Raw genomic sequence first — 230,686 nt, 5'->3', positions numbered from 1 at the left:
TTCAATTATTTGACAACCGTCATTCCAGTAAACTTTATATCCATTATACTCTTGTGGATTGTGAGAAGCTGTTACAACTATACCAGCAATACACTTTAATTCTCTTACAGCAAATGAAAGCTCAGGAGTTGATCTAAGAGATTTAAAAAGATATGCTTTAATTCCATTTCCAGCTAAAACCAAAGCAGCATTTAGCGCATACTCTTCAGAACCAATTCTACAATCATAAGCTATAGCAACGCCCATTTTCTTCCCTATTTCACCAGTAGACTCTAAAATATAGTTAGCAAGTCCTTGAGTTGCTTTTCTAATAGTATATTTGTTAATTCTATTGATACCAACTCCTCTAACTCCTCTCATTCCACCAGTTCCAAAAGAAAGGTTTGTATAAAATCTATCTTCTATTTCTGCCTCATTTTCTTTAATACTCTCTAAATCTTCTCTATCTTTTAAGTCAATATAATCTGATGTTAACCAATTGTTGTAATTTTCTAATGTAAATTTATCCATTTTACAAATCCTCCCCTTAAATAATATCCCCCATATTAGAATTTGAGTTTTCACTAATAGGTTCTTTTTTATTTGCAATAATAACCTCTGTTGTTAAAATTAAAGCTGCGATAGATGTTGCATTTTGTAAAGCTGAACGAGTAACCTTTGTGGGGTCTATTATTCCATTTTCAATCATATGAACATATTCTTCAGTAGCAGCATTTAATCCAAAACCATCAGGTAAATTTTTAATTTTTTCTATGATAACTCCACCATCTAATCCAGCATTGATAGCTATTTGTTTTAATGGAGAACTAAGAGATTTCTTTAAAATATTAGCTCCAATTCCTTCTTCGCCCTCAAGAGTAAAATCATTCATTTCGTTGGCAATTTCATTTAATGCTACACCACCGCCAGGAACAACACCCTCTTCAATAGCAGCTCTTGTCGCATTTAAAGCATCTTCTATTCTTAGTTTTTTTTCTTTCATCTCGACTTCAGTAGCAGCTCCAACTTTAATAATAGCTACACCACCAGAAAGTTTAGCTAATCTTTCTTGTAATTTCTCTTTATCATAATCAGAATCAGTGGTAGAAATTTGGTTTTTTATTTGAGTAATTCTACTATTTAAAATATCTTGATTACTAAAGCCATCTATAATAACAGTAGAATCTTTTGTAACTTTAATTTTTTTAGCTTTTCCTAATTGAGAGAGATCAGCATCCTCTATTTTCATACCTTTTTCATCAGAAATAACCTGTCCACCTGTTAAAACAGCGATATCTTCTAACATGGCTTTTCTTCTATCTCCAAATGCAGGAGCTTTAACTCCAATAACATTTAAAGTGCCTCTTATTTTATTTAGAACAAGAGTTGCTAAAGCTTCTCCATCTAAATCTTCTGCGATAATTAAAAGAGGTTTTGACGTTTGAACAGTTTTTTCTAAAAGAGGAAGAAGTTCTTTCATAGTTGAAATCTTTTTATCAGTAATTAAGATATATGGATTCTCAAGAATAGCTTCCATTCTTTCCGAATTCGTTACCATGTATGGTGACAGATATCCTTTTTCAAACTCCATTCCTTCAACTACTTCTAAAGTTGTATCCAATGAACGTGCTTCTTCAACACTAATAACTCCACTTTCTCCAACTTTTTCCATAGCTTTAGCTATTAAGTCACCAATCTCTGGATCTCCAGCAGATATTGATGCAACTTGAGAGATTTCACTGTTAGATTGTACTTTTTTTGATTTTTTTAAAAGTAATTCAACTGCTATCTTAGTTGCTTTTTCAATACCTTTTTTTAGAAAGATTGGATTAGCACCAGCAGAAACCATCTTAAGTCCCTCTTTAACAATAGCCTGTGCTAAAATTGTAGCTGTAGTTGTTCCATCTCCAGCAACATCATTAGATTTAATAGCAACTTCTTTAATAAGTTGAGCCCCCATATTCTCAAAAGGATCATCTAGCTCAATCTCTTTGGCAATAGAAACTCCATCATTTGTTATTAAAGGAGCGCCATAAGCCTTTTCTAAAACAACATTTCGTCCCCTAGGACCTAAAGTTATTTTAACTGCATCAGCTAAAATATTAACACCATTTTCTAATTTTTTTCTTGCATCAGCATTAAATTTAATAATTTTAGCCATAGAAAAAACCTCCGTTAAAATTTAATCTCCTCTTTTAAGTATTTTATAAGATCATCTTTAGTCTCTTCATTTCTAAGACCAAACTCTATATTAGCCTTTAGAAGTCCAATTTTATTTCCTATATCATATCTTTTACCTTGGAAATTATAGGCAACTACTTTTTGATCATCATTTAACATTTTTAAAATAGCGTCAGTAAGTTGAATTTCTCCACCTTTACCAGGTTCAGTAGTTTCTAAATATTTAAAAATATCTCCAGATAAAAGATATCTTCCAAGGCATGCTAGATTAGAAGGCGCTTCTTCTAAAGTTGGTTTTTCTATAAAATCAATCATTTCTACAGTTTTTTCATCTAGAATAGCAGCAGGTTTAACAATACCATATTTAGATACATCTTTATTTTCAACTTCTTGTACACCAATAACACTACTTCCATATTTTTCATAAACATCAATAAGTTGTTTAGCAACAGGAGCATCGGGATTATAAACAATATCATCACCTAAAGCAATAACAAAAGGATCATCTCCAATAAATGATTTTGTTTTTAAGATAGCGTGACCTAATCCTAGTGGATGATTTTGTCTAACATAATAGATATTTGCCATACTAGAAATGTCATCAATCTTTTTTAAAAGTTCAAACTTTCCATCTCTTTCAAGGGTATTTTCTAACTCATATGAAAAGTCGAAGTGATCCTCAATAGAATTTTTATTTCTTCCAGTAACAATAACAATATCAGTTATTCCAGATTCTACAAGTTCCTCTACAATATACTGTAAAGAAGGCTTGTCAACAATGACAAGCATCTCCTTTGGTTGAGCTTTTGTTGCTGGTAAAACTCTAGTCCCTAATCCTGCTGCAGGTATAACAGCTTTTGTAACTTTTTTCATGAATAATTCCCCCTAAAACTATTTTATCTTAGATCCTATTTTAACGCTTGAATCTACTTCAACAAGTTTTAATCTTTTCTTTTCAGTAGAGCTTAATAACATTCCCTGAGAAAGAACTCCTCTTAAAGTAACAGGAGGTAAATTTAAAATTGCTAAAACTTTTTTACCAACTAGTTCAGAAGGTGTTGGATAATATTTTGCAATTCCAGAAACAATTTGTCTTATTTCATTAGCTGTTTTTACTTTAAATTTAAGAAGTTTGTCAGCTCCCTCAATATTACTAGCTTCTAATATTTCAACAACTTGAATATCTATTTTATCAAAATCAGCTATTTCTATTGGATTTTCAATTTTCAAATCTTCATTTATAGCAAGAGGATCTTTTTTAGCTTCTTTCTTTTCAACTTCAAGTCTTGGGAATATAGGTTCAGCAGTACCTAAGATATGTCCTTCATTTAATATATTCCATCCGTCAACAGATTCAAGACTAGCTTCTAAAATATTATTAGAGAAACCTAATTGGTTCCAAATCTTTTGAGATGCTGTTGGCATATATGGAGCTGTTAAAACAGCAACTTTATAAAGAGATTGAACTAAGAAGTTCATAACTGTTGCTAATCTTTCATTTTTAGTTTCATCCTTTATAAGTAACCAAGGAGCAGTTTCATCAACATATTTATTCATTCTAGAGATGAATTTCCAGATAGCCTCTAAAGCTCTAGAGAATTCTACTCTATTCATATGATAATCAACTGCAATAACAGTTTCGTTCCAAAGAGTTTTTACACTGTCGTCGATCTCTTCGAATACCTCTCCTTTTACGATTGTTCCATTAAAATATTTTCCATACATTCCTAGAGTTCTATTTAAAAGATTTCCTAGATCATTAGCTAAATCAGAGTTAATTCTTGTAACAATTGAAGGTGTTGAATAATCTCCATCATTACCAAAATTAACCTCTCTCATTAAACAGTATCTAAAAGCATCTACACCGTATTTAGCAATTTCATCTAATGGTGCCACAACATTTCCTTTAGATTTAGACATTTTTTCACCTTCAGAAGTCCACCAACCATGAGCTACAATTTTATTTGGAAGTTTAATTCCTGCTGATAAAAGCATACAAGGCCAAATAATAGCATGGAATCTAAGAATATCTTTTCCTAAAAGGTGAACAACCTCTCCATTATTCCAGAATTTGTCAAATAATTCAGGATTATTCTCATATCCAACAGCTGTTAAATAGTTTGTTAAAGCATCAAACCATACATAAGTTATATGTCCAGGAGCAAACTCAATTGGAATTCCCCATTCAAATGTATTTCTAGAAATAGATAGATCTTGAAGTCCTTGTTTTATAAATGAAACAACCTCATTTTTTCTAGAGTGAGGAAGAATAAAGTCAGGATGACTTTCAATATGCTCAAGTAAAGCATCTTGATATTTAGACATCTTAAAGAAATAAGATTCCTCTTTAACCATTGTTAGTTCTTTACCACAATCAGGACAGTGGTTTCCATTTACAATTTGATTCTCAGGAACAAATGTTTCACAAGAAACACAATATTTTCCTTCATATTCACCTTTATAAATATCACCTTTATCATAAACTGTTTTTATAATTTTTTTAACAGCCTCTTTATGTCTTGGTTCTGTAGTTCTTATGAAATCTGTATAATTGATATCTAATGCTTTCCACATATCAATAAATCTAGGAGCCATAGAATCTGTCCAAGCCTGAGGAGTTAAATCTCTCATTTTAGCAGCTTCCTCAACCTTTTGTCCATGTTCATCAGTACCTGTTAAAAAGAATACATCAAAACCTTTTGATTTTTTGTATCTAGCTAAAACATCAGCTGCAATAGTTGTATATGCACTTCCAACATGTGGATCTCCATTAACATAATATATCGGTGTTGTTACATAAAAATTTTTACTCATCTATTAATCTCCTTTCAAAACGTTATTTTTTTTCATTTAATATTTTTTCAGCTTCTTTATCTATTTGGAATAGGGCTTCTTTCGCTAAATCTAAATAATCATCTAAATTAGCATCACCAGGAATTAAAATGGGGTCTCCAATTAAACAAACCATTTTAGAAAAAGGTTTAGGCATTTGAAATTTGTCCCAAGCTTTTTCAAAAGTCCATTTATTACTAAATGCTACACCAACTGGAACTAAAGCTTTTCCAGATTTTTGGGCAAGATATAACATGCCAGGTTTAACTTCATAAATAGGACCTTTTGGTCCATCTAACGGAGTTCCGGCACTATGACCATCTTTAACTAATTTAATTAATTTCAAAACTGATTTAATTGAATCCTTTCCAGAAGAACCTCTAACCATAGTAAAACCCATTTTTTCTAAAGGAATAGATATTAACTCTCCGTCTTTAGAAGGGCTAGCTAAGACAGCTTTTTTTTGAGATAGATTGATTAGTCCTAGAGAGGCTCCAACAAGTTTATTGTGCCAAAAACCACATACATAATTTTCTCCCTCAACAAGTTTAGGACTTTTTATAATCTCTATTTTCATTGTTTTAGAAATAATTTTTAGTAGGTAGTAAAGTATTAAACCATATCTTTTATATTTATTATTTTCCATTAAAAAACCACCTATAATCAAAGTATTTTCAAATAATTATAACATAAATTTAAAGTAAAAAAAAGCACCAATACTTATTGTATCGGTGCCTAAAATTCAAACTAGAATAGACCTGGGATATTGATTCCACCAGTAACAGCAGACATCTCTTTCTCAGCTAATTCATCAGCTTGTCTCATAGCCTCAGTAACAGCAGAAAGAACAAGATCTTCTAACATCTCTTTATCTTCAACAGCATCTTTAATAGTCTCTTCAGATATTTTTATAGAAACGATATCTTTTTGCCCATTAGCTTTTACTACAACAGCTCCACCACCAACAGAAGCCTCAACTTCTTTTTCTTTTAATGATTCTTGAACAGAAAGCATTTGTTGTTGCATAGCTTGAGCTTGTCTTAAAATATCAGATTGAGAGTTTCCTCCAGTTTTTTGTCCTTTTAATTTTCTAACCAATTTAATCCCTCCTAGAAATTATTGTGTAATCGGTATGATTATATCATAAGAAGGAGTAGATTTTCAACTAGAGATTTAAAAGCTTAAATATAAAAGTGGTTTAAAGAACATCTCCTCATTTTCAATAAGAGTTTTAATATTTTTTGTATTAGTCAATAATTTTAAAGAAAATAGAGTTTGTATAGGTAATAATGTTGCTTCAAACATAGATTTTAAATCTTCTTCATAAGGAACTTCAATAACAGAATAATTATCATTTATATTTAAATCTTTTGCTAAAGTTTTAATTGTTTTATTTATTCCACCAATTGAATCAATAAGGCCATTATTAATGGCTTCTTCTCCTAACCAAATTTTCCCTTGAGCAATATTTTCAACCTCATTAAGAGGTAAATTTCGACCATAAGCAACTTTATTTAAAAATTCATGATAAACTTTGAGATTCGAACTGTATATTTTTTCTTTTCTTTCAGGAGTCATAGGAGAAGTTAAAGAATATAAATCAGCAAACTTTCCAAGAGATATATCATTTACATTAACTCCAACCTTAGAAGTTAATTCTTTAAAGTTAGGGATAAGGCTTACAACACCAATAGAACCAGTTATGCTATTTTTATCAGCAAATATTTTTTTTGCAGCAGTAGATATATAATATCCTCCAGATGCAGCAACACTACCAATAGAAACATAAACAGGTTTTTTTACATTTTTAATTGAGTTACAAATAATATCAGAAGCTAAAGCAGAACCACCAGGAGAATTAACTCGAATAACGATTCCCTTAATACTATCATCTTCCGAAGCTTTGTTTAAAGCAGAAATAAATTTATCTGGAGTTATAACACTGGAAGTTGGATTTTTTGATGCAGTATAACTAATTTCTCCGTCAGCATAAACAATTGCAATTTTTTGGTTAGATATATTTTCTTTAAAAGAAGGAATATAGTTTTCAATTTCAGTAATATTCTCAATTTCTTTCTCTTTTTTAAAATCTTCTAAATATTTTAGAGATGAAATCAATTTATTTTCCTTTAAAGTACTAGAAGACTCTCCCATTAAATCTCCAGAAAGAACTAAAGAGTTAAGAGAATTTTGATCTAAAGATAGATTTTTAGCAAGATCTTCAATAAAAAAAGAGTAACTTTTATCTAAAATTCTTTTTAAATCTGAGCGATTTTCTTCTGACATCTGATCTCTAGTATAGTTTTCTCCAAAAGTTTTAAAATCACCAACATGGACAACAGTAACATCTATTCCTAGTTTTTCAGTTAAATTTTTAAAGTATGGGATATCTTTATTATATCCTGTAATATTTACAGCAGTAGAAGCAGCGGGAGGCATAATAACTTCATTGGAGTAACTACTCAAAAGTAAAGAATTATTATCAAGCATAGCACCATAAGAAAAAATTGGTTTATTAGAGGTTTTAAATTCATTTAAAACCTCTCCTAATTCACTAATTTGAGTTCTAGTTAAGGTATTATCATCTAAAAATATAAAAAGGCCTTCGACATTATTATCATTTTTAGAAATAGAAATACTATTTAAAAGCTGATAAAAATTTATATTTTTAGAGTTAAAATTAAGTGGATTTTGTACTAAAGTTTCGGTAAATTCTTTAGATAAATCAATTTTTAAATATGATTTTTTAGTTATAGGAGTTTTTTTAGTTTTATCAAAATAATTAAAAATTAAAACTATTAGAATTATTAAGAAAGCAAATTTTATTATCATAGAAGAAATTTCTCTAATAATAAATTTAAAAAAACTTAGTATCCAATTTAATAAAAACATATTAGATATCTCCTTTCTCTTTCTTTAGTTCCTCTTCTAAAAGATCTAATAATCTATTAAATTCTATAGCAACAGCATCAAAGGCATCTTTTTTACTTAAGTCAACTCCAGCTTTTTTTAGTTGATTCATTGGATGATCATTTCCACCAGATTTTAAAAGAGTTAAGTAAGCTTTTTTAGCTTGTTCTCTTTCATCTAAAGAATATTCAGGATTTGTAATTCTATTATATAAGTTTGCAGAAGAAGCGAAACTAGTTGCGTATTGATAAACATAATAAGGAGAATTATAAAAATGAGGAATTCTAGCCCAAATAATCTTTTGTAACTCATCCATAGTTAAATCATTACCAAAGTATTCTGTAAATAGATTAGACATAATATTATTTAAAACATCAGATGTTATAGCACCACCATTTTCAACAATTTGATGAGCTTGATATTCATAATCAGCAAATAAAGTTTGAATATAATATGTTCCAACGATTCCACCAATAGCTTGTTCGATAAGAGCTATTTTTTCTTTAGAATCATTTGTATTCTTTAGCATGTTATCTAAAAGTAATCTTTCGTTAAAAGTTGAAGCAACTTCGGCTACAAAGATAGTATAACTACTAATAGAATAAGGTTGATTTTTAGTTGATAACATTGAATGCATTGTATGACCTAATTCATGAGCTAATGTAAATACAGAATCCATGGTTCCATTATAATTAAGTAGCATATATGGATGAACATCATAGATATTTAAAGAATAGGCACCACTTCTTTTATTAGGAGTTTCATAAACATCTAACCATCCTTCGCTTAATGCAGTATTTAAATCTCTATAATAGTCTGTTCCTAAAGGTTTTACAGATTCTAAAACAGTATCTTTAGCTTCTTCATAAGTGAATTCTTTATTATAATCAACAATATTTATAGAGTTATCATAGTAATGATAGCTTTTTAAATCTAGAGCTTTTTTTCTTAAAGCAATATATCTTTTTAAAGGTGCTGTATTTTCTCGAGTAGATTCAATTAAAGATGTATAAACATCTAATGGAATATTATTAGGATTTAAGGCCTTTTCTAAACTTGATTTATAATTTCTAGATTGAGCTGTTGAAAAATCTCTTTGTAATATACTTTTATAAATTGAAGCATAAGTATTTTTATTGACATTAAATGAATTATAAAGCGCCTCAAAAGCTTTTTTACGATCTTCTTGATTTCGATCAGTTGAAATAATTTTAGAATAAACACCGTTAGTTACAAAAGTTTTACTACCATCAGTTAATTCAATTTCATTCCATTTAATATCTGAAGTAGAAAGTTCACTGTATATATCAGAAGGAACTCCTAAATATTGACCAAAATAAGATAACAATTTTTCTTTATCAGCAGATAAAACATGTTCTTGTAGTCGATAGATTTCCATTAAAGGAAATCTATTAGCTTCTAAAACTGGATTATCGTTAATCCAACTAATCATTGTTTCTTTTGGAATAGTAAGGATTTCTGGAGTAATCCAAGATGAAGCTATTGAATAATTAGCATAAATACCTTCAACTTCTTGAAGCTTTACAGAAGCGGTTTCATTAGTTGAATCTAAATCTCTTTGCAAGTATGGGTATAAGTAAACTTTATCTAAAAGTCTTGATATTTTCTCCTCAAGATTTACAAACTCAATAAAGATATTAGAATTTTGAGATATTTTTCCCTGATATTTCGGAATTTCAGACATATACCCTTTAAGAGTTGTTAAATCATTTTCCCAAGCAGTCCAGTTAGGATAAACATCATTTAAATTCCATTTATATTGTTGCGTAATTTCATCTCTATTTTTTAACATAGAAAAATCCTCCTTTTTAATCTCTTGTGTGTATTTTTTTTCATAAAAATATTTACCAATAAAAGCTAAGTTTGCAATAAGTACAAGAACTATAAATTTCTTCATCTAAACCCCCTATATTCCTTTATTATATTTTATATATTACAACAAAAAATAAAAAATAGGAAGAAAAGGTTCAAAGTTCTTCCTATTTTAAAATTAAATTTTATTTATCAAGTTGATCTTTAGGTAATATCTTATTTAACGTAACACCTATTAAAGCTGCAATAGCAAGTCCAGAAAGAGAAACAGTTTTCCAGATTATAATATTATCAATAGCAATACCTAAAACAAATATAAGAGATGCAATTAAAAGATTTCTCGAGTGAGAAAAATCTATTTCAGCATCAATAACAGTTCTAACCCCGACAGAAGCAATCATACCGAAAAGAATTATAGAAACGCCTCCCATAACTGGGGTAGGAATTGTTTGTAAGATTACTCCAAATTTGCCAATAAAACTTAAAACAATTGCATAACAAGCTGCTATTCTAAGAATCGCAGGATCATAAACTTTAGTAACTGCTAATACTCCAGTATTTTCTCCATAAGTTGTGTTAGCAGGTCCTCCTAAAAGTCCTGCAGCAACAGTAGCAACTCCGTCACCTAATAATGTTCTTGAAATACCAGGGTTTTTAAAGAAGTCTTTACCAACAACAGCCCCATTTGTTGTAATATCTCCAATATGTTCAATAAAAACAACTAGTGCTATAGGAGCTATTGCCAAGATAGCTGTAATAGAAAATTTAGGTAAAGTTAACAAGTTATTTAGAGCATCTTTTGAAAATCCAATCCAATTAGCAGCGGCAATAGGTGTAAAGTCAACTAATCCTAAAAAGATTGAAACTAAATATCCTAAGATAACAGAAATTAAAATGGGAACTAGCCTAAAAAACGATTTTTCTAAAATAGAGATAGTTATCATGGAAATTACTACTATAAGTGCTACTATAAGACTTTTTAAATCAAAATGTCCGTTTGAATATCCTGCCATAGAAAGCGCAACAGGACTAAGCCTAAGTCCAATAACCATTATAATTGGACCAACAACAACAGGAGGAAAGAAAGATTTTATCTTTTCCACACCAAAAACTCTAATCATCCAAGACATGAAGATATAAACAAAACCAGCAGAGATAACCCCACCTTTAATAGCTGCAATTCCCTCCTCTTTTAAAACAAGAGCTAGAGCTCCAATAAAAGCAAACGATGAACCTAAAAAAACAGGAACGATACCTTTTGTACAAAGATGAAAAAGAAGTGTTCCTATTCCTGCAGAAAGTAAAGCGATAGATGGATTTAAACCAGTTAAAAATGGAACTAAAACAGTAGCTCCAAACATAGCTAGTACGTGTTGGATTCCAAGTAAAAGTTTACTTTTTGTAGATAAATTAGTCATTATAAAACGCCTCCATAAAAATTTTTGCTATTAAATAGCCTACATTATTTTAAGACTATTGTCAATCTAAACTTAACACTCCTAAAAGTTTACCATCATTAAAAGAAATAGATGCATTATTAGAGGTAAGTATATTGCTTAAACATGTGGAATCTCCTCTTTTCAAAACATGATTTTTAAGAGGATAAAGAAATCCATCTAGACTAAGGTTTTCAATAGTATCTGAAAAAGGAATAAATGAAATTCTTTTTCCTTTACTATTTTTTATAGTAAAATTAGAAGTAACCAAGAAAAGTTTTTCTATATCATTAAGAAAGATAAGATTATTATATTTAAAGATAAGGTTTATATTTGTTAGAAAGTGATCTACTCTTCCTCCAAAACCCCCAATAATATAAATTTTATCATAATTTAGTGAAGATACATAAGATATTAAAAGTTCTCCATCTGTAAAATCTTTATTTTTATTAAAGCTTTTAATAACGACATTATTAAAAGTGAGTAATTTTATAGAATTCTTGTCTAGGGAATCAAAGTCTCCCCAAACTTCTTTTGGAATATAATTTAATTCAAGAGCTTTTCGAGCACCTCCATCGGCACAAAAGAGATGAGCATTATCGATATTCAAGTTTTCATAAAACTCTTTAGATTCAGGGAACTCTCCATTTAAAAAAATAAAAGCCTTAGTCATCATCATTTTCTGTATCAACTACAATAAAAATAGGCAGATGATCAGAAACCTCCTTTCTAGTTTTTATAAATTCTCCTTCAGTGATATCTAATGCTCCACTTTCACCTTTAAATTCTTGTGTATATTTTTTAGAAAGAAAAATATTATCATAAGAATTAGCAAAACCTTTAGTCCCGATAGTTGTTTTAATAGAAGGGTCTAAGGCATAAATTATATTATCTTTATGAGTAAGGAGTGGTTCAAAAGCTGTATCATTAGCAGCAAGATTAAAATCACCACCAATTAGGATATCATTTTCAATAGGATCTAAATCTTGAAAGTAATTATAAATATCTATAAATTTTGCAGCTTCAAATTGTCTTTGAGATACTTTTTTACCATAAATTGAATGAATTAGGACATAAGTAAAATCAAAATTATTAATTTTAAAAGTAGCTCCATATGGTTCACGAATAAAATCATCATTTTTATCAGGGTAAAAACCATCACTTTTAATGAAATCAACTTTATCTTTTTTATAAAGAAATGCATAGTATTCTTTATATTCATCAGTTCCTACAGGATATGGAGATATATCATATCCCCATTTAGAATTACTAATTTTTTCTACTTCAGATATAAGTTTATATATTCCTTTTTTATTCATAACTTCAACTAAACCGACAATATCAAAAGGTTCAATAGATTTAGCTAAATGCTTGTAATCTTTCTCTCCCTTTCCTAATCTCAATGTGTTAAAAGCTCCGATGTAAGCTTTATTTTCTAATTGTTTTGAAAAAGAAAAAGAAAAAATAAAAATAAATAGAATAAATATTTTTTTTATATACATATAAATCTCCTTAAAAAAAATACCCTAAAAAGGGTATTTCTTAATAATTTTCAGGGAACATTATTTTTTCCACACCTTCAATAATGATATGTAATATCATCATATGAATTTCTTGGATTCTATCAGAAGTTTCTCCAGGAATAATAAATTCGTAATCACACATTCCTTTAAGTTTACCTCCATCTTTTCCAAGAAGAACAACAGTTTTTAGTCCCATATTTTTAGCTGCTTCTACAGCTTTTATAATATTTGCAGAATTACCGCTTGTTGAGATACCAATAAACATATCTCCTTCTTTTCCATAAGCTTCTACACCTCTTGAAAATATATAGTCAAAACCGTAGTCATTTCCTACACAAGTTATATGAGATGAATCAGATAAAGAAATAGCTGGTAAAGCTTTTCTATCTTTTCTAAATCTACCTGTAAACTCTTCAGCGAAATGTAAAGCATCACAATTACTTCCGCCATTTCCACAGATTAAAACTTTATTGCCATTTTGGAAAATTGTAGCTAAATCTTTAGCTATTTTTTCAGTTGTTTGTTTTTCAGCTTCTTCTTTTATAAATTTTTCTAAAAGAGAAGCTGTTATTTTATACGAATCTAATAAATTCATATTAGCCTCCTAAATTAAAAATTAAAGTTTAAAATTCTTAACAAAATTAATAAATTTGATAATGTGAGCTAAATTCTTTTTATCTTTAGTTATAACAATTTGATAAGAATCTGTAACTTCATCTATTGTCCTAATAACTTTAAACTCATCACTTTGTATTTCTTTATAAACAGCATAGTAAGGTAAGATAACATTACCAATTCCTTCTTTAACCATTCCTTTAATAACTCCCAAATTTCCAACAACTGGAATTTTAGTATTAAAGCAAATATGATTTTTATCCTCTAGATGACTAATAGCTCTATCGTTATTATAGATGTTTTTTCTAGAGATTAGAGGTTCTTTAGATATAGCTTCCAATTTTTGTGTATTTTTAGTACCAACAAGTATATAAGGTACAGAACCAACAGTAATAACTTCTAAATTTGGATCAGTTATGTGCTCTTCATCTATTAAAAGAATATCAAGTTCCCCTTCTTTTAATAACTTTAAAAGCCAAGCTTTAGTAGAGATAGTAATATCATATTCAATCTCGTCATGTAAAGATATAAAATCTTTCATTAAAAGAGGCAATAAAGGCTCTCCAATAACAGATGTAGCTCCAATAGATATTTTAGCTTTATCTAAATTGATAATTCTTTCCATCTCTTTTTCAGCTCTTTTAACTTTCTCAAAAATTTCCTCAGCCATTTTAAAAAGAGCTTCCCCAGTGTAAGTTAATTTTATTTTCTTAGAACTTCTATCAAAAAGTTTAGAATTTAATATCTCTTCAAATTTTTTTACTTGTATTGAAACCGCTGATTGATTTATGTATAATTTATTAGCTGCTTTTGTAAAACTTTTTTCTTTAGCTACCTCATAAAATATTCTTAAATAATGTAAATCCAATTGTATCACTCCCAACTATTATTATTATGTATAGTTACCATTCTATTTTAGCATAATTTTAACATAATGAATACAATTTATTTAAAAAAAGTAGCAGGAATTAAATTCCTACTACTAAAAAAGCTTTAAAATGATATTGTTATTGGAAGTTTTTTAAGTTTTCCATTAGTTTATCATATTTATCTTGGAACTCTTCCTGGATTCTTTTTTCTCTATCTAAGATATGAGCTGGAGCTTTAGATGTAAATCTTTCATCAGAAAGTTTAGCATTAACCTTATCTAAATCTTTTTTTACTTTTTCAAGTTGCTCATTAATTTTTTTGATTTCTGTTTCAACATCTAGAAGACCAGTTAGAATCATGAATACTTCTGAATTTCCATTTACTCTGAATCCGCTTTGTTCAGGAGTAGCAAGATCAGCTCCTACAGTTAATTCTTCAATTTTAGCAAGTTTAGTTATAAATAACTCATTAGCCTTTAATGTTTCTAATTCTGTAGGGTTAGAAGTTCTGATAACAACTTTAGCCTCTTTAGCTGGAGATATTCCTCTTTCTGCTCTAATGTTTCTTAGTGATGAAATAAGGCCTTGAATATATTCAAAAGCTTTTTCTTTATCATCGCTTACAAGAGAATCATTACAAACTGGATAATCAGCAAGCATGATAGTTTCTCCGTTTACTTTTATTTTTTGCCAAATCTCTTCAGTGATAAATGGCATAAATGGATGTAAAAGTTTTAATCCAGCTTCTAAAACTGTCCATAGAACATATTGAGCAGTTTGTCTAGATTTAACTCCTGATTCTTCTTTATTATATAATCTAACTTTAGCTAATTCAACATACCAGTCACAGAAGTCTCCTCTTAAGAACTCATAGATTGATTTAGCAGCTTCATCTAATTGGAATTTTTCTAATTTATCAGCAACATCTTTAGAAGTTTTATTTAATTTAGAGAAAATCCACTCATCAACTAATTCAAGTTGAACATTCGATTTATCAAATGTTTTTATATCGAAATCTTCAAGGTTCATAAGAACAAATCTTGAAACGTTCCAGATTTTATTAGCAAAGTTTCTACCCATCTCTATCAATTTTTCAGAGAAATGAACATCTTGACCTTGAGAAGTATTGTAAATCATTGTAAATCTAATAGCATCAGCACCGTATTCTCCAATTAAATTTAATGGATCTGGTGAGTTACCTAATGATTTAGACATTTTTCTACCAACTTCATCTCTAACTATTCCATGTAGGTAAACATTTTCAAATGGAATATCATCCATAGTATACATACCAAACATTACCATTCTAGCAACCCAGAAGAATAAAATATCAGCACCAGTTACTAGTGTAGAAGTAGGATAGAACTTTTCTAATTCAACTGTTTTTTCCGGCCAACCTAAAGTTGAGAATGGCCATAAAGCAGATGAGAACCATGTATCTAAAACATCTGTTTCTTGAGTTAAGTCAACATCTTTACCATAGTGAGCTTTAGCTTGAGCATATGCATCTTCTTCTGTTTTAGCAACAAAAATATGCATATCAGGTCCATACCAAGCAGGTATTCTATGTCCCCACCAGATTTGTCTAGAGATACACCAATCTCTGATATTCTCTAGCCAGTTATAGTAAACTTTTTCCCATCTTTTAGGCATAAGTTTAACTTTTCCATTTCTAACAACTTCTAAAGCTTTTTCTGCTAGAGGTTCCATTTTAACAAACCATTGTTTTGAAACTCTTGGCTCAACAACAGTGTTACATCTATAGCATCCTCCAACATTATGTGAATGAGCTTCAATTTTAACAAGTAATCCTTGCTCTTCTAAATCAGAAACAATTTTCTTTCTAGCATCAAATCTATCCATTCCAGCATACGCAGGGTAATCATTAACAACTTTTCCATCAGGAGTCATCATATTGATAATAGGTAGATTGAATTTTTGTCCTAAAGCAAAGTCATTAGGATCATGAGCAGGAGTTATTTTAAGTGCTCCAGTTCCAAATTCCACATCAACATATTCGTCAGCAATAACAGGAATTTCTCTTCCAACAAGAGGTAAAATTACATTTTTACCAACAAGATGAGAATATCTTTCATCATTTGGATTAACTGCAATAGCCACATCAGCAAGCATAGTTTCAGGTCTTGTAGTAGCTATAATTAAAAATTCGTCAGAATCTTTAACAGGATATTTAATATTCCATAGTGAACCAGCTTTTTCCTCGTGATCAACTTCATCATCAGCTAATGCAGTACCACATCTAGGACACCAGTTAACCATGTACTCACCTTGATATATTAATCCATCATTGAAAAGTTTAATGAAAATATCTTTAACAGATTCAGAAAGACCTTGATCCATTGTGAATCTTTCTCTTTTCCAATCTAAAGAAGCTCCTATTTTTCTAAGCTGAGTTGTAATAACACTACCATATTGTTCTTTCCATTCCCAAACTTGTTTAATAAACTCTTCTCTACCTAAATCCTCTTTAGTTAAACCTTCGTCAGCTAATTTTCTTTCAACTTTATTTTGAGTTGCAATACCAGCATGGTCAGTTCCAGGCATCCAAAGAGTATTATATCCACTCATTCTTTTATATCTAACAAGTACATCTTGAATACTGTTATTAAGAATATGTCCCATATGTAATATACCAGTTACATTTGGAGGTGGAATAACTATAGAGTAGTTTGGCTTACCATCATCTAAAGTTGCAGCAAAAAAGTTTGATTCCTCCCAATATTTATACCATTTTCCCTCTATTTCATTAGGGGAATAAGTAGTTGCTAATTCATTCATTTTAAATCCTCCTATTCAATTTCTCCCTCTAAACAACTTTCAATATAATTTAAAATTTGTTCTTTTCCATTATTGTTTAATGATGAGTGGAAGAAGACATCATCATTATGGAAATCAATTTTTGTTCTAATATCTTTTAAAGCTTTGAATTTTTCATTATTAGAAACTTTATCCATTTTTGTAAAAATTATTTTAAATGGAGTTCCATAGTGATCTAGCCAATTAAGCATTTCAAGATCTTCACCACTAGGGATTCTTCTTATATCTAGTAGAACAAAAACTAGTTTTTTTCTAGGACTAGCAAGGTATCTCTCCATAGTTAATCCCCATTCTTTTTTCATCTCTTTAGGAACCTTAGCAAAACCATATCCAGGTAAATCAACAAAGAAAAATTCTTTGTTGATTAGAAAATAGTTAATTAACTGAGTTCTTCCTGGAGTTTTACTAGTTTTGGCTAATTTATTTCTTCCTGTAATACTATTTATAAGAGAAGATTTTCCAACATTTGATCTTCCTACAAAGGCAAATTCAATATGATTTAGCTCTTCAGGATAATCTTTTTCAAATACAGCTGATTTTGTAAAATCTGCTTGTTTTATATTCATTGTGTTACCTCTTTTCATTATTTTTCAAGAGCAAGTTTTTCAACATCTTCATATGTTGAAGCAAAGTATATTTTTATATCCTTCATTACTTCCTCTGGAATCTCTTCAACATCAACTTTATTATCATCAGGTAAAATTATATTTTTGATTCCTGCTCTATGAGCTCCAATAACTTTTTCTTTGATTCCTCCAACAGGTAAAACCTCACCAGTAATTGTAATTTCACCAGTCATAGCGAATGTTTGTTTAACTTTTCTTCCTGTTAAAACAGATAAGATAGTTGTAGTAATAGCAATACCGGCAGATGGTCCGTCTTTTGGTGTTGCTCCTTCAGGGAAATGAAGATGTATATCTTTTTTCTCTAAAACAGTTGAATCAATTTCAAATTTATCAAGATTAGCTTTTAAATATGTAAATGCAACCATTGCAGACTCTTTCATAACATTTCCAAGAGTACCAGTTAAAGAAAGGTTTCCTTTACCTGGAATTTGAACACCTTGAACTTCAAGGGTCATTCCACCAACAGATGTCCATGCCAAGCCATTAACTACTCCAATTTTAGAAACCGCTTTTTTCATTTTTTCAGGTCTAAATTTAGGATGCCCTAAATAAGACTCAAGATTTTTAACATTTATACTAACTGACTTAGCTTCGGTATCAATAACTTTTCTAGCTACTTTTCTGAATAGAGATGAAATTTCTCTTTTTAAGTTTCTAACACCAGCTTCTTTAGTATACTCATCGATTATTTTTAATATAGCTTTATCAGTTATACTTATTTTTATATCACTTAAACCATTTTCATCTTGAGCTTGCTTAATTAGATAATTATTAGCAATATGTAATTTTTCAAACTCTGTATATGAAGAAAGATTAATAATTTCCATTCTGTCTCTTAAAGGTCCAGGGATACTTCTTAAGTCATTAGCAGTAGCAACAAAGAAAACTTTAGATAAGTCAAAAGGCATATCCAAATAATGATCTTCAAAGTGCTTATTTTGCTCTGGATCTAGAACCTCCAACATAGCTGAAGCTGGATCTCCTTTAAAATCACTAGACATCTTATCTATTTCATCAAGTAAAATAACAGGATTAACACTACCCGCGTTTTTAATAGCCTTAATAATTCTTCCAGGCATAGATCCAATATATGTTCTTCTATGACCTCTTATTTCAGCTTCATCTCTAACACCACCAAGAGAAACTCTAACAAAATTTCTACCAAGAGAATCAGCAACAGATTTAGCTAAAGATGTTTTTCCAACTCCAGGGGGTCCAGCCAAACAAAGAATAGTCCCTTTCATATTTGGATTTAATTTTTTAACGGCCAAATAATCTAAAATTCTGTCTTTAACATCTTTTAAACCATAGTGATCTTTTTCTAAAACATCATGAGCAATTTTTAAATCTAAAGTTTCAGGAGTAATTACTCCCCAAGGAAGCTCTAAAACTGATTCAATATATGCTCTAGAAACTGTAGCTTCAGCAGAATATGGTGCCATTTTACCAAGTTTTTTTAATTCTATTTCAAGCTTATCTTTAGCTTCTTTAGGAAGAGATGAATTTCTAACTTTATCATAAAGTTCATCAGTTTCTTCGTCTCCACCAGTTTTACCAAGTTCTTCTCTAAGAGTATTAATTTTTTCTCTTATAAAATAACTTTTTTGGCTTTCATTAATTTTTTCTTTTACTTTTTGATCAACTTTTTGTTCAATTGAAGCAATTTCAATTTCGTTATTTAAAATTTCTAATAATCTATATCCTCTAACTTTAACATCTAAAAGTTCTAAAAGTTCAACTTTTAAATTTTCTTCAATCTCAAGATTAAATGCAATAGAATCAAAGATCTTACCAGCTTTTCTTAAGCTTTTTAACTGAACCATTAATTCTGCACTAATTTGATTAGTTAATGTAGAATAGTCTTCAAATAAGTTAATTACTTTTCTTTTAAGAGCTGTTAATTCAGTAGAAGATTCCTCAGTCGATGAAATTACACTATAATCAGCAAATAAAACACCATCTTCTTCGATTATATTTTCAATAAGAACTCTTTTATCAACTTCAATAAGAACTTTTATACTTTTATTAGGCAAAGGAATAGATTGCACAATGTTTGCTACAACTCCGATTTTATGTACTCCTTCAGGTAAAATTGGAGTTTCTTCTAAAGAATTTTTTTGTAAGCTAAGAACTAATTTATTTTTTGTTTTCATTGCAAAATTCATAGTTAATAAACTTCTTTCTCTTCCAACATAAAGAGGAGAAGCTGTTCCAGGAAAAAGAACCATTTCCCTAGTAGGTAAAAAAGGTAATCTACTCATTCGTAATCACTCCTTAATGTTCAATTTTAACTTTAGTAGAATCTTGAATTGAATCAGCTGTAATTGTAACCTTTTTAATAGTTTTATCAGAAGGAATTTCGAACATCAGATTTGTCATTATATTTTCAATAATTGATCTAAGCCCTCTTGCTCCAATTCTTCTTTCTAAAGCTAAAGCTGCAATTTTTTTAAGCGCTTCATCTTCGAATTCAAGGTTAACATTTTCCATCTCAAAGAATTTTTGATACTGTTTTACAATAGAATTTTTAGGTTCTGATAAAATCTTAATAAGAGCAGTTTCATCCAAAGGAGATAGTGTTGATATAACAGGAAGTCTACCAACTAATTCAGGTATAATTCCTTGTTTAACTAAATCTTCAGGTAAAACTTTACCTAAAAGCTCAATTTCTTTTTCAGTTTCAATAGAATCTTGAGAAGCACCAAAACCGAGAACTTTTTTGTTAGTTCTAGATTTAATAATTTTTTCCATACCTTCAAAAGCTCCACCAACTATAAATAGTATATTAGTTGTATCCACTTCAATAAGCTCTTGATTTGGATGTTTTCTTCCACCTTGAGGAGGAACTTGAGACTTTGTACCTTCAATAATCTTTAAAAGAGCTTGTTGAACTCCTTCGCCAGAAACATCTCTAGTAATAGAAACATTTTCAGATTTTCTTGCTATTTTATCAATTTCATCTATATAAATAATACCTCTTTCAGCAGCTTCAACGTTATAATCAGCGGCCTGAAGAAGTCTAACCAGAACATTTTCAACATCATCTCCAACATATCCTGCTTCAGTTAATGTTGTAGCATCAGCAATTGCAAAAGGAACATGAAGTGTTCTTGCAAGCGTTTGGGCCAAAAGTGTTTTTCCTGAACCAGTAGGTCCAATTAAAAGTACATTTGATTTTTGTAATTCAACATCTTTACTTCCTTGATCTTTATGCATAATTCTTTTATAGTGATTGTAAACAGAAACAGCTAAAACTTTTTTACTTTCATCCTGTCCAATAACATATTCATCTAATTTTTCTTTAATCTCTTTAGGTGTTGGGAGTTTTACTCCTGTCAAAGAGCTATTTGAAGATTCAGGCGAATGTTTTTCTCCGTAATAGACATCATTTTCGTAACCGAGCATATCAAAACATGTTTCGATACATTCATCACAAATAAATGCCCCATCAATACCAGAGAAAAGTTTTGAAACTTCATCTTGTCCTCTTCCACAAAAAGAGCAATGTTCTTTCTTATTCATCTTTTCCCTCCTTATCTAATAAAAACATGATCGATTAGACCAAATTCTTTAGCTTCTTCTGCACTCATAAAGTTATCTCTTTCAGTTGCAATTATAATTTCTTCAACTGATTTATTTGTATTTTTGCTTAAAATTTTAGAAGTTAAATCCTTCATTCTTAAGATTTCTTTAGCTTGAATTTCGATATCAGTAGCTTGACCTCTAGCTCCACCAAGGGGTTGGTGAATCATAATTCTAGAATTTTCAAGAGAATATCTTTTTCCTTTAGCACCTGCAGAAAGTAATAAAGCCCCCATACTAGCAGCTTGACCAATGCAAACTGTTTGAACGTCAGGTTTAATGTAGTTCATAGTATCGTAAATTGCCATGCCAGAAGTGATAACTCCTCCAGGACTGTTTATATACATAATTATATCTTTATTAGGATCTTCAGCTTCTAAAAATAGGAGTTGAGCAACAATTGCGTTAGCTATTTGATCATCTATTTCACTTCCCAAAAAGATAATTCTATCTTTAAGAAGTCTTGAATAGATGTCATAGGCTCTTTCACCTTTTCCTGTGTTTTCAATAACTGTTGGACTGTACATTTTTTTCCCTCCTTTAAAAACTTGCTTTAAAAATTTAAAGTTAAATACTTAAAATATTTAGGTATTTAACATTAATTTTTTATTAAAGTAGTATTGAGTAGAGATAAACTCTACTCAATACAATTGGTTATTACTTTGCATTATTAACAATAACTTCAACAGCTTTTTGAGCTAAGCTCTCAGTTTTTAAACTATGGAAAAATTCATCTAAATTAGAATTTTTCTTTAATTCAGTTTCTAATTGCTCTTTATTCATTCCATACATTTTAGCAATCTCTTCAACTTTAGTATTTAATTCTTCATCAGTAACCTCTAAGTTTTCAGCTTTAGCAATAGCTTCTAAAACAAGATCAACTTGAACTTTGTTATGAGCCATTGGAGCAATTTGGTTAAATGCTTGCTCTTTAGTCATACCAGTCATTTTTAAATATTGATCTAAATCCATTCCTTGCATAGCTAATTGTTGGTTCATTTCGGCCATTCTATTTTCTACTTCTCTAACTACCATAGATTTAGGAACTTCAACTTTTGAATTAGCAACTACTTTTTGGATTAATTTTCCAACAAAGTTATTTTGAACTCTTGCTTCTTCTCTAGCAGTTATTTCAGTAGTTTTCTTAGCTTTTAAATCTTCTACAGATTCAAATCCAGCTTCTTTAGCAAACTCTTCTGTTAATTCAGGTTTTGCTAAAGTTTTAATAGAGTTAATTTTAACTTTAAATGTTGCAGGTTTTCCAGCTAAAGCTTCAGCATGGTATTCAGCAGGGAATGTTACGTTAACTTCCCCCTCTTGTCCTACAGTATATCCAACTAATTGATCTTCAAAAGTATCAATAAACATTTTTGATCCTAATTTTAACTGATGAGAATCAGCTTTTCCACCTTCGAAAGGAGTACCATCAACAAATCCTTCGAAAGCTAAATCAATTGTGTTCCCCATTTCAGCTTTATGTCCTTCAGGAGCATCTTCTAATTTAGATTTTGCATTTAACATATTTTCAATTTCTTTATTTAAAAGGTCATCTGTCATTTCGAAAGACTCTTTTTCAACTTCTAAACCTTTGTATTCACCTAAAGTAATTTCAGGATATACATCAACTTTAAATGTCATTTCAAGCGTATCTTTCATATCAGCAACAAGATCGTAAATGAAACTTACTGGAGTGATTTTTTCTTCAGCAACGATTTTTTCAAAGTTTGCTTTAAGAACAGATTCAACAACCTCTTCCTTGATAGCATCTGCAAAAGCAGCCTCAACTTTGTTTAATGGAGCATGTCCTTTTCTAAATCCAGGTACCTCTACTTTAGTAGCTAAACTTTTAATAACCTCTGATTTAATTGGTGATAACTCTTCAACTGTTAAAGTAAGTTTAACTTCAACTGCTGAGTGGTCGATTTTTTTTAATTCGTGTTTCATCATTTCCTCCTTAAGGTATTTATGTATTAACATCTTAAATCTTATGAGACTTAAGATCTTTTAAACGAAATTGATAATACTCTTCTCCCCGATTAACAATCTTTTCGGGATAATAAATAATATCATAAAGCATATCCTTGCTATTTTTATGTAACTTTGAACTTAAATCAAAAGCTACAAGAGGATAAGATTTGCCATTTTTTAATAGAAAACCATTAAAGTGTCTATTTTCAATGCCAAAAAATTTTGCATCTATAATTTTAACTCCTCTATCTAAAAAATAGGGATGTTTATTTTCAAGTCCGAATGGACCTAGTTTTTTAATATCATTAATATTATTTTTATTAATTTTATCAATAGCTAATTCCAAATCAATTTCTAAAAATTTAGGTTGATTGATACTATGTTCGTGAACTTGAATTTCTTCTTGAAATAAAAGTTCAATCTCAGGCAGATTTTTCTCATCTGCGATAAATCCAGCTGCTAAGTCATGCCCACCGAAACGTATCAGTTTATTTTCAATAAGTTTTAAAATATTGAAAATATTTACACCAGGAATACTTCTGCATGAAGCTTTGGCAACTCCATCTTTTAGTGAGATCATAGCAACAGGTAGATTATATTTTACACTTAATCTAGAAGCAACTACACCGATAACACCAGGATGCCATCTTTCAGAAGCAACAAAAATATATTTTAAATCGTCTTTATTAAGTTTTTGTTGAATTATTTTGTTTGCTTCATCAAAGATCATTCTTTCAAGTTCTCTTCTTTGTTTATTAGCTTTTTTCATCTCTTCAATAATGTTATATATTTCAAAATCATCTGTTTTCATGAAAAAGTCAGCTCCAAGTTTAGAGTTTCCAAGTCTTCCTAGTGAATTTATTAAAGGAGACACGAAGTAACTTATATCAGTTGTGCTAATATCTTTATTATAAAGCTTTAAATATTTCATTAGATAAACAAGACCCTTAATTTTTGTATTTTTAAGAGTTTCTAGTCCTCTACTTATAATAATTCTATTTTCATCAAACATAGGTACAACATCAGCAACAGTCCCAATCATAATAACATCCATGAATTGATATAATTTAGAGAAATCTTCTTTTAGATAAGAATAAACTCCTTGAGCAACTTTTAAAGCAACTCCAGCTCCAGCCAAGAATTTAAATTTGTAATTTTCACTTAGTTTAGGATTGATGAAGAGGATATTGTCCTCTTCTTCATCCTTAACACTTTTATGGTGATCAGTAACAATAACTTCAATTCCTAAACTCCGAGCATACTCTACATCTTCATAAGAATTAATTCCTGTATCAACAGTAATTACTAGTTTTCCAGAATTTTTATGAATAAAGTCAACAGTTTTTTTATCAAGACCGTAGCCTTCATCCATTCTATTAGGAATATAGTAATCAATATCAATTCCAATCTCTCTAAAAGCTAATACAAGGAAGATCGCAGCCGTTATTCCATCGACATCATAATCTCCATATATAAATAACTTATCTCCATTATTTTTTGCTGAAACTATTTTTTCCACAACTTTATCCATCATTTCAAAATCAAAAGGATTATGAAATTTTTTTATAGATGGATTAAGGAAGTTATCTACATCCTCTTTTTCTAAAAAGCCCTTTTTTAAAAGTAAAGTAGCTAAAAATTTAGAAACATTCCATTGACTAGCCTTAGTTTCAATAAGATTTTCAGATACTGCTTTATATTCCCAGTGCATAAAATTATCCTTTTAAGCTATCAAGTAACTGGGAGATTTTAATAGCGTGTTCTATAGTATCATCCAGTTTTATTCTAATATCAGGAGTATATCTTAAGGCTAGTTCTTCAGATACTCTTTTTCTAAGAAAACCTTTAATTTCATTTAACCCTTCTAAAACTTCATTTTTATTAACTGTTCCACCAGCTATAGGCATAATACTGAAATATAAGTCAGCGAATTTTAAATCTTCAGTAACTCTAACATTTGTAATAGAAACCATAGCTTTTTTTAATTTTGGATTTTTAATTTCTTCAAAAAGACATTTAGAGACAACTCTTGAAACCTCTTTTTCTATTGCAGCTAATCTTTTTTTATTCATAATAAATCACCCACTTTTTACTTTAAAGTTCTTTTAACTTCGATAATATCAAATGCCTCTACGATATCTCCTTCTTTGATATCATTGAAGTTTTCTATACCTAAACCACATTCTTGTCCAGCAACCACTTCTTTAGCATCATCTTTGTATCTTTTAAGAGTGTTAAGCTTTCCTTCATAAACAATAACACCATTTCTTAATATTCTAATATTTGATTCTTTTCTAACTTTACCATCAACAACAACACAACCAGCAACGTTTCCGACTTTAGAAACTTTAAAGACTTTTTTAATTTCAATTCTACCAGAATACATTTCTTTAAACTCAGGATCAAGCATTCCAGTTAGTGCTTTTTCAATATCTTCAGTAATGTGATAAATAATGTTAGAAGTTCTAATTTCAACTCCATTAGAGTCAGCTTCTTTTAAAGCATTAGTTGTAGGTCTAACATTAAATCCAATAATGATAGCATTAGAAGCTTCAGCAAGTTTAACGTCACTTTCAGTAATAGCTCCAGAAGCAGCTTGGATTATATTAACGATAACTTCTTCATGAGACAATTTTAATAAAGAGTCTCTTAAAGCTTCAACAGAACCTCTAGAATCAGCTCTTAAAATTAAGTTAAGTTCTTTAACATTAGCATTATCCATTTGTTGAGAAAGAGATTCAAGAGATATTGATTTTCTGCTAACTTCAGCGATTTTTCTTTCTTTAGCCATTTCTTCAACAATTCTTTTAGCATGCTGTTCGTTTTGGATAACATAGAATGTATCTCCAGCAGATGGAACATCATTAAATCCAATAATTTCAATTGGTTGAGAAACTGTAGCAATTTGAACTTTAGCACCTAAATCATTAACTAAGGCTCTAACTTTACCCATAGATTCTCCAGCAACAATAACTTCTCCTATTTTTAAAGTACCCTCTTGAATTAAAACGTCAGCAATAGGTCCAACTTTAGGATCAAGTCTTGATTCCAAAACAATACCTTTAGCTCTTTTCTTAGGATTAGCTTTTAATTCTAAAATTTCAGAAGTAATTAAAATTGTATCTAGAAGTGTATCTAAGTTCATTTTCGCTTTAGCAGAAACTTCAACAAACTCAGTGTCTCCTCCCCATTCAACTGAAACAAGTCCATGCTCCATTAACTCTTGTTTAACTCTCATAGGATTAGCTTCAGGTTTATCAATTTTATTGATAGCAACAATAATAGGTACATTTGCAGCTTTAGCATGTGATAAAGCTTCGATTGTTTGAGGCATTACACCATCATCAGCAGCAACAACAAGAATTGCGATGTCAGTAACTTGAGCTCCTCTAGCTCTCATATCAGTAAATGCTTCGTGGCCAGGAGTATCAACGAAAGTTATTTTTCTTCCAGCTTTATTAATTTGATAAGCTCCAATTTTTTGTGTAATTCCTCCAGCCTCTCCTGAAGCTACAGATGTTGTTCTTATAGCATCAAGTAAAGATGTTTTTCCGTGGTCAACGTGCCCCATGATTGTAATAACTGGAGCTCTTTCGATAAGGTCTTCAGGTCTATCAGTAATTTCAAGAGCAAATTTATCTCCGAAATCTAATTCAATTTCTTCCTCTTCTTCAACAAGAGCATCATAATCCATAGCTAGCTCTTCTGCTAGTTCAAAAGATATAGGACTATTAATTGTTAACATTTGTCCTTTTAAGAAAAGTTTTTTGATAAGTTCAGAACTACTAATTCCAAGTCTATCAGCGAAATCACCTAATGTTATTTCACCTCTAATTTTGATTATTTTCATTCCATCTTCTTCGATAATTTCAGGACCTTGTTCAGCTTTCTTTACAACGAAGTCTGCTCTTCTTCCTTTTTTTCTTTTCTTTGATTTTCCCTCGTCTTTAGAGTTATTATCACTATTTTTGTTTTTCTTTTTCTTTGTAGTAGTATGATTCTCCTCTACAAAATCATCTACATCATTAAATTCCATATTTTTTTTCATTGTTTCCTCCTCTATATAAACATTGTTAGAAACAACATTATCATTTTTTTTAGCAAAATAAGCTGTGGCAATTTTTTCTTGCTCAACAGTCAATCCAGCTAGATGTGAGTGTACATCAATTCCAATATTGTTTAAAATATCCAAAAACTCTTTATTCCCAAAACCGTATTTTTTAGCTAATTCGTGTACTCTTATTTTCATAAAATCTAGACACCTCCAAATAGCCTAATCGATCAATCCCCTTGCAACCTTTTTATTTTTTATAGCAATCACATTGATTTCATCTTTGTTAAATATCTCACCAAGTTGTGCTTTATCCCCAAAATGCGCATAAGGAATATCAAATTCCTTAGCCTTTGCAATTATTTTTTTATCATTTTTTTCACTAATATCCTCAGCGATTATTAGGAAATGGATATGTTGAATATCTTCCATAACCATGTTGATACCGAAAGTTAGATGTTCAGAGTTTTTCATTGCCTTTAAAATGTTTAAGTAATCTTTAGATTGTTTCTTAAGAAGATTTACCATTGAAAGTAAATCTTCAATTTTTAGGCTATATTTTTTATTTTTTGAAATTCTTTTTATACATTCATGAGTTTTACAAACGTAGACAGCTCTAGCTTGAAGTTTTTGCTTTTCATCAAATGAATAGTTGTTGTCATTTATTTTAGCGATTCTAAAAAGATCGCTTTTATTCTTTTTTTCTCTACAAACTACACAAGTTCTTTCTGGAGTATGATTAAGCATTTTCTTCCTCATCCAAAGTAACAGTTTCATTTCCTGTTTCAGCTTTAAAAGAATCTACCGTTTTAATATCTACTCTCATACCAGTTAATTTAGCAGCAAGTCTAGCGTTTTGTCCATTTTTACCAATAGCTAAAGAAAGTTGTGAATTCTCAACTAAAACCCTAGCAGTAGTCCCTTCTTCAAGAACTTCGACACTGATAACCTTAGCTGGACTAAGAACAGCAGAAACAAATTCTTCTACATCTTCTTTCCAAACAACGATATCAATTTTTTCACCATTTAATTCATTAACAATATTTCTAATTCTTAATCCTTTTTGACCTATACAAGCTCCAACAGTATCTATATTTTCATCAGCTGAGTATACAGCAACTTTAGCTCTTGAACCAGCTTCTCTAGCAACAGATTTAATTTCAATAACCCCTTCAGCAATCTCAGGAATTTCTAATTCAAATAGTTTCTTTAATAAGCCCTCGTTTTTTCTAGAAATAACTATTTTAGGGAATTTATTTGTTTTTTCTACTTCTGCAACATAAACCTTAATTCTTTCTCCAACTCTGTAAACATCTGCTGGAGACTGCTCAGCAGTAGTTAAAATAGCTTCACATCCATCAAATTCGATGAAAATATTTCTTTTTTCGTCGATTCTTCTGATGATACCAGTAATAATATCATGTTCTTTAACTTTAAATTTATCAAAGATATTTTGTCTTTCAGCTTCTCTAACTTTTTGAATAACGATTTGTTTACCATTTTGGATTGCATTTCTTCTAAACTCTTCACAATTAACTTCAAGCTTAATAACGTCTCCAACTTTAACTCTTTTATGACCAGCTTCAGCAGCATCCTCAACAGAAACTTCTAAAGCAGCATCATATAAATCTTCAGCAGTAACAACCGTTTTAATTTCAAAAACCTTTACTTCACCAGTTGATCTGTTGATTTCAACTTCAACGTTCTCTTCTTCTCCGTAATGTTTTTTGTAAGCTGCAAGCATAGCTTGCTCTACTGCTTCAAGAAGACTTTCTTTATTTATTCCTTTTTCTTTTTCAAGCTGCTCAAGAGCCTCTAAAAAGATTTTACCATCCTTACTTTTCATAATGGGTTTTCCTCCTAACTATAACTAAATAATATTAATTAAATATCACTAAAATCAAAAACAATATTAGCTTTTTTTATCTCTTTAAAAGGTATTTCTAAAGTTTCATTTTTAACTTTTAAATAAAGGTTATTTTCTTTAAAATCTTGTATGATACCCTCAAAATTTTTGCTATCATTAAGCTTATGTTTTAAACTTACTTTAATTTTCTCACCATTAAATCTTATAAAGTCGGCTTCTTTTTTTAAAGGTCTTTCAACTCCCGGTGAAGAAACTTCTAAGAAGAATTTGTGTGGGATTAAAGCATCAATAGCTTCATCAATTTCGTTACTAAGAGACCCGCAATCTTCAAGAGTTATGTCTCCGTTGGGATTTTCAATAAAAATACGTACGTATAAATATCCTCCTTCTTGGACATACTCTAAGTCAACTAAATCAACCTCTCTCTTTTCGATAGCAGGAGTAACAATTTTTTCTATTTTTAAAAGAGTTTCTTCCATTTCTCTTTTATCAAGTTTTATCATAAATTTCACCTCTTTCCAAATAAAAACTATAAAGAAAGAGTGGGATTTCCCCACTCTTGTCAGCTCTAGTATAAATTATCCAATTAGAGTATAGCATAGTTATAAAAAAAAATCAATGAAATCATACTATTCTGTATAGCATAGATATATTAATGTAGGAAAACATTAAATTAAATTTTGTTCACACGAATGATTACAATATATTTTATAAATAGTTAAAAAATCAATGATATAAATTTATTATTTCTATTGTGTTTTTTTAAAACGTAGTGTATAAAATATATTATAAAAGTTTGTTTTTTATAGGAAAAAAAATAGTGAGGTGTTATTTTCAATGAAAAATGGAAAGAAAGTAGTAATTGGTGTAATCGGTTCTGACTGTCATGCAGTAGGAAATAAAATTATTCACCATGTATTAGAGACTAACGGATTTGAAGTAATCAATATAGGAGTTTTATCACCACAAATTGATTTCATTAATGCTGCAGTTGAAACAAAAGCAGATGCAATCATCGTTTCATCTTTATACGGACATGGAGAATTAGATTGTCAAGGTATGAGAGAAAAATGTGAAGAAGCAGGATTAAAAGATATACTACTTTATGTTGGAGGAAACATTGTTGTTGGAAAACAAGAATGGTCAGATGTAGAAGCTAGATTTAAAGCTATGGGATTCAATAGAGTTTATAGACCAGGAACTCCAATTGAACTTACAACAGAAGATTTAAAAGAAGATTTAGGATTATAATAAACTAAATCCAATAAATTAAAGAAAAGAGATGATTTCTATGAAATGTTATCTAACTATTGACTTTGGTAGTACTTATACAAAGTTAACAGCGATAGATTTAGTAGGAGAAAGAATTCTAGCAACTGCTAAAGATATAACAACTGTCGAAGAGGATATAATGATAGGTTTCGATAAAGCTTATGAGAAGCTTGTAAAAGAGATCGAAAAAGAAGTACCAATATCACAAGTTGAATTTGTTGATAAAATAGCATGTTCATCTGCAGCTGGTGGATTAAAAATGGTTGCAATTGGATTAGTTCCAGAGCTAACAGCTGAAGCGGCAAAAAAAGCAGCTTTAGGTGCGGGAGCAAGAGTTATGAAAACATACTCATATGAATTAAATTCTCGTGAGATGGAAGAGATAAAAAATTCACCAGTGGACATAATCTTGCTAGCAGGAGGTACTGATGGAGGAAATAAAGATTGCATTATACATAATGCGAGATTATTGGTAGAGCATGATGTAAAAAAGCCAATTATTGTAGCAGGAAATAAAGCTGCATCAGATGAAATAGAAAGAATGTTTATTGAAGCAAAAATAGATTATTATATGGCAGATAATGTTATGCCTAAAATAAATAAGCTTAATGTTGAACCTGCACGTGAAGAAATTAGAAAAGTATTTATGAATAAGATAATAGAAGCTAAAGGAATGAAAAAGGCTGAAAGTTTCATTAGTGGAATATTAATGCCTACTCCAGCAGCAGTATTAAAAGCAGCAGAAGTATTATCTGAAGGGACAGATGAAGAGGATGGTATTGGAGATTTAATAATAGTAGATATCGGTGGAGCAACAACAGATATTCATTCTATTGGAAAAGGAGATCCATCTAAACCTGGAGTTCTATTAAAAGGATTAGAAGACCCTGTTGCAAAAAGAACTGTTGAGGGAGATCTAGGGATGAGATATTCGGCAATCTCTTTATTGGAAGCAGCTGGAACTAGAAAAATAAGAAATTATTTAAATGATGTTGATAAAAAATGGGATGTTAAAGGTCACTGTAATTATAGACATGATCATATAAAAATGGTTCCTCAATCAAAAGAGGAGATTTTATTTGATGAAGCAATGGCTAAAGTAGCTACAGAGTTATCCATGACAAGACACTGTGGAGTTCTTGAGTGTATATACACTCCTATGGGAACAATGTTTAATCAAAGTGGAAAAGATCTTTTAAATGCACCGTATATAATAGGAACTGGGGGAGTTATTGTTCATAGTGAAAATCCAAGAGGGATTTTAGAAGCAGGAAAATTTAATCCAGCAGAACCGATATATTTAAAACCAGAAAATCCAAAGTTTATGGTAGATAAAACATATATTCTATCATCTATGGGATTATTAGCTCAAAAAGAGCCGGATTTAGCGATAAAAATAATGAAAAAATATCTGATTGAAGTATAAGTTTTGAGGAGGAATCTGATCAATGAATTTAAAATTTAAAAAATGGACTGATGAAGAGTTCTTTAAAGTAAGAGAAGAGGTTTTAAAGCAGTGGCCAACAGGGGCAGATGTAAATTTGGAGGAAGCGGTAGCTTATCATAAAGCTTTACCTGAGCACAAAAACTTCGCTAAAAAATTAATGGATGCAAAAGCAAAAAATATAACTTTAGCTCAACCAAGAGCGGGAGTTGCTTTAATTGAGCAACATATTGAGTTATTAAATTTCTTAGATAAAGAGGGTGGAGCTGATTTATTACCATCTACAATAGATTCTTATACAAGACAAAATAAATATGAGAACTGTGAAAAAGGAATTGAAGAGTCTAAAAAAGCAGGAAGATCATTATTAAATGGATTCCCAGGTGTAAACCATGGAGTTAAAGGTTGTAGAGAAGTTGTAGAAGCAGTAAACTTACCTTTACAATTAAGACATGGAACTCCAGATGCTAGATTATTATCAGAGATAATGCTTGCTGCTGGATATACATCAAACGAGGGTGGAGGAATATCTTATAACATTCCTTATGCAAAATCAGTAAGTTTAGAACAAACAATAAGAGATTGGCAATATTGTGATAGATTAGTTGGATGGTACGAAGAACAAGGAGTTTCTATCAATAGAGAACCGTTTGGACCATTAACAGGAACATTAGTTCCACCATCAATTTCAAATGCTGTTCAAATTATTGAGTGTTTATTGGCTGCTGAGCAAGGAGTTAAAAATATCACTTTAGGATATGGTCAATGTGGAAACTTAGTACAAGACGTTGCTGCAGTAAGATCTATGATGGAGCAAGCTGAAGAGTACTGTAAAGAGTTTGGTTATGAGAATATGCAATTGACTTCTGTATTCCACCAGTGGATGGGAGGATTCCCTGAAGATGAAGCTAAAGCCTTTGGAGTTATTTCAAATGGAGCGTCAGCAGCAGCATTAGCAGGAGCAACAAAAGTTATCGTAAAAACACCTCACGAAGCTATTGGAGTACCAACAAAAGAAGCTAACGCAATGGGAATTAGAGCAACAAAAATGGTATTAAACTTATTAAGAGGGCAAAATTTACCAAACTCTGAAGAAGTTCAATTTGAAAAAGATATGATAAAAAGAGAAGTTAAGCAAATTATTGATAAAGTAATTGAGTTAGGAAATGGGGATTTAGCAGTAGGAACTGTTAAAGCGTTTGAGCAGGGAGTTTTAGATATTCCATTTGCACCATCTAAATATAATGCAGGAAAAATGTTACCAGCTAGAGATAACAACGGAATGATCAGATATTTAAATGCTGGAAACTTACCTCTATCAGAAGATATAAAAGCTTTCCACACTGCTAAATTACAAGAAAGAGCGGATTTTGAAGGAAGACCAATAAGCTTCCAAATGACAGTAGATGATATATTTGCTGTAGGAAAAGGAACATTAATTGGAAGACCAGCAACAAAATAATTTCTATAAAAATAAAAAAATATTATTTAAAATTTGATTTATTATAAAAGTTAGGGAGAGAGATCTCCCTCGTAAAAATCAGGAGGAATTAAAATGAGAATAGTTGATGTAGTATGTTCAGCAGGAAAAACAGGTTTCTACTTTGATGACCAAAGAGCTATAAAAAAAGGAGCAGGACATGATGGATTTGCTTATGTAGGAGAGCCAGTAACAGAAGGATTTACTTCAATTAGACAAGCTGGAGAAGCAATCTCTGTACAATTAATATTAGAAGATGGTCAAGTAGCATTTGGAGATTGTGCAGCAGTACAATATTCAGGTGCAGGAGGAAGAGACCCATTATTCCTAGCTAAAGATTTTATTCCGGTAATTGAAAAAGAAATCGCTCCAAAGTTAATTGGAAAAGAGTTAGATAACTTCAAATCATTAGCTGAAGAGTTTGATGGAATGTTATTAGATGGAAAAAGATTACATACTGCTATAAGATATGGAATTACTCAAGCTTTATTAGATGCTGTAGCAAAAGCTAGAAAAGTAACTATGGCTGAAGTTATTCAAAAAGACTATAATACAGGTTTGGAAATTTCAAAAAGACCTATATTCACTCAATCAGGAGATAACAGATACGAAAATGCAGACAAAATGATTATAAAATCTGCTGATGTTTTACCACATGCTTTAATAAATCATGTAGAAACAAAATTAGGTAAAAATGGAGAGTTATTACTTGAGTATGTTGGATGGTTAAGAGATAGAATAATCCACTTAAGAGATTCAGAAGACTATACTCCTATTTTACACATAGATGTATATGGAACAATTGGAGCAGCATTTGATGGGGATACAACAAAAATGGCAGACTATTTACAAACATTAGTAGATGCAGCAAAACCATTTAAATTAAGAATTGAAGGTCCTATGGATGTAGAAGATAGAGATAAACAAATTGAAGCTTTAGCAGCATTGACAGCTGAAGTAGATAGAAGAAACATGGGAATCGAGTTAGTTGCTGATGAGTGGTGTAACACTTATGAGGATATCGCAGCTTTTGCTGATGCTAAAGCTGGACATGTAGTTCAAATAAAAACTCCAGATTTAGGAGGAGTAAATAACATAGCAGATGCAATTCTTTACTGTAATAAAGTAGGAATTGGTTCTTACTGTGGAGGAACTTGTAACGAGACTAACAGATCAGCTGAAGTTACTACTAACATAGCTATGGCATGTGGAGCTCTTCAAGTTTTAGCAAAACCAGGAATGGGTGTTGACGAAGGATACATGATTGTATTTAACGAAATGAGCAGAGTAGAAGCTTTAGTAAACAGAAGAAAGTAATAGACTTTTAATTCTGGGAAAAGGTGGGGGTCTCCTACCTTTTCCTTTAATTTTATAGAAAATTCTAAGAGGTGAATAGAATGACAATAAATAAACCTGCTAAATGTGGAACATTAGAGTCTAATGATATATTTGTAATGTTAACTCCAAGTGAAAATGGAATAAGTATTGAATTAGAAAGTGTTGTAGAAAAGCAGTTTGGAAATCATATAAAGATGGTTATTGAAGAGAAATTAAAAGAGATGGGAATTACTTCAGTTTTAGTAAAAGCTCAAGATAAAGGAGCTTTAGATTATACAATAAGAGCTAGAATTGAAGGAGCTGTTAAAAGAGGTTGATAAATATTCCTTTTAAGGTGAGGTGTTAGTGTGAAATTAAGAAGAACAATGTTATTTATGCCTGGAAATAACCCAGGAATGCTACAAACAGCAGATACATTTGGAGCAGATTCAGTAATATTTGATTTAGAAGATGCAGTTGCTTTAACAGAAAAAGATGCAGCAAGAATATTAGTAACAGAAGCTATGAGAACTATGAATTATGGAGAAACAGAAGTTGTAATAAGGATAAATCCACTATCATCTCCATTTGCAATGACAGATATAGATAAGATGGCTAGATTAAAGCCAGATGCAATACTACTTCCAAAGGCTACTCCAGAAGATATGGAGATTTTGGAAAAAGAGTTAGAAAGAATTGAAAAAGAGGAAGGGTTTGAAGTAGGAACTATAAAAGTTCATGCTTTAGTAGAAACGGCTTATGGAGTGGAAACTGTTTATGAAACAATAAAGTCTTCTAATAGAATTCAAGCTGTTTTATTAGGTGGAGAAGATTTAGCTGCAGATTTAGCAGTAAAAAGAACTAAAGATTCAGAAGAGTTATTTTATGCTAGAACAAAGGTAGTAAATGCTTGTAAAGCATTAAAAGTAGATGCAATAGATACACCTTTTACTGATACAAATGATTACGAAGGATTAGCTGCAGATTCGAGAAAAGCTAAGATGTTAGGATTCTCTGGAAAGTTAGCTATAAACCCAAGACAAATAGATACAATTCATGAAGTATATTCTCCAACAAAGCAGGAGATAAATCATGCTTTAAGAGTTATGGCAGCAAAAGAAGAAGCGGAAAAAGAAGGATTAGGAGTGTTCTCTTTAGATGGAAAGATGGTTGATCTTCCAATTATAAATAGAGCTATCCAAACTTTAGAAATTGCTGAAATGATTGGATTATTAGATTAATTTAGGGTGAGGTGTTCTAATGAAAAATATTTTAGGAAGAGAAATTCCTGAATTTATAGAAGGATATGGAAACGTAAAACAATACAAAGGGTATCTTTCAAATAAAGATGGAGTAATAAAAAAGGATTTTAAATTTAAAACTATATCTGCTCAAGATTCAAAATTACATACAGATTTAAACAAATTAATGGATAAATTACCATTGAAGGATGGGATGGTAGTTTCGTTTCACCATCATTTAAGAAATGGGGATTTTGTTTTAAATATGGTAATGGAAGAGATTGCAAAAAGAGGATATAAAAATATAACAATAGCAGCAAGTTCTATATTCCCTTGTCATAAAGGGTTGGTAAAAATGATAGAAGATAAGGTGGTAACTCAAATATATGCAGCGTATATATCTGGACCAGTAGCCGAAGCTATATCTCAAGGGAAGTTAGAAAGACCTGCTATAATGCATACACATGGTGGAAGAGCAAGAATATTTGAATCAGGAGAGAGAACTATTGATATTGCATTCATGGCAGCTCCTACAAGTGATGAATATGGAAATATAAATGGTGTAGATGGAAAATCAGCTTGTGGAGCATTAGGATATGCACATACAGATGCAGAGTTAGCTAATATAGTTGTGGCTATAACAGATAACCTAGTTGAGTATCCAAACACGACAATTGAAATAAATCAAACTTTAGTAGATTATGTTTTAGTTGTAGATGCAATAGGAGATCCGAAAGGAATTGTGTCGGGAACAACTCAAATAACTAAAAATCCGATTGGATTAAAAGTTGCAGATTTAACAGCAAAATTTATTGAGGAATCTGGATACTTAAAGAATGGTATGAGTTTTCAAACTGGTGCAGGAGGAATATCTTTAGCTGTAGCAGCACAGTTAAAAAATATAATGAAGCAAAAAGAGATTTGTGGAAGTTTTGCATCTGGAGGAATAACAGGGTATATTGTTGATATGTATAAAGAGGGACTGTTTAAAGCTTTATTTGATGTTCAATGTTTTGACTTAGATGCTATAAAATCAGCTAAGGAAAATCCAGCACATATAACGATGTCAGCATCAATGTATGCCAATGCAAACAATAAAGGAGCAGTTGTAAATAAGTTAGATGTTGTCATTTTAGGAGCTACAGAGATTGATACAAACTTTAATGTAAATGTAACAACAGGGTCTAATGGAGTTATAATGGGAGGATCAGGTGGTCACTCTGATACAGCTGCAGGTTCAAAATTATGTATAATAGTATCACAGCTTGTTAATTCTAGAATATCTGTTGTAAAAGACAAAGTTACAACTTTAACTACACCAGGAGAAACAGTTGATATTCTTGTAACTGAAAGAGGAATTGCTATAAATCCTTTAAGAAAAGATTTATTAGAAAAATTTAAAGATTCCAAACTTCCAATAAAAACAATAGGGGAGTTAAGAGAGATAGCTAGAAACATGACTGGACAAGAGAATGATATTGAGTTTGAAGATGAAATAGTTGCAGTTGTTGAGTATAGAGATGGTACTGTTGTAGATACAATAAAAAAAGTGAAATAAAGTTTGTGGAGAAATATTTCTCCACTTTTTTTATTCAATTTCAAGAATAAAATATTCTTTTAAAATTATGAAAAATAAAATAAAAAATTCTTGATTTTAGAATGAATATATTGTAATATATGTCTGTAAAGGAGGAACTGTGATTGAAAATATTATAAAAAGTATGAAAAATAACTTATCTGAAAGTGAAAAAATAATTGCAACATATATTGTTAAAAATAAAAACGTAATAGGAGAGATTACTTCGACAGAGTTAGCTAAAAAAATAGGAGTAAGTCAGTCTTCAATTATTAAATTTATAAAAAAAATAGGATTTTCAGGATACATAGCATTTAAGTTACAATTAGAAAGAGATTTAGAAAATAAAAAAAGTTTATCAAAAAATAAAATACATAGTGATATAAACTTAGAAGATTCTTTAGAAGAGGTGACAAAAAAAACATTAGCAGAAACTATAGAAGCTTTAAATAATACTGTGGGAGTAATTGATTATAAAAATTTTGAAACTATTATAGAGAAAATTAGAGAAAGCGGTCGTATCTTAATAATAGGTTCGGGAATGTCATCAATTGTAGCAAGGGATTTAGAATTAAAGTTAATGAAAATAAAAATGGATACAGTTCATTATGATAGTAAGCAAATGCAGCTTATGAAGCTTTCAACAATGAATGATAAAGATTTAGTTATAGCAATTTCTCATAGAGGAGAAACACAAGAAGTTTTAGATGTTGTAAAAATAGCTAAAGATATGAATATTCCTGTTATTTCAATAACATCAATTGGAAAAAATAGTCTTTCTTCTTTAAGCGATTATAATATTGGAGTTGTTTCTAAAGAAAGTATATTTAGAAGCTCAGCTATTTCTTCTAGAATGGCACAAATGATAATATTAGATAGTATTTTTTTAAGATTAATGCAAAAAGATTATAGAAAAGTAAAAAAATATATAGAAAAAAGTAAAAAAATAGTGGGATGGGTGGAAAAATAAATGGAAAAGATATTAGAAGGAAAAACAACAGAAACAAGAAATTTAAAGAGTATGAATATGGATAGCATGAGTATAAAAGAGGTCTTAATACTTATAAATGAAGAGGATAAAAAAGTTCCAGAAAGTATTCAAGAGGTTATTCCAGAAATTGAGAAGGCAGTAAAATTAATTATAGAAGCTTTTAATAATAATGGAAGATTAGTATATATGGGTGCTGGAACAAGTGGAAGATTGGGAGTTTTAGATGCTGTAGAATGTCCACCAACATTTGGAGTAGATAAGACAAAAGTGATGGGATTAATAGCAGGAGGAGAAAAAGCCTTTGTAGAAGCCCAAGAGGGCGCAGAAGATTCAAAAGAGTTAGCTATAGAAGAGTTGAATGAAATAGATTTAAGATCAAATGATATAGTTTGTGGAATAGCGGCTTCGGGAAGAACACCATATGTAATAGGCGGAATTGAATATGCAAAAAAAATAGGTTGTAAAACAATAGCCATTGCATGTAATAAGAAAAGTAAAATAGGAGAGATAGCAGATGTAGCAATAGAGGTAGAAGTGGGACCAGAAGTTTTAACGGGATCTACAAGAATGAAGGCAGGAACAGCTCAAAAATTAATTTTAAATATGATTAGTACTGCTTCAATGACAGGTATAGGGAAAGTTTATGAAAATTTAATGGTAGATTTAAAAATTACTAACATAAAGCTACGAGAGAGGGCAAAAAATAATATAATGCAAATAACGGGGTGTAGTTATGAAGTTGCCCAAGAAGCGTTAGAAAAAGCTAGTAATCAAGTAAAAGTAGCAATTATAATGATTTTATTAAAATGTAATAAAGAAGAAGCCTTAGAAAGACTAAATGAATCTAAAGGGTTTATAAGAGAAGCAGTAAAATAATACTAAGGGGAGAGTTGAATGGATAATCAATCAATTGCAAAAGAGATAATTGAAAAATTGGGATCAAAAGGCAATATAGTAGTTATAAATAACTGTATGACAAGAGTGAGAGTTTCTGTTAAGGATGATAATAAAGTAGATTTTAAAAAATTAGATGAAATTCCAGGAGTTATAAAAGTGATAAGGGATGATACAATTCAAGTAGTTGTAGGTCCAGGAAAAAGTAAAAAAATAGCAGATGAAATGAAAAAACTTTGTGAAGAAATATCGATTAATAATGATGAATGGAAAAAAACAAAAGAAAATGTAAAATCAAAGCAAAGTAAATTTTCTTCAATATTAAGAAGATTGGCAAATGTATTTATTCCACTAATTCCAGCTATAATAGGAGCAGGGCTTTTAAATGGAATAGCAGGGTATTTCCAAAATGTATACACAGCAGAAGGTATAAAAGATATGCCTATGTGGATAACTTTTTTCCAAACTTTAGGAAGTGGTTTATTTGCATATTTTGCAATATTTGTGGGTATAAATTCAGCTAATGAGTTTGGAGCAACGCCCGCTTTAGGTGGAGTTATTGGAGCAATAACAATAAGTGGAAATATAAATATATTTTCAAAGGCACTAGGTTTATATAATGCAGATGTACCACTAAATAGTATATTAATTCCTGGTAAAGGTGGAATAATAGGTGTAATAATTGGTGTTGCAATTTTGGCTTGGGTTGAAAAGCAGCTTAGAAAAATTATACCAGATTTTTTAGATACAATTTTAACGCCTATGATTTCATTGTTAATAGTGGGAACATTAACAATATTTGCAATAATGCCTTTTGCAGGAGTAGTTTCAGATGGAATTATAAAAGTATTTTCATTCTTTATAATGAGTGAAGGTCCTATAGCAATAATAGGTGGGTTTATATTGGCAGCATCTTTTTTACCTTTGTTAATGGTTGGATTACATCATGGACTAATACCATTTTATATGGTTCAATTAACACAATTTGGAAGTATATCATTGTTCCCAATACTTTGTATGGCAGGTGGAGGACAGATAGGTGGGGCTGCAGCAATTTATATAAAAGCAAAAAATAATAAAAAATTAAGGAATATAATAAGATCTGCAATGCCAGTTGCAATATTAGGAATTGGAGAACCCATGCTTTATGGGGTAACACTACCATTAGGAAAACCTTTTATAACAGCTTCAATAGCAGGTGGAATAGGTGGCGCATTTTTAGCAGCTACAAAAGTTCAAACAATAGCTTTTGGACCAGCGGGAGTAACAGCTATTCCTTTAGTTGTTCCAGGAAAAATTTTATATTATATAATTGGATTAGGAATATCTTATATAGCTGGATTTATAATAACGTATTTCTTTGGAATTCCAAAAGATATTGATGAAGCTGTATAAAAAATAAAAAAATAAAACTTTTTTTAAAAGATCTTTGTCTAAAAGATATAATAAAGAAAAAAGTGTTATAAAAATAAATAATCTCCCCGTATTAAAAGAACCTCCTAAAAGAGGTTCTTTTAATTTTTTTTAATAAAGGAAATGTGATAAAATTAGAAAAGAATATATTGGGAGGGATGAGATGATTTTAAAATTTATAAATAAAATAAAAGATTATATAAGTGAATTGCAACTAACTCACTTTTATAGTCAAATGAAGGGAGCTTTAGAAAATTATAAAAGATCAAATTCAAATTTATGGGCAAATACCTTATGTTATTTTACAACATTATCCTTTATACCTGTTTTAGCGATAGCGTTTAGTATTGGAAGATGGTTTGGGATAGATAATTATTATCTTAAACAATTGACAGAGAGTTCTCCGTTAAATGAGGAGACTGTAAATCTTATACTAGAAACAACTCAGAATTTGCTCCAAAATACTAGAAGTGGAATTATTGCAGGAGTAGGATTTTTATCATTAGGTTGGGTTATCATATCAATGTTTTCTGTGATTGAAAAAGCGTTAAATAGTATATGGGGAATTAGGAAAACAAGAGGTGTTTTTAGGAAAGTAACTGATTATTTTATTGTTTTTTTAATGTTACCAGTAAGTGTTATTGGAGCTAATATATTAACTAATCTAAAAACCGATATATTTTACAGTAAACATATAATACAATTAATAGCACCATATTTAGCATTGTGGATATTTTTTGTATTTTTTTATACTGTTCTTCCAAATACAAAAGTAAACTTAGTTCCAACTCTTTGGAGTAGTTTTATAATTTCATTTTTACTAAATCAAAGTAATATGTTATTAGTAAGATTACAGATAATAATAACAACATATAATAAAATTTATGGAAGCTTTTCAGTTCTGTTACTTTCTTTAATATGGTTAAAAATTGTATGGTTTTTAATTTTAATAGGAGCACACTTTTCATATATTTTACAAAATAGAGATAGTTTAGGAAAAATTGGAATAATAAAAAAAATAAATTTTATTTCAAAGTATAGGGTTACTCAAAAAGTATTACTAACATTGATGGAAAATTATTTGAAAAATAATAAACCAATATCTGCTATAGAGATATCTGAAAGTTTAAAAATACCAACAGAGTTAACTAGAGGAATTTTAGATATGTTAAAAAAAATGGGTTATATTTCAACAATTGAATGTGAAACAACAGATGAAAAAAATTATAAACTAACAATGAGTGTAGAGATAATAACATTTAAGAAATTATATGAAGATATGGAAAATTTTGGAGAAAATTATGTGATAGATGAAGTTAAATTTAATGAAAATTCAAAAATAATCGAATATTTTAAAAATATTTGATTGACAAAGTTTTTAAAATGTAATATATTTTTCTTGCATAATATAGTGTAGGAGGAATTTATGAAAAATAAAATAAATGAGATATTGGTAAATGATGAAAAGGTTTCTTTAAATAAAATAGCTAAAGAATTAGATATTCCAATGATTGAAGTTTTAAGAGAGGCATCGACTGTAAAGAAGTATGATATAGAAAAAATTGATGAATTATTCGATATATTAAGAGGATGGGAAAAAGTATTTTTATTAGTTGTTACCCCAAGTTTTGTATTAGAGATACAAGATAAGTTTCCAAAAGGATTTTATGCTCACGGATTCTTGAATTTTCATGATAAAAATTCAACAATAGGTGGACATTTAAGTGTGGGAAAAATAAAAGAGATTTTTTTAGTAAAAGATATAATGTTTGGAAGAGAGAGTTATTCTATAAAATTCTTTGGGGAGGATGAAAAGGAAATATTTGCAGTATATGTTCCAAGAAATGAGAAGAAAGAGTTGATTGAAGAGTGTTTAGAAAGTTTTAAAAGTTTATAAAAATAAAAATAGGGAAAAGTTATTTTAGCTTTTCCCTATTTTTATTTTATTTATGCTTAGAAATAATATCTAAACTAAATTCAGTAGCTTTGTCTAAATCCAATTGATCAGGATGTGATTTAGCATCTTCCCATCTTTGTCTTCTTTCCTCGTTAGGAGACATTTTGTGATCAGATGGAAGTGTTGATAACCAAGAGATTAACTTTGGATCAATAGCTCCTTGACAAAAGTATCCACCTAAAATATTGTTATTATTATTTTTTAATAGAGTTTCAATGTTGTTAAGACAATCTTTAGCATGTTCAGAGTGTGGATAAGCACCTAAAGTAAAGAAGTACGCAACATTTTTATCAAAAATTTGTTTAGCTAAAGTCAATGCTGTTTGATCGAAAGTGGCTCTATCAATCCAACCACCTACAAAAATTAAATCATAATCTAAGTTTACAATTTCAGAGATTGGTAAAAGGTTAGCAGTTGGAATACCTTTATGAATAGCTTGAGCTATTTTTTCTGTATTTCCAGTCTTTGATGAATAAGTGATAAGTATTTTCATAAAATTAAAATCCTCCCATTATTTTTGATTAAATTTGAATTCTTTATAAAAGTATAGTTTTATTGGTTTGCTATTTAAAGTTACAGGAGTCAATTTCCACTTGTTTAAAGTTTTTTCGACTTCTTTTTGGAAACCTAAATTATCTTTATCATTGTAAAATTTAATATCTTCAATTTCACCATTTAATCCCACAAGAAATCTAACTTTAATAGAAACCTCTTTAGTGTATGATATTCTTTTGGCAGCTAAAGGATATTCTGGATCAGGTTGAGAAATAAAAGAATATTTAAGTCCTTGAACCCCTTGATTTTTGGCAGCAAACACACCTTGTGAGAGTTCAATTAAATCAGTATTAGTGTTTGTAGGTGTATTTGTATTTTCTAATTGTTGAGATTTTTTAGTGAGTTCATTTTTCTTTTTTTCTAAAACTTTTTTAGGTTTAGAAATTTTTTTATTCTCTTTTTTTATAACTTCTCTTTTTTGTTCCTCAATTTTAGGTTTATCTATTTTTTCTTCTAAAACCTCTTTTAGAATTTCATCTGATGATTCAGCTGGTTGCGGTTGTGAAGTTATTTGCATTGAATTGAAATTAACAGAGATAGATGGAGTACTAAAATCATTTCCAACATTATTAATTTCAAAACTTTTGTTTGAATCTAAAGAAAAACCAAAAATAAATATAAATATATGTAAAACTATTGAAAAAATAAAAAACTTCATAATTCCTCCAAAAAATAAGTAATAAATCCATAATGATTATAACAAAAAATATTTTAATTATCAAATTATTTATAAAAAAATACTTTGTTTAAAAAATATATTGACTATTCAGTACAAAATCATTATAATAACTTTGAATATCAAAATATTTAATTAGAGGAGGGAATGGATGATAGATATAATCAAAGCAGGAGGACCATTAATGGCTGTAATAATATTTTTATCAGTAGCAGGTCTTAGCGTAATATTGGAAAGAGGGTATTACTTCTTTAAAAATGAGAAAGATAATGGAGAACTTTTAATAAATCATTTAGAAAAATTCATTAAAAATAATGAAAGAGAAAGAGCTATAAAAGCATGTGATTGTTTTAAAAATACATCAGCTAAAGTTATGAAAGCAATTTTAATAGAATATAATGGTGGAAAAATGAATTGTTGTACTTATGATTATTTAGAGGAGAAAGCAAGAGAGTGTGCTCTAAGAGAGATGCCAAAATTAGAAAAAAATATGTGGATCTTAGCTTTAGCAGCTAATGTAACTCCACTAGCAGGGTTATTAGGAACTGTAACTGGGATGATTGGAGCTTTTACAGCTATGTCAAAACATGGAGCGGGAGATCCAACAGTTCTAGCTTTTGGAATTTCTCAAGCATTAATTACAACAGCATCAGGTTTAATTGTAGCTATACCTGCTTTAATATTTTATAACTTCTACCAAAAAAAGATTGAAAAAGCATTGGTTGATATGGAAAAAAATGTAGTTGAATTTATAAATATTTTAAGAAAGATGTAGGTGTAGAATATGTTTAAATCAAAAGGGTTTATGAATTATCAAAGAAAACAATTAACACCAGATTTAACTCCATTGATAGATGTAGTGTTTTTACTTTTGATATTTTTTATGGTTGCTACAACATTTGATGATATGAAGGGTATGAAAATAGATTTACCTAAATCAGAGGTTTCTGAAATAATAGAATCTGTTGATAAAATTTCAATTTTAGTTGCAAGTAATGGAGAGCTAAAAATAAAAATAGACAAACAAAAAGAGAGTTCTATAGCAGACATAAGAAAAGATGAATTACAAGAAAAAATAAAAAATACAATTATACTGATGGAAAATAAGAGAGTGGCAATATTAGCTGATAGAGGAATCGACTATGGAGATGTTGTAGATATAATGTCAGATATAAAGTTGGCAGGAGCACAAGCGATAGATATAGAAACTAAAGGGAAGTGATTAAATAATGAATTTTGAAACAAGATATAAAAGTCATCATAATTCTAGTGGATTGATAGGAAAATATTATCCTCAAAAAAGAGTTACAGAGGAAGAATTTTTAAACAGATTAAAAGAGGAACCTAAAGATATTCCAAGAGCTATATATGTTCATACACCATATTGTGATAAAATTTGTTCGTTTTGTAATTTAAATAGAGAGCAATTGAGTGGAAGTTTAGATTCTTATGCAGATTATATAGTTAGTGAATTTGATAAATATGGGGACTATAGATATTTTAAGGAAAAAAGTGTAGATGTAATATATTTTGGTGGAGGAACTCCAACAGTTTATAAAAATAATCAATTGGAAAAAATACTTCAAAGTGTTAATAGAAATATAAAATTTTCTGCAGAATATGAATTTACTTTAGAAACAACATTACATAATTTAAATGATGAAAAAATAGAGTTAATGAATAAATATGGAGTTAATAGATTATCTGTAGGTATTCAAAGTTTCTCAGATGAAGGAAGAAAATTTTACAATAGAACGTATTCGAAAAATGAAACAATAGAGAGATTAATTCAATTAAAAGAAAAATTTAATGGAGAAGTTTGCATAGATATTATTTATAACTATCCAACGCAAAAAATAGAGGATGCTATAGAGGATGCCAAGATTATAAAAAAGTTAGATTTAGGAAGTTCAAGTTTTTATTCATTAATGGTTCATGAAGGTTCAACATTATTTCATGACATAAAAGACGAAAAAGTTAAAGTTCAAGAGGATTTAAAAAGAGAGAGAGAGTTACATGATGCGTTTATAAAAGAGTTAGCTAAAGATAGTGATTATTATGTATTGGAGTTAACGAAAATAGCAAAAAAAGGAAGAGATAAATATAAATATATAAAAACTAGAAACTTTGGAGGAGACACTTTTCCAATTGGAGTTGGAGCTGGAGGAAATGTTGATAATATATCTATTTTTAGAATGAAGAAAGAGATGTCAATGTTTGTTGAAAAAAGTGATTATCAACAAAGATTGGATAAATTTAGCGGATTGTTTCAATTTCCACAAATAGATAAAAATATAGTAAAAAATATATTAACATCTGAAGAAATGATAGTTTTTGAAGAATTACTATTTGAGTTAAAAGAGAATAATTTTATATTAGAAGATAAAGAACATTATAAACTAACTGAAGATGGCTTATTTTGGGGTAACAATATATCTAGAGAGATTTTAACAACAGTTGTTGAAAAAACTTTAGGATTAATAAAAAAGTAATGGAGAGGGATTAAAATTATGAACAAAAGAATAGCAGTACTAAGTTTAATAGTAACAGCTTTAAGTTATTCAAATGATGATTTTTTCTATGAAGAAGCTAATAAAGGGGTTAAATTAAATGAAAGTGTGATTTCAACAACGGGGTTTGAAACAGCACAAAGAAATGTAACAAATACAGTAACAGTTATTACAGCTAAAGATATAGAGGAAAAGAATTATCAATCTGTATCAGAGGCTTTAAAAGATGTACCAAGTGTCAATTTAATAGGTGATCCAAAAGATCCAATAATTGATATGAGAGGACAAGGAAGTAAAGCAACAGCAAATGTACAAGTTTTAATAGATGGTGTAAGTGTAAACTTATTAGATACATCTCATGCAAAAACACCAATTAATACAGTTCCGGTTGAAAATATTGAAAAAATTGAGGTTATTCCAGGCGGAGGAGCTATTCTTTATGGAAGTGGAACAAGAGGTGGAATAATAAATATTGTGACAAAATCAGGAGCAGGTTATACAGGAGGTTCTGTTTCAGGAGAGCTAAATACTTTTGGTGGAAAAAAAGGTGAGGTTTCTTATGGAACGACAGTTGGAGATTTAGGTATAAATATTAATTATACTAAGAATGATTACAAGGGGTTTAGAGATGGGGATGAATCAGATTCAGAGTATTTTGAAGGAAGTTTAAAATATAAAATTGATGAAAATCAAAGTTTTACCTTTAAGTACTCAAGATATAAGGATGATGCAACATCACCTAGAGCTCTTACAAAAGAGATGTTATCAAATCCTAAAAGTAATGGTCTTGTTGGTAAATATGATGAGTTAATTGTTAATAATACTAAGAAAGATGAATTTACAGGAAAATATGAGTACAAATTTAATGAAAAAGTAACTTTAGATTTAGTTGGATTCTATCAGAAAACAGATATATATAATGAAAATAATTATGAAAAAATGAGTTATAGTGTTAAAAATTATATGGATTATACTGACGAAAAGATAGGATTTAAACCGAAATTAAAAGTTAGCTATGGAGAATCAAGTAGTTTAATTTTAGGGTATGACTATATAAATAACAACTTGAAAAGAGATAGTCAAATGGATATGTTTAGTTCAGAAAAATATAAAAATGATTTAATTAAAGATACTCATAGTGTATTTGTTTTAAATAGAAATGCAATTGGTAAATTTGAATTTACTCAAGGTGTAAGATATGAATATGCAGATTATAAAACTGATAGATCATATACAAAAAGTTCTTTATCAAGTGGGGCAACAACATCAGATACAAGTATAAATAGAAAAACAACTATGGAAAATATGGCTTATGAGTTAGTAGGAAACTATTTGTATTCAGAGACAGGAAATATCTATGTGAAGGGAGAAAAAGGGTTTACTTCTCCAACACCTTCACAATTAGTAGATAAAATAGATGGAGCATATATTAATAATGATTTAGATTCAGAAACATATATAACATATGAAACAGGTTTTAAAGATTATATATTTGGAAGTTTTATAAGTGGAGCAATATATTTAACTGAAACAAATGATGAAATAGCAACAGAAAATTATACAGGAATGAATTTTAGAAATTATAATATTGGAAAAACAAGAAGATATGGTTTAGAGTTAAATGCAGAGCAGTACTTTGGAAATCTAACAGTAAGAGAAGGATATGCTTTAGTTAAGACAAAAATATTAAAAGATCAAGATAAATCAATTGAGGGAAATGAAATAGCAGATGTTCCTACAAATAGATTTAATATAGCATTAGATTATAAAATAACTTCAAAAGTTAATGTTATTTGGGATACAGTTTATTCGTCAGGTTATTATTTAAATAATAAAAATACAGAGGGTAAACAGAATGAAAACATTGTGACAAACTTAACATTAAATTATAGACCAGTTGAAAGTTTAAGAATTTATACAGGAATTAATAATATATTTAATGAAAAGTATTATAACTCTATAAGCTCAGATGGCAAAGAGTATAATCCAGCTGCAGAGAGAAGTCTTTACGCAGGATTTAAATATAATTTCTAAAAAATAGGAGAATTAATATGAAAAAACACATATCGTTAATATTAATTCTGGGAATAATACTAACAGGAACACTTTCTATTGGTTTAGGAAGTGTTTCTGTACCATTGGAACAACTATTTTCCATAAGTACAGCACCAGATTATATAAAAACAATAATTTATGATATAAGATTACCAAGAATAGTGATGGCATTATTAATAGGAATGATGCTTTCATCAAGTGGAGTTGTAGTTCAAGCCGTATTTCAGAATCCACTAGCTGATCCATATATAATAGGAATTGCAGCAAGTGCTACATTCGGGGCTGTGATAGCATATGTATTTCAATTACCAGATATTTTTTATGGGATATTGGCATTTTTATCATGCTTAATAAGTACATTCATTATATTTAAGTTATCAAATAGAAGTGGTAAGGTTGACATAACAACTCTTCTAATAGTAGGAATAGCTGTATCAGCTTTTATAGGTGCTTTTACATCTTTTGCTATGTATTTAATAGGAGAGGAATCTTTTAAGATAACTATGTGGTTAATGGGGTATTTAGGAGGAGCAACTTGGACAAAAGTATTTTTACTTATAATTCCATTAGTTTTTTCTTTAATATTTTTTTACTTACAAAGAAATCAATTAGATGCATTATTATCAGGAGATGAAGAAGCTAACTCTTTAGGAGTTGATGTACATACATTGAAAGCAAAAGTATTAACAGTGTCAGCATTAGTTGTAGCATTTTCAGTTGCTTTTTCAGGAATGATTGGTTTTGTAGGATTAATTATACCTCATTCAATAAGAATGTTAGTAGGACCATCTAACTCTAGATTAATTCCTAATGCTGCCTTGGCAGGAGGATTTTTTCTATTAGTTTGTGACACAATAGGAAGATTGTTTTTAGCACCTGTTGAGATTCCAATTGGAGTTGTTACGGCATTCTTTGGAGCTCCATTCTTCTTATACTTAGCATTTAAAGCTAAAGGAGGAAACTAATGGGTGTAAAAGTGAATAATCTGTCATTTTCTTATGGAGAGAGAGAGATTTTAAAAAAATTAAAAGTTAATATAACTAAAGGAAAAATGACAGGGATATTAGGACCAAACGGTTGTGGTAAATCGACATTTTTAAAGAATATATTAGGATATTTAAATCCAAGTGAAGGGGATATTGAGTTTAATGGAAAGGAAACAAAGGAACTTTCTAAAAAAGAGAAAGCAAGATTAGTTTCCTTAGTTCCACAAAAGTCAAATTTAATGACAAATATGTCAGTAAAGGATTTTGTTTTAATGGGGAGACTTCCTCATTTAAAATCTAGTTGGGCAGGATATTCATATGAAGATAGAAGAAAAGTTGAAGATAATTTAAAGTTTTTAGGATTGGAAAAATTTTCTGAAAGAGTAGCAATTAGTCTTTCTGGAGGAGAGTTTCAAAGAGTTTTATTAGCAAGAGCTTTAACTCAAGATCCAGAAATTTTATTATTAGATGAACCAACTTCAGCTTTAGATTTAAATCATGCAGTTGAATTATTAAATAAGGTAAAAAGCTTAGTGGTTGAAAAATCTTTAACAGGAGTAGCAGTATTACATGATTTAAATTTAGCTGCTATGTTTTGTGATGAACTTATTATGATGAAAGATGGAGAGATAAAATATCAAGGAACACCATCTGAAGTTTTGACAGAAGAAAATTTACAAAAAGTTTATAATTTAAAGGCTAAAGTTATAAAAGATCAGAGTGGAATACCATATATTATTCCATTAGTTTAGGAGGAAAGATGAAAAGAGTAATAACATTAATTTTTACTATTTTAATTAGTAATCTAGTTTATGCTTTAAAAATAGAAAATGATTTTATTATAGATTCAAGAGGGAATAAAATAGCAAAGAAAGAGTATAAAAAAGTTTTAATATTAGATCCGGCAGCAGTGGAAGCATTTTATTTAATTGGTGGAGAAAATAATATAGTAGCAATAGCAGACACTGCAAAAAATCCAATTTGGCCACAAGAAAAAACAAAGGATTTACCAAAAGCAGGAATAATAATGAAACCTTCAGTAGAACAAGTTTTAATGTATAGCCCAGATTTAGTAATACTAAATACTATGTCTGAAAGTTTTGGAGAAAGTTTAAAAGCAAGAAAATTAAACTTTATAATTAATGAAGCTAATTCTTTTGAACAAATTTTAAATAATTTAGAAATATATGGAGTTATAACTGGAAAGGAAGAAAATACAGATAGATTAATTGATAGTTATAATTTAAAATTAAAAATGATAAAAGAGAAAATAGCGGAAAAACCTTTAAAAATAAAGGGAGGATTTTTATTTTCAACATCTCCAATGATGGTGTTTAGTCCAAATTCATTACCAGGTCAAATTTTCGATACTTTAGGAATAGAAAATATAGCAAAAGGGTTACCAGGTGGAAGACCAATATTATCGCCAGAATTTTTATTAGCAGAAAATCCGGATATACTTGTAGGTTCAATGGCTATAAAAAATAAAAATGATATTTTAAATAGTAATCCAGTTGTAAAACAAACAAAAGCGGGACAAAAAGGGAATATAATGATAATTGAATCAGACAAAATACTAAGAGGAACACCTAGAGTAATTGATGCTTTAGAGGAGTTATACAAGGAGTTGTCAAATGTTAAATAGTATTTTCAAGTACTATTTAAAAGAAAGAAAACTGCTAACTTATTTTTTAGTTAGCAGTTTTTTTGTAACCGTACTGGATTTATATGGACCGATAGTTGTCCAAAATTTAATTGATAACTCAATTCCCAAGAAAAATATAAATGAATTTTTTATGTTCTCAGCTTTTTTATTAACGCTTTATATTATAAGATTATTTTTATCAATTTACTCTAGTTCAAGAGGACAGTTGATGGGAAATAGAATAAAATTTTTTATGAGAGAAGATTTATTTAAAAAAATATTAAATCAACCAGATACATATTTTATGAAAAATCAAAGTGGAGATATCATATCAAGAGTTACAAATGACTTAGAAAATGTTTCAGCTCTTCTATATAGAGGACTAGAAGATTTTTTATTTTCAATATTATCAATAGCCGGAGCTATGGCTTTAATGGCTACTTTTAATTTGAAGTTAACTTTAATAACAATGATTCCATTACCAATAGCTATATATTTTACAATAATTCAAAATAAGAAATTAAAATATGGCTACATAGAAGTAAGAGAAAGATTTTCTAAATTAACATCAGGAATTCACGATTCATTGAAAACTATATTCTTTATAAAAGATAATGTCCTAGAAAAAGATACTTTAGAGAAGTTTTCAAGTAAAAATAAAGAGTTATTAAGTGTAGAGAAAAATAATATATTTAATACATCAGCTTTAATGTCCGGTATTAATTTTTATAATCAACTCACTCAACTTATTGTTATATTTATAGGTGGATACATGCATATAAAAGGTGAAATAAGTTTTGGAATTATTGTGAGTTTTATATTATTGACTAATAGATTTAGAGTGTATCTTTTAAGACTTATGGGCCTTGTAGATGTATTTCAAAGAGGAGCTACAGGAATAAGCAGGTTTTTAGAAATTATGAATATTCCAAATATTAAAGATGGAAATACAATTATAGAAAAAAATATAGACAGTATAAAGGTAGACGGATTAAATTTTGCATTTGATAAACAAGAAGTTATAAAAAATTTATCAATAACTATAGAAAAAGGAGAAAAAGTAGCATTTGTTGGAGAGAGTGGAGTAGGAAAAACAACAATATTTTCACTTTTAAAAAGAACATTTTTACCTGAAGAAAATACAATTTTTATAAATGATTTATGCATCCATGAGGTAGATAGAGAAAGTTTGTTAAATAGAATAGCGATAGTCGATCAGAGAGATAGTTTGATGAATGAAACAATATTAGAGAATATAAAAGTAGTAAAAAGAGATGCAACAAAAAAAGAGATAGAAGAAGCATTAGAATTAGCTGAATTAAAAGAATTTGTAGAAAGTTTAGAAAAGAAAGAAAATACAAAACTAGGCCAAGGTGGAATTGAATTGAGTTCAGGACAGAAGCAAAGGCTATCAATGGCAAGATTATTTTTAAAAGACCCAGAAATCATATTTTTAGATGAAGGAACTTCAGCATTGGACAATATTTTAGAGAAAAAAATAATGGATAATATTCTACAGAAATTTGAAGATAAAATAATAATTTCAATAGCTCATAGATTAAATACACTTAAAAAATTTAACAAAATTGTAGTTTTAGGTAAAGATGGAATTAAGGAAATAGGCGATTTTCAAAGTTTAATTGATAAAAAAGGTGTATTTTTTAATATGTACAAAGCTGGAAATTTATAAAATACACAATAAAGGTATAAAATATTCTTGACAAAGTTTGTTAAAAAATATATCATATATTTAAATAGTTTGATTAACAAAATTAAAGGAGAAAAAAATAATTATGATGATGCCAATAAAATTTGATAAAGAACAAATAAAAAAAGAGGTAGAAGAGTTTAGAGGAGACTTTAAATCAGTTATATTAGGAACAAAATCTAAAAATGGAGATGTTGATGTGACATATGCTCCATACTTAAATTTCGAAGGAGAAGGATATATTTACATTAGTGAAATTGGAGATCATTTTGATAATTTAAAAGATAATCCTCAATTTGAAATTATGTTTTTACAAGATGAGAAAGATGCAGCTTCTGTTCTAGTAAGAAAGAGATTAAGATACAATGTAGTAGCTGAATTTAAGGAAAGAGATGAAAAATTTGATGTAATATTAGATGCTTTTGAAGAGAAAGTTGGAGAAGGAATGAAAGTTGTTCGTAAAATGCAAGATTTTCATTTAGTAAAGTTAAATATAGTTAATGGAAGATTTGTAAAAGGATTTGGACAAGCATATAATTTAAAAGATGGAGATGTTATTCAAATGACAGGAGATAAAAAATCTCATAGATAGTAAAAAAAGCCAATTAATTTTGGCTTTTTTTAATATTTCTCTAAATGAATTTTAGAAAAATCCATATCTTTATCATCATGTGGAGGTTTGTGTTCATTTGGATAACCTAAGGAAATGATAGAAACTATTTTTAAGTGACTAGGTATATTAAAATTGTTTTTAATATATTCTTCTGATTCTATATTATCACTTGTTTTTCTATCTTTAACATTTATCCAACAGCTTCCAAGTTCTAATTCAAAAGCTTTAAGTTGTATGCTAAAAGAAACAATAGAAGCATCTTCATTCCAAGTATTTGAAATTTCAGGATTACCTAAGATAATAATAGCTGCATTAGCTTCTTTTAACATAGCAGACCCAATAGATTTTGATAGAGATAACTTGTTTAATGCATTTTTTTCTTTTATTAGAATTAATTCAAATGGTTTTAAATTTCTTCCAGTAGGAGCAGTTAGAGCTACTTTTAGTATTTCATCTAATTTTTCTTTTTCAATATTTTGTGAAGTATATTTTCTAATTGATCTTCTTGATAAAAAATCCATAAATCCTCCTGTTTAGATTAATATTTTTTTTAATATTAACATATAAATAAAAAAATAAAAAGGAAAATCAAAAAAAATTTGAACAATATTCAAGAAAGAATTCAAAGGAGGGATACCAATGGGTAAATCTATAAAAGGAACTAAAACTGAACAAAATTTATTAAAAGCTTTTGCAGGAGAATCTCAAGCAAGACAGAGATACACACTGTTTGCAGATAAAGCTAGAAGTGAAGGTTATGAGCAAATTGCTGCATTATTTGAGGAAACAGCTTTAAATGAGCAGTATCATGCAAGAAGATTTTTCTCATATTTAGAAGGTGGACCAGTTGAGATAACAGCAACTTATCCAGCAGGAATAGTTGGAACGACTATGGAAAATTTAGAGGAAGCGGCAGCAGGAGAATATGAAGAGTGGGCAGAGTTATATCCTGGATTTGCAGAAGTTGCAGCAGAAGAGGGATTTCCACAAGTTGCAGCAGCATTTAAAGTTATTGTAGAAGTTGAGAAATTACATGAAAAAAGATATCGTAAATTATTAAAAAATTTAGGAGAAGATCATGTATTTAAAAAAGATAATGATGTAAGATGGAAATGTAGAAAGTGTGGATATGTACACGAAGGAACAGAGGCTCCAAAGGTTTGTCCATCATGCTTAGAAAAACAAAAAGAATTTGAGTTAGAGTGTGTAAATTATTAATCGAAATTAAAAGCGAAAAGAATTTTATCTTTTCGCTTTTTTATTGGAAAAAAATTGTTTTTTAAAATAAAAATAGGGTATACTAACAATAAAAGGGGGAGAGAATATGAAAAGAAAGGTAATTTTGATTTTTATTTCTTGTTTTTTTATTTTAATGGGAGAAGGGAGAGGAAAAGAAGTGTTAGAAGAATGTCCAGATAAACCCAATTGTGTTTCTAGCGAAGCTAATCATAGTAAGAATTATATAGAACCTATAATTTTTAATGAAAGTAATGAAATTATAAAAAAGAAATTGATAAAAGTTATTGAAAAATTTCAAGGTAAAATTTTAGAGGATAAAGAGAATTATTTAAAAGTCGCTTTTTACAGTAAATTTTTTGGTTTTGAAGATATTGCAGATTTTGAAATAGAATCAGAGAAAAAAATAATTAATATAAGATCTGCAGCTCAAACGGGATGGTATGACTTTGGAGTAAATAGAAAAAGAATGGAAAAAATAAGAGCGGAATTAAAGTAGGGGGGATACAAATTGGGAGAAAGTTTAGCGCTTGCTGCAGCTTTTGGCTGGGTAGGAAGTTCTATTTTTTTAGAAAGAGCTAGTAAAGAAACGGGAACACTAGCAGTAAATTTAATAAGATTAATCATTGCAATGATATTTTTAGGAATAATAACATATCTAAAAAGAGGATTGTTGTTACCAGTTGATGTAACAAAAGAATCGTTAAAATTTTTATCTGTTTCAGGATTATTTGGATTATTTTTAGGTGATTTCTTTTTGTATAAGGCTTATATTAATGTAGGTCCAAGAATAACATTACTAGTGATGACTTTTAGTCCAATAGCAGTTTCAATATTAAGTTTTATTATGTTAGATGAAAAAATAGAAATTATAAAAATATTGGGAATGATTTTGACAGTTTTAGGAATAGCCATGGTTGTTTTAAGAAAAAGAAGCGATAAAGACTTTTCAAAATTAGGGTTTGTGTATGCGGTTTTAGCTATGTTAGGTGAAAGTTTTGGAATTATTTTTACGAGATTAGGTTCAACTAATTATGATTCTTTTGCAACAATTCAAGTTAGAACTATACCTGCAATTTTAGCTTTTATGATTTATATATCGATTCGAAAAGAGTGGGGAAATATAAAAGAAGGAATTTTAAATAAAAAAGGTATGTTATATATAGCTCTAGGAACAATTATAGCAACATTAGGAGTAACATCTTTAGTTGAAGCTATGAAACATTCAAATGTAGGGGTGGTTAGTACCTTAGCTGCAACTAGTCCGATACTAATAATACCAATATCAATTGTATGCTTTAAAGAAAAAATTTCGGTATTAGAAGGAATCGGAGCTATAATTTCTTTTATAGGAATTGGAATATTTTTTATAATGTAATCTTGATTTTTAGAGTTAAAAGCAATATAATTTCTAATAAATAATAAAAGGAAGGGATATAAGATAGAAATACAGGTCTTGGTGGAAAATAAGAGTTTAAATAAAGAGTTATCAAAGGAGCATGGCCTCTCTTTATATATAAAAGTAAACAATAAAAAAATATTGTTTGATGTTGGTGAGAGTAAAAAATTTTGGAAAAATGCTGAAAAGCTAGGAATTAACTTAGAAGAAATTGATTACTTGGTGCTTTCACATGGTCATAAAGATCATGGTGGTGGTTTACCCTATTTTTTAAAAAAAAATAAAAAAGCAAAAATATATTGTAGTGAATATTATTTTGATAAACATTATAAAAAAATATTGGGAGCTTATATAGATATAGGAATTCCCTATGAGTATTTGGATGTTGAGAGATTTAACTTTGTACAAGACACGCTTGTTTTGGATGAAATATATTTATTTCATTGTTTTAATAAAGAAAGTACTAATCCGATTAATGAAAATCTTTACAAAAAAGATAAAAATGGAGAGTATGAAAGAGATTGTTTTAAGCATGAATTACATATGATAATAAAAGAAAATTTAAAAAGTACTTTAATAGTAGGATGTGCCCATATAGGAATAGAGAATATATTGCACTATTGTTTAATGAATAAAATAAAAATTCACAATATAGTTGGAGGACTGCATTTATCTTCAAGAACTAGTTTAAATAAAAATGAAAAATACATAGAAAAATTGATAAAATATTTAAATAAAATTAATATAGAGCAAGTTTTTCCATGTCATTGTACTGGAGAGTTTGGTGTGAAAAAAATTGTAAAAAAAGGATTATTTAAAACTTTCGAGATTCAAACAGGAAGTAAGATAGAGATTTAAATATAATTTATTATAGAAAGCTAGTTCTGTAAAGAACTAGCTTTCTATTGATATAAATATTTTTAAAAACTTTTTATATAAAATATAGATATACATAGGAGGGAAAGATGAAAAAAAATAATGTAACATCAAAAGAGATGTATGAGAAAATGGAAAAAAATTTTTCAGATTTTTTAAAAGATTTAGATAAATTAATTTGTATTCCAAGTTTTTTAAAAGAAGATAATACTGAGTTTCCTTTTGGAGAGGATATCCAAAGAGTACTTGAAAAGATGTTAGAAATCTGTAAAAATTTAGGAATGAAAACATATATAGATCCAGAAGGATATTATGGTTATGCTGAGATCGGAGAGGGTGATAAATTAGTTGGTGTTTTAGGTCACTTAGATGTTGTTCCACCAGGGGATTTAGGTAAATGGGATAATCCTCCTTTTGAACCAATAATAAAAGATGGGAAGTATTATGGAAGGGGATCTCAAGATGATAAAGGACCTACTTTAGCAGCAATTTATGCATTAAAAACTCTTTTAGATTGTGGATTTGATTTAAATTATAGGGCTAGATTTATATTTGGAACGGATGAAGAAAATCTTTGGAGAGATATGCCTAAATATGTTGAAAAAGAAGAGATGCCGACAATAGGATTTACTCCTGATTCTAAGTTTCCATTAATATACGCAGAAAAGGGTTTATTACAATGTAAATTAACTGCCAAAAATTTAAGTGGAATGGTATTTAGAGGAGGAGATGCTTTTAATTCAGTACCATCTAGTATATCAGTGGAAAAAATAGAGAAATTAGAAGAAAATCTAAAAAAATTAGGTTATGAATATAATGAAAAAGATGGAAAGATAGAGATTTTAGGAAAAAGCGTTCACGCACAAGTGGCTGAAACGGGTATAAATGCTATAAATAGATATCTACATGCTTTAACTTTAAGTGGAGTTGAAACTAAATCTGGAAAGTTTATAGTAGAAAACGTAATTGGGCATAAATTTGCAGAGCCTATTTTTGGAGAAGTAAAAGATGAGCATTCAGGAGAATTAAAATTTAATATAGGTAAGATTGAATTTACACCAGAAAATGAAATTCTTTGTATAGATATGAGAATACCAGTAACTTATAATAAGGATATTATAGTTGAAGCGTTAACTAAAAAAGCAAAAGAGTATGGATTTGAATACAGTCAGCATGATTATTTAAAATCTATATATACACCACTTGATTCTCAATTAGTAAAAACCTTGATGAGTGCTTATCAAGAAGTTACTGGAGATTTAGAATCACAACCTATTGCAGGTGGTGGAGCAACATATGCAAGAGCTATAAATAATTGTGTCGCATTTGGATATGTGCTTCCAGATAGCCCAAAGACAGAGCATCAACCAAATGAATATATAATTCTAGACAATATGAAAATGGCAATGAAAATATATATGAAGGCTTTTGAAAAATTTAGAGTTTAAATAGATTATTACTAAAGATGATTGAGAATATTAAAAAAAGAAAAATTTTTAATAATAACTGGAGATTTACTAAAAAATATATAAGAATAACTCTAATAGCAAATTTTAATATTTGTTTTTATTGTTTTGGGATTTAGATAAGAAATACCAGCATGGGCATACTCAGTTGTGACAGTTTCAACATAGTAGGAATAGTATATTAACAAATATGTTATGGAAATAAAAATTCGAATACTTGGAGCAGTAGCACCGCCTTTATTCCGAAATTCAAATGTTGTATTTTAATATGAATATTACAATTTTAAGGGTAATTTGACTTTAGAAAAGTAGAGAGAAAAACTCTCTACTTTTTTTGATTAAAAAATACTAGGATAATGGTTTATATTTTACTCTTAAAAAAATTTGACTTTACAATACTAAAAAGGTATACTTTGATTGAATATCAAATAAAATGAATTTTAGGAGGCATAAGAAATGAGTAAAATAGTAGTAGTAGGAGCAAATCATGCTGGAACAGCAGCAATTAACACGATTTTATCAAACTATCCAAAAGAAGAAGTGGTTGTGTTTGACAAAAACTCAAATATAAGTTTTTTAGGATGTGGAATGGCGCTATGGATAGGAAAGCAGATTTCTGGACCTGAAGGTTTATTCTACTCTTCTAAAGAAAAATTAGAGTGTAATGGTGCCAAAGTTCATATGGAAACAGAAATAACAAGAGTAGATTTTGAAAACAAAATTGTTTATGGAGTTAATAGAGAAGGAATTGAAGTTTCAGAAAATTATGATAAGCTAATTTTATCTACGGGGTCATTACCAATTGACTTACCAATTCCAGGAAAAGATTTGAAAAATGTACAATTTGTAAAATTATATCAACATGCAGAAGATGTAATAAAGAAATTAGAAAATCAAGATTTAAAAAATATAGTAGTAGTAGGAGCAGGATACATTGGGGTTGAGCTAGCAGAAGCTTTCCAAAGATGTGGAAAAAATGTAGAGCTAGTTGACTTAAGTGATAGCTGTTTATCAGGATATTATGATACAGAGTTTAGAGAGATGATGAAAGAAAATCTTGTGAAAAATGGAATAAATGTAAATTTTGGTGAAAAAGTATTGGAATTAAAAGGAACTGATAGAGTTGAAGAAGTTATAACTGATAAAAAAATATATAAAGCAGACATGGTTATTTTAGCAGTGGGATTTGTTCCTAATAATATTTTAGGAAAAGAGAAATTAGAATTATTTAAAAATGGAGCATATAAAGTTGATCTAACACAAAAAACAAGTTTAAATGATGTTTATGCTATTGGAGATTGTGCTACAATATACGATAACTCTATTGAAGATACAAACTATATAGCTTTGGCAACAAATGCGGTTCGTTCAGGAATAGTTGCAGCTCATAATGTATGTGGAACTAAATTAGAAAGTATAGGAGTTCAAGGATCAAATGGAATTTCAATATATGGATTAAACATGGTTTCGACAGGATTAACGCTAGAAAAAGCAATAAAATTAGGTTATGATGCTGTTGCTACAGAGTTTGCAGATTTACAAAAACCAGGATTTATAGAGCATGATAATGATAAAGTGTGGTTAAAAATAGTTTATGATAAAAATACGAGAAGAGTTTTAGGAGCTCAAATGGCATCAAGACAGGATATATCAATGGGAATTCATATGTTTTCATTAGCTATTCAAGAAAAGGTAACGATAGATAAAATTAAGTTATTAGATATTTTCTTCTTGCCACATTTTAATCAACCATATAACTATATTACTATGGCAGCATTAGGAGCAAAGTAGAACAAAAAAATAAATTTATCTGATAAAAATTATATAGTTTCTTGACTTGTTACTATAGATATTAGATAATATATCTATAGTATCAGTTATAGGAGGAACAACAATGAGAAACAAAAAAATAGTTGCAATGTTATTATTAACAACTTCATTATTAGGAGCTTGTAGCTCAACAACAACAAACAAGAAGACTAGCGGAACTGTGAAAGGTGCAGCAGCAGGAGCGTTAATAGGACAGCTAGTTGGAAAAGATACAAAAGGAACACTAATAGGGGCTGGAATAGGAGCTTTAGCAGGACTAGGATGGGGAGCGTATAAAGATGCTCAATACAAAGAGTTCTTAAATGCTTTAAACAGTACTAATATCACAGTTACAAATAATAAAGATAATATAAATTTAAGATTACCTGGAGAATCATCGTTTAAAAGTGGAAGTGCTGTATTAAATGGAGGATTCTATGCTCCTCTTAATTCAATTGCATATATAATGAATAAATATCCAGAAACAAAAATTCAAGTTTCAGGATATACAGATAATACTGGAAATCCTAACTCAAATTTAAATTTATCATTACAAAGAGCTCAAAGCGTAGCTAACTATTTAGCAGCTCAAGGAGTATCACCAAGCAGAATTTCTAGCATAGGATATGGAGATAGAAATCCTGTTGCATCTAATGCTACACCAGAGGGAAGAGCATTAAATAGAAGAGTTGAAATAAATATATATCAACAATAAAAAAGGCTTTCGAGCCTTTTTTATATTTAAAAGAAATATAAAAAAAGAAAGTAGATATGAAAAAGAGGTGATAAAATGCAGAAAATAAAATTGATGATTGAAAGTTATCTAAAAGCTCCAACAGTAATAAAAAAATTAAGATTATCTTGGGGCTATTTTATAGGAGGAGCAGTAGGTATAATAATTTTAATATTTTTTTATTGGATTTCAGGATATATTGGAGATTGGTTTTTTAATAAAATAAATTCAATGTTTGAAGTTCAAAATTACGCAGGTTTATTTAGATGGATAATTATTTTTACAGTTAGAATAATAATGATATCAATTGAATACTTCTTTTTTAAAACAATACTTTTAGGTATATTAGCTCCATTTTTTAGTTATATTTCAGAAAAAGTTGAGAATTTTCAAGATGGAGTAGAATATACATTTACTTTAAAAGAAAACGTAGCATTTATTTTGAGAGGAATAAAAATTGCAACGAAAAGTTTTTTTAAAGAGCTTATTTATACAGTAGTTATAGTTTTATTAGGATTTATTCCCGTAATAAATATAATAGTTCCAATTTTAATATTTATAGTACAGAGTTATTTTATATCATATAACTTTGTAGATTATACTTTAGAAAGACATAGATTCTCATCTGAAGAAAGTTCTAAATTTATGAAAGAAAATAGAGTTACATTTACTTTAGGTGGAGGAATTTTTACTTTAATATATTTTATACCTTTAATTGGAATAGTTATTGGACCAATTATAAGTATTGTAGCTTTTACAATAACTACGTTAAAAATTTTAAAATTAAAAAATGTAATTAAGGGATAAAAAAAAGCATTTTAAGCAATAAAATAATCAGTTTATTCTAAAAAAGATAAAAAAATTCTAAAATAGTATTATAATGTATTGTGAAAAGAAATGAAAAGGGAGGATTAAAATGATTAGTTTTATAGCATCGCTTATAGCTTTAATTTTAGGTTATGTAATTTATGGAAAATATGTGGAAAAAGTATTTGGAGTTAGTGAAGAAAGAGAAACACCGGCAGTACGTCTAGCAGATGGAGTAGACTATGTTGAACTAGATTGGAAAAAGGCTTTTTTAATTCAATTTTTAAATATAGCAGGATTAGGACCTATATTTGGAGCAGTAGCTGGAGCACTTTGGGGACCAGCAGCATTTTTATGGATAGTTTTTGGATGTATTTTTGCTGGAGCAACGCATGATTATTTATCTGGAATGCTTTCTGTAAGACATGATGGAGCGACAATTGCAGAAATTGTGGGACATTATTTAGGAGATAATGCAAAAAAAATAATGAGAGTTTTCTCTGTTGTATTATTAGTTCTTGTTGGAGTAGTTTTCGTAAATGGACCAGCAGGAATTTTAGCTAGTATGACAAGCATAAATACATTAACATGGGTAGCTATAATAGTAGCATATTATATGTTAGCTACAGTTTTACCTGTGGACAAACTAATAGGGAAAATCTATCCAATATTTGGAGCTTCTTTAATAATAATGGGAATTGGTATTGGTGGTGGATTGATTTTAAAAGGATATAATATCCCTGAAATTTCAATGGTGAATCTTCATCCAAAAGGAACTTCGATTTATCCATATTTGTTTATAACAATTGCTTGTGGAGCGATTTCTGGATTTCATGCAACTCAATCTCCATTAATGGCGAGATGCATGAAGAATGAGAAAGAAGGAAGAAGAATATTTTACGGATCAATGATAGCTGAAGGAGTTATAGCTCTGGTATGGGCAGCAGCGGCAATGACATTCTTTGGTGGAACAGAAGGGCTGATGAATGCAGGGCCAGCAGGAGTTGTAGTAAATACAATATCAAATAGTATTTTAGGAAAAGTTGGAGGAGCTTTAGCACTATTAGGGGTTGTAGCTTGTCCAATAACATCAGGAGATACAGCTTTTAGAAGTGCTAGATTGGCAATAGCAGATGCAATTAATTATAAACAAGGGCCAGTAAAAAATAGATTTATAATAGCAATACCTCTATTTGCAGTAGGAATTGGACTATGTTTTATAGATTTTGCAATAATTTGGAGATACTTTGCTTGGGCAAACCAAACTTTAGCAACAATAGCTTTATGGGCAGGAGCAGTATACTTAGCAAACGAAGGAAAGAATCACTGGATAGCAACAATTCCAGGTGTATTTATGACGGCAGTTGTAACAACATATATTTTAATTGCACCTGAAGGATTTAGATTATCTGAAACAATAGGATATGTTGTTGGAATAGCAGGAGCAGTAGTAGCTTTAGTTTTATTCTTAAAGAAAATAAATAATAAGGAAACTATAAAAGCTTAATAAAAGAAGCCTCAATAAAGGAGGCTTCTTTTATTTTATAGTTAGAATTTCTTTAAGATCTTTAACTTTATTTCTGCTTACTGGAATTTTAAAATTACAATTTGAAACTTTTAAAATATATGTTCCATTAAACCAAGGTTCTACCTCTATAATTTTATCGATATTTACAATGTATGAACGATGACATCTAAAAAATGAATTATCACATAAAATGTTTTCAAGTTGAGAAATTTTCAATTTTGATGAATACATATTATCATCTGTAAAAATATGAGTTTCTTTTTCATCAGCTTCAATATATAAAATATCTTTAATTGATAGAACAACCATTTTAGAGTTCAAGTTAACAGTTATTTTTTTTACATTAAAGTCTTTAGTAATATTTTCTTGTTCATTTTTTATTAAATCTTCAACTAAATTGTTAAGTACTCTTATAATTCTTTCTTCAGAATAAGGTTTTAGTATATAATCAAATGCTTTTATTTCAAAAGCATCTATTGCAAAATCTTTGTATGCTGTAATAAAAACAAGTTTTATATTTTTATTAAATCGATGAATAATTTTTCCTAAGCTCATGCCATCTAATTCAGGCATATTAATATCTAGAAAAACTACATCTATATTATTTCCTTCAATATATTTCAAAGCATCTATGGGATTTTCAAACTCCTTATTGATCTGAAAATTATTATTGTTGTTGATGAAATACTTTAATTCTTCTCTTGCAGGAAACTCATCTTCAATAATTATACAATTAAGCATTTACTCCTCCTGATTAATATAAAATGATATTTTAGTTCCTTTTTCAAGTCTTTCAACGGATAAACCTTTACCGTATATAAGTTTTAAGCGATTGTGTACATTTTTTAAACCTATATTTTTTTCAATTTTTTCATTGAGATTATTAATGATATTTTGATCTATTCCAACACCATTATCTTCAATTGAAACTAAACATTTTGAATAAACTTTTTTTATTGTTATTCTAACTATTCCACTTTCTCTTTGTTTTAAAATTCCATGCTTGATACTATTTTCAACAAGAGGTTGAATTGTAAGACTGGGAATATGAATGTTATCTAAATTTTCATCAAAATCATAGAAAACTTCAAATCTACTATGAAATCTAGCTTTTTCAATATTAATATAAGCTTTAACTTGCTCTAATTCTTTTTTTAAAGGAACTAATTTGACTGAATTTTCAAGATTATATCTTAAATATGTTGAGAGATCAATAATAATTTCTCTTGCTCTAGTGGGATTAAACCTTACAAATGATGCAGTAGTATTTAAAGCATTAAACAAAAAATGAGGGTTTATTTGATTTTGAAGAGCTTTTAACTCAGCATCTCTAGCCATAGCTTTTAAATTCTCGATTTTACTTATTTCTAGTTGGGTTGAGATTAACTGTGATAAACCAATGGCTAAATATTTTTTTCGTGCTGTAATATTTTCTTCATTTTTAAAATAAATTTTTAAAGTTCCAGATACTTTTTCATCTTGGAATAAAGGCGCTATTATACAGGATTTTATTCCATCCTCGGAATAGGAAAAATCATTGAGAGAACTATTTCTATCAAAGACTAATATTTCACCTGAATTTAGAACTTTTTTAGTAGCATCACTTTGAATTTCTTGATATTTAACACAAAAGTTACTATTTTTAGAAGCATTAGCAATTATAACTTCTTTATCAGTTATAACAACAATTTCAGCTTTTAAAGAATCTAGAAGGATTTTACAAATATTATCTAAAGATTCTCCTTTTTTAAAAAAAGGAAGAGTTTTATTAGCAATTTCAAGAGCTAATTTAGCTTGTGTTCCAGCTTCTCTTTCTTTTTGTTCTAAGATTTCTTCTGTTATTATTATAATCACAGCAACCCCGATTCCATTTATAAAGATCATGGGAAGATATAAATTTTTAACTATATCCATAGCAAGTATTTTATCTTCAGCAAAAATTATAATGAAAAACATACTTAAATTTTCAACTAAAACACCTGCAAAAAATCCTAAAAGAGATCTATTATTAGAATTTGCTTTTTTATAAAGGAAGCTAGTTATAAACCCACCTAAAATAGTGGCAATAGCGCAAGGGATAGCAGTTAAACGACTAACGCTAATAGAAGCACGATGAATTCCAGCGATAATACCAGAAATAATAGCAACCTCAGGACCAGCAAGTAATCCACCTACAACAACTCCAATATTTCTAGTATTAGCAATAGCTCCTTTGTAATCAACTCCAATATATGTACCTAAAATTGCTAAACTAGAAAAAACGATAGATAGCAAAAGGGTATCTTTTTTAGTATATTTTTCTCGACTAAAAATACTTCGAGCACTTTTAAATCTAGAAAAAAAGAAAGCAATTGCAATTATATATCCTAAAGTACTAAATAATTTACTAGCTAATTCGAACATTAATACACCTCAAAATTATGATATTAATTATATCATAGAAAAAAGAAAATTAACAAATGAGAGAAAAAATTGTTATAATAAAAATAAAAAGGAGAGGAATAATATGTTTTCAATAGATTATAAAGTAACAATTTCTGATATAAATTATGGTGGACATATGGGAAATGAAAGAGCATTATTACTATTTCAACAAGCTCGAATAGATCTTTTTAAAAAGTTAGGTTTAGAGGAAATAAATATTGGAGATGGTATTGGAACTATTCAAAAAGATGCACATGTTTATTATAAAGGTGAAGTATATTTAGGAGATTCCTTAAGAATAATAATAAAAAAATTAGAGATGAAAAAAGCAACAATAAATTTTATATACAGCGTAGAAAAAAAATGTGGAAAAATTGTTTTAGAAGGAAGCACAACTATAGTATCTTTTGATTATAAAAATAAAAAAGTTAGTAAATTTCCAGAAAAATTTTTAAAAAACTTAGAAAATATTTTTAAATAATTTAAGTGAGGTGTTTTTATGGAGCTTTTTAAAAATGAAAGAATAAAGTATTTGAAAAAAGATGAAAATGAAAAAGGAAACTATATTATATACTGGATGCAGGAATGCCAGAGAGTAAAATATAATTTTTCTCTAAATAAAGCTATAGAATTATCAAAACAGCATAAGTTGCCAATTTATGTCATTTTTAACTATTTGAATAATTATCCAGAAGCTTCAAAAAGACACTATAAATTTATGTTACAAGGGTTGAAAGATGTAAGAGATGAACTTCAAAATCAAGGAATAAAGTTTATTCTTTTAGAGGGAGATATTTTTAAAAATATATGTAATGTATCTCGAGACGCTAGGTTTCTTATATGGGATAAAAGTTACTTAAAATTTCAAAGAGATATTAAGGAAAAAATATTATTTTATGTAAAAACTACAGTAATAGAAGTAGAAAATAATGTTTTAGTGCCAGTAGAGAAAATTAGCTCAAAAGAAGAGTATAGCGCCAAAACATTAAGAGATAAGTATAATAAAATTTGGAATAATTCCTTAGAAAAATTTTTATATGAAGAGTACAAACCATTAAAATATCTAGAAAATAAGTTGGAAATTTTAGACTGTTCAGAAAAATACATTCCAAAAATAAAACTAGAATTAGATGGAAGATTTATTGGTGGAGAAAAAGAGGCTTTAAAAAAACTAAACTATTTTATTACAAATAACTTAAAATTTTATTTGTTTAAAGGGCCAGATAATGAAGTAGGTTCAAGGTTGTCTCCATATTTACATTTCGGACAGATATCACCTTTACAGATAGTACACGAAATAGAAAAAAGTGAAGGGCTTATAGAGGAGAAAAAGAGTTTTTTAGAAGAGGTTATCATAAGGAGAGAATTAGCAATAAATTTTGTATATTACAATAAAGATTACGATATTTGGGGAAATATAACTTACAATTGGGCATATGAAACTTTAAAGAAGCATTTAGTTGATAAAAGAGAATACTTATATACTGAAGAGGAGTTAGAAAGTGGAAGAACACATGATATATATTGGAATTCTTGCCAAAATCAATTGGTATTAACGGGTTATATGGAAAGTTATATGAGAATGTATTGGTGTAAAAAAATATTAGAGTGGAACGAGGATCCTAAGATAGCATATGAAGTTGCATTAAGATTGAATAATAAATATTTATATGATGGAAGGGATCCTAACTCTTATGCTGGAATTGCTTGGTGTTTTGGAAAACACGATCGTCCATGGAAAGAAAGAGAGATTTTTGGAAAAGTTAGATATATGAATAGTAATGGTTTAGAAAGAAAATTTAAAATGCTAAAATATATAGAAAAATATTTAAATAAAAAAGGAAAAGCAGTATCTTTTAAAAACAATAGTATATAACACTTTAAAATTAGGAGGAGTTAAAATGAAAAAAATAAAATTGATCTCATTATTAGCATTAAGTGTATTTATATTAGCTTGTTCAGGAGAAAAAGAAGAAGCAAAACCGGCAGCACCGGCAGCAGCAGAATCAACAGCTGTTCCTGGGGATAAGGTAGCTACTGATGAAAATGCTCAAAAGATGACAGAGAAACCATCAACAGAGAATGCTGTTCAAGAAGCAGTGACAGAGAATGCTGAAAATGCAACAAAGTCAGCAGTAGAGACAGTGGAGAGTGCTACAGATAAAATAGGAGCAGAATTGGATAAAGCTGGTGATAAAGCAAAAGAAAAAATAGATGAAGGTGTAGATGCTTTAAAAGAAAAAGTGGCTAACTAATAAAAAAAGGAGTAGAATTTCTACTCCTTAATTTTTACTTAAAATCTCTTCTAGTTTATCATAAGTAAATTCAACAATTTCATTACAACTAATATTTGACTTTTTTAAATCAATGCATAATTCAGAATTATATTTGTTTTTAATCTCCTTTAAAAGTTGATTAGCAAGAGCACGAGCTTGATTCTCTTCTAAATACGTTTCTCTACCTTTGAGGTATCCAATAACTAAAACAGCAGCGTTGATAGCACCACAAAGACTTCCAACGGTAACTCCAGTTCCCATTCCACTACCTAGGGCTACTGGAATATCAGTATTATTGTTTTTATTAAACGAATCGATTATAGATTCAGCACAGTTTAACTGTCCTTTAGTATAATTTACTTTTTTATTCATAAAAATACTCCTTTTAAATTTAAGATAATATCTTGATTATATTATTCAAAAGCAGTGGTGTCAATGATTAGTATAAATAAAATAAATTTGAAAAAAAACTTATAAAGGAGTACAGTATTATAAATTTATATCATAAAGGGGGAAGTTATGGTATTAAAAAAATATAGACTAGTTACGGTTTCAATAATAAGAGTTTTTACAGAAGTTTTATATGAAATTTTGAGAAAATTTTCAAGCTTATACTATGTATTATTTATTTTTGGATTGTTATTTTCTATAAAAAATAGAAATGTTACAGGTGAGGTAGTCATAGTTTCTACATTTTTTTTGATTTTTACATGGGGATATTGTAAATTTTACAATAAGTTACATAATTTTTTATATCGAATAGAAATAGAGTTAAGCTAAGGAGAACTTTTGGTTCTCCTTTTGTTTTTAATATATAAAAGTAAAAGCTTTTTCTGTTAAAACTTTAATTTTAGAATAATCTATATCTTCATCATTAGAGCTACAACCTCCAGAACATCCTCCAGAAGAACATCCCCCTTTAGAAGAGCATCCTCCAGAAGAGCATCCCCCACAAACATTTTCTTCTTCTCCTTTTTCATAGTCAGGATTTTTTTTCAAAAAATCTTCATAAGTTTCTAAATATCCTTGATTGATAAGAGATTGATATATGTCCTCGAGTTCATTAGCGTTAATACCTAAATTTTTCATTATAGCACCATCACTATAAACCATTCCACTTTTTAAAAAATCTAAAACATTTTTTTCTATATTATTCATAAATTTAAATCACCTCGTTTATTCGAATAAGATATTTTAACACAAAAAAAAAGAATTGTTAATTTTTTTGCAAGCATGATATAATGGAGTGAAAATCTATACTATATTGTTGGAGGATTAATGGAAGAAAAAGTTTTTGAAACAAAAAAAGATATGGTTGAGTTTTCTATAAGAACAACTTATAGAAAAAAGATATGGTCAAAATTTACAAAAGCAGTTAAAGATTTTGATTTGATACAAGATGGTGATAAAATAGCTGTTGGAGTATCAGGAGGAAAAGATAGTTTACTATTATCTAAGTTATTTCAAGAGTTAAAAAGAGATAAAAGTAAAAATTTTGAAGTAGCTTTTATTTCTATGAATCCAGGTTTTGGATCTATGGATTTGGAACAATTTAAAGTTAATTTAGAAGAGTTAGGAATTCCTTGTGAAATATTTGATGCCAATGTATGGGAAATTGCATTTGAATCATCTCCTGAAAGTCCTTGTTTTTTATGTGCTAAAATGAGAAGAGGAGTTCTTTATAATAAAGTTGAAGAATTAGGATATAATAAATTGGCTTTAGGTCATCATTTTGATGATTTAATAGAGACTACATTAATAAATATGTTTTATGCAGGAACAACTAAAACAATGATTCCTAAAGTTAAATCTACAAGTGGAAAATTAGAATTGATAAGACCGTTAATTTATATAAAGGAAAATGATATTATAAATTTCACTAAAAAAAATGATATTATGGCTATGGCTTGTGGTTGCCCTATAGAATCTGGGAAAGTTGATTCTAAAAGAAAAGAAATAAAAAATTTACTTGCTACATTAGAAAAAACAAATCCTCAAATAAAGCAAAGCATATTTAATTCGATGAAAAATATTAATTTAGATTATGTATTAGGCTATGTATCTAATAATAAAAAAGGAGAGTAGAATGTTAAAGCTAGATAATATAAAAGATTTAAACGGTTACTCTTTTCAAGCTTTTATTTTTGAAGTTCAAGAAAATAAAGTTATGATTATTAATTCGAAAGAAGAAATAAAAATAGAGATTACATATGCTGAAAATAAAATAATAAAATTAATCGACAAAATTTATAAGCAAACTGGATTAAAAATTAGTTTGAATAAATTGGATGATAAAGAAATTTTATCGTATATTCAAGATAAAGGATTTGAAAAGACTTTGTGGAGTCCAATTGGAAAAGCAATGCATGACTATAATATGATTGAAAATGGAGATAGGATAGCTATTGGAATTTCAGGAGGAAAAGATAGTTTAACAGTTTTAAATGCTTTAATTAGGATAAAAAAAATATCAAGAATAAAGTTTGAAATATTTCCAATACATATTCACCCAGTTGAAGAAGGTGGAAAATATGGTGATATAAAAGAATATTGTAATAAATTGGGTGTTGAACTACAGGTGATTGAAACTTCAATAGGAGAAAGTATCTTAACCAATGAAGAGTTAAAAAATCCATGCTTTATGTGTGCAAGAGTAAGAAGAGGACTTTTATACAAAGAGATGAAAAAACAAAATATTAACAAATTAGTTTTAGGACATCATAAGGATGATATTATTGAAACTTTTTTATTGAATGTTTTTTATCAAGGTAATATGGGAGTTATGAAGCCAGCATATTATTCAGAAGAATATGGATTAAAAGTTATCAGACCATTAGCATACGTAGAAGAAAAAGAAACTATAAGATATGCTAAAAAATTAGGATTGCCAATTCTTCATAATGATTGTCCTTACGAGACAAGCGATAATTCTAAACGTTTAAAAGTTAAAAAGATGATAAGTGAGCTTTCAAAAGACAGTCCGAATATTAGGAGTGTTGTATTAAATAGTATAAAAGATCTATTTGTTTAAATAAAACTTTAATAATCAAAGTTTTATTCTTGACAAATGTTGTTTAGTGGAATATAATTCTAGTGTAAATAACAATAAGTACTAGGAGGTTTATTCTATGACGCCATTAGTTTTTGCAGAACAAAATAAAGAGTTTGTTATAAAAGAGATCAAAGGAAGAGATAAAGATAAGAATAGACTGACGGAAAAAGGATTCTGTATAGGAAATAAAATATGTTTACTAAGAGATGATCAGAGTAATTATATTGTAAAAATAAATGATACCAAATATGTTTTAAACTTTGGATTAGCTAATAAAATAATAATTGGGAATGAATAAAATTAAATCACAGATATTTCTGTGATTTAAATTTTACGAATATACTTTGAATTGCAAAATATATTCATGACTAATGAGTTGGGAGGCTTGAAATGAAATTAACAGAATTAAAAAGAGGAGAATCAGCGAAAATTGTCAAAATTGGGAAAATTGGCGAATTAAAAAAAAGACTAGTTGATATGGGAGTAACTGCAGGAGAAATAATAAAGCTTGAAAGAAATGCACCTCTAGGAGATCCACAGGAGTTCATTGTTAAATCAACAAATATCGCTATAAGAAAACAAGATGCACAAAATATTGAAATAGAGATAGATGGGTAGGAGATAGAAATGATAAAAATAGCATTTACAGGAAATCCAAACGTAGGAAAATCAGCATTAATAAATGCAATAGCAGGTTCGAATTTAAAAGTTGGAAACTGGGCAGGAGTTACAGTTGAAAAAAAAGAGGCAGAATTTGAATATAAAGGTGAAAAAATTCAGTGTATAGATTTACCTGGAGTTTATAGTTTAAGTCCTTATACTTTGGAAGAGACGATAACAAGAGATTTTATAATTAATGAGAGACCAGATGTAATAATTAATATTGTGGATTCAACAAATTTAGAGAGAAATTTATATTTAACAATGTTATTAAAAGAATTAGAGAAACCTATGATAATGGCATTAAATTTTTACGATGAATTTGAAAAATTAAATTATAAATTAGATATTAAGAAATTTACAGATATGATTGAAATGGATGTTGTTATGACATCAGCAACAAAAAGAACAGGAGTTCAAGAATTATTAGATAAAGCTTTAGTTATTGCTAATGCTAATAAGACAAATAAAAAGTACACACTATTATTTGATAAATGTTTGGAAAGTGCTATTGAAGAGGTTAAATGTAAAATAAATTGTGATGAAAAGTTACAAGAAGCCTCTAAAAAATTTGGAATGGATTTTTTAGCGATAAAATTATTAGAGCAAGATAAACATTTATTAGAGATTTTAAAATCAGATTATAATTATAGTGAAGATAAAGAAATATTAAGTGTAACTAAACAATTAGAAGATGATCATGATGAAGATATAGAAACTATATTTGCAGAAGGAAGATATGGAACAGTTAAAGGAATATTGGCAAAAACGTTTACAACATCTATAAAATCAAGATTGGACTTTACAGATAAAGTTGATAGAATTCTTTTAAACAAATATTTAGGTCTTCCAATATTCTTTTTAATAATAGTAGGATTGATGGGAACTGTATTTAATGGGTCAGCTCCATTAATAGATTGGGTTGATGGATTTGTAAATGATTATATTGGAAAATATGTAAGTATGTTGATAGATGAAAATACACCAAATTGGTTATCATCATTAGTAATGGATGGAATCTTAGGTGGAGTAGGTGGAGTAGTTGTTTTTGTTCCGCTTATGCTATATTTATATTTCTTTTTAGCAATACTTGAAGAAAGTGGTTATATGTCAAGGGTTGCATTTTTGATGGATAAAATAATGACAAAATTAGGTTTAAATGGTAAGGCTTTTGTTCCTATGGTATTAGGATTTGGATGTACAGTTCCAGCAATATATGCTACAAGAACATTAGAGGATGATTCATCAAGAAGATTAACAGCAGCAATGGCACCGTTTATGTCTTGTGGTGCAAGATTGCCAGTTTATGGATTATTTACAGCGGCTTTCTTTGGAGCAAAAGCTGGAATGGTTGTAATGTCACTGTATGTATTAGGGATTGTTGTAGCGATTTTAACAGGATTAATTCTAAAGAATTTTGAGATGTTTAAAGCGGAAGGAAGAGCATTACTAATAGAATTACCCCCATACAGAGTTCCTAGTTTAAGAGTTATTGTTAAATCAACATTGACAAGAACAGGGTCTTACTTAAAAAAGGCTACAACAATTATAATGGGAATGCTTATGATATTATGGGCATTAACATATTTTCCAAATAATGGAGATACTGCTAACTCATATATGGCTAAATTTGGAAAAACATTCCAAGGCGTTCTTAAACCAACAGGATTTGCAGATAGATGGGAAACGGTAGCTGCAATTCCGCCAAGTTTAGCAGCTAAAGAGATTGTAGTAGGATTTATGGCACAAGTTTTAGTAGGAGATAAAGATACCCAAGATATTGAAGAGGAAGTAATACAGGATAGCACAACATTTGTTGAAGACACTGTAGATCAATTAGCAGGATTAGGAATAGCTATTAAAGATTCTATTGTTGGAATTGTAAGTCTTGATGTGAAGGGATTATTTAGTGTTCCTGATGAATCTGAAATTGAAGAAGAGGGTAGTGGAGTTGTAGCAGCAACAAAAATGCTTTGGACAGATGAATTAGCACCATTAAGAGCTTATTCGTTTATGGTATTTATATTATTAGTAGTTCCTTGTGTTGTTACTTTAGGAGCTATAAAACAAGAGTTTGGATATAAGTTTACAGGGTTTATAATAGGAATGTTATTAGTAGTTCCATATATCGTTTCAACACTTGTATTCCAAATTGGAAAGTTATTTTTTTAACTTTTCTAATTAGGAGGTAAAAATGAAAACTTTAATATTAATAGGAATTGTTATAGTGATAGGAGCTATAGCTTTAAAAAGTGTATATAAAATGTTTAAAGGTGAAAGTGGATGTAGTTGTTCAAAAGGTAAAAATGGAAGTTGTAGCTTTAAGGATAAATGTAAACATTAATATATGTTATTAAAAAGGAGAGATTATATAACCTCTCCTTTTTATTTTAAGTAAAAATTATTCATCATCCTTTAACCAATGAACTTTATCTGTTGTATTATCTGGTTCGATATCAACAGTCATCATATTATAAATAAAGTCATCAAGAGGACAGACTAAAACAGCCATAACTACATTGTCTGGGAGATCCATTCTAAAACTTTTTAATTTTTTTAAAAGTAAGTCGACCTTAGAACCAGAAACAATAAGATGAAAAACAGCTTCTGAACCAGGCCAAACATGATTATTTAGATGTCTAATTCCATGTTCCCAGCTACCTTCAAGTTTTGATTGAATTGTATAGTAGTGAAAACCAATTGAGTGTAAAAAATTTTGTAAGTTATTTTTTTGAGAATCATTAATATATATCACCATTCGTTTTGAATTTTTTCGATCAACAACCATATAGACCTGCCTCCTATAAATTTGATTAGTACTTTATTACTATATTTTTTAAAAAAAATCAATATATTAATATGGTAAAAATTCTTACAGAATGAGAACATGTAAAAAAATAACTCATAACCTTTTAATAAAATTTTAAAAAAAGTACACATTTTTACAAATCTATGTTATAATCTAATGAATGAATATAAATAATTTAAGGAAGTGAATATGGAAAAAATATTAACATTTAGAGATTTAGGTTTAACTGAAAAAACTTTAAAGCCTCTAGAAAAAAAAGGTTTCGAACAGCCAAGTCCGATACAGGCTTTAACTATACCAGCATTATTAAACGGAGATAAAGACATAATTGGTCAAGCACAAACAGGAACAGGAAAAACTGCAGCATTCTCTTTACCAATTCTTGAAAAAATAGAGAAAAGTACAGGGCATGTACAAGCTATAATTTTAGCTCCAACAAGAGAGTTAGCGGTTCAGGTAGCAGAAGAAATGAACTCGCTAGCACATGGTAGAAAATTAAAAATAATTCCTGTTTATGGAGGACAATCATTAGAGCAACAAAAAAGACAACTTAATAAAGGTGTAGATATTGTTGTTGGAACTCCTGGAAGAGTAATGGATTTAATGAACAGACAAGTATTAAAATTAAATAACATTGATTACTTTATATTAGATGAAGCTGATGAAATGTTAAACATGGGATTTGTTGAGGATATTGAGCAAATTTTAACTGAAACTAATGAAGATAAGAGAATGCTATTCTTCTCAGCAACTATGCCAGCAGAGATTTTAAAAATAGCAAAATCTCATATGAGAGAGCACGAAGTTTTAGCTGTTAAAAAGAAAGAATTAACAACTAATTTAACGGAGCAAATTTACTTTGAAGTAAAAGAGAAAGATAAATTTGAAGCTTTATGCAGAATAATTGATATTGAATTAGATTTTTATGGAATTGTTTTCTGTAGAACTAAGAATGATGTAAATGAACTTGTTGGGAAATTACAAGATAGAGGATATGATGTTGAAGGATTACATGGAGATATCAGTCAAAATCATAGAGAAGTTACTTTAAGAAGATTTAAAAATAAAAATTTAAATATTCTTATTGCGACAGACGTAGCAGCAAGAGGAATAGATGTAAATGATCTTACTCATGTTATAAACTATGCAATACCTCAAGAAGCAGAGAGTTATGTACACAGAATTGGAAGAACAGGAAGAGCTGGAAAGCAAGGTACCGCAATAACATTTATAACTCCATCAGAGTATAGAAAATTACTTCAAATTCAAAGAATTACAAAAACTGAAATTAAAAAAGAGCAAGTTCCTGGAGTAAAGGATGTAATTTTAGCTAAGAAAACAAGATTGTTTGATAGTGTTAAAAATATTATATCAAATGGAGATGCAGAATCATATTATGATATGGCAAAAGAGTTATTAACTCAAGAAACAACTCCAATTGAAGTAATAGCTGCAATATTAAAGAATTTTTATGATGAAGAGTTAGAAGAAACAAATTACTCAGATATAGAAAGTGTTTCTCTTGATAAAACAGGAAAAACAAGACTATTTATAGCTCTTGGTAAAAAAGATAAAATGACTCCAAGAAAGTTAGTTGATTTAATATCTAAAAAGGCTAAAGTTCATGAATCAAAATTAAAAGGTGTAGAAGTATATGAAAACTTCTCGTTTGTTTCTGTTCCATTTGTTGAAGCAGAGACTATTATTGATGTTTTCCAAAGAGATAGAAAAGGTAGAAAGCCTTTAATAGAGAAAGCAAAACAATCAAGAAAGTAATTGAATAAAAATAGAGAAGCTGTAACGAGGGAAACCAAAGTACAGCTTTTTTCAACATAAAAATGGGAGAGTGTTATGAAAAAGAAAATCTTAATATTGTTATTTTTAATATTAGCAATACCGGTTGCTCTTTTTAAATTTTATTCAATAAAAGTAGCAGAAAAAAAAGATTATAATGTTCAAGTTAATTTAAAGCAAGGTACTAGTCTAAATAGTGTTTTTAAAAAGTTAAATTTAGATGAATCAATAATTTTTAGAATTTTTTTAAAGTATGAAAAAAATTCGGGAAAAAATATTAAAGCTGGATTTTATGAATTTAATGGAAAATATTCTTATGAAGATATACTTCAAATGATGGAAGAGGGAAAAGTAAAGTATACTATTATAACTATTCCAGAAGGATATTCAATAAAGGAGATTGGGAAGTTATTAGAAAATAGGGGAATTGGAAGTGAAGAGGGGTTAAAAAAAGCCTTAGAAAATATAAAAGATTTTCCTTACTTAACTCCAAATGGAAATTTTGAAGGATATTTGTATCCAGAAACATATTATCTTTCTGTTGATACAAATGAAAACGAAATTGCGAGAGCAATGACTAAAGAATTTTTAAAAAAATTTCCTCCAGAGCAATATCCAGATAAAAAGAAATTCTATGAGAATTTAATAATGGCATCTATTATTGAAAGAGAAGCTCAATTAAAAGAGGAAAAACCTTTAATGGCTTCAGTTTTTTATAATAGATTAAAAAAGGGAATGAAATTAGGTTCAGATGCAACTGTAAACTATGCATATGATTATAGTAAAAAAAGAATGTATTATAAAGATCTAAAAATAGATTCTCCTTATAATACGTATATGTATAAAGGGTTACCTCCTGGTCCAATATCGAACCCAGATTATAATTCGGTAATGGCAGCATTAAACCCAGCAGTTACAGATTATCTATTTTTTGTGGTGACTAGCAATGGAAAACATACATTTACCAAAACATATAAAGAGCATTTAGAGGTTCAAAAGAAAACTAAGAGTAATTAGGAGAGTAGTAAAATGGAGAAAATAGTTTTAGTTGGTATAAATAGTCAATTTATTCATACTAATTTAGCAATTAGATATTTAAAAAGTTATGTAGAAAAATATAGTGATTTAAAAATAGATATATATGAAAGTAATATAAACAACCAAATCCAAAGTATAATGACAGATTTATTTAATCTGAACGCAGATCATTATATATTTTCCACCTATATCTGGAATAAAGAATATGTATTTAGGATAATAAGAGAGTTGAAAAAAATTATGCCAAATATAACAATAACTTTAGGTGGACCAGAAGTTAGTTATAATGCAAAAGAATCTTTATTAGAGAATACTTCCATTGATTTTATTTTAGTTGGTGAAGGAGAGAAAGTCATTTTAAACTTTTTAACTAATGAAAATAAAAATCAAAAAGGTGTCGCTTCATTAGAGGATAACGAATATACATATATAGGAGATGAAAATCCTATAGAAAATTTAGATGTTATTCCATTTCCTTATAGTAAAGACGAGTTGAAAGAGAATATAAAAATATTATATTACGAATCTAGTAGAGGATGTCCGTTTAGTTGTTCTTATTGTCTATCGTCAATAGATAAGGGTGTAAGATATTTATCATTAGATAGAGTAAAAAGTGACTTGCAAAAATTTTTAGATTCAGGAGTTGAATTATTAAAATTTGTAGATAGAACATATAATTTAAAAAAAGATAGATATCTTGGAATATGGGAGTATTTACTGGAAAATTATAAAGAAGGTATAACATTTCATTTTGAAATAAACGCAAATATTTTTGATGAAGAGGTCATTGAATTTTTGAAAAAAATTCCAGAAGGATATTTTCAATTTGAAATAGGTGTTCAGAGTATAAATAAAGAAACTATGGATAGTATAAATAGAAGAAATCTATTAGAAAGGTTGAGAACAAACATAAAAGCAATATCTAAAAATATTCATTTACATGTGGACTTAATAGCAGGATTACCTTATGATACATATGAAAGTTTTAAAGATTCTTTCGATTATGTTTATGATTTAGAATCAGAGATGATTCAACTTGGTTTTTTAAAGATACTAAGTGGAACTAAAATATCAAGAGAGATTGAAAAATATGAGTATAAATATATAGAATTTCCACCTTATGAAGTACTTTCGAATTGTTTTATAAAATACGAGGAATTAATAAAATTAAAAAATATTGAAAAGATGTTAGATTATTATTATAACTCAGAGAAGTTTAAAAATTCAGTAAAATATATAATTGAAAATTATTATAATAGACCATTTGATTTTTTTGAGGATATTTCAAAGTATTATTATGATAATAAACTGTTAGGTATAGGGCATAAAACGGTTGGGATTTTTAATCATTTAGTTAAATTTTTTGAAAAACAGAAATTTGATAAAATAGAAATTTTTATAGAGTACTTAAAATTAGATTATTTACTTTTGGGAAAACCAGGATTATATCCAGAGTGGTTTATATCTCATAAAAATAAAGATAAGTATAATGATATTATTGTAGGGAAAAAATATTCTTCAGTGAGAGAGGGATATAAAAAAACAGAGTTTGAAAAGTTTAGTTATGATGTGATAAAAAATGAAAAGAAAGAGATAGAAATATTTTTTGACTATTCAAATAAAAAAATAAAAATAGAAATTTTTTAATAAAAAATAAGAGGTAAAAAGAGTTTTAAAAAGAGGCTCTATATGGTATAATTCTATAAAATGCTGTTTTGAAGGATAAAGTTATGTTAGATAAAATATTAAAAAAAATTAAAAATGAAAAATTAATAGAAGATGGAGATAAAATAATTCTTGGTTTTTCAGGAGGACCAGATTCAGTATTTTTATTAGAAGCTCTTAATTATGCTAAAAAAGAGATAAAATTTGAAATTATTTTAGCTCATATTAATCATTTGTTAAGAGGAAATAATTCAGATACAGATGAAAAATTTAGTGTACAGTGTGGAGAAAAATTTGGTATTCCAACTTTTGTTAAAAGAGCCTCTATTGAAGAGATTGCTAAAGAGAAAAATATAGGATTAGAAGAAGCTGGAAGAATTATAAGGTATGATTTTTTTAAAGAAGTATCAGAAAAAACTTCAAGTAATAAAATAGCGATAGCTCACAATTTAGATGATCAAATCGAAAACTTTTTATTTAGACTTATTAGAGGTTCATCTCTAGAAGGTCTTGAAGGAATTCCAAATAGAGAAAATATAATTAGACCTATTAATGAAATATATAAAGAAGAAATATTAAGATTTTTAGATAAAAATGAAATTAAATATAGAATTGATGAAACAAATTTTGAAAATGATTTTACAAGAAATAGTATAAGATTAGATTTGATACCTTGGATAGAAAAAAGATACAATAGGAATTTTAAAGATAAAATTTATGGACTAATTACAGAAATTAAAGAAGCAAATGAAATTTTAAAAGTTTATTTAGAAAGATATGAAGAATTTATAGATAATAAATGGACTTTAAATATAGAACTAATAAAAAGTGAAAAAGCTTATATTCAACGAAAAATAATTAATGAATATTTAAAAAAATATAAATTAGAAGCTTCAAGAGAAAAAATAGGAAATATAATAAAATTATTGAATAGTAATGGAAGTAAGACTTTAAAATTAGAAAAAAATTTTGTTTTAAAAAAGCAATATAAAAATATTTGGATTGAAAAGGAAAAAAGGTATAATTTAGAACATATTAGTGAACCTATTATAGAAAAAATACCATTTAAAGTAAACTTTAATGGTTATATTATAGAAGCTTTTGAAAGTGATAAAAGTTTCAATAAATATGAATTTTTAACAAATTTGAAAATAGGTGATACTGTAGAGATTAGAACAAGAAAGGACGGGGATAAGATAAAACCTTTGGGAATGAAATCTTATAAAAAACTAAAAGAAATTTTTATAAATGAAAAAGTTCCAAAAGATTTGAGGGGAGAAATACCTTTAGTGGTAAAAAGTAACGAAATTGTTTGGGCTTCAGGAGTAAAGAAAAGTGAAAACTTTAAGAGTGAAAAAGATAAAAAAGGAATTAAGCTAATCATAAGGAGGCAAGATGAAGAATAGAGAAGATAATGAAAAAATGGCATTGTATAACTTCATTGAAGAGGAGCCAAAAAAAGATGAAAGCGACGACGATGAAGCTGAAAAAGACAATGACAAAAAATCAAAAGAAGAAAAAGAAAAAGAAGAATTAGAAGAAAGAAAAAGAAAAATTAAAGAAAAATTAAAAGAAGGTATAGATAAAGGAAAACAGGATAAAGATTCAAACGACTCAAGAGAGTTAGGAGGAAAATTTAATCTAAAAGGCTTTGTTATGTTACTATTTATAGTTACAATAATATTGTCTTTACCAACAATGTTTTCTAAATCAGATTCAACAAATGTAAAAACAATAAGTTATACAGATTTTTTACAGGATGTAAAAGAAAATAAGCTTGTTAGAGTAGATGAAAGAGAAGGTTATATTTATGGATATACTGCTGACAAAGATGCGTCTGCTGTAAAAGCAAGAATGATTACAGATAGATTAGGTGGAGATTTACAATTAGTTGATTTAATTGAAAATAAAAATATTCAAATTCAATCATTACCACCTCAAGAATTACCATTTTTATTAAATATGCTAGCATCTTGGTTCCCGATGCTATTATTAATAGGAATTTGGATCTTTATGCTTAATAAAATGAATAAAGGTAGCGGAGGAGGACCTCAAGTATTTAATATGGGGAAATCAAAAGCTAAAGAAAATGGTGAAAATGTATCTCAAGTTACATTTGCTGATGTTGCTGGAATAGATGAAGCAAAAGTGGAGCTAGAAGAAATTGTACAATTTTTAAAAGAACCAGATAAATTTAAAAATTTAGGAGCTAAAATTCCAAAAGGTGTTTTATTATTAGGAGCTCCTGGAACAGGTAAAACTCTTTTAGCAAAAGCAGTTGCAGGAGAGGCCGGGGTACCATTTTTTAGTATGTCAGGATCAGAATTCGTAGAGATGTTTGTTGGAGTTGGAGCATCAAGAGTTAGAGATCTATTTTCTAAAGCTAGAAAAAATTCTCCTTGTATTATCTTTATAGATGAGATAGATGCTGTTGGTAGAAAAAGAGGAAGTGGCCAAGGTGGAGGAAATGATGAAAGAGAGCAAACTCTAAATCAACTTTTAGTTGAAATGGATGGATTTGGAAGTGACGAAACGATAATTGTTTTAGCAGCAACAAATAGACCTGAAATTTTAGATAAGGCTTTAATGAGACCTGGAAGATTTGATAGACAAGTAGTTGTTGATAGACCTGATATAAAAGGTAGAGAAGCTATTTTAAAAGTACATTCAAGAAATAAAAAATTTGCATCAGATGTAGATTTTGATGTAATTGCTAGAAAAACACCTGGATTTGTAGGGGCAGATATAGCAAATATGCTTAATGAAGCTGCAATTTTAGCAGCAAGAGCTGGTAGAGATGAGATTAATATGTCTGATTTAGAAGAAGCGTCTGAAAAAGTAACAATCGGACCAGAAAGAAAATCAAGAATGGCTGTACAAAAGGAAAGAATCATTGTTGCATACCATGAAGTAGGTCATGCTATGACTCAAAGGTTATCACCTAATACAGAGCCTGTACATAAGGTTACAATAATTCCAAGAGGAATGGCGGCTTTAGGGTATACAATGACTTTACCTACAGAAGATAGATATTTAAAATCTAAAAATGAGTTTTTATCTGAACTAGTAACTCTTTTAGGAGGAAGAGCTTCAGAAGAGGTAGTATTTGGTGATATAACTACTGGAGCAAGTAATGATATTGAAAGAGCGACAGCTATAGCTCATGCAATGGTAACTAAATATGGAATGAGTGATAAATTCGGTCCAATAATGTTAGATGCTACTCGTGATGGAGATATGTTCCAGCAAAAATTATATGGAGAGACAACGTCAAAAGAGATTGACGATGAAATTAGAAGATTAGTTTCAACTGCATATAGTAAAGCAAAAGAGATTTTAACTGAAAATAGAGAAACTTTAGAGACAATAACTCAAGCGTTATTAAGATTAGAGACAATAACTGGAGAAGAGTTAGATGAGATGTTACAAGGAAAAACAGTTGAAAGAATAGAGAGAGAAAATAAAATAGAAGAAAAATTAGCCGATTTAAAAGAGGAAGAAAATAAATTAAAAGAGGAATTAAAACAAAAGGCATCACAATCAGTTTTAGATGACTCTAAAGAGGATTAATATTAAAAAATAGACTTTACTAAAAATAGAACTTATGATATAATAATTTAACTAATCTATGCTAGGATTTGCGATTAAGCCCCGTAAACCTTGGCTTAGATATTAAATATTTAGGAGGAAGTAAAATGGCTATAAACAAAGCAGAAATAATCAGTACTTACGGAAAAGATGGGAAAGATACAGGATCTACAGAGGTTCAAATTGCAATTTTAACTGCACAAATTAACCACTTAACAGATCACTTAAGAACTCACAAGAAGGATTTCCACTCAAGATTAGGATTATTAAAAATGGTTGGAAAAAGAAAGAGACTTTTAAGCTACTTAATGAAGAAAGATATCGAAGGATACAGAGCACTTATTGCTAAATTAGGAATCAGAAAGTAGTATTTAAAACGAGGAAAATTTCCTCGTTTTTTTTATAGAGGAAAAAGGGGGAATCAATGAAAAAACTTATTTTATTATTTTTTATAGTAATCATAACAGGATTGTTTTCTCAAGATATGAATGATTTTGAAGTATTAAATAGCGAAGAATATATAAAAGGTAAAATTTTATATTTAGAAAGTACAAAGAAAAGTGGTTATAGTGGAGAAGATGGAATAAAAGAGATTGAAGAATATCGAGTTAGAATATTAGAAGGTGACGATAAAGGGAATGAAATTTTGATTCAATCTCCAGTTTATCTTGAAAAAGCGTATAATATTTTTATAAAAGAGAATCAAAATGTAGTTCTTTATAAAGAGAATGGAGAAGATGGGGTAAATAATTATTACATAGTAGATATTGATAAAAGAGAATCTATATTAGCTATTGTTGGAATTTTTATTTTTTTGACAATTCTTATAGCAAGATACAAAGGAATAAAAGCAATTTTATCTTTAGTAATAGTTATTGCTATAATTTACAATGTATTTTTACCTATGATATCTATTGGATATTCGCCTATTTTAATTTCAACTTTAACAGCACTTTTGTGTTCTACAATTACAATAGTTTTAACAACAGGATTTTCTAAAAAAGGTGTTGTGGCAATTTTAGGAGCTGTTGCAGGAGTTATTATAGCAGGCATTATTTCTATGTATTTTTCATATAAAATGGCTATGACAGGTTTTGTCTCAGTTGAAGCATTAAATTATTCTACACTACTTCAAGGAATAAAGGTAAGAGAAATAATTTCAGCAGGAGTTATTTTAGGAAGTATGGGAGCAGTAATGGATGTTTCAATGTCAATTTCATCAGCTTTAACAGAATTAAGAAAAAGAGATTTAAATATTTCTAAAAAGGAAATTTTTGAATCAGGAATGAGAATAGGTGAAGATATAATAGGTACAATGGTTAATACTCTTATATTAGCTTATATTGGAAGTGGAATTCTTTCAACATTATTTATTTATTTACAAAAAGAACAATTTCCATTAATTCGGATTTTAAATTTTGAATCAGTAGCAGCAGATATTGTTAGAGCATTTGCAGGAAGTATAGGGATTTTAGTTGCTGTTCCAATAACATCATATCTTTGTTGTCTTATATTTACTGAAAAAATAGCTGATTAATCAGCTATTTTTTATTGTTCTGTAGGGATAAAATGATTCACAACATTGCTCCATAGATTTTCTTTTTTTAAAATATATTCAATAAACTCTCTAACGGCACCTTCTCCCCCATTTTTGTTAGAGATGAAATCTGCTATAGAAAGTATTTCACTGACAGAATCTTTTGGAGCACCAGCTAGCTTACATTTTTTCATAACAGCTAAATCTATTAAATCATCGCCCATATAAGCAACATTATCATAAGATATATTATATTTTTTTAATACTGAATCTAAAATTAAAATTTTATTTTTAATGCCTTGGTGAATTTCTTTTATTCCCAATTCTTGACAACGTTTTGTTACAAGTTGAGATGTTTTTCCAGTTATTATAGCAATTTCTATTCCTTGAGAAATAGCTTGTGTAATACCTAAACCATCTTTTACATTGAAAGCTTTAATTTCATCTCCAAGATTTGATATATATAGTTTTCCATCAGTAAGTGTTCCGTCAACATCTAAAACTATAAGTTTAATCATAACTCCTCCTTAATAATAAAAAATAAAACTGGAGATATTCTCCAGTTTTATTTCAATAGCATTGATTATAAAGCGTTAACTTTTACAGCTAATCTAGCTTTTCTTCTAGATGCAGTATTCTTTTTCATGATACCTTTGCTTACAGCTTTATCTAACTCTTTGTAAGCTACTGATAAAGCAGCCTTTGCAGCTTCAACCTCTTTAGTTTCTACTGCTACTAAAACTCTCTTAAGCATAGTTTTTACTCTAGATTTTACAGCTTGATTTCTCTCTCTGTTTCTCTCTGCTATTATAACTCTCTTTTTTGCTGATTTTGAATGTGCCAAATCAAAAACCTCCCTTTAATTTTAAATAAAATTTTCATAACATAATAACATAAATAACGATTTATGTCAATATGAATATACAACTAAGTATAAGTATTTCAATTTGACAGGTAAGCATAAAAAGAGACACAATATTTACAATGGACCTAGAATATTTTAACATATTTAGCACAAAAAAAGAAGATAAATAAAAAAATAATTTATATTTTCTCAAAAAAAGGTTATTATATTGTAAGAGAGAATATAATAAAATAAGAAAGGAATCAGATGAATATAGAAGAAAAAATATCTTTAGCTGTAAGAGAACAAATAAAGTTAGAGATAGAAAAAGTTGATGGAAATGAAGTGTTTTTTAGAGGAATTCCTAATGAAGAGGGTATAGTAATAGATGTAGAAGTTTTAGCAAGAGGAAATAAATATTCAGTACCAGCAATATTAAAAGCGATGCGAAAAGGAGAAGTTATAATACATAATCATCCATCGGGTCATTTATATCCTTCAGATCCAGATGTTGAAATAGCAGCTGTATATTCAAATAAATTGGATGGAGCATCATACATAGTAAATAATAGTGTTACAGATATCTATATTATTGTTGAACTAATTCAAAAGAAGAATATAAAAATAGATATTAAACCATATTTTGAAAAAAAAGGACTTTTAGCAGGAGTTTTTAAAGAGTTTGAATATAGAAATGAACAATTAGAAATGGCTGAAGTTATTGAAAAAGGATTAAATACCGAAACAAAGGTAATAGTTGAAGCTGGAACAGGGACAGGAAAAACATTGGGGTATTTAATTCCCGCTATTGAATGGAGTATAAAAAATAAAAAAAGAGTTGTTATAAGTACAAATACAATAAATTTACAAGAACAACTTTTAAATAAAGATATACCGATAGCTAAAAAAGTTATTCAAGGAGATTTTAACTACATTTTAGTTAAAGGAAGAGGGAATTATTTATGTAATAGAAAATTACATAATGTGGCAACAGGAGATATTGTAGATTTTGAAGAATATAGTCAAAGTCAAAAATCCCAATTTAAAGAAGTAGTAAAATGGGGGGGGAAAACTGAAACAGGTGATAAAGCTGAACTACCTTTTGAAGTTGATTATTCAATATGGGAACATTTTCAGAGTGAGAGCGATATGTGTGCAGGAAATAAATGTCCATTTAAAACAGAATGTTATTTTTTAAAAGCTAGAGATGAAAAGAAAAAAGCAGATATTTTAATAACAAATCATCATATGTATTTTTCAGATTTAGCGATAAGAAAAGAAATTGGCTTTAATACAGAATATTCAATACTTCCAGAGTATGAATTAGTTGTTTTTGATGAAGCTCACAATGTTGAAAAAGTAGCTAGAGATTATTTTTCATACGAGATTTCAAAATATGGATTTACTAAAACTATGAATCAAATTTACACAATGGAAAAATCTAAAAAAAGAGGAACAGGAAGTTTAGATGTCTTAATAAATTATTTAAAAAATTCAGATTATGATGGTAAAAAGGGAATTGAATCAGATTTAGAAAACGATATAAAATTAAGACATCGTAATTTATTTAATTCAGGAAGAGCTTATTTTAATTTTTTAATAGATATTTTTTCAAAAGGACAAATGGGAAGTATAACTTATAGATTGAAAAAAAATGAATTTGAGAAAGCTATTTTTTATAATCAATTAGATAATTTGAAGGATGAATTTGTAGTTGATTTATCTTCATATTTAAAGAAAATTAGAGTTATACTTGGAAAAATAAAAGATGTTGAAGATAAAGAAGGATATATAAGTGATTTTTCTAGATATATAGATAGGTTGGATGGATTTTTTGAAAATTTAAAATTTATAAATTCATTAGATGATGACAAGTTTATATATTGGGCTGAAGTAAATGGAAAAAAAAGTAACTCGAAATTAGTTGCAACACCTTTAAAAATAGATAGTGAACTAGATAAAAATTTATACACAAATTTGAAACAGATAATTTTTACTTCGGCTACTATAGCAATAGGAAATGATTTTACATATTTTAAAGAAAGTATAGGATTGAAAGAGAAAACTTTGGAAAAAGTAATTCACTCTCCATTTGATTACGATAACCAAATGAAAGTATATTTACCAAAAGATCTTTTGAATCCAAGTGATCCTAAATTTATTGATAGCATAAAGGATTTTTTAAGAAAATTAATATTGAAAACTTCAGGAAAATGTTTTATACTATTTACTTCGTATAGTACTTTAAATTATATTTACTATATGATAAAGGATGAGTTGGAAGAGGCTGGATTAAATTTATTAATACAAGGTCAAGCTCCTAGAACGCAACTTGTGAATATGTATAAAAACATAAAAAATCCAGTTTTATTTGGAACAGATTCTTTTTGGGAAGGTGTGGATATAAAGGGGGAACAATTAAGTTCTGTAATAATAATAAAGTTACCATTTAAAGTCCCAAGTGATCCAATAACCGAGGCAATAATAGAAAACATAACTCAACAAAACAAAAATGCATTTGTTGAATATCAAATACCAGAGTCTGTAATAAAATTCAAACAAGGAATAGGTAGATTAATCAGAAGTAAAAGTGATAAAGGAATTGTTACAATATTAGATAATAGAGTAATAACAAAAACTTATGGGAAATATTTTAAAGAAGCAATACCTACAAAAAATATAAAAATATTGACTAAAGAAGAGGTTTTAAAGGATATTTCTAAAATTTAAAAGGAGTAACTAATATGAAAAAGATTGAGCTATTTGGTCTAAGTTTAACTTTTAAAATAAATAGGAAAAACGCGGACGATGCTGAATTATATACTAAAGATCATCATTTAAAAGAAAAAATATTTTATTTGATTTTAATGATAATGCTTATAGTTATTAGTTCAAGAAGTGGCTATATAGTAAATAAACAAAAGTATAATATAGGAGATGTGGCAATTAATGATATATATTCACCTAAAAGCATTCTTTTTAATGATAGGGATAAAAAACAAGATATTATAAAAAGTCTTATGGAAAATTCTAAGAAAGAATATATATATGTACCTCAGGCTGGAACAGTCTATATATCTGGAGCAGAATATTTATTTGATGAAATTTTAAAGAAGAATTTTAAGAAAAATAAATTATACCTTGATAAAGTCGAAGATATAATTGGAAAACAATTACCACCTAAATTAATATTAGAGCTTACACAATTGAACAAAAAAGAGTTGTTAGAAACCAAAGAAAGAGTTATAGGATTTTTAACAAAAGCTTATGCAACAGGAATTATTAGAGAAAAGGGAAGTTTAACAATTTCACCCCCAAATGATGAACTTTTTTTAGAGCTCCCCGAATTTGACAAAAAAATAGTTGAAAATTTTTTAACTGCAAACTATATATACGATGAAACTAAAACAAAAAATTCTATAGCAGAAAAAATATCTCAAATAGATGATCAAATTTTAGATATTAAAGCAGGAACCCTACTTGTTAAAAAAGGTGATATAATAACTGATAGTAAAGCTAAGCTATTAGAAGCAGTTGGAATATACTCTTATAAAAAAAGTTTAGGTTTTTCTTTAGCGAATTTTTTATATACAGTTATTTTAACTGTAATATTTTATCCATTGCTTGCAAATAAATTTAAAAAAAATATACTAAATAAAAGTATATACAGAAGTTTATTTTTAATATACACAATAGGTTTTCTAGCATATAGATTTATAAAACCAGATCATATATATTTTGTTCCATTTGAAACAATGTATTTTTTAATGGCAATACTTTTTGCTAAAGATTTTGCTTTTATGGCAACAATTATGGCAATAACATTTTTATTCCCAATTATTGGTTATGATCCAATATTTATAATTGTAACTCTATTAGTTTGTATAATGGGATCATATTTAATAGAAAAAGTTACAACAAGGCAGGAGTTAATAGCTTTAGGAATGAAATTAGCAGCGACCAAATTTTTTCTATATTTATTATTAACATATTTTATAGGAAGAGAGCAAAATTTAATTGTATTACAAAGTGGAGAAATAGTAGTGTCTGGACTTCTTTCTGGAATGTTAGCAATAGCAGTTTTACCATACTTTGAAAGAACTTTTAATATTTTAACAACATTTAGATTACTAGAGCTAGGAGATTTATCTCACCCTTTATTAAAGCTTTTGTCTATGAAGGCTCCTGGGACTTTCCATCATTCAATGATGGTGGCAACTTTATCGGAAGCAGCAGCAGAAGCAATTGGAGCCAATGCAATTTTTGCAAGAGTTGCATCTTATTATCATGATATTGGAAAAATGAAAAGACCTAAATTTTATGTTGAAAATCAAGAAGGAGGAGAAAATCCACATTCAAAAATATCACCATTTTTAAGTACATTAATAATAACATCTCATACTAAAGATGGAAACGAATTAGGAAGAGAATATAAAATTCCAAGAGAAATTAGAGACGTCATGTTTGAGCATCAAGGAACAACAATGTTAGCGTATTTTTATAACAAGGCAAAACAATTAGATCCGACAGTTATAGAGGAAGATTTTAAATACGGTGGACCAATACCACGAAGTAAAGAATCAGCTATCATAATGTTAGCAGACTCTGTAGAAGCAGCTGTTAGATCTTTAGACGAAAAGACACCAATAACAATAGAAAATATGTTAAGAAGAATTATTAATTCAAAAATAGAGGATAATCAACTATCAGAAGCAGCACTAACATTTAAAGAGATTGAAATAATAATTAAAACTTTTACAAAAGTTTTAATGAGTATTCACCATGTAAGAATAAAATATCCAGGACAAAAATAGAGTAAGGAGTTAAAATGGAAGTAGTATTAGATTTTTCTTTAGAAATAGATGGATTTAACGAATATATAAATGAAGAGGAAGTAAAAGAGTATATATGTGAGGTTTTAAATGATGAATTTCAATCTGAAAAACCAGTATATATATCTGTAGTATTAGTAGGAAACGAAGAGATTCAAAGAATAAACAGAGATTTTAGAGATAAAGATAGACCAACAGATGTAATATCATTTGCATATCATGAAACAGAAGACTATATGATAGGACCTTATGATACTTTAGGGGATATAATAATTTCTTTAGAAAGAGTTGAAGAGCAATGCAATGAGTATAATCACTCTTTTAGAAGAGAGTTCTTTTATGTTTTAACTCATGGAATACTTCATTTGTTAGGATATGATCATATAGATGAAGAAGATAAAAAAGAAATGAGAGCTAGAGAAGAAGAGATATTAGGAAAATTTGGACATACTAGAGATTAATGGGAGGAATATATGAAGGATAAGGGGACAAAACAGGATATAACACAAAGTTTTAATGTTGCTATTGAAGGAATAATAGAAACAATTAGAACTGAAAGAAATATGAAGTTCCATGCATTTTGTACAATATTAGTTTTAATGATTTCAATTTTTTTAGGTGTTAGCAGAATGGAACTAATTGTTTTATCAATTAGTATGGCCCTTGTTTTATCTGCAGAGCTTTTAAATACGGCAATAGAAAGTTTTGTAGATTTAGTTTCTCCAGAATACAATATTTTAGCTAAAAGAGCTAAGGATGTAGGTGCAGGTGCAGTTTTTATAGCTGCTAGTAATGCCCTTATAGTTGGGTATTTAGTATTTCATAAAAGAATAGCAGGTGAATTTAGTAATTTTTTTGATTTATTAAAAGAATCATATGCAAATGTTCTTATTTTTATAATTATATTTATAGTCGTTTTAGTAATTGGTATTAAAAGTTTTTTTAAAAAAGGAACTCCATTAAGAGGAGGAATACCTAGTGGACATAGTGCGTTAGGAGGAGCTTTATTTATGGGAATATTTTTCCTAACTCATGATGTGAGAGTTTTTTATTTATCGTTATTTTTATTAGTTTTAGTTTTACAATCAAGAGTAGAGGGTAAAATTCATACAGTTTTAGAAACGATAATAGGAGCCGCAATAGGGATGGGAGTAACATATTTATTTTTATCTCTATTAAAATTTTAAATTATTTAGGAGGTATATAATGCAAAGAGCGAAAGATTATCTGTTGCTTAGTGTACTCTCTTATTGTAATTTTTCTCAAGAGGATTATAGAAAAAATTTAGATCAAATTTATAGAGAGAACGATTCATTAAAGTTAGACAGTGATGGATTTTATTTTTCAAATTCTAAAACAAGATATTTATTTTATGATTTTTTTAAGGATATACTTCATAATTGGGAAGTATTTTATGTAGAAAGTAAAAGAGCTTCAGATTTAGAAAGAGATTCTACTGGATTTTATAGTGTAGTTTTTAAAAATATAAAATATGATAAATATGTAATAGCTTATAGAGGCAGTGAAAAATATCCAATAGAAGATGCATATAAAGACTTTATAGAAAATGATTTGAAAATTGGCTTAGGTGTGAAACCTGTTCAATTTTATGATGGATTAGAAGTATTTAATAAAATATATGATGAGTTCAAGATACCAAAAGAAAAAATCTCAATAACAGGACACTCTTTGGGTGGAGGAATAGCTCAGTTTGTAAGTATAATGGTGGATAAAGAAAGAGGATTTATTCCTTATACTTGTACTTGGAATGCTGTAGGTATAAATAGAGATGGAATAATAAATTTACTAGATTTCTTTAATTACGATAAAATATTAAATAAACTAAATTTAGATGATATAGAAAAACAATATTTTGTAGAGTTTAAAAATGAATATTTATCGTTTTTTTTAAAAGAATTAAAAAAAGGAAGAGTAATAAAAGATAGCAGTACATTGTTGATTACAAGTAATGTAGAAATCTCTCCTCAAATTGATGATAACTTTATAAAAAGTTTTGTAAAAAGTACAAAGTTTGAGAATTTATTAGGAAAGTTATCAATAGATACTAAAAACAATTTATTAGATAACGATAGAGTCTTTAATGCATTGTTTAAAGTAGATAATCTGACAGACGAATTATTTGAGGCGGACTATTTTATTAGAAAAATTAAAGCTAATAAAGTTTATGAAGAAAATATAGTTAATTTTTGTCACTCTGAGGATTTAACTGTTTCTCTTTTTCCTCATATAGGAGCTGTTTATCAAGTTGATAAATGTTTTTTAAAGAAAGAAGTAAAGAAGAAAACTATTTTTTCTAGTTTTTTATTTTTTACAAAATCAGTTCAAGATTATCATTATCAAGATATTTTTTTACCTTTTATTGAAGTAGAAGGAGAAAGAAGAGGTATGTTTAGCAAAAATTTATCTATAGGTTATTTAGGAACAGTAATAAGAAAGATATTAACACTTGAATATTGTGTAGAAAGAGATCTGCTAGCAGATTATTATAGTTTAGTTTTAATTAATGATTTGAATTATAAGAAAATAAAATCTCAGATATTAAATTCTATAAAAAAATGTGGAGAAGATATATTATATAAATCACAAGTTTATAACCAATTAAAGGATATGGATCAAGAGACATTTTCAAGGGTTTGGGAAAATCTTAAAATAAAATTACCGAGTCCATATAGAATACAGGATATATATGATTTAATATTATTTTAAAAGAGCATGTTTTCAAACATGCTCTTTTTTTTATAGGTTAAAAATATTCACAATTAATGGAACTAAAATAGGAACAGAGGTAGTTAAAACTACTCCAGAAAAAAAAGCAATAACAGATATATCAGAACTGTTACTTTTATTTATAACAGGAAGTAAAGTATCCATTGCAGTAGCTCCAGCAGTAGAGATAGATTCAAAACTTCCAATAGATTTAGCAATTAGGGGAATTGTTAAAATAGCTAAAATTTCACGAAAGACATTACTTAAAAAAGCTACACTTCCCAATTCAGCACTAATTTTAGACAATTCAATAGCTGACAAAGAGTACCATCCTAATCCAGAAGATATAGCCAATCCTTCACCTACAGATATAGGAAGAAATAAGGAACCTAAAAAACCACCTAAAAGTGAACCAATAATAGTGGAAAAAGGAAGAAACCAAATTTTTTTTCCATATGTTTTTAAATTTATAAAAACAGAAGAGTTATCTCCAATATCAATTCCAACAAAAAATAAAAGCAAACATAATCCCAAATCAATTAAAGAATCAGATGAAGTAGATAATGCTGGAGTTTGAAAAAATAATCCTATAACAACTCCAATACATATAGATAAAAATATTCCAATCATTAATTATCACCTCTTTTTTTAAATATTATTTTAGTTATGAGGATACTACCTAAAATAGAAAAACAAGCGATAATAATGGCTTGAAAACCTAAGTTTGGAAATTCTTTTATAATTTTATCATCACTTCCAATTTTGTAACCCATAACTCCTAATAAAAAGAAAAGAGATAAAGTTTGTAAAAATGAAGTTTTTAATTTTAACCTTAAAGGTATTAAATGATATTTACTTAGTAAGAATCCAAAGGTAATTATGAAAATATAGAGTAATATTCTGAACATTTTTTCCCTCCTAATTTAATATAATATCGAGTTTACCACAATTAATATGATAAAATCAAATTTTTAAAAAACAAACTAAAAAAGATAAGGAGCAATATATAAATTTATGAATATTATAAAAAATAATATTTTATAATAAGAAATATCTTAGAATTAATAAAAAGTATTTTTTATTGTAAAAATATGTAAAATTTGATACTCTATAATAAACAGTTTTTTTATTTTAGAAGTAGTAAAATATTTTTATAATAAAATAAAAAGATATAACCGATTAATAATTTTAAATTAAAAAAATTATAAAGAAAAAACTGAAATTATATAAATTTATGTGAAAAAACTGAAAAGTGTGAGATAATATTTATATTAATTATAAAATATTAAAAAATTATGAAAAGTGTAAACTAGTAATAAAATGGACAAAAATTTAATTTATTTAGAAACTATTTGGAGTAAAATAGTAAGGAGAAAGGTAAAATGATAAAAGTAGGAAAAAGACAAACATTGAAAATTAACAATTTCAGTAGTAAAGGTGCACATTTAGATGCAGGAACTGGAGATACAAAAGATAATATTCTTTTGCCAAATAATGAATTAGAAGGAAAAGTATTAGATATTGGAGATGAATTAGATGTAATGATATACAGAGATTCAGAAGATAGATTAACTGCAACTTTAAGAAAAACTGCTCTAACAGTTGGAACAATAGGGAAGTTATACGTAACAGATATAAATGAAAAATTAGGAGCATTTTTAGATTGGGGTTTAAAAAAAGAGTTATTATTACCTCATGCACAAATGGTAGGAGATGTAAAAGCAGGAGATGAGGTTTTAGTAGGAATATATGAAGATAGTAAAGGTAGATTATCTGCAACAATGAAAATATATAGCTTTTTAATGCCTAATAAAGACTATAAGAAAAATGATTTTGTAGAAGGAACTGTGTATAGAATAAATCCTGAAATTGGAGTATTTGTAGCAGTAGATAATAGATATTTTGGATTGATACCAAATAGTGAATGTTTTAGAAAGTTTTCTGTAGGAGAAGAGATTCAAGCTAGAATTATTAGAGTAAGAGAAGATGGAAAATTAGATTTAGCTTTAAGAGAATTAGCATTTGTACAGATGGATAAAGACGCTGAAGCTATTATAAGTAAAATGAAGATATTAAAGTCACATTTCAGATTTAATGATGATAGTTCTCCCGAGGCGATAAAAGAGTATTTTGGAATAAGTAAAAAAGCTTTTAAAAGAGCAATAGGTAGACTTTTAAAGGAAGAAAAAATTGAAAAAACAGAAGAAGGTTTTTTTAAATTAAAATAAAAGGGGATTTTATGGAAGGGAAGACTATACAATCTATCCAGAGAGCAATCGATATCATGAACTGCTTTAATGAAGAGGTTCATGAACTTTCATTGAAAGAAATTAGTGAAAAAGTAAATTTGAGTAAAAGTACTGTTCATGGAATAGTATCAACACTTTTAAAAAATTCATATTTAGAGCAAAGTGAAAAAAACAGCAATTATTCATTAGGACCTGCATTTATAGAAAAAAGTTTTATTGTAAATGAAGATGTTTTAATAAAAAATATAGGTCATAAATATTTAGTTAAGATATCAGAAGAATTTTCAGTAACAGTTAATTTATTTCTTTTTAAAAGAGAGCATTTAAAACTAATTGATAGAGTACAATCAGATTCTATGTATTATACAATAAGTACTTCGGTTACTAAAATACCATTAAATGCCTCAGCATCAGGAAAATTAGCATTGGCTTATTCTAAAGATGTAAATATTGATAAAATATTTAATAAAAACTTATTGCATAAATATACAAATAGTACAATAATAGATAGAGAAACACTAATAGAAGAAATATATAAAATAAGAAGTGATGGGTATTCGCTAGAGAGATCAGAAGTTGAACTAGGAATATATTGTATATCTGTTCCAATTTTTAAAGTTAATAATGTATTCGTTGGAACAGCTTCTATAATGGCTACAAGAGAGAAATTAATGCATATTCTTCCACAATTAGCACCCAAAATGGTTGCAATGAGCAAAAAAATATCGTTCGAATTAGGAGCACGAGAGGAGTAATAACTCCTCTTTTTTATTTTCTTGTTGACAAAAAAATAAAAATAGTATATTGTAAATATAACAATTTTTTATTAAAGAATGACGTTCGACAATGTAGAACAAAAAAGGGAGGATTTATGAACAACATGCTGGAAATTTTTGGACAATTTTGCTTTACAGAGGATAAATTAAAAAGCAGAATACCAGAATCGTATTTTAAAGAGTTTAAAAAAGTTCAAAATGGAGAAAAAGAGTTATCTATAGAACTTGCAGACTCAATAGCAAATGCAGTTAAAAATTGGGCTACTGAAAATGGAGCTACTCACTTTACTCATTGGTTCCAACCATTAACAGAGTTAACTGCTGAAAAGCATGATTCATTTATTTCTATGTCTTCAGATGGAAGTTGTGTTTCGCAATTTTCAGGAAAAGAGCTTATAAAAGGAGAAGCAGATACATCATCATTTCCAAATGGTGGAGTTAGATCAACTTTTGAAGCAAGAGGTTATACGGCATGGGATTGTAAATCACCAATGTTTTTAAGAGGAGAGGGATTGTCGAAATCATTATATATTCCAACAGCATTTATAGGATATAATCAAATGGCTTTAGATAAAAAAGTACCATTATTAAGATCAATAGATTTTATATCAGAGCAAGCATTAAGATTAAAAAAAATATTAGATCCAAAGTCTAATGTGACATCAATAACAAACACTTTAGGTTTAGAGCAAGAATATTTTTTAATAGAGAAGAAGTTTTGGGAAAAACGTCAAGATTTGATGCTTTCAGGAAGAACGATATTTGGTTCATTACCACCAAAGGGACAAGAATTAAACGATCATTATTACGGAAGTATTAAAGAAAAAGTTGAAAGAGTAATGAATGAAATTGACGCAGAATTATGGAAAATTGGAATAATGGCTAAAACAAAGCATAATGAAGTAGCTCCAAATCAATTTGAAATTGCACTTATGTTTACAACTGCAAATGTTGCTGTTGATCAAAATCAATTAACAATGGATATAATCAAAAAAGTTGCAGACAGACATAATTTAAGCGCACTTTTACATGAAAAGCCATTTAAAGGCGTAAATGGTTCAGGAAAACATTGTAACTGGTCATTGTCAACAAATCTAGGAGAAAATTTATTAGATCCATCTTCTTTATCAAAAAATAATCTTCAATTTTTAGTGTTTTTAACAGCAGTATTAGAAGGAATAGATAGATATGCTGATGTCTTAAGAGCTTCTTGTGCAACACCAGGAAATGATCATAGATTAGGAGGACATGAAGCTCCACCAGCTATAATTTCTGTATTTATAGGAGAAGAATTAGAAGAAATATTAAAAAATATTGGAAAAATTGTTCCAACTAATGAAGCACAAGAAAATATGGAGTTTGGTGTAAAAAATTTCACTAGAATACCAAAGGATATATCAGATAGAAATAGAACATCACCATTTGCTTTTACTGGAAATAAATTTGAATTTAGAATGCCTGGATCAAGTGCATCAGCATCAACTCCAACATTTATAATAAATACAATAATAGGTACAATAATAAAGGAATATGCTGATTATTTAGAAACTAAAGAACCTAAAAATTTAAAAAAGGATATAATTGAATTAATAAAAGATAGATATGAAAAACATAAAAGAATTCTTTTTAATGGAAATGGATATGATGAAAGTTGGAAAGTTGAAGCAGAAAAAAGAGGATTAAAAAATTTAAAAAATACTTTAGAGGGATTAAAAATATACAAGCAAGAAAATATAGTTGAATTATTTAAAAATGCAAAAGTTTTATCTCCAGAAGAGTTAGAGGCAAGATATTTAGTTTACTGTGAAAGATATATAAAACAAATTAATATAGAAGGAAGCTCTATGATTCGAATAGCTAGAAATGAAATATATCCGTCTTTAATGGAATATGCTTCTAAAATATCAAATAGTATACTTTCATTGAGAGAAGTTTTAGGAGATGACGAGTTTTTAGCAGTAGATAAAGCTCACTTAATAAAACTTTTAGCAGGAAAAAATCGTTTGAAAGATTATTTAGCTCAATTAGAATCTCAATTAGTAGTAGCTAATGAAATAGAAGATTTATATGAAAAGGTAGTGTATTTAAATAAGGAAATTATACCTTTATTAAAATGTTTAAGAGATATTATAGATCTGTTAGAACATCAGGTTGAAAAGAAAATTTGGCCAGTACCAACATATGAAGATATGTTATTTAAATTATAAAAAATAAAAAAGCCAGAGTTTTAAAACTCTGGCTTTTTTAATCTAACTATATTGAGCTTTTAAATTATGCTTCTTTAAAACATGTTTAATAGCCTCAAGAGCTGCAATAGTACCATCAGATGTAGCAGTAGTAACTTGTCTAACATGCTTAGATCTAACATCACCAGCAGCGTAAATTCCTTCAATAGATGTGTGCATAGATTCATCGGTGATAATATATCCATGTTCGTCTAATGAAGCAACTTCTCCATAAAGTTCTTTAAGAGACTTTGTACCTAAATAAAGAAATGCAAATTGTGTAGGTAAAGTTTGATGAATACCATCTACCTTAACAATAACTTCTTCTACAAATTCATCACCTTTTATTTCAATTAACTCACTAGAGTAATACATTTTAACTTTTTCATTAGTCTTTAAATTTTCCATAAGAGCTTTATCACAATTATCATCACAATTATCAGTTATAAACATGTGAATTTCTTTAGAGTATTTTGTTAAGAATAATGCTTCTTCTGCAATCTCTTTTCCTTTACCAAAAAGAGAAACAGTCATATTTCTGGTAAAAGCTCCGTCACATGTGGCACAATATGAAACTCCTTTACCTAAGTACTTTTCTTCTCCAGGGAGTTTTTTAGCTCCATTTTTAGCCCAACCACTAGCTATTATAACAGTTTTTCCTGTAAAATTTTCTTTATCTGTTTTAACAACTTTATACTCACCAAATAAATCAAAGGCTAAAAAAGTAGCTTCTACAAATTCTACATTAAATTTTAAAGTCTGCTCTTTCATTAAAGTATAGATCTCTTTACCTGTAGGTGATCCTAAAATACCTGGATAGTTTTCGATCTTATGAGCCATAAGAAGACTACCTGTATTTGGTTTTTCAATAACTAAGACAGAAAGATTAGATCTTCCAGCATAAAGAGCTGAAGTTAATCCAGCAGGACCAGCTCCAATAACAATAACATCATAAATTTTATTCTCCATATTAATTCCTCCTAAAACATTCCTTGGGATTTTAATACTCTTTTTTCCTCTCCTAAAAGTGTAGGTTCGGTATGGGCACTATACACTATAGTATCTTCTGGATAATTCTCACAAATCTTTTTTAAACTTTTTTGTAATTGTGATAAGCTTCCAGTAGGTAAATCATATCTACCATAACTTCTTCTAAATAGTGTGTCCCCTGAGATCATAAAATTAGATTCTCTGTTATAGAAACATTTTGAACCAATTGTATGACCAGGAGTATCAATAACTTCAAATCCAAAAATAGAGTCTCCTTCTTTTAAAGGAGTAAAGTCACCTGTATATGAAAAATCATAGCCTTGAATAGCGTAAGATAAATTTAAAGAAGGATCAGTTAAAAATTTTTCTTCCTCTTTTCCAATGTAAATTTTAATGTCAGGAAAAATATGTTTTATTTCATTTATTCCACCAATATGATCTCCATGACCATGAGTAAGAATAACATTTTTTAAAGTTAAATTATGTTCTTTTATAAAAGATAAAATACTTTGCAATCTTGAATCACTACAATCAAAAAGTGAAGCCTCGTTTTTATCATTCCAAACTAAATAACAGTTTGTCATATAGCTTCCCAAAGGAAAGGCTTTAATTTTCATTAAAATTACCTCCAATATAGTCTTTTTCTTAATTATACATTATTTTAGTATTTTTTTCTATGAAAATATTTATTTAGAAAAAATTATGAATATGAATATAGACAGAAGAATTAGATTGTTATATTATATGTTATAAAATATATTTAAGAGGAGAAGAAAATGAAGATAGAACATAAAGAGATTTTAAATAAAAGTCTAAGAATCTCTATCTCTGTTTTTTTATGCGTGTTTTTATTAAAAGTATTATTGAATGTAAATCCATTTTATGCAGCGATAGCAGCTGTTTCATGTTTACAAGGAACAATTAGAGATTCATTTAGGGTAGGTATTGAAAGAGTTATTGGAACTATTTTTGGTGGAGTAATAGGTCTATTTGCAATTTATTTTATAACTACAGAATCAACAGATTTTAAAGGAAGTTTTGTAATGGCCCTATCTATGATTATAATTATTTTAGGGTGTACATATATATTAAGAAAACCTTCATCAAATACCATAGCATGCATTGTATTTTTAGGGATTACTACTAATATGGAGGGAAGAGATCCATATTTTTGGGCAGGAAAAAGAATTTTAACAACTATTATTGGTGTAATAATAGCTTTAGCATGTAATTGGATACTGAGTGGTGAATATAAAAAACTAAAAAGAAAAAAGTAGAGTTTATTATTTAAACTCTACTTTAAAAATTTATTTTTTTACTAAACCAATTCCATCTCCAAAAGGTAATAAAACAAAATCATGATTTTGATAAAGGTAACTTATAAATTCATCCAGTCTTCTAACAATTGTTTTAAATCTTTTAGGATATTCCTTATAAAGATATCCTCTAAACATAATATTATCAATAAAAATTATACCATTTTCTTCAAGTCTTTCAAAAGAATCATTAAAAAACTCCATATAATGACCTTTTGAAGCATCTATAAATATAAAATCAAATTTTTCATTAAGTTTTTTAACTTCTTCAACACCGTCTCCTAAAATAAGGTTAACAGAATCCAAAAGATTTGCTTTTTTAAAGTTTTCAAAAGCTTGATTATACCTAGTTTCATCAATTTCAATAGTAGTTAATTTACCACCATTCTTTTTAGCAATTTTTCCCATAATAGTTCCAGAATAACCAATTGCAGTTCCGATTTCAAGTATATTTTTAAAGTTATGACTAGAAACTAAAAATTCAAGATATTTAGCAACTTCTTTTGTAACAATAGGAACATTATATTCTAAAGCAAAAGCCTCCATCTCAAGTATTAAAGAATCTGTCTCTACTATTTTGTCAATAATATATTCATTAGCATTTTTTAATTCATCTAACATTATTCAAAATCCTTTCGTAATTTAATAATATAAAAATTGTCTAAAATTTCCTCTTTATAGTCGATTAAAAATCCTCCGATACAATCAAAATGTCCATTTACATTTTCAGGGAGAGAAATTTTTAAAACAGAGAAATTTTTATGATTATTTAAAAATTTAATAATATTATCAGTATTTTCTTCTGAAAATATAGTACAAGTACTATAAACAATTTCTCCTTCTACCTTTAAAGTACAAGCAGCAGACTCTAAAATCTCATACTGTAAAGCTGAAAGTTCTTTAACATTAGCCATGTTTTTGTTGTACAAAGCTTCAGGTTTTTTTCTAAGAACGCCATAACCACTACAAGGAGCATCAACTAAAATCTTATCAAATTTTTGACCCTGTTCTTTAAGTTTACGTGCATCTAATTTAATAGCCTTTACATTGGTAATACCTAATTTCTTAAGATTTTCATCAATAATTTTAATTTTATGTTGGTGAATATCTAAAGCATAAATTTCACCAGTATTTTTCATAAGTTCACTTAAAACTGCAGTTTTACTTCCAGGAGCACTGCAAGTATCAACTACTTTTTCTCCAGGTAAAGGATTTAAGATTTTAGCAGCAAGATAAGAAGAACCATCTTGAGCTATAATTTTCCCTTCTTTAAATTCAGGTGTATGTAGAATAATACCTGAATCAATATAATAAACAGTATCTACTTTTTTTATAATATCAATTTTTAAAGTTTTTAAAAGTGCTTCAAACTCACTTTCAGAATACTTTAATTTGTTAACTCTAATACTTAAATATGGAATTTTTTTTAGTGAGATTAAAATAGATTCAGTGTTTTCTTTATATTCTTTTTTAATTTTATCATAAAACCATCTTGGATAAGAATATAAAATATCTAATTTATCTTCGTTTTTAAGATTTTTTATCTCTTCATCTTTATCTCTTAAATAACTTCTAAGAACACCATTAACAAATTTACTAACCGGAACTCCAAATTTCTTTTTAGTTAATTCGGTAGCTTCCCAAGCTACTCCTTTATCGTCACTATTCATAAAAGTGGCTTGGTAAATAGAGATTTTTAATAAGTTTTTAATCCAATTTTTTTTTATAGATTTTGTTCTTTTTTCTAATTGATAATTTAAATAGATATCATTTCTAATAACTCCGTAGAAAACTTCAGTTATAAATCCACGTTCTCCTTTACTTAAGTTATTTTTAGAAAAATATTCATTTAAAAGTATGTTAGAATATTTTCCTTTTTCAAATTCATTTAAAACTTCTATAACTCTTTGTTTAATATTCAATATAATCTCTCCTAATCTACATAACTTTATATAATTCATCACTTTCTGGAGGACTAATCTCTAATCTCTCCCCATTTTTAATAAGAACCTTTTCTTTTGCATTAGTAAATTTACCAATATCAAAAGCTTTAATATTGTTATCTTTTAAATTATCTAATAACTCAGTAACATTGTTTTTATCTACAACTATAAGCATTGTTCCACTAGAAATAAGTTTTAAAGGGTCTATTTTAAAATATTTACAAATTTCTTTAGTGCATTGATGGATAAATATTTTATCATAAAAAATTTCTAATCCAAGATCATAAAAACAACTTGATTCCCAAAGAGCTCCTAATAAGCCTCCTTCAGTAACATCATGCATACCTTTTGAAAACTTATTAGCTAAAATACCATCTTTTACAACACTAGTTAAATCAAGAAGAGATTTAGCTTCTTGGAGAAGTTTTGGAGAAATTATATCACTAAGCTCATCCTCTTTTTCAAAAGCTATGATTCCAGTTCCCTCAATTCCAATACCTTTAGTAATAACTATTCTGTCTTCAGCTTTAATAGTGTTTCTTTTTTTAAAATCAATTTTTTTTCCAATACCAATTGAAGTAGCAGATATAACTATTTTATTAACAGCAGCAGTAATTTCAGTATGTCCTCCAATAATTGAAACATTAAGCTTTTCAGCTTCTTCTTGAGCTTCTCGCATAATTGCTGCAATTTCATCTTTTTGAGTATGAGGAGGAGCTAAAATAGTAAGCATTATACCAGTAGGAGAAACCCCCTCTGTAGCAATATCATTACAATTAATATTAATTGCCAATTTACCTAATCCACTATTAGATCCTGTAATGGGATCAGTGGATAAATAAACAATATCATCTCCAACTTCAATAGCAGCACAATCGCTACCAATTTCTCCAAAAGAAAGTATCTTGCTGTTAGTATTTTTAATATTATCAAAAATTAAATTTTTTAAATCTGAAATAGTAAGTTTACCAATTTTCATATTTATCCCTCACATGTAGTAGAATTTTATAATATATTATACTATATTTTACAAAAATAAAAAACCCTTACTTATCAGTCTAAGTAAGGGAATAAAAAAAATTTTAAAATAGTCCTGTAATAATACCATTTTCATCAATATCTATAAGTTCAGCAGCAGGTACTTTTGGGAGACCTGGCATATCAATTATCCCACCAGCCATAGCTATAATAAATCCAGCACCGGCAGCTAGTTTAATTGTATCAATTTCAACAGTAAAATTAGTAGGTCTTCCTAAGAGATTTGCTTTATCAGAAATTGATTTCTGAGTTTTTGACATACATATAGGAAGATTACTATATCCAAGTTCTTCTAGTTGCTTAATTGTTTTATTAGCAGAGTTAGAGAATATAACTCCATCAGCTCCATAAATTTCTTTACATATTTTATTAATTTTATCTTTTATAGGTAAATCTAATTCATAAAGAGGCTCATACTTTGTAGTATTTTCTTCTAACTTATTAAGGACTAATTTAGCTAGTTCTTCTCCACCTTCTCCACCTTTAGCCCAAACTTCACACAAAGCAACAGGAGCATCTAGGTTTTCGCAATGAGATCTAATTAGATTAATTTCCGCATCAGTATCAGTTATAAATTTATTAATAGCTATAACAACAGGTAAATTAAATTTTTTCATATTTTCAATATGTTTATCTAAATTAGCTAAACCAAGTTTCAAAGCTTCTAAGTTTTCTTCATTTAGAATTTTAGCACCACCGTGATGTTTAAGTGCTCGAACTGTTGCTACTATAACAACACAATTAGGATTTAAGTTTCCTTTTCTACATTTTATATCTAAAAACTTCTCAGCTCCTAAATCAGCAGCAAATCCAGCTTCTGTAACAGCTACATCAGAAAGTTTTAAAGCTAGTTTAGTAGCAAGAAGTGAATTACATCCATGAGCAATATTAGCAAAGGGACCACCATGAATAATAACAGGAGTATTTTCAAGAGTCTGTACTAAATTAGGTTTTATAGCTTCTTTTAAAAGTGCAGTGACAGCACCTGATATTTTTAAGTCGTTTATTGTAAGAGGTTTATCATTATAGTCATATCCAAATACAATTTTTCCAATATTTTCTTTTAATTCTTTTAATGAATTAGATAGACAAAGAGTTGCCATAATTTCAGAAGCAACAGTTATTTGAAAAGAATCTTGTCTGGGGTAACCATTAGCCTTTCCACCAAGACCTATAACAATATTACGAAGGTTTCTATCGTTCATGTCAACTACTCTTTTCCAAGTGATTTTAGTATTATCGATATTTAAAATATTACCTTGTGTAATGTGATTATCGATGCATGCAGAAACAAGATTATGTGCAACACCGATAGCATGAAAATCTCCAGTGAAATGTAAATTGATATCTTCCATTGGAATAACTTGAGAATAACCTCCACCAGTAGCACCACCTTTCATTCCAAAAACAGGCCCTAATGATGGTTCTCGAAGTGCTGCAACAGAGGAAACACCTAATCTATTTAAAGCTTGTGTTAGCCCTACAGTAACAGTTGATTTTCCTTCTCCAGCAGGTGTAGGTGTAATGGCAGTAACAAGAACTAGTTTTCCATCCTTTTTACTAGAAAGCTCATCTAATAAAGAAAGATTAAGTTTAGCTTTGTATTTTCCATAAGTATCGTAGTAATCTTCACCAATGTTTAGCTTAGAAGCTATATCAGAAATTTTTAATAAATTTGCTTCTTGTGCAATTTGTATATCAGTTTTCATAGACCCCTCCTAAATGAATAAATGTTCCAAGGTAACTTTGATTAAACCTTTTCATCAGTATAATTGTACCTTAAAAGAGCGAAAAAATAAAGGTTAATAAATAACAAAATAAAAATTGATTTTTTTTAATAATAGAGGTATATAAGTATGAAAGAGCACATTTTTATTAGGTTAGGTTAGTAGAAAGATGTTGTTTAATTTTTAGGACAAGGGGGTACTATGATTAACAAAGAGGATATTTTATTAGCTAAACAAGGAGATATAGATTCTATAGAAAAAATAGTCACAGAGTATAAAAATCTTATATATATAAGAAATAAAACTTTATTCTTAAAAGGTGCTGAAAGAGAAGATTTAGTACAAGAGGGAATGATAGGGCTAATGAAGGCTATTAAATCTTTTGATGAAAATAGAAGTGCTTGTTTTAGTACCTTTGCTTCACTTTGCATTAAAAGGCAAATTATAACAGCTGTAAAAAATTATAATTCAGAAAGAAATAAAAATTTAAATAGTGCAATGCAAGGAGAGGGATATTCTGAGTTAGAAGATCTTATTAGATACAATAATCCATCTTTAAAATACTATACTCCAGAACAGATTGTTATTGGAAAAGAATTGATGAAGCTTTTAAAAAGATATTTAAAAGAAAATTTAAGTGATTTAGAAAAAGAGGTTTTTGCTTTCATGGTAAAAGGATATGGTTATTTAGAGATAGCTAAGAAGTTACAGAAAGAGCCAAAAGCAGTTGACAATTCCATTCAACGTATAAAGAAAAAAGTATTTATTTTTTTAGAAAAATATAATAAAAGTTGACAGAAGTGGTAGAAATTGAATATAATATGTGAAATTTATATTTTAACTAAAGGGAGAAAGTAATGATATTAGAAACAATAAAGAGTCAAAAAATAACTTTTGAGCAAAAAGTTGTAGCTCTAGCAAGATTAGCTGAAGGAAGTATTGAGGTTTTAAATAAAAGCGACGCTTTAAAAAAGTATATTGAAGATGGAATAATATGTGATTTATTTGAAGGAAATGCTCCATATAGACCAAGATATATAGTACCAGATTACAATGTATTTATGGAACAAGGAAGTAAGTTTTTAAATATTGAAAAACCAACAAATATTTGGGAAGCTGTTCATGGGCTGTTAATTCTTTATAAACATGTTCCATCAATAACAACAATGCCTGTTTATCTAGGAAATATTGATTATTTATTAGAACCTTTTATCAAAGATGAAAATGAAGCTTATCTAGCAATAAAATTATTTTTAAAACATATAGATTCAACAATAACAGACTCTTTTTGTCATGCAAATATAGGACCAAAAGAAACAAAAGCAGGAATATTAATTTTAAGAGCGATGAGAGAGTTAGAATTACCAACACCAAATTTAACAATTAAATATACAGAAGAAACAACAGATAAAATTTCAATAGAAGCTATTAAAACAGCTTTAGTAACAGCTAAACCAAGTTTTGCTAATGATAAAATGTTTAGAGAAGACTTTAATGGAGAATACGGAATTGTTAGTTGTTACAATGGGTTAAAAGTAGGTGGAGGAGCAAATACTTTAGTAAGAGTTAGACTTGGAGCTCTATCTAAATTAGCTAATTCAAAAGAGGAGTTTTTAGAAAAAGTTCTGCCTGAAGTTTCAAAAGAAATGTTAGAGTATATTGATGAAAGATCTAGATTTATTATAGAAGAAAGTGGATTTTATGAAAGTAGCTTCTTAATAAAAGAGGGGCTTTTAGAAAAAGAAAAATTTACAGGATTATTTGGTTTTGTAGGGTTAGCTGAGTGTGTTAATAACCTTTTAGGAGCTACAGATAAAAAAGAGAGATTTGGTTATTCTGAAGAAGCAAATAATTTAGCTTTAAAAATAGTTGAAACTATGCACAACATAATAGCAAATCATAAAACAAAATATGCTGGTGAGTTTTTTGGAAACACACATTTATTGCATTCTCAAGTTGGAATCGATACGGATAGAAATGAAAGTCCAGGATGTAGAATACCAGTTGGTGAAGAGCCAGAAATATTTGAACATATAGTTCAGTCAGCACCATTTCATCAATACTGTCCAAGTGGAATAGGAGATATTTTTGTATTTGATGAAACATATAAGTCTAATCCAGAAGCTATTTTAGATATTATAAAAGGAGCTTTTGAAACAAATTTAAGATTCTTTTCATTATATAGTGATACTTGTGACGTTGTTAGAGTAACAGGTTATCTTGTGAAAAGATCTGAAATTGAGAAATTAGATAAAGGTGAACAAGTTTTAAGAGATACGACTATTTTAGGAAAAGGTGCTAGAGATAATGCTAAGGCTTTAGGAAGAAAATTAAGAAGTGAATAAAATGAAGTTAACAGGAAAAATAAATAGGATTATAAAATTTTCAAATGTTGATGGTCCAGGAAATAGAATGGCTATTTTTTTTCAAGGATGTAATTTCAATTGTGATTATTGTCATAATCCAGAAACTATAAATATATGTAAGAAATGTTATGCTTGCATATCCAAATGTCCTACAAGCGCTTTATTAAAAAATGAAATGGGAAATATAGTATGGAATGAAAAATTATGTTGTGAATGTGACGAGTGTATAAAAAGCTGTGGGTTTAACTCATCTCCTAAAGTTAAAGAATATTCTATAGATGACTTATTAGAAAGTATATCTAAAGTTAAAAGTTTTATAAAGGGGATAACTGTTAGTGGTGGAGAGAGTACATTACATTATAAATTTATTACAAAGCTTTTTATTGAAGTGAAGAAAAGATGGCCAAATTTAACTTGTTTTGTTGATACTAATGGAGGAGTTAATTTACAGGATGAAAACTATAGAGAGTTTGTAGAAAATACAGATTCATTCATGCTTGATGTAAAAGCTTGGGAAAAAAATGAGCATTTAGAATTAACAAGCAAAAATGTAGATATTGTTATTGAAAATTTATATTTTTTAAGAGATATTGGAAAACTATTTGAAGTTAGAAGTGTAGTAGTTTCTGAAAAATTAAATAATAAATTAACTGTTGAAAGTGTTTCTAAAGCTATAGGAAAAAAAGATATAAGGTATAAAATTATAAAATATAGACAGTTTGGAGTTAGAGAAGAAAAAAAAGAAAAATTATTTTCTCCTAAGGATGAAGAGTTAAAAGAATTAGCTAAATTAGCAGAAGAAAATGGAGTAAAAAACACCCTAATAATATAGGGTGTTTTTTTAATTAAATTTATATCCAAAACTAATTTGGAATAAATAATCATGAGATTCTTGAGCTTTTGAGATATTAAATTTAATTGGACCAATTAAGCTTTTATAGTTTAAACTAATTCCAGCACCTTGAGAATAATCTTTCCAAAGAGTTGAGTTAGCATCATTATTAAAACTTTCATTGGCAAATTTATAAGTTGCAAAATCCCAATTGGCGCTTAGATATAAATTTTCTATAAGTTTATGTTGAATACCTAGACTAATACCGAAAAGAGAAGATAGATATTTCTCTTGAAAATAATACCCACTAAAAGCAAAAGTACTATGTTCTAAATCATCTGATAAACCACCAAGTTTTATATATTTATCAGGAAGTATATCATCGCCAGTTATATTACCACCAAAAAACTTAGCAGTAAGACTGGTGTTATCTGTTACTGGCAAATAATTGGATGACATATAATTAGTAGAAAAGAAATTAAGATTATCTTTTCCTAAATTTCCTCCCCACCGTTGAGAGATTTCTCCTTTAAATCCTTTTGTTGGAAAAGTTATAGAGTTTGTTTTATCCCAGTTAATATTAAAGAAAATATCACCATAACTTTTAGAGTATTCAATAGATGAATCAAAAATATTTCTGATTTGAGGATCTAAATTAGCATAGTTTAATGAGGCACCATAAGAAAGTAAAAACAAATTAGAATATTGAGTAACAAAAGCACCTTCTAATTTAGTAACTTGGCTTTTATAACTACCTATTTTATTTTTATTGTGATAAATGAAGAAAGGACTTTCTTCATAGCTGATACTACTTAAAATTCCAATTTTATTTGAAACACCATAGTAAGAGAAGTTTTTTAAGTCTAATCCTAAATAATCACCAAAAGTTGCTTCTATGGTAGATATACTTCCAATTTTTCCAAAAGAACTAATATCTGTACCTATAGAAAAAGTAGTACCATAGTCAGTTTGATAATCCACACCTAATCCAACTATATTAGTTGGGTTTTCTTCAACTTGGAGCTTTAAAGTGTTTCCTTTAAAAGTATAGTAAATTTTATTAACAAAATTTAAGCTATATGTTTTTAACATCAATTTTTCTAGAGTATCTGGACTTACATTAGTTCCAATAGAATCTTTAAAAATTGTTTCTATAATTTCTTTATGATTATTATTTGTAGTTTCAGTTACAATATCAATATTTTCTAAAACGAAATTATTTTTATATTGAAGAGAGCTTTTTCTTTTATTTTGTTTAGGAGTAAAAGCAAGTATTTTATCTATTTCTTTTTGCGCAGCAATTTCTCCTAAGGCTTCTATTTCTTTAAAACTATTAAAATCAGTTGTTTTAAAGTTTGAAATATCAGGATCTATAAGAATTGTAGCTAAATCTCTTTGTTTTTTGGTTGAGCTAGTACTTTGAATAGCAACAATTTGATCAGCAACACTTAAAATGTCATAGTCTTCTTTTTTTTGGAGAGAAGTACCTACATCAACACCAATAACGATATCAGCGCCTAAGTTAAAAGCATCTTCAACAGGCAAGTTTCTAGATAGCAAACCATCTACATAATAGTTATCTCCAATTTTCACAGGATCAAAAATAGTAGGAATAGATATGCTTGCCGTTATAACTTGTGCTAAATCTCCACTATTAAAAGCTTTGGCTTTTCCAGTATTTAAATCAGTAGCAATAATTTCTAAAGGAATGGGAAGCTTTTTGAAATCTTTTGTTTGTTCTACATTCCAAAGAAGATTTTTTAATGTTAAGTATATTTTTTGAGTATTTCTAATACCCTTAGGAAGTGCAAAGTTAAGAGAGTTATCATATTTTAAAGAAAGATTATAATCTTTCATCATAGAACGCTGATCAATAGATATATCAGTGAGATTAGGACTATCGTTAAATGTCTCTTGCCAATTAATATCTAAAACTAACTTTTCAATTTGTTCTGGAGTATAGCCAGCTGAATATAGGGCTCCTATAAGGGCTCCCATACTAGTACCAGTTATATAATCAACTTTTATGTTATTTTTTTCTAAAACTTTTAAAACTCCAATATGAGCAAATCCTTTTGCACCACCACCACTTAAAACAAGACCAATTTTAGGTTGCTTTTCCTCTTCTTTAAATTTCTCAATTTTTTTAGCTTCAAGTTTTTTTATTTGACTTTGTAAAGTTTTAATTTCATTTTTTAAACGTTCAATTTCAATATCTTCAGGAGATTTGCAAAAAACATTTGAAAAAATATTAAGGAATAATAAAAAAGTCAATAAAAATAGCTTTTTCATCATTAATCCTCCCTATAGATTTTATTGAACTCTTCAAAAAAGTTTGGAAATGTTTTAGAGACACAGGAAGGATCTAGAACTTTAATATTAGGAACTTTAAGTCCAATTAAAGATAAAGACATAGCCATACGATGATCATCATAAGTTTCTAAAAAATCTCCTTGATACATTTCTAAAGGTTTTGGATTTATTAAAAATCCATCTTTAAATTCAATAAAATCACCATTAATTTTCGAAATCTCATTTTTTAAAGCAGAGATTCGGTCGGTTTCTTTTATTCTCATATTTTCAACATCCCAAACTTTGGTAGGAGTAGTTGCAAAAAGAGCAACAGCAGCTAAAGTTTGAGCAACATCAGGAATATCATTCATACTTAATTGTATTCCTTTGTAACTTGAAGTGCCCTTAACAGTAATAGAGTATTCTTTAAAGTCAAGAATAGTTAATCCCATTTTTAACAATACATCTAAGAATTTTGAATCTCCTTGAATACTATTTTTGAAAAAATTGTTTAATGTAATGGTAGAATTACTAATTAATGACATAGCTAAAAAATACGAAGCAGATGACATATCACCTTCAATAAGATATTCTGATAAATTATATTCTTTTGGAACGATATTAATTGAATTCTCCTTAAGAGTAAAACTAGCTCCAAAATCTTTCATCATTGTTAAAGTCATATGAATATAAGGTTTAGAGACAACTTTTCCAATAAAGGATATATCAATTGGATTTTTAAAATTAGGAGCAGCCATAAGAATTGAAGAGATATATTGGCTACTTTTACTTCCATCAATTTTAACAGAAGTAGCCCAAACTCCGCTTGATGTAATTCTAATAGGAGGATAACCAAATTTATTTAGATATTCTACTTTAACTCCAAGCTGAGTTAAAGAATCAGCTAAATCTTTAATAGGTCGTTCGTTCATACGGGAATTACCATGTAAAGTAGCTGTTCCAGTTCCTGTGGCAAGATATGAACTTAAAAATCTCATAGCAGTTCCAGCATTTCCAATATATAAATCGATATTGTCATATTTTGGATTTTTATTACCAATAATTTTTAAAATCTTGCTAGATTCGTTATATTCTATTTTATTGCCTAAACTTCTTAGAGCTTTAATCATATATTGAGTATCATCGCTAAGAAGTATATTTTTTAAGGTTATAGTTTTTCCAGAGAGAGCTGAAAGAATAAGGGCTCTATTAGTAATTGATTTAGAGCCAGGAATATCAATTGTAGCATTAAAATTTGATATTGGTTTTGGTTGGAAATAGTTCATTGAAAATTTCAACTCCTTATAATAAAATTTAATTATATTATAACAATTTTTATATAAAATTAATACAATAAAAATATTCTTTTTGTCACTAGAAGCAAATTGACAAAACATTAAATAAGGGGTATAATTACCCTAAAAGTTTAATAAGACTATATATTTTATAGTTTGGAGGAAAACACTATGGAAATGAAAGATATAATAGAAATGGTAAATTATTATTCTAATCAAGCTAAAACTAGAGAATTAACAGCTCAAGAAAAGCTTGAAAGAGAAAAGTATAGAAAGTTATATTTAGAACAGTTTAAAGCACAAGTAAAACAGAAATTAGACAGCATCGAAATTGTCGATGAAACAAAGATGATATAGGGGGCAAAATGATGAAACAATTAGTAAAAACTCTTTATAGAGAAACTGAAAAATATTTAGGACAAGAGGTAGAACTATCAGGTTGGGTAAGAAAAATAAGATCACAAAAAAACTTTGGATTTATAGAGTTAAATGATGGAAGTTTTTTTAAAGGAGTACAAATAGTATTTGATACAAATTTACCAAATTTTGATGAAGTTTCAAGATTGTCAATATCATCATCAGTAATTGTAAAAGGAGTTGTTGTTGAATCTCAAGGTGCTGGACAAACATTTGAGGTTCAAGCTAAAGAAATTGAAATTTTTCAAAAAGCTGATTTAGATTATCCTTTACAAAATAAAAGACATTCTTTTGAGTTTTTAAGAACAATAGCGCACTTAAGACCAAGAACTAATACTTTCTCAGCAGTATTTAGAGTAAGATCAGTTTTAGCTTATGCAATACATAAATTCTTCCAAGAGAATGGATTTGTATATACTCATACTCCAATAATAACTGGTTCAGATTGTGAAGGAGCAGGAGAGATGTTTAGAGTAACAACTCTAGATTTAAATAATGTTCCAAAAACAGATGATGGAAAGGTAGATGTAACAAAAGACTTCTTTGGAAAAGAAACTAATTTAACAGTAAGTGGTCAGTTAAATGGAGAGACTTATTGTTCAGCATTTAGAAATATTTATACTTTTGGACCAACTTTTAGAGCAGAGCAGTCAAATACATCAAGACATGCTGCAGAGTTTTGGATGATAGAACCTGAGATAGCTTTTGCAGATTTAGAAGGAAATATGGAATTAGCTGAAGCAATGGTAAAATATGTAATCAAATATGTTATGGATGAATGTCCAGAAGAAATGGAGTTCTTCAATCAATTTATAGAAAAGGGATTATTTGATAAATTAAATAATGTATTAAATAATGAATTTGGAAGAGTTACATATACAGAAGCTATTGATATATTAGTAAATTCAGGAAAGAAATTTGATTATCCAGTTAAATGGGGAATTGATTTACAAAGTGAACATGAGAGATTCTTATCAGAAGAACATTTTAAAAGACCAGTTTTTGTAACAGATTATCCAAAAGAAATTAAAGCATTTTATATGAAGTTAAATGAAGATGGAAAAACTGTAAGAGCGATGGATTTATTAGCTCCAGGAATAGGAGAAATAATTGGTGGTTCTCAAAGAGAGGATAATTTAGAAGTTTTAGAAGAAAGAATGGCAGAGGTAGGGTTAAGTGCAGAGGATTATGGATTCTACCTAGATTTAAGAAGATTTGGAAGTTTCCCACATTCAGGATATGGATTAGGATTTGAAAGAATGATAATGTACGTAACAGGAATAACAAACATAAGAGACGTAATTCCTTTCCCTAGAACTCCAAATAATGCAGAGTTTTAATTTTGAGGAATATGAATGATATTAGAAATACTAGTTTTTCTAGTTTTTATTTCTTTACTTTTTTATATAGTGACATATCCATATAATTTTAAATTAGAGAGAAAATTAAAAAGAGTTCTTAATTTTTCTCAAATTGAAAGAGTAGAAGATACAAAAAATAAATATTTTAATTATTCTAATAAAGAATTAGAGGATAATTTTGACTTAGAAGAAAGATATTTAAAAAGTAAGTATACAATCGAGAAAATGAGAGTATTAATACTGAAACCTAAAAAAATGAAAAAAAATCCTTTATGTTTAGTTTTGTTTCATGGAATAAGAGATAAAGCAGAAGATTGGATATATAAAGCTAAATTAAGAGAAAATTACTTGAATTTAAAAAAATCAGGAAGAGTAGAAGATATAGTTTTTATTCTTCCTGATTCAGGTTATAAAGGTGAAAGTTGGTATACAAATTTTTATAAAGATAAAGATCATCAATATGAAGAATTTTTCTCAAAAGATTTGACAAGTTTTATAGAAAAAGAATATCCTAATTCTAAAAAAGGAATAGGTGGATTTTCAATGGGTGGATATGGAGCGCTAAAAATAGGACTTAAAAATTTAGAATCATATGATGTTATTGCAAGTTTTTCAGGTGCTGTAAGCTTAATAAGAATGAGTATTAATCGTAGAGTAATGAGAGTTTTTAGATATTTGTATGTCCCAAGATTTTTATTTAATGATGTAAATAAAGCTCATTTTGTAAAAGTATTTAGTCCTTGGGGATATAAAATTTTGAAAAATGATCCATATAGTATAATAAAAGTTACTAATCCTAAGAGATACGAAGGAAAAAAATTCTATTTAAGTGTAGGCTCAGAAGATAAAAAACCTTATTTAATGTTTCAACAATGGTTAGATGTAGTTGGAAGAGCGAAAAAATATAATTTGAATTTTAAAGGTAAAATATATGAAAATGAATACCATACTTGGGAATATATATCTAAGGATATATATAACTTTTTAGTATTTTTTACAGATGAGATAAATATAGAAAAAAGGAAGTAGATACAATGAAATACTTGTTACTTTTAAGTATGTTGTTATTTTCAGGATGTTTTTCTTTAGGAATAAAAGGTGAATATAGAAGTTACCAAAAAGAGTTTTATGATATGGTTTCAAAACCTTTTAATGAAAAAGAAAGACAAGAGTTAGAGATGCAGTTTAAAAAATTAAAAAGTAAAGTATCATCAGGAGATTACTCAAAGAGTGAAAAGGAAAAATTTGAAAAAGATATTAACTATTATTTAATGGTTTTAGATGATCTAAAAGACTAGAGCTTGAGATAACTCAAGCTCTTTTTTATTTTTAATTTATTTTGAAAAGGTGGTTCATCTTTTCTCTTTTAGTTTTTAAATAGTTAGAATTACAGCTATTCGAAGGGAACTCTATATGAGTTCGATTACTTATATCTATGCCATATTTCTTTAAGTCATTTATTTTTTTTGGATTATTAGTCATTAAATTAATGCTTTTTATATCTAGCAATTTAATCATTTGAGCAGCAACTGCAAAATCTCTAAGATCAGGATCAAAACCTAGTAAAGTATTAGCTTCTACTGTATCTTTTCCTTGAGCTTGCAAATTGTAAGCTTTTATTTTATTTAAAAGACCAATTCCTCTTCCTTCTTGTCTCATATATAAAAGTACACCAGAACCATTTTCAGCAATATTTTTTAAAGCTTTATCTAACTGACTTCCACAATCACACTTTAATGATCCAAAAGCATCCCCAGTTAAGCATTCAGAGTGGACACGTAAAAGAACGTCCTCTTTGTTTTTTATATCTCCAAAAACTAAAGCAACATGCTCTTTATGATCGATAGTGTTTGAAAAACCAATTAATCTAAATGTACCGTGTTTTGTAGGTAAAGGTGCTTCACAAACTAATTCAGTTTGAAGCTCATTTGTTTTTCGGTAATTTATTAAGTCTTCAATTGTAATAATTTTTAAGTTGTGAATTTTACAAAATTCAAGTAAATCTGGAACTCTTGCCATTTCACCATTTTCTTTTATAATTTCACAGATAACACCACATCCATTAAAACCAGCTATTTTAGCAAGATCGACAGAAGCTTCAGTATGTCCAGGTCTTTCTATTACTCCTCCATTTTTAGCTATTAGAGGAAATATATGACCGGGTTTTTTAAAATCACTACCTGAAGTTGCCTTAAAAGCTAAATCTTTAATAGTATTATATCTATCTTCTACTGAAATTCCAGTGGTAGTTCCTTTCACAGAATCAACAGAAACTGTAAAAGCAGTTTGATGTGAATCGCTATTATTATAAACCATAGGATTCAACTCTAACTCCTTAGCTCTTTTTTCTTCAATAGGAACACAAACTAATCCTCTACCATATTTAATCATAAAATTAATACTTTCTTTAGAGATAATATCCCCTATTCCAACAAGATCTCCCTCATTTTCTCTATCTTCATTATCAACAACAACAACTAATTTACCATTTTTCAAGTCATTAATTGCTTCTTCAATTTTATTGAACATATTTTGCCTCCTTATTAATTAGAAAAATCCATTTTCAGCTAAAAAATTTTTAGAAATATTAGATGAAGGTTTTTTTAAAGTTTCCTCTTTTGATAAAAGAAGTTTTTCAAGATGTTTCCCAATAAGATCAGTTTCTACATTAACAAAATCTCCAACCCTTTTAAAACCAAGGGTAATAGATTTTTGAGTATGTGGAATTAAAGATACAGTAAATGTATTTTCTGATAAGGTAGCTACTGTTAAACTAGCACCATCTAAAGTTATTCTTCCCTTATAAACTATATATTTCATAAATTCTAAAGGAATTTCAATTGTATATTTTTTTGCAAAACCGTCATCGGCTATAGATGAAATTTTCCCATAACAGTCAACATCACCTGTAACTAAATGGCCTCCTAAAAAAGATTGTAAAGTTAAAGATTTTTCTAGATTAACTAAATTTCCAATTTTTAAATCTTTTAAAGTAGAAACTTTTAAAGATTCATTCATAATATTTGCGGTAAAAGTAGTATCAGAAAGTTTGACTATAGTTAAACAAACTCCATTTGTAGCAATACTATCTCCAATAGATGCATTATGCAAGACTTTATCACAAGATATAGTTATATTAGCACCTTGTGGAGTTTTATCAATAGATACTATTTTTCCAAGTTCCTCAACTAAACCGGTAAACATCCATCCTCCTTATAAAACTCAAATCCGACATTATTATCATAAAGATTTATTTTTATATTTTCTAAAGCGATACTCTCATCAATCATAAGAGGAGAGAATCCACTTAAAAATGGAATAGCAAAATCATCTCCTAATATTTTAGGGGCAATTATAATTTCTCCCCCATCGTAAAGATTTTCTTTAAAAAAAGATGAAATTACACTAGAACCACCTTCAACCAATATAGAATCAATCCCAAAAGAACCTATTTTTTTTAAGATGTCTTCTAAAGTTTCATTTTCAGAAAAAGTTATAAATTTTATTGAAAAGTTATTTTTCAAAAGTTTAAATTTTTCTAAATTAATATTTTTATCAGATGTAATAATAATTGTTTTTCTATCACTGTTATTATTTATTATACTATATTTTTCTGATATAACTAAATCTTTATCTAAAATTAATCTAACAGGATTACGATTACCTATGTTTTTACATTTAAGGGAGGGATTATCTTGAATAACTGTATTAGAGCCTACTAAAATCCCAGAAAAAAAATTCCTATAACTTTCAACTCGAGCCCTAGCCAAAGAATTTGTAATCCATCGTGAAGAAAAATTTTTAGTAGCTATTTTTCCATCTAGTGTAATTCCAACTTTTATAAAAATATAAGGAACTTTATTTTTTATATATTTAAAAAAAATTTTATTTAAATCTTTAGCTTCTTTTTCTAAAATACCAATAATAACTTCAATCCCAGCATTTTGTAGCTGTTGTACTCCTTTTCCACTAACTAATGGATTTGGATCAAGTGTGGCAATGACACATTTTTTTATTTTAGATTTAATTATAAGCTCTGTACAAGGAGGAGTTTTTCCATAGTGAGAGCAAGGCTCTAAAGTAACATATAAAGTAGATCCTTCGGTAATATTAGCTTTGTTTATAGCATTAACTTCAGCATGAGGACCACCATAAAATTCATGATGACCAACAGCTAAAATATTATTATCTTTAACAAGAACAGCACCAACAAGTGGATTAGGATTAACAGCTCCTATTCCTTTTTTTGCCTCATCAATAGCTATTTTCATAAAGTGATTGTGCATAATTAAGCCTCTGAAATACTTTTTATTAAATTAACTGTTTCAATAGCTGAAAGACCAGCTTCAAATCCTTTGTTTCCTGCTTTTGTTCCAGCTCTTTCAATAGCTTCTTCAATAGAGTTTACTGTTAATACTCCAAAGATTACAGGAACGCCAGAATCTAAAGAAATAGAGGCTACTCCTTTAGAAACTTCAGAACAAACATAATCAAAGTGAGGAGTAGCTCCTCTAATTACTGCACCTAAAGCAATAACAACATCGAATTTTTTAGTCTCAACCATTTTTTTTGCAATAAGCGGAATTTCAAAAGCTCCTGGAACCCAAGAGATATGTATATTTTCTTCATTAACTGAATGTCTTTTTAAAGCATCAATAGAACCAGATAAAAGTTTAGAAACAATAAACTCATTAAATCTAGCACATACGATACCAACCTTTAAATTTTCTCCTATAAAATTTCCCTCATAAATTTTTACCATTTTTAGTCCTCCTCAAATTTTTTATAAAAAAAAACCGAAGATAGACTTCGGGCTTAAAAAATAATAATTTAGAAATTTGTGCATAAAAAAAACACTTCTTCCATCCAGACTATACTGTCGGTTTTGGAGTTTCACCAAATCAAACCCGAAGGTTTCGCGGACTATCACCGCCGGTCGGGAATTGCTTAAAAGCTCACCCTGCCCTGAAGTTTATCTATCATATTTTATTATTGTTGATTTGATTATAAAACATTAAGAGTTATTTTGTCAATAAAATTATTTGTATTTTTTATTTAGAGCTTTTATAATAGCAAATGTTTCAAGATCAAAAACACCATCAACTTTTCTAGGTCTAAAATGCATTTGAAATGCAGAAACTACTTTTTTACTAGATAAATCCCAAGTGTCAGTAGTATTGATATCATAACCATATTTACGTAACTCATCTTTTAAGTCCTTGACAGAATATGATTCAAAAGTATTTTGTGAATAATAAAGATTAAAATCTTTTGCTTCGAACCAAGCACCAACACCATAACGATCGTGGAGATGTTTCCATGGAAATTTTGGACCAGGATCAAATTTTCTAGTCGGGGCAATATCAGAGTGACCTAAAATATATTTAGGATTAATCTTATACTTAACAGTAAGCTCTTTTAAAAGCATTCCTATTTTAAAGATTTGAGCGTCATTATATGGATAAAACATAGTTGTATCAATAACACCTTCTTTTAAATTGGTCATTTTTTGCTTGCTAGCACTAGAATATCCTAAATTAGATATTTCAATTCCAACTGAATTATCATTTAAATTTTTGTAACCATCAAAAGAACTTGTTCCTGCATGCCAGGCTCTTTTTGTATCAGGCACTAAGGAATATACAGGATCGTATCTTTCTTGAGTAACTAAATAATGTGAACTAACATTATTTTTTGTTAAGGCAGTGATAGAACGCGCATCGTTTAGAGCTGTGTAATGCAAAATAACAAATCTTACTCTTTCATTGTATGAATTTGATTTGTATTTAGACGAATTAACACTGTATTTTAGCGATGTGCACGAAGATAAAACAAGGGTTAAAAGTAAAAAAACTATTTTTTTAATCATATAAAGAACATCCTTTCCTTTGGTATGATTTGATTATATAACAAATTGTCAAAAAAATCCAAAAAAACCTAAAAAACATTTGAAATTAATTGGTTTATATGATATAAATGACTGTACTTAATTACAATAATAGAAGCATTTTAGGAGGAAAATATAATGACAAAAAAAGAATTCGCAAAAGTATTATTTGAAAAAGGTGTATTCTCTTCAAAAGCAGAAGCAGAAAGAAAGTTAGATTCAGTTCTAGTTACAATAGAGGAGACTTTACAAGCTGGAGAAGAAATTAACTTCATCGGATGGGGAAAATTCGAAGTTGTTGAAAGACCTGAGAGAACAGGAAGAAACCCTAAAACTGGAGAAGAGATCAAAATAGAAGCTAAGAAAACTGTAAAGTTTAAAGCTGGAAAGTCTTTAGTAGACAAAATGAACTAATATTTAATCATTTAAACCGAGATATATTCTCGGTTTTTTTTTATATCTTTTATAAATTGCTATTGACTTATTAAAATTTATTAGCTATATAAGTAATAACGTAAAAAATCTCTTAAAATAGGAGGAACAATTATGATTAGTTATGAAATGAGTGAGATAAGAAATATAACTCTTTTAGGGCATCGTGGAAGTGGAAAAAGTAGCTTAGTAGAGGCCATGCTATACATATCTAATACAACCTCTAAGATGGGGAGTGTTGACTCTCAAACGAGTATATCAGATTTTGATAAAGAGGAAATGAAACAGGGATTTTCGATTAATACGTCAGTTATACCTCTTGAATATTTAGGCCATAAATATAATATATTAGACACCCCTGGATATTCAGATTTTTCAGGTGAAGTTTCCTCAGCTTTAGCAGTTTCAGGTGGAGCAGTTTTAGTTATAAATGGAGCTGCTGGAGTAGAAGTAGGAACAGAAAGAGCTTGGAGATTACTTGAGGAGGCTGGCATTCCAAGAATTATTTTTATTAATAAAATGAATAAAGGTGTTCATAATTATGAGAAATTACTTTATGATATGAAAGAAAAATTTGGAAAAAAAGTTGCTCCGTTTTGTATACCTATAGGATTTGAAGAGGAGTTTAAAGGATTTGTAAACGTTGTAGATTTAAAGGGTAGAATTTTTAACGGAGACTCTTGTGAAGATGCACCAATTCCAGAAGATATAGATGTTTCAGAAGTAAGAAATCTTTTATTAGAAGCTATTGCAGAAACAGATGAAAATCTTTTGAATAAATATTTTGCAGGTGAAGAGTTTACAGAAGATGAGATTAGACAAGGGTTACATAATGGTGTTGTAAATGGAGAAATAGTACCTGTTGTTATTGGATCAGCAAGTAATGGAATTGGTGTAAGAACTCTTTTTGAAATGCTATATAATTATTTACCTACTCCAGTAGAGGTAAATGGTGGTATTAAAATAGGATATACTGTAGATAAAAACGAAATGTTGAGAAGAAAAGTTTCTATAGATGAGCCATTTTCTGCAGTTATTTTCAAAACTATTGTAGATTCTTATATGGGAAAAATATCACTTTTTAAAGTTAATTCTGGATTTATAAAAAAAGATGATGAAGTGTTAATATCTAATAAAGGGATAAAAATAAAGGTAGGAAATATATCTTTTTTCAGAGGAGGAAAACAACTTCCAGCTGAAGAAGTCCGAGCTGGAGATATTGGAGCAATGACAAAAATTCAAGAAGCTCAAACGGGAGATACATTATGTGATAAAGAGAGTCCGATTTTATATCAGGTTATAGAGTTTCCAAAACCATGCCTATACATGTCTATCATTCCTAAAGAGAAAAGTGATGACGATAAATTAAGTGGGGCTCTTCAAAGATTAAAGGATGAAGATCCATCTTTTTCAATAGGAAGAAATTATGAAACAAAAGAATTAATAATAGGAGGTCAAGGAGAAAAACATTTAAATATATTATTAAATAAATTAGAAAATAAATTTGGAGTTAATGCTTTATTAAAAGAACCTGAAGTTTCTTATAGAGAGACGATAAAAAATAGTGTAGAAGCTCAAGGAAGACATAAAAAGCAATCTGGAGGAGCTGGTCAATTTGGAGAGGTATTCATAAAGTTTGAACCTAATAGTGATGAATTTGCTTTCTTTGATAACATCCATGGAGGTGTTGTACCTAAAACTTATATTCCAGCAGTAGAAAAAGGTTTGTTAGAGGCAAAAAATAAAGGAAAACTTGCAGGTTATCCTGTAATTAATATAAAAGCTACGTTATATGATGGGTCATATCATCCTGTAGATTCTAATGAAATATCATTTAAGCAGGCAGCAATATTAGCGTTTAGAAAAGGAATGGAAACAGCTAAATGTGCAATATTAGAGCCTATTGTAAAAATGGAAATAGTAGCTCCAGATGAATATATAGGTGATATCATGGGAGATATGAATAAAAGAAGAGGACGAATACTAGGGATGGAACCTAAAGCATATTCTGAACAACTTTTAACAGTTGAAGTACCGGAAAGTGAAATATTAAAATATGCAATAGATTTAAAATCATTAACTCAAGGTAGAGGAAGATTTGAATATAATTTCTTAAAATACGAAGAACTTCAAGAAAATTTAGCACAGAAAATAATTGATATAAGAAAAAATAAATAAATTAAAAAGCTCTGTTTAACAGAGCTTTTTAAAATAGTTCTTTTTTAAATAAAATCCAAGTTATTATAACACCACAAGCAACAGCAACTAGTAAAACCCAAAGAAATCCATAGGTATCTGAAGCAAAAGGAACTCCACCAACATTCATACCCCAGAGTCCGGAAACAACAGTAGGTATGGCAAAAACTATGGTTATAGAGGTAAGTTTTTTCATAACTATGTTAAGGTTATTTGACATAACTGTAGAAAAAGCATCACGAGTACTACCTAGAATACTTGAATATATATTTGCCATTTCAATAGCCTGTTTAGTTTCAATTATAACATCTTCAAGAAGTTCTAAATCATCAGGGTATCTTTTAACGATTTCTGTTCTCATCATTCTTTCAAGAACAGCTTCATTTGATTTTAGTGAGGTTGTAAAGTAAACTAAACTTTTTTCTAATTCTAGAAGAAGCATAAGTTCTTGATTTCTAAGATTATTTTTTAATTGCCTTTCAATATTATCACTAATTCGTCCAATTTGTTTAAGATAAAGTAAAAAATATGTTGAATTTCTAAAAAGCATTTGTAAAATAAATCTTGTTTTTTTAAATGTAAAAAAGCTTTTTATTCTTCCTTGAACAAACTCTTCAATTAGAGATAGTTTAACTGTAGAAACAGTTAAGATGTGATCTTTTAATAAAATTATTCCAAGAGGAACAGTTGTAAAAGAACAACGATTATTTTCATCATGAATAGGAACATCAATAATAACTAGAATGATATCGTCATCAATTTCTAAACGTGCTTTCTCTTCTTCGTCAAGAGCGGCACGAATATGTTCCTCTGGTATATCAAAACTATTAGTTACAACTTTAATCTCCTCCTCAGTAGGATTAGAAAGATGTATCCATGTATTTTTTTCAGTAAGTTTTTCAACTTCCAATGTTTCAGAAATTGAAAAAAGCTTTTTTTCTAAAATATCATTATGACTTTTGTAAATTTTTATCATAAAAAACCGCCTAAAATTGTGTTTTAGTCTCTTAAAGCAAGAGGCATTAAAATATATTTATAAGAGTTATTATCTCTTTCGGTAATTTCAAACATTGCTGACGATGAGTTTCCTTTGATAAAAACATTATTATTTAAATTTTCTACAAACTCAAAAAGAAATTTAATATTTAAAGAACATTTAAAATCATCACCAATTTTTATCATTTCAACTTTTTGATTGATTTTTGCTTTTCCAGAGGATGCTGAAATAGAGAGTTTTTTTCCTTTAAATTCTAAAATAGCTCCATTTTTAGATTCGTTGCTAGTTCTTGCAACTGTTAAAACTTTTTTTAAAGAACTTTTAAAATCATTATAGTTAAATTCCATCTCTTTGCTAAAACTATTTCCACAAAGAATAGCATCAAAATTTGGAAATGGAAGAGTAGTTACTTTTGTAAGAAAATAAGTATCTTTCCATAAGAAAATAAGATTTTCTCCATTTGAACCTATAGTAATCTCTTCATTTAAATCTTTAATAAGTTTACATAAAATATTGACAGATTCAAGAGGAATAGAAAAATCTTTTGAGATAAAAGCACTATTGTTCGTTTTTAAATATGTTAATCTATAAGAATCTGTTGACACAAATGATATACGATCCTCTTTGAATAAAACTCTTATACAATTTATAGCTAAATTTTCAGTAGAAGGTGCTACTGAAAATTTTGTTTTTTCAAAGCCTTTATAAAGTTCTTGTGGTGAAATTTTAGCAATTTCATCAATTACAGGGAGCTTTAAATTTTCAGGGAAATTATCGTTATAAAGTAATGTAAACTCAGCTAAATGTATAGATAAAATATCGTTTTTAGATGAAAGGGTAATTATATCATCATCCAAAAGTTTTATATATTCCAAAGCTAAATTTGGTTTAAATATAACAATACCATTTTCATTTGTATTGCAATGAATTGTTTTTATATAGTTAACATCAAGATTAGTACCGGTAAAAGTTACTTTTCCGTTGTTTGATTCAATTTTTAAACCAGAAATAATAGGTTTAATTGGGTTATCTTTTAAAATATTAATAAATTCAGAGAAAATTTCAACTAAATCATTTCTTTTAATGTTAAAATTCATGTGGGATCCTCCTAAAATTAGTCTTTTCTAAAATTATACACTATAAATAAGAGCCTTACAAGAAATAAAAAAGCCTAACTTAAATTTTTAAGTTAGGCTTAAAAAAATTAATCTATTAAAATTTCTTGCCAGTATTTACTTTGAAGATCAAGAGTATTTTTAATGTCTCTTAAAATTTCAGTATGTCTTAAATCTTCAATAGAATAAAGAGGTTCTATTGTTATAAGCTCTCTAGCAGGAACATTTATAGATGGAACTCTTAAATGTTCAGCAATAAGTTTATAGTTTTCAGGTCTTTGTATAAATTCTAAAAATTTATATGCAGCTTCTTTATTAGGTGCTGTTTTAGGAATAACAAATGAATCAATATAAGCAGTTCCACCTTTTTCAGGAATAATAAATTCAGTAGTTTTTAATTGCTCAGGAGTCAATTCATTAAGAACATTATCAGGATAACATTGAACAACCCAGAAATCTTCATTAGCAAAACCTTTACCAAAAGATTCTGAATCAAATTTAGCAATATTTTTTTTCCATTCTTTTACAAGATTAGCAGCTTGTTTTATAGCAGACTCATCTTCAGTAGTTTGTGGATAACCTAATGTTCCTAAAGCAGAAGTCATTACCTCTCTCATATCGTCTAGTAAAGTCATTTTTCCTTTATAAGCAGAATTGTTGTAAATAGTAAAATCTTTAGGAAAATCTTTTACATATTTTGTATTAACGGCAATCGTTGTAGCTCCCATAGCAAAAGGAAAAGCATAATCATTGTTAGTATCAAAATATTGTAATTTTTCAAGAACCATAGGATCTATATTATTAAATGATGGTAATTTTGACTTATCAAGTTTCTCAATCATACCATCATTCATTAAAATTTCAGCATAATCTGTTGAAGGTGTTAAGATATCATACCCAGTTCCTCCAGCTTTAATTTTAGCAAACATTTCTTCATTTGATGAATAAATATCTTCAACCACTTTGATACCTGTTTCTTTTTCGAAATCGTCATAAATTTTAGTAGGAATATAATCCGCCCATCCATAAAGATAAAGAACATTTTCATTTTTTTGTTTTTCTTTACCACATGAAAGTAACAAGAAAATCAAAGATAATAAAGTTATTATTTTTTTCACTTAAACCTCCTTAAAAATATAAATTTTATAACCAGTAAAAATTGTATTATATTTTTTTAATATAGTCAAGGATAATTAGATCAGGTATTATTTAACTAGAAAATAGAACAAATATAATGTATAATCATAAATAAAATAACAAAAATTTTAGGAGATAAAAAATTGGATATAATAACAAGTAAAGATAATGAAGTTTATAAGAGATTAAAAAAATTAAAAACAAAAAAATATAGAGAAATAGAAAATGCTTTTCTAGCAGAAGGAAGAAAATTTCTAGAGCTTGAGCAACTACCTAAAGTGATAATATTTAGAGAAGGGACAAGTCAAGAAATAATTAAAATGAGCGAAAAGCACGATTGTAGAAAAATAATTTTAAATGAGAAATTATTTAAGGAGTTAAGTTCTCAAGAAAACTCTCAGGGGGTTATAATTTGCTATTCTTCAAGAATTAAAGAATTAAAAGAACTGGAAAATAATATAATAATATTGAATAAAGTATCTGATCCAGGTAATTTAGGAACTATTATAAGAGTTGCAGATGCTGCAGGATTTAAGGACTTAGTTTTAACAAAGGGAAGTGTAGATTGTTATAATGAAAAAACTGTTAGAAGTAGCATGGGATCTATTTTATCAATAAATATATATTATGTTGAGGAAGATAAAATAATAGACTCATTAAAAGAGAAGGGGTATAAAGTAATAGTTACTGCTTTAGAAAAAGATTCAATTCCGTATACTAAGATGAAATTAGAAGAAAAAAATGCATTTATATTTGGAAATGAAGGAGACGGTGTTTCCCAAGAATTAATATTGAAAAGCGATGAAAAAGTAATAATTCCAATATATGGAAGTGCAGAGTCTTTAAATGTAGCTATGGCTACGGGAATAATTTTATATGATGTAAGAAATAAATTAGAAAATAATTAAAAGACTATAGGAGATAAAATTAAAATGATAAAATTAGTTGTTACAGATATGGATGGAACATTTTTAAATGATAAAAAGGAGTTTTCAGAAGAGTTTTGGGAAATACATTCAAAAATGGAAGAGAAAAATATTAAATTTGTTGTAGCTAGTGGAAGACAGTATCAAAATTTGAGAAAAAATTTTGAAAAAATTATGGATAAAATAGTCTTTATTGCAGAAAATGGAAGTTACGTTGTTGAAAAAGAAAAAGAAATTTATTCAAGAATCTTATCAGAAGATATAATAAAAAAATATGTAGAAATTGGAAGGAAGATTCCCACAACAAATATAGTTTTATGTGGTAAAAAATCAGCATATATAGAATCTAATAATAAAGAGTTTATAAATGAAGTAGAAAAATATTATGAAGAGAAAAAGATAGTTACTGATCTTTTAGAAGTAAAAGATGATGAAATAATAAAAGTAACTTATTGTGATTTAAGTGGAACTGAAAAAAATGTATATCCGTATATAAAAAATGAAAAGGACACGCAGATTGTTGTTTCTGGAGAGATTTGGTTAGATATAAGTCATCTAGAATCAAATAAAGGAATAGCTCTAGAAGCACTTCAAAAAAAATTAAATATAAAATATGAAGAAACAATGATATTTGGAGATTATTTAAATGATTATGAAATGTTAAAAAAGGGAAAATATAGTTTTGCCATGGAAAATGCTCATGAAGAAGTTAAAAGGATTTCAAATTTTATAGCGAAAAGTAATAACGAAAATGGTGTAATAGAAGAATTAAAAAAAATTATTTAAAACAAGTTTTTAAAAGGAGGGGAAGTTCTAATGAATACATGTTTAAAAGTAATATTTATGATATTTTTATCAATGAAAATTTTTGCCGAATACAAATTTCCAATAAAAAATCCATATGTAGCAACAATTGTTGGAAGTTCTAAAATTATGACAGAAGGAGTACCAGATCAAGTACCAACGAAAGATTTTAAAATTTTATTAGAAAGAAGTAATAAAGTTCCACCAAATATGTGGTTTGATAAAGGGTTTAATTTTTCTTTAAGTAAACAAAAAGGAAAAGCACCGTTAATTTTTGTTTTATCAGGAACAGGATCAGCTTATAACTCTATAAGAACTAAAAATTTTCAAAAGATATTTTATAATGCAGGATATCATGTGTTGACAGTGACATCAGTATTTAACTCAAATTTTATATTGAATGTATCTAATAGTAGAGTGCCTGGAGTTTTAATACAGGATGGATTAGATTTATATAATGTTATGGGTGATATGTTAGATAAAGTAAAAAAGGAAGAAAAATTAGAAGTAGATGATATATATTTAATGGGATATAGTATGGGAGCTACTCACTCGGCAGTTTTATCATATTTAGATTCTCAAGGAAAAGATTTTAACTTTAAACGAGTTTATATGATAAATCCATCAGTTAATCTTTATTATTCAGCAACTGTTTTAGATAACATGCTATATAAAAATATAGAAAATAAGGGTGATATAGTTAAAATCATAGATGAGGTTATGGAGGTTGTAAGAAAAAATATATCTCCAAGTGACTTACAAATAACAGAAGAGGGAATTTATTCTATTTTTGAAAAACAAGAGCTGTCAAATAAAGAGATGGAGAGATTAATAGGTTTAGCATTTAATTTGACTTCAATTGATTTGAACTATATAGTAGATCAAATAAATGGAACACATGTATATTCTAATACATCTCCTGAAAAATTTTCAAATATGTATCCATATTTTAAAGGGATTAATTTTGCGAGTTTTAGTGATTATCTTAATAAATTAGCATATCCGTATTATTTAAAGATATTAGGTGGAGATTTAACTTTTAATGATATGCTAAGATACGGAGATTTAAATATAATAAGAAGTTATTTAGAGAAGGAGAATAAAATCGTAGCTGTAACAAATGAGGATGATTTTATTTTATCTAATAAAGATAGAGTATTTATAAAAAAAGTATTTAAAGAAAGAAGTTTAATATACCCTGATGGCGGACATTGTGGTAATATGTTTTATCAAACAAATGTGGATAAAATGTTAGAATTTTTACAAAAGGGGGTATTTAATAATGAGTTATAAAAAAGCATTTTTAGCATTAAGCTGTGTTTTTTTTATGGGTTGTTCCTCTTTAAATAAAAATTCTAGTAATTTAACAAGAAATGAAGTACAAGAGGAAAAGCATACTCACCTAAAAGAAAAAAAATACCTAAGCTTAAAAACTGGTCAACAAATAGATTATAAGGCAGAAGATATAAGAAGCGAGGTAGTAGAAAAAAAAGAGATAAATGGAACAAAATTTATAGAAGTTTATGATCCATTAGAGCCTTTAAATAGAAGGATTTATTATTTTAATTATTATTTAGATAAATATGTGCTAATACCAGCAGTGAATACATATGAGTTTATAGCACCAAAATTTGTTCAAAAAGGCGTATCAAATTTTTTCTCAAATTTACAGGAGATAAATACATTTGTAAATTCAGTCTTGCAATTAGAGGGAAGAAAGGCTACAATAACTCTTGTGAGATTTGGAATAAATTCAACAATTGGTATTTTAGGATTATTTGATGTAGCGTCAGCTTTAGAACTACCAAAAACATATGAAGATTTTGGATTAACTTTGGCAAAGTATGGAGTTGGAAATGGTCCATACTTAGTGCTACCAGGGTTTGGTCCATCAAATTTAAGAGATACAACAGGAAAAGCAGTTGGAATAATGAGCGTATCAGAAGTAAATCCATATGATCAACCAATTGGATTTGATGTTAATAATCCAGGAGTGACAGCAATGGGCGCAATTAACGCAAGAAAAGAGAACCAAAATTTTAGATACTATGGAACAGGAAGTCCATTTGAATATGAGTATGTAAGATATTTCTATACTAAGTATAGAGATACGTTAATAGATGTTAATGATGTAAACGGGAGAGGTGAATAATTTTGAATTTACAAGAGTTTGTATTAAACTATAAGGATGATGTTGTAAAATCAATTCAAGAATCAGTAAGAATTAAAAGTGTTCAAGAGGAGCCGTTAGAAGGAATGCCTTTTGGAGAAGGACCAGCAAAAGCTTTAGAACATATGTTGAAATTAGGGGAAGAATTAGGATTTAAAGTTGAAAATTTTGATAACTATGCAGGGCATATAGATTTTGGTGCAGGATCAGATGAAAATATGATAGGTATTTTAGGTCATGTGGATGTTGTTCCTGAAGGAAAGGGTTGGGATTATCCACCATATGAAGCTAAAATAGTTGATGGGAAGATGTATGGAAGAGGTGTTTTAGATGATAAAGGACCTACCATAGCAGCTTTATATGCGTTAAAAGCTATAAAAGATTCAGGGGTAAAATTAAATAGAAAAGTTAGGGTTATCGTTGGTGCAAATGAAGAGACAGGTTGGGGATGTATGAATCATTACTTTGGAGAGTTAAAAATGCCACAACCAGCAATGGCTTTTACTCCAGATTCATCATTTCCTGTAACTTATGCTGAAAAAGGTATATTACACTTAATGCTAACTAAAGAATATGCAGAAGAATTAAGCTTTACAATAAAAGGTGGAGTAGCATTTAATTCAGTTCCAGACTCAGCTATAGGAATTTTTCCTTTATCTATGAAGGATGAGATTCTATTAGGTTTAGATAAATTTAATGCTGGAAAGGAGTTTAAAATATCATTAACAGAAAAAGATAATAAGATAGAGTTATTGTCTTTAGGAAAAGCTTCTCATGGAGCAAGACCAGCTAATGGATATAATGCAATAGCGGCATTATTTTCATTCTTATCAACAATAAAGATAGAAGATGAAAAATTAAAGAATTTAGTTGAATTTTTTAATGAATACATAAAAATGGAATATTCAGGAAAGTCATTAGGGATTGATTTTAAAGATGAACCATCTGGAGTATTGACATTAACTATTGGTAAAATAGAGTGTGAAGGGAAAAATATAATGTTTGGTTTTGATATAAGATATCCAGTTACATTTACTAAAGAACAAGTTATTGAGCAAGTTGAAAAAAGAGCAAAAACTAAAGAATTAAATGTAACAATAAGATCTGCTAAAAATCCACTATATGTTCCAAAAGATAGTTTTTTAGTAACAACTTTAATGGATATTTATAAAAATATAACTGGAGATGTTGAAGCCGAACCAGTTTCTATTGGTGGAGGGACATATGCAAGAGCAGTAACAAATGGAGTGGCATTTGGAGCTCTGTTAAAAGATCAAGAGGATAATATGCATCAGAAAAACGAATATTTAGAATTAGATAAATTAGATACATGGTTAAAAATATATGTTCAAGCAATATATGATTTAGCAAAATAAAAGTGTAAGAAAAAACTGCAGTGATGCAGTTTTTTTTATTTTTTCATTTTTATAAAAAGAACAAAAGTACTAAAAAAATAGTATATTAAAAAAATTACAAACTATATAAATAATAATTATATATTTAATAAATACAATCATAATAAAAATATATTTTCAAAAAAGCATATAATAAAATATATTAATTCAAATGGTAAAAAAATATATTTAATGGGAGGGATAAATTTATTATGAAAAAAATTTTTTTAGTTTTGATGAGTTTCTTATTATCAGTAATAACTATAGCTCAAGCTCCTTATCATATAGGAGTTATAACAGGAACTGTTTCACAGTCAGAAGATGGTTTAAGGGGAGCAGAAGAAGCTATAAAGCTTTATGGAGCAGCTGATAAAGGTGGAGAAATTGTACATGTAACATATCCAGATAATTTTATGCAAGAAATGGAAACAACTATTTCTCAAATGGTAAGCTTAGCAGATGATCCTAAAATGAAAGCGATAATTGTTGGAGAGGCAATACCTGGAACTGTTGAAGCATTTAGAAGAATTAGAGAAAAAAGACCAGATATTTTGCTTCTAGCTAATTCTCCACATGAAGATCCAGAAATGATAGGAGAAGTATCTGATTTAGTTGTAAATCCAGATAGTATCGCAAGAGGATATTTGATTGTAAAAGCTGCTAAAGAGATGGGAGCTAATAAATTTATGCATATCTCATTTCCAAGACATATGAGTTATGAGCTTCTTTCAAAAAGAAGAAATGTAATGAAAGTTGCAGCTAATGATTTAGGAATGGAGTTTATTGAAATGACGGCTCCTGACCCAGTAAGTGATGTGGGAGTAGCTGGAGCACAGCAATATATATTAGAACAAGTTCCAAATTGGATAAAAAAATATGGAGATAAAACAGCTTTTTTTGCAACAAATGATGCTCATACAGAACCATTATTAAAAAGAGTAGCAGAACAAGGTGGATTTTTTATAGAAGCAGATTTACCATCACCTACTATGGGATATCCAGGAGCATTGGGAATACAATTTTCTGAAGATGAAAAAGGTAATTGGCCTAAAATATTAGAAAAAGTTGAAAAAACAGTGAATGAAAAAGGTGGAGCACAAAGAATGGGAACTTGGGCCTACTCATATAACTTTTCAGTAACAGTATCTTTAGTTGATTTAGCTAAGGAAGTTTTAGATGGAAAAGCTCAAATAGATGATTTTGATGCATTAAAAGAAGTGTTAGCTAAAAACACTCCAGGAGCTCAGTGGAATGGTAGCAACTATGTGGATGTAAAAGGGATAGAAAAAGAAAACTTTTATTTATTGTATCAAGATACATATGTGCTAGGAAAAGGATATCTAAAAATGACAGAATTAGAAGTGCCAGAGAAATATTTTTCAATAAAATAATTGAAATAACTGACCACTAGTCTTATTTGTCTAGTGGTCAATATTTTTTAAGGAGGGATAGTATGCAAAAAGAACTTTTAAAGATGTCAAAAGTATCTAAAAGTTTTGGAGAAAATATAGTCTTAAAAGACATAAATTTTACAATAAAAGAGGGAGAAATTGTAGGACTTGTTGGAGAAAATGGGGCAGGAAAATCTACGTTGATGAAAATAATATTTGGAATGTCGGTGATTGATGAAACTGGTGGTTATAATGGAGAGATGATTTTTCAAGGAAAAAAAGTGAAGTTTAAAAGTTCTTTTGATGCTTTAAATGCCGGAATAGGAATGGTTCATCAGGAATTTTCTTTAATTCCAGGATTTAAGGCTTCAGAAAATATAGTTTTAAATAGGGAAAGTTTAGAGAAATCATATTTAAAGGAAATTTTTGGAAATAGAATTAGTCAAATAGATCCTAAAAAAAATACAGAGAGGGCAAAAATAGCTGTATCTCATTTAGGAATTGATTTAGATGTGGAGATAAAAGTTGAAGAAATGGCAGTGGCTCATATGCAATTTACAGAAATAGCTAGAGAGATAGAAAGAGAAAATGTAAAGTTATTAGTTTTAGATGAACCTACAGCAGTTTTAACGGAAAAGGAAGCAGAGATATTGTTGAAAACTATGAAGAGATTAGCAAGTGAAGGAATAGCGATTATTTTTATAACTCATAGATTAGATGAGATTATGGATGTAACAGATAGAGTTATAGTTTTAAGAGATGGTATTATGATGAGTGAAGTGGAAACTCAAAAAACTACAGTAGATGAAATTACAAAATTAATGATCGGAAGAGAGATCGGCAATAGAAGTTTAAAAAAATCTGAAGAAGGTAACTCTTTAGAAACAATCTTAGAAATTAAAAATATGTGGGTTGATATGCCGGGGGAAAAGGCTAAAAATATAAATTTAAAAATAAGAAAAGGTGAAATATTAGGATTAGGGGGAATGGCTGGCCAAGGAAAAGTTGGGATTGCAAACGGGATAATGGGTCTTTACCCTGCTGGAGGAGAAATTATTTATGATGGAAAAAATATGAAATTAAATGATCCGAGAATACCATTAGAGAAGGAAATATATTTCGTATCAGAGGATAGAAAAGAAGTTGGACTTATATTAGATGAAGAAATTGATATGAATATAGCATATCCTTCTATTTACATAAAAAATGAATTTTTAAAAAATAAATATTTTGGATTATTGAAAAGTATTGATAAATTAGCTATAGAAAAAAATACAAAAGATTATATAGAAAAATTAGAAATAAAGTGTATGAATGGAAGACAAAAAGTTGGAGAATTAAGTGGAGGAAATCAACAAAAAGTTTGTTTAGCCAAAGCATTTACAATTAATCCCAAGGTTTTATTCATATCAGAACCTACAAGAGGGATTGATATAGGGGCTAAAAAAATAGTTCTTGAAACACTAAAAGAATATAACAGAGAAAGAGGAATGACAATTATTTTAACTTCCTCTGAATTAGAGGAGTTAAGATCAGTGTGTGATAGAATAGCTATTATAACTGAGGGAGAAGTAGCAGGTATTTTATCTCCAGAAGATGATTTGTTAAACTATGGAAAGTTAATGACAGGAGTAAAGGGGGATAGAAACAATGGATGAAAATATATTTAAAAAAATAGGACGAATAGGTTTGCCTAGAATAATAATTGCCTTATTTTTATTGTTACTTTATATATTAGCTCCTTTTGTTGGAGTAAATCTAAAGACTGCGTTTCAAGATACATTAATTAGAGTTGGGATGAATATAATATTAGTTTTATCTTTAATACCAATGATTCAAGGAGGAACAGGGTTGAATTTTGGTATGCCTCTTGGAGTAGAGGCAGGGTTACTAGGAGCAGTAATAAGTATAGAATTAGGACTAACAGGAATTTTTGGTTTTTTAGGAGCCGTTATAATATCGCTTCCAATATCAATATTATTTGGTTATGGTTATGGAACAATTTTAAATAGAGTTAAGGGTGGAGAAATGATGATAGCAACTTATGTTGGATTTTCATCAGTTGCATTTATGTGTATTATGTGGTTAATTTTACCATTTAAAAGACCAGATATGATTTGGGCGTATGGTGGAGAAGGATTGAGAACAACAATTAGTGTTGAAGGGTATTGGAATAAGATTTTAGGAAGGGTTTTTTCTAATTCAGGAAGTTTTAGTTACATAGGAGAATTTGTATTTTTTATGTTGTTAGCTTTTTTTATAAAAGAATACTTTAAAAGTAAAAATGGTTTGGCGATGAAGGCAGTTGGAGCTAATGAAAAATTTGCGAGATCATTGGGCGTAAATATAGATAAAACGAGAACTAATTCAGTTATAATGTCAACTATGATAGCTGGTATAGGAATAATTGTTTATCAACAAAGCTTTGGCTTTATTCAGCTATATTTAGCACCATTTTATATGGCATTTCCAGCGATAGCTGCAATTTTAATAGGAGGAGCCTCTGTAAAAAAAGCTTCAATATTTAATGTTATAGTTGGAACAATTTTATTTCAAGGTGTTATAACAATGACTCCAATTGTAATTAGCGGAGTTATAAAAACAGACATGTCAGAGACAATAAGAGTAATTATTTCAAATGGAATGATATTATATGCACTTACAAGAAAAGTAGGAGGGAGATAATGGAGAAGTTAAAAAATTTTTTAGAGAAAAATATTGTTCCAATTTTTATATTAATATTTTTATCTTTAATAATACCTGTATCAAAATTAACCCCTCAATATTTAATACAAGAGATGATTTTAAGATTAGATAGAAATTTATTTTTAGTACTTTCATTATTGATTCCTATAATAGCTGGAATGGGACTAAACTTTGGTATTGTTTTAGGTGCTATGGCAGGACAAATAGCATTAATTTTTATAACAGAATGGAGAATTATAGGCTATCAAGGCGTTTTTCTAGCAATGATTTTATCAACTCCTATAGCTATGTTATTAGGATATTTTAGTGGAAATATTTTAAATAAAGCTAAAGGTAAAGAGATGATAACATCTATGATATTAGGTCTTTTTATGAATGGAATATATCAACTTATTGTTTTGTATGGAATGGGAAATATAATAAAAATTTCAAATCCAAAATTAATTTTATCAAGAGGAAGTGGAATAAGAAACGCAATAGATTTACAGGGGATTAGAAGAGGTTTAGATGGTTTACTAGAAATAAATATATTTGGACAAAAAATACCTATGGCTACTTTTTTAATAGTAATATTATTATGTGTATTTATAGTGTGGTTTAGAAAAACAAAGTTGGGACAAGATATGAGAGCTGTTGGACAAAATATAGAAATAGCAAGAGCTGCAGGAATAGATGTTGATAGAACAAGAGTTCTAGCTATAGTTATATCAACTGTATTAGCTGGATTTGGACAAATTATATATTTACAAAATATAGGAACTATGAATACTTATAATAGTCATGAGCAAATAGGAATGTTTTCCATAGCAGCACTTTTAATTGGAGGAGCTTCAGCTGTAAAAGCAAGCATTCCAAATGCAATAACAGGTATAGTTTTATTTCATATGATGTTTATAATTTCTCCTGTTGCAGGAAAGGAGTTGATGGGTTCAGCTCAAATAGGAGAATACTTTAGAGTGTTTGTTTCTTATGGTATTATAGCTTTAGTTTTAGTAATGCATGAGTGGAGAAGAGAAAGAGAAAAGAAATTAAAAAGAATTGAGGAGTCAATAAAGTGTGAGGGGGAAGCTATATGAGAAAAAAAATAAGTATAACAATTTTTTTTCTGCTTATATCTTTAATAGGTGGTATCCTATATTTAACGGGGCAAGAGCATACGTTGATTATAAATAATGTATATTCTAATAAAAAATTAAGTAAGAATATTATTATTAAAAATTTAGAGACAAAAGATAAAAAGATAGGAAAAAATAAAAAAGTGATATTGAATTTAAAAGGTAGTAGCCATAAATTTATATTAGAGGTAGATGGAGAAGAAAAAGAAGGTATTATAGAGTTTAGCTTAAATAAAAGTGGAGAGCTACAAATAGAAGATTTTTTAAATGATAAAAAAGATTGGTTAAAAGAGATAAATCAGTATTAAAAAAAGGAGAATAATTCTCCTTTTTTTTAATTAATTTATAAATCGACTTTCTTTTAAATATTTTAGATCATTACCAGCAATAAAAATTATAGAGTTATTAGATAGAAGATCAATAACCTCCTTAGAAAGTTCTGTTGGGATTGCAGGACATCCAAGAGTTCTACCTAAAAACCCCATTTGATCAATATATTTTTTAGATGCATAATCAGCGCCATGAATCACAATAGCCCTATCATAGGCGTTTGAATTAAATCTATTTTCAAGACCTTTTAACCTTAGAGAATAACCGTAATTTCCTACGTATGGTTTTGTGTCAGTTATAAAAAATCCTAAAGAGCTTTGAAAAGAGTTAGGAGCATTTGAAAATTTTGTAGCTAAAATTTTACCACTATTTTTCCCATGAGAAACATATGTGTAGTATAATAATTTTTTTTCTTTCAAATCTATAACAGAAAATCTAGGTTCAGTAGATGGCTTAGTAAAATCAATAACTGTTAAAAATTGAAAACTTTTTCCTTTGATTTTAGAAGCTCCTTTAATTGCTTGTTTAAATACATCATAGTTCATTTTGTCCTTCAGTTTTAAGGATTTATAAAGAGATGAAGTAGAACCTAAAGTAGTTATATATAGTACAAAAAATAAGAATAAAAATTTTTGTTTCATAGCTCACTCCTGGAATATATTAATAGATAAATAATTTAATAAAAATAATATTTTTAAAATATTATTTTTATATAGTAACAACTATTGATTGGAAGATTTTATATGTAACAAATCCAGGTTTAGCGCCTTTGGGTTTATTTAAATATTTAATCTGAGTATAATCAACAGTAAGTTTAGTTCCTACAGGAAGCTTAGATTGTTGACCACAAAAAACAGCAATATCATAAATGTTTTTTTGAGATAAATTTTCACTGTGACTAACAATAGCATGGGTTCCTGGAACATCCTTGCAATGGAACCAGATATCATTTTTATGTGAATATTTTGTAGCTAAAGCGTCATTCTCTAAATTATTTCTTCCATATTTAACCAAGATACCATCTATATTAATTTCTCCAAAAGTAAAAGATTTAGTAATTTGTTTTTTGTTATTTTTTTTATTAGGTTTATTCTTAGAAGAAATTTTTAAGTATCCTTCATTTAAAAGTTCTTCTTCAATAAGCTTAAGATTTTCTTTAGAATTACTATTATTAATAAAAGTTTCGACACTAGAAAAATATTTTAAGTTATTAGAAATTTCAATTAATCGTTTTTCGTTAAACTCCATACCCTTTTTTAATTTATTATATTTTTTATAAATTTTCTCTAAATTTAGTTGAGGAGTAAGTAATGGATCTAGAGTTATTTTACACATAGAATCATTATAAAAATCATAGAGTTCAACCTCTTTCATTCCTTTTTTTAAAGAATATAGAGAAGCTGCTAGAATATCTCCAAGTTCTCGATATCGATCAAAATCTTTTTTTTCTACTAAATCTTTTTTAATAGAGATAATTATTTTTTCAGATTTTTTAATCTCCTTTTTTATGCAAGCTGATAATTTATCTTTTAAAATTTTAAAAGTATTAGATAAATTTTCTGAAGTTAAATAAAAATTAATTAATTCTTGAAAAGAGTTATAGGATTTTACATAATGATATTCTTTTGGTTCAATATTTAAAACAGTTGCTAAGATAATTTCATTATGTTCATTAAAAAATATTTTAGGTGAAATTTGATCTTTTAGAATATTTTTTAAATTCTCAAAAGAAGAAAGAGAGTTAGCTAAAAATTTTCCAAATCCTTCTATATTTTTCAAAAGAGTTTTTTCTTCTTTTTCTTTATCAAATTCCTCTTTAGTAATCATTAGAGGAGATCTCTTTTTCTCTAGAGCTGGAGTTGTGTAATCAATTCCAGGAAATAGTATTCTGTTTGGATTTTCTTCAATAGAAAAACGTTTTATAGAATCTAAGACCTTATTTTCTTTATTAGTTAAAATAAGATTTGAGTGTTTACCCATCATTTCAAAATATAAATTATAAACTTTGATTTCACCAAGTTCATTTAATTTTGAGAATGTAAAATTTAATATTCTGTCAAATCCTATTTGGTTAATAGAAATTAAGGTTGAACCCGCTATATATTTTTTTAGATTTAAAGAGAATGAACTATTTTCCTCTAAAAGATTATCCTCTTTGGTATCAGATAGGTAGCATAATGAAAGAGAAGGGAAACAAGAGAGAATAAATCTCTGTTTCCCAAAGTTAAGACTTATAGCTAAGGAGCTAGTTTGAACAATCTTATTAACACTTTTTCCTTTTAAAGTAGTTTCTAATTCATCTTTAATTTTATTTAAAGATATTCCGTCAAGATACAACATTATTCTTCTACCTTTATTGCAATAAGATTTTTAGCATCCAAAAGATTAACTTTTAATACAGAGCCGTCTTCTTTTTCAAGTGCTACCTTATCTTTTTCTTCAGACTCTACTATTTTAACAGTTGAATAATGTTCAATTCCATTATTAGAAAAATAGTCTTGAATAATTGGAGTTCCTTTTACTTCGTTAATAGAAACAATAGTACCTACTGGAAATTCAGTTACAGAATGTGGTTTGAAAAACTCTGTTTTATCTTTTAAATTTTTTAAAATTAGTTCAAACGTTTCTGTAAAGTGGTTCAGATCCTTTTCTGGAATATTTTCTGTGATAGTTGAAATAATATTTTTATGATAGTTATTATGATAATTTAATGCCTCAATTCCTTTTTTTGATAAAGAGACATAAACTTTTCTTCTATCAGCATCAGATCTAACTCTGTCAATAAATCCTTTTTCTCTTAATTTTGTAATAGCTACGGTTGCAGTTCCCATAGTTATTCCTAGCCTGTCAGAAAGTTCATTCATACTTAATGATTCTTTTCCAATAGCTTCAATAATGTGTAATTCAGTGTGAGTTAAGCATTTAATTCCTCTTTTTAACGCTAGATCTTCTGTTTCATAAAATAATTTATAAAAATTTTCTAAAACGTCATTTACTTTATTTATATTATTCATAATTATCTCTCCTTTAAAGATTTGATTCTCTCCTTGTAATTTCCAGAGAAAACGTATGAACCAGCAACAAAAATATTAGCACCAGCGTCAATACATTTTCCAATAGTCTCATTAGTTATTCCACCATCAACTTGAATATCAATAGTACTGCTTAAATTACGAACTTCTCTAATTTTTTGAACAGAGCTTTCAATAAATTTTTGACCTCCAAATCCAGGATTAACCGACATAACTAATACCATATCTAATTCATCAATAACATATTTGATAGCGTCAACAGAAGTGGCAGGGTTTAAAGAAACTCCAGCTTTTATTCCGAAAGATTTGATCAATTGAATTGTTCTATGTAGATGTTTTGTAGCTTCAGCATGAACAACAATAATATCAGCTCCAGCTTTAACAAACTCTTCAATGTATCTTTCAGGTGCTTCAATCATAAGGTGTACATCAAAAACTAATTTAGTTTTATTTCTAATAGATTTAATAACAGGTGCACCAAATGTAATGTTAGGAACGAACATACCATCCATAACATCTATATGAATATAATCAGCTCCAGCTTGATCAATGGCAATAACTTCATTTCCTAATTGACTAAAGTCAGCAGAAAGTATTGAAGGTGCTATTTTGATTTCTTTTTGTATCATTTGAAAATTCACTCCCTTTGTAATTTTTCTAATTTGAACAATCTCTATTTATATTTATTCCAGATTTCATTTTTAGATTTTTCGTAACAACGTTTATAAAAATCATATCTCTCTTTAGGAATTTGACCAGTATCGGCAGCATTTTTTACACCACAGTTAGGTTCATTAATATGAACACAATTATTAAATTTACACCCTTCACTTAAATTAAACTCAGGAAAAAGATCAATTAATTCTTGTGCATTTTCAGTAGGAGGTAACTCCACAGAGGAAAATCCAGGTGTGTCAATAACGAATCCTCCACTAGGAAGAGAAAGTAGTTTACTATCTCTAGTAGTATGTTTACCAGCCCTTAATCTTTTACTTGTTTCACCTGTTTTTAGTTCTTTCGAGTCTTGTAAAAGATTCAAAATACTTGATTTTCCAACTCCAGATGGACCACCAAAGGCTGTAACATTATCCTTTAAAAAGTCTCTTAGTTGATCTATACCAATATTTTCATAAGTCGATATGTAAAAAACAGGAATCTGTATTTTAGATAAATATTCTAAATTAGATTTAATTTCCTTTAATTCTTCAGGTGTCAATAAATCTATTTTATTAATGATTAATACAGGTTTGATTTTATTATACAGACTATTTAAAATTAAAATGTTTATTTTTTCATAGTCAATAGCTGGATCTTTAGCAGCAAATTGTATAACACCGTAATCTATGTTAGCAACTAAAGGTCTTCTTAAAAGATTTTTTCGAGGCTTTACCTCTGTTATAAAGCCGTCTGCATCAAAAACAACATAATCTCCTACAGTGCAATTTTCTCTTTTGTCAGATCTTTTTAAGATTCCTCTTAATTTACAAAGATACTCTTTTCCATTACTTTCAATATTATAAAAACCTTGAATTTTATTAATAACAATTCCTTCGATAGTAATTCACGCTCCTTAAATTAATAACTTACAACGATATCAATGATAGTTCCAGCAGGAACAGCTTCTCCGATATGTGTAGTTTCTATAACAATTCCTTTTTCTAATCCAGGGACAACCTTTTCTTTAACCACACCTATAATAAGTCCCTTTGAAATTAATTCATTATTTGCTTCTTCAAAAGTAAATCCGATGGTATCAGGAACTTCTACAGAAGCAATAGAATTAGAGTTGCTTAATAAAAGAGAGACTCCTTTATTTTTTTGAGTGCTTTGTCCAACAGATGGAGTTGTAGCTAAAACAGTGTTGTAGGGTAAGTTTGAAGATGTATAAGAAACTTTTTTTATTTTGATTCCTTCTTCTTGTAGTCTAGCAGAGACCTCAATTAAATTTTTATTAGTATAGTCAGGCATAGTATAATCGTCTTTTCCTTTGCTTAACCAAACTCTAACAGTTCTTCCTTCTTTAACAACTTTTTCAGCAGCTGGATTTTGTTTAAATATAGTTCCAGCAGGTAGGTTAGAAAAATCATTTCCAGCAACAATTACATTGATTTTATCAATAGAATCTATTTTATTTACTTGTTCTAAATTCATTCCAACAAGATTTGGTAGTGAATAAAAACTTTTATTAAAATATGTTTTTAAGAAAATATTAAAAGCAAAAAAACAAATAAAAATAATAAGTATGAATGATAGCAAATATGCTAAATATTTTTTCATTTTTCCTCCTAAATTAGTACTATGAAATTAAATAATAAAATACTCTAAATACTCCTAAAATAATATCATAGTGGCACTAAAATATCAATAATTACTTGATAAATAGTAGCTTAAATGATAGAATATTTTGTAAACTATTATTTGAAATTTAGGAGGGTAAAATGGATTACACAATAGAGAAAATGATTTCTGAAGGAGATTTACAGGCTAGAATAAAAGAGGTTGCAAAAGAGATTGAAAAAGATTATGCAGGAAAAGATCTTATTTGCGTAGGTTTACTAAAGGGATCAATCATGTTCATGGCTGATTTATTAAAAAGTGTTGAGCTAGATTTAGCTATGGATTTCATGAAAGTCTCTAGTTACCATGGTGGAACTGACAGTACAGGTGTAGTAAAGATTTTAAAAGATGTTGATGAAGATTTGACAGGAAAAGATGTTTTAATTATAGAAGATATAATTGATACAGGTTTAACATTAGAGTCTGTAAAAAAGTTCTTGATGTCAAAACAACCAAAATCTTTAAAAGTATGTTCTTTATTAGATAAACCAAGTAGAAGAAAAGTTGAAATGGTTGGGGAATATATTGGATTTGAAATACCAGATGAATTTGTAGTGGGGTATGGTTTAGATTATGATGAGCTATATAGAAACCTTCCTTATATTGGAAAAGTAGTTAGAAAGTAATAATTAAAAGGAGGGAAAATGTCCTTTAAACACAAGAAAAAATTTGGACAAAACTTCTTAACAGATCAAAATGATGTTTTGAATAAGATTATGGAAGTTTCAGAAGTTAGAGAAGATGAACATATAATTGAGATTGGACCAGGTGAAGGTGCATTGACAGCTTTGTTATTAGAAAGAGCAAAGCAAGTTACTTGTATTGAGATCGATACGGACTTGGAAAAAATTCTTACAAAAAAATACTCATCAAATCCTAAATTTAATTTAATAATGCAGGATGTTTTAACTGTAGATTTAAAAAATGTTTTAGAAAAAGGAAGAGTAGTTGCAAATATTCCTTATTATATAACATCACCAATTATAAATAAAATTATTGAAAATAGAGATAGAATTAGTGAAATGTTTATAATGGTGCAAAAAGAAGTGGCTGAGAGAGTTTGCTCAAAATCAGGGAAAGAAAGAAGTGTATTAACACTAGCTGTAGAGTATTATGGAGAAGCAGAGTATTTGTTTACTATACCAAAAGCGTTTTTTACCCCACCACCAAAAGTAGATTCAGCGTTTATGTCAATAAAATTCTATGAAGACAGAAGATACGAAAATAAAATTTCAGAAAATTTATTTTTTAAATATGTAAAGGCAGCTTTTTCGAATAAAAGAAAAAATATTATAAATAATTTAACGACTTTAGGATATTCTAAAGATTTTATAAGAGAAAAGTTATCTAAGTTAGGTATATCAGAAACGGAAAGAGCAGAAAACTTAACGATTGAACAGTTTATAGAGTTAGCTGAGATATTTGAAGAAGAATAAAACTTTTAATAAGTGAGGCGTGGATAAAAGAAGGGAAAATTCCTAATTTTTGAAAGCCTCCTTTTAGCTTAAAAAGGAGTAAAAATGGATAGTTATGAATTTAAAATAAAAACTAAGCGTGAAGATATCGATTTTATTAATAAGATAATGGAAGCTTATGAAGGTGTTGGTATTGTAAGAACTAAAGATGCTGATGCAGGAGATTTAACAATTGTTTCAACAACAGATTTTAAAGAGGATGTTAGAATGATTGTAGAAGATTTAAATAGAAAATGGGTAAAAGCAGAGATTGTTTGGGAAGGCCCTTGGTCTGGAGAGCTTTAAAATTTAATAAAAAAACAGGAGGAGATATTTATGGAAAAATTAGAATTGTTAATAAATTATATTATAGGTGAATTAGTTGAAACAAAAGAAGGAATAAGAATAACATATGACTTAATAGATGATACAGTAACATTTAAGGTAAGTGTAGCTCAAGGAGAAATGGGAAGAGTTATTGGAAAAAATGGATTAACAGCAAACGCAATTAGAGGAGTAATGCAGGCAGCTGGAGTAAAAGATAGACTGAACGTAAATGTTGAGTTTGTAGACTAATTTAACTAATAGATTTAAAGGAGAAAATTAATGGAACTATTGTCAGTTGGAAGAGTTTCTGGAACTCACCATTTGAAGGGAGCAATAAAAGTAACTTCAAATATAGGAGATTTAGAAATTTTAAATGGAAATAAAGTTATGGTTGAATTGACATCAGGAGAGATAAAGATTTTAACTGTAAAAAAAGTAGCTAGTATGATAGATAAAAAATGGATAGTTGAATTTGAAGAATTAACAAATAAAACAGATGCAAGCTCAATACAGAATGGAGTTATAAAAGTAAGAAGAGATCTTTTAGGAATAGAAGATGATGAATTTTTAGCAAATGATGTTATTGGGATGAAGGTTATAACAGAGGATGAAGAAAATATAGGAGAAGTTGTAGATATTTATGAAACAGCAGCTCATGATATCTATGTGATAGAAGATGAAGAATACGAAACTATGATTCCAGACGTGGAAATATTTGTTAAAAAAATAGATTTTGAAAAAAATCAAATGATTGTTTCATTAATCGATGGAATGAGAGAAAAAAAGAAAGACTAAGGAGAATATTGTGAAAATTAATATATTAACACTATTTCCAGAGTTTTTTAACTCTTTTAAGGAGCATAGTATTATAAAAAGAGCTGTGGAAAGAGAGCAGGTAGAAATAAATATAGTTAATATAAGAGACTTTGCTGAAGGAAAACATAAGCAATGTGATGATATCCCATTTGGTGGTGGAGCTGGAATGGTTATGAAACCAGAGCCCATAATGAAAGCTTTAGAAGAAAATAGAGGAAAAATAATTTATACTTCTCCTCAAGGTGTTAAATTGACTCAGGCCTTAGCTTGTGAACTAGCCAAAGAACAAGAAATAACAATTATAGCTGGACACTATGAAGGGGTGGATGAAAGAGTTATAGAAAATAAAGTTGATTTAGAAATATCATTGGGAGATTTTGTTTTAACTGGTGGAGAGTTACCAGCAATGGTTATATCTGATGCAATAATTAGATTAGTTCCAGGAGTTATAAAAAAAGAATCTTATGAAAACGATTCTTTTTATAACGGTTTACTAGATTATCCGCATTATACGAGACCTGCTGAATTTCAAGGATTAAAAGTTCCAGAAGTTTTAATGTCTGGTCACCATAAAAATATAGATGAGTGGAGACTAAAGCAAAGCTTAAAAAGAACTTTGAAAAGAAGACCAGAACTTTTAAACAAACGTGAATTTTCAAAATTAGAAAAGAAGCTTTTAACAGAGATAAAAGAGGAGCAAAAAAATGATATATAAACTAGGAGAATTAGTTCCAAAAATTGGTGAAAATAACTTAATAGTAGAAAATGCATCTATAATAGGAGAAGTGGAAACAGGAAAGAATGTAAGCATCTGGTTTTCAGCTGTTTTAAGAGCTGATATGAGTAAAATTACAGTAGGTAATAATTCAAATATACAGGATAATACAACAGTTCATGGAGATACACCGTATCCAGTAATTATAGGTAAAAATGTAACTATAGGACATAATTGTGTTATACATGGCTGTGAAATTGGTGACAATGTGATAATAGGTATGGGATCAATTTTATTAAATGGAGCTAAAATTCCTAAGAATTGCATAGTAGGAGCAGGAAGCTTAGTGACTGAAAAATTAAAAGCACAAGAAGGAGATTTAATAATTGGTTCTCCTGCAAAAGTGGTAAAACAACTTTCTGATAAAAATATAGATTATTTAAAATATGCAAATCAAGTTTATTTAGATAAAATTGAAAAATATAAAAAATTAGAGAGAATAGGGTAGGTAAGATTATAATGAGAAAAGCAATATATTTAGGACTAGTTCACTCGCCAGTATATAATAAAAGAGGAGATATAGTATGTACATCAGTAACTAATTTTGATATACATGATATTTCAAGAACTTGTAGAACATACGATGTAAATCAATATCATATAATAGTTTCTGTAGATGCACAAAAAAAATTAACTGAAAGAATAATAGGTTATTGGCAAGATGGCTTTGGTGCAGGATATAACAGAGATAGAGAAGAAGCTTTTGGAAGAACAAGAGTATATGAATCAATAGAAAAAAGTATAGCTGAGATAGAGGAGAGAGAAGGAAAAAAACCTTTAATAATAACAACATCAGCAAAAATATTTCCAAACTCAATAGGATATAAAGCATTATCTGAAAAGATGCTAAATGATGATCAACCTTATTTGATATTATTTGGTACAGGATGGGGATTAATAGATGAAGTAATGGATATGTCAGATTATATATTAGAACCAATTAGAGGAAAATCAGACTATAATCATTTATCTGTTAGATCAGCAGTTTCAATCATTTTAGATAGATTATTAGGAGAAAATTAATTGAAAAGAGAAATTAGAATAAGACCTCAGAGGAATATTTTTAAAGAGATGGGGATTGAAAATATAGAGATTACAGAGATTATTTTCAGTGAAAGAAATAAAAAGATGGATTTGATATGTGTTGTTTCTACACCTCAAGATTTAAAAGGATTAGATAAGGCTTATGAAAATTTGAAAAAAAAGTTTGGAAATGAATTAGATATTGAGTTTAAAGTAGAATATGAAAAAAAAGAGATTAGTAAAGAACAATTTTTAGAAATAATTGAAAGAGTTATAGATAGATTAAAAAGAACTAATGCTATATCAAAATCTTTTTTATATTTGTATAGAATTTCAATAAAAGATGACAACGTTGATATTGAATTAAAAAATGAGATGGCTGTAGAGACTTTATATAGTTCAAATTTAGATATTAAAATGCAAACACTTTTAGAAAATTATGGAATTAATGGTTTTAAAGTTAATTTTATTTCTGGAGATTTTAATAATGAAATAAAAACAATAGAAAATGAGATAGAAAATAAAATAATAACTTTAAGTTCAAAAACTATTGAAAATGAAAATATTCAAAAGACAACTAATCCACCAGTTGAAATTAAATCAGCAGTACCTACAGGTAGAGGTGGTTTTAGTAAGAAAAAAGATATAAAAAGTCCAAGTATGCCAATATCTGAATTTAAAGAGTTAATAGAAAATGAGATAGCAGTAATAGAAGGAGAACTTTTTGCTACTGAGGGAAGAGAGTTAAGAACTGGAAAAATTCTTCAAGTTTTAAGAATAACAGATGGTGAAGATTCTATAACAGCTAAAATATTTTTAAATAGTCCAGAAGATTTTGATGTAAAAGTTGGAGATTTTATAAAAATTAGTGGTAAGAAACAAATTGATAGTTTTGAAAATAATGAGGAAATAATTTTAGTAAACATATTAAATAAGTTAGATAAAGCAAAATCTAAAAAACAAGATAGAGCTGACGAAAAAATGATAGAACTACATACACATACAAAGATGAGTGAGATGTGCGGTGTAGAGGATGTAAAAGGAATTGTAGGAAGAGCTTTAGAATATGGACATAAAGCTATAGCTATAACAGACTATGGTGTAGTTCATGCGTTTCCTTTTGCTTATAAAGCTGCAAAAGGGAAAGATATAAAGATAATATTTGGTTGTGAGATGTATATGGTAGATGATACTCAACCGATGGTCCAAAATGCTAAAGATGTTTCAATAGATGAAGAAACATACGTGGTATTTGACTTAGAAACACTAGGACTAAATTCACATAAAAATGAAATTATTGAAATAGGAGCTGTAAAGCTTCAAGGAAGAAGAATTGTAGATAGATACTCACAACTTATAAATCCTGGTAAAAAAATTCCTAAAAAAATTCAAGAGATTACAGGCATTAATGATGCTTTAGTAGAAAATATGCCAAAAATAGATGAAATTTTACCAGGATTTATGGAGTTCCTAGGAGATGCGACTTTAGTAGCTCATAATGCTCCTTTTGATATGGGATTTTTGAAAAGAGATGTTAAAAAATATCTAGGGATTGATTATAATCCAGCGGTAATAGATACATTACAAATGGCAAGAGATTTATATCCAAATCAAAAAGGATATGGATTAAAGCCTATGACAAAATTTTTAAAAGTAGCCTTAGAAAATCATCATAGAGCTGTTGATGACTCACAAGCTACAGCTGCAATGTTTGCTATATTTTTAGAAAAATATTTAGAAATTGGAGTAACTAACCAATTGAATATGACAGGGGCATTTCCTTTAAATTATAGAAAGCAAGATATAAGAAATGTAATGGTTTTAGTAAAGGATTTAGTTGGATTAAAAAATTTATATAAATTAGTTTCTCAAGCGCACATTGATTATTTTGGAAGTAAAAAACCTAGAATTTTAAAGAGTGTATTAAGCGAAAGTAGAGAAGGATTAATTATTGGAGCACCAACTTCAATACATTTTGCTAATAGTGGAGAATTATCTGAGGCATACTTTAGAAATGATTTGCCAAAAATTGAAAGACTGATAGATTTTTACGACTATATTGAGCTTCAACCAAGAATTGGTTTTTCAGAGTTTTTAGATACTGATGAAACTGGAGCAATATCATCTTTTAAAGATGTTGAAAAAATGAATAAATATCTTTATGAACTAGGAAAAGATAGAGGGAAGATAATTACAGCCTCTTCTAATGTTCACTATTTAGAAAAAGAGGATCATAAAATTAGATCAATACTTCTTTATGGAAGTGGAAGTGTATTTAGAGAAAATCAATATAGAGTAGATAATGGATTCTACTTTAGAACAACTGAAGAGTTATTAAACGAATTTAGTTATTTAGGAGAAGATGTTTCTAAAGAAGTTGTTGTAGATGCAACAAATTTAATAAATAATATGATAGAGAAAGTTCAACCTATTCCTAGTGGATTTTACCCACCAAAAATAGACAATGCAGAAAATATTGTGAGAGAGATGACCTATGAGAAAGCATATGAATTATATGGGAATCCGTTACCTGAAAATGTAGAGGCTAGAATAGAAAGAGAATTAAAAGCTATTATAGGAAATGGATTCTCAGTTTTATATTTATCTGCTCAAAAATTGGTAAAAAAATCTTTGGATAATGGATATTTAGTAGGATCTAGAGGATCAGTAGGATCATCTATAGTGGCATATATGATGGGTATAACTGAAGTTAATGCTCTATATCCACATTATTTATGTACAGATTCTAATTGTAAACATTCAGAGTTCATAGAAAGAGAAGGGGCAGGAGTAGACTTACCAGATAAAAATTGTCCAAAGTGTGGAAAAATAATGAAAAAAGATGGACATTCAATTCCTTTTGAAGTATTTATGGGATTTAATGGAGACAAAGTTCCAGATATAGATTTAAATTTCTCAGGAGAGTATCAATCTGAAATTCATAGATATTGTGAGGAACTCTTTGGTAAAACAAATGTATTTAAAGCTGGAACAATATCAACTTTGGCAGAAAAAAATGCGGAAGGTTATGTTAGAAAGTTTTTTGAAGATCATAGTATAATGTCAGGAAGAGCTGAAGTGATGAGAATGGCTCAAAAATGTGAAGGAGCCAAAAAAACAACAGGCCAGCATCCAGGTGGAATGATTGTAGTTCCTCAAGGAAATTCTATATACGAATTTTGTCCAGTTCAAAGACCTGCAAATGATCAAAATAGTGACTCTACAACAACTCATTATGACTATCACGTTATGGATGAGCAATTAGTAAAGTTAGATATATTAGGTCATGATGATCCTACAACAATAAAAATGTTGCAAGAATATACTGGAGTAGATGTTTATGATATTCCTTTAGGTGATTTAGAAACTTTAAAAATATTTTCTGGAACAGAGTCTCTTGGGGTAACACAAGAGGAAATAGGATCTATTGTAGGAACTTATGGAGTTCCAGAATTTGGAACAGGTTTTGTAAGACAGATGTTGGTTGATACAATGCCAACAACATTTGCAGAATTAGTTAGAATATCTGGACTTTCTCATGGAACAGATGTTTGGCTTAACAATGCCCAAGAATTTGTTAGAGAAGGAAAAGCAACACTTTCTCAAGTAATTTCAGTTAGAGATGACATTATGAACTTTTTGATAGATCAGGGAATTGAAAAAGGTACTGCTTTTAAAATTATGGAGTTTGTAAGAAAAGGACAACCAAGTAAAAATGTAGCTCAATGGAAAGAATATTCAGATTTAATGAAAAATCATGGAGTTCCAGAATGGTATATAGAATCATGTAGAAGAATAAAATATATGTTTCCTAAAGGCCATGCTGTAGCTTATGTTATGATGGCTATGAGAATAGCATACTTTAAAGTTCATTATCCATTAGCTTTCTATGCAGCATATTTAAGTAGAAAAGTTGAGGATTTTGATTTTGAGTTAATGAATGATTTAAGTAAGGTTAGAGAAAAAATACAAGAGTTAAATAAAGAGCCAAAATTAGATGTTAAGAAAAAAGCACAATTAGCAGTTTGTGAAATAATAATTGAAATGCATGCAAGAGGATTTGAGTTTTTAAATTTAGATGTATATAAATCTCATGGTTATAGATTTACAATAGAAGATGGAAAAATAAGAATACCTCTAATGGGAATGAATGGATTAGGAACATCTGTAATGGAAAATATAGTCAGAGAAAGAGAAATAGGGAGATTTATATCTTATGAAGATTTTAAAAGAAGAACAAAAACATCTCAGACTACAGTTGATAAATTAAAAGAGTTTAATTGTATAGAATCTTTAAGTGAAACAAATCAGACAACTTTATTTTTCTAGGAGGCAAAGTGTTTAATATAAAAAAACAGCATTTAGGTGCAGGATTAGTTTGTTTAGCCGCAACAATGTGGGGATTTGATGGAATAGTATTAACTCCTAGGCTATATCAATTGAATGTAGCGTATGTAGTTTTTGTACTACATCTTCTTCCTCTAATAGGAATGAGTATTTTATTTGGAAAAGCAGAAATTAAAAATATAAGAAATTTAAGTAAAGAGGACTTATTCTTTTATTTTTTAATAGCTTTATTTGGAGGAACTTTAGGAACTTTATCTATAGTTAAAGCTTTATTTTTAGTTAATTTTAATCATTTAACTGTAGTAACTTTATTACAAAAACTACAACCAGTATTTGCCATATTATTAGCAAGACTTTTATTAGGTGAAAGAGTTGGAAAGAATTTTATCTTTTGGGCAATAGCGGCAATTATGAGTGGATATTTATTAACATTTCAGTTTACACTGCCTCACTTTGAGGCTGGGGATAATATGGGCTTAGCAAGTTTATATGCTATTTTAGCGGCTTTTTCTTTTGGAAGTTCTACTGTATTTGGAAAGAAAATTCTAGCTCATTCTACTTTTAGAACCGCTTTATATACAAGATATCTTTTTACTTCAATAATAACGGGATTAATAGTTATCGTAAATGGAAATTTAAATTGGTTTTTAAAAACAACACCTCATCAATGGATGATTTTTATAATAATTGGATTGACAACTGGAAGTGGAGCAGTATTATTATATTATATAGGTCTTAGGTATATTAAAGCAAATGTTGCCACTATGTGTGAGTTATGTTTTCCAGTGTCGTCGATTGTCTTTGATTATATTTTTAATGGGAAACTACTATCCTCAGTTCAATTCATGAGTGCAGGAATATTGTTATTTACAATATACAAAATCACAAAAAATCAAAAAAATTAAAAAAATCTTGAAAAAAATGTTCTAAAAATATATAATAAAGCTGTAAAAAGTTATATAATAATGAAATTTGGAGGGGTAAACCGTGGATTGTAATTTTACATTAGAAGATATATTAAAAGCTAATGAAACAATAAAAGACTCATTAAAAAGAACACCTGTAGTTGAGTGTCCAACTCTTAAAGAAATGACTGGAAATTCAGTTTTTTTCAAATTAGAAAATCTTCAAAAAACAGGATCGTTTAAATTAAGAGGAGCTTTAAATAAGATCGCAAGTCTTTCACCAGAAGAAAGAGCAGCAGGAGTAATAGCTTCTTCAGCAGGAAATCATGCTCAAGGAGTAGCTTTAGGAGCTGCTGCTCAAGGAATTAAAGCAACTATAGTAATGCCTGCAACAGCTCCTTTAGCAAAGATAGCAGCAACTAAATCATATGGTGCTGAAGTAATTTTAGAAGGTGAAGTATATGATGATGCTTATAGAAAAGCTTGTGAAATTCAAAAAGAAACAGGAGCCACTTTTTTACACCCTTTTGATGATAAATTTGTAATGGCAGGACAAGGAACAATAGGATTAGAGATTTTAGAAGATATACCTGATGTAGATGTAGTGTTAGTTCCAATCGGTGGAGGAGGAATTATTGGTGGAATAGCAAAAGCTATAAAATCATTAAGACCAGAAGCAAAAGTAATTGGAATAGAAGCAGCACATGCAGCATCTATGGCAGAAGCTGTAACAATGAAACAAATTTGTGAAATATCTACAAAACCTACAATTGCTGATGGAATTGCAGTTAGAAAAGCAGGATGTGAACCATTTAAAATAGTTCAAGAATGTGTAGATGAAATTGTGACTGTGACAGAAGATGAAATAGCAAAGGCAATTCTTTTTCTTATGGAAAAAAGTAAGGTTGTTGCTGAAGGAGCTGGTGCAACAACTGTAGCTGCAATTTTAGCAGGAAAAATTAAAGCTGAAAATAAAAAAGTTTGTGCTGTAATATCTGGTGGAAATATAGATATAAATCTAGTAGAAAGAGTATTAAATAAAGCACTTATACTAGAGGGAAGAAGATTTGCTTTTTCAATAGAACTTTCAGATAAAGTTGGTGAAATGGCAAAAGTAGTTGCAGCGATATGTGAAATGAATGCAAATATTTTAAGTATAAATCAAACTATGTATAGTCCAAATTTAGGCATAACTTCACAAGAGGCAAGTTTTGTTTTAGAATGTTTTGATAAAAATCATCAAGAAAAAATTAGAGAAAAATTAACATCTATGGGATATAGAATGTATTAAAAAAAGCTATCTTCATTATTGAAGATAGCTTTTTTTTATTTTAATATCTCTAGCCACTCTTTTGTAGTTCTTGGAAAATTTGCTAATTGTTTTTCATTGATATAAAAAGTTGGAACAACATCAAAATCTAAATCAGAAACTTCATCATTTAGTTTTTTATGAACTGCTTTAAATTTACCAGATAATAAAGCGTCTGCAAACTCAAATTTTGGAATAAGTAAATTATCAGCAATTTCAATTAATATTTCAACATTACCAATATCTTTATTATGTAACCAATAAGCTTCTAAGACAGCTCTAACATATTCAATACCTTTATTATATTTTTCCGCTACATATATTCCTTCAAAAGCTAATGCTGTTCTAGGTTTTGGGCTTATAGTTGGGAAATTAATATTAATGTTTTCATCTTTTGCCCAATTAACTATATTTTTTTGAAAGTATTCTTTACTAGCTTCATTAACTATAGGTTGAGGCTTTGGTTCTGGAGAAAGTTCATATGGTAAAAATCTAAACTCAGGATTTAAATTTTTTTCTTTTAAAGCTTTTTCTAAAATCTTTTCTCCAACAAAACAATATGGGCATACAAAATCTAAAATTATTGATATTTTCATAAAAACCTCCTTAAAAGATTGAAAAATATACTGTTATTACACCATACTATTACGTAATAGTTATATAAATCCTTTAAAAAAATAAAAATAGTTGCATATACTATAATTGTGAATTAAATTTCAAAATTAAAATAAAGTATAATTAAAAAAGGGCCTTTTGAGACCCTAAATTATTCCCAATCTCCTTTTGTTTTCCAATAATCCGCAATCTCTTCAAGTGTTTTATTTTTTGTTTCAGGTAAGAAAAGAATCACTATAAAAAATAAAAGCATAGACAAAGAGAAAATTATAAAAGGTATAGAACCATGAAATTTTTCAGTAAGATATATATTGGCATTTAATAATGGAAATGTATAAATAACACTGGCATCAGCAATCCAGTTAATCATTCCAGTAAGAGAACTTCCTTTTGATCTTATAACAGTAGGAAGAACTTCTGAAATATAAACTGTTAGCATAGCTCCAGCTGAAATAGTAAAGAAAAAATTATAAATATATATAAAATAAGATAGGTCTACTCCTACTTGAGTTTTATAAAGAGAGTAGGCAATAAAAGCTTCTGAAAAAAACATTCCAGCTGCTCCAATCAATAGTAGAACTTTTCTTCCCATTTTGTCAGCAAAAGCAACAACAAAAATTGCTCCTAATAACTCCGAAACACCTATAAAAATACTTTGAAAATAAGCTAAATTAGGGGTGTCACTTGAAATTTCTGTAAATATTTTTTGAGCATAATAAGTTATTGCATTAACTCCTGAAAGTTGTCTAAAAATAGGGAATATAACACAAAGAGCTAAAGCAAAAATAAGACCACCTTGAATTTTTATTTTTTTACCTTGGATTTCTGGAGAATTATTTGTGAGCATTTCTGAAAAAACTAAATCAACTCTTTCTTTAGATTCGATAAAATCTTCTAGACTATTTTTAGCTTCTTGAACACGACCTTTAATTATTAACCAACGAGGACTTTCGACTAAAGTTAACATAGAAATGAGCATAATTATTAATAAAGCTATTTCAATAAAAATTAATATTCGCCATCCTATACGAATATTCCATTCCAAGGAGAAGTAGTAATTAAAAAAGAAGCCGATACTATATCCTAAAATAAGACCAAATGCTAGCAATAATTGTCTTATAGATCCGGCTCGTCCTCTTTTAGAAGCTGGAGCTACTTCAGTTATATACATTGGAGCTGCAACAAAAATAAGACCAATTGAAAAACCAAAGATAATTCGACCTATATAAAAAATATTTACAACAGGAGCTAATGAGGCAAATAAAAGGCCAATAATTCCTATAATTACACCGTAAATCATTGTAAGTTTTCGTCCAATCTTATCAGCAAAATAACCTGCTGATAAACTTCCGAAAAAATTTCCTATAAGAGATATAGCAACAAGAATTCCAATTTGGTTAGAAAGTAAATTGAAATGTGGCTGGATGTATTTAACAGATCCTCCTAAATTAGCGGAATCATATACGAAAATAAATCCAGCCATTCCAACAATAGAAGCAACTAGATAGATATTCTTACTTTTCATTTAATATCCTCCTTAAATTTTATAGTTTTAAATATTAAATTAAAATAATTTTACAAATAAAAACTAATAAATCCTTGAATAAATATTAAAAACAAAAAATTAATTAAAATTATTTAAACGAACTTTATATTTAAAACTATTTCCTTTTACAATGGATTTTGTATATTCTATAACATTATTCTTTTCAAAAGTATATCGTTCTAATAACATTCCACAATCTCCTGAAATTGCATTTAAGAATAGACTATCACTTTCACTTAAAATACAAGGAGAAAAAGATTCTTCAGCATACGATATAGAAACATTATATTTATTCTTCATAAGATTATATAATCCATTTTCTTCAATATCTTTTTCATAGAGTTCTTTAAATCTCCAATGAGGAAGATATGTAGTTTCATACATTAGTGCTTCGCCGTCAGCTAAACGTACTCTATTAAGAATAAATATTTTTTCGTTTGATTTTATATTTAATTTAGCAGCAATAATATTTCCAGCTTCTTTAAGAATTAAGTTTAAAATTTTATTTCCAGGTATTTTACCAATTTTAATCATTTCGTCACTAAAAGAGTAAAATCCATTTAATTCTTGATTAATTTTATTAGTTGAAACAAAGTTTCCTTTACCATGTATTTTATAGATGTCCTTTTGCTTTTCAAGTTCTGATAGAGCTTGACGAACAGTAGCTCTGCTAATATTAAAAGTTTCTGATAGTTCTCTTTCCGAAGGAATTTTAGCACCTTCGTTGTACGTACCATTTTTAATTTGTTCTAGAATTATATTTACTAATTGTAAATATAAGGGTGTTGTAGAAGATTTATCAATCACTATAATACCTCCTTAAATATTTAACTTTTCAAATTATATCAAAGTTATGTAAATTTGTCTTGAAAAAATTATATTTAATTATAAAATTTAAATAATAATATTATAAAGAGAACTAAAAAAAGAATTGACAAAATAATGAAAAAGAATTATAATCTCTTTAACTGGTACATACCAGTAGTAAAAAGTACGGGGTGGTATAGTATGGTATTTTTTATAGGAATTGATAGCGGAGGCACAAAAACAGCAGTTTCTGTAGTAGATGAAAATAAAAAAGAAGTTTTAAGTTTTCAAAGAGGGACAGGTCATTATTTACAAATAGGATTTAATGGATTAGAAAAATTATTAGTATCAATAGTAGAAGAGGTATTAGAAAAATTAGATATAGATAAAGAAAACATAGGATACATATTTGCAGGTATTCCTGGATATGGAGAAATAAAAGAGGATCAAAAAAAAATAGAAGAAGTTGCTAAAAAGGCATGGTCTAGAATAAAATTTCAATTGGGGAATGACATGAAAGCTGGTTGGGCAGGTTCTTTAGGATGTTTACCTGGTATAAATATAATTGCAGGAACAGGAGCAATAGGGTACGGAATAAATGAGTTAGGAGAAGAAGCTAGAACTAGTGGTTGGGGTCATGCTTGTGGAGACGAAGGTTCTGCATATTGGATTGCTAAAAAAGGAATAGAAATATTTACAAAGCAATCAGATGGAAGATATCCTAAAACAGCATTATATGAAATTATGAAAAAAGAACTTAATATAAAAGAAGATTTTGAACTAATTGATTTAATTTACAACCACTACTCTCTAGATAGAGGAAAAATAGCTCAACTTTCAACAATTGTTTATAAAGGAGCAGAAGCAAATGATTCATATTGTTTAGAAATATTTGAAGAGGCAGCAATAGAAATCGGACTTATGATAAGATCAATAATAGGAAAAATAGATTTTTTAGAGAAACCTATAAAAGTTTCTTATGTTGGTGGAGTATTTAAAGCTTCTAAATATATATTTAAAGATTTAAAAAATTATTTAAAAGTAAATGGCATTAATGTAGAAATAATTGAACCTAAATATACACCAGTTTATGGATCAGCACTATATGCATTAAAATTATGGGGGGAGAATAGATAGATGAAAGAGTTTTATACTTTAAAGGAAATTGAGCAACAAAAGAGATTGTGGTTAGAAACAATTGAAGTAATTAAAAAAAATAGTTTAAAAATTGAAGAATTTTTAAAAAACAATAATATAGAAGATAGAAAAGTTATTTTTACAGGAGCTGGAACTTCAGAGTTTGTAGGAAATAGTATAACTCCATTTTTGGGAGGAAATGTACTTTCTATAGCAACAACAGATATTGTTTCAAATCCCGAAAACTATTTAAAAAAGAATGAAAAAGTAGTTTTAGTTTCATGCGCACGTTCAGGAAATAGTCCAGAAAGTGTTGCAACTGTAAAGTTAGCAGATGAAATAGTAGAAGATATTTGTCATATTGTTATAACTTGTAATAAAGATGGAAAATTAGCAGAAAATAAAAAAAGTGATTTAAAATCATTGGTTTTATTAATGCCAGAAGAATCTAATGATAAAGGATTTGCAATGACAAGTAGTTTTACATGTATGTCTTTAACAGGATTATTAATATTTAATTTAAAATGTTTAGAAAAAATTGAAAATATAATAAAAGCGACAGTGAATGAAATTAATGATGAGCAAATGAAAGCCTTAATTGACACATTAATAAAACTAGATGTATCAAGGATTGTATATTTAGGAAGCTCATGTTTAAAAGGAGTTGCAGAAGAGTCTGCATTGAAATGTTTAGAATTAACAGCTGGAAATTTAAGTTTACACTATAATTCTCCACTTGGTTTTAGACATGGACCAAAATCAATAATAAATGATACAACAATGATTATAACAATGTTATCAAATAATGAGTATACAAGAAAGTATGAGTTAGATTTATTAAAAGAGATGTATACTGAAAATAAAAAGAAAATATTAGTAACTTTAGATATGAAAAATTCAAAAGAAGCTAAAGAAAATTCTCATTATTACTTTACTTTTAATAGTAATAGAGAAAATATAGATGAAGTATTCAACATGTTTGGGTATATCTATTTTGCACAGCTATTTGCTTTTTATAAATCTTTAAGCTATGGAATTAATCCGGATAATCCATGCCCAACAGGAGAGGTAAATAGAGTGGTTCAAGGAGTAATTATATACGATTATAAGGGGGAGTCAAAATGTTAGTTTCAACACATCAGATGTTATTAGATGCACAAAAAGGAGGGTATGCAGTACCAGCTTTTAATATTCATAATTTAGAAACAATTCAAGTAGTTGTAGATACAGCAAATGAATTAAAATCACCAGTTATTTTAGCCGCAACACCTAGTACAGTTAAATACGCAGGAATTGAATACTTGATAAATATGATTGAAACAGCAAGTAATAAATATGACATTCCAATTGCCTTTCACTTAGATCACCACGAAGATATAGAAAGCATAAAAAAAGCTATTCTTTTAGGATGCAAATCTGTAATGATTGATGCATCGCATCATCCATTTGAAGAAAATGTAAACATAGTAAAAGAAGTAGTAGATTTTGCTCATAGATACGATGTAAGTGTAGAAGCTGAATTAGGAAAATTAGTAGGACAAGAGGATGATTTAATAGTTGATGAGTCAGAATCTTCTTATACAGATCCTAAATTAGCAAAAGAGTTTGTAGAAAGAACAGGAGTGAATTCATTAGCAGTTGCTATAGGAACAGCTCATGGGTTATATAAAAATGAGCCTAAATTAGATTATGAAAGATTGAAAGAGATTAAAAAAGTTGTAGATATTCCTTTAGTTCTTCATGGAGCTTCTGGAGTTCCTTTTAACTCAGTAAGAGAAACAATAACAGAAGGAATATGTAAAGTTAATATAGCAACAGAGTTAAAAATGCCATTTGCAGAAAGTTTAAAGGAATTTTTCTTAAAAAATCCAAATGAAAGTGATCCTAGAAAATATTTAATTCCAGCAAAAGAAGCTATGAAAAAAGTGGTAGTAGATAAAATTTTAATGTGTAAAAGTGACAATAAAGGATAAGATATGATATTGACAATAACTTTGAATCCTGCAATTGATGTACGATATAAAATTGATAATTTTGAAATTAATAATGTATTTAGAGGCAATTCACATAAAACAGCTGGTGGAAAAGGTTTGAATGTATCTAGAGTGTTACAATTACTAGGTGAAAAAGTAGAAGCTAGTGGATTTTTAGGTGGAAATAGTGGAGAATGGATAAGTTCGAAAATACAAGAGGATGGAATTGTAGATAGTTTTATAAAGACAAATTCAGAAACAAGAACTTGTATTGCTATATTAGGTAATAATACTCAAACAGAAATATTGGAGCCTGGGCAAAAAGTATCACAAGAAGATGTAAATAAATTTTTAGAATTTTTTAGAGAAAATATAAATAAATCTGAAACTATTTGTATAAGTGGAAGCGTGCCTGAAGGAGTTCAAGAAGATATATATGAAGTAATTTGTGAATTAGCAAAAGATAAGAAGGTTCTTCTAGATACAAGTGGTAAATTTTTAATTAACGGTATTAAAGGGCAACCTTATTTAATAAAACCTAATAGAGAAGAGTTAGAAAATCTTTTAGGAAGAGAATTATTAAGTTTTGATGAGTTATTAAAAGGTGCTAAGGAAATAAAAAATAAGGGATGTAAAAATTTATTGCTTTCTCTAGGAAAAGATGGTGCTATATTTATAAATGAAAATGATGAAGTTTTTAAAATAAATATACCTAAAATTAAGGTTAAAAATCCTGTAGGAAGTGGAGATTCTAGTATAGCAGGTTTTGCGTATGGATTAAATAATGGAAAATCGATGAATGAAACTTTAAAATTATCAATGGCTTGTGGAATTTCTAACGCTATGATAGAAGGGACAGGAATTATAGATTTAGATACTGTAAAAGATTTATTAGAGAAAATAACAATAGAAAAGATTTAAAAAATACCCTCTCTTAGAAATTTCTAAGAGAGGGTATTTAAGTTAATATTTAATAATTTCAATCACTTCATCATTGCCAGATTTTTTTATAAAGCCAGTTTTTCCATAAAATAATATATTATCAATTAAATAACTTTTTTTCTGATTGTTAATATCTATCATTCCATTAAAAATTGTAAAAGAAGTTTTACTATCTAAAGTTATTTTAATAGCTGCAGCTTCACAAGATGCTACATAGCTAGAATCACCTCTTAAAACTTGAATGTTCTCAACTTCAATATTATCACAAGATAAAACAGTGAAAATAGTTTTGTTTCCATTGCCTTTTATATTAGATATAAGTTGGTAATTACTTGATTTTTTATTGTATTCAGTAGAAAAAATACTTTCTTTAAGATTTAAACTTAAATTTTTATCAGACCAATACATAAATAAATTAGTAGAAATCCCTGGAATAAATACTTCATTATTTTTTACAATTGGATGTTTGTCAGGCTCGAAATTAAAAAGTTGAGAGTATTCATGGGAACCTTCAGTTAAAAATTCATCAATAATAATCCATAGATTATTTTTTAAATAAAGAATTTTTCTATTTACAATAACAGGATTTTCTAGAGAGAGATATCCTAAATGACCTCCTTCAATATAATCAAATGTTTCATTAAAAGAGTGATAAGTATTGAGAGTTAAAGCAGATTTAGTTATTCCCCAAGCTCCATAAAATTCACTAAAAGGTTTATTATCAACAATAGTTGTATTGTGAGCAAAACAACTTCTTAAAAATTCACGATCTATATTATTTTCAACATAAGTAAATCTACCAGGATCACTAATAAAGTTTTCACCTTTACAAACTAAATCAAAATGTAAATGCTCTCCGTGACCATGTCCACTTCCTAAAGACCCACACCTAAACCAAAGGTAGTTACTATCTTCCTCAAAAGAATCTCGTAAATAGAAATTACCGCTTTCTTTAAGGGCACTAGAATAAGAATCAGGAATTTTAGTTATAATATTTTGATACTTTGAAATATTATCTTTTTTAATATCCCATATAGACTCAGAATCAACATTTTCATAACCAAAATATTTAAGATAACCATCGTTTAATATATAGGCCGATTTTGTAATAATATCTCTTAAATCTGTTTCATCACTATCACCTTGCATAGGTTGACAATGAGTAGGTTTTTTCATATAAGCATTGCTATAAGCCATTTTTTTAATACTATTTAAAATAAAATTAGGTATATTTAAGTTTAAATTTTTATAATCAAATGAAATATCTAAAAGACAATTTAAGACTTCGTTTTGATACATAGGAGATTGTTCCCAGTGGATGCCATCAGGTAAAATTTGTATTTTACACTGATGTTCTAATCTTTTAAGAGCAATATCCAAGTATTCATTTAATATAGGGTATTTTTCTTTATAATTAAGAGCTAAAGAAATTAAACCGCAATTTTGCATAACTCCCCAGTTACTAAGAGTTCTAAAATCATCATAAATATCAATTAAAACTTTACTTTGAGAAATAAGAGAATTAACCATTTTTGTTTCAATAGATTCTATATCGACAGATGATTGTTTTAAAATGTTTAATGATTTTATCCAGTTTAAGCATCTAATTCCTATTTCAATCGTTCTTGCACAATTTTTATATTCCTCATTAAAAATATCAACACTATCAATCCAAGAGTTAACTTGAAATTTAAAAGTCTCTAAATATTTTTCATCAGAAGTTAAAATATGAGCTTTAGCTAAATAAATCCAAAATTTATGACGATTTAGCATAAAAGTCCATTCAGGATCACCAAAAGGTATTTTGTTCCAAATAATATTCTTAGAAAAAGTGAAAGGAGTTTTACAAACTTCCATATCCCATTTGTGATTAAAAATAAAAGTATTTTTGCAAAGCAAGTCACAAGTTTCAATTATTTTTTTATTTGTTTTTTCAAAAGAGTAATTCATTGATGCCTCCATATAGTTATTATTAAAAGTATTATAAATATAGTATTACAAGGAAAAATAGACTCGTTTCATAGAAAAATAAAGACTAGTTTTAAAATGATTAGCTATTTTTATTTTATAATACATTTAGTTGTACTATAAGTAAATATTCTATTTTCAATATAAAAAAATCGTATATTCAAAACAGGAAAAAAGCATATAGTTAGAAAAAAAACCATTGAAAAAATATTTTGTAAAAAGGTATACTCAAAATAAGAATTATTTACAGGAGGAATTAGACATGTATAAAAGAAAAATGATGTTAATTTTATCTTTAACTTTATTAGGAATGAAAAGTTTTTCTGATGAAACTAATAATTATAAAATAGTAGAAAAACCTGTAACATTATCAATATTAGCAATTCAAAATGGAAAAGTATTTGACGAAAATTGGTTAATTTTTAGAGAAGCATTTAAAGATACAAATGTAAAATTACAAAGTGCAACATCAAAAAATTTAACAGACGAAGTACAAGCTTTTAATCTAGCTGTATCATCTGGAAATTTACCTGATATAATTTCTTATGCATACCCAGAAAAAATAGAAAATTTAGGGATGTCTGGAGGGATGGTTCCTTTAAATGAATTAATAGATAAGCATGCTCCAAACATAAAGGCTTTTTTTGAAAAATATCCAAGATATAAAATGGATGCAGTTGCAGCAGATGGAAAAATATATTATATCCCATGCTATTATGATTGGTATGCAATGAAGGCATCTCAAGGATTGTTTATAAGAAAAGATTGGTTAGATAAACTAGGATTAGATGTACCAAAAACTATGGATGATTTTTACAAAGTTTTAAAAGCTTTTAAAGAACAGGATCCAAATGGAAATGGAAAAGCAGATGAAATACCATATTTTGATAGAACTATTGAATTTGCAACAAAAGAGTTAGTAGGATTATTTGGAGCTCAGTATGGGTTTTATTTAGATAATGGAATAGTAAAATATGGACCAACTCAAGAAAGGTTTAAAGAAGCTATGCCAGAAGTAATAAAGTGGTATAAAGAGGGATTGATCGATCCTGAAATTTATACAAGAGGTTTTAGTGGAAGAGATTATATGCTTCGTAATGACGTTGGAGGAGTAACATTTGACTGGTTTGCAAGTACTACTGGATATAATAATGATGAAGAATTAAAAAAGCAGAATGAAAAATTTGAGTTTATAGCAATAGCACCACCTGAATATAAAGGACAAAGTTATGCACCAGATGCGAGAACAACATCTCTAGGTGGTTGGGGAATATCAGCAAGTGCTAAAGATCCTATAACAGCTATAAAATATATGGACTATTGGTTCTCGGATAAAGGGTATGAACTTTATAACTGGGGAGTTGAAGGAGATACTTTCGTAAGAGATCAAGATGGGAAAAAACAGTATACTGATAAAGTAATGAAAGCTCCAGGAAAAAATGCACTTCAAGTTTTAAGAGATAATGGATTACAATTTAAAATAGGGGCACGTCAAGATTATGAGTATGAAAAGGCTTGGGGAGATAAAAAGGCTACAGAATGGTCAGAAATGTATATGGCAAATGGTTATATAATGGATCAGGTTCCATTATTTAAATATACACCAGAAGAAGCAAAAAAAGTCCAAAAGATAAGTTCTCAAATATCAATGGCGTTAGATGAGATGAGTCAAAAGTGGGTCTTAGGAGCTGAGGATTTTGATAAGTCATATAATCAATTTGTTGAAAGAGTTAATAAACTTGGATTAAAAGAGCTTATTGAAATAAACCAGAGAGCGTATGATAGAGTTCAATCATAAAAAAAGAGGGAGTTTATCTCTCTCTTTTTTTATGAAAAGAATTAGTCTTTTAAATTTTCCAAAAAAAATTTTGCAGGAGAGACACCTTCGTATTTTTTAAAAATTCGTATGAAGGTATTAGAACTATTATAGCCAACTAATTCAGCAACTTCTTTAATTTTAATAGTTTTATCATTTTGAATAATCTCTTTAGATTTATTTACTCTGAAAAGGTTTAAATAGTTTTTAAAATTATCTCCCATATTTTTTTTGAAAAGTAAACTCGTGTATCTAAAAGAGAAGCCTAGGTAATCAGACAAATCCTCAAGAGAAAAATCTTTTGAATAATTATTCTCTAAATATTGGAGTATTTTGCTTTTGATTTCAGTTTCGTTAGATTTTTCTTCCATTTCTTTTAAATCACAAATTTTTTTACAGTTTTTTAAAAGTGAATTTTTTAGATTAAAAAGATTTGTTTCTTTTAAATAAACATCTATCTTATTATTTGGATTAAGATGTTTTAGCTGAGAAATAACTCTATTTAATGTATTGGAGAGAAGTAATGAAAATTCATTGACTTTATTTTTATCTAAATTGAAATCAATATCTTCAAAAATTTCATCAATTATTTTTTGACAGCCTAAAAAGTTTCCATTTAATAGTCTATTTGAAAATTTATTCTCTATTTCAATAGAATAGAAAAAGCTAGGAATACTCTTATTTGTAAGGCTCTCTAAAAGGATATAACAGCTACTATATAAAAATTTATAATTTAATATTCGCTTACATTTAATATACTCTCTAGGAATATTGATAATATTTAAAATTTCATTAGATATAGATCCAGTGAGTTTAAGTTTATATTTTTTTTCGATATTTTCTAATAAAAAAGAAAATCCATAATCAATATCAATTAAAGTCTCTTTAGAAACTATAAAAAGAATACTTTTATAATCAATATCAACATATTCGTAATTATTAGAGTTACTAAGTGAATCAATAAGATATTTTTTTATAGGTGGAAAAATATCTGCATAAAACTCAGAAGTATCAGAATCTAAAACTTCTATTAAAACTAACCGAATAGGAAAAGACAAGTTTTCAAATTTACTTGTAAAACTTTCAATTTCTTTTAGACTCTTTGTTCCTAAAATATAATCTTTTAAATTTTTTCTTTGATTAATATATATAATTGGATTTTGAAAAAATTTAAAGATTTTCAAAATACATATAAAAATAAAAATATTTAAAAATAATATTTTAAGGATGTCCAATATGATAAAGGAAAGAATGTTTTTTTCGTTAGGGTAAAATATTAAATTGAAATCAAAACTATTATTTTTAAAACTATACGGCTCTATATTTTTTAAAGTATTTTTTTTAATTTTCCAATTATCAATATTATCTGTTTTTATATCAGAAAAGAAAATGTTTTTATCAATGCTGATTAGCCATAAACTTTTTTGTAAAGGTTCAAGCTTAGATGGAAGATTAAGTAGATATATTATTGAATCTTTCTCTTTAATTTCAAGATTAGAAAGAGAGTTTGGAGATAAACCTAGATTATTGAAAAAAATCTCTTTACTGGTTGTTTCTTCTGGAGTTATAAAAGTATTTGAATCGTTATTTCCAAAAGATATAGTATATCCAAATTTGCTAAAAAAACTATTTTTTATTTTTAGGGTTTTAAAAACTTTTAAAAGATTATAAGGTGTAGGATTTAAATCATAATCTAAAAAAGTACTATCATTTTTAAGATCTAAAATTGATGAATACAATAAATTTGTTTTTAACTCAAATAGTTTTCTTTTTTCCTCAATTTGAGCAGTTAAAGCTTGATTATAATTTTCTTTTTCTTTATGGTAAACTAAACAAATTAATAAAATATTACTAAAGATAAAAACTAAAAATAGAATCTTTTCAATTTTTTTTAACTTAATCATGTAAGCTCCTCTTGGTATTTTAGTATGAAAATTAAAAAGAACGACTAATTTCTAAAAGTTTATTTATATTTTTAGAATAGAAATATTTAAAAGAGTTGCAAAATCTATTTTTAAAAGTTCCATCTTGAAAATTTTTATGTCTTCTACATCCGCTTTTACAAAGATTAAAATAGTTACAATGTTTACAATTTTCATCGATTTTTATTGAGCTTCTTACAAAATTAAGCGCTTTATCACATGTTAAAATCTCTTTTAGAGAAATGTTATGTATATTTCCTAGTAAGAGCTCATCTAGAACATAAAAATCACAAGGATATATGTTACCATTACTTTCAACCACTGTATTTATACTGCAGTGTCCATTCATATCACAAGATTCAGCTTGATTATTTAAGATAACAGAAAGTAAATTATCAAAAAAACGAATACTTGTGTATTTTTTATTTTTTAAATCAGTGTACCAAAAGCTAAAGAGTTCGTCTAAAAAAAATCCATATTCTTTTTCTGTTAAAGAATAATCACCAGTAGAATTATCAAGCTTATCTAAACAAGGTATAAATTGTAAATATTTAAATTTAGAATTTTTAAAAAAAGTATATATTTCTTTTATATTTTCAACTGTTTTTTTATTAACAACACAAAGAATATTAAAATTTATGTTATTTTTTTGAAGAAGCTTAATATTTTTAAATGTTTCAGCAAATGTTCCTTTTCCAATTTTATCTCTTCTGAAAAAATTATGGATATCTTTATGTCCGTCTAAAGAAATTCCAAGTAAATAATTTTCTTTTTTGAAAAGATTAATCCATTCTTTGTTTAAAAGAATACCGTTAGTTTGCATAGCAAAACTAACACTAATATTATTTACATTATACTTTTTTATAAAATTATGAAATTTTTTATAAAATTCAATTCCTATTAAAGTTGGTTCTCCACCTTGAAAAGAAAATGTTATAGATGATTTAGCTGTTAAAAAACTTTCTTTTACTAATTTTTCTAAAGTTTCTAAAGTCATAAATCCAAAACTATGATGAGAACGATTGGATGCCACATCACTATAAAAACAATATTCACAATTTATATTGCAAAGACTAGATGATGGTTTTATTAAAAGATTTATATGATTCATTGAATTTACCTCCCCAAAATATGTACTTTATTATAACATATTGATATTAAAAAAGTTATATTTGATTAGCAAAAGTGGATAAAAATATAAAAAATATAGTATAATATTCCTACGATATAAAAAGTGCAAATAAATACCAAATATGTTAAAATAGTTTTATATACAAAATAATAAACTGGAGGAAAAAAAGTGATAAAAAAGTTATTGGTAATATTAATTTCAACGATATTACTAGCGTGCAATAGCGATAAGGGAAAACAAAAAGTTAAAGAGAATTTAGGAAAAAATATTAAAATTTCTGAAATAAAACCAGAAAAAATAACGAGGCTAAATATATCAAGCGGAGTGACAGAGCCATTAAATGAGGTAAAGTCTGTAACTAAAACAGGTGGAACTGTAAAACAAATTAATTTTAAAAATGGAGATAAAGTAAAAAAAGGTCAAATAGTTTTAGTTTTACAAGATCAAGAGGTTCAATCGACATATTTAAAAGCTCAAGCTTCATATATTTCTAATAAAGCAGATTTTGAAATAAAGAAGAAAAACTATGAAAAATTTAAGCAGCTTTACGATAAACAATTGATATCAGAAGATGAGTATTTATTAAAAAGAACTAATTATCTTCAAGGAGAAGGAAACTTAAAAACTTCACAAGCAATATATTTAGCAGCTAAAAAAGATTATGAAGATTTGGTGATAAAAGCAAAATTAGATGGAGTTATAACAGACTTAAATTTAAAATTATACGAAAAAATAGCGCCAAATACTGATTTAGTAACAATCGTTGATGATAGTAAAATTCTTGTTAGAACTGGAGTATCAGTTCATGAAATAAGTAATTTATCTGTAGGAAATAAAGCAGAAATAGATTTAGAAGGTATTGAAAATAATTATTTTGGAAATGTCTACGAAATAAATCCTGTGGCCAATAAAGATAATAAAAAATATCAAATTAAAATAGAAATAGATAATTTGGAAGGTAAAATAAAAAAAGGAATGTATTCTAAAGTAATGGTAGAAACGGGAAGTAAAACAGGATACTTAGTTCCTAAAAATTCAATAGTTATAAAAGAGTTATACTCTTATATATTTGTAGTGGAGAATGGTGAAGCTAAGAGAATTAAAGTTGAAAGAGGCTATTCTAATGGAGATAAACAAGAGATAATAAGTGATGAACTTTACGCTAATATGAATCTTGTAACTGAAGGTCAATTTTTATTAGAAGATAGAGATAAAGTAAATATTTTAAACTAGGGGGAACAGATGAATATAGCACAATTTTCAATAAAACGTCCTGTTGTCACTATGATGATAATAATATCGATGGTTATTTTAGGAATTTTAACATTAGTTAATTTGAAAACACAACTTATGCCAAATTATAATATGCCAATGGCAGCTATACGAGTAAGTTGGAAAGGAGCTTCACCAGATGATATGGAGAAGCTAGTAACTAAAGAGATTGAAAAAGGTCTTACTAGTGTAGAAGGAATTAAGAGAATTACAACTAAATCTACAATGGGAAAATCGGCATTGACAGTTGAATTTGAATACGGAGTTATTATAGATAATAAGGTAAATGATTTGGTAACAGCAGTAAGTAGAATAAGAAATAGTTTGCCAGATGATATAGATGAACCGGTAATAAGAAAAACATCTTCTTCAGGAGATAGAGTTATGCTTATAGGTCTAAGAGGAGAAGATTTAATAAATTTAAAAAGTTTTGCAGATAATGTTGTTATCCCAAGATTAGAGAGAATTGATGGAGTAGGAACTGTTAGTATTTTCGGTGGATTGGAAAAAGAGATTAGTATAAATATAGACCCTGAAAAATTAGAGGCATATAATCTCTCAATAACTGATTTGTATAGTACATTAAAAAGTGCAAGTTTAAATTTCCCCTCTGGATACATAAGAGAAGGAGATAAAGAGTATTTAGTAAAAGTATCAGGAGAAGCTAAAGCATTAGAAGATATACAAGAAATTGTTTTAAAAAATACAAATGGAGAAACTTTATATTTAACAGACGTAGCAGATGTTAAATTAGGAATAAAAGATAGGAGTAGTTATGGAAGAACAGATGGCATAGAAAATATAATAATAAACATTGAAAAAAGTGATGTTGGAAATACTGTTGAAATTTCTAAAGTAGCAAAAGAAGAGTTAAAAAAAATAGAACCTCTTTTACCTAAAGGAGCTTCCTTTACAATAAATAGAGATTCAGCAGTGGATATAACTCGATCAATAAATACTGTTGAAAATAACGCTATAACTGGACTTGTATTAGCTGGTATTATTTTATTTATTTTTTTAAGAGATTGGAGAGCGACACTAGTTGTAACTGTAGCTATTCCAGTTTCAATAATAGCAACTTTTGGATTTTTTGGAGCTAAAGGTATGACGTTGAATATAATATCTTTAATGGGATTATCATTAGGGGTTGGAATGCTAGTTGATAACTCTATAGTTGTATTAGATAATATTTTTAGACATTTAACAGAATTAGGCCAAGATAGAATGGAAGCTTCAGAGAATGGAGCAACAGAAGTCATTATTCCTATAATAGCTTCAACAGCAACAACGATAGCTGTATTTATACCAATAGTTATAAGAGAGGGAAGAGCCAAAGAGATATATAAAGATATGGCATACTCAATAACATTTTCCTTATTAGCCTCATTAATAATAGCTATAACTTTTGTTCCAATGGTTTCAAGTAGAATTTTAAAATCAAAAACAAGGGTACATGAAGAGGGAAAAATTTTAAAGTTTATAAAAAATTATTATTCAAAAATTTTATCAATATCTTTAAGACATAAAGCAATGGTTATTTTAGGAATGCTATTGTTATTTATAGGAGTTGTGGGATATGGTTCAAAAAATATTGGAGGAGAATTTATGCCTACAACCGACGATGGAATTTACAGTATTATAGCTGAGCTTCCAAGTGGAATGGAAATTGAAAAAGCTAATAGAGTAGCAAAAGAGTTAGAAGAAATTGTAGGGAAAGACTCACAAACTAGAAAATATATCTCTTCAGTTGGAAAAGAAGCTGTATCTATAATAGTAGATATAGGACCAAAAAATGAAAGAAATAAAAAAGTACAAGAGATTATGGGAGAGACAAGAAAAAAAGTATCCCATATACCTGATGTAAAATTAAACTTAGTTCCTAGAATGGCTTTTGGAAGAGGAACAGGAAGGGATATTTCTCTAATTTTAAAATCAGACGATTTAAATCAATTAGGATATGTTTCAAAATTAATTTCAGAAAAAATGTCTAAAAATCCAGGATTTACAGATATAAATAACTCAATGGTTAATGGTAATCCAGAAGTGAGAATATTGTTGGATAGGAAAAAAATGGAATACTATGGAGTAAAAGTTAACGATTTGACATTATCAGTAAGTTATCAAATATTAGGAGGAGCTCCTATAAAGATAAAAACTGCTAATGAGGAAGTTGATGTAAGTTTAAGACTTGCTGAAGAATTTAGAAATTCACCAGAAAAAATAAAAGAGATGAGAATTAAATCTCAAAATGGAGGAGTAGTAAAACTAAAAGATATAGCTTCTTTTGAAATAGGAGAGGGAGCATATGGAATTGATAAAGAGGATAAAATAACAATGATAACGATAGATGCTAATACAGCTAATGGATTAGATTTAGTAACAGGTCAAAAATATATAAAAGAAATTTTAGATGAGGTTGGATTGCCTAAAACAATAACTTATTCTTTTGGCGGAAGCGGAAGAAATATGGCTGAGGTAAATAATCAACTTAAATTTGCGTTTATGGTTGCAATGTTTTTAGTATATTTTATATTAGCTGCACAGTTTGAATCATACATACTTCCTATTATAGTGATGGGAACTGTTCCTCTTTCAGTAATTGGTGTATATAGTGGGCTTTTAATAACGGGTCAAAAGACGAATACGATGGTTTTTGTTGGAATAATTATGCTAGCTGGTATAGTTGTTAATAATGCAATAGTTTTGATAGATTATATTAAAATTTTACTAGAAAGAGAATTACCTCTGGATCAAGCTATATTAGAAGCAGGTAAAACAAGATTAAGACCTATATTTATGACTACAATGACAACAGTTTTTGGAATGATTCCTCTATCTTTAGGTATAGGTCAAGGAAGTGAAATGTATAAAGGGATGGCTATATCAGTAATATTTGGTTTAGTTTTTTCAACTTTATTAACATTAGTTTTGATTCCAGTATTGTTTTATATTTATGAGGTAGGAAAAAAGAGATTTTCTAGGTATATCTAAAATATAGTTTCATAAAAAATGATCAGAGGGGTATAATATGAAAAATAAATTTAGGTATTTAATTATAGGAATATTTTCAATTATTAGTTTCATAGTATGTAATGCAGCAACATTGGAAAAAGATTTAACTTATAAGAAACATACTTTAAATGATACTTATAAATATGGAAAAATTACAAGAGAATTTCAATGGAATAAGATATCTAAGTATTTAGATAGATTAGATAGTTTTCAAGGTGAAAATATAAGATTTGGAACTTTAAAAAACTATAAAAATATTAATGGATTGCCTCCAGTAGCTAGACAGATAGCTATGGAAAAATATAGTGATGGATCAAGACCATCAGTAAAAGATAAATTTGGAAATAGAAGAAATCAGGGTATTCCATTATATATAGAAGGACAAATGGATAGACCAGAAAGATATGCTCCAGATGGATCATTAGTTTCTATAGTATCAAGGGATTTAGAAAATTATAAAATAAAAGTTGAGGATATGGATGGAGAATGGATTGTTCCTGCTAGATATGTTAAAGAAATTGAAGCAAAAGATTTTTCTAAAGTAGTTGTAGTAGATAGAAAAAATCAAAATATAACAACATTAGAAAAAGTAGATAATATTTGGAAAATAAGAAGTATGAATCCAGCTTCAACAGGTCTTGATAGACCACCTTATCAGCTACCAACACCTTTAGGAGTTTTTGTTGTTCAGGGAAAAAAATTAAAAATGGAATATTTAAAAGATGGAAGTCACACTGAAATAGATGGATATGCTCCTTATGCAAGTAGATTTTCGGGAGGAGGATATATTCATGGAGTGCCAGTAAATTTACCAAGAACAGAGATGATAGAATATAGTCCAACTTTAGGAACTACTCCAAGATCACATATGTGTGTAAGAAATGCAACTTCTCATGCAAAATATGTATATGAATGGGCACAAACTAATAAAGGTATCGTTATAGTAATTGAATAAAGGACGTAATAAGAGTCAAGAATTCTAAATTCTTGACTTTTTTTATGTTAAATGATAGAATAAAATGGGTTTTATTAGGAAAAAAAGTTAGGTGGAGGTTTTTGTATTGGTAAAAAAGTATTTAATGTTAAGTCTTATTTTAGGATCAATTTCAACAACATCATTTGGTTTTACATTAAAGAATTCTACAAAGACGGACAAAGTGATTGAACTATCTAAAGAAACAAAAGAAAGAAAATTATATGAAGAAATTGGGTTAAAAGATAAGTTAAATTATGAAGTTTTTAAAACAGCTTTAGGTGGCTATAATAAAATTGATGGAAGAAAAAAAGAACTACTTACTATTATTGATTACTCAAAGCCATCAACAGAAAAAAGATTTTTTGTAATAGATATGGAAAGAAAAAAACTACTTGTTCATTCTCATGTATCTCATGGAAAAAATAGTGGTGGAAATATAGCTACATCATTTTCAAATAAGATGAGTTCTAATAAAAGTTCTATAGGATTTTTTCTAACAGAAAATACTTATATGGGTGGAAACGGTTATTCGCTTGTTTTAAATGGATTAGAAAAAGGAATAAATGATAAAGCAAAAGAAAGATATATTGTAATACATGGAGCAGATTACGCAAATCCAAGATTTGCTCAATCTCAAGGAAGATTAGGAAGAAGTTTAGGATGTCCTGCATTACCAAGAGATATTTCTAAAAAAGCTATTGATATGATAAAAAATGGTTCTGTAATATTTGTTTATGGAAATGATTCAAACTATTTAGAGAAAAGTAGCTACGTATAAAAAATAAAAGCAGTTGATTTAAATCAACTGCTTTTATTATATAAGTTTTGGTGTTTAATATGTATATCCATTTGTGGAAATGGTATTGTAATATTAACAGAATCAAGGGTAGGTTTAATATTTTTCAAAATATCAAAATATGTATCCCAATAAACTTCATTTTTGGTCCAAACTTTTATTGCTATATCAATTGAACTATTATTATATTTTTCAATATTAATAAATGGACTAGGATTTTTTAAAATATTTTTATTATTTTTAATTAAACTATTTAGAACTTCAAAAACTAAATCAATATTAGTATCATAAGCTACTGAAATGACAATTTTCATTCTTCTGTTAGGAGTTTTTGAATAGTTTATAACTTGATTATTTATGACATTTCCATTTGGAATAGTTACTATATCACCGCTAAAAGTAGTTATTGTAGTAGAAAAAACATCAATAGAAGAGATTAAGCCGTAGTTACCAATAACTTCAACTTCATCGTCAACAGAGTAAGTTTTAAAAATCAAAATAATTAATCCACCTACAAAATTAGATAAATTATCTTTTAAAGCCAATCCAACACCTATACCAATACTGCCTAAAAATGCAATCAAAGAGGTATGTTGAAATCCCATAATAAGTAAAGAAATTATTAAAAGAATAACAATAGAACCAGTGTCAATTATAGAAGATAAAAAAGTTCTAAAAGATGAATCGATAGCTTTAAATGCATGAGTTTGATAGTAACGAGATAAAAAGTTTTTAAAAATTTTTCTTCCAATCATAAAAAAAATTAAAGCAATGGCAAACCTAAAAATAAATATAATGAAACTATTTGTTAAGTTAACTAAAAATTCTTCATTTGTAAAATTATTTATTACTTGAGAAAGAAATCCTTTATAATGTTCTTCCATAAAATCACCTCTATTATTATTAATTCTTAAAAAAATAAAAAATCCTTTTAAAATAAAAAATATTGCGAAGAGTTAAAAAATGTGATAAAATAACAAAAGTGTAAAAAATAGGAGGGAACAATGTTTAAAAAAAGGTTAAGAAAGAAAAAAAAGTTAATATCAAAAATATTTTCATTATTTTCATTTTTTAATTTTATGTTCTTTTCTTTTAATTATTATATATTTATAAATAGGAATGGTAGCTATATTTTATAGTTTCTATTCCTATTTTTTTTAGAAAAAATAGGAGTGTGAAGATGAAAAAAAATAATTTAACAAAAAAAATATTCTGTGCTTTAATTTTAGGAGTTACTATGGGAATTGTAGCTCTTTTTTTAAGAGAAAAGTTAGTTGCTAGTGGTAATATAGAACTTTGGAACACAATAAACTCTATACTATTTCAAGATATTACAAGACCAGAGGGAAATAAATCTTTAGGAATATTTTTTATAGTGGGACAATTATTTATAAATGCATTACAGATAGTAATAATACCAATGGTATTTACTTCAATAATTATAGCAGTAACAAATATTCAAGATTCAAAAAGTTTAAAAAGAATATCAGGGAAAACTTTTTTAGGGTTTGGTTTAAGTTCAATTTTAGCTCTTTTATATGCTTCAGTAGTAGGTATGATAGCATATAAAGCTGATTTATTTTCGGTTACAATAAATCAAGTAACAGGAGGAGGAGGAGCAACATCTTCAAATCCATTGTTAATTATAATAAAAGCTATACCACAAAATATTATAGCAGGCTTATCAAATAACGGAAATGTTTTAGTAGCAGTATTTTTAGGGATATCTACAGGATTAATTTTAAATGTAATGAATGATAAAAATTCAGTAATAAAAAAAGGTATAGAAGAAATAAATAAGATGTCTCAAATTTTCTTAACATTTATAATAAATAAGTTTGCCCCAATAGCTATATTTTCTTTATTAATGAGAACTTTTGCAATATATGGAATAAGCTATTTACAAATTGCAAGTATCTACTTTATTTTAACTGCAGTAACTTTATTAGTATTTCTTGTTTTTGGTTATTCTTTTATAGTTTGGGTATCAACTGGACTAAATCCAATTCATTTTATGAAAAAGGTTTCAAATGTAGCAATGTTTGCTTTTTCTACATCATCGTCTGCAGCCTCGTTACCACTAAATACGAAAACAACAATTGAAAAGTTGGGAGTAGACGAAGTGACAACATCATTTGTGCTTCCTATGGGTATGACAGTTAATATGAATGGTACAGCTATAATGCAAGTTTTAGCAACGCTTTTTATAGCAGGAGTTGCAGGTTATGAAATAACGGTATTTAATTTAATAACGATATCATTATTAGCCCTGTTAGCTTCGATAGGAACACCAGCAGCTCCTGGAAGTGGAGCAATAATTTTATTTACTATTTTAACAGGAATGGGTTATAGTAATGAAATTGCAGTATCTGCATATGCAATAATTTTAGGAATAAATAGACCTTTAGAAATGCTCCTAACAGCATTAAATGTTGTAGGAGATAGTGCTGTAGCAGTATATGTATCAAAAAGTGAAGGAAAATTAAATCACGATCTTTATCATTTGGTTGAAGACAAAGATGAAGTGATAAAAATATAAAAAAGGTAGATGAAAAATCATCTACCTTTTTTTGAAATAAAAAGGAGTTACCAGCAATAACTCCCAAAACAATGAACAATGTGAATTTCAGAGAAAAATGAATTGAAACTCAACTTATTTGAATTATAGTTCAAAAATTACAAAAATGCAAGTTTTATTTTACAATAAGATCAAATAACTTTTTTGCAGCTTTTTCAGGACCCTCTTTTTCAAAACCTTCAACACCTAAACAAGTACGTATTTGTCCAACTAAAATATTATCTTTAAACATTTTATCAAAATATTTTTCTATAAGAATATCGGTCTCATTTTTTCTTTGCATAGGACCAAAAGGATTAGCAAAATATGATGTAACAAGGCCAATTTCACTAGTTGTTCCTTTAGCATTACGTGCTCCTTGAATAAAAATAGGTTTAGCTTGAGCAGAATTTTTGAAAAATTCTAATTCATCACCTTCTTCGTAGTTATTAGCATATAAAAATATATCAATTGGATATTTTTTTATAATATCTGCATGAGTTGAAACAGGAATAATAATACGAGAGTTTATTTTATCAGGATTCATGAAAATACTTCGATCAATTTCTTTGTATGGATAACCAATATCTAAATCATCGAGTCTAATAAAGGCACCAATTTCAGTACCGGAAGCAGAAAGTACATTATTATCAAGTTTTAAAACCCCCATATCATCAAAAATTATTTTCATATCTTTAACATAGTTTTCACTCAATTTTCGAAAAGCTTCTAAACTTTCAGATTTTCCAGCACCGCTATCTCCCATGATAATAATATTTTTTTCTAAACCATTTTTAAAAGTTAAATTAACCATAGCTCCGTGTATAGGAAGATACCCATTATCAATCATTTTTAAATTATGAAGAGTTAAAATCATTTTTTTCATATATCCAAAATAATCAATACCTTCATTAAAATTTACATATCCAATCATAATTTCATTATGGATATCTTTAAAAAATTCAGTTCTCATATCATTATGAAAATCTTTAACACCATACATATATATAATATCGGGTTTTTTATCTATATATTCCTCTTTTTTAGCTAATTCAAATAGATTACAAAGAGTTACTCCTTGAGCCATGAAATTAATATCAAAGTATACGAATGCTAATAACTCTCCAACTTTAGCAGGATAACAAATCCAATTGTCTAAGTTTAAAGTTAAATTTTCAATAGGGTTTTCTTTATTTTCACAAAATATTCCTTTTCTAGTGTTTTTTCTAGGATAGGTAATAAACGGAGGTTGCAAGACGATAGATTCTACAAAGGGTATTTTTTCTAAAAAAGAATATTCTTTTGGGCATTTCCAGGTGATATTATTTAAAATAAGTCCTGCATTAACACCAGCATGCAATTGTCTGTAAACTCTATGATGTTCACCTAAAACATTCTCTTCTACTAACCTATAAGTTTTTAAAACTAAATTTGTAAAACTATTCAAAGAGTCAATGAAATTGATATTCTGGAGACCTAAACTAGTATTTTTATTACGTATAATTGCATATCTTTCAAATTTTCTCCAGTAAGAGTAAAGCCCTTCAATAAATTCAAACATTAATTCTTCTTTAGAAAGTAATGGAGTTAAATTTGGATCTAATTTTTTAATTTCATTTTTATCTAAAACAATTAATAGTTTAAAAAGTTTAATCATAGTTTCGTTTATATCATCTGTACAATTGGATTTTAAAAATAAAAAAACAGAAGTATTCTTATTAGAAATTAAATTAATATATTTTGATAAAACTTTTTTAAAAGCTAAACTAGATAAAAGACTCTCTGAAGTATCACAATATTTTGTTGAAAAATTTAAAATAGCACTATTTCTACCAATAAAAATTTCTTGATTCATAAACTCCTCCTAAATTTAAATTCTTTACTCTATTTTATGAAAAATAAATTTAAAAGTCAATAAAAATAAAAAAATATTTTTAAATATATGGAAGTTGAATTTTAATTTAGTTTTAAAAATTTAGAAAGTAAAAATTTTAAATAATTCCAAAAAAAATAAGTTAAATAATATTGAATTAAAAAAAGTCGCAAAGCGACTTTTATTTTATATTTTTTATAACATTCATAGTAAATTCTTGACACCAAAGAGCTGTTTTAGGATTAAATTCTTCATTATGAATCTCTGTATTTGAAAGAATTCTTATTGCTAAAAATGGAATATTGTAAGCTTTAGCTGTTTGAGCTACTGCAATTGATTCCATTTCTTCAGTTTTTGTTTTAAAAGTAGTATTTAGATATTTAATTCTTTCGATTTCTCGATTCCATTGATCTGCTGATCCAATAGTTCCTAAAGAAAGTTTTCCTTGAGAATAGCTTGTATTTTTAGCAGTTTCAATTAAAGAAGGGTCACTTATAAAAGTTTTATATGTAGTTAAGTTATCATTATTATCTCTTAATCTTTGAACAACATCAAAAAAAATAGAATCACGTATATTTTCAGGTACTCCTTCTTCTTTTCTATCAGTTCTCATAGCTCCAATGTTTATAATTTCAGAACCAAGTACTATATCTCCAGTATGAAGAGATATATCGTGTCCACCAGATGTTCCTTGATTTATTATGATGGTAGGAGAATATCTTTCAATACCAATTGTAGTTGCAGCAGCAGCATTGACTAAACCTACTTCTGTCCTAGAAACAATAACTTTATGATTTTCAAAAGTTCCTTTCCAAAATGTCCAAGAACCAACATGTTCTTTCGTAGGATTTTTTAAATTTTTAACTAAGTAATCTACTTCCATATCCATAGCACCTTGTACTAAAATAATTTCTTTAGAAAATGAAAGAGAAGATAGTAATAAAAAACTTGTAATAATTTTTTTCATAGTTTTGTGTTGCCTCCTAAATAAAGTATACCCAAAACTCTACACAACTAGTTATTAAAATAATTAATAAGTCATAGTAATCAATTTAAGGTTGATTGTAGAGACTCCTCACCATATTTGAGGTATATATGAGCTAAATAAATAGTATCAAGGAAAGAAAATTTTAGCAAGAAATTTGTTAAAAAAGTAACGAAAAAATCATAAAGATAAAAAAAATGAAAAAAAATTTTCAAAAAAATATTGACAACTAAATAAAAATAGTTTAATATTTGTCTTAATAAAAAAAACAAAAGGAGGAAAAAAATGAACACTAAATTTAAGAATAGATTTTTATTAATACTGATAATAATATTAAGCTCTATGGTTTGAATTTAGTAGAAAATTTTCTCTAACATTTCAAGCCTTATTTTAGTATAAATTTTAAGGCTTGAGCAATAAAGAAGTATTTTAAAGCTTGAGTCTATATTGATTCAAGCTTTTTTTATTATTTATAAAAATTTTGGGAGGAATTATTATGATAAACACTGGAAAAATTTGGTTTAATGGAGAATTAAAGGAGCATGATGAAGCTAAAGTTCATGTATTAGCCCATGTATTACACTACGGTTCAGGATGTTTTGAAGGAATAAGATTATATAAATTACAAAATGGGAAGTCAGCTATATTTAGATTGGAAGAACATATTGATAGACTTTTTGATTCTTGTAAAATCTATAAAATGGAAATTCCTTACACAAAAGAGGAATTTCTAAAAGGAATTTTAAAGACAATAAAAGCAAATAAATTGCAAAGTGGTTATATAAGACCTCTGGTTTTTAGAGGGTATAATCAGCTGGGAGTGAATCCTCTTTCTAATCCTGTAGAAGCTATTATTGCTGCTTGGGAGTGGGGGGCTTATTTAGGTGAAGAAGGATTGAATAATGGAATAAAAGTTTGCGTTTCATCTTGGAGAAGACCAGCACCTAATACATTACCTTCACTAGCTAAAGCTTCAGGAAATTATCTAAGTTCACAACTTATAAAAATGGAAGCTTTAGAGATGGGATTTGAAGAGGGATTAGCATTAGATTATTTAGGAAATATAAGTGAAGGAAGTGGAGAAAATATATTTATTGTAAAAAATGGCGAGTTACTCACACCTCCTATGGGATCATCATCTTTGGCAGGTATAACAAGAGATGTAGTATTAAAAATAGCTAAAGATTTAGGTTTGGTAGTAAAACATGAAACTTTACCGAGAGAGTTTTTATATATAGCTGATGAAATTTTTTTAACTGGAACTGCAGCAGAAATAACTCCAGTTAATTCAGTAGATAATATAAAAATTGGATCTGGCAGTAGAGGTAAAGTTACAAAAAAAATTCAAGAAGAATTTTTTAGAATAGTAGAGGGACAAAATGAAAAATATGAAAAGTGGTTAACAGTAGTTGAATAAAAGGAGGAAAATATGAAAAGTTATTTCTTAGGAGTATTTATTTTAATAGTTGCATACTGTAGTTATGGCAAATATTTAGAGAAAAATTTTGAGATAGACGAAAGAGAAACGCCAGCTTTTTCAAAAGCAGATGGAGTTGACTTTGTTCAGATGAATTATATAAAAAGCTTTTTGGTTCAATTTTTAAATATCGCTGGTTTAGGTCCTATTACAGGGGCAGTAGCAGGAGCTATGTGGGGAAGCTCTTCATTTATATGGATTGTATTTGGAACTATCTTTGCAGGAGCAGTTCATGATTACTATACAGGAATGATTTCTATGAGAAATGACGGGGAAAATATGCAAGAATTGATAGGTAAATATTTAGGAAAAAGAGCAAAAATATTTACTAAATACTTTTTGGTTATCTTATTAATTATAGTTGGTGTGGCTTTTATAACTGGACCTGCAGAGATATTGCAATCCTTTACAGGAGTAGATAAAAAAATATGGTTAATTTTAATAGTTGGCTATTATATAATAGCCACTCTTTTACCAATTGATAAAATTATTGGTAAAATTTATCCATTATTTGGAGGGGCATTGGTATTGATGATGTTTTTATTAATAGGTGCTATGTTGATAAAAGGAATTAAAATCCCAGAAGTAACATTAGAGAATTTACATCCTAGAAAATTACCTATATTTCCATATATGTTTGTAGTCATATCTTGTGGAGCTATATCAGGGTTTCATTCAACACAATCAGTGTTAGTAGCTAGATGTTTGAAAAGTGAAAAAGATGGTAAAAAAACATTTATGGCAGCAATGTATTTAGAGGGATTTGTAGCTTTAACGTGGGCAGCAATATCTTTAGGCTTTTTTAATGGAGTTGAAGGTTTAGCAGCTAGTGGTGGTGGAATGATAGCAGTTAGTAAAATGATAACAGGACTTTTAGGAAAATATGGACTAATATTTACATTATTTGGTTTAATAGCCTTACCAATTACAACAGGAGATACAGCATTTAGAAGTGCAAGGGTAACAATTGCAGAAGTTTTAAACTATAAGCAAATATCTTTAAAAAATAGATTATTAGTAGCAATTCCACTATTTTTATTAGCTGGATTTTTATCACAATTTGGTTTTAATACTTTGTGGAAATATGTAGCGTCGACAAATCAATTATTGGCAACTTTAGGTCTATGGACTTGTACTTACTACTTTATAGAAAATAGAAAAAATTATTGGATTACAGGAATACCTGCAGCTTTTATGACAGGGATGGTAGCTTGTTATTTTTTAGTGGCTCCAGAGGGGTTAAAGGTGGAAAATACCTATTTTATTTATAGTTTAGGAGTGGTAGTTTTTATTTTGACTTTGATTGTTATAGGAATAAAAGGAGCTAAAGTAACTAAAAAAATCGAGAAATTAAACATTTAAAAAAGGGATTTTAAAATCCCTTTTTATATTTTCATATTAAATTTTAAGAGAGTGCTTTTTTTATTCTTTGAGCAAGATTATAAATCTTATACTTTGGAACACTGCAAATTGCAATTCTAATTCCTCCAGGAATAATTATGGCAAAAATATTATCAAATTTTAATTTATTTTCAATCTCTTTTTCTAATCCGTTCTTAAAGGGAATTGTTATAAAAAAACCACTTTTATAAGGTAGTGTAAGAAGACCAACAGCAGAAGCTTCACTTAAAAAAATATCAGCTCTTTCTTTTAGAATGTTCTTCATACAATTTTGTTCAAATAAAAGCTGTTTATATTTCTTTTTATTTAGAACAATATTGCTAAATAGGGTCATTCCTCCTTTGGGAATATTAGACCAAACACTTCTACAAGTGTATAAACTAGCATCTAAAAAATTATTAATTGTTTCTTTAGAAGAAGAAATTGCGATTTGAGCTCCAACTCTAAGACCATAACAACAAAAAGATTTTGACATACTAAAAGTAATCATTAAAAGAAGGTTTTCAGGTAAATCTTTATAAAATTCAGTAAAATTATTTTTTTTAATATTGAAGTCCATATAAGCAATATCATTAATTAAAATGATATTACAAATTTTACAAGCTTCTCTAATTATAGCCATTAAGTTTTTTATTTCGTAAGATGATAAGGTATAACCAGTTGGATTATGGCAAGGATTATTTAGAACTATAACTAAATTTTTTTGTATTTTTCCTAATTCCATTACTGAATTTTTAAAATTAACAAGATCAAACTTTCCCTTCTTATTAAAAAGAGAGTATGTTTGATACCCTCCACCAACTTCCTTACTCATAAGTTTATATGAGCTCCACATATAATTGGGTAGAAGAACAATCTCTCCAGGATTAATATAATTTTTAAAAGTATTATAAATAGCTCCACTACCTCCTGGAGTTGCAATAACTTCAGTAAAATTATCATCTAATACAGGGGAATAGTTTTTTCCAAATATATATTGTTTTACAGCTTCAATAAATAACTCCTCACCATTTATGCTAGAAGAGTAGTTAAAAAGTTCTTTAACAGATAAATTTTTATATTCATTATTTACAATATCTAAAGTATGCATTTCTTCATCATCATTATAAAAAATTCCTAAAGTTGCATTGACAACATTTTCTTTACCATGTACTTTAGAAGCTAAATCAGCATTTTTGGCAATTTGGAAACCGTTGTCAAATATTTTTTTACTTTTGGATTGCTCTGCTAACATAATAATCACCTCATAATTTTTTCTTTTGATGTAATTTTAAAATAAAAAAAAATATAAGTCAAGAAAAATAAAAAAATATTTCAATTAAAAATATAAATAAAAAAATATTTTTATGAAAAATGAAATTAAAAGAAGAGGGAATCTCTTCTTTTAATCTTAAAACTCTTCTAATCTTCTTTCGTACATATATTGAGCAAAAGTTAGATCGTATACTTGGAGCATTTCTAAATAATCTTCAAAAAGTCTTTTAACAAGAACAGGAACTTCATCAATAGGTATAATTAGATTTGGAATTTCAAAAGCTAAAGATTGAATAGATTCTGTTAAAATTCCACCCATATAAACTTGCATGCAATCAGTTAAAACATCATTAATTCTCTTCTTTAAACCTATAAATCCTAAAGGTGCTACAGGAATTCCAGCACATGAACTAGGACATCCAGAAATTCTAACATTCTTAGCCTCTTTAAAAATAATTTTTCTATATTGAGGATATTTATTTGCTAGATTGTCTAATTCTATTCCGATAGCATCAGCGACAGCAACAGAGTCTTGAACTCCAATCATACAAACCTTAGCTCCAACACAAGCTCTAATTTGTCCTCTAATAGAAAATGTTTCACTAACAACTTCTGGAATTTCTCTATTTAAAAAATCATAAATATATGGTAAAGCAGACTTATGAACCATAGGTATAACTAAATTTTGATTTATAGTTGCTCTAATAAGAGGAGCATTAATTTTATCTAAAAGATTTACTAATTTTTGAGCATGTTCTTTTGATAAATCTCCATTTTTTACATAAAGAACTAACGAAACAATATCTTTAAATTTAGTTTCTTTAGTACATAAATCAAGCCATTGTCTATAGTTGTTATCATTATTTTCTAAATCAAATTTAGTTAAGTTTGAAATAAAGTTAGAATAATCAACAAAATCAATAATACCGTTTTCAACAGATTCTTTATTAAAATACTCTAAGAAAAGCTTTCTAAATCCATCAATTCCAATTTTTTCAACTAAAAATCTAAGTCTAGCTTGCATTCTGTTAGCTCTGTCACCACGATCATAGAAAAGTTCAATCATCGCTTTGACAGCTTTTAGTAAATCTTCTTCAGGAAGAAATTCAATTAAAATATGACCGATTTTACTACCTCTTCCCATTCCTCCACCGGCAAAAACTTTAAATCCCTTTTTTCCATTAATCTCTTTAGCAACAAATCCCATATCTTGGACAGCCATAACAAATTCATCTTCCAAACTATTAGAAAAGCCTATTTTTAATTTTCTACCAAAATCAAAAGCTTTATCCATAAAGAAAACTTCATTTTCAATCATTTTAGCATATGGGATAACATCAAAATTGCTTTTCTTGTCAACTCCGGTATACGTAGAAACTAAGATACTTCTGAAAGTATTTCCACCTCCACCTCTAAAATACATTTCTTTGTTATTACAAAGATCAATAGTAGATTTAACTTTATCAAAATCAACTTCATGAAGTTGATAGTTTTGTCTAGTTGAAAGATGTAAAAAAGGAATATTTTGCATAAACATAATATTAATTAAATCTTTAAAATTTTCTTTAGAAAGCTCTCCACCAACAGCTTTTAATCTAAGCATCATTTTTTTTCCTTTTTGTTCATAGATTCCAAATTTAGAACCTTTTTTCTTTAAATCTGGTGATTTGATAACATTATTGTTATAATCAATAATACCATTTTCAAGTTCTAAGTATTGATTTTCAATTTCATGTAATTTTTCTGTGATTCTTTCCATTTTTGTCTCCTTTATTCGAACATATTCGATTTTAGTATTTTACAACTTTTTGAATAATAATTCAACTGTTTTGTAAGAAGCTTTAATTTAATAAAAAAATAATTAGAAATATAGATTTCAAATACGGTTTTAATCTGCTATAATAGGTCATATTAAACTAAACTTGGGAGGGTTAAAATGAAAAAAATATTATTTTTTGTTTTTTGTTTATCACAATTAACTTTTGCTTATAAAGCAAAATCAGAAGATTTATCAAAATATTCGATAGAAAATTATAATCCGCAAATTCAAAAAGCGATAGAGAAAACGGGAATATCTTATGATAAATTAGGGGATATATATGAGGCTCCAAATTTAGGGTATTATAATTTTACAACAATTGAAAAAAATGGAAAAGTAATTGCTTATGCAGGATTAACTCATGTTAAATCATATAACAAGCATGAAGCATTAATTACTATTATATCTCCAGAAGGAAAATTATTAGGTTTTTATTTACCTGATGCAAATGATAAACATCAAAATGTACATGATAAAGAATGGATAAAAAAATATACTGGAAAAAATGCCGAAGAATTACCTGTTGATTCATTAGCAGGATCAACATTTCATGCAAATAGTGTAAATGGAGAACTTAGAAATATGCTAAAAGCTTTTGAATCAAAAAAAGATACATTTAAGAAATAATAAAAAAAAGCCCATTTGGGCTTTTTCTATTTTGAAAAGTTTTCACCAATTTTCCAACAATTTCCAACTTTCTCTCCTAATTTATAATAAGATTTTGTAGACATTTCAAAAAGAATAGGTTTAAAAATATTATAATCAATATTTCCATTGATATCAAGAATTTCAGATTTTATATGAGTATGACGAACTTTTAAAATATATTGATTGTGTTCTTTTGTTTCGTAGTTGTCAATTAGCTCACATTCCATAACAATAGGAGATAAATTTATCATAGGAACATTTTTTATTCCAATAGTGTATTCAAAAACATTTGATTTATCAACTTTTCGTCCACTAACAATTCCAACAAAATCACTAGCTTCAATCATATTTTCAGTAACCATATTAATAGAAACTGCATATTTGTCTTTTATGATTTCGTTACTAAAATGATTTTTGTGTATACTTAGCATTAAAGAGTCATTTCCTATAATACCAACATGTGCGATGTTGATCCAGTTAACTTTTTCATATTCATCTAACATACCAACAACAACAACAGGAGTAGGATATAAAGCTACAAGTGGTCCTAAATTTTTCCACATAAAATCACCTCTTAAAATTATTTGAGTTATTTAATAAAATTACTCAAAAAAAAAGAAAATCCTTTTATTTATTTTCATTTAAAAGTTCATTAATATAAATTAAACGTTTTTTAGATTCTTCATCTAAATTTTTACTCATAGAAGTTAAAATAAATTCTAGTAGCGCTTGAGTAGAAATAATTGAATTAAAATAACTAATTCCTCTTATATCTGTAAATATGGTTATATCACCACTATTAGCAACAGGTGAGGTAGATTTATCTGTAACAATAATAACTTTAGCCCCAGCTTTTTTAGCTATTTCAATTAGAAGAGGATAAGTTTTAGAATATTTTGGATGGGCTATTAAAAATAAACAATCATCTTTTTGAATATCAACAATATTTTTTATTAGTTCAGAATTATTTGAATTATGTGTAATGACATTTTTTAAAATAAATCCCAAACGTAATCCAAAAAATGATGTTGCTCCAGAAACACTTTTAAAACCAACAATATATTTTTTATGAGCTTTGTAAAGAATATTAATTATTTTTTCAATTTTTTTATAAGAATTAATATTAATTGTTTCTTGGATGTTTTTAAAAATTGAATTAGTAAAAGTTTCGATTAAATTAGTTGTTTTTAAAATTTCTTCATTTAAACTTAATTTTTCAGATGGAGTAAGAATTTTATTACTTACTTGTTCTTTTAAGCTGTCTTTAAATTCCTTAAAATTATTAAAACCTAAAGATTTTACAAATCTAATAACAGAAGTATCACTTATTTGTAGTTCATTTGCTATATCACTAGAAGTTAAAAAATATATTCTATTTTCATTATTAAAAAAGAAATCTGCAATAATAGTTTCAGTTTTAGTTAAGCTTTTATTAGCAATTCTTTTTTGTAAAGAATCAATCATAGTAATCTCCTTAAAAATATTTATATTTATAGCTTAACATATTTTTAAAAATATATAAATAGATAAAATGTAGAAAAAAACAATAAAAAATAGTACAAATGGTTCAAAAAAAACTTGACTATAAAAAAATAAAATAGTATATTTATGAATGTTAATAAACATTTTATATTTAAAATAATTTTTTAAAAACATTTTTGGAGGGTAAAATGAGTAAAAAAGAAAAAAGTAGAAGTAAAATGAGTTTTCCTCATACGTATGTAATTATTTTTGGATTAATTATTTTTGCTGCACTATTAACTTGGGTTGTTCCAGCGGGGCATTTTCCAAGAATTAAAGATGCTGCAACAGGAAAAACAATTATTGTGGCAGATCAATTTACTTTTATAAAAAATACACCTGTTAGTTTTTTAGATATTCCATTTAAAATAGTAGATGCTTTAAATAAGTCTAGTAGTATAATATTTTTAGTACTAATAGTTGGAGGAGCGTTTCATGTAATTATAAAAACAGGAATGTTTCAGGCTTTAACGGGTAAAGTAACTAAAGTTTTCTCAAATAAAGATGGACTTTTAATTCCGGCTTTTACAACAATATTTGCAATAGCTTGTATGAGTATGGGAGTTAACACGTTTATAGGATTTGCACCAGTAGCAATAATTTTAGCTAGATCGATGGGATATGATGCTATAGTAGGAATTTCTATGGTAGCATTAGGTGGAGCTATAGGATTTAGTACAGGAACATTTAATCCATTTACAACAGGAGTTGCACAAGCTTTAGCAGGATTGCCAATGTTTTCAGGATTGGGATATAGAATATTCTGTTTAATTGTATTTTTAATTGTAACAAATATTTATATATTGAGTTATGCTAAAAAAATAAAAGCAAATCCAGAGTTGAGTGTAGTTAGGGATTTAGAAAAATTAGAAAATAATCTTGAAAATGGAGAAAATTCAATGCCAGAAATAGAGAAAAAGCACTACTTAGTTTTGGCAATTGTAGTAGGATTATTTGGATTGTTAATATATGGAGGAGCAGCTTGGCATTGGGGATTAAATCAAAGTGCTGCCTTATTTATATGGATGGCAATTTTAGGAGGGTTAGCGTATGGATTTTCTCCAAGTACTATAGCAAAAGAGTTTGTAAGTGGAGCTAAAGCACTGGTATTTGGAGCTTTAATAATAGGGATAGCAAGAACAATTTCTATAATATTAGATGATGGAAAAATTTTAGATACAGCTGTTTATTATTTAGGTAACATGTTAGCATCATTACCACACGTATTTCAATCTATTGGGATGTTTTTAATGCAATTATTTATTAATGGATTAGTAACATCAGGAAGTGGGCAAGCAGCAGTAACAATGCCAATAATGTTACCAGTAGCAGATATGATTGGAATGACTAGACAAACTGCAGTTTTAGCATTTAATTTTGGTGACGGATTTAGTAACTATGTTCTTCCAACATCGTCAGCTTTGATGGGATTCTTAGCAATAGCAAATGTTTCTTATGAGGATTGGATGAAGTATATGGGTAAATTATTTTTAATATGGATAGTAACGGGATCAATACTTATAATAATAGCAAATTGGATTGGGTATGGTCCGTTTTAATTAAAGGAGAAAATTATGAAGCAAGAGGTTTTACAAAATGTTGATGAATTAAAAGATAGTTTAATAAATTTAGGAGATTTTATTTTTGATAACCCTGAGATAGGATTAGAGGAATTTAAAAGTTCTAAAAAATTAATAGAGATTTTAGAGAAAAATGGTTTTAAAGTAGAAGTTGGAATAGGTGGATTTAAAACAGCATTTAAGGCAATTTATGAAGTAGGTGAAAATGGACCTTCTATTGGATTGTTATGTGAATATGATGCTTTAGAAGGGATGGGACATGCATGCGCACATCATTTACAAGGACCAAGTATAGTAGGAGCGGCACTAAGCTTAAAAAATAAGTTAAAAAATAGAAATTATAAAATAGTTGTATATGGTACACCAGCAGAAGAAACAATAGGTGCAAAAGTAAAAATGTTAGAGAACGGATGTTTTAATGATATAGATATAGCTTTAATGATGCATGGTGCTCCAGATACAACAACAGATGTGAAATCTTTAGCACTTTCAAATTTTACTGTTAAATTTCATGGAGTAAGAGCACATGCAGCTTTGGCTCCTGAAAAAGGAAGAAGTGCTTTAGATGGTTTAATATTATTGTTTCAAGGAATTGAATTTTTAAGAGAGCATGTTAGAGAGGATGTAAAGATGCATTATACGATAACAAATGCAGGAGGGCCTGCAAATGTTGTTCCTAAATATGCTGAAGCTAAGTTTAGTATAAGATCTTACGATAGAGCTTATTTAGATCATGTTATCGAGAGATTTAAAAAAGTAGTACAAGGAGCTTCTCTTATGACAGAGACAGATTATGAAATTATAGAAACTAAGAGATTAAATAATAAGATTCCTGTTTTAAAACTTAATCAAATCCTTATGAATAATGCTGAATTGATTAAAGCTCCTAGATTATCTCCTCCTAGAGAAAAAACAGGATCTACAGATTTTGGAAATGTTATGTATCATGTTCCAGGTTCGTGTATAAGAATAGCTTTTGTACCTCAAGGAACCTCATCGCATTCAGATGAATTTTTATGTGCAGGAAAAAGTATAGAGGCTCATCAAGCTATAGTATTGGGTGCAAAGATTTTAGCAGGGACTGCTTATGATTTAATCAATAATTCAGAACTTTTTAAAGAAGTTTTAAGTGAATTTAAAACAAATAAAGAAAAAAGTGAAAAAATTTAAATAAAATTATTGAAAAATTACAACTAAAATACTATACTTGTATTGTGTAGATGGAGGTGTAATAATTGAAAATAGGAATATTTTATAGTAGTGTTAGAGGAAAAACTGAATTTACAGCTAAATTAATAAAAGATTTATTACATGAGAATTGCGATGTATATAAAATAGAAGAAGAAACACTTGAAGAGAATTTAAAAAAATATAACACTTTTATTTTTTTAATTCCAACTTATGGTTATGGAGAGCCTCATGAAGATTGGAAAAAAGGAATTGAAATTATTTCTAGAGTTAATTTAAAAAATAAAACAGTGGGTCTTATAGGAAGAGGAAATCAAGGATTTTATGCAGCTACTTTTATAAATGGTTTAAAACCAGTATATGATATTTTAATAGATAAAGAAGTTAATATTGTAGGCTTTACAGATATTATAGGTTATGATTTTGTAAAAAGCACAGCTGTTATTAATGATAAATTTATAGGATTAGCTTTAGACGAAATGTTTATGTTACAAGAAGTAAAAGAAAAATTAAAAACTTGGATATATAGTAATTTCGGTGAGATATTAAATGAGAAATAAAGAAAGATATTATGAATTTATAGATGTTTTTCAAAATCAAAGAGATTTTTTCAAATGTCATGAGATTTTAGAAGAGGTGTGGATAGAGGAAACTAGGTGCAAAACTAGAAACCATGTATCAATAAACCTATTGTTAATAGCAGTTGGATTATATCACTGGAAAAATAAAAATATAAAAGGAGCTATTCAAGTATTAGAAAATTCCTTAAATAATTATGATAATGTTTCATTAGAGTTGGAGAAATTAAATATTGATTCAAAAGAATTAAAGAAAATAATACAATTGAAACTTAGTGAATTAAGAAATGGAAAAGAATACCAAGATGTATATCTTCCGAGATACTAAAAAATAAGAACCAGATTTAATCTGGTTCTTATTTTTTATTTATTAGATTATTTAAATCAAACTTAATTATATTTGAAAACTTATTTTCTAAAATATTTTTAACTATATCGTACTCATCATCAAATAAAGTCGTTCCGTTATTCTCTTTCATCTTAATAGAGTAATTTTCATTAAATTCAAAATATTTATTATAAGAAGTAGAATTTTGTGAATAAATTTTATAATAACCACTTATAGTAATTTTTTTTCGAGCAATAAATAATTTATTATTCTCTTTAACTTCCTCTTTAGTCTCTAAAGTTCGAATATAAATATTTGAAAAGTTAAAATCAATATAATAATTTTTTGATTTATCAGCTTTAAAAGAAGTAAATCCTTTAAAAAAAATGTAATTTCCTAAATTTCTATTTCTATTTATATCAGCAGCATGGGCTAAAGAGTTTGTGACAAGATAATCTAATTTAGAAAAACTTTGAAAAGATGAACCTATGTATAAGTTTATAGTAACGTCATTCTCTAAATTTAAAATAATACTGTTAATAACATAACTATTAATATATTTATTTATTTTTTTATAGTAATTTATATTTTGTATTTTTTGATTACGGCTTATATAAAGTTTTTCATCCTTTAAAACAAACTCTTCAAAAATTTGCTTAATTTTAATTTTAGATTTATTAAAATCGTTATAATCTATTTTTATTTCTGGGATTTTAGGGCTTATTTTTTTAAATTCTTCTATGGTTAAAATATATAAATTAAGAGCATTTATATCTCTTTGAGAAAAATATTTATTTTTTAAAATATTATTTTTAGTAGTTGTAATATCTGAATATTGTTTTTTATACTGGGATATTCCTATTTGAGAATCAGGAGCATAATCTAATCCAGATATTAGCTCTAATGTTCCGTCAGTAGTTATGCCACGAGAATTGTATATATTTATAGAATTATTAATTTTATTATTACCAATAGATGTCATTATAGCACTGCATCCTAAAAAAAATAAAAGAGCAAAACTAATAATAAAATACTTTAATTTTTTCATGTGTTTCTCCTTTTAAAAATCAATATGGTTCTTAATTATAGCATATAATCAAAAAAATAAATAACATATATTTTTCACAAGAATATTGAAGTTTTAACACAAATATGCTATTATAAAAATAAAAAAGTTTACTCATATATTTTGATAATATGGATCAAAAGTTTCTACGTCCTAACCTTAAATATGGACGCTATGGGGAGAGCTTATACTCTAAATTTTCTTAAAATAATATAATTTATTTTGAGTGTGTTTTAAGTGTAAATTCTATCCCAGATAGAGTTTACACTTTTTTTATTAAAAAAATGGAGGGTTTTTGTGAAACAAATTTTAATAAAAAATGCTTATATAGTATCTATGAATACTAGAAGAGAGATTTATAATAACGGTTCAATTTTGATTGAAGGGGATACAATAAAAGCAATTGGAAAAATTGACAAAAAGTTAATTCTAGAAAGTGTGGAAGTAATAGATGCTAAAGGGAAAATTATATTACCAGGATTAATTAATACACACGTTCACTTATCCCAACAATTAGGAAGAGGAATAGCCGATGATGTAGATTTATTAACTTGGTTAAGAGAAAGAGTTTGGCCATATGAAAGTAGTTTTGATTATGAAAGTTCATTGATTTCTTCAACTGCTTGTTGTGTAGAAATGATAAAATCAGGAGTTACTACTTTTTTAGAATCAGGAGGACAATATGTTGAGGCTATGGTAGAAGCAGTAAAAAATACAGGAATAAGAGCAGCTTTATCAAAATCAGTTATGGATGAGGGAGTTGGATTACCAACAAATTGGATAAAAACAGCAGATGAAGAGATTCAAGAACAAAAAGAATTGTTTGACAAATATAATAATTCAGCAGATGGGAGAATTAAAATATGGTTTGGATTGAGAACTATTTTTAATAATTCAGATGATTTGATAATAAAAACTAAAAAAATGGCTGATGAGTTAAAAACAGGTATTCATATGCATATAGCAGAAATAGCAGCAGAAAATGATTATGTAAAATCAAGTAGAGGAAACTCAACTGTTGAACATCTTCATAAATTAGGAGCATTAGGATCAAATTTATTAGCGGTACATACAGTGTGGTTAACAGATAGAGAGATAGATTTATTTAGATTATATGATGTAAAGGTATCTCATAATCCAGCAGCTGCAATGAAAGTTGTACTGGGTTTTGCAAGAATACCAGAGATGCTTGAAAAAGGATTAAGTGTATCTATTGGAACAGATGGTGCACCATCAAATAATAGAATGGATATGATGAGAGAGATGTATTTAACTTCCTTGATTCATAAAGGTAGAACATTAGATCCAAAGGTTGTACCAGCAGAACAAGTGTTGGAAATGGCAACTATAAATGGTGCTAAATGTGCATTGTTAGAAAATGAAATAGGAAGTTTAGAAGCCGGAAAGAAAGCTGACTTAATAATTTTAAATCCAAATACAATTCATTCTTTACCACTTCATGATCCAATAGCCAATATTGTTTATACAATGTCTAGTGAAAATGTTGAATCCACAATGTGTAATGGAAAATGGTTAATGAGGGAGAGAGAGATTTTAGTTTTAAATGAAAAAAAATTAATTGAAGAGATAAATAGAAAATCTAAAGAGATTAAAAATAAAGCAAATATAATTTTACCAAATAGATTTCCTGTAATAGATATAATATAATTGGAGGGTTACAAAGTGGAAAAAATAGTAATAAAAAGAAATAGTTCATTGGATATATTAGAGAAAATTTTTAAAGTTGAGGAAAGAGGGAGTTCAATAAAAACAGAAGTTTTAGGTGGGCTTACAACATTTTTAACAATGGCTTATATAGTATTTGTAAATCCTGCAATTTTATCTGCAACTGGAATGGATAAAGGAGCACTAATAACAGTTACATGTTTAGCTACTGCAATTGGAACTGGAATAGCAGCATTTTGGGCAAATGCACCATTTGCTCTAGCTCCTGGTATGGGATTAAATGCGTTTTTTACTTATACTTTAGTTTTAGGGCAAGGAGTTTCTTGGGAAGATGCATTAGGTGTTGTTTTTATATCAGGGTTATTTTTTCTAATTATGACATTAGGTGGAATTAGAGAAAAAATAGCTAATGCTATACCTAGTGTAGTTTCAACAGCAGCTACTTCTGGAATAGGATTATTTATAGCATTTATAGGTTTAAAAAATATGGGAATAATTGTTGCAAATGATGCTACATTTGTTGGCTTGGGAGACTTTTCAATTCCTACAGTCTTAGGTATTTTAGGTTTAGCAATAATGGCTATATGTGAAATAAAAAAAATAAGAGGGGGTATTTTAGTAAGCATAGCAATAACAACAATTATTGGAATGGTTTTAGGGATTGTTGAAGTTCCAAAATCTTTTATATCTATGCCTCCATCAATAAATCCAATTTTTATGAAAGTAAATATATTGGGTGCATTAAAAATTTCATTAATAGGTTCGATATTTTCATTTATGTTTATAGATCTTTTTGATTCATTAGGATTTATGATGGCTTGCTATAAGAATATGGGGCTAGTTCAAGGTGATGAAGGAGCTAAAGGATTAAAAAGAATGCTTCAAGTTGATGTTTCGTCAACGTTAATAGGAGCAATGTTAGGAACAAGTACAGTGACATCTTTTGCAGAATCAGCTGCAGGGATTTCAGCTGGAGCTAGGACTGGATTAGCTTCTATTGTTACAAGTGTACTATTTTTATTAGCTTTATTATTTACGCCTTTAGTTGGAGTAGTACCAGGATATGCATCTGCTCCTGCTCTAGTATTAGTAGGAGTATTTATGTTTAAATCTATAGGAAATATAGACTTTTCAGATATGAAATTAGCTATCCCAGCTTTTATAACAATAGTTATGATGCCGTTAACTTATAGCATTAGTATTGGATTAAGTTTTGGATTTGTCTCATATATTATAACTCATATAGCGGCAGGAGAACTAAAAAAAATAAATTTAACTTTGTGGATAATTGGTGGGTTATCTATTTTAAATTTAATAGTTTAAATTAATTAAGAAGAGAAAAAGTTCTCTTCTTTTTTATTAAAGGAATTGAGAAAAAATAAAAGAAAATGTATAATATAAAAATTGAAAAAATTTTATTGGAGGAAAATAATGGATATATTATCATTAGTATTAATATCGATAGGACTAGCTATGGATGCCTTTGCAGTATCTTTAACAGAGGGACTAGCAATGAAAAAACTAAAAAAAAGGAATATCTTTAAAATTGCATTTATATTTGGAGGATTTCAAGCTTTAATGCCGTATATAGGATGGAGAATAGGTGGTGTTTTTTCTGAAAAAATATCACAATATGATTATATAATAACAACAATATTACTATTGTTTGTTGGTGGGAAAATGATTTATGATGGCTGGAAAGAACAAGAGTGTGAAGTAGAAGGAAAATGTGATATGGCTTCAAATCTATTTCTATTGGGATTTGCAACAAGTATCGATGCCTTAGCTGTGGGATTTTCATTTTCTTTAGTTCCAAACTTAAATATATATTATTCCATAGAAATAATAGGAATAATAACTTTTTTAATAGCTTCTATAGGAGTATATTTAGGTCATAAAATAGGACACTTAATAAGTTATAAAACAGAGTATTTAGGAGGAGGAATATTAGTTTTAATGGGACTTAAAGCTTTTGTTAGTCATTTTCTATAAGGAGAAATTATGGAACACTTACTTTTAATAAATTTTATATTTTTAATAGCAATTTTACCAATATTTTATATTAGAAGAACTTTTTTTAGAAGAAATATATTTTTAGGTAGATTTATAGGTAATTATATATTTATAACTCATTATATATTTTTTTTATTAATTATATTAGGTGTGGTGAACTATTTTTATAGATTAAGTAATTTAAATATAATGACGATAGCTTTTATAGTATTGCCAGTATTTTTTATATATGCATATTATAATTTTTCCATAGCGAGAGTTATAAAAAATGATATCCAACTAGAAAAATATAAAACTGGGAAAAAAATAAGAATAGCATTTATATCAGATGTACATTTATCTGCGCTTACAAATAAAGATAATATAGAAATCTCACTAAAAAGAATGGCAGAAGAAGAGCCAGATATTCTTTTAATAGGAGGAGATTTAGTAGATTTTAGTTGTAAAGATATAAAAGCCGATTTTTCTTCTAGCTTTAGAGAAATAGAGCCGAAATATGGTATGTATGCTATTTTAGGGAATCATGAATATCATGGTGGAATAGATGAGAATATAAAATATATAGAATCGTTAGGAATAAAAATATTAAGGGATGATATTTTAAAAATTGAGGGAATAAATATTATAGGAAGAGATGATATTACAAATAAGAAAAGAAAAAAAATAGCATACTTGAAAAAAAAGGTAAATACTGATTTACCAATAATTTTATTAGATCATAACCCAAATTCAATATCGGAAGCTATTGTTAATAGGATTGACTTAGAATTGTGTGGGCATACACATAGGGGACAATTTTTTCCTTATAATTTAATAGTAAAAAAAATGTATAAAAATTATCATGGGTATAAAAAATTTGGAATAACTCATACAATAGTAAGCGCAGGTTTTAGTTCATGGTTAATACCATATAGAGTAAACAGTACTAGTGAAATAAACATAATCGATCTATATTATTAAAAAGTTATAACAACAAAAAGTTGACTACAAGTTCAAAAAGTGATATAAATAATTATAGATATTATAAATTTTTATAAAACAGCTAATAAGGAAGTGTTGAAAATGGTAAATGAAACAAAAAAAATCTATGATGCAATAGTAATTGGAGGTGGACCTGCAGGAGTTAGTGCAGCAGTATATATTGCAAGTCGTGGATACAATCCTATAATTTTAGAAAAAAATGAAATTGGAGGGACAATTGGAAAAGTTTCTTCAGTGACACACTATTTATCTGTAGATAATTATGAAACTGGTGAATCATTTAAAGAAAAACTAGAAAAGCAATTAAAAGTATATAATATAGAGGTTTTAAAACAAGAAGTTTTAAACTTAGATACAGAAAATTTATTGAAAAAAGTGATAACAAAATCAGGTGAGGTATATTTTACGAGAGTAATAGTTTTAGCAAATGGAACAACACCAAGAAAATTGGGAGCTTTAGGAGAGAATGAATTAGTTGGGAAAGGCATATGTTCGAATCCTTGGAAAGAAGGAAAAAACTATGTGGGAAAAAATATATTTGTAGTTGGAGGTGCTGATGGTGCTATAAAAGAAGCAATTTATCTGGCACAATTTGCAAAAGAGTTATCAATAATACACTTTGAAGAGGTATTAGGAACAATAGCAGAATTTAAAAATAAATTAGAAAAGTTAGAGAATGTAAAATTATATTTGCACTCTAGATTAACAAAAATAAATGGAAAAGATGAAATTGAAAGCATAGAAATAACAGATGAAAAAACAAAAAATAAAAAAGAGATTGAATGTAAAGGGGCAGGAATATTTGTATATGCAGGTGCAATTCCTAATACAGAAAATTATAAAAATATAGATTTAGAAAATGGATATATAAAAACAGATAGTAAAATGAAAACTAATATTGAAGGAGTATTTGCAGCTGGAGATATTTGTAGTAAAGATATAAGACAGGTAGCAACAGCTGTTTCAGATGGAACAATAGCGGGAATAAATGCATCTAACTATTTAAAAACAATATAAAAAAGGGAGCTTTCAAGCTCCTTTTTTATATTGTTTGATTATTATTTTTCCTTATCATCTTCATTTCTAACTTCACTTGCTTCAGCTTCAACATTTGGATCTAATATATCTGGAGCAGGAGGAGTTTCTTTTTTTTCAGTAGAACACACACATGTTTTAGGAAGTTCAACTTTAGATTTATTACAACATTTTGACATAAAAATCACCTCTTTAATTTCTTTGATATATTCTTCTTATTAGGTTTAAAATTTCCTTTAATAATGTTAAAATAAATTTATACTATTTTTATTAATAATATTTTGGAGGGATTTAGTGAAAAAATTATTATCAACAATTTTTTTTATTTCATCATTAGTATCTTATGCTGAAGGGTTTCAAATTATTACTTTGGGAAGTGACGGTGGAGTAATGGATGGAAATATTTCTGGATATCTTATAAGAGATAAAAATGATGAAAATTTTATAGCTTTAGATGCAGGAACAGTACTTCCTGGAATAAAAAGAGGATTAGAAAAAGAGAGTTTTAAGAATATAACTATACCTCAAGATACAGAGTGGAGTGATATTGGATATATTTTTAGAGAGAAAATAAAAGGATATCTGATATCTCATGGACATTTAGATCATATATCAGGATTAGTAATATCATCAACAGAAGACACTACAAAGGATATTTATGGATTGAATAGTACAATTGAAACTTTAAAAAACAATGTATTTAATTGGAAACTTTGGCCAAATTTTTCAAATGAAGGTGAGGGATTTAAATTAAATCAGTATAAATATCAGGTATTAGAACCAAATAAAATTAAAGATCTAAATGGTACAAATTTAAAGGTTGCTGCATTTCCGTTAAGTCATAGCAATTATGAATCAACAATGTTTTTATTGGAAAATAACGGTGAATTTATAGTATATTATGGAGATGTAGGACCAGATAAAGTGGAAAAAAGTAATAGGTTAGAGGAGAGTTTTAAAGTTTTAGGGCCTTTGATAAAAGATAAAAAACTGAAAGCGATAATGATAGAATCATCCTTTGATAACTCTAAAGATGATAAAGGTCTATTTGGGCATCTATCACCAAGATGGATAAATGAAGAGTTTAAGGTTTTAGAAAAATATTCAGGTAAGGGAACATTAAAGGGATTAAATGTGGTTATAACTCATATAAAACCTAGTTTAAAAAAGAGTGAAAATACGAGAGAGAATATAAAAAAAGAACTATTAAAGAATAATATACATGGTATAAAGTATTATTTTCCAACTCAAGGAGAATCATTAGAATTTTAAAAAAAACTAGCCTTAAGGCTAGTTTTTTTATTTAAATAAAGAATGCAAATAAGCTTCCCATAAGAATTAAAATAGAAAAATTTAAAATGGAAAAAAGAATGAAAAACTTTCTTTTTTCTTCTGGAAATTCACTAATATAAAGTTTATATGAGATTAAACTAGCTAAAGAAGCAATCAAAGTTCCAAGACCACCGATATTAACTCCTAGTAAAAGAGGTTTCCATTTAGTTGTAAATTCAGATATTAAAATTGCAGCAGGAACATTACTTATAAATTGACTTAGAATAATTCCTGTGAAATAAACTTGTGTTGATTCAGATAATAAATTAAACATCCAGGATCTTATTAATTCAATATTTGATAAGTTTCCAACAAAAATGAAAAAGCTAATAAAAGTAGCTAAAAGAATCCAATCTATTTTTTGAAAAATATTTTCTTTTTTATAAGTTAAATACCCAATATTAAAAATTGTGATATAAATAATTGGAAGTTTAAAGAATATACTTAACAAAACCGAGAAAAATATAGCTGTTGAAACAAAAACATTGATATTTTTTTTGAATATAGGAGTTTCAAGTTCAAAAATTAACTCCTCTTTAGAGGTAAAAAAATTAACAAGTAATAAAATAACAAGGCCAATGGTAGATATACCAAAAGTAATTTTAAAAAATTCAATTGGAGTTGGAGCAAATTTAGAATATAAATAGATATTTTGAGGACTCCCCATAGGAGTTAGTGCACTTCCTAAGTTGGCTGCAATAGTTTCTAAAATAATTATTTTTAAAGTTGAAAAATTAGATTTCTTTCCAATTATAATAGTTAATGGAATAAAAGTTATAAGAGCAACATCATTAGTTAGAAACATGCTAAAGAAAAAAACTAAAATAATTAATGCAGCACATATAATTCTTTGACTATTATATTTTTTTAAAAAGTTAATAGCTATAAAATCCAAAACATTTTCTTTTTTATAAAGTTCTACTACAACCATTAGGTTAAAAAGAATCATTAATACATGTGTATCAATATATGAAAACTTAGGAAGAATAATAAAACTTGTGATAATAGCAAAAAAAGTTGCTATTAAAAAAAGAGATTCTGATTTTAATTTACTAAAAAGATTAATGAGTAAAAATTTGTTTAAGTTCATAAAATACCTCTATTTTCTTTTATTTTAGTATTATTATAGTATTTTTAAAAAAATTCAGCAATTTATTTTATAAAATTTGAAAAAAAGTTTGACAATAAGGGATTAAATTTGCTATTATCATTTCAAATAAAAAAATAGGAGGAAATAAAATGACTATGAGAAGAGTTTTAAGGACACATAATAACTATAACAAAAAGAATAGAATTTTTGTGTGCCAAGAAAGCAATCTCAGGTATTTTATTATAGTTTAATTTTTTTATTATTCTATAGATTTATATTATTTGAGTCAGTGTTTTAAAGCACTGGCTTTTTTTATACAAAAAAATATTTAGGAGGATATTATGAAAAAAATATTAGGAATTTTATTATTTATTTTAATGGGAGCAATTGTATTATCAAAAGAAGTATTATATGTTGGAACAAATGCTGAGTTTGCACCTTTTGAGTATATGGAAAATGGGGAGATTATAGGATTTGATATTGATTTAATAAATAAAATTGGTGAAAAAATTGGAAAAGAGATAAAAATAAAGAATATAGCTTTTGATGGATTATTGCCAGCACTTCAAACAAATAAAATAGATTTAATAATTGCAGGAATGACAGTAACAAAAGAAAGAGAGAAGTTTGTAAATTTTTCAAATGATTACTTTGTAGCTAATCAAGTTATTATAGTTCCAGAAAATGAAGGTACTATAATCAATATGGATTCATTAAAAAATAAAAAAGTAGGAGTGGTACTTGGATACACAGGGGACTTAATAGTATCTAAAATTCAAGGAGTTAACAAAGTTCAGTACAATTCAGCACCATCTTCTATTATGGCTTTAAAAGGTGGAAATATTGATGCAATGATATTAGATTCAGCTCCAGCTCAAAGTTATGTGGCAAAAAATAAAGGTTTAAAAATAATAGAAATAGATAGTGAAGTTGAAAAATATGCAATAGCAGCAGAAAAAAATAATGAAAATCTTATTAAAAAAGTAAATAAAGCTTTGGAAGAGATAAAAGCAGAGGGTATTTATGATGAATTAATAATAAAACATTTTAATTAGGAGGAGAGAGATGAAGGAAAAGGTTATTTTAGCATATTCAGGAGGATTAGATACATCAGTTATAATTCCATGGTTGAAGGAGAATTATGACTATGAAGTTATTGCAGTGGCAGTAAACGTAGGACAAACAGAGGATTTTAAAGCAATTGAAGAAAAAGCATATTTAACAGGTGCAAGTAAATTTTATTTGGTAGATAAAGTTCATGAATTTGTAGAAGAATATATATTTCCAACATTAAAAGCAGGTGCTATTTATGAAAATAAATATTTGCTAGGAACATCAATGGCAAGACCAGTTATTGGAAAAGCTTTAGTTGAGGTGGCCCATATAGAAGGGACGAAATATATAGCTCATGGAGCAACGGGTAAGGGAAATGATCAAGTAAGATTTGAATTAGCTATAAAAGCTTTGGATCCATCTTTGAAAATAATAGCTCCTTGGAGAATTTGGGATATTAAATCAAGAGAGGAAGAGATTGAATATCTAGAGAAAAATGGAATTACACTTCCGTTTCATAAAAAATCTCCTTATAGTAGAGATGAGAATTTATTTCATGTAAGTCATGAGGGGTTTGACTTAGAATGTCCTTCAAAAGAGCCTAACTATGAGAATGTTTTACAATGGGTTAAGACTCTAGAAGCAGCAAATGAAAAATCTGAGTACATAAGCATTGAATTTATAAAGGGAGTTCCTGTTGCAATAAATGGAGAAAAAATGAGTGGAGTAGAAATTATAAAACAATTAAATAAAATTGGTGGAAATCATGGAATTGGTGTTTTAGATATGGTTGAAAATAGATTGGTTGGAATGAAATCAAGAGGAGTTTATGAAACTCCAGGAGGAACGATTTTATTTTTTGCTCATGAAGAGTTAGAAAGATTGTGCTTAGATAAAGATACGTATCAAGAAAAAATAAAACTATCACATGATTTTTCAAAATTAGTCTATAATGGGCAATGGTTTACAACTTTAAGAAAAGCTATAACAGCTTTTGTAGACATAACTCAAGAGTTCGTGACGGGGGAAGTAAAGCTAAAATTATATAAAGGAAATATTATTTTAGCAGGAACGACATCTCCATTTACACTATATTCAGAGGAATATTCAACTTTTGAAAAAGATAGTGTTTATAATCAAAAAGATGCAGAAGGATTTATAAATCTTTTTGGATTACCGATTAAAATAGAAGCACTTTTAAGAAAAAACTTTTGACATTTGAAAAAAAATATGATATTCTGCCTTAAATTAATATTTTGATAGAGGTTGCAAATTTTATTAGTAAATAAACTGAGATTAGTAGATCAAAGATGTTTGTTAAAAGGAAAATTTGCCGAAGTTTAAGTTTTTCTACTAAAAAATTTAAGCTGGGTACATAAAGAATATTTATGTAACTGTCACCAAATTGGTGTTGTGCTATCGTGGATTATTTTAAGCTAACATAGTTGAAATGAGAGTTTTAAGCGATGGTTATTTTTTTGACTATCGCTTTTTTTATTATTAAAATCATCTAAGGAGGAACTAATGAGAGTAGTAAAAAAATTTGGGGGAAGCTCAGTTGCAACAATAGAAAAAATAAAAGATATAGCTAAAGATATATCTAAAAACTATAAATATGGTGATGAAATTGTAATTGTAGTTTCAGCTATGGGAAAAACAACAGATGAGTTGATAAAATTAGCTAAAGAGATTTCAGAAACTCCAGATGTAAGAGAACTTGATTCATTATTATCAACAGGAGAGCAAAAATCAATCTCTCTTTTAAGTATGGCATTAAAAGAAATTGGATGTAAGGCTATCTCTTTAACTGGTGCTCAAGCAGGGATAAGAACAGGTGGAACACATACTAAAAATAAAATCGAAAGCATAAAAATTGATAGAATAGAAAAGCATTTAAAAGATGGAAAAATTGTAATTGTTGCTGGATTTCAAGGGGTAAATGAAGATGGCGATATAACAACATTAGGAAGAGGTGGATCTGATACGAGTGCTGTTGCCTTAGCTGCAGCATTAAAGTGCGATTGCGAGATATATACAGATGTTACAGGAATATATGGTGTAGACCCTAGAGTTTATAAAAATGCTAAAAAACTTGAAAAAATTTCATACGAGGAGATGATGGAGATGGCAAATTTAGGTGCAGGAGTAATGGAGACTAGAGCAGTTGAAATAGGGAAAAAATATGGTGTTAAGATTTACGTTGGACAAACTTTAGGAGTTGAAACAGGAACATATATATGTGATAATAGTGAAATAATTGAAAAAAAAGCTGTAACAGGAATATCTATAAATAAAAATGTTATAATGGTAAATTTAGAAAACTTTTTAGCAATTCCTAAAAATGTAGCAATCATTTTTAATAATTTAGCTAAGCATAGTGTTAATGTTGATATGATATCACAAAATGAAGTTGAAAACGTTAAGGGAAGTATAGGATTTACTTGTCCTTTGACAGATGAGCACTTTTTAAATAGATCATTAGAGGAGATTGCTAAGGAGATTCCAGATATAGAGGTTACAAAAAGAACAGGAGTTGTAAAAATATCTTTAGTAGGAATAGGAATGATAAGTAATTTTGGCGTAGCAGCAAAAGTTTTTGAAGTATTAGCAGAGATTGATTCATCATTTTATCAATGTACTACATCAGAAATTTCAATCTCGTTAATTATAAAAGAATCTGATACAATAAAAGTAGTAGAAAAATTAGCAGAAGTATTTTCAATATAATGGAGGGACTAAAATGTATAATATAGCAATAGTAGGAGCAAGCGGATTGGTAGGTGGAACTTTTTTAAAAGTTCTAGAGGAGAGAGATTTGCCAATAAAAAATTTATATCTTTTTGCTTCGGCTCGTTCAGCTGGAAAAGAGGTTATTTTTAAAGGGAAAACTTTAGTGATAGAGGAGCTTACAGAAAATAGTTTTGATAGAGAGATAGATATAGCACTATTTTCAGCAGGAGGAGATATTAGTAAGAAATTTGCTCCAATTGCAAGTGAAAAAGGTGTAATAGTAGTTGATAATAGTAGTGCTTGGAGAATGGACGAAAATGTTCCACTAGTAGTACCAGAAGTAAATCCAGAGGATATATTTAAAAATAATGGTATAATAGCTAACCCAAATTGTTCAACGATTCAATCAGTTGTTCCATTAAAAATAATAGATGAGCTATATGGTATAAAAAGAGTTGTGTATTCAACATACCAAGCTGTATCGGGAAGTGGAATAAAAGGAATAGAGGATTTACAAAGAGGATTAAAAGGAGAAGAACCAAAAACATATCCTCATCCAATAGTTAATAATTGTTTACCACATATAGATTCTTTTTTAGAGAATGGATATACTAAAGAGGAAGAAAAAATGATAAATGAAACTCGTAAAATTTTAAATAAAAAAAATCTTCCAATAACTGCAACATGTGTTAGAGTACCAGTTTTAAATGGACATTCTATATCAATAAATGTTGAGTTAGAAAGAGAAGCGAACTTAGAAGAACTAAAAGCAAAATTTAGAGAAACAAAAGGCATTGTGCTTGAAGATGATGTGAAAAATAATAGATACCCATTAGCTACTCAAGCTAATGGAACGGATGAAGTTTATGTGGGGCGTTTAAGAAAAGATTTTAGCATAGAAAAAGGATTAAATTTATGGGTTGTAGCTGATAATATTAGAAAAGGAGCAGCAACAAATGCAGTGCAAATTGCAGAAATTTTAATGAAAAAATAACTAGAGGAGAAAATATGCTAAAAGTAAATCCAAATTTAGATAAAATTGAGATATCTGTTATAAGAAAGATAGCAGAAGCTTGTAGGGAATATGAAGGGGGTGAAAAGCCACTGATTAATCTAACAATAGGAGAACCAGATTTACCACAACCTAAAATAATAATAGATGAAACTATTGGGTACATGAAAGATGCTAAATTAGGTTATCCACAGTTAGGTGGTATGGTTGAGTTAAGAGAAGAGATTGGAAGATATTATAAAGAAAGATATAGTTTAAATATAGAGCCAGATGAAATAATTATAACTGTTGGTAGTACAGAAGGATTATCAACAGCAATAAAGACTATAATTATGCCAGGAGATGAGGTTTTAACTCCTTTACCTGTTTATCCAGGGTATGAGCCATTAATAACATTAGCTGGAGCTAAGTTAATAAAAATGGATACATCAAGTGACAATTTTGAATTGACTGTTGATGTTTTAAAAAAATATGTGACTCCTCAGACGAAAGCTATCATTTTAAATTATCCATCAAATCCATCAGGTATAACTATATCTAGAAAAAATAGAGATGAGATATTAAAATTTGTTAAAGAGAATCATTTGTATATAATAAGCGATGAGGTTTATAGTGAAATTATATTTGAGGGTGAACATAATAGCTTTTTACAAGATGGATATAGAGAAAATGTTATTTTAATTAATGGTTTTTCAAAATCACATTCTTTAACTGGTTGGAGAATAGGATATATAATAGCAAGTAAAAAAATGAGAGAGTATTTGGTAAAGGTACATCAATATGCAGTAACATCAGCGAGTATAATTTCTCAAAAAGGAGCACTAATAGCTTTAAAAGAGTGTAAAGATATATCTTCACAAGTTGAAATTTATAAGAAAAGAGCTGAAAGTGTATATAAAAAGTTAAAAGAAAAACAAATATCTGTTATAAAACCAAAAGGAGCAATCTATATTTTTGTATCCTTAGATGGAATTACAAAATTAAACTCTTTAGATTTTGCTAAGAGTCTTTTAGAAGAGGAAAGAGTTGCAGTTGTTCCTGGAATAGCCTTTGGAATGGATAATTATATAAGAATTTCTTTAGTAAAAGATGAAGAAATTTTAAATGAAGCAATAGATAGATTTATTAATTTTGTAAATAAAAAAGATAGAGAATAAACTCTATCTTTTTTATTAAAATTTAACTTTATTTACTTCATCAGCAAATTTTTTAGTAATAAGTTGAGGTCTAGTGATAGCACCACCAACAACAACAGCATAAGATCCTAATTCCATTGCTAATTTTGATTTCTCTGGAGTGTCAAAATTTCCTTCAGCAATTATAGGAGTTTTACATTTTGATATTAACTCTTTAAGAACATCAAAGTTATTTAAGCCTTTAGACTGTTCAGTGTATCCAACTAAAGTTGTTCCAATATAATCAAAACCTAATTTTTCTGCACGAACTCCCTCTTCAGTAGTAGATATATCAGCCATAAATTTTTGGTTAGGATATTTAACTTTTAAAGACTTTAAAAGATTTAAATCAGCATTTATAGTAGCATCAAGAGCAATGACATCAATATCAGTAGCAATAAGTGCTTCTAACTCTTTTTCAGTGGGAGTAATATAAGAAACCATATTCTCATAATCTTTTTTTATGATACCAATGATTGGTAAATCAACTACTTTTTTTATTTCAAGAATATCTTCTACTCCATTTGCTCTAATTCCAACAGCTCCTCCTATTTGAGCAGCAACAGCCATTCTGCCCATTATAAATGAACTGTGTAAAGGTTCGTTTTCTAGTGCTTGACATGATACAATAAGACCTCTTTTCATAAAATCCTCCTAGTTGTTATTTTCTATAATCTCATTTATTTTTTGTTTAATAGGATCAGCCATAGCTCCAAAAATAGCTTGAATCCCACCTTGTACTTCTAAAACTCCAGTTGCACCAAGACTTTTTAATTTAGCTTTGTCAACTTTAGATACATCTTTAACAGATACTCTAAGTCTTGTTATACAAGCATCAACATCATCAATATTTTCTTTTCCACCAAGAGCAGCTAAAACTTCTTTAGATGTTTCAAAAAGAGAATCTTTAGTTACTATTTTAATCTCTTCATCATCTCCCTCTCTACCAGGAGTTGCAATGTTGAAACGCTTAATTAAGAATACAAAAGAAAAATAATACAGAGCAAACCAAATCGCTCCAATTATTAAAACATACATCCAATTAGTCGCTTCATTTCCTTGTAGAACACCAAAAAGAGTAAAGTCTATTAAACCTCCAGAGAATGTATTTCCAATAGATATATTTAATAAATCAGCTACAAGAAAAGATAAACCATCAAAGAATGCATGAACTCCATATAACCAAGGAGCAACAAATAAAAACATAAATTCGATAGGTTCTGTAATTCCTGTGATAAAAGATGTAATTGCAGCTCCTAAAAATAATCCACCAACAAGTTTTCTTTTATTTAGAGGTGTACAATGGTACATAGCTAAACAAGCAGCTGGAAGACCAAACATCATAGTAGCAAAACGTCCAGCAAAAAATCTAGTTCCCTCAGTAAATAGACCAGTATGATTAGGATCAGCTAATTGAGCAAAGAAAATATTCTGAGCTCCAACAATAGTTTTTCCAGCAACTTGAGCAGTTCCACCAAGCTCAGTATACCAGAATAAAGGATAAATCATGTGATGTAGTCCAACAGCTCCACTTAGTCTTAAAAGAAAACCATAAAGGAAAGTTCCAAAAATTCCTAAACTAGCAATCGACTTTCCAGCAGATGTTAGCCATCCTTGGAATGTTGGCCATGTTAAGAAAAATATTATACCGATTCCAATTGCTGCAAAAGAAGAAACAATAGGAACAAATCTTGATCCACCAAAGAAACCAAGAACAGCAGGCAGTTTAATATTGCTATATTTATTATGTAGGTAAGCTACTAAAGAACCTATAACAATAGCTCCAACAACACCTGTGTCGATAGACCCTACTTCAGGTTTAAATGCTGTAATTAATCCTTTAATAGAAGCATTCATAACTAAAAAAGCTACAGCACCAGCTAAACCAGCTGTTCCTTTATCTTTTTTAGCTAATCCAATAGCAAGTCCAATACACATAATAAGAGCTAGATTAGCAAAAATAACTTCTCCAGAAGCAGACATAACTTGTAAAATACCTTGTAGAATTGGTATATTTAAGAAAGGATAAGCATTGACAGTGTTTGCGTTTGAAAGAGCTCCTCCAATTCCTAAAAGCAATCCAGCAGCTGGTAAAATAGCTATTGGAAGCATGAATGATTTACCAATTTTTTGTAAATTTTTAAACATAGTAACCTCCTGTTGCATAAATTATTTTCATATAAATATACATATATGAAAATAATTTTCATTAATTATAGTATGAATATATCACATAAATATTAAAATTACAACAAAAAAACAGCTTTTAAGCTGTTTATTTTAAAATTGCTTCAATTGTTAATTGCATTTTTTTTCTTAAATCCTTGTTAGATAAAAGAATTGTAGAGATTAGGTCAAAAAGATACATAGTTGAGAATTGAGTGTTAATAAAATCTCTTTTATGAATAAAATCTGAAGCACAAATCAAAATTAAATCGTTGGAAAATTTTTTTATGGAACTATTAGGAAAACTTGTAACTCCAATTGTATGGGCACCATTTTTTTGAGAAACTCTTAAAGAATCCACAATCTCTTTTGTTTCACCAGAAATAGATATTCCAATAACAAGATCATCAGCTGAAACAATAGCACTATTTATAATCATCATATGAGAATCAGTGATACTAGAAACGTTAAATCCCATTCTTAAAAGTCTTTGCATAAATTCATGTGCAGTAAGTCCAGAGCTTCCTACCCCATATATGTAAATTCTTTTAGCTTTTTTTATCTCTTCAACAACTTTTAAAATAAGTTTTTTATTGATTAATTGGTTTGTTTTTTCGATTACCTCTGTATAATAGTTATGAACAGCTGAGAAAAGATCATTTTCTTTAGGAAGAGGGTTATTAAAAGTTGTATTTAACTTAATTTTCATTTGAACAAAACTATCGCAATTAATTTTTTTAGAAAATCTAGTTATTGTAGAGGTAGATGCTCCCGTTGCTTTTGAAAGGTTGGTGATTGATATATTTTCAATATTATCTTTATGTTTGAGTATATAATTAGCGATATCTTTTTCTTTTTGGGAAAAACTGTTATACCTTTGTTTTATTTCATATACGATATCCAAAGTAAAACCTCCTAGAATATTTATATTATAACTATATCATAAATAAATTTATAAAAAAATAGTTATTTTCATGATATAATAGCCACTAGATAACGATTTCATTGGGGTGAAATATGGAAAAAAAAATAAGAGTGACTTTACCTAGAAAAATAGTTGAGATTTTAGAAAATGATATTGAGGAATTTTTTATAAAAAAAAATACGTTATTAAATTATATATATGCAGAAAAAATAAAGGAAAACCAAGAGAAGAAATTTATTTATCCTTATAAAGGAGAAACTTCAGTTATTCAATTTAATTTAAATAAAAAAAACTTAGAAGGATATTATAATTTTTTAGAGGAAAATAATATTCAAAATGAATCAGAGTTCTTTAGAGAAATTTTAATTGAATATGCTAGTTTAGGAAAGAAAAAGAGAGAATGTTTTTTATTTAAAGAGATAGTTGAAAGAATAAATTATTCAATAAAAGAGAAAAGAACAATCAAGATAGTTTTTCGAGATGAAAAAAATATTGAAGTTGAACCATATTTGATTGAAAGTTCTAAGCTAGAGGTTATGAATTATCTATTTTGTTATAATTTGAGAGAAGGAAAATGGAAAAACTATAAGATTAAATATATAAAATCAATTTATATAAAAAATACATCTTTTAAGCTAAGAGATAAAGAGTTTATAGATAAAATGAAAGATAATTTTGATCCTTTTATATCTTTTGGACAATATATTAAGATTAAATTAACAACAGGTGGAAAAAAGATATTTAATGAAATAGAAACAAATAGACCACAAGTTATAAAAATCGATAAAGATGAGTATATATTAGAATGTTCACATGAAAAAGCAAAAAGATATTTTAGTTTTTTTTTAGATGAAGTTGAAATATTAGAACCACAAGATTTAAGAGAGTGGTTTAAAGAGAAGTATAGAAAAGCCTTAATTAAATATGAGTAATAAAAAATCCTCATCGAAGATAGTTTCTTTAATGAGGATTTTTTATTATATATTTTTTAATTTTTCGGGATTATATCCTAAAATAACACCCTTATCTGATCTAATAATAGGAGTTTTAAAAAGAATAGGACTCTCTAGAAGCAAATCCATTGTGTCATAAACCATATATTCTAGGTTTCTTTTTTTATACTCTTTTCCTTCAATATCTAAAAAGTCATTTAAATCATAGTATTTTAAGAAATTTTCAAACTCTTTTTTTGAGGGAGCTTTCTCAAGTAAATCAATAAATTGAGTTTTAATTCCTCTTTCTTTAAAAAATCGTTGAACTTTTTTAGTTTCGTTACAGCTCTTTTTTCCAAAAATTTGTATTATCATAATTATACTTCAATATACCTCCATTTTCCTTGTCTAAATCTATACAAACACGCTAACCCACGATATGTTAAATCTACAATCATTACCATCCAAGCACCATTTAAACCAAAGTTAAATATATATAAGAATAGATATGTAAGTGGAATTCTAACTAAAAATACACCAATAGATGTAATCCAAAGAACAGATTTAGTATCTCCAGCTCCTCTTAAAGCACCACTTAAAACCATTGAAACCGCTAAAATAGGCTGAGCGATAGATACGATTCTAAGGGCAGAACTTGCCATAGGAACTATAGATTGTTCCTTTGTAAACATTGAAATTACAAATTTTGGAAAAATCATAAAAATAAATCCAAATGCAGTCATAACTCCCATAGCTAAAAACATGTTTAAATAGCCAGCTTTTTTCGCTTCTTGATACTGTTTTGCTCCTAAGTGCTGTCCAACAAGAGCAGTACCAGCAACAGAGAATCCAAGTCCTAAATTGAAGGAGAAAGACTCTGCAGTTAAAGCTATTTTATGTGCTGCGTATTGAAGTGTTCCTAAGTTTATAACCATAGCTTCAAAAATAAGCATCCCAATTCTAAATATTCCTTGTTCTCCAGCAGAGGGTAATCCAACTTTTAAAAGCCGTCTACAAATCTCTTTATTTATTTTAAAATCTTTTTTACTTAATGCAATACAATAATTTTTTTTATATATTATTAAGAATGAAAATATTAAAGTAACTATTCCTCTAGATATTGTTGTAGCTACTCCAGCACCAAAAACTCCAAGATTTAAAACAAAGATAAAGATATAATTAAGTAATATATTTGAAAAAATACTAATTGTATTATTAATCATTGGAATTTTAGCTTTGTTAATAGATCTAAATCCATATGAAAAAATAATGTTAAAGCACAAAAAAGGAATTCCTAAAGAAACAACTTTTAAATAATTTAAAGCATCTGTTATAGGTTGGTTTTTACTAATAATTCCAAGGATATTTTTACCGAAAATAATAAAGATAAAAGTAACGATGAAAGCTGCAGGAACTCCTAAGATTAAACTTTGACTCATCCCCTCTTTAGCTTCATTATAATTTTTAGCTCCAAATGCACGACTGACCATAGCTGTAGTTCCAACACTGATTGCGAAAAATATTGGAATAACAGTTAAAATTGGAGCAGTTCCTAAACCGACAGAAGCAATAGCTTCTGGACCTAATCGTCCAACCATAATTAAATCAAAAAATCCAAGTAGTGTTTGCACAAACATATCTACAATAGTAGGTAAAGCAATAGTAAAAATAGATAGAATTTCACTTCTATTTTCTCTCCAAAGAGAGCGAATTTGTTTCAAAATAATCCCTCCAAAAATTTATTTCTAAAGGGTATTATATATTAAAAAATTTAAAATTGATATATAAAATTTTCAGCTGGAAGTTTTTTTTGAATGATACCATTTTCGTATAACCAATTAACATTATTTTCCCAAATTTTCTTAGTTTGAGTTAAAAATTTATTTTGAGGTGTTTCCATTATTGGTAGTAAAATTTCTAAACTTTCCTTTTCTACAGTTTCACTTAGTGGAAATTGATCAACAGCTTGTTTTGAAAGAAGAAGATTTAAAGATTCACTAGGATTGTTCTTAACATCTTCAAATCCTTTTTGCATAGCTTTTAGAACTTTTGTATAAGTATCTTTATTTTGGTTTAAAAGTTCATCATTAGCAACTAAAATAAGTTCGTATGCTTGAGGAATTCCAAAGTTATCAATTAAAAAATAGTTTATATCTATACCTTTCTCTTTAATAACAGGAACTTCATGATTAATCATATTTCCAATTGTAAAATCAACTTGATTTGTAATCATAGATGTTAGAAGTTCAAATCCTACATCAGTAATTTTAAGAGAGTTAGGATCTAAATTTTGAGAAATCATCATTGATTTTAAATACGTTTCAGAAAGAACTCCACCACTAGTACCTGCAATTTTATTTTGAAAATCTTTTGGAGAAGTTATATTTTTTTCTTTTAAAGATATAACTGTATTAACGGATCTTTGGAGTATTGCACCAAAAGATTTTATAGGAACGTTTTCATTAGCTCTTGCCATAATGACACTATTTAAATAAGAGATTCCTATATCAGCTTTTTTTGCAGCAGGCAAAGTTAAAGAATCACTAGGTGAAGAGGGGTAAATTATGTTTAATTTTATTCCTTCATCTTTAAAATATCCTTTTTCAACAGCTGTGTAAAGAAAAGAGTGTACAGCATTAGGATACCAATCTAAAATTATAGAAACTTCTTTTAAATTATCCTCTTTTTTTGAATTGCAACTTAGTAATAAAGTAACAAGTATTAAAACAGTAAGTATTTTTTTCATTTGCTCCTCCAATGTAATATTATATTTTCGAATATAGTTATAATTTGTACTAAAGTTATAGCAAGTAAAGATATAATAACTATAGGTGCAAAAACTCCAGCACCATCTAATTGAGACATCATTCTTTTACTAAAATATCCAAGACCAGATGTAGCGCCTAACCATTCTCCAATAGCTGCTCCAATTAAAACAAGAGGAATACTCATTTTAAGAGCTGAAAAAAAATTGGGAAGGGCTCTAGGCAATTTTAACTTTAAAAAAATTTGTGTTTTACTTGCTTTAAGACTTTTAAAATAATTAATCTCATCTTTTTCTACATTTTGTAAACCGTTATATATAGTTATTGTAACTGGGAAAAAAGATATAATTACAGCAACCACAACTTTACTCCAAATGGAGTAACCAAACCATAAGATAAAAATAGGAGCTAGAGCAGTAATAGGAATAGTTTGGCTAGTTATAATTAAAGGATGGATACAACTGTATACTATATGACTAAAATCCATAGAGATAGCTAAAAATAGACCTAATAAAATAGTTAATATTAAAGAAATCACTGCAATATTGAGTGTAGCTGGTAAATGTATAAAGAAAAGACTTTCTTTGAGAATCCAGATTTTTTTTAATATATTTAAAGGAGTAGGAAGAATATAACCTTTATTAATATATCTTCCTAGAACTTCCCATAGTATAAAAAATGAAAAAAGAGAGATTAGAGAAAAATTAATTTTTTTCATAAAAGTTATCTCCTTTAATAATAGAAAGAATCTCTTTTCTCAGATGTATTTTTTTTTCAAGAGTTATATTTTCAGGAACTAAAAACTCTTTAAATTTAGAAAGAGGTTTTTTTGAACAAACAAAAATTCTATGAGATAGAAAGATTGCTTCATCAATATCATGAGTGATAAAAATCATACTTTTTTTAAGTGTTGATATTAGATTTAAAAGCCAATTTTGTAAATCCTCTCTAGTTATAGCATCTAAAGCTGAAAAAGGTTCGTCTAAGAGAAGCAAGTCTCCACCACTCATTAATGTACGAATAAGCGAGATACGCTGTTTCATTCCTCCAGAAAGCTCTTTAGGATAACTATCTGAATATTCTAATAAATCAAAACGTTTTAGGAGAGAGATGGCTTTTCCTTTTTCTATCTTTTTATTTCCTTTTTTTATTTCAATTGGTAAAAGTATATTTTCTAAAATAGTTCTCCATGGCAAAAGAGTATTTGATTGTGGCATATAAGATATACTTTTTAACTGAACAGTGCCATTAAAATTTTTTTCAATTCCTGCTAATATTTTTATGAGTGTTGATTTTCCACACCCACTTCCACCTACTATACTAATTAGTTCATTATGTTTTATATTAAATGAAAGATTGTCTAAAATAAAGTTATGATTATCGTATTTAAAAGTTAAATTTTTTACTTCAAGCATATTCATGTTAAAAAGACTCCTTATAAGACATATCCCAAAATTTATACTCGTAAATACTACAATTAATAAAAATTGTTTTTAAATGTTCTTTTTCTTCTGCTGAAATATTTTGGCAATATTTTTCAACTAGCTCAATATTCCAATTAGTTAACTCTTTGTATCTAGAAGAAGAGTAACATTCAATCCATTCACCATAGAATTCATCGCTAGAACCATAGAGTTCTTTTAACTTCAAACCAATCATTTCATAACTCCACATACAAGAAAGAGCAGCAACAGCCACTTCTTTTATATCACCACAGTGAGCTACCGAGAGCATGTAACTAGTATATGAAGTATTATCAAGAGTTGGTTTTTCTGATGCAATATCTAGTTCAGTAATTCCTAATTTTTTCATATAAACTCTGTGTATTCCCATTTCAGAATTTAGAATTCCATCTGTAAGTGCAGCAAATTTTTTCATATCACTTTCATTTTTACTTTTTATAACACCTAATGCAAAAAGTTTTGCATAATCAAGAAGGTAGATATAATCTTGGATAATATAGAATTTAAATTTATCTTTTTCTAGAGAACCCTCACCGATTCCTCTTACAAATGGATGGGTGTAGTAGCTATTCCAAATTTCTTTTGCACTTTTGTATAACTCTTTTGAAAACATAAAAAACCTCCTGTAAAAATTTATATAAATAAAAAAAGCTATCTTCCAAAAAATAGGAAAATAGCTTTATATACACAATTATAAAATAAAAGTGATAATTAACTACTTCCCTACGCTAGTATTAACTAGATCAGGTTCTAAGGGTAAGTCTCAGCCAAAGGGCACCCCTAGTAGTTTAAAATATTATTTAATTATTAGAATGGAAACTCATCTTCATCAAAAGATGATCCACCAAAGTCATCATTAGAAGATTGCTCAGCAACTTTAGGTGCTGAATAAGATGGCGTTGGAGCAAAATCAGATGGTGCAGATGCTTCTCCTCTTCCTTCAACAAATTCCATGCTTTCAACAAGTACGTCATAACTTGTTCTTTTTTCTCCGTTTACCTCATATCTATTCATTTGAAGTCTACCATTAACAGCAACTTTTCTACCTTTTCTTAAGTATTCACCGATAAGTTCAGCTGTTTTTCCAAAAGCAACACAGTTAATAAAGTCAGCTTCTCCTTTAGAAAAAGGTCTGTCAACTGCTAAACTAAATCTTGAGTATGCTTTTCCGCTTTGACCAAATTTAAGTTCAGGATCTCTAGTTAAACGTCCAATTAATACGACTAGATTCATAAATACCTCCTATATTTTAGTTTATACACAGAGATTATAACAGAAAAATAAAAAAAATAATATTTATTTATAAAATAATTTTTTTAACTAAGGTATTGAATATGGTATAATATTATGAAAAATGTAAATTGTAGAAAGGGGAAAAAAATGAAAAAAGCAGTTTTATTAGATGTGAGTGCAATAATGTATAGAGCTTTTTATGGAAATTTAAATTTTAGAACTAAAAATGAACCAACAGGAGCGGTATATGGATTTGTTAATACTCTTATGAGTATTATAAATCAATTAAATCCTGATTATATAGGAGCTGCTTTTGATGTAAAAAGAGCCACTTTAAAAAGAAGTGAAATATATAAAGAATATAAAGCTCAAAGAGATGCAGCGCCAGAGGATTTAGTAGCTCAAATACCTAGAATAGAGGAACTTTTAGATTGTTTTGGAATAAAAAAATTTAAGATAGATGGATATGAGGCAGATGATGTATTAGGAAGCTTGGCTAAAGAGTTAGGAGCTAAAGGTATTGAATCTTATATAATAACAGGGGATAAAGATTTATCTCAGATTTTAGATTCACATGTGAATATCGCTCTTTTAGGAAAAGGTGATGGTGGAGGACTGAAAATACTATCAACTGAAGAGGATGTTATTGAACAGCTTGGAGTAAAACCAAAAATGATTCCAGATTTATTTGGATTAATTGGAGATACAAGTGATGGAATTCCAGGTGTAAGAAAAATTGGTTCTAAAAAAGCTATCCCGATGCTAGAAAAATATGGAAATTTAGAAGGGATTTATGAGAATATAGATTCTTTGACTGAGCTTCCTGGAATAGGAAAATCTTTAGTAAATAATTTAATTGAAGATAGAGAGTTAGCTTTTATAAGTCGTGAGTTAGCAACTATTGAACTATTGAACTTAGGCGTGAAGGCAGATGAGTTAGAGTATAAAAAAGATGATAAAAAACTTTTAGAACTTTTTAAAACATTAGAATTTAAATCTCTAATAAAAAAAATGAATTTAGAAGATGGACAAAGTCAAGTTATAGCTCAACCAGCTTCACAAAATGGAATGCAACTAGGATTATTTAGTTTTCAAGGAGCACCTGAAATACTTGAAGAAAAAGGATTCTTTGTATTAGAAGGAGTTAAAATAAAAGAAAAGTTAAACTCAGATAGTGAAATAGCTATTTATTGGGGAGAAAAAGGCGTAGCAGTATCTTTAAAAAATAAAGATTACTTTTTGCCATTAAAAGATGAAGAGAGTAAAAATTCTTTTAAAGAAGTTTTAAATTCTAACAATAAATTTATATCATATGGCTTTAAAAACTTTTTGAGACATGGATATTTTGTAAAAAATATGGATTTTGATACAATGTTAGCTTATCATTTATTAACATCTCAAACTAGAGAAGAGATTGAGGTAATGTTAAGAAATGTTATAGAAGATGATGTAGAAAAGTATAATGAAGTTTTTGGAAAAACAAAAATAGAGGATGTATCTACTGAAGATTATGGAAGGTTTCTTACAAAAAGAACAAGGGGAATGCTTGTTGCTTATCCAGAGCTTGTAAAAGAGTTGGAAAATAATAATCTATACAATGTTTTAAAAGAAACAGAGATGCCTTTGATTAGAGTATTAGCTGATATGGAGATTGAAGGGATAAAAATATCACCAGAATACTTCTCTAAATATAGCTTAGAGCTAGAGAGCAGAATAGATGAGTTAACAAAAAAAATATATGAAGAAGCAGAAGGGGAATTTAATATCAATTCTCCAAAACAATTAGGTGAGGTTTTATTTATTAATTTAAATATTCCCCCAGTGAAAAAAACTAAAACAGGATTTTCAACTGACAGTGAGGTTTTAGAAAAATTAGCTGAACAAGGGTATGAAATAGCTAAATCTATTTTAGAGTTTAGAAAATTAAGTAAATTAAAATCAACTTATGTGGATCCTCTTCCAAGAATGGTTGATGAAAATAATAGATTACATACAACTTTTAATCAAACAGGTACGGCAACAGGAAGATTATCATCATCAGACCCAAATCTTCAAAATATTCCAGTGAGAACTGAAGAGGGAATGAAAATAAGAGCAGGATTTATAGCTAAGGATGGTTCTGTTTTATTGGGAATAGATTATTCTCAAATAGAATTAAGAGTTTTAGCTGAAATATCACAGGATACAAATTTAATAGAAGCATACTCTGAGAATTTAGATTTACATAGTTTAACAGCTAGAAAAATCTTTGACTTATCAGAAGATGCTTTAGTGACAAGAGAGCAAAGAGATGCTGCTAAAACAGTAAACTTTAGTATAATATATGGTAAGACAGCTTTTGGATTATCTCAAGAATTAAAAATAACACCAAAAGAAGCTTCAGATTATATAACAAGATATTTTGAACAGTACCCAGCAGTTAAGCATTTAGAAAAAGAGATAATTGAATATGCTGAAGAACATGGATATGTTGAGACATATTTTAAGAGAAAAAGAATAATAGAAGGAATCAACTCAAAAAATAGAGTTATAAAAAATCAAGCAGAAAGAATGGCTGTAAATACAGTAATTCAGGGAACTGCTGCTGAAGTTTTAAAAAAGGTTATGATAAATTTATATGATTTATTAAAAGATAAAAAAGATATACACATGTTACTTCAAGTTCATGACGAATTGATATTTGAGGTGGAAAAAGAAAAGGTTTTAGAATATAAAGAAAAAATAGAAAAAATAATGAGAGAAAGTATTCAATTCTCTAAAGTTAAATTAGAAGTAAATAGCTCTATAGGACAGAATTGGGCTGAAACAAAGTAGGAGGAGATTGTGTCGTATACTTATAAAGTTAAAAATGAAATACTTCATCGTTGCGACTTGAATGAAGATGAAAAATACGCCGAGATAAGAGCGATACTCTTATTAAAACATGCTATTAACGAAAATAGTATAGAGTTAAAATTGGAAAATAAAGAGATAGCAGAAAGAATATACTCTATGTTAAAAAATCTAACAAATTTAAAGATATTTATAAAATTTTCAAAAAGTAAAAAATTTGGAGAACATAATAGTTATGCAATAACATTACCATCACAACCAGGGATAAAAAAATTTATTGAAAAATTAAGAGATTATAGTTCAAAAAAAGAATTGATAAATGAAAAAATAGAAAAAGGTTTTATAAGAGGTATGTTTTTAGGATGTGGATATATAAAATCTCCAGAAAAAGAGTATGCGTTAGATTTTTTTGTTGATAGTGAAGAGTTAGCTGAAGAATTGTATGAACTTTTAATGAAAATGGAAAAAAAAGTTTATAAGACAATAAAAAGAAATAAACCTCTTGTATATATGAGAAATGCTGAAGATATTATGGATATAATAGTTTTAATAGGTTCTATGAGAGAATTTTATAATTATGAAGAAACAACTATGATAAAGGATTTGAAAAATAAAACTATAAGAGAAATGAATTGGGAAGTTGCAAATGAGACAAAAACTTTGGATACAGCTAGGAAACAAATAAAAATGATAAATTTAATAGGGCGTAAAATTGGGCTAAATGAGTTAAGTCCAGTCTTAGAAGAAATAGCTTTTTTAAGATTAGAAAATCCAGAGGCATCTTTACAAGAGTTAGCAGAAATAATAGGAATATCTAAATCTGGAATTAGAAATAGATTTAGAAGATTAGAAGAAATACATAATGAACTTTTAGAAAGAGAAAGGGAAGTATAAGGGGAGTACTATGAAAATAATAGAAGATATTTTGCTAACTAAGGAAAGATTTGAAAATATTTATGTAGCGATTGGAGCTTTTGATGGAATTCATATGGGGCATAGAGAATTAATTTCTCAAGCGGTTAAAAAAGCTAAAGAAACAAATGGAAAATCAGCTGTATTTACTTTCTTAAATCATCCAATGGAAATTACAAATCGAGTTAAAGCTCCAAAATTAATTAGTTCTTTAGAGGAAAAAATACATGTAATAAAATCTTTAGGAGTTGATTATTTAATATTACAACCCTTTACAGAAGAATTTTCTAGTATGACTCCAGAGGGCTTCGTAGAAAAAGTTTTAGCGAAAATATTAAAAACGAAAGAGATATATGTAGGATTCAATTTTTCTTTTGGAAAAGGTGGTAAAGGAACAGTAGAGAATTTAAAGCAATTGGGAAAGCGTTATGGAATTATTACAAATATAATAGAACCAGTTCGGATTAAAGAGCAAATTATAAGTTCTACATTTATAAGAGAAATGCTGGCAACAGGTAATTTGGATATTGCAAATAGATGTTTAGGACAACCATTTTTAATTATAGGTGAAGTTATTCATGGAAGAAAGTTTGGTAGAATTATGGGTTTTCCTACAGCTAATTTAAAAATATTAAATAAAATATATCCTCCTTTTGGAATATATGGAGGTAAAGTTAAAATTGAGGGAGAAAAAGATCCGTGGCATGCAGTTATTAATATAGGTAAAAATCCTACATTGAAACCAGATGAAAGAAGTATAGAAGTTCATATATTAGATTTTGATAAAGATATTTATGGGAAAAAAATATATGTTTCTTTAATAGAATTTTTAAGACAGGAAAAAAAATTTAATTCTATGGAAGAATTAAAAGAAACAATAAAAAACGATGTTTTAAATTGGAGAGAGAAGGTTAAGGGAAAAGAAAATGGAGATAGTGTTAAAAATAGATAATTTTGAAGGGCCTTTAGATCTTTTGTTGCATCTAATAGAGAAAAAGAAGATGAGGATATCTGAAATAAAAATATCTCAGATAATAGATGAATACCTTCAATTTATAGAAACAGCTCAAACTGATAATTTGAGTATAAAAGTTGAATTTTTAGAGATCGCTTCAGAACTTTTAGAGATAAAAGCGGTATCAATTTTAAGTATAGAAAAAGAAGAAGAAAAAGAAAAGGATTTAAAAAGAAGACTTGAAGATTATAAAGTATTTAAAGAAGTTGCACAAGTGATATCTCAAATAGAATGTGAATATAATATATCTTATACAAGAAAAGAAGGGCGAAAAATAACTAAAAATATTCCAAAAGAATTTGATTTAACAACACTGAAACTTCAAGATATGTTTAATAGTTATGTTAAATATTTACCTAAAAGTGAAGAGTTTTTAGAGATCGAAGTAGAAAAAAGATATTCACTAAAAGAAGAGATGGATAGGATAAAGGTTATTTTATACTCTTCAGAAAAAGAAGTAGTTGATCTATTTAGAAGAGCTGAAAATAGAACCCATTTAGTTTATATATTTTTAGCTGTTTTAGACTTATACAGAGATGGAATTATATTGATAGAGGGTGAAGGTAACTTAAGGCTCTTTAGGAGGGGTTAAGTGGAATATAATTATAAAATATATACACCAGAGGAATATGCAATAACCATGGGAAAGATTGCTTTAGGCAGATATTTAGAAAAGGTTCCGAAGGAAAATTTTCTAAATATAAAAATAATAGATATCTCCTGTGGTTCAGGAAATCTTTTATTAGGAATATTAGAAGAATTAATAAAAATGTCTAAAGATATTTATGGAGAATATAAATATAGTGAGAAGTGGATAACAGGGTTTGATATAGATTTAAATGCATTAAAAAACTTTGAGAAAAGAGCTTTGGCTCTTTTCTTTAAATATGGAGTATGCGGAAAGTTAAACTTAAAAAAATGTGATTCACTATACGAAGATATTTATGAAAAATATGATATAGTTATAGGTAATCCACCATATTTAGGAGAAAAAAATCATAAAGAAATATTTCAAACTATAAAAGAAACTAATTTTGGGAAAAAATATTATAAGCCAAAGATGGATTATTTTTATTTTTTTATAGAAAAAGGAATAGATATTTTAAAAGAAAATGGAATTCTTGTTTATTTAACTACTAATTATTGGTTAAAAGCAGATAGTGCAGAGGGATTGAGAGAAAAATTAAAAAAAGAAGGAGACTTTTTTAGAATAGAGAATTATAGTTACTCTATTTTTAAAGATGCTATTGGTCAGCATAATATTATTTTTTATTGGCAAAAAAACAAAAAAAACTCTGATGTGTTAATAAATGATGATGGAATAGAATATTTGATTGAACAAGAGAATATTTTTGCTGAAGAGCATACAAAAGTTACTTTAATTCCCCCGTTTTGGAAAGAGAATATAAAAAAAATAAGAGATAAAAGTAATGTTACACTTGGAGAATTATTAAATGTTAATCAAGGAATAGTTAGTGGAGCGGATAAAGTATTTGTTTTTGATGAATACAAAGAGGAGTTTAAAAAATACTTGAAACCTTTTTATAAAAATAAAGATATTGGGAAATATAGGGTTTCTGAAGAACCACCATTTTGGATAATGTATTTAAATAGTAAATCAAAATTAAATGAAGAGATATCTAATTATTTAATAGAGTTTAAAAATAAATTATCTTTAAGAAGAGAAGTTGTTAATAGCAGAATAAATTGGTGGGAGTTACAATGGGCTAGAGATGAGGAAATATTTTTAAAGCCTAAAATAGTTGTTAGACAAAGATGCAAGACAAATAATTTTGCCTATACAGAAAAAGAATTTTATGGGAGTGCAGATATATATTATTTAACACAAAAAAATGATAATATAAACTTGCATTATATCTTAGGATATTTAAACTCGAAAGTCTTTTTTTCTTGGTTTAATTATATAGGAAAAAAAAAGGGCAAAAATTTAGAGTTTTATTCAACTCCTTTAAAAGAGTGTCCAATGTATTATCCGATTAATGAAAATGAAATAAATTATATAGCTGATTTGGTAAAAAAACAGATTGAAAATTTCAATGAAGAAATTCAGAGAGAAATAGATGCTTATTTTTGTGAGTTGATGAATATAAAAAATATAGGTGAGGAGCTAATTTAGCTTCTCACCTATTTATATTATAACGCTTTTATATCATTTGCAATAAATTGTGCTTTAGCACCAAATATTACTTGAACTCCATTTTGTCCAACTTTTAAAACTCCAGATGCTCCTAATCTTTTTAACTCAGCATCATTAACAAGAGATGAATCTTTAACTTCAAGTCTTAATCTAGTTATACAAGCATCTACAGATATTAAGTTTTCTTTTCCACCTAGAGCAGCTAAAACAAGAGTTGCTAATTCACTACCTTGAGCTTTAGGCTGATCATCAATATCAGAGCCAACTTCTCTTCCAGGAGTTGCTAAATTAAACTTTCTAATAAAGAATCTAAATCCGAAATAATAGATAATAGAGAATCCAATTCCTACAACTATAACCATTGGCCAGTTAGTTTCAAATCCTTCAGTACCAGGTAAAACACCGAACATGATGTAATCTATAACTCCACCAGAGAATGTCATACCAATTCTAACACCAAACATATTCATTAACATAAATGATAGTCCTGCAAATACACAGTGAATTCCATATAATATAGGAGCAACGAATAAGAATGAGAATTCTAGAGGTTCAGTTATTCCTGTTAAAAAAGATGTAAGAGCAGCAGAGAATAAAATTCCAGCAGCCATCTTTTTATTTTCAGTTCTAGCTTCATGATACATAGCAAGTGCAGCAGCAGGTAATCCAAACATCATGAATGGGAATTTACCAGTCATAAATTTACCAGCACCAGAATAAGTAGCTGATGAGAATGAATGTACTCCATCTTTTAACATTGCAAACCAGATAGCTTGGTCTCCATTAACAATTTGACCAGCGTTGTTTGTATACTCTCCAAATTGGAACCAGAACGGTGCATAGAATATATGGTGTAATCCAAAAGGAATTAATGCTCTTTCAGTTATACCAAATAATAATGTAGAGATATTAGTATTTGTTTCATTAGCTAAATATGATAATTGTGCAAGCCCTGCTTGAACTGGTTGCCAAATATAAGGCATAGCTAAACCAACTAAGAAAGCAAGAACAGCAGTCATAATTGGAACTAATCTTTTACCGGCAAAGAATCCTAAAAATGCAGGTAATTCAGTTTTATAGAATTTTTTATAACAAATTGCAGCTATAATACCTGCGATAAGCCCTCCGAAAACTCCAGTTTGAAGTGTAGGGATTCCTAAAACCTCAGCAAAAGCAGGGTTTCCAGCAGCGATACCATTTGCAGCATCTGTTAGTGTTCCCATAGTTGTATTCATAATTAAAAGCGCTACGATAGCAGCAAGTGCAGCGATACCGTCTCCACCAACAAGACCAATAGCAGCTCCAACAGCAAATAGAAGTGGTAAGTTACCAAAAATAATTCCTCCTGCTTGCTCCATTAAAGGTATTCCTAACTTATTACCAGCAGCAAGAAATATACCAGCAGCTGGTAAAATTGCAACCGGTGTCATCAATGCTTTACCGATTTTTTGAACTTCAGCAAATATTTTCATAAAATTCCTCCATTAAGATTGATAAAAATAGTTAATTCACTAAAAGAATACATTTTATTTTAAAAAAAGTCAAGAAAATTATCAAAATAAATGAGCCTTTTTTTTACGCATTAATTGTGTTATAATTTAACAAAAGATTTAAAAAGGGGGTAAAACTATCTATGAATGTAGATGAAAAAAATAAAAAATATAAGATACTTGAGCCCTTTTTTAAGAAGGAGAAAAAATTAAGAGAGATAGAAAAAGAAACCCAAATATCCTATGCCACTTTAAAAAGATGGGTAAGTCAATATAAAGATTTAGGAGAAAAAGGACTTTTAAAAAAAACAAGAGCAGATAAAAATACTTTTAAAAAAGTAAATGAAGATACCTTAAGTCACCTAAAGACTTTGTACAAAGAATACCATACCTTACCTATAACAAAGTTATACGATAAAGCAAAAAATACTTTAAATTCTTGTAATACTATGATTAGTTATCCAACATTTTTTAGAATAATAAATAATTTGGATGAGAATATAAAACAAAATTCAATAAAATCAGTAAAAAAGGATAAAGTATATGAATATGCTATTATACAAAAAGCTGTACCAATTCCTTTTTTTTACAACAAAAATAAAATTTACTATTTAACAATATTTTATAACAAAGAAAATTATAAAATTATAAATTTTATTTTCGAAGAAGAAAAAAGAGAGTTAATAAAACTATTTAATTTTATTCAGGAAAGTATTATAATAGAAGGAGCATATCCTAAGAATATCTCTTTAGATGAAAAAATTATGGGAGTTTCAAAAAATTTATTAAGAATAATTTTTTTTCAAACAAAAATAAATTTTATTCAAGAAGAAACTGATGAAAATATATTGCGATTTATAAAATACATTGATACGGATATTCTGAAAGAGTTTAATAAAAATAAACCTAATAATATATACGAGATTTCACAATTTATAAAAAAATATTTATTTATAGAGGAAAATGAAATTAATCAATTAAGTGACGATGATAAAATTCGACTTTTATATTTTCTAAATAAATATAAAAGAAAAGTTTATAATAGTGGAGTTCGTGTAAAAAATAATGTATACAATAGTCCTTCGTTAAAAGAAAGAGAAGGAACTATTGTAGATGTTTTTTATAATGAATTTTCTAAAGAGAAAGTGGAAGTTTATTCACAAGGAAAACTTATTGATATAGCTAAAATAATAAAATAAAAATTAGGAGAGAATAATGCTTAAGAATTTTTTAAAAGGAATTATAATAGGTATTGCCAATGTTTTGCCAGGTGTTTCAGGAGGAACATTAGCAGTTGTATTAAATATCTATGATAAATTGACAGAAGCAGTTGGGAATTTTTTAACAGCACCAATGAATAAAAAAATAGAGTATGCTAAATTTTTATCTCAAATTGGATTAGGAGCAGTAATAGGAATTGTAGTTTTTGCAGGAGTTATATCAAAAATGTATGAATTATATCCAAAGGGTACAACGATTATATTCTTAATATTGATAATACCTTCAATCCCTGTAATTTTAAAAGGAGAAAAGTTTTTTAAAAAAGATAATTTGATTGCATTTTTAAGTGGTGTTATTTTTACAGGAATATTTATCTATATAACTAAAATTTTTGCAGGAGAAGAGATAGTGAGAACAGCAGACTCTATATTTACTTTTTCTTATGGAATTAAGTTGTTTTTTTGTGGTTTAGTTGCAGCGGGAGCTATGGTAATTCCTGGAATTTCAGGATCATTATTGTTGATGATTCTAGGTGAATATTATAATATTTTAGGATATATTAAAAGTTTTAATATTTTGCCTTTGGGAGTTTTTGCTGTAGGGACTGGAATAGGACTTATTTTAGTTTCAAAAGGAATGAATGTATTATTAAATAAATATAGAAGCTATACTTTAAATTTTATAGTAGGAATAATTATAGTTTCATTAATTCAAATAGCTGAAACATTATTTATATAAAAAATCCCCTTTTAAAAAGGGGATTTTTTATTATAGTTTTTTTAATGCTTCTAAAGCAGAGTCGTAGTTAGGCTCTTCTGTAATTTCTTTTAAGTATTCAGTATATGCAATTTTTCCGTCTTTATCAATTATAATAACTGCTCTTGAAGTTAATCCAAGCTCTTTTATATATAAACCATAGTTATGTGAAAATTCTCTATCTTTATAATCTGAAGTAGTTATAGCATTTTTAATATCTTTAGCTCCACAGAATCTATTTAATGCGAAAGGTAAATCCATAGAAATTGTTAAAATAACAACATTTTCTAATTTTGCAGCTTCTTTATTAAATCTTATAGTTTGCATTTCACAAACAGGTGTATCAATTGATGGCATAGCTGATATAACAACTGTTTTCCCTTTTAAATCATTTAATGAAAGAGGTGATAAATCAGTTTTTGTAACAGTAAAGTTAGGAGCTACGTCTCCAACAATAACCTCTTTTCCAATTAATGTTAATGGACTTCCTCCAAATGTAATAGCATCTTTTCTTTCCATGATAAAACCTCCTAAATTTTATATTTAAATTATACTTATTTAGTATATAAAATGCAAGAAAAATTTTTGAAATTTTCGACGTCATCAGCACCACTAAGAATCATACTTTGAAATAGTTGACTTTTGAAAGTGTCTAAAGTAACTTTAACACCTTCTTGTCTACCGCCTATCGATCCCCAAATAATAGGACGTCCTATTAGAACTGCATTAGCTCCAAGTGCTAAATATTTAAGAATATCTACACCCTCTCTAACAGCCCCATCAGCAAAAATAAAGATATCATTACCAACAGCTTCAGAAATGTCTTTTAAAACTTCAGCAGGAGCAAAAGTTTCATTTAAGCAACGACCGCCATGATTAGACACAACAATAGCTGCAGCTCCGGCTTCTACACAAAGTTTAGCTTCATCTACTGTCAAAATTCCTTTCACAATAAAAGGTAAATTAGTAGAAGAAATAATTTCTTTTAAATCTTGTAAAGATTTAGGACCAACAGGTTGATTAAATAATTTCATAGTTATTAATCCAGCGCCATCTACATCTACACCAACAGCAATAGCTCCAGCTTTTTCAGCAATTTTTATTCTTTTTATAATTTCTGAATTTTCTCTAGGTTTAATTATAGCGATTCCTTTTCCATTTCCTTTTTTAATGGCGTTAATACCTGATTCAAAACAAGTTGGATCTCCAGTATCTCCAATCATTGCTATTGTTCCAGCATCGATTGCTCCTAAAACAATATCGTTAGAATACTCTTCATCATTAACATATCCACCCATATTGAATTTTGTTCCAGTTATAGGAGCTACTAAAGCAGGGAAAGATAGATTTTCCCCAAAAATTTTACAACTAAGTTTAGGATTAGATATATTATGTAGAGTTCTCATGGCAATCTTGATTTCTTTTAATTTTTCATATGATCTTTGAAAACTTGCGCCGTTGCCAGCTCCACCCATACCAGGAACCTTACCAGCACACCAACGACCATTGCACTCCGAACATAATATACAAAACTCTTTCATTCTTTCCTTTGCATTTTTTTTAATCTCTTTTATATCCATTTCTCCTCCCTTAGATTATGATTATTTTGAACAATCTTTTGTATCGATAATTAAAGTTACAGGTCCGTCATTTAGAAGTTCTACTTTCATATCAGCTCCAAAAATACCAGCTTCAGTTTTAAATCCTAAGTTTTTACATTTTTTTAAAAACTTTTCATACAGTTCATTTGCTATATCTGGTTTAGCAGCCTCTATAAATGCTGGACGACGTCCCTTAATACAATTACCATATAAAGTGAATTGAGATATAATTAAAAGTTCTCCATTGACATCCTTTAATCCTAAATTCATTTTATCTTCAGAATCATTAAAAACTCTTAAGTCAGTAATCTTCTTAGCTAACCAATCAACTTCCTTTTCAGTATCGTCATGAGTGACACCTAAAAGTACAAGAAATCCTTGATTAATTTCTCCGGTAATTTGATTATCAACAGTAACACTAGCGTGTTTAACTCTCTGTACAACAGCTCTCATAAAGCAACTCCTTTTCTATTTTTATTGGTAATTATATCATAAAAGTGATATAATTATTAAGAAAAATTAAAAACTAATAATTTAAAAGAGGGACAATATGGGGAGAGAAAGAATTTTAACAGATTTTGCAAAAGTTATTAATTCAGATAGGTATCAATATACAGAAAGTGATATTTTTTTAATGGAACATATGGAGGAAAAAGAAGCTATATTCGATATGTACTTTAGAAAAACAGAAGACGGTGGATTTGCAGTTGTATCAGGTGTTCAAGAAGTTATTGAACTAATTGAGATTTTAAATGAAACTAGTGAAGAAGAAAAAAGAGTGTATTTTTCTAAAATAATAGAGGAGAAACATCTTTTGGAATATTTAGTGAAGATGAAGTTCACAGGTGATTTGTACGCCATGAGAGACGGAGAAATTGTATATCCAAATGAACCTATAATTTCAATAAAAGCACCATTGATTCAAGCTAAAATTTTAGAAACACCAATTTTAAATTTAATGAATATGCAACTAGCTATAGCAACAAAAGCATCAAGAATAACAAGGGCAGCATACCCCATTCCTGTAAGTTCTTTTGGAAGCAGAAGAGCGCATGGATTTGATAGTGCAGTATCAGGAACAAAAGCTTCTATAATAGGGGGATGTTTATCACATTCTAACCTAGTTACAGAATATAAGTACGGAGTTCCTAGCGTAGGAACAATGGCTCATTCATTTATTCAAGCTTTTGGTGTAGGTGCATTAGCTGAGAAAAAAGCTTTTGATACTTTTATAAAACATAGGAGAGAAAGAAAGGCAAACTCGTTAATATTATTAATAGATACTTATAATACATTGGGAATTGGATTAAAGAATGCAATACAAAGTTTTAAAGATAATGGAATAGATGATTCTTATAAAGGAAACTATGGAATTAGAATTGATTCAGGAGATTTAGCATATTTATCAAAAAAATGTAGAAAAGAATTAGATGCTGCTGGTTTAAAAAAAGCTAAAATATTTTTAACAAATTCATTAAATGAATCTTTAATAAAATCTTTAAAAGAACAGGGAGCATGCGTAGATATATTCGGTGTAGGAGATGCTATTGCAGTAAGTAAATCAAATCCATGTTTTGGAGGAGTTTATAAAATCGTTGAAATAGATTATAAACCAGTTATAAAGCTTTCAGAGGATGTTATAAAAATTTCAAATCCGGGATTTAAAGAGGTTTATAGAATTTATGATAAAGATGGTTTTGCATATGCTGATTTAATAACTCTTGTAAATAATGATTCAGACAAGAAAAAATTATTATTAGGAGAAGATTTAGTAATAAGAGATGAAAAATATGAGTTTAAATCAAGTTTACTGAGAAAAGGTGAATATACTTATAAAAAACTAACGTGTGAATTTGTAAAAGATGGTGTAGTAATGGAGGAAAGTTCTCAATTGATGAATGTAGTTAATTCAAGAGAATATTATTTGAATTCCTTGAATAAAATATCTGATGAAAGAAAAAGATTAGAAAATCCACACCAATATAAAATAGATTTATCAAAAGATTTAATTGAATTAAAATATAATTTAATTAAAGAAATAAAAAGTCAAATCAATTAAAAATAGGCTGACATAAGTCAGCCTATTATAATCATTTATTTAAACCAATAATAAGTAATTCAGCTGAAGCTAAATTTGTAGCAATTGGAACTTTATGTACATCAGCAACTCTAATAAGTGCAGAGATATCAGGTTCGTGTGGTTGAGAAGTTAAAGGATCTCTAAAAAATAAAATAGCTGCGATATTATCTGTAGCTACTTCAGCACCAATTTGTTGATCACCACCTATAGGCCCTGATTTGAAGCGTTGAATTTGTAGATTAGTTGCCTCCATAATTCTAAGTCCAGTTGTACCAGTTGAAACAAGAGGGTATTTTGCTAAGATATGCTCATATTTTTTTGCAAAGCTAACCATTTCTGGCTTCATGTTGTCGTGAGCGATTAATGCTATTTTTTTCATTTTGACCTCCATAAGTTTTACTATAGATATTATACAATAAAAAATTAATATGTAAAAGGAGTATGTGTATGAATTTTGATAAAATTAATTATATTGAGAGAAAAACAGGAGAAATAAAAACAGAAAATCCACCTGGTGAGGGATTTTTAAAGTTTTTATACTATAATCCTTTAGGAAAACTCCCTCTGAATTTAGTTGTTAGAAAAAAATTTTTAACAGATTATTATGGAAAAAAGATGGCTGAAAAATCATCCATAGCAAAAATAAAGCCTTTCGTAGATGCAAATTATATAAATATGGATGAATCTAAAAAAAGAATTGAAGATTTCACATCTTTTAATGATTTTTTTATAAGAGAGCTAAAAGAGGGTGCAAGAGAGATTGCTAATGGAGAAGATATATTAGTATCTCCTGCAGATGGTAAAATTTTAGTTTTTGAAAATTTACAAGAAACATCTAAGTTTTTTTTAAAGGGTGATGATTTTACAATAGAAGAATTTTTAATGGACAAAGAAGAAGCTAAAAAATTTATTGGAGGAACAATAATGATAATAAGGCTAGCTCCAGTAGATTATCATAGATTTCATTTCCCAGCAGATGGAGAAATAGGCGAATCAAAACTTATTGATGGGTATTATTACTCAGTATCTCCTTACGCAATAAAGAAAAATTTTAGAGTTTATTGTGAGAATAAGAGAGAGATTTCGATTCTCAAGACAGAAAGGTTTGGAGAAATTATTTTAAGCGAGATAGGAGCAACGATGGTTGGGGGAATCAAACAAACTTATAAGCCTAATACTTTTATAAAAAAAGGAGATGAAAAAGGATACTTCTTCTTCGGAGGTTCTTCTTGTGTATTGTTTTTTCAAAAAAATAAAGTGAGTTTTGATAAAGATATTTTAGAGAATAGTAGTAGAGGGATTGAAACAAAAGTATATATGGGTGAAAAAATAGGAAAAGCTAAGTAGGTGAACTTGTGGCAAAAGAGAGAAAATATTTTAGAAAAGGTGATGCGATAATTTATATTAGTTTAATAGCAATCTTTTCTATTTTAGGAATTCAAATTACTAAATTCAAAGCATCTGATGCAGCAAATGCAGAAGTTTATGTAAATAATCAGTTGAAATATGTTTACCCTTTACAAAATGAAGAGAAAGATATTTTTGTTCCAACAGATATAGGGGGAGTAAATATAAAAATAAAGAATAAAAAAATTAGAGTAACTACATCAAATTCACCATTGAAACTAAATGTAAAGCAGGGATGGATAGCGCAACCAGGAGAAGTTATAATAGGAGTTCCAGATCGATTAATAATAAAAGTTGTTGGTAAAACGAATGAGAGAAGTGATGATGTAGATTTTGTTATTAAATAATATGGATTAAGAAAGGAAAAAAATATGAAAAAAGAATACATACATTTTTTTATAATAGGATTTTTGTTAATTTTACTTCAAACATTTTTTCAATACAACGAAGCCTTTAATTCTATAGTTGGGCAAATGGTAAGTTCTATAATACCATTTATATATGCTATTTTCATAGCGGTATTAGTAAGTCCACTTGTAAAAATATTTGAAAATAAAGTTAAAATGAAAAGATCTTGGGCAATAGGGATAAGCTTAATGATTGTGTTTCTATTAATAATTGAATTATTTTTAATAATTGTTCCAAATATAATAAATAGCATGACAGATTTAATTGAAAAATTTCCAACAATGCTAGCGAGCTTGAGTTCTAATGCGGAGCATTTAATTGAATTTTTAAAATCAAAAGATATGCTATTCTTCGATCCAAAAGAGATTGAAAATAATTTAGTCAAATTTACAAGAACGAATTTAGGTAATTTTAAAAATTTAGCATTTGGTTTAGGAGCAGGAGTTTTAAAAAGTTTAATGGGATTGATAAACTTTTTTATAGGTATTTTTATTTCTCTTTATTTATTATATAGTAAAGAGTATTTTATGGAGTTTTTAGAAAATGTTTTTTTACTTTTCACAACAAAAAATAGAGCAAAATATGGGGTTGAATTTGTAAGAAAAGTAAATGATGTATTTTTGAAATATATTTTAGGAAGAATAATAACTTCAGCGGTAGTAGGATTTATTGTGTTTTTAGTTTTATTTATAGCGAAAGTTCCGTATGCATTATTAAGTGGGGTTATGGTA

At 28.1% G+C, this 230,686-nt stretch carries 216 protein-coding genes and 5 riboswitches (2 of these 221 only partly in view); of the genes, 126 read left to right on the top strand and 90 right to left on the bottom strand.

The window, feature by feature from the left end; translation table 11 throughout:
* From NON08_RS02795 to rimP, 25 genes are all read right to left on the bottom strand, one after another.
* A protein-coding gene (locus NON08_RS02795) for a phospho-sugar mutase (RefSeq protein WP_256689998.1) crosses the window boundary here: on the bottom strand, positions 1-510 show its 5' portion. Its footprint begins 1,182 nt before the window's first position; the window shows 510 of its 1,692 coding nt (coding positions 1-510); its start codon is at positions 508-510; its stop codon lies beyond the left edge, outside the window.
* Between the two features lie 16 nt (positions 511-526).
* A complete protein-coding gene (groL, locus tag NON08_RS02790; protein ID WP_256689997.1) occupies positions 527-2,140 on the bottom strand; it encodes a chaperonin GroEL in 1,614 nt (537 codons plus the stop codon).
* Positions 2,141-2,154: 14 nt separating this feature from the next.
* A complete protein-coding gene (galU, locus tag NON08_RS02785; RefSeq protein ID WP_256689996.1) occupies positions 2,155-3,033 on the bottom strand; it encodes a UTP--glucose-1-phosphate uridylyltransferase GalU in 879 nt (292 codons plus the stop codon).
* Positions 3,034-3,051: 18 nt separating this feature from the next.
* Positions 3,052-4,974, bottom strand: coding sequence for a methionine--tRNA ligase (gene metG / locus NON08_RS02780; protein WP_256689995.1), 1,923 nt, complete (start codon positions 4,972-4,974; stop codon positions 3,052-3,054).
* Between the two features lie 22 nt (positions 4,975-4,996).
* Complete coding sequence (locus NON08_RS02775) at positions 4,997-5,638, bottom strand: lysophospholipid acyltransferase family protein (RefSeq protein ID WP_256689994.1); 642 nt, start codon at positions 5,636-5,638, stop codon at positions 4,997-4,999.
* A 101-nt stretch (positions 5,639-5,739) separates the two neighbouring features.
* The gene (locus NON08_RS02770; protein ID WP_256689993.1) at positions 5,740-6,090 is read right to left on the bottom strand and encodes a YbaB/EbfC family nucleoid-associated protein; all 351 of its coding nucleotides are present in this window, start codon (positions 6,088-6,090) and stop codon (positions 5,740-5,742) included.
* A 75-nt stretch (positions 6,091-6,165) separates the two neighbouring features.
* Entirely contained in the window at positions 6,166-7,884 is a 1,719-nt protein-coding gene (gene sppA, locus NON08_RS02765) for a signal peptide peptidase SppA (RefSeq protein ID WP_256689992.1), read from the bottom strand.
* A 1-nt stretch (position 7,885) separates the two neighbouring features.
* On the bottom strand, positions 7,886-9,715 hold the full coding sequence (pepF, locus tag NON08_RS02760) for an oligoendopeptidase F (protein ID WP_256691215.1): 1,830 nt from the start codon (positions 9,713-9,715) through the stop codon (positions 7,886-7,888).
* Between the two features lie 205 nt (positions 9,716-9,920).
* On the bottom strand, positions 9,921-11,153 hold the full coding sequence (locus NON08_RS02755) for a uracil-xanthine permease family protein (RefSeq protein ID WP_256689991.1): 1,233 nt from the start codon (positions 11,151-11,153) through the stop codon (positions 9,921-9,923).
* A gap of 61 nt (positions 11,154-11,214) precedes the next feature.
* Positions 11,215-11,850 carry a thiamine diphosphokinase gene (locus NON08_RS02750; protein ID WP_256689990.1) on the bottom strand — a complete coding sequence of 212 codons (636 nt, stop codon included), beginning with the start codon at positions 11,848-11,850 and terminating at the stop codon, positions 11,215-11,217.
* The gene (locus tag NON08_RS02745) at positions 11,837-12,673 is read right to left on the bottom strand and encodes an endonuclease/exonuclease/phosphatase family protein (RefSeq protein ID WP_256689989.1); all 837 of its coding nucleotides are present in this window, start codon (positions 12,671-12,673) and stop codon (positions 11,837-11,839) included. The genes NON08_RS02750 and NON08_RS02745 overlap by 14 nt, the downstream gene beginning before the upstream one ends.
* Positions 12,674-12,713: 40 nt before the next feature.
* Positions 12,714-13,289 carry a D-sedoheptulose 7-phosphate isomerase gene (gene gmhA, locus NON08_RS02740; RefSeq protein WP_256689988.1) on the bottom strand — a complete coding sequence of 192 codons (576 nt, stop codon included), beginning with the start codon at positions 13,287-13,289 and terminating at the stop codon, positions 12,714-12,716.
* A gap of 21 nt (positions 13,290-13,310) precedes the next feature.
* On the bottom strand, positions 13,311-14,177 hold the full coding sequence (locus NON08_RS02735; RefSeq protein ID WP_256689987.1) for a LysR family transcriptional regulator: 867 nt from the start codon (positions 14,175-14,177) through the stop codon (positions 13,311-13,313).
* A 139-nt stretch (positions 14,178-14,316) separates the two neighbouring features.
* Positions 14,317-16,977 (bottom strand): valine--tRNA ligase, encoded by a 2,661-nt coding sequence (locus tag NON08_RS02730; protein ID WP_256689986.1) that lies wholly within the window; start codon positions 16,975-16,977, stop codon positions 14,317-14,319.
* Positions 16,978-16,988: 11 nt separating this feature from the next.
* Positions 16,989-17,582 (bottom strand): ribosome biogenesis GTP-binding protein YihA/YsxC, encoded by a 594-nt coding sequence (gene yihA / locus NON08_RS02725; protein WP_040406560.1) that lies wholly within the window; start codon positions 17,580-17,582, stop codon positions 16,989-16,991.
* A 17-nt stretch (positions 17,583-17,599) separates the two neighbouring features.
* Complete coding sequence (gene lon / locus NON08_RS02720; protein ID WP_256689985.1) at positions 17,600-19,903, bottom strand: endopeptidase La; 2,304 nt, start codon at positions 19,901-19,903, stop codon at positions 17,600-17,602.
* 13 nt (positions 19,904-19,916) lie between these two features.
* Positions 19,917-21,164 (bottom strand): ATP-dependent Clp protease ATP-binding subunit ClpX, encoded by a 1,248-nt coding sequence (clpX, locus tag NON08_RS02715; protein WP_256689984.1) that lies wholly within the window; start codon positions 21,162-21,164, stop codon positions 19,917-19,919.
* Between the two features lie 11 nt (positions 21,165-21,175).
* Complete coding sequence (gene clpP, locus NON08_RS02710) at positions 21,176-21,751, bottom strand: ATP-dependent Clp endopeptidase proteolytic subunit ClpP (RefSeq protein ID WP_256689983.1); 576 nt, start codon at positions 21,749-21,751, stop codon at positions 21,176-21,178.
* A 130-nt stretch (positions 21,752-21,881) separates the two neighbouring features.
* Positions 21,882-23,168: a trigger factor gene (tig, locus tag NON08_RS02705; protein ID WP_256689982.1), complete on the bottom strand. Its 1,287-nt coding sequence runs from the start codon at positions 23,166-23,168 to the stop codon at positions 21,882-21,884.
* A 34-nt stretch (positions 23,169-23,202) separates the two neighbouring features.
* Positions 23,203-24,903 (bottom strand): single-stranded-DNA-specific exonuclease RecJ, encoded by a 1,701-nt coding sequence (gene recJ, locus NON08_RS02700; RefSeq protein ID WP_256689981.1) that lies wholly within the window; start codon positions 24,901-24,903, stop codon positions 23,203-23,205.
* A 4-nt stretch (positions 24,904-24,907) separates the two neighbouring features.
* Positions 24,908-25,264 (bottom strand): 30S ribosome-binding factor RbfA, encoded by a 357-nt coding sequence (gene rbfA, locus NON08_RS02695; protein ID WP_256689980.1) that lies wholly within the window; start codon positions 25,262-25,264, stop codon positions 24,908-24,910.
* Positions 25,265-25,281: 17 nt separating this feature from the next.
* Positions 25,282-27,441: a translation initiation factor IF-2 gene (infB, locus tag NON08_RS02690; RefSeq protein WP_256689979.1), complete on the bottom strand. Its 2,160-nt coding sequence runs from the start codon at positions 27,439-27,441 to the stop codon at positions 25,282-25,284.
* Positions 27,442-27,465: 24 nt separating this feature from the next.
* Positions 27,466-27,990: a DUF448 domain-containing protein gene (locus NON08_RS02685; protein ID WP_256689978.1), complete on the bottom strand. Its 525-nt coding sequence runs from the start codon at positions 27,988-27,990 to the stop codon at positions 27,466-27,468.
* Complete coding sequence (nusA, locus tag NON08_RS02680) at positions 27,983-29,089, bottom strand: transcription termination factor NusA (protein ID WP_256689977.1); 1,107 nt, start codon at positions 29,087-29,089, stop codon at positions 27,983-27,985. Before nusA ends, NON08_RS02685 begins: the two co-directional genes overlap by 8 nt.
* 38 nt (positions 29,090-29,127) lie before the next feature.
* The gene (gene rimP, locus NON08_RS02675; protein WP_413774012.1) at positions 29,128-29,613 is read right to left on the bottom strand and encodes a ribosome maturation factor RimP; all 486 of its coding nucleotides are present in this window, start codon (positions 29,611-29,613) and stop codon (positions 29,128-29,130) included.
* Positions 29,614-29,947: 334 nt separating this feature from the next.
* Here rimP and glmS point away from each other — a divergent pair, with 334 nt between their 5' ends.
* The 12 genes from glmS to hutX all read left to right on the top strand — a co-directional run bounded on the left by glmS (position 29,948) and on the right by hutX (position 42,635).
* Positions 29,948-30,361 carry a methylaspartate mutase subunit S gene (glmS, locus tag NON08_RS02670; RefSeq protein WP_256689976.1) on the top strand — a complete coding sequence of 138 codons (414 nt, stop codon included), beginning with the start codon at positions 29,948-29,950 and terminating at the stop codon, positions 30,359-30,361.
* Positions 30,362-30,401: 40 nt separating this feature from the next.
* Positions 30,402-31,808, top strand: a complete 1,407-nt coding sequence (gene glmL, locus NON08_RS02665) for a methylaspartate mutase accessory protein GlmL (protein WP_256689975.1) — start codon at positions 30,402-30,404, stop codon at positions 31,806-31,808.
* Positions 31,809-31,830: 22 nt separating this feature from the next.
* A complete protein-coding gene (locus NON08_RS02660; RefSeq protein ID WP_256689974.1) occupies positions 31,831-33,288 on the top strand; it encodes a methylaspartate mutase subunit E in 1,458 nt (485 codons plus the stop codon).
* A 93-nt stretch (positions 33,289-33,381) separates the two neighbouring features.
* Entirely contained in the window at positions 33,382-34,623 is a 1,242-nt protein-coding gene (locus NON08_RS02655; RefSeq protein ID WP_023050117.1) for a methylaspartate ammonia-lyase, read from the top strand.
* Between the two features lie 80 nt (positions 34,624-34,703).
* Positions 34,704-34,961, top strand: coding sequence for a citrate lyase acyl carrier protein (citD, locus tag NON08_RS02650; protein ID WP_256689973.1), 258 nt, complete (start codon positions 34,704-34,706; stop codon positions 34,959-34,961).
* A 30-nt stretch (positions 34,962-34,991) separates the two neighbouring features.
* Positions 34,992-35,864, top strand: coding sequence for an HpcH/HpaI aldolase/citrate lyase family protein (locus tag NON08_RS02645; RefSeq protein ID WP_040406552.1), 873 nt, complete (start codon positions 34,992-34,994; stop codon positions 35,862-35,864).
* Positions 35,865-35,883: 19 nt separating this feature from the next.
* Positions 35,884-37,422: a citrate lyase subunit alpha gene (citF, locus tag NON08_RS02640; RefSeq protein WP_256689972.1), complete on the top strand. Its 1,539-nt coding sequence runs from the start codon at positions 35,884-35,886 to the stop codon at positions 37,420-37,422.
* A 139-nt stretch (positions 37,423-37,561) separates the two neighbouring features.
* A complete protein-coding gene (locus NON08_RS02635) occupies positions 37,562-38,410 on the top strand; it encodes a MurR/RpiR family transcriptional regulator (RefSeq protein WP_256689971.1) in 849 nt (282 codons plus the stop codon).
* Entirely contained in the window at positions 38,411-39,307 is an 897-nt protein-coding gene (gene murQ / locus NON08_RS02630) for an N-acetylmuramic acid 6-phosphate etherase (RefSeq protein ID WP_256689970.1), read from the top strand.
* 18 nt (positions 39,308-39,325) lie between these two features.
* The gene (locus NON08_RS02620) at positions 39,326-40,720 is read left to right on the top strand and encodes a PTS transporter subunit EIIC (protein WP_319941543.1); all 1,395 of its coding nucleotides are present in this window, start codon (positions 39,326-39,328) and stop codon (positions 40,718-40,720) included.
* A gap of 181 nt (positions 40,721-40,901) precedes the next feature.
* On the top strand, positions 40,902-42,104 hold the full coding sequence (locus tag NON08_RS02615) for a YhjD/YihY/BrkB family envelope integrity protein (RefSeq protein ID WP_256689969.1): 1,203 nt from the start codon (positions 40,902-40,904) through the stop codon (positions 42,102-42,104).
* A gap of 60 nt (positions 42,105-42,164) precedes the next feature.
* Positions 42,165-42,635, top strand: coding sequence for a heme utilization cystosolic carrier protein HutX (gene hutX, locus NON08_RS02610; RefSeq protein WP_256689968.1), 471 nt, complete (start codon positions 42,165-42,167; stop codon positions 42,633-42,635).
* Between the two features lie 46 nt (positions 42,636-42,681).
* On the opposite strand, the gene NON08_RS02605 is transcribed toward hutX, so the two are convergent.
* Positions 42,682-43,188: a flavodoxin family protein gene (locus tag NON08_RS02605; RefSeq protein WP_256689967.1), complete on the bottom strand. Its 507-nt coding sequence runs from the start codon at positions 43,186-43,188 to the stop codon at positions 42,682-42,684.
* Between the two features lie 18 nt (positions 43,189-43,206).
* Complete coding sequence (locus tag NON08_RS02600; RefSeq protein ID WP_256689966.1) at positions 43,207-43,908, bottom strand: energy transducer TonB; 702 nt, start codon at positions 43,906-43,908, stop codon at positions 43,207-43,209.
* Positions 43,909-44,077: 169 nt separating this feature from the next.
* Between NON08_RS02600 and NON08_RS02595 the strand changes: the two genes are divergently transcribed.
* The 9 genes from NON08_RS02595 to NON08_RS02555 all read left to right on the top strand — a co-directional run bounded on the left by NON08_RS02595 (position 44,078) and on the right by NON08_RS02555 (position 53,422).
* Positions 44,078-44,701 carry a MotA/TolQ/ExbB proton channel family protein gene (locus NON08_RS02595; RefSeq protein WP_256689965.1) on the top strand — a complete coding sequence of 208 codons (624 nt, stop codon included), beginning with the start codon at positions 44,078-44,080 and terminating at the stop codon, positions 44,699-44,701.
* A 9-nt stretch (positions 44,702-44,710) separates the two neighbouring features.
* Positions 44,711-45,148: an ExbD/TolR family protein gene (locus NON08_RS02590; protein WP_256689964.1), complete on the top strand. Its 438-nt coding sequence runs from the start codon at positions 44,711-44,713 to the stop codon at positions 45,146-45,148.
* A gap of 7 nt (positions 45,149-45,155) precedes the next feature.
* Complete coding sequence (locus tag NON08_RS02585) at positions 45,156-46,418, top strand: radical SAM protein (RefSeq protein WP_256689963.1); 1,263 nt, start codon at positions 45,156-45,158, stop codon at positions 46,416-46,418.
* 18 nt (positions 46,419-46,436) lie between these two features.
* Complete coding sequence (locus NON08_RS02580; RefSeq protein ID WP_256689962.1) at positions 46,437-48,470, top strand: TonB-dependent receptor; 2,034 nt, start codon at positions 46,437-46,439, stop codon at positions 48,468-48,470.
* Between the two features lie 17 nt (positions 48,471-48,487).
* Complete coding sequence (locus tag NON08_RS02575) at positions 48,488-49,456, top strand: FecCD family ABC transporter permease (protein WP_256689961.1); 969 nt, start codon at positions 48,488-48,490, stop codon at positions 49,454-49,456.
* Entirely contained in the window at positions 49,456-50,229 is a 774-nt protein-coding gene (locus NON08_RS02570) for an ABC transporter ATP-binding protein (RefSeq protein ID WP_023050100.1), read from the top strand. The genes NON08_RS02575 and NON08_RS02570 overlap by 1 nt, the downstream gene beginning before the upstream one ends.
* Positions 50,230-50,237: 8 nt before the next feature.
* Complete coding sequence (locus tag NON08_RS02565; protein WP_256689960.1) at positions 50,238-51,122, top strand: ABC transporter substrate-binding protein; 885 nt, start codon at positions 50,238-50,240, stop codon at positions 51,120-51,122.
* Entirely contained in the window at positions 51,112-52,812 is a 1,701-nt protein-coding gene (locus NON08_RS02560) for an ABC transporter ATP-binding protein (protein ID WP_256689959.1), read from the top strand. Before NON08_RS02565 ends, NON08_RS02560 begins: the two co-directional genes overlap by 11 nt.
* A 103-nt stretch (positions 52,813-52,915) precedes the next feature.
* Positions 52,916-53,422, top strand: coding sequence for a pyridoxamine 5'-phosphate oxidase family protein (locus NON08_RS02555; protein ID WP_256689958.1), 507 nt, complete (start codon positions 52,916-52,918; stop codon positions 53,420-53,422).
* A 29-nt stretch (positions 53,423-53,451) separates the two neighbouring features.
* On the opposite strand, the gene NON08_RS02550 is transcribed toward NON08_RS02555, so the two are convergent.
* The gene (locus NON08_RS02550) at positions 53,452-53,964 is read right to left on the bottom strand and encodes a nitroreductase family protein (protein WP_256689957.1); all 513 of its coding nucleotides are present in this window, start codon (positions 53,962-53,964) and stop codon (positions 53,452-53,454) included.
* A 118-nt stretch (positions 53,965-54,082) separates the two neighbouring features.
* Between NON08_RS02550 and rbr the strand changes: the two genes are divergently transcribed.
* From rbr to NON08_RS02505, 9 genes are all read left to right on the top strand, one after another.
* A complete protein-coding gene (rbr, locus tag NON08_RS02545) occupies positions 54,083-54,661 on the top strand; it encodes a rubrerythrin (RefSeq protein ID WP_256689956.1) in 579 nt (192 codons plus the stop codon).
* A gap of 106 nt (positions 54,662-54,767) precedes the next feature.
* Positions 54,768-55,178 carry a DUF1499 domain-containing protein gene (locus NON08_RS02540; protein WP_256689955.1) on the top strand — a complete coding sequence of 137 codons (411 nt, stop codon included), beginning with the start codon at positions 54,768-54,770 and terminating at the stop codon, positions 55,176-55,178.
* A gap of 12 nt (positions 55,179-55,190) precedes the next feature.
* Positions 55,191-56,057, top strand: a complete 867-nt coding sequence (locus NON08_RS02535; RefSeq protein ID WP_256689954.1) for a DMT family transporter — start codon at positions 55,191-55,193, stop codon at positions 56,055-56,057.
* Positions 56,058-56,138: 81 nt separating this feature from the next.
* Positions 56,139-56,936 (top strand): MBL fold metallo-hydrolase, encoded by a 798-nt coding sequence (locus NON08_RS02530; protein ID WP_256689953.1) that lies wholly within the window; start codon positions 56,139-56,141, stop codon positions 56,934-56,936.
* A gap of 107 nt (positions 56,937-57,043) precedes the next feature.
* A complete protein-coding gene (locus tag NON08_RS02525) occupies positions 57,044-58,402 on the top strand; it encodes a Sapep family Mn(2+)-dependent dipeptidase (protein WP_256689952.1) in 1,359 nt (452 codons plus the stop codon).
* A 474-nt stretch (positions 58,403-58,876) separates the two neighbouring features.
* Positions 58,877-60,211, top strand: coding sequence for a H2O-forming NADH oxidase (gene nox, locus NON08_RS02520; RefSeq protein WP_256689951.1), 1,335 nt, complete (start codon positions 58,877-58,879; stop codon positions 60,209-60,211).
* A 103-nt stretch (positions 60,212-60,314) separates the two neighbouring features.
* Positions 60,315-60,944 carry an OmpA family protein gene (locus NON08_RS02515; protein ID WP_256689950.1) on the top strand — a complete coding sequence of 210 codons (630 nt, stop codon included), beginning with the start codon at positions 60,315-60,317 and terminating at the stop codon, positions 60,942-60,944.
* Between the two features lie 75 nt (positions 60,945-61,019).
* Complete coding sequence (locus tag NON08_RS02510; protein ID WP_256689949.1) at positions 61,020-61,769, top strand: EI24 domain-containing protein; 750 nt, start codon at positions 61,020-61,022, stop codon at positions 61,767-61,769.
* Between the two features lie 109 nt (positions 61,770-61,878).
* A complete protein-coding gene (locus NON08_RS02505) occupies positions 61,879-63,276 on the top strand; it encodes a carbon starvation protein A (RefSeq protein WP_256689948.1) in 1,398 nt (465 codons plus the stop codon).
* A gap of 30 nt (positions 63,277-63,306) precedes the next feature.
* Here the strand turns inward: NON08_RS02505 and NON08_RS02500 are convergent, their stop codons facing one another.
* The gene (locus NON08_RS02500) at positions 63,307-64,038 is read right to left on the bottom strand and encodes a LytR/AlgR family response regulator transcription factor (RefSeq protein ID WP_256689947.1); all 732 of its coding nucleotides are present in this window, start codon (positions 64,036-64,038) and stop codon (positions 63,307-63,309) included.
* Positions 64,039-65,700, bottom strand: a complete 1,662-nt coding sequence (locus NON08_RS02495; RefSeq protein ID WP_256689946.1) for a LytS/YhcK type 5TM receptor domain-containing protein — start codon at positions 65,698-65,700, stop codon at positions 64,039-64,041.
* 103 nt (positions 65,701-65,803) lie between these two features.
* On the opposite strand from NON08_RS02495, the gene NON08_RS02490 reads away from it, so the two are divergent.
* From NON08_RS02490 to NON08_RS02480, 3 genes are read left to right on the top strand one after another with little or no spacing between them, the layout of a single operon-like run.
* Entirely contained in the window at positions 65,804-66,202 is a 399-nt protein-coding gene (locus tag NON08_RS02490; protein ID WP_256689945.1) for a thioesterase family protein, read from the top strand.
* A gap of 18 nt (positions 66,203-66,220) precedes the next feature.
* Complete coding sequence (locus tag NON08_RS02485; RefSeq protein ID WP_256689944.1) at positions 66,221-67,597, top strand: deoxyribodipyrimidine photo-lyase; 1,377 nt, start codon at positions 66,221-66,223, stop codon at positions 67,595-67,597.
* 25 nt (positions 67,598-67,622) lie between these two features.
* Positions 67,623-67,976 carry a hypothetical protein gene (locus NON08_RS02480; protein ID WP_256689943.1) on the top strand — a complete coding sequence of 118 codons (354 nt, stop codon included), beginning with the start codon at positions 67,623-67,625 and terminating at the stop codon, positions 67,974-67,976.
* Positions 67,977-68,003: 27 nt separating this feature from the next.
* Here the strand turns inward: NON08_RS02480 and NON08_RS02475 are convergent, their stop codons facing one another.
* A complete protein-coding gene (locus NON08_RS02475; RefSeq protein ID WP_256689942.1) occupies positions 68,004-68,369 on the bottom strand; it encodes a C-GCAxxG-C-C family (seleno)protein in 366 nt (121 codons plus the stop codon).
* A 147-nt stretch (positions 68,370-68,516) separates the two neighbouring features.
* Between NON08_RS02475 and NON08_RS02470 the strand changes: the two genes are divergently transcribed.
* A complete protein-coding gene (locus tag NON08_RS02470) occupies positions 68,517-68,777 on the top strand; it encodes a hypothetical protein (RefSeq protein WP_256689941.1) in 261 nt (86 codons plus the stop codon).
* A gap of 27 nt (positions 68,778-68,804) precedes the next feature.
* Here the strand turns inward: NON08_RS02470 and NON08_RS02465 are convergent, their stop codons facing one another.
* Positions 68,805-69,155: a hypothetical protein gene (locus tag NON08_RS02465; protein ID WP_256689940.1), complete on the bottom strand. Its 351-nt coding sequence runs from the start codon at positions 69,153-69,155 to the stop codon at positions 68,805-68,807.
* Between the two features lie 120 nt (positions 69,156-69,275).
* Between NON08_RS02465 and NON08_RS02460 the strand changes: the two genes are divergently transcribed.
* The 6 genes from NON08_RS02460 to NON08_RS02435 all read left to right on the top strand — a co-directional run bounded on the left by NON08_RS02460 (position 69,276) and on the right by NON08_RS02435 (position 74,053).
* Positions 69,276-70,082, top strand: coding sequence for an ATP-binding protein (locus tag NON08_RS02460; RefSeq protein ID WP_256689939.1), 807 nt, complete (start codon positions 69,276-69,278; stop codon positions 70,080-70,082).
* A gap of 1 nt (position 70,083) precedes the next feature.
* Positions 70,084-71,028, top strand: a complete 945-nt coding sequence (locus NON08_RS02455) for a tRNA 2-thiocytidine biosynthesis TtcA family protein (RefSeq protein ID WP_256689938.1) — start codon at positions 70,084-70,086, stop codon at positions 71,026-71,028.
* A 97-nt stretch (positions 71,029-71,125) separates the two neighbouring features.
* A complete protein-coding gene (locus NON08_RS02450) occupies positions 71,126-71,347 on the top strand; it encodes a FeoA family protein (RefSeq protein ID WP_256689937.1) in 222 nt (73 codons plus the stop codon).
* 92 nt (positions 71,348-71,439) lie between these two features.
* A complete protein-coding gene (locus tag NON08_RS02445) occupies positions 71,440-71,667 on the top strand; it encodes a FeoA family protein (RefSeq protein ID WP_023050073.1) in 228 nt (75 codons plus the stop codon).
* A gap of 9 nt (positions 71,668-71,676) precedes the next feature.
* Positions 71,677-73,881, top strand: a complete 2,205-nt coding sequence (gene feoB, locus NON08_RS02440; RefSeq protein WP_256689936.1) for a ferrous iron transport protein B — start codon at positions 71,677-71,679, stop codon at positions 73,879-73,881.
* A 22-nt stretch (positions 73,882-73,903) separates the two neighbouring features.
* Complete coding sequence (locus NON08_RS02435; protein ID WP_256689935.1) at positions 73,904-74,053, top strand: FeoB-associated Cys-rich membrane protein; 150 nt, start codon at positions 73,904-73,906, stop codon at positions 74,051-74,053.
* A 57-nt stretch (positions 74,054-74,110) separates the two neighbouring features.
* Here NON08_RS02435 and NON08_RS02430 read toward each other — a convergent pair whose 3' ends face one another.
* A complete protein-coding gene (locus NON08_RS02430; RefSeq protein ID WP_256689934.1) occupies positions 74,111-74,497 on the bottom strand; it encodes a PG0541 family transporter-associated protein in 387 nt (128 codons plus the stop codon).
* Positions 74,498-74,707: 210 nt separating this feature from the next.
* Between NON08_RS02430 and NON08_RS02425 the strand changes: the two genes are divergently transcribed.
* The 7 genes from NON08_RS02425 to NON08_RS02395 all read left to right on the top strand — a co-directional run bounded on the left by NON08_RS02425 (position 74,708) and on the right by NON08_RS02395 (position 84,140).
* Positions 74,708-76,294, top strand: a complete 1,587-nt coding sequence (locus tag NON08_RS02425) for a DEAD/DEAH box helicase (protein WP_256689933.1) — start codon at positions 74,708-74,710, stop codon at positions 76,292-76,294.
* A 75-nt stretch (positions 76,295-76,369) separates the two neighbouring features.
* Positions 76,370-77,329: an endolytic transglycosylase MltG gene (gene mltG / locus NON08_RS02420; RefSeq protein ID WP_256689932.1), complete on the top strand. Its 960-nt coding sequence runs from the start codon at positions 76,370-76,372 to the stop codon at positions 77,327-77,329.
* A 12-nt stretch (positions 77,330-77,341) separates the two neighbouring features.
* Positions 77,342-78,997, top strand: a complete 1,656-nt coding sequence (locus tag NON08_RS02415) for a B12-binding domain-containing radical SAM protein (protein WP_256689931.1) — start codon at positions 77,342-77,344, stop codon at positions 78,995-78,997.
* Between the two features lie 83 nt (positions 78,998-79,080).
* On the top strand, positions 79,081-80,421 hold the full coding sequence (gene tilS / locus NON08_RS02410; protein ID WP_256689930.1) for a tRNA lysidine(34) synthetase TilS: 1,341 nt from the start codon (positions 79,081-79,083) through the stop codon (positions 80,419-80,421).
* On the top strand, positions 80,411-82,585 hold the full coding sequence (gene ftsH / locus NON08_RS02405; protein ID WP_319941542.1) for an ATP-dependent zinc metalloprotease FtsH: 2,175 nt from the start codon (positions 80,411-80,413) through the stop codon (positions 82,583-82,585). The genes tilS and ftsH overlap by 11 nt, the downstream gene beginning before the upstream one ends.
* A 125-nt stretch (positions 82,586-82,710) precedes the next feature.
* Positions 82,711-82,971: a 30S ribosomal protein S15 gene (gene rpsO / locus NON08_RS02400; RefSeq protein WP_256689929.1), complete on the top strand. Its 261-nt coding sequence runs from the start codon at positions 82,711-82,713 to the stop codon at positions 82,969-82,971.
* A 56-nt stretch (positions 82,972-83,027) separates the two neighbouring features.
* A complete protein-coding gene (locus NON08_RS02395; RefSeq protein WP_256689928.1) occupies positions 83,028-84,140 on the top strand; it encodes a YibE/F family protein in 1,113 nt (370 codons plus the stop codon).
* An 11-nt stretch (positions 84,141-84,151) separates the two neighbouring features.
* On the opposite strand, the gene NON08_RS02390 is transcribed toward NON08_RS02395, so the two are convergent.
* Entirely contained in the window at positions 84,152-84,658 is a 507-nt protein-coding gene (locus NON08_RS02390) for a KdsC family phosphatase (RefSeq protein ID WP_256689927.1), read from the bottom strand.
* A 65-nt stretch (positions 84,659-84,723) separates the two neighbouring features.
* Entirely contained in the window at positions 84,724-84,984 is a 261-nt protein-coding gene (gene rpsT / locus NON08_RS02385) for a 30S ribosomal protein S20 (protein WP_256689926.1), read from the bottom strand.
* A gap of 267 nt (positions 84,985-85,251) precedes the next feature.
* Between rpsT and NON08_RS02380 the strand changes: the two genes are divergently transcribed.
* The 5 genes from NON08_RS02380 to NON08_RS02360 are packed head-to-tail and all read left to right on the top strand — an operon-like array spanning position 85,252 to position 92,543.
* On the top strand, positions 85,252-87,714 hold the full coding sequence (locus NON08_RS02380; RefSeq protein WP_256689925.1) for a helicase C-terminal domain-containing protein: 2,463 nt from the start codon (positions 85,252-85,254) through the stop codon (positions 87,712-87,714).
* A 14-nt stretch (positions 87,715-87,728) separates the two neighbouring features.
* Positions 87,729-89,798 (top strand): HD family phosphohydrolase, encoded by a 2,070-nt coding sequence (locus tag NON08_RS02375; protein WP_256689924.1) that lies wholly within the window; start codon positions 87,729-87,731, stop codon positions 89,796-89,798.
* 14 nt (positions 89,799-89,812) lie between these two features.
* Positions 89,813-90,277 carry an rRNA maturation RNase YbeY gene (gene ybeY / locus NON08_RS02370; RefSeq protein ID WP_256689923.1) on the top strand — a complete coding sequence of 155 codons (465 nt, stop codon included), beginning with the start codon at positions 89,813-89,815 and terminating at the stop codon, positions 90,275-90,277.
* 12 nt (positions 90,278-90,289) lie between these two features.
* Positions 90,290-91,003, top strand: a complete 714-nt coding sequence (locus NON08_RS02365) for a diacylglycerol kinase (protein WP_256689922.1) — start codon at positions 90,290-90,292, stop codon at positions 91,001-91,003.
* A gap of 19 nt (positions 91,004-91,022) precedes the next feature.
* A complete protein-coding gene (locus NON08_RS02360) occupies positions 91,023-92,543 on the top strand; it encodes a hypothetical protein (RefSeq protein WP_256689921.1) in 1,521 nt (506 codons plus the stop codon).
* 30 nt (positions 92,544-92,573) lie between these two features.
* Here the strand turns inward: NON08_RS02360 and NON08_RS02355 are convergent, their stop codons facing one another.
* On the bottom strand, positions 92,574-93,173 hold the full coding sequence (locus NON08_RS02355; RefSeq protein ID WP_256689920.1) for a lysine exporter LysO family protein: 600 nt from the start codon (positions 93,171-93,173) through the stop codon (positions 92,574-92,576).
* Positions 93,173-93,451, bottom strand: a complete 279-nt coding sequence (locus NON08_RS02350) for a LysO family transporter (protein WP_256689919.1) — start codon at positions 93,449-93,451, stop codon at positions 93,173-93,175. The genes NON08_RS02355 and NON08_RS02350 overlap by 1 nt, the downstream gene beginning before the upstream one ends.
* Positions 93,452-93,925: 474 nt before the next feature.
* Here NON08_RS02350 and NON08_RS02345 point away from each other — a divergent pair, with 474 nt between their 5' ends.
* From NON08_RS02345 to NON08_RS02335, 3 genes are all read left to right on the top strand, one after another.
* Complete coding sequence (locus NON08_RS02345) at positions 93,926-94,771, top strand: S1 RNA-binding domain-containing protein (protein ID WP_256689918.1); 846 nt, start codon at positions 93,926-93,928, stop codon at positions 94,769-94,771.
* 11 nt (positions 94,772-94,782) lie between these two features.
* Positions 94,783-95,547, top strand: a complete 765-nt coding sequence (locus tag NON08_RS02340; RefSeq protein ID WP_256689917.1) for an IclR family transcriptional regulator — start codon at positions 94,783-94,785, stop codon at positions 95,545-95,547.
* 116 nt (positions 95,548-95,663) lie between these two features.
* Positions 95,664-97,775, top strand: coding sequence for a glutamine synthetase III (locus NON08_RS02335; protein WP_256689916.1), 2,112 nt, complete (start codon positions 95,664-95,666; stop codon positions 97,773-97,775).
* Positions 97,776-97,817: 42 nt separating this feature from the next.
* On the opposite strand, the gene NON08_RS02330 is transcribed toward NON08_RS02335, so the two are convergent.
* Both NON08_RS02330 and NON08_RS02325 read right to left on the bottom strand, forming a co-directional pair.
* Complete coding sequence (locus tag NON08_RS02330; RefSeq protein WP_256689915.1) at positions 97,818-98,762, bottom strand: NAD(P)/FAD-dependent oxidoreductase; 945 nt, start codon at positions 98,760-98,762, stop codon at positions 97,818-97,820.
* 11 nt (positions 98,763-98,773) lie between these two features.
* Positions 98,774-99,400: an MBL fold metallo-hydrolase gene (locus NON08_RS02325; RefSeq protein ID WP_256689914.1), complete on the bottom strand. Its 627-nt coding sequence runs from the start codon at positions 99,398-99,400 to the stop codon at positions 98,774-98,776.
* Between the two features lie 159 nt (positions 99,401-99,559).
* On the opposite strand from NON08_RS02325, the gene NON08_RS02320 reads away from it, so the two are divergent.
* Complete coding sequence (locus tag NON08_RS02320) at positions 99,560-100,060, top strand: FUSC family protein (RefSeq protein ID WP_256689913.1); 501 nt, start codon at positions 99,560-99,562, stop codon at positions 100,058-100,060.
* Between the two features lie 30 nt (positions 100,061-100,090).
* Here NON08_RS02320 and NON08_RS02315 read toward each other — a convergent pair whose 3' ends face one another.
* The 4 genes from NON08_RS02315 to NON08_RS02300 form a co-directional block, all read right to left on the bottom strand.
* A complete protein-coding gene (locus tag NON08_RS02315) occupies positions 100,091-100,720 on the bottom strand; it encodes an O-methyltransferase (RefSeq protein ID WP_256689912.1) in 630 nt (209 codons plus the stop codon).
* On the bottom strand, positions 100,720-102,021 hold the full coding sequence (rsmB, locus tag NON08_RS02310; RefSeq protein ID WP_256691211.1) for a 16S rRNA (cytosine(967)-C(5))-methyltransferase RsmB: 1,302 nt from the start codon (positions 102,019-102,021) through the stop codon (positions 100,720-100,722). The genes NON08_RS02315 and rsmB overlap by 1 nt, the downstream gene beginning before the upstream one ends.
* Positions 102,022-102,037: 16 nt before the next feature.
* A complete protein-coding gene (locus tag NON08_RS02305; protein WP_256689911.1) occupies positions 102,038-103,021 on the bottom strand; it encodes an AIR synthase family protein in 984 nt (327 codons plus the stop codon).
* 103 nt (positions 103,022-103,124) lie between these two features.
* Entirely contained in the window at positions 103,125-104,789 is a 1,665-nt protein-coding gene (locus tag NON08_RS02300) for a formate--tetrahydrofolate ligase (protein WP_256689910.1), read from the bottom strand.
* A gap of 219 nt (positions 104,790-105,008) precedes the next feature.
* Here NON08_RS02300 and NON08_RS02295 point away from each other — a divergent pair, with 219 nt between their 5' ends.
* From NON08_RS02295 to NON08_RS02285, 3 genes are all read left to right on the top strand, one after another.
* On the top strand, positions 105,009-105,602 hold the full coding sequence (locus tag NON08_RS02295; protein ID WP_256689909.1) for a sigma-70 family RNA polymerase sigma factor: 594 nt from the start codon (positions 105,009-105,011) through the stop codon (positions 105,600-105,602).
* A 62-nt stretch (positions 105,603-105,664) separates the two neighbouring features.
* Positions 105,665-107,152, top strand: a complete 1,488-nt coding sequence (locus tag NON08_RS02290) for a YjjI family glycine radical enzyme (protein ID WP_256689908.1) — start codon at positions 105,665-105,667, stop codon at positions 107,150-107,152.
* Position 107,153: 1 nt separating this feature from the next.
* A complete protein-coding gene (locus tag NON08_RS02285) occupies positions 107,154-108,005 on the top strand; it encodes a YjjW family glycine radical enzyme activase (protein ID WP_256691210.1) in 852 nt (283 codons plus the stop codon).
* A 9-nt stretch (positions 108,006-108,014) separates the two neighbouring features.
* Here the strand turns inward: NON08_RS02285 and NON08_RS02280 are convergent, their stop codons facing one another.
* Positions 108,015-110,297, bottom strand: coding sequence for a patatin-like phospholipase family protein (locus NON08_RS02280; protein WP_256689907.1), 2,283 nt, complete (start codon positions 110,295-110,297; stop codon positions 108,015-108,017).
* Between the two features lie 2 nt (positions 110,298-110,299).
* Complete coding sequence (gene aroA / locus NON08_RS02275) at positions 110,300-111,583, bottom strand: 3-phosphoshikimate 1-carboxyvinyltransferase (RefSeq protein ID WP_256689906.1); 1,284 nt, start codon at positions 111,581-111,583, stop codon at positions 110,300-110,302.
* A 180-nt stretch (positions 111,584-111,763) separates the two neighbouring features.
* Between aroA and NON08_RS02270 the strand changes: the two genes are divergently transcribed.
* The 4 genes from NON08_RS02270 to NON08_RS02255 are packed head-to-tail and all read left to right on the top strand — an operon-like array spanning position 111,764 to position 114,668.
* Positions 111,764-111,949, top strand: coding sequence for a DUF896 domain-containing protein (locus NON08_RS02270; RefSeq protein ID WP_256689905.1), 186 nt, complete (start codon positions 111,764-111,766; stop codon positions 111,947-111,949).
* Between the two features lie 8 nt (positions 111,950-111,957).
* A complete protein-coding gene (asnS, locus tag NON08_RS02265) occupies positions 111,958-113,349 on the top strand; it encodes an asparagine--tRNA ligase (RefSeq protein WP_256689904.1) in 1,392 nt (463 codons plus the stop codon).
* Positions 113,350-113,364: 15 nt separating this feature from the next.
* A complete protein-coding gene (locus tag NON08_RS02260) occupies positions 113,365-114,399 on the top strand; it encodes an alpha/beta hydrolase (protein WP_256689903.1) in 1,035 nt (344 codons plus the stop codon).
* Positions 114,400-114,404: 5 nt separating this feature from the next.
* Entirely contained in the window at positions 114,405-114,668 is a 264-nt protein-coding gene (locus NON08_RS02255) for a hypothetical protein (protein ID WP_256689902.1), read from the top strand.
* 31 nt (positions 114,669-114,699) lie between these two features.
* On the opposite strand, the gene NON08_RS02250 is transcribed toward NON08_RS02255, so the two are convergent.
* The 5 genes from NON08_RS02250 to NON08_RS02230 all read right to left on the bottom strand — a co-directional run bounded on the left by NON08_RS02250 (position 114,700) and on the right by NON08_RS02230 (position 119,239).
* Complete coding sequence (locus tag NON08_RS02250) at positions 114,700-115,899, bottom strand: bifunctional 3,4-dihydroxy-2-butanone-4-phosphate synthase/GTP cyclohydrolase II (RefSeq protein ID WP_256689901.1); 1,200 nt, start codon at positions 115,897-115,899, stop codon at positions 114,700-114,702.
* 18 nt (positions 115,900-115,917) lie between these two features.
* Positions 115,918-116,574 (bottom strand): riboflavin synthase, encoded by a 657-nt coding sequence (locus tag NON08_RS02245; protein ID WP_256689900.1) that lies wholly within the window; start codon positions 116,572-116,574, stop codon positions 115,918-115,920.
* Positions 116,559-117,656, bottom strand: a complete 1,098-nt coding sequence (gene ribD / locus NON08_RS02240; RefSeq protein WP_256689899.1) for a bifunctional diaminohydroxyphosphoribosylaminopyrimidine deaminase/5-amino-6-(5-phosphoribosylamino)uracil reductase RibD — start codon at positions 117,654-117,656, stop codon at positions 116,559-116,561. The genes NON08_RS02245 and ribD overlap by 16 nt, the downstream gene beginning before the upstream one ends.
* 2 nt (positions 117,657-117,658) lie before the next feature.
* Positions 117,659-118,132, bottom strand: coding sequence for a 6,7-dimethyl-8-ribityllumazine synthase (gene ribE / locus NON08_RS02235; RefSeq protein WP_256689898.1), 474 nt, complete (start codon positions 118,130-118,132; stop codon positions 117,659-117,661).
* A gap of 88 nt (positions 118,133-118,220) precedes the next feature.
* Positions 118,221-118,347, bottom strand: a riboswitch (FMN riboswitch).
* Between the two features lie 61 nt (positions 118,348-118,408).
* Positions 118,409-119,239 (bottom strand): N-acetylmuramoyl-L-alanine amidase, encoded by an 831-nt coding sequence (locus tag NON08_RS02230; protein ID WP_256689897.1) that lies wholly within the window; start codon positions 119,237-119,239, stop codon positions 118,409-118,411.
* 156 nt (positions 119,240-119,395) lie between these two features.
* On the opposite strand from NON08_RS02230, the gene NON08_RS02225 reads away from it, so the two are divergent.
* Positions 119,396-119,671 (top strand): HU family DNA-binding protein, encoded by a 276-nt coding sequence (locus NON08_RS02225; protein WP_023049818.1) that lies wholly within the window; start codon positions 119,396-119,398, stop codon positions 119,669-119,671.
* Between the two features lie 132 nt (positions 119,672-119,803).
* Positions 119,804-121,867, top strand: a complete 2,064-nt coding sequence (fusA, locus tag NON08_RS02220) for an elongation factor G (protein WP_256689896.1) — start codon at positions 119,804-119,806, stop codon at positions 121,865-121,867.
* A gap of 28 nt (positions 121,868-121,895) precedes the next feature.
* Here fusA and NON08_RS02215 read toward each other — a convergent pair whose 3' ends face one another.
* The 3 genes from NON08_RS02215 to NON08_RS02205 form a co-directional block, all read right to left on the bottom strand.
* Complete coding sequence (locus NON08_RS02215) at positions 121,896-122,861, bottom strand: magnesium transporter CorA family protein (RefSeq protein WP_256689895.1); 966 nt, start codon at positions 122,859-122,861, stop codon at positions 121,896-121,898.
* 23 nt (positions 122,862-122,884) lie between these two features.
* Entirely contained in the window at positions 122,885-123,979 is a 1,095-nt protein-coding gene (locus tag NON08_RS02210) for a DNA polymerase III subunit beta (RefSeq protein WP_256689894.1), read from the bottom strand.
* 107 nt (positions 123,980-124,086) lie between these two features.
* The gene (locus tag NON08_RS02205) at positions 124,087-125,115 is read right to left on the bottom strand and encodes an extracellular solute-binding protein (RefSeq protein ID WP_256689893.1); all 1,029 of its coding nucleotides are present in this window, start codon (positions 125,113-125,115) and stop codon (positions 124,087-124,089) included.
* 162 nt (positions 125,116-125,277) lie between these two features.
* On the opposite strand from NON08_RS02205, the gene NON08_RS02200 reads away from it, so the two are divergent.
* The 10 genes from NON08_RS02200 (at position 125,278) to NON08_RS02155 (ending at position 135,948) form a co-directional block, all read left to right on the top strand.
* A complete protein-coding gene (locus NON08_RS02200) occupies positions 125,278-126,042 on the top strand; it encodes a TrmH family RNA methyltransferase (protein WP_256689892.1) in 765 nt (254 codons plus the stop codon).
* Between the two features lie 24 nt (positions 126,043-126,066).
* Positions 126,067-126,846 carry a Cof-type HAD-IIB family hydrolase gene (locus NON08_RS02195; RefSeq protein ID WP_256689891.1) on the top strand — a complete coding sequence of 260 codons (780 nt, stop codon included), beginning with the start codon at positions 126,067-126,069 and terminating at the stop codon, positions 126,844-126,846.
* A gap of 30 nt (positions 126,847-126,876) precedes the next feature.
* Positions 126,877-128,157: a serine/threonine protein kinase gene (locus tag NON08_RS02190; RefSeq protein ID WP_256689890.1), complete on the top strand. Its 1,281-nt coding sequence runs from the start codon at positions 126,877-126,879 to the stop codon at positions 128,155-128,157.
* Positions 128,147-129,016, top strand: a complete 870-nt coding sequence (locus NON08_RS02185; protein WP_256689889.1) for a VacJ family lipoprotein — start codon at positions 128,147-128,149, stop codon at positions 129,014-129,016. Before NON08_RS02190 ends, NON08_RS02185 begins: the two co-directional genes overlap by 11 nt.
* 2 nt (positions 129,017-129,018) lie before the next feature.
* The gene (pepV, locus tag NON08_RS02180; protein ID WP_256689888.1) at positions 129,019-130,410 is read left to right on the top strand and encodes a dipeptidase PepV; all 1,392 of its coding nucleotides are present in this window, start codon (positions 129,019-129,021) and stop codon (positions 130,408-130,410) included.
* Between the two features lie 230 nt (positions 130,411-130,640).
* On the top strand, positions 130,641-131,819 hold the full coding sequence (locus NON08_RS02175; protein WP_256689887.1) for a DUF3798 domain-containing protein: 1,179 nt from the start codon (positions 130,641-130,643) through the stop codon (positions 131,817-131,819).
* A 62-nt stretch (positions 131,820-131,881) separates the two neighbouring features.
* Positions 131,882-133,477, top strand: a complete 1,596-nt coding sequence (locus NON08_RS02170) for a sugar ABC transporter ATP-binding protein (protein ID WP_256689886.1) — start codon at positions 131,882-131,884, stop codon at positions 133,475-133,477.
* The gene (locus tag NON08_RS02165; protein WP_256689885.1) at positions 133,470-134,504 is read left to right on the top strand and encodes an ABC transporter permease subunit; all 1,035 of its coding nucleotides are present in this window, start codon (positions 133,470-133,472) and stop codon (positions 134,502-134,504) included. The genes NON08_RS02170 and NON08_RS02165 overlap by 8 nt, the downstream gene beginning before the upstream one ends.
* Positions 134,504-135,601, top strand: coding sequence for an ABC transporter permease (locus NON08_RS02160; protein WP_256689884.1), 1,098 nt, complete (start codon positions 134,504-134,506; stop codon positions 135,599-135,601). The genes NON08_RS02165 and NON08_RS02160 overlap by 1 nt, the downstream gene beginning before the upstream one ends.
* Positions 135,598-135,948: a hypothetical protein gene (locus tag NON08_RS02155; RefSeq protein ID WP_256689883.1), complete on the top strand. Its 351-nt coding sequence runs from the start codon at positions 135,598-135,600 to the stop codon at positions 135,946-135,948. Before NON08_RS02160 ends, NON08_RS02155 begins: the two co-directional genes overlap by 4 nt.
* 30 nt (positions 135,949-135,978) lie before the next feature.
* On the opposite strand, the gene NON08_RS02150 is transcribed toward NON08_RS02155, so the two are convergent.
* The 6 genes from NON08_RS02150 to NON08_RS02125 all read right to left on the bottom strand — a co-directional run bounded on the left by NON08_RS02150 (position 135,979) and on the right by NON08_RS02125 (position 141,279).
* Positions 135,979-136,611 carry a murein L,D-transpeptidase catalytic domain family protein gene (locus tag NON08_RS02150; RefSeq protein ID WP_256689882.1) on the bottom strand — a complete coding sequence of 211 codons (633 nt, stop codon included), beginning with the start codon at positions 136,609-136,611 and terminating at the stop codon, positions 135,979-135,981.
* Between the two features lie 67 nt (positions 136,612-136,678).
* Positions 136,679-138,310, bottom strand: coding sequence for an NFACT family protein (locus NON08_RS02145; RefSeq protein WP_256689881.1), 1,632 nt, complete (start codon positions 138,308-138,310; stop codon positions 136,679-136,681).
* Positions 138,310-138,987: a MarR family winged helix-turn-helix transcriptional regulator gene (locus NON08_RS02140; RefSeq protein WP_256691209.1), complete on the bottom strand. Its 678-nt coding sequence runs from the start codon at positions 138,985-138,987 to the stop codon at positions 138,310-138,312. Before NON08_RS02140 ends, NON08_RS02145 begins: the two co-directional genes overlap by 1 nt.
* Positions 138,987-139,628: a ribulose-phosphate 3-epimerase gene (gene rpe / locus NON08_RS02135; RefSeq protein ID WP_256691208.1), complete on the bottom strand. Its 642-nt coding sequence runs from the start codon at positions 139,626-139,628 to the stop codon at positions 138,987-138,989. Before rpe ends, NON08_RS02140 begins: the two co-directional genes overlap by 1 nt.
* A gap of 47 nt (positions 139,629-139,675) precedes the next feature.
* Complete coding sequence (rsgA, locus tag NON08_RS02130) at positions 139,676-140,542, bottom strand: ribosome small subunit-dependent GTPase A (protein WP_256691207.1); 867 nt, start codon at positions 140,540-140,542, stop codon at positions 139,676-139,678.
* 35 nt (positions 140,543-140,577) lie between these two features.
* A complete protein-coding gene (locus NON08_RS02125) occupies positions 140,578-141,279 on the bottom strand; it encodes a PASTA domain-containing protein (RefSeq protein ID WP_256689880.1) in 702 nt (233 codons plus the stop codon).
* Between the two features lie 161 nt (positions 141,280-141,440).
* Between NON08_RS02125 and hpt the strand changes: the two genes are divergently transcribed.
* The 11 genes from hpt to ilvA all read left to right on the top strand — a co-directional run bounded on the left by hpt (position 141,441) and on the right by ilvA (position 152,277).
* On the top strand, positions 141,441-141,965 hold the full coding sequence (gene hpt, locus NON08_RS02120) for a hypoxanthine phosphoribosyltransferase (RefSeq protein ID WP_256689879.1): 525 nt from the start codon (positions 141,441-141,443) through the stop codon (positions 141,963-141,965).
* Positions 141,966-141,983: 18 nt separating this feature from the next.
* Positions 141,984-142,775, top strand: a complete 792-nt coding sequence (gene rsmA / locus NON08_RS02115; RefSeq protein ID WP_256689878.1) for a 16S rRNA (adenine(1518)-N(6)/adenine(1519)-N(6))-dimethyltransferase RsmA — start codon at positions 141,984-141,986, stop codon at positions 142,773-142,775.
* Positions 142,776-142,859: 84 nt separating this feature from the next.
* Positions 142,860-143,099: a DUF4911 domain-containing protein gene (locus NON08_RS02110; protein WP_256689877.1), complete on the top strand. Its 240-nt coding sequence runs from the start codon at positions 142,860-142,862 to the stop codon at positions 143,097-143,099.
* A gap of 30 nt (positions 143,100-143,129) precedes the next feature.
* On the top strand, positions 143,130-143,369 hold the full coding sequence (locus NON08_RS02105) for a KH domain-containing protein (RefSeq protein WP_256689876.1): 240 nt from the start codon (positions 143,130-143,132) through the stop codon (positions 143,367-143,369).
* A gap of 30 nt (positions 143,370-143,399) precedes the next feature.
* Positions 143,400-143,915 (top strand): ribosome maturation factor RimM, encoded by a 516-nt coding sequence (rimM, locus tag NON08_RS02100; protein WP_256689875.1) that lies wholly within the window; start codon positions 143,400-143,402, stop codon positions 143,913-143,915.
* Positions 143,916-143,925: 10 nt separating this feature from the next.
* Positions 143,926-144,651, top strand: a complete 726-nt coding sequence (gene trmD, locus NON08_RS02095; RefSeq protein WP_256689874.1) for a tRNA (guanosine(37)-N1)-methyltransferase TrmD — start codon at positions 143,926-143,928, stop codon at positions 144,649-144,651.
* On the top strand, positions 144,641-145,159 hold the full coding sequence (locus tag NON08_RS02090; protein WP_256689873.1) for a gamma carbonic anhydrase family protein: 519 nt from the start codon (positions 144,641-144,643) through the stop codon (positions 145,157-145,159). The genes trmD and NON08_RS02090 overlap by 11 nt, the downstream gene beginning before the upstream one ends.
* A gap of 11 nt (positions 145,160-145,170) precedes the next feature.
* The gene (locus NON08_RS02085; RefSeq protein WP_256689872.1) at positions 145,171-145,734 is read left to right on the top strand and encodes an RNA methyltransferase; all 564 of its coding nucleotides are present in this window, start codon (positions 145,171-145,173) and stop codon (positions 145,732-145,734) included.
* Positions 145,735-145,782: 48 nt separating this feature from the next.
* A complete protein-coding gene (locus NON08_RS02080; protein WP_256691206.1) occupies positions 145,783-150,063 on the top strand; it encodes a PolC-type DNA polymerase III in 4,281 nt (1,426 codons plus the stop codon).
* Between the two features lie 17 nt (positions 150,064-150,080).
* Positions 150,081-150,986, top strand: a complete 906-nt coding sequence (locus NON08_RS02075; protein WP_256691205.1) for a DMT family transporter — start codon at positions 150,081-150,083, stop codon at positions 150,984-150,986.
* An 82-nt stretch (positions 150,987-151,068) separates the two neighbouring features.
* Positions 151,069-152,277 (top strand): threonine ammonia-lyase, encoded by a 1,209-nt coding sequence (gene ilvA, locus NON08_RS02070; protein WP_256689871.1) that lies wholly within the window; start codon positions 151,069-151,071, stop codon positions 152,275-152,277.
* A 35-nt stretch (positions 152,278-152,312) separates the two neighbouring features.
* Here the strand turns inward: ilvA and NON08_RS02065 are convergent, their stop codons facing one another.
* The 3 genes from NON08_RS02065 to NON08_RS15005 form a co-directional block, all read right to left on the bottom strand.
* Positions 152,313-152,891: a DsbA family protein gene (locus NON08_RS02065; protein ID WP_256689870.1), complete on the bottom strand. Its 579-nt coding sequence runs from the start codon at positions 152,889-152,891 to the stop codon at positions 152,313-152,315.
* 170 nt (positions 152,892-153,061) lie between these two features.
* A complete protein-coding gene (locus tag NON08_RS02060; protein WP_256689869.1) occupies positions 153,062-154,435 on the bottom strand; it encodes a sugar porter family MFS transporter in 1,374 nt (457 codons plus the stop codon).
* A 99-nt stretch (positions 154,436-154,534) separates the two neighbouring features.
* Entirely contained in the window at positions 154,535-155,263 is a 729-nt protein-coding gene (locus tag NON08_RS15005; RefSeq protein ID WP_256689868.1) for a GntR family transcriptional regulator, read from the bottom strand.
* A gap of 201 nt (positions 155,264-155,464) precedes the next feature.
* Between NON08_RS15005 and NON08_RS02050 the strand changes: the two genes are divergently transcribed.
* Genes NON08_RS02050 through pfkB form a run of 4 tightly spaced genes read left to right on the top strand, consistent with a single transcriptional unit; the run spans position 155,465 to position 159,294 of the window.
* Positions 155,465-156,400, top strand: a complete 936-nt coding sequence (locus tag NON08_RS02050; protein WP_256689867.1) for an N-acetylglucosamine kinase — start codon at positions 155,465-155,467, stop codon at positions 156,398-156,400.
* Entirely contained in the window at positions 156,401-157,528 is a 1,128-nt protein-coding gene (locus tag NON08_RS02045; protein ID WP_256689866.1) for an SIS domain-containing protein, read from the top strand.
* Positions 157,522-158,373 carry a tagatose bisphosphate family class II aldolase gene (locus NON08_RS02040; RefSeq protein ID WP_256689865.1) on the top strand — a complete coding sequence of 284 codons (852 nt, stop codon included), beginning with the start codon at positions 157,522-157,524 and terminating at the stop codon, positions 158,371-158,373. Before NON08_RS02045 ends, NON08_RS02040 begins: the two co-directional genes overlap by 7 nt.
* A 3-nt stretch (positions 158,374-158,376) precedes the next feature.
* Positions 158,377-159,294, top strand: a complete 918-nt coding sequence (gene pfkB / locus NON08_RS02035; RefSeq protein WP_256689864.1) for a 1-phosphofructokinase — start codon at positions 158,377-158,379, stop codon at positions 159,292-159,294.
* Between the two features lie 42 nt (positions 159,295-159,336).
* Here the strand turns inward: pfkB and NON08_RS02030 are convergent, their stop codons facing one another.
* On the bottom strand, positions 159,337-161,265 hold the full coding sequence (locus NON08_RS02030) for an alginate lyase family protein (RefSeq protein ID WP_256689863.1): 1,929 nt from the start codon (positions 161,263-161,265) through the stop codon (positions 159,337-159,339).
* A 280-nt stretch (positions 161,266-161,545) separates the two neighbouring features.
* Between NON08_RS02030 and NON08_RS02025 the strand changes: the two genes are divergently transcribed.
* Positions 161,546-163,081, top strand: coding sequence for an extracellular solute-binding protein (locus NON08_RS02025; RefSeq protein ID WP_256689862.1), 1,536 nt, complete (start codon positions 161,546-161,548; stop codon positions 163,079-163,081).
* Between the two features lie 41 nt (positions 163,082-163,122).
* Here the strand turns inward: NON08_RS02025 and NON08_RS02020 are convergent, their stop codons facing one another.
* Complete coding sequence (locus tag NON08_RS02020; RefSeq protein WP_256689861.1) at positions 163,123-165,003, bottom strand: AraC family transcriptional regulator; 1,881 nt, start codon at positions 165,001-165,003, stop codon at positions 163,123-163,125.
* Between the two features lie 31 nt (positions 165,004-165,034).
* Entirely contained in the window at positions 165,035-166,132 is a 1,098-nt protein-coding gene (locus NON08_RS02015; protein WP_256689860.1) for an anaerobic sulfatase maturase, read from the bottom strand.
* A 189-nt stretch (positions 166,133-166,321) separates the two neighbouring features.
* Here NON08_RS02015 and NON08_RS02010 point away from each other — a divergent pair, with 189 nt between their 5' ends.
* From NON08_RS02010 to NON08_RS01995, 4 genes are all read left to right on the top strand, one after another.
* Complete coding sequence (locus NON08_RS02010; protein WP_256689859.1) at positions 166,322-167,386, top strand: efflux RND transporter periplasmic adaptor subunit; 1,065 nt, start codon at positions 166,322-166,324, stop codon at positions 167,384-167,386.
* 9 nt (positions 167,387-167,395) lie between these two features.
* Positions 167,396-170,416, top strand: coding sequence for an efflux RND transporter permease subunit (locus tag NON08_RS02005; protein ID WP_256689858.1), 3,021 nt, complete (start codon positions 167,396-167,398; stop codon positions 170,414-170,416).
* A 37-nt stretch (positions 170,417-170,453) separates the two neighbouring features.
* On the top strand, positions 170,454-171,392 hold the full coding sequence (locus tag NON08_RS02000; protein ID WP_256689857.1) for a L,D-transpeptidase: 939 nt from the start codon (positions 170,454-170,456) through the stop codon (positions 171,390-171,392).
* A gap of 106 nt (positions 171,393-171,498) precedes the next feature.
* The gene (locus tag NON08_RS01995) at positions 171,499-172,191 is read left to right on the top strand and encodes a murein L,D-transpeptidase catalytic domain family protein (protein WP_256689856.1); all 693 of its coding nucleotides are present in this window, start codon (positions 171,499-171,501) and stop codon (positions 172,189-172,191) included.
* A gap of 23 nt (positions 172,192-172,214) precedes the next feature.
* On the opposite strand, the gene NON08_RS01990 is transcribed toward NON08_RS01995, so the two are convergent.
* A complete protein-coding gene (locus tag NON08_RS01990; RefSeq protein WP_256689855.1) occupies positions 172,215-173,093 on the bottom strand; it encodes a mechanosensitive ion channel family protein in 879 nt (292 codons plus the stop codon).
* Positions 173,094-173,389: 296 nt separating this feature from the next.
* On the opposite strand from NON08_RS01990, the gene NON08_RS01985 reads away from it, so the two are divergent.
* Positions 173,390-174,748: a dicarboxylate/amino acid:cation symporter gene (locus NON08_RS01985; protein ID WP_256689854.1), complete on the top strand. Its 1,359-nt coding sequence runs from the start codon at positions 173,390-173,392 to the stop codon at positions 174,746-174,748.
* 154 nt (positions 174,749-174,902) lie between these two features.
* On the opposite strand, the gene NON08_RS01980 is transcribed toward NON08_RS01985, so the two are convergent.
* Both NON08_RS01980 and NON08_RS01975 read right to left on the bottom strand, forming a co-directional pair.
* On the bottom strand, positions 174,903-176,621 hold the full coding sequence (locus NON08_RS01980) for a phosphoenolpyruvate carboxykinase (RefSeq protein WP_256689853.1): 1,719 nt from the start codon (positions 176,619-176,621) through the stop codon (positions 174,903-174,905).
* Positions 176,622-176,820: 199 nt separating this feature from the next.
* On the bottom strand, positions 176,821-177,606 hold the full coding sequence (locus NON08_RS01975; RefSeq protein ID WP_256689852.1) for a 5'-methylthioadenosine/S-adenosylhomocysteine nucleosidase: 786 nt from the start codon (positions 177,604-177,606) through the stop codon (positions 176,821-176,823).
* Positions 177,607-177,660: 54 nt separating this feature from the next.
* A riboswitch (purine riboswitch) is annotated at positions 177,661-177,758 on the bottom strand.
* Between the two features lie 362 nt (positions 177,759-178,120).
* On the opposite strand from NON08_RS01975, the gene NON08_RS01970 reads away from it, so the two are divergent.
* Both NON08_RS01970 and NON08_RS01965 read left to right on the top strand, forming a co-directional pair.
* A complete protein-coding gene (locus NON08_RS01970) occupies positions 178,121-179,041 on the top strand; it encodes a branched-chain amino acid transaminase (RefSeq protein ID WP_256689851.1) in 921 nt (306 codons plus the stop codon).
* A gap of 12 nt (positions 179,042-179,053) precedes the next feature.
* A complete protein-coding gene (locus NON08_RS01965) occupies positions 179,054-180,463 on the top strand; it encodes a carbon starvation protein A (RefSeq protein WP_256689850.1) in 1,410 nt (469 codons plus the stop codon).
* A gap of 43 nt (positions 180,464-180,506) precedes the next feature.
* Here the strand turns inward: NON08_RS01965 and NON08_RS01960 are convergent, their stop codons facing one another.
* Complete coding sequence (locus NON08_RS01960) at positions 180,507-181,736, bottom strand: pyridoxal phosphate-dependent aminotransferase (protein WP_256689849.1); 1,230 nt, start codon at positions 181,734-181,736, stop codon at positions 180,507-180,509.
* A 156-nt stretch (positions 181,737-181,892) separates the two neighbouring features.
* On the bottom strand, positions 181,893-183,515 hold the full coding sequence (locus tag NON08_RS01955) for a nitrite/sulfite reductase (RefSeq protein ID WP_256689848.1): 1,623 nt from the start codon (positions 183,513-183,515) through the stop codon (positions 181,893-181,895).
* A 177-nt stretch (positions 183,516-183,692) separates the two neighbouring features.
* Between NON08_RS01955 and NON08_RS01950 the strand changes: the two genes are divergently transcribed.
* Positions 183,693-184,202, top strand: coding sequence for a hypothetical protein (locus tag NON08_RS01950; RefSeq protein WP_256689847.1), 510 nt, complete (start codon positions 183,693-183,695; stop codon positions 184,200-184,202).
* Between the two features lie 26 nt (positions 184,203-184,228).
* Here NON08_RS01950 and NON08_RS01945 read toward each other — a convergent pair whose 3' ends face one another.
* Entirely contained in the window at positions 184,229-184,786 is a 558-nt protein-coding gene (locus NON08_RS01945) for a flavin reductase family protein (RefSeq protein ID WP_256689846.1), read from the bottom strand.
* Between the two features lie 64 nt (positions 184,787-184,850).
* The gene (locus tag NON08_RS01940) at positions 184,851-185,687 is read right to left on the bottom strand and encodes a MurR/RpiR family transcriptional regulator (RefSeq protein WP_256689845.1); all 837 of its coding nucleotides are present in this window, start codon (positions 185,685-185,687) and stop codon (positions 184,851-184,853) included.
* 206 nt (positions 185,688-185,893) lie between these two features.
* Here NON08_RS01940 and NON08_RS01935 point away from each other — a divergent pair, with 206 nt between their 5' ends.
* The 4 genes from NON08_RS01935 to NON08_RS01920 all read left to right on the top strand — a co-directional run bounded on the left by NON08_RS01935 (position 185,894) and on the right by NON08_RS01920 (position 189,418).
* Complete coding sequence (locus NON08_RS01935) at positions 185,894-187,303, top strand: YfcC family protein (protein WP_256689844.1); 1,410 nt, start codon at positions 185,894-185,896, stop codon at positions 187,301-187,303.
* 15 nt (positions 187,304-187,318) lie between these two features.
* A complete protein-coding gene (locus tag NON08_RS01930) occupies positions 187,319-188,494 on the top strand; it encodes a M20 family metallopeptidase (protein WP_256689843.1) in 1,176 nt (391 codons plus the stop codon).
* Between the two features lie 65 nt (positions 188,495-188,559).
* Positions 188,560-189,072 (top strand): flavodoxin domain-containing protein, encoded by a 513-nt coding sequence (locus NON08_RS01925; RefSeq protein WP_256689842.1) that lies wholly within the window; start codon positions 188,560-188,562, stop codon positions 189,070-189,072.
* Positions 189,062-189,418, top strand: a complete 357-nt coding sequence (locus tag NON08_RS01920; protein WP_256689841.1) for a DUF309 domain-containing protein — start codon at positions 189,062-189,064, stop codon at positions 189,416-189,418. Before NON08_RS01925 ends, NON08_RS01920 begins: the two co-directional genes overlap by 11 nt.
* Before the next feature lie 28 nt (positions 189,419-189,446).
* Here the strand turns inward: NON08_RS01920 and NON08_RS01915 are convergent, their stop codons facing one another.
* Entirely contained in the window at positions 189,447-190,466 is a 1,020-nt protein-coding gene (locus NON08_RS01915) for a hypothetical protein (RefSeq protein ID WP_256689840.1), read from the bottom strand.
* Between the two features lie 112 nt (positions 190,467-190,578).
* Positions 190,579-190,679, top strand: a riboswitch (purine riboswitch).
* Between the two features lie 102 nt (positions 190,680-190,781).
* Between NON08_RS01915 and NON08_RS01910 the strand changes: the two genes are divergently transcribed.
* From NON08_RS01910 to NON08_RS01890, 5 genes are all read left to right on the top strand, one after another.
* Positions 190,782-192,152, top strand: coding sequence for an amidohydrolase (locus NON08_RS01910; RefSeq protein ID WP_256689839.1), 1,371 nt, complete (start codon positions 190,782-190,784; stop codon positions 192,150-192,152).
* 48 nt (positions 192,153-192,200) lie between these two features.
* Positions 192,201-193,493, top strand: coding sequence for an NCS2 family permease (locus tag NON08_RS01905; RefSeq protein WP_256691204.1), 1,293 nt, complete (start codon positions 192,201-192,203; stop codon positions 193,491-193,493).
* A gap of 108 nt (positions 193,494-193,601) precedes the next feature.
* Complete coding sequence (locus NON08_RS01900) at positions 193,602-194,162, top strand: manganese efflux pump MntP family protein (RefSeq protein WP_256689838.1); 561 nt, start codon at positions 193,602-193,604, stop codon at positions 194,160-194,162.
* 9 nt (positions 194,163-194,171) lie between these two features.
* Positions 194,172-195,143 carry a metallophosphoesterase gene (locus NON08_RS01895; RefSeq protein WP_256689837.1) on the top strand — a complete coding sequence of 324 codons (972 nt, stop codon included), beginning with the start codon at positions 194,172-194,174 and terminating at the stop codon, positions 195,141-195,143.
* Between the two features lie 102 nt (positions 195,144-195,245).
* Positions 195,246-196,181: an NAD(P)/FAD-dependent oxidoreductase gene (locus tag NON08_RS01890; protein WP_256689836.1), complete on the top strand. Its 936-nt coding sequence runs from the start codon at positions 195,246-195,248 to the stop codon at positions 196,179-196,181.
* A 41-nt stretch (positions 196,182-196,222) separates the two neighbouring features.
* Here NON08_RS01890 and NON08_RS01885 read toward each other — a convergent pair whose 3' ends face one another.
* On the bottom strand, positions 196,223-196,378 hold the full coding sequence (locus NON08_RS01885) for a hypothetical protein (protein WP_256689835.1): 156 nt from the start codon (positions 196,376-196,378) through the stop codon (positions 196,223-196,225).
* Positions 196,379-196,493: 115 nt separating this feature from the next.
* Between NON08_RS01885 and NON08_RS01880 the strand changes: the two genes are divergently transcribed.
* Positions 196,494-197,471, top strand: coding sequence for an MBL fold metallo-hydrolase (locus NON08_RS01880; RefSeq protein WP_256689834.1), 978 nt, complete (start codon positions 196,494-196,496; stop codon positions 197,469-197,471).
* Between the two features lie 31 nt (positions 197,472-197,502).
* On the opposite strand, the gene NON08_RS01875 is transcribed toward NON08_RS01880, so the two are convergent.
* Complete coding sequence (locus NON08_RS01875) at positions 197,503-198,621, bottom strand: SLC13 family permease (RefSeq protein ID WP_256689833.1); 1,119 nt, start codon at positions 198,619-198,621, stop codon at positions 197,503-197,505.
* Positions 198,622-198,962: 341 nt separating this feature from the next.
* On the opposite strand from NON08_RS01875, the gene NON08_RS01870 reads away from it, so the two are divergent.
* The 5 genes from NON08_RS01870 to NON08_RS01850 all read left to right on the top strand — a co-directional run bounded on the left by NON08_RS01870 (position 198,963) and on the right by NON08_RS01850 (position 204,573).
* Positions 198,963-199,676, top strand: coding sequence for a basic amino acid ABC transporter substrate-binding protein (locus tag NON08_RS01870; protein ID WP_256689832.1), 714 nt, complete (start codon positions 198,963-198,965; stop codon positions 199,674-199,676).
* Between the two features lie 10 nt (positions 199,677-199,686).
* Positions 199,687-200,889, top strand: a complete 1,203-nt coding sequence (locus tag NON08_RS01865) for an argininosuccinate synthase (protein ID WP_256689831.1) — start codon at positions 199,687-199,689, stop codon at positions 200,887-200,889.
* A gap of 37 nt (positions 200,890-200,926) precedes the next feature.
* A riboswitch (Lysine riboswitch) is annotated at positions 200,927-201,101 on the top strand.
* A 97-nt stretch (positions 201,102-201,198) separates the two neighbouring features.
* Positions 201,199-202,401: an aspartate kinase gene (locus NON08_RS01860; protein ID WP_185891313.1), complete on the top strand. Its 1,203-nt coding sequence runs from the start codon at positions 201,199-201,201 to the stop codon at positions 202,399-202,401.
* 13 nt (positions 202,402-202,414) lie between these two features.
* Entirely contained in the window at positions 202,415-203,398 is a 984-nt protein-coding gene (locus NON08_RS01855; RefSeq protein ID WP_256689830.1) for an aspartate-semialdehyde dehydrogenase, read from the top strand.
* A gap of 14 nt (positions 203,399-203,412) precedes the next feature.
* Positions 203,413-204,573 (top strand): pyridoxal phosphate-dependent aminotransferase, encoded by a 1,161-nt coding sequence (locus tag NON08_RS01850; protein ID WP_256689829.1) that lies wholly within the window; start codon positions 203,413-203,415, stop codon positions 204,571-204,573.
* Between the two features lie 15 nt (positions 204,574-204,588).
* Here NON08_RS01850 and NON08_RS01845 read toward each other — a convergent pair whose 3' ends face one another.
* The 3 genes from NON08_RS01845 to NON08_RS01835 form a co-directional block, all read right to left on the bottom strand.
* Complete coding sequence (locus NON08_RS01845; protein WP_256689828.1) at positions 204,589-205,236, bottom strand: N-acetylmannosamine-6-phosphate 2-epimerase; 648 nt, start codon at positions 205,234-205,236, stop codon at positions 204,589-204,591.
* Positions 205,237-205,245: 9 nt separating this feature from the next.
* Positions 205,246-206,739: a PTS transporter subunit EIIC gene (locus NON08_RS01840; protein ID WP_040406447.1), complete on the bottom strand. Its 1,494-nt coding sequence runs from the start codon at positions 206,737-206,739 to the stop codon at positions 205,246-205,248.
* Between the two features lie 127 nt (positions 206,740-206,866).
* Positions 206,867-207,661 carry a MurR/RpiR family transcriptional regulator gene (locus NON08_RS01835; RefSeq protein ID WP_023052168.1) on the bottom strand — a complete coding sequence of 265 codons (795 nt, stop codon included), beginning with the start codon at positions 207,659-207,661 and terminating at the stop codon, positions 206,867-206,869.
* Between the two features lie 113 nt (positions 207,662-207,774).
* Between NON08_RS01835 and NON08_RS01830 the strand changes: the two genes are divergently transcribed.
* Positions 207,775-208,614, top strand: a complete 840-nt coding sequence (locus NON08_RS01830; protein ID WP_023052167.1) for a WYL domain-containing protein — start codon at positions 207,775-207,777, stop codon at positions 208,612-208,614.
* Positions 208,615-208,659: 45 nt separating this feature from the next.
* Here NON08_RS01830 and NON08_RS01825 read toward each other — a convergent pair whose 3' ends face one another.
* From NON08_RS01825 to NON08_RS01795, 7 genes are all read right to left on the bottom strand, one after another.
* Positions 208,660-208,989, bottom strand: a complete 330-nt coding sequence (locus NON08_RS01825; RefSeq protein WP_256689827.1) for an arsenate reductase family protein — start codon at positions 208,987-208,989, stop codon at positions 208,660-208,662.
* A 2-nt stretch (positions 208,990-208,991) separates the two neighbouring features.
* Positions 208,992-210,335 carry an MATE family efflux transporter gene (locus NON08_RS01820; protein ID WP_256689826.1) on the bottom strand — a complete coding sequence of 448 codons (1,344 nt, stop codon included), beginning with the start codon at positions 210,333-210,335 and terminating at the stop codon, positions 208,992-208,994.
* Positions 210,336-210,385: 50 nt separating this feature from the next.
* Complete coding sequence (locus tag NON08_RS01815; RefSeq protein WP_256689825.1) at positions 210,386-211,360, bottom strand: ABC transporter substrate-binding protein; 975 nt, start codon at positions 211,358-211,360, stop codon at positions 210,386-210,388.
* Complete coding sequence (locus tag NON08_RS01810) at positions 211,357-212,097, bottom strand: ABC transporter permease (RefSeq protein WP_256689824.1); 741 nt, start codon at positions 212,095-212,097, stop codon at positions 211,357-211,359. The genes NON08_RS01815 and NON08_RS01810 overlap by 4 nt, the downstream gene beginning before the upstream one ends.
* Positions 212,084-212,800, bottom strand: a complete 717-nt coding sequence (locus NON08_RS01805; RefSeq protein WP_256689823.1) for an ATP-binding cassette domain-containing protein — start codon at positions 212,798-212,800, stop codon at positions 212,084-212,086. Before NON08_RS01805 ends, NON08_RS01810 begins: the two co-directional genes overlap by 14 nt.
* A 1-nt stretch (position 212,801) precedes the next feature.
* Complete coding sequence (gene tenA, locus NON08_RS01800) at positions 212,802-213,455, bottom strand: thiaminase II (protein WP_256689822.1); 654 nt, start codon at positions 213,453-213,455, stop codon at positions 212,802-212,804.
* A 90-nt stretch (positions 213,456-213,545) separates the two neighbouring features.
* Positions 213,546-213,634: riboswitch (TPP riboswitch) on the bottom strand.
* Between the two features lie 15 nt (positions 213,635-213,649).
* Positions 213,650-214,075: a single-stranded DNA-binding protein gene (locus tag NON08_RS01795; protein WP_023052160.1), complete on the bottom strand. Its 426-nt coding sequence runs from the start codon at positions 214,073-214,075 to the stop codon at positions 213,650-213,652.
* Positions 214,076-214,222: 147 nt separating this feature from the next.
* Between NON08_RS01795 and polA the strand changes: the two genes are divergently transcribed.
* From polA to NON08_RS01770, 5 genes are read left to right on the top strand one after another with little or no spacing between them, the layout of a single operon-like run.
* Positions 214,223-216,889, top strand: coding sequence for a DNA polymerase I (gene polA / locus NON08_RS01790; RefSeq protein WP_256689821.1), 2,667 nt, complete (start codon positions 214,223-214,225; stop codon positions 216,887-216,889).
* Between the two features lie 9 nt (positions 216,890-216,898).
* Positions 216,899-217,801 (top strand): DNA-binding protein WhiA, encoded by a 903-nt coding sequence (whiA, locus tag NON08_RS01785; RefSeq protein WP_256689820.1) that lies wholly within the window; start codon positions 216,899-216,901, stop codon positions 217,799-217,801.
* Positions 217,802-217,811: 10 nt separating this feature from the next.
* Entirely contained in the window at positions 217,812-218,771 is a 960-nt protein-coding gene (locus tag NON08_RS01780) for a bifunctional riboflavin kinase/FAD synthetase (protein WP_256689819.1), read from the top strand.
* On the top strand, positions 218,746-219,426 hold the full coding sequence (locus NON08_RS01775; protein ID WP_256689818.1) for a segregation and condensation protein A: 681 nt from the start codon (positions 218,746-218,748) through the stop codon (positions 219,424-219,426). The genes NON08_RS01780 and NON08_RS01775 overlap by 26 nt, the downstream gene beginning before the upstream one ends.
* Positions 219,427-220,971 carry an Eco57I restriction-modification methylase domain-containing protein gene (locus tag NON08_RS01770; RefSeq protein ID WP_256689817.1) on the top strand — a complete coding sequence of 515 codons (1,545 nt, stop codon included), beginning with the start codon at positions 219,427-219,429 and terminating at the stop codon, positions 220,969-220,971. It begins immediately after the preceding gene.
* Positions 220,972-220,988: 17 nt separating this feature from the next.
* Here NON08_RS01770 and ptsG read toward each other — a convergent pair whose 3' ends face one another.
* Positions 220,989-222,464 carry a glucose-specific PTS transporter subunit IIBC gene (ptsG, locus tag NON08_RS01765; RefSeq protein ID WP_256689816.1) on the bottom strand — a complete coding sequence of 492 codons (1,476 nt, stop codon included), beginning with the start codon at positions 222,462-222,464 and terminating at the stop codon, positions 220,989-220,991.
* Between the two features lie 161 nt (positions 222,465-222,625).
* On the opposite strand from ptsG, the gene NON08_RS01760 reads away from it, so the two are divergent.
* Together NON08_RS01760 and NON08_RS01755 are read left to right on the top strand one after the other, a co-directional pair.
* Positions 222,626-223,681 carry a Mu transposase C-terminal domain-containing protein gene (locus tag NON08_RS01760; RefSeq protein WP_256689815.1) on the top strand — a complete coding sequence of 352 codons (1,056 nt, stop codon included), beginning with the start codon at positions 222,626-222,628 and terminating at the stop codon, positions 223,679-223,681.
* Between the two features lie 16 nt (positions 223,682-223,697).
* A complete protein-coding gene (locus NON08_RS01755; RefSeq protein ID WP_256689814.1) occupies positions 223,698-224,441 on the top strand; it encodes a DUF368 domain-containing protein in 744 nt (247 codons plus the stop codon).
* Between the two features lie 30 nt (positions 224,442-224,471).
* Here the strand turns inward: NON08_RS01755 and tpx are convergent, their stop codons facing one another.
* Genes tpx through dtd form a run of 3 tightly spaced genes read right to left on the bottom strand, consistent with a single transcriptional unit; the run spans position 224,472 to position 226,513 of the window.
* Complete coding sequence (gene tpx / locus NON08_RS01750; protein WP_264759765.1) at positions 224,472-224,978, bottom strand: thiol peroxidase; 507 nt, start codon at positions 224,976-224,978, stop codon at positions 224,472-224,474.
* Between the two features lie 35 nt (positions 224,979-225,013).
* Positions 225,014-226,039, bottom strand: a complete 1,026-nt coding sequence (locus NON08_RS01745) for an alpha-hydroxy-acid oxidizing protein (RefSeq protein WP_256689813.1) — start codon at positions 226,037-226,039, stop codon at positions 225,014-225,016.
* A 21-nt stretch (positions 226,040-226,060) separates the two neighbouring features.
* The gene (dtd, locus tag NON08_RS01740; RefSeq protein ID WP_256689812.1) at positions 226,061-226,513 is read right to left on the bottom strand and encodes a D-aminoacyl-tRNA deacylase; all 453 of its coding nucleotides are present in this window, start codon (positions 226,511-226,513) and stop codon (positions 226,061-226,063) included.
* Positions 226,514-226,610: 97 nt separating this feature from the next.
* On the opposite strand from dtd, the gene NON08_RS01735 reads away from it, so the two are divergent.
* Positions 226,611-228,119, top strand: coding sequence for a nicotinate phosphoribosyltransferase (locus NON08_RS01735; protein ID WP_256689811.1), 1,509 nt, complete (start codon positions 226,611-226,613; stop codon positions 228,117-228,119).
* A 31-nt stretch (positions 228,120-228,150) separates the two neighbouring features.
* Here the strand turns inward: NON08_RS01735 and mgsA are convergent, their stop codons facing one another.
* Positions 228,151-228,519, bottom strand: a complete 369-nt coding sequence (mgsA, locus tag NON08_RS01730) for a methylglyoxal synthase (RefSeq protein ID WP_256689810.1) — start codon at positions 228,517-228,519, stop codon at positions 228,151-228,153.
* Positions 228,520-228,587: 68 nt separating this feature from the next.
* Between mgsA and NON08_RS01725 the strand changes: the two genes are divergently transcribed.
* The 3 genes in view from NON08_RS01725 to NON08_RS01715 are tightly spaced (at most 24 nt apart) and all read left to right on the top strand, a layout consistent with a single transcriptional unit that may run on beyond the window.
* On the top strand, positions 228,588-229,487 hold the full coding sequence (locus NON08_RS01725; RefSeq protein WP_256689809.1) for a phosphatidylserine decarboxylase: 900 nt from the start codon (positions 228,588-228,590) through the stop codon (positions 229,485-229,487).
* Positions 229,488-229,495: 8 nt separating this feature from the next.
* Positions 229,496-229,894, top strand: a complete 399-nt coding sequence (locus tag NON08_RS01720; RefSeq protein WP_256689808.1) for a NusG domain II-containing protein — start codon at positions 229,496-229,498, stop codon at positions 229,892-229,894.
* Positions 229,895-229,918: 24 nt separating this feature from the next.
* A protein-coding gene (locus NON08_RS01715) for an AI-2E family transporter (protein WP_256689807.1) crosses the window boundary here: on the top strand, positions 229,919-230,686 show its 5' portion. Its footprint extends 312 nt past the window's final position; only the first 768 of its 1,080 coding nucleotides appear in the window; its start codon is at positions 229,919-229,921; its stop codon lies off the right edge, out of view.

The sequence above is a fragment of the Cetobacterium sp. NK01 genome (assembly GCF_024506395.1).
In the GTDB taxonomy this organism is placed as follows: domain Bacteria; phylum Fusobacteriota; class Fusobacteriia; order Fusobacteriales; family Fusobacteriaceae; genus Cetobacterium_A; species Cetobacterium_A somerae_A.
Note: the sequence above shows the minus strand (reverse complement) of the source record. Positions and strands in the feature narration are given on the sequence as shown.

Coding starts and splice junctions, on each gene's coding strand:
- groL (WP_256689997.1), bottom strand. CDS start 2,140: ATGGCTAAAATTATTAAATTTAATGCTGATGCAAGAAAAAAATTAGAA.
- galU (WP_256689996.1), bottom strand. CDS start 3,033: ATGAAAAAAGTTACAAAAGCTGTTATACCTGCAGCAGGATTAGGGACT.
- metG (WP_256689995.1), bottom strand. CDS start 4,974: ATGAGTAAAAATTTTTATGTAACAACACCGATATATTATGTTAATGGA.
- NON08_RS02775 (WP_256689994.1), bottom strand. CDS start 5,638: ATGGAAAATAATAAATATAAAAGATATGGTTTAATACTTTACTACCTA.
- sppA (WP_256689992.1), bottom strand. CDS start 7,884: ATGTTTTTATTAAATTGGATACTAAGTTTTTTTAAATTTATTATTAGA.
- pepF (WP_256691215.1), bottom strand. CDS start 9,715: ATGTTAAAAAATAGAGATGAAATTACGCAACAATATAAATGGAATTTA.
- NON08_RS02755 (WP_256689991.1), bottom strand. CDS start 11,153: ATGACTAATTTATCTACAAAAAGTAAACTTTTACTTGGAATCCAACAC.
- NON08_RS02750 (WP_256689990.1), bottom strand. CDS start 11,850: ATGATGATGACTAAGGCTTTTATTTTTTTAAATGGAGAGTTCCCTGAA.
- NON08_RS02745 (WP_256689989.1), bottom strand. CDS start 12,673: ATGTATATAAAAAAAATATTTATTCTATTTATTTTTATTTTTTCTTTT.
- gmhA (WP_256689988.1), bottom strand. CDS start 13,289: ATGAATTTATTAGATTCGTATAAAATAACAGCTTCTCTTTTAGAAAAA.
- NON08_RS02730 (WP_256689986.1), bottom strand. CDS start 16,977: ATGAATGAATTAGCAACTACTTATTCCCCTAATGAAATAGAGGGAAAA.
- yihA (WP_040406560.1), bottom strand. CDS start 17,582: ATGAATATAAAACAAGCAGATTTTACAAAATCAGCTGTATTTGAAAAA.
- lon (WP_256689985.1), bottom strand. CDS start 19,903: ATGAGTAGATTACCTTTTTTACCTACTAGGGAAATGGTTCTTTTTCCT.
- clpX (WP_256689984.1), bottom strand. CDS start 21,164: ATGAATAAGAAAGAACATTGCTCTTTTTGTGGAAGAGGACAAGATGAA.
- clpP (WP_256689983.1), bottom strand. CDS start 21,751: ATGTACAGTCCAACAGTTATTGAAAACACAGGAAAAGGTGAAAGAGCC.
- tig (WP_256689982.1), bottom strand. CDS start 23,168: ATGAAACACGAATTAAAAAAAATCGACCACTCAGCAGTTGAAGTTAAA.
- recJ (WP_256689981.1), bottom strand. CDS start 24,903: ATGCACTGGGAATATAAAGCAGTATCTGAAAATCTTATTGAAACTAAG.
- rbfA (WP_256689980.1), bottom strand. CDS start 25,264: ATGAATAAAAAAAGATTAGCTGCAATAGAAAAAGAGGTTTCAAGAGTT.
- infB (WP_256689979.1), bottom strand. CDS start 27,441: ATGAAAATAAGAGTACACGAATTAGCTAAAAAATACGGTTTTGGGAAT.
- NON08_RS02685 (WP_256689978.1), bottom strand. CDS start 27,990: ATGCTTAATCATACTCCAGAAAGAACTTGTGTAGTTTGTAGAGAAAAA.
- nusA (WP_256689977.1), bottom strand. CDS start 29,089: ATGAAAAGTAAGGATGGTAAAATCTTTTTAGAGGCTCTTGAGCAGCTT.
- rimP (WP_413774012.1), bottom strand. CDS start 29,613: ATGATAAAACTTGATAAAAGAGAAATGGAAGAAACTCTTTTAAAAATA.
- glmS (WP_256689976.1), top strand. CDS start 29,948: ATGAAAAATGGAAAGAAAGTAGTAATTGGTGTAATCGGTTCTGACTGT.
- glmL (WP_256689975.1), top strand. CDS start 30,402: ATGAAATGTTATCTAACTATTGACTTTGGTAGTACTTATACAAAGTTA.
- NON08_RS02660 (WP_256689974.1), top strand. CDS start 31,831: ATGAATTTAAAATTTAAAAAATGGACTGATGAAGAGTTCTTTAAAGTA.
- NON08_RS02655 (WP_023050117.1), top strand. CDS start 33,382: ATGAGAATAGTTGATGTAGTATGTTCAGCAGGAAAAACAGGTTTCTAC.
- citD (WP_256689973.1), top strand. CDS start 34,704: ATGACAATAAATAAACCTGCTAAATGTGGAACATTAGAGTCTAATGAT.
- citF (WP_256689972.1), top strand. CDS start 35,884: ATGAAAAATATTTTAGGAAGAGAAATTCCTGAATTTATAGAAGGATAT.
- murQ (WP_256689970.1), top strand. CDS start 38,411: ATGGAAAAGATATTAGAAGGAAAAACAACAGAAACAAGAAATTTAAAG.
- NON08_RS02620 (WP_319941543.1), top strand. CDS start 39,326: ATGGATAATCAATCAATTGCAAAAGAGATAATTGAAAAATTGGGATCA.
- NON08_RS02615 (WP_256689969.1), top strand. CDS start 40,902: ATGATTTTAAAATTTATAAATAAAATAAAAGATTATATAAGTGAATTG.
- hutX (WP_256689968.1), top strand. CDS start 42,165: ATGAAAAATAAAATAAATGAGATATTGGTAAATGATGAAAAGGTTTCT.
- NON08_RS02605 (WP_256689967.1), bottom strand. CDS start 43,188: ATGAAAATACTTATCACTTATTCATCAAAGACTGGAAATACAGAAAAA.
- NON08_RS02600 (WP_256689966.1), bottom strand. CDS start 43,908: ATGAAGTTTTTTATTTTTTCAATAGTTTTACATATATTTATATTTATT.
- NON08_RS02595 (WP_256689965.1), top strand. CDS start 44,078: ATGATAGATATAATCAAAGCAGGAGGACCATTAATGGCTGTAATAATA.
- NON08_RS02590 (WP_256689964.1), top strand. CDS start 44,711: ATGTTTAAATCAAAAGGGTTTATGAATTATCAAAGAAAACAATTAACA.
- NON08_RS02585 (WP_256689963.1), top strand. CDS start 45,156: ATGAATTTTGAAACAAGATATAAAAGTCATCATAATTCTAGTGGATTG.
- NON08_RS02580 (WP_256689962.1), top strand. CDS start 46,437: ATGAACAAAAGAATAGCAGTACTAAGTTTAATAGTAACAGCTTTAAGT.
- NON08_RS02575 (WP_256689961.1), top strand. CDS start 48,488: ATGAAAAAACACATATCGTTAATATTAATTCTGGGAATAATACTAACA.
- NON08_RS02570 (WP_023050100.1), top strand. CDS start 49,456: ATGGGTGTAAAAGTGAATAATCTGTCATTTTCTTATGGAGAGAGAGAG.
- NON08_RS02565 (WP_256689960.1), top strand. CDS start 50,238: ATGAAAAGAGTAATAACATTAATTTTTACTATTTTAATTAGTAATCTA.
- NON08_RS02560 (WP_256689959.1), top strand. CDS start 51,112: ATGTTAAATAGTATTTTCAAGTACTATTTAAAAGAAAGAAAACTGCTA.
- NON08_RS02555 (WP_256689958.1), top strand. CDS start 52,916: ATGATGATGCCAATAAAATTTGATAAAGAACAAATAAAAAAAGAGGTA.
- NON08_RS02550 (WP_256689957.1), bottom strand. CDS start 53,964: ATGGATTTTTTATCAAGAAGATCAATTAGAAAATATACTTCACAAAAT.
- rbr (WP_256689956.1), top strand. CDS start 54,083: ATGGGTAAATCTATAAAAGGAACTAAAACTGAACAAAATTTATTAAAA.
- NON08_RS02540 (WP_256689955.1), top strand. CDS start 54,768: ATGAAAAGAAAGGTAATTTTGATTTTTATTTCTTGTTTTTTTATTTTA.
- NON08_RS02525 (WP_256689952.1), top strand. CDS start 57,044: ATGAAAAAAAATAATGTAACATCAAAAGAGATGTATGAGAAAATGGAA.
- nox (WP_256689951.1), top strand. CDS start 58,877: ATGAGTAAAATAGTAGTAGTAGGAGCAAATCATGCTGGAACAGCAGCA.
- NON08_RS02515 (WP_256689950.1), top strand. CDS start 60,315: ATGAGAAACAAAAAAATAGTTGCAATGTTATTATTAACAACTTCATTA.
- NON08_RS02510 (WP_256689949.1), top strand. CDS start 61,020: ATGCAGAAAATAAAATTGATGATTGAAAGTTATCTAAAAGCTCCAACA.
- NON08_RS02505 (WP_256689948.1), top strand. CDS start 61,879: ATGATTAGTTTTATAGCATCGCTTATAGCTTTAATTTTAGGTTATGTA.
- NON08_RS02500 (WP_256689947.1), bottom strand. CDS start 64,038: ATGCTTAATTGTATAATTATTGAAGATGAGTTTCCTGCAAGAGAAGAA.
- NON08_RS02495 (WP_256689946.1), bottom strand. CDS start 65,700: ATGTTCGAATTAGCTAGTAAATTATTTAGTACTTTAGGATATATAATT.
- NON08_RS02490 (WP_256689945.1), top strand. CDS start 65,804: ATGTTTTCAATAGATTATAAAGTAACAATTTCTGATATAAATTATGGT.
- NON08_RS02485 (WP_256689944.1), top strand. CDS start 66,221: ATGGAGCTTTTTAAAAATGAAAGAATAAAGTATTTGAAAAAAGATGAA.
- NON08_RS02480 (WP_256689943.1), top strand. CDS start 67,623: ATGAAAAAAATAAAATTGATCTCATTATTAGCATTAAGTGTATTTATA.
- NON08_RS02475 (WP_256689942.1), bottom strand. CDS start 68,369: ATGAATAAAAAAGTAAATTATACTAAAGGACAGTTAAACTGTGCTGAA.
- NON08_RS02470 (WP_256689941.1), top strand. CDS start 68,517: ATGGTATTAAAAAAATATAGACTAGTTACGGTTTCAATAATAAGAGTT.
- NON08_RS02465 (WP_256689940.1), bottom strand. CDS start 69,155: ATGAATAATATAGAAAAAAATGTTTTAGATTTTTTAAAAAGTGGAATG.
- NON08_RS02460 (WP_256689939.1), top strand. CDS start 69,276: ATGGAAGAAAAAGTTTTTGAAACAAAAAAAGATATGGTTGAGTTTTCT.
- NON08_RS02455 (WP_256689938.1), top strand. CDS start 70,084: ATGTTAAAGCTAGATAATATAAAAGATTTAAACGGTTACTCTTTTCAA.
- NON08_RS02450 (WP_256689937.1), top strand. CDS start 71,126: ATGACGCCATTAGTTTTTGCAGAACAAAATAAAGAGTTTGTTATAAAA.
- NON08_RS02445 (WP_023050073.1), top strand. CDS start 71,440: ATGAAATTAACAGAATTAAAAAGAGGAGAATCAGCGAAAATTGTCAAA.
- feoB (WP_256689936.1), top strand. CDS start 71,677: ATGATAAAAATAGCATTTACAGGAAATCCAAACGTAGGAAAATCAGCA.
- NON08_RS02435 (WP_256689935.1), top strand. CDS start 73,904: ATGAAAACTTTAATATTAATAGGAATTGTTATAGTGATAGGAGCTATA.
- NON08_RS02430 (WP_256689934.1), bottom strand. CDS start 74,497: ATGGTTGTTGATCGAAAAAATTCAAAACGAATGGTGATATATATTAAT.
- NON08_RS02425 (WP_256689933.1), top strand. CDS start 74,708: ATGGAAAAAATATTAACATTTAGAGATTTAGGTTTAACTGAAAAAACT.
- mltG (WP_256689932.1), top strand. CDS start 76,370: ATGAAAAAGAAAATCTTAATATTGTTATTTTTAATATTAGCAATACCG.
- NON08_RS02415 (WP_256689931.1), top strand. CDS start 77,342: ATGGAGAAAATAGTTTTAGTTGGTATAAATAGTCAATTTATTCATACT.
- tilS (WP_256689930.1), top strand. CDS start 79,081: ATGTTAGATAAAATATTAAAAAAAATTAAAAATGAAAAATTAATAGAA.
- ftsH (WP_319941542.1), top strand. CDS start 80,411: ATGAAGAATAGAGAAGATAATGAAAAAATGGCATTGTATAACTTCATT.
- rpsO (WP_256689929.1), top strand. CDS start 82,711: ATGGCTATAAACAAAGCAGAAATAATCAGTACTTACGGAAAAGATGGG.
- NON08_RS02395 (WP_256689928.1), top strand. CDS start 83,028: ATGAAAAAACTTATTTTATTATTTTTTATAGTAATCATAACAGGATTG.
- NON08_RS02390 (WP_256689927.1), bottom strand. CDS start 84,658: ATGATTAAACTTATAGTTTTAGATGTTGACGGAACACTTACTGATGGA.
- NON08_RS02380 (WP_256689925.1), top strand. CDS start 85,252: ATGAATATAGAAGAAAAAATATCTTTAGCTGTAAGAGAACAAATAAAG.
- NON08_RS02375 (WP_256689924.1), top strand. CDS start 87,729: ATGAAAAAGATTGAGCTATTTGGTCTAAGTTTAACTTTTAAAATAAAT.
- ybeY (WP_256689923.1), top strand. CDS start 89,813: ATGGAAGTAGTATTAGATTTTTCTTTAGAAATAGATGGATTTAACGAA.
- NON08_RS02365 (WP_256689922.1), top strand. CDS start 90,290: ATGAAGGATAAGGGGACAAAACAGGATATAACACAAAGTTTTAATGTT.
- NON08_RS02360 (WP_256689921.1), top strand. CDS start 91,023: ATGCAAAGAGCGAAAGATTATCTGTTGCTTAGTGTACTCTCTTATTGT.
- NON08_RS02355 (WP_256689920.1), bottom strand. CDS start 93,173: ATGATTGGAATATTTTTATCTATATGTATTGGAGTTGTTATAGGATTA.
- NON08_RS02350 (WP_256689919.1), bottom strand. CDS start 93,451: ATGTTCAGAATATTACTCTATATTTTCATAATTACCTTTGGATTCTTA.
- NON08_RS02345 (WP_256689918.1), top strand. CDS start 93,926: ATGATAAAAGTAGGAAAAAGACAAACATTGAAAATTAACAATTTCAGT.
- NON08_RS02340 (WP_256689917.1), top strand. CDS start 94,783: ATGGAAGGGAAGACTATACAATCTATCCAGAGAGCAATCGATATCATG.
- NON08_RS02335 (WP_256689916.1), top strand. CDS start 95,664: ATGAACAACATGCTGGAAATTTTTGGACAATTTTGCTTTACAGAGGAT.
- NON08_RS02330 (WP_256689915.1), bottom strand. CDS start 98,762: ATGGAGAATAAAATTTATGATGTTATTGTTATTGGAGCTGGTCCTGCT.
- NON08_RS02325 (WP_256689914.1), bottom strand. CDS start 99,400: ATGAAAATTAAAGCCTTTCCTTTGGGAAGCTATATGACAAACTGTTAT.
- NON08_RS02320 (WP_256689913.1), top strand. CDS start 99,560: ATGAAGATAGAACATAAAGAGATTTTAAATAAAAGTCTAAGAATCTCT.
- NON08_RS02315 (WP_256689912.1), bottom strand. CDS start 100,720: ATGTTAGATGAATTAAAAAATGCTAATGAATATATTATTGACAAAATA.
- NON08_RS02305 (WP_256689911.1), bottom strand. CDS start 103,021: ATGAAAATTGGTAAACTTACTATTTCAGATTTAAAAAATTTAATTTTT.
- NON08_RS02300 (WP_256689910.1), bottom strand. CDS start 104,789: ATGAAAACTGATATACAAATTGCACAAGAAGCAAATTTATTAAAAATT.
- NON08_RS02295 (WP_256689909.1), top strand. CDS start 105,009: ATGATTAACAAAGAGGATATTTTATTAGCTAAACAAGGAGATATAGAT.
- NON08_RS02290 (WP_256689908.1), top strand. CDS start 105,665: ATGATATTAGAAACAATAAAGAGTCAAAAAATAACTTTTGAGCAAAAA.
- NON08_RS02285 (WP_256691210.1), top strand. CDS start 107,154: ATGAAGTTAACAGGAAAAATAAATAGGATTATAAAATTTTCAAATGTT.
- NON08_RS02280 (WP_256689907.1), bottom strand. CDS start 110,297: ATGAAAAAGCTATTTTTATTGACTTTTTTATTATTCCTTAATATTTTT.
- aroA (WP_256689906.1), bottom strand. CDS start 111,583: ATGAACTATTTCCAACCAAAACCAATATCAAATTTTAATGCTACAATT.
- NON08_RS02270 (WP_256689905.1), top strand. CDS start 111,764: ATGGAAATGAAAGATATAATAGAAATGGTAAATTATTATTCTAATCAA.
- asnS (WP_256689904.1), top strand. CDS start 111,958: ATGATGAAACAATTAGTAAAAACTCTTTATAGAGAAACTGAAAAATAT.
- NON08_RS02260 (WP_256689903.1), top strand. CDS start 113,365: ATGATATTAGAAATACTAGTTTTTCTAGTTTTTATTTCTTTACTTTTT.
- NON08_RS02255 (WP_256689902.1), top strand. CDS start 114,405: ATGAAATACTTGTTACTTTTAAGTATGTTGTTATTTTCAGGATGTTTT.
- NON08_RS02250 (WP_256689901.1), bottom strand. CDS start 115,899: ATGTTCAATAAAATTGAAGAAGCAATTAATGACTTGAAAAATGGTAAA.
- NON08_RS02245 (WP_256689900.1), bottom strand. CDS start 116,574: ATGTTTACCGGTTTAGTTGAGGAACTTGGAAAAATAGTATCTATTGAT.
- ribD (WP_256689899.1), bottom strand. CDS start 117,656: ATGCACAATCACTTTATGAAAATAGCTATTGATGAGGCAAAAAAAGGA.
- ribE (WP_256689898.1), bottom strand. CDS start 118,132: ATGGTAAAAATTTATGAGGGAAATTTTATAGGAGAAAATTTAAAGGTT.
- NON08_RS02230 (WP_256689897.1), bottom strand. CDS start 119,239: ATGATTAAAAAAATAGTTTTTTTACTTTTAACCCTTGTTTTATCTTCG.
- NON08_RS02225 (WP_023049818.1), top strand. CDS start 119,396: ATGACAAAAAAAGAATTCGCAAAAGTATTATTTGAAAAAGGTGTATTC.
- fusA (WP_256689896.1), top strand. CDS start 119,804: ATGATTAGTTATGAAATGAGTGAGATAAGAAATATAACTCTTTTAGGG.
- NON08_RS02215 (WP_256689895.1), bottom strand. CDS start 122,861: ATGATAAAAATTTACAAAAGTCATAATGATATTTTAGAAAAAAAGCTT.
- NON08_RS02210 (WP_256689894.1), bottom strand. CDS start 123,979: ATGAATTTTAACATTAAAAGAAATGATTTAGTTGAAATTTTCTCTGAA.
- NON08_RS02195 (WP_256689891.1), top strand. CDS start 126,067: ATGATAAAATTAGTTGTTACAGATATGGATGGAACATTTTTAAATGAT.
- NON08_RS02190 (WP_256689890.1), top strand. CDS start 126,877: ATGAATACATGTTTAAAAGTAATATTTATGATATTTTTATCAATGAAA.
- NON08_RS02185 (WP_256689889.1), top strand. CDS start 128,147: ATGAGTTATAAAAAAGCATTTTTAGCATTAAGCTGTGTTTTTTTTATG.
- NON08_RS02175 (WP_256689887.1), top strand. CDS start 130,641: ATGAAAAAAATTTTTTTAGTTTTGATGAGTTTCTTATTATCAGTAATA.
- NON08_RS02170 (WP_256689886.1), top strand. CDS start 131,882: ATGCAAAAAGAACTTTTAAAGATGTCAAAAGTATCTAAAAGTTTTGGA.
- NON08_RS02165 (WP_256689885.1), top strand. CDS start 133,470: ATGGATGAAAATATATTTAAAAAAATAGGACGAATAGGTTTGCCTAGA.
- NON08_RS02160 (WP_256689884.1), top strand. CDS start 134,504: ATGGAGAAGTTAAAAAATTTTTTAGAGAAAAATATTGTTCCAATTTTT.
- NON08_RS02155 (WP_256689883.1), top strand. CDS start 135,598: ATGAGAAAAAAAATAAGTATAACAATTTTTTTTCTGCTTATATCTTTA.
- NON08_RS02150 (WP_256689882.1), bottom strand. CDS start 136,611: ATGAAACAAAAATTTTTATTCTTATTTTTTGTACTATATATAACTACT.
- NON08_RS02145 (WP_256689881.1), bottom strand. CDS start 138,310: ATGTTGTATCTTGACGGAATATCTTTAAATAAAATTAAAGATGAATTA.
- NON08_RS02125 (WP_256689880.1), bottom strand. CDS start 141,279: ATGAAAAAATATTTAGCATATTTGCTATCATTCATACTTATTATTTTT.
- hpt (WP_256689879.1), top strand. CDS start 141,441: ATGGATTACACAATAGAGAAAATGATTTCTGAAGGAGATTTACAGGCT.
- rsmA (WP_256689878.1), top strand. CDS start 141,984: ATGTCCTTTAAACACAAGAAAAAATTTGGACAAAACTTCTTAACAGAT.
- NON08_RS02110 (WP_256689877.1), top strand. CDS start 142,860: ATGGATAGTTATGAATTTAAAATAAAAACTAAGCGTGAAGATATCGAT.
- NON08_RS02105 (WP_256689876.1), top strand. CDS start 143,130: ATGGAAAAATTAGAATTGTTAATAAATTATATTATAGGTGAATTAGTT.
- rimM (WP_256689875.1), top strand. CDS start 143,400: ATGGAACTATTGTCAGTTGGAAGAGTTTCTGGAACTCACCATTTGAAG.
- NON08_RS02090 (WP_256689873.1), top strand. CDS start 144,641: ATGATATATAAACTAGGAGAATTAGTTCCAAAAATTGGTGAAAATAAC.
- NON08_RS02085 (WP_256689872.1), top strand. CDS start 145,171: ATGAGAAAAGCAATATATTTAGGACTAGTTCACTCGCCAGTATATAAT.
- NON08_RS02080 (WP_256691206.1), top strand. CDS start 145,783: ATGGGGATTGAAAATATAGAGATTACAGAGATTATTTTCAGTGAAAGA.
- NON08_RS02065 (WP_256689870.1), bottom strand. CDS start 152,891: ATGAAAATATCAATAATTTTAGATTTTGTATGCCCATATTGTTTTGTT.
- NON08_RS02060 (WP_256689869.1), bottom strand. CDS start 154,435: ATGAAAAGTAAGAATATCTATCTAGTTGCTTCTATTGTTGGAATGGCT.
- NON08_RS02050 (WP_256689867.1), top strand. CDS start 155,465: ATGGTATTTTTTATAGGAATTGATAGCGGAGGCACAAAAACAGCAGTT.
- NON08_RS02045 (WP_256689866.1), top strand. CDS start 156,401: ATGAAAGAGTTTTATACTTTAAAGGAAATTGAGCAACAAAAGAGATTG.
- NON08_RS02040 (WP_256689865.1), top strand. CDS start 157,522: ATGTTAGTTTCAACACATCAGATGTTATTAGATGCACAAAAAGGAGGG.
- pfkB (WP_256689864.1), top strand. CDS start 158,377: ATGATATTGACAATAACTTTGAATCCTGCAATTGATGTACGATATAAA.
- NON08_RS02030 (WP_256689863.1), bottom strand. CDS start 161,265: ATGAATTACTCTTTTGAAAAAACAAATAAAAAAATAATTGAAACTTGT.
- NON08_RS02025 (WP_256689862.1), top strand. CDS start 161,546: ATGTATAAAAGAAAAATGATGTTAATTTTATCTTTAACTTTATTAGGA.
- NON08_RS02020 (WP_256689861.1), bottom strand. CDS start 165,003: ATGATTAAGTTAAAAAAAATTGAAAAGATTCTATTTTTAGTTTTTATC.
- NON08_RS02015 (WP_256689860.1), bottom strand. CDS start 166,132: ATGAATCATATAAATCTTTTAATAAAACCATCATCTAGTCTTTGCAAT.
- NON08_RS02005 (WP_256689858.1), top strand. CDS start 167,396: ATGAATATAGCACAATTTTCAATAAAACGTCCTGTTGTCACTATGATG.
- NON08_RS02000 (WP_256689857.1), top strand. CDS start 170,454: ATGAAAAATAAATTTAGGTATTTAATTATAGGAATATTTTCAATTATT.
- NON08_RS01990 (WP_256689855.1), bottom strand. CDS start 173,093: ATGGAAGAACATTATAAAGGATTTCTTTCTCAAGTAATAAATAATTTT.
- NON08_RS01985 (WP_256689854.1), top strand. CDS start 173,390: ATGAAAAAAAATAATTTAACAAAAAAAATATTCTGTGCTTTAATTTTA.
- NON08_RS01980 (WP_256689853.1), bottom strand. CDS start 176,621: ATGAATCAAGAAATTTTTATTGGTAGAAATAGTGCTATTTTAAATTTT.
- NON08_RS01975 (WP_256689852.1), bottom strand. CDS start 177,606: ATGAAAAAAATTATTACAAGTTTTTTATTACTATCTTCTCTTTCATTT.
- NON08_RS01970 (WP_256689851.1), top strand. CDS start 178,121: ATGATAAACACTGGAAAAATTTGGTTTAATGGAGAATTAAAGGAGCAT.
- NON08_RS01965 (WP_256689850.1), top strand. CDS start 179,054: ATGAAAAGTTATTTCTTAGGAGTATTTATTTTAATAGTTGCATACTGT.
- NON08_RS01960 (WP_256689849.1), bottom strand. CDS start 181,736: ATGTTAGCAGAGCAATCCAAAAGTAAAAAAATATTTGACAACGGTTTC.
- NON08_RS01955 (WP_256689848.1), bottom strand. CDS start 183,515: ATGGAAAGAATCACAGAAAAATTACATGAAATTGAAAATCAATACTTA.
- NON08_RS01950 (WP_256689847.1), top strand. CDS start 183,693: ATGAAAAAAATATTATTTTTTGTTTTTTGTTTATCACAATTAACTTTT.
- NON08_RS01945 (WP_256689846.1), bottom strand. CDS start 184,786: ATGTGGAAAAATTTAGGACCACTTGTAGCTTTATATCCTACTCCTGTT.
- NON08_RS01940 (WP_256689845.1), bottom strand. CDS start 185,687: ATGATTGATTCTTTACAAAAAAGAATTGCTAATAAAAGCTTAACTAAA.
- NON08_RS01935 (WP_256689844.1), top strand. CDS start 185,894: ATGAGTAAAAAAGAAAAAAGTAGAAGTAAAATGAGTTTTCCTCATACG.
- NON08_RS01930 (WP_256689843.1), top strand. CDS start 187,319: ATGAAGCAAGAGGTTTTACAAAATGTTGATGAATTAAAAGATAGTTTA.
- NON08_RS01920 (WP_256689841.1), top strand. CDS start 189,062: ATGAGAAATAAAGAAAGATATTATGAATTTATAGATGTTTTTCAAAAT.
- NON08_RS01915 (WP_256689840.1), bottom strand. CDS start 190,466: ATGAAAAAATTAAAGTATTTTATTATTAGTTTTGCTCTTTTATTTTTT.
- NON08_RS01900 (WP_256689838.1), top strand. CDS start 193,602: ATGGATATATTATCATTAGTATTAATATCGATAGGACTAGCTATGGAT.
- NON08_RS01895 (WP_256689837.1), top strand. CDS start 194,172: ATGGAACACTTACTTTTAATAAATTTTATATTTTTAATAGCAATTTTA.
- NON08_RS01890 (WP_256689836.1), top strand. CDS start 195,246: ATGGTAAATGAAACAAAAAAAATCTATGATGCAATAGTAATTGGAGGT.
- NON08_RS01885 (WP_256689835.1), bottom strand. CDS start 196,378: ATGTCAAAATGTTGTAATAAATCTAAAGTTGAACTTCCTAAAACATGT.
- NON08_RS01875 (WP_256689833.1), bottom strand. CDS start 198,621: ATGAACTTAAACAAATTTTTACTCATTAATCTTTTTAGTAAATTAAAA.
- NON08_RS01870 (WP_256689832.1), top strand. CDS start 198,963: ATGAAAAAAATATTAGGAATTTTATTATTTATTTTAATGGGAGCAATT.
- NON08_RS01865 (WP_256689831.1), top strand. CDS start 199,687: ATGAAGGAAAAGGTTATTTTAGCATATTCAGGAGGATTAGATACATCA.
- NON08_RS01860 (WP_185891313.1), top strand. CDS start 201,199: ATGAGAGTAGTAAAAAAATTTGGGGGAAGCTCAGTTGCAACAATAGAA.
- NON08_RS01855 (WP_256689830.1), top strand. CDS start 202,415: ATGTATAATATAGCAATAGTAGGAGCAAGCGGATTGGTAGGTGGAACT.
- NON08_RS01850 (WP_256689829.1), top strand. CDS start 203,413: ATGCTAAAAGTAAATCCAAATTTAGATAAAATTGAGATATCTGTTATA.
- NON08_RS01845 (WP_256689828.1), bottom strand. CDS start 205,236: ATGAAAAGAGGTCTTATTGTATCATGTCAAGCACTAGAAAACGAACCT.
- NON08_RS01840 (WP_040406447.1), bottom strand. CDS start 206,739: ATGTTTAAAAATTTACAAAAAATTGGTAAATCATTCATGCTTCCAATA.
- NON08_RS01830 (WP_023052167.1), top strand. CDS start 207,775: ATGGAAAAAAAAATAAGAGTGACTTTACCTAGAAAAATAGTTGAGATT.
- NON08_RS01825 (WP_256689827.1), bottom strand. CDS start 208,989: ATGATAATACAAATTTTTGGAAAAAAGAGCTGTAACGAAACTAAAAAA.
- NON08_RS01815 (WP_256689825.1), bottom strand. CDS start 211,360: ATGAAAAAAATACTTACTGTTTTAATACTTGTTACTTTATTACTAAGT.
- NON08_RS01810 (WP_256689824.1), bottom strand. CDS start 212,097: ATGAAAAAAATTAATTTTTCTCTAATCTCTCTTTTTTCATTTTTTATA.
- NON08_RS01805 (WP_256689823.1), bottom strand. CDS start 212,800: ATGAATATGCTTGAAGTAAAAAATTTAACTTTTAAATACGATAATCAT.
- tenA (WP_256689822.1), bottom strand. CDS start 213,455: ATGTTTTCAAAAGAGTTATACAAAAGTGCAAAAGAAATTTGGAATAGC.
- NON08_RS01795 (WP_023052160.1), bottom strand. CDS start 214,075: ATGAATCTAGTCGTATTAATTGGACGTTTAACTAGAGATCCTGAACTT.
- polA (WP_256689821.1), top strand. CDS start 214,223: ATGAAAAAAGCAGTTTTATTAGATGTGAGTGCAATAATGTATAGAGCT.
- NON08_RS01780 (WP_256689819.1), top strand. CDS start 217,812: ATGAAAATAATAGAAGATATTTTGCTAACTAAGGAAAGATTTGAAAAT.
- NON08_RS01775 (WP_256689818.1), top strand. CDS start 218,746: ATGGAGATAGTGTTAAAAATAGATAATTTTGAAGGGCCTTTAGATCTT.
- ptsG (WP_256689816.1), bottom strand. CDS start 222,464: ATGAAAATATTTGCTGAAGTTCAAAAAATCGGTAAAGCATTGATGACA.
- NON08_RS01760 (WP_256689815.1), top strand. CDS start 222,626: ATGAATGTAGATGAAAAAAATAAAAAATATAAGATACTTGAGCCCTTT.
- NON08_RS01755 (WP_256689814.1), top strand. CDS start 223,698: ATGCTTAAGAATTTTTTAAAAGGAATTATAATAGGTATTGCCAATGTT.
- tpx (WP_264759765.1), bottom strand. CDS start 224,978: ATGGAAAGAAAAGATGCTATTACATTTGGAGGAAGTCCATTAACATTA.
- NON08_RS01745 (WP_256689813.1), bottom strand. CDS start 226,039: ATGGATATAAAAGAGATTAAAAAAAATGCAAAGGAAAGAATGAAAGAG.
- dtd (WP_256689812.1), bottom strand. CDS start 226,513: ATGAGAGCTGTTGTACAGAGAGTTAAACACGCTAGTGTTACTGTTGAT.
- NON08_RS01735 (WP_256689811.1), top strand. CDS start 226,611: ATGGGGAGAGAAAGAATTTTAACAGATTTTGCAAAAGTTATTAATTCA.
- mgsA (WP_256689810.1), bottom strand. CDS start 228,519: ATGAAAAAAATAGCATTAATCGCTCACGACAACATGAAGCCAGAAATG.
- NON08_RS01725 (WP_256689809.1), top strand. CDS start 228,588: ATGAATTTTGATAAAATTAATTATATTGAGAGAAAAACAGGAGAAATA.